General features: G+C 73.0%; 211 protein-coding genes, 7 tRNA genes, 1 pseudogene and 1 riboswitch (2 of these 220 running past the window's edge). Of the genes and pseudogenes, 161 read left to right on the top strand and 58 right to left on the bottom strand.

Annotation, left to right across the window (positions count from 1 at the left end):
* From ACIQVT_RS17595 to ACIQVT_RS17575, 5 genes are all read right to left on the bottom strand, one after another.
* Positions 1 to 358 carry the 5' end (the start) of a PAC2 family protein gene (locus tag ACIQVT_RS17595; RefSeq protein ID WP_403753716.1) on the bottom strand. 635 nt of this gene lie to the left of the window's left edge, so 358 of the gene's 993 nt are visible here — the first part of the coding sequence; the start codon lies at positions 356 to 358; the stop codon falls past the left edge of the window.
* A gap of 182 nt (positions 359 to 540) precedes the next feature.
* A complete protein-coding gene (locus tag ACIQVT_RS17590; protein WP_403753713.1) occupies positions 541 to 2,157 on the bottom strand; it encodes an FAD-dependent oxidoreductase in 1,617 nt (538 codons plus the stop codon).
* A 46-nt stretch (positions 2,158 to 2,203) separates the two neighbouring features.
* On the bottom strand, positions 2,204 to 3,742 hold the full coding sequence (gene glpK, locus ACIQVT_RS17585; RefSeq protein WP_403753710.1) for a glycerol kinase GlpK: 1,539 nt from the start codon (positions 3,740 to 3,742) through the stop codon (positions 2,204 to 2,206).
* A gap of 69 nt (positions 3,743 to 3,811) precedes the next feature.
* Entirely contained in the window at positions 3,812 to 4,606 is a 795-nt protein-coding gene (locus ACIQVT_RS17580) for an MIP/aquaporin family protein (RefSeq protein ID WP_403753707.1), read from the bottom strand.
* 350 nt (positions 4,607 to 4,956) lie between these two features.
* Positions 4,957 to 5,721 carry an IclR family transcriptional regulator gene (locus ACIQVT_RS17575; protein WP_403753705.1) on the bottom strand — a complete coding sequence of 255 codons (765 nt, stop codon included), beginning with the start codon at positions 5,719 to 5,721 and terminating at the stop codon, positions 4,957 to 4,959.
* Positions 5,722 to 5,999: 278 nt separating this feature from the next.
* Between ACIQVT_RS17575 and metH the strand changes: the two genes are divergently transcribed.
* The 4 genes from metH (at position 6,000) to ACIQVT_RS17555 (ending at position 14,128) form a co-directional block, all read left to right on the top strand.
* On the top strand, positions 6,000 to 9,518 hold the full coding sequence (gene metH / locus ACIQVT_RS17570; RefSeq protein ID WP_403753702.1) for a methionine synthase: 3,519 nt from the start codon (positions 6,000 to 6,002) through the stop codon (positions 9,516 to 9,518).
* Positions 9,519 to 9,669: 151 nt separating this feature from the next.
* Positions 9,670 to 10,410: an HAD family hydrolase gene (locus ACIQVT_RS17565; RefSeq protein ID WP_403753699.1), complete on the top strand. Its 741-nt coding sequence runs from the start codon at positions 9,670 to 9,672 to the stop codon at positions 10,408 to 10,410.
* A 435-nt stretch (positions 10,411 to 10,845) separates the two neighbouring features.
* The gene (locus tag ACIQVT_RS17560) at positions 10,846 to 12,450 is read left to right on the top strand and encodes an ABC transporter substrate-binding protein (protein ID WP_403753696.1); all 1,605 of its coding nucleotides are present in this window, start codon (positions 10,846 to 10,848) and stop codon (positions 12,448 to 12,450) included.
* A gap of 97 nt (positions 12,451 to 12,547) precedes the next feature.
* Positions 12,548 to 14,128, top strand: coding sequence for an ABC transporter substrate-binding protein (locus ACIQVT_RS17555; protein WP_403753693.1), 1,581 nt, complete (start codon positions 12,548 to 12,550; stop codon positions 14,126 to 14,128).
* Positions 14,129 to 14,193: 65 nt separating this feature from the next.
* Here the strand turns inward: ACIQVT_RS17555 and ACIQVT_RS17550 are convergent, their stop codons facing one another.
* Together ACIQVT_RS17550 and ACIQVT_RS17545 are read right to left on the bottom strand one after the other, a co-directional pair.
* The gene (locus ACIQVT_RS17550) at positions 14,194 to 14,865 is read right to left on the bottom strand and encodes a response regulator (RefSeq protein WP_403753690.1); all 672 of its coding nucleotides are present in this window, start codon (positions 14,863 to 14,865) and stop codon (positions 14,194 to 14,196) included.
* Positions 14,866 to 14,879: 14 nt separating this feature from the next.
* A complete protein-coding gene (locus ACIQVT_RS17545) occupies positions 14,880 to 15,767 on the bottom strand; it encodes a RecB family exonuclease (protein WP_403753687.1) in 888 nt (295 codons plus the stop codon).
* 507 nt (positions 15,768 to 16,274) lie between these two features.
* Here ACIQVT_RS17545 and ACIQVT_RS17540 point away from each other — a divergent pair.
* The 3 genes from ACIQVT_RS17540 (at position 16,275) to ACIQVT_RS17530 (ending at position 19,589) form a co-directional block, all read left to right on the top strand.
* Positions 16,275 to 17,858, top strand: a complete 1,584-nt coding sequence (locus ACIQVT_RS17540) for a site-2 protease family protein (protein ID WP_403753684.1) — start codon at positions 16,275 to 16,277, stop codon at positions 17,856 to 17,858.
* A gap of 41 nt (positions 17,859 to 17,899) precedes the next feature.
* Entirely contained in the window at positions 17,900 to 18,799 is a 900-nt protein-coding gene (locus tag ACIQVT_RS17535; RefSeq protein WP_403753681.1) for a tRNA (adenine-N1)-methyltransferase, read from the top strand.
* 214 nt (positions 18,800 to 19,013) lie between these two features.
* A complete protein-coding gene (locus ACIQVT_RS17530; protein WP_403753678.1) occupies positions 19,014 to 19,589 on the top strand; it encodes a hypothetical protein in 576 nt (191 codons plus the stop codon).
* 7 nt (positions 19,590 to 19,596) lie between these two features.
* Here the strand turns inward: ACIQVT_RS17530 and ACIQVT_RS17525 are convergent, their stop codons facing one another.
* Positions 19,597 to 19,899, bottom strand: coding sequence for a ferredoxin (locus ACIQVT_RS17525; protein WP_403753676.1), 303 nt, complete (start codon positions 19,897 to 19,899; stop codon positions 19,597 to 19,599).
* Positions 19,900 to 20,429: 530 nt separating this feature from the next.
* Between ACIQVT_RS17525 and arc the strand changes: the two genes are divergently transcribed.
* From arc to prcA, 6 genes are all read left to right on the top strand, one after another.
* Complete coding sequence (arc, locus tag ACIQVT_RS17520; RefSeq protein ID WP_403753673.1) at positions 20,430 to 22,196, top strand: proteasome ATPase; 1,767 nt, start codon at positions 20,430 to 20,432, stop codon at positions 22,194 to 22,196.
* Between the two features lie 234 nt (positions 22,197 to 22,430).
* On the top strand, positions 22,431 to 23,942 hold the full coding sequence (gene dop, locus ACIQVT_RS17515; RefSeq protein ID WP_403753668.1) for a depupylase/deamidase Dop: 1,512 nt from the start codon (positions 22,431 to 22,433) through the stop codon (positions 23,940 to 23,942).
* 174 nt (positions 23,943 to 24,116) lie between these two features.
* Entirely contained in the window at positions 24,117 to 24,335 is a 219-nt protein-coding gene (locus ACIQVT_RS17510) for a ubiquitin-like protein Pup (protein ID WP_217786281.1), read from the top strand.
* A gap of 96 nt (positions 24,336 to 24,431) precedes the next feature.
* A complete protein-coding gene (locus tag ACIQVT_RS17505) occupies positions 24,432 to 24,719 on the top strand; it encodes an endonuclease domain-containing protein (protein ID WP_403753663.1) in 288 nt (95 codons plus the stop codon).
* The gene (gene prcB / locus ACIQVT_RS17500; RefSeq protein WP_403753660.1) at positions 24,671 to 25,516 is read left to right on the top strand and encodes a proteasome subunit beta; all 846 of its coding nucleotides are present in this window, start codon (positions 24,671 to 24,673) and stop codon (positions 25,514 to 25,516) included. The genes ACIQVT_RS17505 and prcB overlap by 49 nt, the downstream gene beginning before the upstream one ends.
* Before the next feature lie 59 nt (positions 25,517 to 25,575).
* Positions 25,576 to 26,313 (top strand): proteasome subunit alpha, encoded by a 738-nt coding sequence (prcA, locus tag ACIQVT_RS17495; protein WP_403753657.1) that lies wholly within the window; start codon positions 25,576 to 25,578, stop codon positions 26,311 to 26,313.
* 100 nt (positions 26,314 to 26,413) lie between these two features.
* Here prcA and ACIQVT_RS17490 read toward each other — a convergent pair whose 3' ends face one another.
* On the bottom strand, positions 26,414 to 27,430 hold the full coding sequence (locus ACIQVT_RS17490) for a LacI family DNA-binding transcriptional regulator (RefSeq protein ID WP_403753654.1): 1,017 nt from the start codon (positions 27,428 to 27,430) through the stop codon (positions 26,414 to 26,416).
* 170 nt (positions 27,431 to 27,600) lie between these two features.
* Between ACIQVT_RS17490 and ACIQVT_RS17485 the strand changes: the two genes are divergently transcribed.
* The 16 genes from ACIQVT_RS17485 to ACIQVT_RS17410 all read left to right on the top strand — a co-directional run bounded on the left by ACIQVT_RS17485 (position 27,601) and on the right by ACIQVT_RS17410 (position 44,090).
* Positions 27,601 to 28,860: an MFS transporter gene (locus ACIQVT_RS17485; protein WP_403753651.1), complete on the top strand. Its 1,260-nt coding sequence runs from the start codon at positions 27,601 to 27,603 to the stop codon at positions 28,858 to 28,860.
* Between the two features lie 9 nt (positions 28,861 to 28,869).
* On the top strand, positions 28,870 to 30,231 hold the full coding sequence (pafA, locus tag ACIQVT_RS17480; RefSeq protein WP_403753648.1) for a Pup--protein ligase: 1,362 nt from the start codon (positions 28,870 to 28,872) through the stop codon (positions 30,229 to 30,231).
* 139 nt (positions 30,232 to 30,370) lie between these two features.
* Positions 30,371 to 31,375 carry an FKBP-type peptidyl-prolyl cis-trans isomerase gene (locus tag ACIQVT_RS17475; RefSeq protein WP_403753645.1) on the top strand — a complete coding sequence of 335 codons (1,005 nt, stop codon included), beginning with the start codon at positions 30,371 to 30,373 and terminating at the stop codon, positions 31,373 to 31,375.
* Between the two features lie 87 nt (positions 31,376 to 31,462).
* Positions 31,463 to 31,834, top strand: coding sequence for an FKBP-type peptidyl-prolyl cis-trans isomerase (locus ACIQVT_RS17470; protein ID WP_403753642.1), 372 nt, complete (start codon positions 31,463 to 31,465; stop codon positions 31,832 to 31,834).
* A 137-nt stretch (positions 31,835 to 31,971) separates the two neighbouring features.
* The gene (locus tag ACIQVT_RS17465) at positions 31,972 to 32,925 is read left to right on the top strand and encodes a helix-turn-helix transcriptional regulator (RefSeq protein ID WP_403753639.1); all 954 of its coding nucleotides are present in this window, start codon (positions 31,972 to 31,974) and stop codon (positions 32,923 to 32,925) included.
* A gap of 14 nt (positions 32,926 to 32,939) precedes the next feature.
* A complete protein-coding gene (locus ACIQVT_RS17460) occupies positions 32,940 to 33,971 on the top strand; it encodes a helix-turn-helix transcriptional regulator (RefSeq protein ID WP_403753637.1) in 1,032 nt (343 codons plus the stop codon).
* A gap of 96 nt (positions 33,972 to 34,067) precedes the next feature.
* Complete coding sequence (locus tag ACIQVT_RS17455; protein ID WP_403754092.1) at positions 34,068 to 34,328, top strand: hypothetical protein; 261 nt, start codon at positions 34,068 to 34,070, stop codon at positions 34,326 to 34,328.
* 68 nt (positions 34,329 to 34,396) lie between these two features.
* Complete coding sequence (locus ACIQVT_RS17450) at positions 34,397 to 34,591, top strand: hypothetical protein (protein ID WP_403753634.1); 195 nt, start codon at positions 34,397 to 34,399, stop codon at positions 34,589 to 34,591.
* Positions 34,592 to 34,847: 256 nt separating this feature from the next.
* Complete coding sequence (gene tatA / locus ACIQVT_RS17445) at positions 34,848 to 35,135, top strand: Sec-independent protein translocase subunit TatA (protein WP_403753631.1); 288 nt, start codon at positions 34,848 to 34,850, stop codon at positions 35,133 to 35,135.
* Between the two features lie 47 nt (positions 35,136 to 35,182).
* On the top strand, positions 35,183 to 36,127 hold the full coding sequence (gene tatC, locus ACIQVT_RS17440; protein WP_403753628.1) for a twin-arginine translocase subunit TatC: 945 nt from the start codon (positions 35,183 to 35,185) through the stop codon (positions 36,125 to 36,127).
* 98 nt (positions 36,128 to 36,225) lie between these two features.
* Positions 36,226 to 39,078, top strand: a complete 2,853-nt coding sequence (locus ACIQVT_RS17435; protein ID WP_403753625.1) for a DEAD/DEAH box helicase — start codon at positions 36,226 to 36,228, stop codon at positions 39,076 to 39,078.
* Positions 39,079 to 39,480: 402 nt separating this feature from the next.
* Positions 39,481 to 41,145, top strand: a complete 1,665-nt coding sequence (locus tag ACIQVT_RS17430; RefSeq protein WP_403753623.1) for a sensor histidine kinase — start codon at positions 39,481 to 39,483, stop codon at positions 41,143 to 41,145.
* Entirely contained in the window at positions 41,142 to 41,546 is a 405-nt protein-coding gene (locus ACIQVT_RS17425; RefSeq protein WP_356821672.1) for a roadblock/LC7 domain-containing protein, read from the top strand. Before ACIQVT_RS17430 ends, ACIQVT_RS17425 begins: the two co-directional genes overlap by 4 nt.
* Positions 41,543 to 41,950, top strand: a complete 408-nt coding sequence (locus ACIQVT_RS17420) for a DUF742 domain-containing protein (protein ID WP_403753620.1) — start codon at positions 41,543 to 41,545, stop codon at positions 41,948 to 41,950. The genes ACIQVT_RS17425 and ACIQVT_RS17420 overlap by 4 nt, the downstream gene beginning before the upstream one ends.
* A complete protein-coding gene (locus ACIQVT_RS17415; RefSeq protein WP_403753617.1) occupies positions 41,931 to 42,551 on the top strand; it encodes a GTP-binding protein in 621 nt (206 codons plus the stop codon). Before ACIQVT_RS17420 ends, ACIQVT_RS17415 begins: the two co-directional genes overlap by 20 nt.
* 48 nt (positions 42,552 to 42,599) lie before the next feature.
* Complete coding sequence (locus tag ACIQVT_RS17410; RefSeq protein ID WP_403753614.1) at positions 42,600 to 44,090, top strand: cytochrome P450; 1,491 nt, start codon at positions 42,600 to 42,602, stop codon at positions 44,088 to 44,090.
* A 16-nt stretch (positions 44,091 to 44,106) separates the two neighbouring features.
* Here ACIQVT_RS17410 and ACIQVT_RS17405 read toward each other — a convergent pair whose 3' ends face one another.
* Positions 44,107 to 45,057 (bottom strand): pseudouridine synthase, encoded by a 951-nt coding sequence (locus ACIQVT_RS17405; protein ID WP_403753611.1) that lies wholly within the window; start codon positions 45,055 to 45,057, stop codon positions 44,107 to 44,109.
* Positions 45,058 to 45,140: 83 nt separating this feature from the next.
* On the opposite strand from ACIQVT_RS17405, the gene ACIQVT_RS17400 reads away from it, so the two are divergent.
* A complete protein-coding gene (locus tag ACIQVT_RS17400) occupies positions 45,141 to 45,725 on the top strand; it encodes a GNAT family N-acetyltransferase (RefSeq protein WP_403753608.1) in 585 nt (194 codons plus the stop codon).
* A 45-nt stretch (positions 45,726 to 45,770) separates the two neighbouring features.
* Here the strand turns inward: ACIQVT_RS17400 and ACIQVT_RS17395 are convergent, their stop codons facing one another.
* On the bottom strand, positions 45,771 to 46,616 hold the full coding sequence (locus tag ACIQVT_RS17395) for a siderophore-interacting protein (RefSeq protein WP_403753605.1): 846 nt from the start codon (positions 46,614 to 46,616) through the stop codon (positions 45,771 to 45,773).
* A gap of 116 nt (positions 46,617 to 46,732) precedes the next feature.
* Positions 46,733 to 47,659, bottom strand: coding sequence for a 5'-3' exonuclease H3TH domain-containing protein (locus ACIQVT_RS17390; protein WP_403753602.1), 927 nt, complete (start codon positions 47,657 to 47,659; stop codon positions 46,733 to 46,735).
* 349 nt (positions 47,660 to 48,008) lie between these two features.
* Between ACIQVT_RS17390 and ACIQVT_RS17385 the strand changes: the two genes are divergently transcribed.
* Complete coding sequence (locus ACIQVT_RS17385) at positions 48,009 to 48,581, top strand: helix-turn-helix domain-containing protein (protein WP_403753599.1); 573 nt, start codon at positions 48,009 to 48,011, stop codon at positions 48,579 to 48,581.
* 1 nt (position 48,582) lies between these two features.
* Positions 48,583 to 49,302 carry a helical backbone metal receptor gene (locus tag ACIQVT_RS17380; RefSeq protein WP_403753596.1) on the top strand — a complete coding sequence of 240 codons (720 nt, stop codon included), beginning with the start codon at positions 48,583 to 48,585 and terminating at the stop codon, positions 49,300 to 49,302.
* On the opposite strand, the gene ACIQVT_RS17375 is transcribed toward ACIQVT_RS17380, so the two are convergent.
* Positions 49,214 to 50,371, bottom strand: a complete 1,158-nt coding sequence (locus ACIQVT_RS17375) for a TDT family transporter (protein ID WP_403753593.1) — start codon at positions 50,369 to 50,371, stop codon at positions 49,214 to 49,216. The two genes, ACIQVT_RS17380 and ACIQVT_RS17375, sit on opposite strands and share 89 nt — an antisense overlap.
* Positions 50,372 to 50,441: 70 nt before the next feature.
* On the opposite strand from ACIQVT_RS17375, the gene ACIQVT_RS17370 reads away from it, so the two are divergent.
* Positions 50,442 to 51,365: a LysR family transcriptional regulator gene (locus ACIQVT_RS17370; protein ID WP_403753590.1), complete on the top strand. Its 924-nt coding sequence runs from the start codon at positions 50,442 to 50,444 to the stop codon at positions 51,363 to 51,365.
* Between the two features lie 113 nt (positions 51,366 to 51,478).
* Here ACIQVT_RS17370 and ACIQVT_RS17365 read toward each other — a convergent pair whose 3' ends face one another.
* The 3 genes from ACIQVT_RS17365 to ACIQVT_RS17355 all read right to left on the bottom strand — a co-directional run bounded on the left by ACIQVT_RS17365 (position 51,479) and on the right by ACIQVT_RS17355 (position 53,883).
* Entirely contained in the window at positions 51,479 to 52,225 is a 747-nt protein-coding gene (locus ACIQVT_RS17365) for an SDR family oxidoreductase (protein WP_403753587.1), read from the bottom strand.
* Positions 52,226 to 52,358: 133 nt separating this feature from the next.
* Entirely contained in the window at positions 52,359 to 53,069 is a 711-nt protein-coding gene (locus ACIQVT_RS17360) for a gamma-glutamyl-gamma-aminobutyrate hydrolase family protein (RefSeq protein WP_403753584.1), read from the bottom strand.
* A 61-nt stretch (positions 53,070 to 53,130) separates the two neighbouring features.
* A complete protein-coding gene (locus tag ACIQVT_RS17355; RefSeq protein ID WP_403753582.1) occupies positions 53,131 to 53,883 on the bottom strand; it encodes a FadR/GntR family transcriptional regulator in 753 nt (250 codons plus the stop codon).
* Between the two features lie 94 nt (positions 53,884 to 53,977).
* Here ACIQVT_RS17355 and ACIQVT_RS17350 point away from each other — a divergent pair, with 94 nt between their 5' ends.
* The 4 genes from ACIQVT_RS17350 to ACIQVT_RS17335 are packed head-to-tail and all read left to right on the top strand — an operon-like array spanning position 53,978 to position 58,811.
* Positions 53,978 to 55,336, top strand: coding sequence for a glutamine synthetase family protein (locus ACIQVT_RS17350; protein WP_403753579.1), 1,359 nt, complete (start codon positions 53,978 to 53,980; stop codon positions 55,334 to 55,336).
* 11 nt (positions 55,337 to 55,347) lie between these two features.
* Positions 55,348 to 56,757 carry an aldehyde dehydrogenase family protein gene (locus ACIQVT_RS17345; protein WP_403753576.1) on the top strand — a complete coding sequence of 470 codons (1,410 nt, stop codon included), beginning with the start codon at positions 55,348 to 55,350 and terminating at the stop codon, positions 56,755 to 56,757.
* A complete protein-coding gene (locus ACIQVT_RS17340) occupies positions 56,754 to 57,545 on the top strand; it encodes a 3-oxoacyl-ACP reductase (RefSeq protein WP_403753573.1) in 792 nt (263 codons plus the stop codon). Before ACIQVT_RS17345 ends, ACIQVT_RS17340 begins: the two co-directional genes overlap by 4 nt.
* Positions 57,546 to 57,569: 24 nt before the next feature.
* Positions 57,570 to 58,811 carry a haloacid dehalogenase-like hydrolase gene (locus ACIQVT_RS17335; protein ID WP_403753570.1) on the top strand — a complete coding sequence of 414 codons (1,242 nt, stop codon included), beginning with the start codon at positions 57,570 to 57,572 and terminating at the stop codon, positions 58,809 to 58,811.
* Between the two features lie 7 nt (positions 58,812 to 58,818).
* Here the strand turns inward: ACIQVT_RS17335 and ACIQVT_RS17330 are convergent, their stop codons facing one another.
* Complete coding sequence (locus ACIQVT_RS17330; RefSeq protein ID WP_403753567.1) at positions 58,819 to 60,021, bottom strand: amino acid deaminase/aldolase; 1,203 nt, start codon at positions 60,019 to 60,021, stop codon at positions 58,819 to 58,821.
* Positions 60,022 to 61,011: 990 nt separating this feature from the next.
* On the opposite strand from ACIQVT_RS17330, the gene ACIQVT_RS17325 reads away from it, so the two are divergent.
* From ACIQVT_RS17325 to ACIQVT_RS17315, 3 genes are all read left to right on the top strand, one after another.
* Positions 61,012 to 61,809, top strand: a complete 798-nt coding sequence (locus ACIQVT_RS17325; RefSeq protein ID WP_403753564.1) for a hypothetical protein — start codon at positions 61,012 to 61,014, stop codon at positions 61,807 to 61,809.
* Entirely contained in the window at positions 61,806 to 62,978 is a 1,173-nt protein-coding gene (gene mycP / locus ACIQVT_RS17320; RefSeq protein WP_403753561.1) for a type VII secretion-associated serine protease mycosin, read from the top strand. Before ACIQVT_RS17325 ends, mycP begins: the two co-directional genes overlap by 4 nt.
* Before the next feature lie 231 nt (positions 62,979 to 63,209).
* Positions 63,210 to 63,941, top strand: a complete 732-nt coding sequence (locus ACIQVT_RS17315; RefSeq protein WP_403753558.1) for an SseB family protein — start codon at positions 63,210 to 63,212, stop codon at positions 63,939 to 63,941.
* A gap of 10 nt (positions 63,942 to 63,951) precedes the next feature.
* Here ACIQVT_RS17315 and ACIQVT_RS17310 read toward each other — a convergent pair whose 3' ends face one another.
* Complete coding sequence (locus ACIQVT_RS17310) at positions 63,952 to 64,308, bottom strand: DUF1844 domain-containing protein (protein ID WP_403753555.1); 357 nt, start codon at positions 64,306 to 64,308, stop codon at positions 63,952 to 63,954.
* Positions 64,309 to 64,672: 364 nt separating this feature from the next.
* On the opposite strand from ACIQVT_RS17310, the gene infC reads away from it, so the two are divergent.
* From infC to ACIQVT_RS17260, 10 genes are all read left to right on the top strand, one after another.
* Positions 64,673 to 65,347 (top strand): translation initiation factor IF-3, encoded by a 675-nt coding sequence (gene infC / locus ACIQVT_RS17305; protein ID WP_403754090.1) that lies wholly within the window; start codon positions 64,673 to 64,675, stop codon positions 65,345 to 65,347.
* A 113-nt stretch (positions 65,348 to 65,460) separates the two neighbouring features.
* Positions 65,461 to 65,655 carry a 50S ribosomal protein L35 gene (rpmI, locus tag ACIQVT_RS17300; RefSeq protein ID WP_003977225.1) on the top strand — a complete coding sequence of 65 codons (195 nt, stop codon included), beginning with the start codon at positions 65,461 to 65,463 and terminating at the stop codon, positions 65,653 to 65,655.
* Positions 65,656 to 65,753: 98 nt separating this feature from the next.
* Positions 65,754 to 66,137 (top strand): 50S ribosomal protein L20, encoded by a 384-nt coding sequence (gene rplT, locus ACIQVT_RS17295; protein ID WP_121789672.1) that lies wholly within the window; start codon positions 65,754 to 65,756, stop codon positions 66,135 to 66,137.
* Positions 66,138 to 66,299: 162 nt separating this feature from the next.
* A complete protein-coding gene (locus ACIQVT_RS17290) occupies positions 66,300 to 67,163 on the top strand; it encodes a TrmH family RNA methyltransferase (RefSeq protein WP_403753552.1) in 864 nt (287 codons plus the stop codon).
* A gap of 46 nt (positions 67,164 to 67,209) precedes the next feature.
* Complete coding sequence (locus ACIQVT_RS17285; protein ID WP_403753549.1) at positions 67,210 to 68,355, top strand: ATP-binding protein; 1,146 nt, start codon at positions 67,210 to 67,212, stop codon at positions 68,353 to 68,355.
* Positions 68,356 to 68,505: 150 nt separating this feature from the next.
* A complete protein-coding gene (gene pheS / locus ACIQVT_RS17280; protein ID WP_403753546.1) occupies positions 68,506 to 69,630 on the top strand; it encodes a phenylalanine--tRNA ligase subunit alpha in 1,125 nt (374 codons plus the stop codon).
* Positions 69,630 to 72,134 (top strand): phenylalanine--tRNA ligase subunit beta, encoded by a 2,505-nt coding sequence (pheT, locus tag ACIQVT_RS17275; RefSeq protein WP_403753543.1) that lies wholly within the window; start codon positions 69,630 to 69,632, stop codon positions 72,132 to 72,134. The genes pheS and pheT overlap by 1 nt, the downstream gene beginning before the upstream one ends.
* Positions 72,135 to 72,348: 214 nt before the next feature.
* A complete protein-coding gene (locus ACIQVT_RS17270) occupies positions 72,349 to 73,419 on the top strand; it encodes a PP2C family protein-serine/threonine phosphatase (RefSeq protein ID WP_403753540.1) in 1,071 nt (356 codons plus the stop codon).
* A 202-nt stretch (positions 73,420 to 73,621) separates the two neighbouring features.
* The gene (locus ACIQVT_RS17265; protein ID WP_403753537.1) at positions 73,622 to 74,962 is read left to right on the top strand and encodes a transcriptional regulator; all 1,341 of its coding nucleotides are present in this window, start codon (positions 73,622 to 73,624) and stop codon (positions 74,960 to 74,962) included.
* Between the two features lie 66 nt (positions 74,963 to 75,028).
* On the top strand, positions 75,029 to 75,565 hold the full coding sequence (locus ACIQVT_RS17260; protein ID WP_403753534.1) for an NUDIX hydrolase: 537 nt from the start codon (positions 75,029 to 75,031) through the stop codon (positions 75,563 to 75,565).
* Here the strand turns inward: ACIQVT_RS17260 and ACIQVT_RS17255 are convergent.
* The gene (locus tag ACIQVT_RS17255) at positions 75,562 to 75,822 is read right to left on the bottom strand and encodes a hypothetical protein (protein ID WP_403753531.1); all 261 of its coding nucleotides are present in this window, start codon (positions 75,820 to 75,822) and stop codon (positions 75,562 to 75,564) included. The genes ACIQVT_RS17260 and ACIQVT_RS17255 overlap by 4 nt on opposite strands.
* 194 nt (positions 75,823 to 76,016) lie before the next feature.
* Positions 76,017 to 76,892, bottom strand: a complete 876-nt coding sequence (locus ACIQVT_RS17250) for a 3-hydroxybutyryl-CoA dehydrogenase (RefSeq protein WP_403753528.1) — start codon at positions 76,890 to 76,892, stop codon at positions 76,017 to 76,019.
* Positions 76,893 to 77,060: 168 nt separating this feature from the next.
* Here ACIQVT_RS17250 and ACIQVT_RS17245 point away from each other — a divergent pair, with 168 nt between their 5' ends.
* A complete protein-coding gene (locus ACIQVT_RS17245) occupies positions 77,061 to 78,353 on the top strand; it encodes a glycoside hydrolase family 10 protein (RefSeq protein WP_403753525.1) in 1,293 nt (430 codons plus the stop codon).
* 1 nt (position 78,354) lies between these two features.
* Here ACIQVT_RS17245 and ACIQVT_RS17240 read toward each other — a convergent pair whose 3' ends face one another.
* Together ACIQVT_RS17240 and ACIQVT_RS17235 are read right to left on the bottom strand one after the other, a co-directional pair.
* Positions 78,355 to 78,555, bottom strand: coding sequence for a DUF1918 domain-containing protein (locus ACIQVT_RS17240; RefSeq protein ID WP_403753522.1), 201 nt, complete (start codon positions 78,553 to 78,555; stop codon positions 78,355 to 78,357).
* A gap of 19 nt (positions 78,556 to 78,574) precedes the next feature.
* The gene (locus ACIQVT_RS17235) at positions 78,575 to 79,495 is read right to left on the bottom strand and encodes a DMT family transporter (protein ID WP_403753519.1); all 921 of its coding nucleotides are present in this window, start codon (positions 79,493 to 79,495) and stop codon (positions 78,575 to 78,577) included.
* Between ACIQVT_RS17235 and ACIQVT_RS17230 the strand changes: the two genes are divergently transcribed.
* Both ACIQVT_RS17230 and ACIQVT_RS17225 read left to right on the top strand, forming a co-directional pair.
* Entirely contained in the window at positions 79,494 to 80,984 is a 1,491-nt protein-coding gene (locus ACIQVT_RS17230) for a PLP-dependent aminotransferase family protein (protein ID WP_403753516.1), read from the top strand. The genes ACIQVT_RS17235 and ACIQVT_RS17230 overlap by 2 nt on opposite strands.
* Positions 80,985 to 81,047: 63 nt before the next feature.
* Positions 81,048 to 81,641: a histidine phosphatase family protein gene (locus ACIQVT_RS17225; RefSeq protein WP_403753513.1), complete on the top strand. Its 594-nt coding sequence runs from the start codon at positions 81,048 to 81,050 to the stop codon at positions 81,639 to 81,641.
* On the opposite strand, the gene ACIQVT_RS17220 is transcribed toward ACIQVT_RS17225, so the two are convergent.
* Together ACIQVT_RS17220 and ACIQVT_RS17215 are read right to left on the bottom strand one after the other, a co-directional pair.
* Positions 81,623 to 82,066: a DUF6314 family protein gene (locus tag ACIQVT_RS17220; protein WP_403753510.1), complete on the bottom strand. Its 444-nt coding sequence runs from the start codon at positions 82,064 to 82,066 to the stop codon at positions 81,623 to 81,625. The genes ACIQVT_RS17225 and ACIQVT_RS17220 overlap by 19 nt on opposite strands.
* A gap of 51 nt (positions 82,067 to 82,117) precedes the next feature.
* Positions 82,118 to 82,561, bottom strand: coding sequence for a carboxymuconolactone decarboxylase family protein (locus tag ACIQVT_RS17215; protein WP_403753507.1), 444 nt, complete (start codon positions 82,559 to 82,561; stop codon positions 82,118 to 82,120).
* A gap of 90 nt (positions 82,562 to 82,651) precedes the next feature.
* On the opposite strand from ACIQVT_RS17215, the gene ACIQVT_RS17210 reads away from it, so the two are divergent.
* From ACIQVT_RS17210 to ACIQVT_RS17185, 6 genes are all read left to right on the top strand, one after another.
* A complete protein-coding gene (locus ACIQVT_RS17210; protein WP_403753504.1) occupies positions 82,652 to 83,095 on the top strand; it encodes a GtrA family protein in 444 nt (147 codons plus the stop codon).
* Positions 83,096 to 83,296: 201 nt separating this feature from the next.
* On the top strand, positions 83,297 to 84,325 hold the full coding sequence (gene argC / locus ACIQVT_RS17205) for an N-acetyl-gamma-glutamyl-phosphate reductase (protein ID WP_403753501.1): 1,029 nt from the start codon (positions 83,297 to 83,299) through the stop codon (positions 84,323 to 84,325).
* Positions 84,322 to 85,473, top strand: coding sequence for a bifunctional glutamate N-acetyltransferase/amino-acid acetyltransferase ArgJ (gene argJ / locus ACIQVT_RS17200; protein ID WP_403753498.1), 1,152 nt, complete (start codon positions 84,322 to 84,324; stop codon positions 85,471 to 85,473). Before argC ends, argJ begins: the two co-directional genes overlap by 4 nt.
* The gene (gene argB, locus ACIQVT_RS17195; protein WP_403753495.1) at positions 85,470 to 86,369 is read left to right on the top strand and encodes an acetylglutamate kinase; all 900 of its coding nucleotides are present in this window, start codon (positions 85,470 to 85,472) and stop codon (positions 86,367 to 86,369) included. Before argJ ends, argB begins: the two co-directional genes overlap by 4 nt.
* Positions 86,366 to 87,562 (top strand): acetylornithine transaminase, encoded by a 1,197-nt coding sequence (locus tag ACIQVT_RS17190; protein WP_403753492.1) that lies wholly within the window; start codon positions 86,366 to 86,368, stop codon positions 87,560 to 87,562. Before argB ends, ACIQVT_RS17190 begins: the two co-directional genes overlap by 4 nt.
* A gap of 7 nt (positions 87,563 to 87,569) precedes the next feature.
* Positions 87,570 to 88,121, top strand: coding sequence for an arginine repressor (locus ACIQVT_RS17185; RefSeq protein ID WP_403753489.1), 552 nt, complete (start codon positions 87,570 to 87,572; stop codon positions 88,119 to 88,121).
* Positions 88,122 to 88,268: 147 nt separating this feature from the next.
* Here the strand turns inward: ACIQVT_RS17185 and ACIQVT_RS17180 are convergent, their stop codons facing one another.
* The 5 genes from ACIQVT_RS17180 to ACIQVT_RS17160 are packed head-to-tail and all read right to left on the bottom strand — an operon-like array spanning position 88,269 to position 93,118.
* Entirely contained in the window at positions 88,269 to 89,072 is an 804-nt protein-coding gene (locus ACIQVT_RS17180) for an FAD:protein FMN transferase (protein WP_403753487.1), read from the bottom strand.
* Complete coding sequence (locus tag ACIQVT_RS17175; protein WP_403753485.1) at positions 89,065 to 89,826, bottom strand: FMN-binding protein; 762 nt, start codon at positions 89,824 to 89,826, stop codon at positions 89,065 to 89,067. Before ACIQVT_RS17175 ends, ACIQVT_RS17180 begins: the two co-directional genes overlap by 8 nt.
* A 16-nt stretch (positions 89,827 to 89,842) precedes the next feature.
* Positions 89,843 to 91,225, bottom strand: a complete 1,383-nt coding sequence (locus ACIQVT_RS17170; RefSeq protein ID WP_403753482.1) for a ferric reductase-like transmembrane domain-containing protein — start codon at positions 91,223 to 91,225, stop codon at positions 89,843 to 89,845.
* 59 nt (positions 91,226 to 91,284) lie between these two features.
* Positions 91,285 to 91,755 (bottom strand): FMN-binding protein, encoded by a 471-nt coding sequence (locus ACIQVT_RS17165; protein WP_403753479.1) that lies wholly within the window; start codon positions 91,753 to 91,755, stop codon positions 91,285 to 91,287.
* A gap of 10 nt (positions 91,756 to 91,765) precedes the next feature.
* A complete protein-coding gene (locus ACIQVT_RS17160) occupies positions 91,766 to 93,118 on the bottom strand; it encodes a ferric reductase-like transmembrane domain-containing protein (protein WP_403753476.1) in 1,353 nt (450 codons plus the stop codon).
* A gap of 155 nt (positions 93,119 to 93,273) precedes the next feature.
* Between ACIQVT_RS17160 and ACIQVT_RS17155 the strand changes: the two genes are divergently transcribed.
* Positions 93,274 to 94,014: a response regulator transcription factor gene (locus ACIQVT_RS17155; protein ID WP_403753474.1), complete on the top strand. Its 741-nt coding sequence runs from the start codon at positions 93,274 to 93,276 to the stop codon at positions 94,012 to 94,014.
* Positions 94,011 to 95,558, top strand: coding sequence for an ATP-binding protein (locus tag ACIQVT_RS17150; protein WP_403753470.1), 1,548 nt, complete (start codon positions 94,011 to 94,013; stop codon positions 95,556 to 95,558). The genes ACIQVT_RS17155 and ACIQVT_RS17150 overlap by 4 nt, the downstream gene beginning before the upstream one ends.
* Before the next feature lie 78 nt (positions 95,559 to 95,636).
* Here the strand turns inward: ACIQVT_RS17150 and ACIQVT_RS17145 are convergent, their stop codons facing one another.
* From ACIQVT_RS17145 to ACIQVT_RS17135, 3 genes are all read right to left on the bottom strand, one after another.
* The gene (locus ACIQVT_RS17145) at positions 95,637 to 96,341 is read right to left on the bottom strand and encodes a L,D-transpeptidase (protein ID WP_403753467.1); all 705 of its coding nucleotides are present in this window, start codon (positions 96,339 to 96,341) and stop codon (positions 95,637 to 95,639) included.
* 3 nt (positions 96,342 to 96,344) lie between these two features.
* Positions 96,345 to 96,932 (bottom strand): pyridoxamine 5'-phosphate oxidase family protein, encoded by a 588-nt coding sequence (locus ACIQVT_RS17140; protein ID WP_403753464.1) that lies wholly within the window; start codon positions 96,930 to 96,932, stop codon positions 96,345 to 96,347.
* A 107-nt stretch (positions 96,933 to 97,039) separates the two neighbouring features.
* Positions 97,040 to 97,903, bottom strand: coding sequence for a hypothetical protein (locus tag ACIQVT_RS17135; protein WP_403753461.1), 864 nt, complete (start codon positions 97,901 to 97,903; stop codon positions 97,040 to 97,042).
* Positions 97,904 to 98,116: 213 nt separating this feature from the next.
* Here ACIQVT_RS17135 and ACIQVT_RS17130 point away from each other — a divergent pair, with 213 nt between their 5' ends.
* The 5 genes from ACIQVT_RS17130 (at position 98,117) to ACIQVT_RS17110 (ending at position 104,061) form a co-directional block, all read left to right on the top strand.
* The gene (locus ACIQVT_RS17130) at positions 98,117 to 99,229 is read left to right on the top strand and encodes an argininosuccinate synthase domain-containing protein (protein WP_403753458.1); all 1,113 of its coding nucleotides are present in this window, start codon (positions 98,117 to 98,119) and stop codon (positions 99,227 to 99,229) included.
* A gap of 108 nt (positions 99,230 to 99,337) precedes the next feature.
* Positions 99,338 to 100,771 carry an argininosuccinate lyase gene (argH, locus tag ACIQVT_RS17125; protein WP_403753455.1) on the top strand — a complete coding sequence of 478 codons (1,434 nt, stop codon included), beginning with the start codon at positions 99,338 to 99,340 and terminating at the stop codon, positions 100,769 to 100,771.
* 153 nt (positions 100,772 to 100,924) lie between these two features.
* The gene (locus ACIQVT_RS17120) at positions 100,925 to 101,896 is read left to right on the top strand and encodes an aldo/keto reductase (protein ID WP_403753452.1); all 972 of its coding nucleotides are present in this window, start codon (positions 100,925 to 100,927) and stop codon (positions 101,894 to 101,896) included.
* 93 nt (positions 101,897 to 101,989) lie between these two features.
* Positions 101,990 to 102,541 (top strand): TetR/AcrR family transcriptional regulator, encoded by a 552-nt coding sequence (locus ACIQVT_RS17115; RefSeq protein WP_403753449.1) that lies wholly within the window; start codon positions 101,990 to 101,992, stop codon positions 102,539 to 102,541.
* Complete coding sequence (locus ACIQVT_RS17110; protein WP_403753446.1) at positions 102,538 to 104,061, top strand: MFS transporter; 1,524 nt, start codon at positions 102,538 to 102,540, stop codon at positions 104,059 to 104,061. Before ACIQVT_RS17115 ends, ACIQVT_RS17110 begins: the two co-directional genes overlap by 4 nt.
* A gap of 28 nt (positions 104,062 to 104,089) precedes the next feature.
* On the opposite strand, the gene ACIQVT_RS17105 is transcribed toward ACIQVT_RS17110, so the two are convergent.
* A complete protein-coding gene (locus ACIQVT_RS17105; protein WP_403753443.1) occupies positions 104,090 to 105,730 on the bottom strand; it encodes a multicopper oxidase family protein in 1,641 nt (546 codons plus the stop codon).
* Positions 105,731 to 105,989: 259 nt separating this feature from the next.
* Entirely contained in the window at positions 105,990 to 106,610 is a 621-nt protein-coding gene (locus ACIQVT_RS17100) for a lysophospholipid acyltransferase family protein (protein ID WP_403753440.1), read from the bottom strand.
* A gap of 434 nt (positions 106,611 to 107,044) precedes the next feature.
* Here ACIQVT_RS17100 and ACIQVT_RS17095 point away from each other — a divergent pair, with 434 nt between their 5' ends.
* The 3 genes from ACIQVT_RS17095 (at position 107,045) to ACIQVT_RS17085 (ending at position 109,362) form a co-directional block, all read left to right on the top strand.
* Positions 107,045 to 108,220, top strand: a complete 1,176-nt coding sequence (locus ACIQVT_RS17095) for a glycerophosphodiester phosphodiesterase (protein ID WP_403753437.1) — start codon at positions 107,045 to 107,047, stop codon at positions 108,218 to 108,220.
* A 92-nt stretch (positions 108,221 to 108,312) separates the two neighbouring features.
* Positions 108,313 to 108,819: a sigma-70 family RNA polymerase sigma factor gene (locus tag ACIQVT_RS17090; protein ID WP_403753434.1), complete on the top strand. Its 507-nt coding sequence runs from the start codon at positions 108,313 to 108,315 to the stop codon at positions 108,817 to 108,819.
* 45 nt (positions 108,820 to 108,864) lie between these two features.
* Positions 108,865 to 109,362 carry a GNAT family N-acetyltransferase gene (locus ACIQVT_RS17085; RefSeq protein ID WP_403754087.1) on the top strand — a complete coding sequence of 166 codons (498 nt, stop codon included), beginning with the start codon at positions 108,865 to 108,867 and terminating at the stop codon, positions 109,360 to 109,362.
* A 38-nt stretch (positions 109,363 to 109,400) separates the two neighbouring features.
* Here the strand turns inward: ACIQVT_RS17085 and ACIQVT_RS17080 are convergent, their stop codons facing one another.
* Both ACIQVT_RS17080 and ACIQVT_RS17075 read right to left on the bottom strand, forming a co-directional pair.
* Positions 109,401 to 109,820, bottom strand: a complete 420-nt coding sequence (locus tag ACIQVT_RS17080) for a hypothetical protein (protein ID WP_403753431.1) — start codon at positions 109,818 to 109,820, stop codon at positions 109,401 to 109,403.
* 1 nt (position 109,821) lies between these two features.
* Complete coding sequence (locus ACIQVT_RS17075; RefSeq protein ID WP_403753429.1) at positions 109,822 to 110,181, bottom strand: hypothetical protein; 360 nt, start codon at positions 110,179 to 110,181, stop codon at positions 109,822 to 109,824.
* 589 nt (positions 110,182 to 110,770) lie between these two features.
* On the opposite strand from ACIQVT_RS17075, the gene ACIQVT_RS17070 reads away from it, so the two are divergent.
* From ACIQVT_RS17070 to ACIQVT_RS17035, 8 genes are all read left to right on the top strand, one after another.
* Positions 110,771 to 111,814 (top strand): methionine ABC transporter ATP-binding protein, encoded by a 1,044-nt coding sequence (locus ACIQVT_RS17070; protein ID WP_403753425.1) that lies wholly within the window; start codon positions 110,771 to 110,773, stop codon positions 111,812 to 111,814.
* Positions 111,811 to 112,548 (top strand): methionine ABC transporter permease, encoded by a 738-nt coding sequence (locus tag ACIQVT_RS17065; protein ID WP_403753422.1) that lies wholly within the window; start codon positions 111,811 to 111,813, stop codon positions 112,546 to 112,548. The genes ACIQVT_RS17070 and ACIQVT_RS17065 overlap by 4 nt, the downstream gene beginning before the upstream one ends.
* Before the next feature lie 69 nt (positions 112,549 to 112,617).
* Positions 112,618 to 113,448, top strand: a complete 831-nt coding sequence (locus ACIQVT_RS17060) for a MetQ/NlpA family ABC transporter substrate-binding protein (RefSeq protein ID WP_403753419.1) — start codon at positions 112,618 to 112,620, stop codon at positions 113,446 to 113,448.
* A 141-nt stretch (positions 113,449 to 113,589) separates the two neighbouring features.
* The gene (locus tag ACIQVT_RS17055; protein ID WP_403753413.1) at positions 113,590 to 114,228 is read left to right on the top strand and encodes a GNAT family N-acetyltransferase; all 639 of its coding nucleotides are present in this window, start codon (positions 113,590 to 113,592) and stop codon (positions 114,226 to 114,228) included.
* A 101-nt stretch (positions 114,229 to 114,329) separates the two neighbouring features.
* Positions 114,330 to 115,541, top strand: coding sequence for a precorrin-6y C5,15-methyltransferase (decarboxylating) subunit CbiE (cbiE, locus tag ACIQVT_RS17050; protein ID WP_403753411.1), 1,212 nt, complete (start codon positions 114,330 to 114,332; stop codon positions 115,539 to 115,541).
* A gap of 342 nt (positions 115,542 to 115,883) precedes the next feature.
* Positions 115,884 to 120,089, top strand: a complete 4,206-nt coding sequence (gene cobT / locus ACIQVT_RS17045) for a nicotinate-nucleotide--dimethylbenzimidazole phosphoribosyltransferase (protein WP_403753409.1) — start codon at positions 115,884 to 115,886, stop codon at positions 120,087 to 120,089.
* 145 nt (positions 120,090 to 120,234) lie between these two features.
* The gene (gene cobA, locus ACIQVT_RS17040) at positions 120,235 to 121,467 is read left to right on the top strand and encodes a uroporphyrinogen-III C-methyltransferase (protein ID WP_403753406.1); all 1,233 of its coding nucleotides are present in this window, start codon (positions 120,235 to 120,237) and stop codon (positions 121,465 to 121,467) included.
* Between the two features lie 84 nt (positions 121,468 to 121,551).
* On the top strand, positions 121,552 to 122,370 hold the full coding sequence (locus ACIQVT_RS17035; protein WP_403753403.1) for a TrmH family RNA methyltransferase: 819 nt from the start codon (positions 121,552 to 121,554) through the stop codon (positions 122,368 to 122,370).
* A 1,187-nt stretch (positions 122,371 to 123,557) separates the two neighbouring features.
* Here ACIQVT_RS17035 and ACIQVT_RS17030 read toward each other — a convergent pair.
* Complete coding sequence (locus ACIQVT_RS17030; RefSeq protein ID WP_403753400.1) at positions 123,558 to 125,015, bottom strand: serine/threonine-protein kinase; 1,458 nt, start codon at positions 125,013 to 125,015, stop codon at positions 123,558 to 123,560.
* 603 nt (positions 125,016 to 125,618) lie between these two features.
* Between ACIQVT_RS17030 and ACIQVT_RS17025 the strand changes: the two genes are divergently transcribed.
* The 3 genes from ACIQVT_RS17025 (at position 125,619) to ACIQVT_RS17015 (ending at position 127,462) form a co-directional block, all read left to right on the top strand.
* Positions 125,619 to 125,795: a hypothetical protein gene (locus tag ACIQVT_RS17025; RefSeq protein ID WP_403753397.1), complete on the top strand. Its 177-nt coding sequence runs from the start codon at positions 125,619 to 125,621 to the stop codon at positions 125,793 to 125,795.
* 336 nt (positions 125,796 to 126,131) lie between these two features.
* A complete protein-coding gene (locus ACIQVT_RS17020) occupies positions 126,132 to 127,082 on the top strand; it encodes a phosphotransferase family protein (protein ID WP_403754084.1) in 951 nt (316 codons plus the stop codon).
* A gap of 80 nt (positions 127,083 to 127,162) precedes the next feature.
* Complete coding sequence (locus ACIQVT_RS17015) at positions 127,163 to 127,462, top strand: zf-TFIIB domain-containing protein (RefSeq protein WP_403753394.1); 300 nt, start codon at positions 127,163 to 127,165, stop codon at positions 127,460 to 127,462.
* A gap of 52 nt (positions 127,463 to 127,514) precedes the next feature.
* Here the strand turns inward: ACIQVT_RS17015 and ACIQVT_RS17010 are convergent.
* The 5 genes from ACIQVT_RS17010 to ACIQVT_RS16990 all read right to left on the bottom strand — a co-directional run bounded on the left by ACIQVT_RS17010 (position 127,515) and on the right by ACIQVT_RS16990 (position 127,980).
* Positions 127,515 to 127,586: transfer RNA gene (locus ACIQVT_RS17010), tRNA-Val, on the bottom strand.
* A 29-nt stretch (positions 127,587 to 127,615) separates the two neighbouring features.
* Positions 127,616 to 127,687, bottom strand: a tRNA-Val gene (locus ACIQVT_RS17005).
* Positions 127,688 to 127,722: 35 nt separating this feature from the next.
* Positions 127,723 to 127,794: transfer RNA gene (locus tag ACIQVT_RS17000), tRNA-Val, on the bottom strand.
* Between the two features lies 1 nt (position 127,795).
* Positions 127,796 to 127,869 (bottom strand) — tRNA-Cys (locus tag ACIQVT_RS16995).
* A 38-nt stretch (positions 127,870 to 127,907) separates the two neighbouring features.
* A tRNA-Gly gene (locus ACIQVT_RS16990) sits at positions 127,908 to 127,980 on the bottom strand.
* Between the two features lie 178 nt (positions 127,981 to 128,158).
* Here ACIQVT_RS16990 and ACIQVT_RS16985 point away from each other — a divergent pair.
* The 3 genes from ACIQVT_RS16985 to ACIQVT_RS16975 are packed head-to-tail and all read left to right on the top strand — an operon-like array spanning position 128,159 to position 130,899.
* The gene (locus ACIQVT_RS16985; RefSeq protein ID WP_403753391.1) at positions 128,159 to 129,205 is read left to right on the top strand and encodes a chorismate-binding protein; all 1,047 of its coding nucleotides are present in this window, start codon (positions 128,159 to 128,161) and stop codon (positions 129,203 to 129,205) included.
* Positions 129,202 to 130,041: an aminotransferase class IV gene (locus ACIQVT_RS16980; RefSeq protein WP_403753388.1), complete on the top strand. Its 840-nt coding sequence runs from the start codon at positions 129,202 to 129,204 to the stop codon at positions 130,039 to 130,041. The genes ACIQVT_RS16985 and ACIQVT_RS16980 overlap by 4 nt, the downstream gene beginning before the upstream one ends.
* Before the next feature lie 33 nt (positions 130,042 to 130,074).
* The gene (locus tag ACIQVT_RS16975; RefSeq protein ID WP_403753385.1) at positions 130,075 to 130,899 is read left to right on the top strand and encodes a GNAT family N-acetyltransferase; all 825 of its coding nucleotides are present in this window, start codon (positions 130,075 to 130,077) and stop codon (positions 130,897 to 130,899) included.
* 153 nt (positions 130,900 to 131,052) lie between these two features.
* On the opposite strand, the gene ACIQVT_RS16970 is transcribed toward ACIQVT_RS16975, so the two are convergent.
* Positions 131,053 to 131,577, bottom strand: coding sequence for a DsbA family protein (locus ACIQVT_RS16970; protein ID WP_403753382.1), 525 nt, complete (start codon positions 131,575 to 131,577; stop codon positions 131,053 to 131,055).
* Between the two features lie 220 nt (positions 131,578 to 131,797).
* On the opposite strand from ACIQVT_RS16970, the gene ACIQVT_RS16965 reads away from it, so the two are divergent.
* Positions 131,798 to 132,247 (top strand): hypothetical protein, encoded by a 450-nt coding sequence (locus tag ACIQVT_RS16965; protein WP_403753379.1) that lies wholly within the window; start codon positions 131,798 to 131,800, stop codon positions 132,245 to 132,247.
* Positions 132,248 to 132,402: 155 nt separating this feature from the next.
* Positions 132,403 to 132,558 (top strand): hypothetical protein, encoded by a 156-nt coding sequence (locus ACIQVT_RS16960; protein ID WP_392200450.1) that lies wholly within the window; start codon positions 132,403 to 132,405, stop codon positions 132,556 to 132,558.
* A 70-nt stretch (positions 132,559 to 132,628) separates the two neighbouring features.
* Here ACIQVT_RS16960 and ACIQVT_RS16955 read toward each other — a convergent pair whose 3' ends face one another.
* Entirely contained in the window at positions 132,629 to 133,186 is a 558-nt protein-coding gene (locus ACIQVT_RS16955) for a CGNR zinc finger domain-containing protein (RefSeq protein WP_403753376.1), read from the bottom strand.
* A 296-nt stretch (positions 133,187 to 133,482) separates the two neighbouring features.
* Entirely contained in the window at positions 133,483 to 133,896 is a 414-nt protein-coding gene (locus tag ACIQVT_RS16950) for an SsgA family sporulation/cell division regulator (protein WP_004002642.1), read from the bottom strand.
* A gap of 189 nt (positions 133,897 to 134,085) precedes the next feature.
* Here ACIQVT_RS16950 and ACIQVT_RS16945 point away from each other — a divergent pair, with 189 nt between their 5' ends.
* The 4 genes from ACIQVT_RS16945 to ACIQVT_RS16930 all read left to right on the top strand — a co-directional run bounded on the left by ACIQVT_RS16945 (position 134,086) and on the right by ACIQVT_RS16930 (position 135,720).
* Positions 134,086 to 134,547, top strand: coding sequence for a TIGR02611 family protein (locus ACIQVT_RS16945; RefSeq protein WP_403753373.1), 462 nt, complete (start codon positions 134,086 to 134,088; stop codon positions 134,545 to 134,547).
* Positions 134,548 to 134,631: 84 nt separating this feature from the next.
* A tRNA-Val gene (locus ACIQVT_RS16940) sits at positions 134,632 to 134,703 on the top strand.
* Positions 134,704 to 135,162: 459 nt separating this feature from the next.
* A complete protein-coding gene (locus ACIQVT_RS16935; protein ID WP_403753370.1) occupies positions 135,163 to 135,609 on the top strand; it encodes an SRPBCC family protein in 447 nt (148 codons plus the stop codon).
* Between the two features lie 39 nt (positions 135,610 to 135,648).
* Positions 135,649 to 135,720: transfer RNA gene (locus tag ACIQVT_RS16930), tRNA-Val, on the top strand.
* Positions 135,721 to 135,792: 72 nt separating this feature from the next.
* Here the strand turns inward: ACIQVT_RS16930 and ACIQVT_RS16925 are convergent.
* Complete coding sequence (locus ACIQVT_RS16925) at positions 135,793 to 136,518, bottom strand: 3'-5' exonuclease (RefSeq protein WP_403753367.1); 726 nt, start codon at positions 136,516 to 136,518, stop codon at positions 135,793 to 135,795.
* A gap of 169 nt (positions 136,519 to 136,687) precedes the next feature.
* Between ACIQVT_RS16925 and ACIQVT_RS16920 the strand changes: the two genes are divergently transcribed.
* From ACIQVT_RS16920 to ACIQVT_RS16905, 4 genes are all read left to right on the top strand, one after another.
* Positions 136,688 to 137,254, top strand: a complete 567-nt coding sequence (locus tag ACIQVT_RS16920; RefSeq protein WP_403753365.1) for a DUF4365 domain-containing protein — start codon at positions 136,688 to 136,690, stop codon at positions 137,252 to 137,254.
* The gene (locus ACIQVT_RS16915) at positions 137,251 to 138,495 is read left to right on the top strand and encodes a hypothetical protein (RefSeq protein ID WP_403753362.1); all 1,245 of its coding nucleotides are present in this window, start codon (positions 137,251 to 137,253) and stop codon (positions 138,493 to 138,495) included. The genes ACIQVT_RS16920 and ACIQVT_RS16915 overlap by 4 nt, the downstream gene beginning before the upstream one ends.
* Positions 138,496 to 138,593: 98 nt before the next feature.
* Complete coding sequence (thrS, locus tag ACIQVT_RS16910) at positions 138,594 to 140,570, top strand: threonine--tRNA ligase (protein WP_403753359.1); 1,977 nt, start codon at positions 138,594 to 138,596, stop codon at positions 140,568 to 140,570.
* Between the two features lie 351 nt (positions 140,571 to 140,921).
* Positions 140,922 to 141,347: a VOC family protein gene (locus ACIQVT_RS16905; protein ID WP_403753356.1), complete on the top strand. Its 426-nt coding sequence runs from the start codon at positions 140,922 to 140,924 to the stop codon at positions 141,345 to 141,347.
* A gap of 24 nt (positions 141,348 to 141,371) precedes the next feature.
* On the opposite strand, the gene ACIQVT_RS16900 is transcribed toward ACIQVT_RS16905, so the two are convergent.
* Positions 141,372 to 142,031, bottom strand: coding sequence for a potassium channel family protein (locus ACIQVT_RS16900; protein WP_403753353.1), 660 nt, complete (start codon positions 142,029 to 142,031; stop codon positions 141,372 to 141,374).
* 67 nt (positions 142,032 to 142,098) lie between these two features.
* Here ACIQVT_RS16900 and ACIQVT_RS16895 point away from each other — a divergent pair, with 67 nt between their 5' ends.
* Positions 142,099 to 142,659: an HIT family protein gene (locus tag ACIQVT_RS16895; protein WP_392200440.1), complete on the top strand. Its 561-nt coding sequence runs from the start codon at positions 142,099 to 142,101 to the stop codon at positions 142,657 to 142,659.
* 30 nt (positions 142,660 to 142,689) lie between these two features.
* Here the strand turns inward: ACIQVT_RS16895 and ACIQVT_RS16890 are convergent, their stop codons facing one another.
* A complete protein-coding gene (locus ACIQVT_RS16890; RefSeq protein WP_403753349.1) occupies positions 142,690 to 144,336 on the bottom strand; it encodes a hypothetical protein in 1,647 nt (548 codons plus the stop codon).
* Positions 144,337 to 144,540: 204 nt separating this feature from the next.
* Positions 144,541 to 146,742: an elongation factor G-like protein EF-G2 gene (locus ACIQVT_RS16885; RefSeq protein WP_403753346.1), complete on the bottom strand. Its 2,202-nt coding sequence runs from the start codon at positions 146,740 to 146,742 to the stop codon at positions 144,541 to 144,543.
* Positions 146,743 to 146,992: 250 nt separating this feature from the next.
* Between ACIQVT_RS16885 and pgsA the strand changes: the two are divergent.
* The 16 genes and pseudogenes from pgsA (at position 146,993) to ACIQVT_RS16805 (ending at position 163,133) form a co-directional block, all read left to right on the top strand.
* Positions 146,993 to 147,716 (top strand): annotated as a pseudogene (gene pgsA, locus ACIQVT_RS16880) (phosphatidylinositol phosphate synthase).
* Entirely contained in the window at positions 147,713 to 148,621 is a 909-nt protein-coding gene (locus tag ACIQVT_RS16875; protein WP_403753344.1) for a phosphatidylinositol mannoside acyltransferase, read from the top strand. The pseudogene pgsA and the gene ACIQVT_RS16875 overlap by 4 nt, the downstream one beginning before the upstream one ends.
* Positions 148,618 to 149,829: a glycosyltransferase family 4 protein gene (locus ACIQVT_RS16870; protein ID WP_403753342.1), complete on the top strand. Its 1,212-nt coding sequence runs from the start codon at positions 148,618 to 148,620 to the stop codon at positions 149,827 to 149,829. The genes ACIQVT_RS16875 and ACIQVT_RS16870 overlap by 4 nt, the downstream gene beginning before the upstream one ends.
* Positions 149,830 to 149,918: 89 nt before the next feature.
* Entirely contained in the window at positions 149,919 to 150,461 is a 543-nt protein-coding gene (locus tag ACIQVT_RS16865; protein ID WP_403753339.1) for a hypothetical protein, read from the top strand.
* A gap of 124 nt (positions 150,462 to 150,585) precedes the next feature.
* Positions 150,586 to 151,491 (top strand): pyridoxal 5'-phosphate synthase lyase subunit PdxS, encoded by a 906-nt coding sequence (pdxS, locus tag ACIQVT_RS16860; RefSeq protein ID WP_403753336.1) that lies wholly within the window; start codon positions 150,586 to 150,588, stop codon positions 151,489 to 151,491.
* A gap of 12 nt (positions 151,492 to 151,503) precedes the next feature.
* Positions 151,504 to 152,109 carry a pyridoxal 5'-phosphate synthase glutaminase subunit PdxT gene (pdxT, locus tag ACIQVT_RS16855; protein WP_403753333.1) on the top strand — a complete coding sequence of 202 codons (606 nt, stop codon included), beginning with the start codon at positions 151,504 to 151,506 and terminating at the stop codon, positions 152,107 to 152,109.
* Between the two features lie 47 nt (positions 152,110 to 152,156).
* Positions 152,157 to 152,909, top strand: a complete 753-nt coding sequence (locus ACIQVT_RS16850) for a YebC/PmpR family DNA-binding transcriptional regulator (protein ID WP_403753330.1) — start codon at positions 152,157 to 152,159, stop codon at positions 152,907 to 152,909.
* 145 nt (positions 152,910 to 153,054) lie between these two features.
* A complete protein-coding gene (gene ruvC, locus ACIQVT_RS16845) occupies positions 153,055 to 153,594 on the top strand; it encodes a crossover junction endodeoxyribonuclease RuvC (protein ID WP_403753327.1) in 540 nt (179 codons plus the stop codon).
* Positions 153,591 to 154,196 carry a Holliday junction branch migration protein RuvA gene (gene ruvA / locus ACIQVT_RS16840; RefSeq protein ID WP_403753323.1) on the top strand — a complete coding sequence of 202 codons (606 nt, stop codon included), beginning with the start codon at positions 153,591 to 153,593 and terminating at the stop codon, positions 154,194 to 154,196. Before ruvC ends, ruvA begins: the two co-directional genes overlap by 4 nt.
* Before the next feature lie 24 nt (positions 154,197 to 154,220).
* The gene (gene ruvB / locus ACIQVT_RS16835; RefSeq protein WP_403753320.1) at positions 154,221 to 155,300 is read left to right on the top strand and encodes a Holliday junction branch migration DNA helicase RuvB; all 1,080 of its coding nucleotides are present in this window, start codon (positions 154,221 to 154,223) and stop codon (positions 155,298 to 155,300) included.
* Positions 155,301 to 155,523: 223 nt separating this feature from the next.
* Positions 155,524 to 156,048, top strand: coding sequence for a preprotein translocase subunit YajC (yajC, locus tag ACIQVT_RS16830; protein WP_403753317.1), 525 nt, complete (start codon positions 155,524 to 155,526; stop codon positions 156,046 to 156,048).
* A gap of 144 nt (positions 156,049 to 156,192) precedes the next feature.
* Complete coding sequence (gene secD / locus ACIQVT_RS16825) at positions 156,193 to 157,986, top strand: protein translocase subunit SecD (protein ID WP_403753314.1); 1,794 nt, start codon at positions 156,193 to 156,195, stop codon at positions 157,984 to 157,986.
* A gap of 3 nt (positions 157,987 to 157,989) precedes the next feature.
* Positions 157,990 to 159,099 carry a protein translocase subunit SecF gene (gene secF, locus ACIQVT_RS16820; RefSeq protein WP_403753311.1) on the top strand — a complete coding sequence of 370 codons (1,110 nt, stop codon included), beginning with the start codon at positions 157,990 to 157,992 and terminating at the stop codon, positions 159,097 to 159,099.
* Entirely contained in the window at positions 159,096 to 159,644 is a 549-nt protein-coding gene (locus ACIQVT_RS16815; protein WP_403753308.1) for an adenine phosphoribosyltransferase, read from the top strand. Before secF ends, ACIQVT_RS16815 begins: the two co-directional genes overlap by 4 nt.
* Before the next feature lie 194 nt (positions 159,645 to 159,838).
* On the top strand, positions 159,839 to 160,246 hold the full coding sequence (locus tag ACIQVT_RS16810; protein WP_403753305.1) for a hypothetical protein: 408 nt from the start codon (positions 159,839 to 159,841) through the stop codon (positions 160,244 to 160,246).
* Positions 160,247 to 160,598: 352 nt separating this feature from the next.
* Entirely contained in the window at positions 160,599 to 163,133 is a 2,535-nt protein-coding gene (locus ACIQVT_RS16805; RefSeq protein WP_403753303.1) for a RelA/SpoT family protein, read from the top strand.
* A gap of 64 nt (positions 163,134 to 163,197) precedes the next feature.
* Here the strand turns inward: ACIQVT_RS16805 and ACIQVT_RS16800 are convergent, their stop codons facing one another.
* Together ACIQVT_RS16800 and ACIQVT_RS16795 are read right to left on the bottom strand one after the other, a co-directional pair.
* On the bottom strand, positions 163,198 to 164,427 hold the full coding sequence (locus ACIQVT_RS16800) for a DUF349 domain-containing protein (RefSeq protein WP_403753300.1): 1,230 nt from the start codon (positions 164,425 to 164,427) through the stop codon (positions 163,198 to 163,200).
* Between the two features lie 154 nt (positions 164,428 to 164,581).
* Positions 164,582 to 165,412: a peptidylprolyl isomerase gene (locus ACIQVT_RS16795; protein ID WP_403753297.1), complete on the bottom strand. Its 831-nt coding sequence runs from the start codon at positions 165,410 to 165,412 to the stop codon at positions 164,582 to 164,584.
* Positions 165,413 to 165,580: 168 nt separating this feature from the next.
* Between ACIQVT_RS16795 and ACIQVT_RS16790 the strand changes: the two genes are divergently transcribed.
* From ACIQVT_RS16790 to rpsD, 5 genes are all read left to right on the top strand, one after another.
* A complete protein-coding gene (locus tag ACIQVT_RS16790) occupies positions 165,581 to 166,288 on the top strand; it encodes an MBL fold metallo-hydrolase (protein WP_403753294.1) in 708 nt (235 codons plus the stop codon).
* 13 nt (positions 166,289 to 166,301) lie between these two features.
* A complete protein-coding gene (hisS, locus tag ACIQVT_RS16785) occupies positions 166,302 to 167,564 on the top strand; it encodes a histidine--tRNA ligase (RefSeq protein ID WP_403753291.1) in 1,263 nt (420 codons plus the stop codon).
* A 163-nt stretch (positions 167,565 to 167,727) separates the two neighbouring features.
* Complete coding sequence (locus ACIQVT_RS16780; RefSeq protein WP_403753288.1) at positions 167,728 to 168,384, top strand: vitamin K epoxide reductase family protein; 657 nt, start codon at positions 167,728 to 167,730, stop codon at positions 168,382 to 168,384.
* A 43-nt stretch (positions 168,385 to 168,427) separates the two neighbouring features.
* On the top strand, positions 168,428 to 169,783 hold the full coding sequence (locus ACIQVT_RS16775; protein WP_403753285.1) for a replication-associated recombination protein A: 1,356 nt from the start codon (positions 168,428 to 168,430) through the stop codon (positions 169,781 to 169,783).
* A gap of 306 nt (positions 169,784 to 170,089) precedes the next feature.
* Complete coding sequence (gene rpsD, locus ACIQVT_RS16770) at positions 170,090 to 170,704, top strand: 30S ribosomal protein S4 (RefSeq protein WP_362164832.1); 615 nt, start codon at positions 170,090 to 170,092, stop codon at positions 170,702 to 170,704.
* 21 nt (positions 170,705 to 170,725) lie between these two features.
* On the opposite strand, the gene ACIQVT_RS16765 is transcribed toward rpsD, so the two are convergent.
* A complete protein-coding gene (locus tag ACIQVT_RS16765) occupies positions 170,726 to 172,921 on the bottom strand; it encodes an ATP-binding protein (protein WP_403753282.1) in 2,196 nt (731 codons plus the stop codon).
* A 136-nt stretch (positions 172,922 to 173,057) separates the two neighbouring features.
* On the opposite strand from ACIQVT_RS16765, the gene ACIQVT_RS16760 reads away from it, so the two are divergent.
* From ACIQVT_RS16760 to nusB, 13 genes are all read left to right on the top strand, one after another.
* A complete protein-coding gene (locus tag ACIQVT_RS16760; protein WP_403753279.1) occupies positions 173,058 to 173,540 on the top strand; it encodes a DUF948 domain-containing protein in 483 nt (160 codons plus the stop codon).
* A gap of 12 nt (positions 173,541 to 173,552) precedes the next feature.
* Positions 173,553 to 173,900: a hypothetical protein gene (locus ACIQVT_RS16755; protein ID WP_403753277.1), complete on the top strand. Its 348-nt coding sequence runs from the start codon at positions 173,553 to 173,555 to the stop codon at positions 173,898 to 173,900.
* Positions 173,900 to 176,572: an alanine--tRNA ligase gene (gene alaS / locus ACIQVT_RS16750; protein WP_403753274.1), complete on the top strand. Its 2,673-nt coding sequence runs from the start codon at positions 173,900 to 173,902 to the stop codon at positions 176,570 to 176,572. Before ACIQVT_RS16755 ends, alaS begins: the two co-directional genes overlap by 1 nt.
* Positions 176,573 to 176,587: 15 nt before the next feature.
* Positions 176,588 to 177,052 (top strand): Holliday junction resolvase RuvX, encoded by a 465-nt coding sequence (gene ruvX / locus ACIQVT_RS16745; RefSeq protein WP_403753271.1) that lies wholly within the window; start codon positions 176,588 to 176,590, stop codon positions 177,050 to 177,052.
* 122 nt (positions 177,053 to 177,174) lie between these two features.
* Complete coding sequence (mltG, locus tag ACIQVT_RS16740) at positions 177,175 to 178,833, top strand: endolytic transglycosylase MltG (protein WP_403753268.1); 1,659 nt, start codon at positions 177,175 to 177,177, stop codon at positions 178,831 to 178,833.
* Positions 178,834 to 178,924: 91 nt separating this feature from the next.
* Positions 178,925 to 179,764, top strand: coding sequence for a shikimate dehydrogenase (locus ACIQVT_RS16735; RefSeq protein ID WP_403753265.1), 840 nt, complete (start codon positions 178,925 to 178,927; stop codon positions 179,762 to 179,764).
* 163 nt (positions 179,765 to 179,927) lie between these two features.
* Positions 179,928 to 181,112 (top strand): chorismate synthase, encoded by a 1,185-nt coding sequence (gene aroC / locus ACIQVT_RS16730; protein ID WP_403753262.1) that lies wholly within the window; start codon positions 179,928 to 179,930, stop codon positions 181,110 to 181,112.
* A gap of 32 nt (positions 181,113 to 181,144) precedes the next feature.
* Complete coding sequence (locus ACIQVT_RS16725) at positions 181,145 to 181,627, top strand: shikimate kinase (protein WP_403754081.1); 483 nt, start codon at positions 181,145 to 181,147, stop codon at positions 181,625 to 181,627.
* Entirely contained in the window at positions 181,624 to 182,715 is a 1,092-nt protein-coding gene (gene aroB, locus ACIQVT_RS16720) for a 3-dehydroquinate synthase (protein ID WP_403753259.1), read from the top strand. The genes ACIQVT_RS16725 and aroB overlap by 4 nt, the downstream gene beginning before the upstream one ends.
* Positions 182,716 to 182,945: 230 nt before the next feature.
* Complete coding sequence (locus ACIQVT_RS16715) at positions 182,946 to 183,848, top strand: Pro-rich N-terminal domain-containing protein (protein WP_403753256.1); 903 nt, start codon at positions 182,946 to 182,948, stop codon at positions 183,846 to 183,848.
* Positions 183,849 to 183,952: 104 nt separating this feature from the next.
* Complete coding sequence (locus ACIQVT_RS16710) at positions 183,953 to 185,059, top strand: aminopeptidase P family protein (protein ID WP_403753253.1); 1,107 nt, start codon at positions 183,953 to 183,955, stop codon at positions 185,057 to 185,059.
* Positions 185,060 to 185,103: 44 nt separating this feature from the next.
* Positions 185,104 to 185,670, top strand: coding sequence for an elongation factor P (gene efp, locus ACIQVT_RS16705; protein WP_392200408.1), 567 nt, complete (start codon positions 185,104 to 185,106; stop codon positions 185,668 to 185,670).
* 2 nt (positions 185,671 to 185,672) lie between these two features.
* Entirely contained in the window at positions 185,673 to 186,101 is a 429-nt protein-coding gene (nusB, locus tag ACIQVT_RS16700) for a transcription antitermination factor NusB (RefSeq protein WP_403753249.1), read from the top strand.
* A 212-nt stretch (positions 186,102 to 186,313) separates the two neighbouring features.
* On the opposite strand, the gene bldD is transcribed toward nusB, so the two are convergent.
* Positions 186,314 to 186,817: a transcriptional regulator BldD gene (gene bldD, locus ACIQVT_RS16695; protein ID WP_121789767.1), complete on the bottom strand. Its 504-nt coding sequence runs from the start codon at positions 186,815 to 186,817 to the stop codon at positions 186,314 to 186,316.
* A gap of 254 nt (positions 186,818 to 187,071) precedes the next feature.
* On the opposite strand from bldD, the gene pyrR reads away from it, so the two are divergent.
* The 14 genes from pyrR to ACIQVT_RS16625 all read left to right on the top strand — a co-directional run bounded on the left by pyrR (position 187,072) and on the right by ACIQVT_RS16625 (position 203,718).
* Entirely contained in the window at positions 187,072 to 187,644 is a 573-nt protein-coding gene (pyrR, locus tag ACIQVT_RS16690; protein ID WP_403753244.1) for a bifunctional pyr operon transcriptional regulator/uracil phosphoribosyltransferase PyrR, read from the top strand.
* A gap of 91 nt (positions 187,645 to 187,735) precedes the next feature.
* Positions 187,736 to 188,740 carry an aspartate carbamoyltransferase catalytic subunit gene (locus ACIQVT_RS16685; protein WP_403753241.1) on the top strand — a complete coding sequence of 335 codons (1,005 nt, stop codon included), beginning with the start codon at positions 187,736 to 187,738 and terminating at the stop codon, positions 188,738 to 188,740.
* A gap of 4 nt (positions 188,741 to 188,744) precedes the next feature.
* Positions 188,745 to 190,031 carry a dihydroorotase gene (locus ACIQVT_RS16680; protein ID WP_403753238.1) on the top strand — a complete coding sequence of 429 codons (1,287 nt, stop codon included), beginning with the start codon at positions 188,745 to 188,747 and terminating at the stop codon, positions 190,029 to 190,031.
* Positions 190,028 to 190,588, top strand: a complete 561-nt coding sequence (locus ACIQVT_RS16675; protein WP_403753235.1) for a hypothetical protein — start codon at positions 190,028 to 190,030, stop codon at positions 190,586 to 190,588. Before ACIQVT_RS16680 ends, ACIQVT_RS16675 begins: the two co-directional genes overlap by 4 nt.
* Positions 190,585 to 191,742: a glutamine-hydrolyzing carbamoyl-phosphate synthase small subunit gene (carA, locus tag ACIQVT_RS16670; protein ID WP_403753232.1), complete on the top strand. Its 1,158-nt coding sequence runs from the start codon at positions 190,585 to 190,587 to the stop codon at positions 191,740 to 191,742. The genes ACIQVT_RS16675 and carA overlap by 4 nt, the downstream gene beginning before the upstream one ends.
* A complete protein-coding gene (gene carB / locus ACIQVT_RS16665; RefSeq protein WP_403753228.1) occupies positions 191,735 to 195,043 on the top strand; it encodes a carbamoyl-phosphate synthase large subunit in 3,309 nt (1,102 codons plus the stop codon). Before carA ends, carB begins: the two co-directional genes overlap by 8 nt.
* Positions 195,044 to 195,100: 57 nt before the next feature.
* Positions 195,101 to 196,207 carry a quinone-dependent dihydroorotate dehydrogenase gene (locus tag ACIQVT_RS16660; protein WP_403753225.1) on the top strand — a complete coding sequence of 369 codons (1,107 nt, stop codon included), beginning with the start codon at positions 195,101 to 195,103 and terminating at the stop codon, positions 196,205 to 196,207.
* On the top strand, positions 196,204 to 197,049 hold the full coding sequence (gene pyrF / locus ACIQVT_RS16655) for an orotidine-5'-phosphate decarboxylase (RefSeq protein ID WP_403753222.1): 846 nt from the start codon (positions 196,204 to 196,206) through the stop codon (positions 197,047 to 197,049). The genes ACIQVT_RS16660 and pyrF overlap by 4 nt, the downstream gene beginning before the upstream one ends.
* 268 nt (positions 197,050 to 197,317) lie before the next feature.
* The gene (locus ACIQVT_RS16650) at positions 197,318 to 197,641 is read left to right on the top strand and encodes an integration host factor (protein WP_003977346.1); all 324 of its coding nucleotides are present in this window, start codon (positions 197,318 to 197,320) and stop codon (positions 197,639 to 197,641) included.
* A 59-nt stretch (positions 197,642 to 197,700) separates the two neighbouring features.
* Complete coding sequence (gene gmk, locus ACIQVT_RS16645) at positions 197,701 to 198,294, top strand: guanylate kinase (RefSeq protein WP_403753219.1); 594 nt, start codon at positions 197,701 to 197,703, stop codon at positions 198,292 to 198,294.
* Between the two features lie 53 nt (positions 198,295 to 198,347).
* Positions 198,348 to 198,620 (top strand): DNA-directed RNA polymerase subunit omega, encoded by a 273-nt coding sequence (rpoZ, locus tag ACIQVT_RS16640; RefSeq protein WP_005319902.1) that lies wholly within the window; start codon positions 198,348 to 198,350, stop codon positions 198,618 to 198,620.
* 104 nt (positions 198,621 to 198,724) lie between these two features.
* On the top strand, positions 198,725 to 199,927 hold the full coding sequence (gene coaBC / locus ACIQVT_RS16635) for a bifunctional phosphopantothenoylcysteine decarboxylase/phosphopantothenate--cysteine ligase CoaBC (protein WP_403753215.1): 1,203 nt from the start codon (positions 198,725 to 198,727) through the stop codon (positions 199,925 to 199,927).
* 257 nt (positions 199,928 to 200,184) lie between these two features.
* Entirely contained in the window at positions 200,185 to 201,408 is a 1,224-nt protein-coding gene (gene metK / locus ACIQVT_RS16630; RefSeq protein WP_403753212.1) for a methionine adenosyltransferase, read from the top strand.
* A 162-nt stretch (positions 201,409 to 201,570) separates the two neighbouring features.
* On the top strand, positions 201,571 to 203,718 hold the full coding sequence (locus ACIQVT_RS16625) for a primosomal protein N' (RefSeq protein ID WP_403753208.1): 2,148 nt from the start codon (positions 201,571 to 201,573) through the stop codon (positions 203,716 to 203,718).
* A 63-nt stretch (positions 203,719 to 203,781) separates the two neighbouring features.
* Here ACIQVT_RS16625 and ACIQVT_RS16620 read toward each other — a convergent pair whose 3' ends face one another.
* Positions 203,782 to 204,324, bottom strand: coding sequence for a hypothetical protein (locus tag ACIQVT_RS16620; RefSeq protein WP_403753205.1), 543 nt, complete (start codon positions 204,322 to 204,324; stop codon positions 203,782 to 203,784).
* Positions 204,325 to 204,537: 213 nt separating this feature from the next.
* On the opposite strand from ACIQVT_RS16620, the gene fmt reads away from it, so the two are divergent.
* From fmt to ACIQVT_RS16565, 11 genes are all read left to right on the top strand, one after another.
* Complete coding sequence (gene fmt, locus ACIQVT_RS16615; protein ID WP_403753202.1) at positions 204,538 to 205,470, top strand: methionyl-tRNA formyltransferase; 933 nt, start codon at positions 204,538 to 204,540, stop codon at positions 205,468 to 205,470.
* Between the two features lie 81 nt (positions 205,471 to 205,551).
* A complete protein-coding gene (locus tag ACIQVT_RS16610; RefSeq protein WP_403753199.1) occupies positions 205,552 to 206,970 on the top strand; it encodes an RsmB/NOP family class I SAM-dependent RNA methyltransferase in 1,419 nt (472 codons plus the stop codon).
* A 167-nt stretch (positions 206,971 to 207,137) separates the two neighbouring features.
* Positions 207,138 to 207,824 carry a ribulose-phosphate 3-epimerase gene (rpe, locus tag ACIQVT_RS16605; RefSeq protein ID WP_403753196.1) on the top strand — a complete coding sequence of 229 codons (687 nt, stop codon included), beginning with the start codon at positions 207,138 to 207,140 and terminating at the stop codon, positions 207,822 to 207,824.
* Between the two features lie 90 nt (positions 207,825 to 207,914).
* Entirely contained in the window at positions 207,915 to 208,958 is a 1,044-nt protein-coding gene (locus tag ACIQVT_RS16600) for a sugar-binding transcriptional regulator (protein ID WP_403753192.1), read from the top strand.
* Positions 208,959 to 209,016: 58 nt separating this feature from the next.
* Entirely contained in the window at positions 209,017 to 209,424 is a 408-nt protein-coding gene (locus tag ACIQVT_RS16595) for a ribonuclease domain-containing protein (RefSeq protein WP_403754079.1), read from the top strand.
* Entirely contained in the window at positions 209,421 to 209,780 is a 360-nt protein-coding gene (locus tag ACIQVT_RS16590) for a barstar family protein (RefSeq protein ID WP_403753189.1), read from the top strand. Before ACIQVT_RS16595 ends, ACIQVT_RS16590 begins: the two co-directional genes overlap by 4 nt.
* Before the next feature lie 101 nt (positions 209,781 to 209,881).
* Complete coding sequence (locus tag ACIQVT_RS16585) at positions 209,882 to 211,324, top strand: GuaB1 family IMP dehydrogenase-related protein (protein WP_403753186.1); 1,443 nt, start codon at positions 209,882 to 209,884, stop codon at positions 211,322 to 211,324.
* Between the two features lie 394 nt (positions 211,325 to 211,718).
* A complete protein-coding gene (locus tag ACIQVT_RS16580) occupies positions 211,719 to 213,209 on the top strand; it encodes an amino acid permease (RefSeq protein WP_403753183.1) in 1,491 nt (496 codons plus the stop codon).
* 27 nt (positions 213,210 to 213,236) lie between these two features.
* Entirely contained in the window at positions 213,237 to 213,689 is a 453-nt protein-coding gene (locus ACIQVT_RS16575) for an Lrp/AsnC family transcriptional regulator (RefSeq protein WP_121789788.1), read from the top strand.
* Positions 213,690 to 214,098: 409 nt separating this feature from the next.
* Entirely contained in the window at positions 214,099 to 214,887 is a 789-nt protein-coding gene (locus ACIQVT_RS16570; protein WP_403753180.1) for a carbon-nitrogen hydrolase family protein, read from the top strand.
* Between the two features lie 65 nt (positions 214,888 to 214,952).
* Positions 214,953 to 216,650: a flavin monoamine oxidase family protein gene (locus tag ACIQVT_RS16565; RefSeq protein WP_403753178.1), complete on the top strand. Its 1,698-nt coding sequence runs from the start codon at positions 214,953 to 214,955 to the stop codon at positions 216,648 to 216,650.
* 258 nt (positions 216,651 to 216,908) lie between these two features.
* On the opposite strand, the gene ACIQVT_RS16560 is transcribed toward ACIQVT_RS16565, so the two are convergent.
* A complete protein-coding gene (locus ACIQVT_RS16560) occupies positions 216,909 to 217,595 on the bottom strand; it encodes a DUF5995 family protein (protein ID WP_403753175.1) in 687 nt (228 codons plus the stop codon).
* 113 nt (positions 217,596 to 217,708) lie between these two features.
* Positions 217,709 to 219,100 (bottom strand): uracil-xanthine permease family protein, encoded by a 1,392-nt coding sequence (locus ACIQVT_RS16555; protein ID WP_403753172.1) that lies wholly within the window; start codon positions 219,098 to 219,100, stop codon positions 217,709 to 217,711.
* Positions 219,101 to 219,333: 233 nt separating this feature from the next.
* Between ACIQVT_RS16555 and ACIQVT_RS16550 the strand changes: the two genes are divergently transcribed.
* Positions 219,334 to 219,792, top strand: a complete 459-nt coding sequence (locus ACIQVT_RS16550) for an acyl-CoA thioesterase (RefSeq protein ID WP_403753169.1) — start codon at positions 219,334 to 219,336, stop codon at positions 219,790 to 219,792.
* Here the strand turns inward: ACIQVT_RS16550 and ACIQVT_RS16545 are convergent.
* Entirely contained in the window at positions 219,752 to 220,966 is a 1,215-nt protein-coding gene (locus ACIQVT_RS16545) for an MFS transporter (protein ID WP_403753166.1), read from the bottom strand. The two genes, ACIQVT_RS16550 and ACIQVT_RS16545, sit on opposite strands and share 41 nt — an antisense overlap.
* A 142-nt stretch (positions 220,967 to 221,108) precedes the next feature.
* On the opposite strand from ACIQVT_RS16545, the gene ACIQVT_RS16540 reads away from it, so the two are divergent.
* Positions 221,109 to 222,344 (top strand): ROK family transcriptional regulator, encoded by a 1,236-nt coding sequence (locus ACIQVT_RS16540; protein WP_403753162.1) that lies wholly within the window; start codon positions 221,109 to 221,111, stop codon positions 222,342 to 222,344.
* Positions 222,345 to 222,869: 525 nt separating this feature from the next.
* Here the strand turns inward: ACIQVT_RS16540 and ACIQVT_RS16535 are convergent.
* Positions 222,870 to 223,622, bottom strand: coding sequence for an SDR family oxidoreductase (locus ACIQVT_RS16535; RefSeq protein ID WP_403753160.1), 753 nt, complete (start codon positions 223,620 to 223,622; stop codon positions 222,870 to 222,872).
* A gap of 329 nt (positions 223,623 to 223,951) precedes the next feature.
* Positions 223,952 to 224,082, top strand: a riboswitch (FMN riboswitch).
* Between the two features lie 155 nt (positions 224,083 to 224,237).
* On the opposite strand from ACIQVT_RS16535, the gene ACIQVT_RS16530 reads away from it, so the two are divergent.
* The 6 genes in view from ACIQVT_RS16530 to hisG are tightly spaced (at most 49 nt apart) and all read left to right on the top strand, a layout consistent with a single transcriptional unit that may run on beyond the window.
* Positions 224,238 to 224,843, top strand: coding sequence for a riboflavin synthase (locus ACIQVT_RS16530; RefSeq protein ID WP_403753157.1), 606 nt, complete (start codon positions 224,238 to 224,240; stop codon positions 224,841 to 224,843).
* Positions 224,840 to 225,481, top strand: a complete 642-nt coding sequence (pnuC, locus tag ACIQVT_RS16525; protein WP_403753154.1) for a nicotinamide riboside transporter PnuC — start codon at positions 224,840 to 224,842, stop codon at positions 225,479 to 225,481. Before ACIQVT_RS16530 ends, pnuC begins: the two co-directional genes overlap by 4 nt.
* Complete coding sequence (locus ACIQVT_RS16520) at positions 225,478 to 226,779, top strand: bifunctional 3,4-dihydroxy-2-butanone-4-phosphate synthase/GTP cyclohydrolase II (RefSeq protein WP_403753151.1); 1,302 nt, start codon at positions 225,478 to 225,480, stop codon at positions 226,777 to 226,779. Before pnuC ends, ACIQVT_RS16520 begins: the two co-directional genes overlap by 4 nt.
* A gap of 24 nt (positions 226,780 to 226,803) precedes the next feature.
* Positions 226,804 to 227,289, top strand: coding sequence for a 6,7-dimethyl-8-ribityllumazine synthase (gene ribH / locus ACIQVT_RS16515; RefSeq protein WP_403753148.1), 486 nt, complete (start codon positions 226,804 to 226,806; stop codon positions 227,287 to 227,289).
* A 33-nt stretch (positions 227,290 to 227,322) separates the two neighbouring features.
* Complete coding sequence (locus ACIQVT_RS16510) at positions 227,323 to 227,595, top strand: phosphoribosyl-ATP diphosphatase (RefSeq protein WP_403753145.1); 273 nt, start codon at positions 227,323 to 227,325, stop codon at positions 227,593 to 227,595.
* Between the two features lie 49 nt (positions 227,596 to 227,644).
* On the top strand, positions 227,645 to 228,165 hold the 5' portion of the coding sequence (hisG, locus tag ACIQVT_RS16505) for an ATP phosphoribosyltransferase (RefSeq protein WP_403753142.1). Its footprint extends 328 nt past the window's final position; 521 of the gene's 849 nt are visible here — the first part of the coding sequence; the start codon lies at positions 227,645 to 227,647; its stop codon lies beyond the right edge, outside the window.

Here is a 228,165-nt window from a genome sequence, read left to right as displayed (position 1 = left end):
CGCCCAGCTCGTGCGCGAAACCGAGCAGCTCGTTGCAGAACGAACGCCAGCGCATGGACGGTTCGATGCCGCGCACCAGCACCAGGTCGCGCGGCTTGTCGCCGCCGACGCGGACCACCGACAGCCTGGTCGTCGGCCAGGTGATCTTCCGCACACCGCCGTCCATGAACACCGTGGGACGGTTCACCTGGAAGTCGTAGTAGTCCTCGGCGTCCAGCGCCGCGAACACCTCGCCCTTCCACTCGCGTTCCAGGTGCTCGACCGCCGTGGAGGCGGCGTCGCCGGCATCGTTCCAGCCCTCGAACGCGGCCACCATGACTGGGTCGATCAGCTCGGGAACCCCCTCCAGCTCGATCACCCAGTGCCTCCTTCCGACGTGCCTCGCTTGACTCACCAACCTTACGGCGTCCGGCGGCAACGCCGGCCCCCTCGCACGGGGCAGTGAACGGATCACTGCCCCGATGTCGGGTGCGGAACACCCCCGGTCAGCACGCGAAAAGGGCGGCCCCACCGGTGTGGGGCCGCCCTCGCGCACACGGACTACTTCCGGTCGAGCAGGTCCTGCACCTTCCCGCGGACCTCGTCCGTGGCCAGGCCGCGGATGGTCAGCGTGGTCCGGCGGCGCAGCACGTCGTCCGGCGTCTCGGCCCACTCGTGGTCGCGGGCCCAGACGACCTGCGCCCAGATCTCCGGGGCGTCGGGGTGGACGCGCTCGGCCAGCTCCGGGCTCTCGTTGGCCAGGCGGGCGATGTCGAAGGCCAGGGAGCCGTAGTGGGTGGCCAGGTGCCGGGCGGTGTCGGCGGCCATGCGCGGGCCGGGCGCCGGGTTGTCCACCAGCAGGCGGTGGGCGACCGCCCGCGGGTTGGCGACACCGGGCAGCGGCAGCTTCTTCGGCAGCGAGGAGATCGGCTCGAAGTCGTCACCGAGCGGATGACCCGGCAGCGCCTCCAGCTTCTTCATGATCGTGCGGCCGATGTGGCGGAACGTCGTCCACTTGCCGCCCGCGACGGACAGCATGCCGCCCCGGCCCTCGGTGACCACGGTCTCGCGCTTGGCCTTGGCGGTGTCACCGGGGCCGCCCGGCAGCACCCGCAGACCGGCGAACGAGTAGGTGATCAGGTCGCGCTGGAGCTGCTGGTCCCGGACGGAGAACGCGGCCTCGTCCAGGATCTGGGCTATGTCCTTCTCGGTGACGGACACGTCCGCCGGGTCGCCCTCGTACTCCTCGTCGGTGGTACCGAGCAGCAGCATGTCCTCCCAGGGGAGGGCGAAGGTGATGCGGTACTTGTCGATCGGGGTGGCGAGCGCGGCCTTCCACGGCGAGGTGCGCTTCAGCACCAGGTGCGCGCCCTTCGACAGGCGGATGGAGGGGGCCGCGGCCGGGTCCTCCAGCTTGCGCAGGTGGTCGACCCAGGGGCCGGTCGCGTTCAGCACCAGGCGGGCGTTGACCCCGAACTCGTCACCGGAGGTCCGGTCCTTGAGCTCGGCGCCGGTGACCCGGCCCTGGGTGAAGCGCAGCCCGGTGACCTCGGCGTGGTTCAGGACGACCGCGCCGGCCTCGACGGCCGCCCGGACCGTCATCAGCGCCATGCGGGCGTCGTTCATCTGGTCGTCGCCGTACACGGCCACGGCCTTGAGGTTCTCGGTGCGCAGCTCGGGCACGTCCTGCGCCGCCCGGGCGGGCGAGAGGAGGTGGCCGACGCCGTCACCGAACGCGGAGAGCGCGGAGTAGGCGAAGACGCCCGCGCCCAGCTTCGCCGCGCCGTGCGGCCCGCCCTTGTACACGGGGAGGTAGAAGGTGAGCGGGTTCGCCAGGTGGGGGGCCACCTGGCGGGAGACCGCACGGCGCTCGAAGTGGTTCTCCGCCACCAGCTTCACCGCGCCGGTCTGGAGGTAGCGCAGACCGCCGTGGAGCAGCTTGGAGGAGGCGGAGGAGGTGGCGCCGGCGAAGTCGCCGGCGTCGACCAGCGCCACCCTGAGACCGGATTGCGCGGCGTGCCAGGCGGTGGAGATGCCCAGGATGCCGCCGCCGATCACAAGAAGGTCGTACGACGCCTTGGCGAGCTGCTCCCTGGTCTCGGCGCGGCTCGGGTTGGAGCCGGAGGCCGGGTGCGTCCCCAGGGCAGGCACGGACTTCAGGGTGGACTGACTGGTCATGTCGGGTACTTACTCCTCGTCAGAGCTGACTGGGCGGGGGGACCGCTCAGTCCTCGTCCTCGAGCCAGCCCATGGACCGCTCTACGGCCTTGAGCCAGTTCTTGTACTCACGGTCGCGGATCTCCGCGTCCATGCGGGGGGTCCATTCGGCGGCCCGGCGCCAGTTGGCGCGCAGCTCGTCGGTGCTGGACCAGAAGCCGACGGCGAGGCCGGCGGCGTACGCGGCGCCGAGGCAGGTGGTCTCGGCGACCATCGGACGCACCACGGGGGCGTCCAGCACGTCGGCGAGGTTCTGCATCAGCAGGTTGTTGGCGGTCATGCCGCCGTCGACCTTCAGGGCGACCAGCTCGTCGCCGGAGTCCTTGACCATGGCGTCGGCGATCTCCCGCGTCTGCCAGGCGGTCGCCTCCAGGACGGCGCGCGCGAGGTGCGCCTTGGTCACGTACCGGGTCAGGCCGGCGATCACACCGCGGGCGTCGGAGCGCCAGTGCGGGGCGAACAGGCCCGAGAAGGCCGGCACGAAGTAGGCGCCGCCGTTGTCCTCGACCGAGAGCGCGAGCGTCTCGATCTCGGCCGCGGTGGAGATCAGGCCCATCTGGTCGCGCATCCACTGCACCAGCGAACCGGTGACGGCGATGGAACCCTCCAGCGCGTACACCGTCGGCTGGTCGCCGATCTTGTAGCCGACGGTGGTCAGCAGGCCGGCGTAGGAGTTGATGATCTTCGAGCCGGTGTTCATCACCATGAAGGTGCCGGTGCCGTAGGTCGACTTCGTCTCGCCCTCGGAGAAACAGGTCTGGCCGAACAGGGCCGCCTGCTGGTCACCGAGCGCGGAGGCGACCGGGATGCCGCCGAGCAGATCGCCGAGCCGGCCGCCGGTGACCTCGCCGTAGACCTCGGCGGAGGAGCGGATCTCGGGCAGGATCTGGAGCGGCACACCGATGGACTCGGCGATTCTCTCGTCCCACTCCATCGTGTGCAGGTTCATCAGCATGGTGCGCGAGGCGTTGGTGACGTCGGTGACGTGCCGGCCGCCGTCGACACCGCCGGTCAGGTTCCAGATGACCCAGCTGTCCATGGTGCCGAAGAGGATGTCGCCCGCCTCGGCGCGCTCCTTCAGGCCGTCGACGTTGTCGAGCAGCCAGCGGGCCTTGGGGCCGGCGAAGTAGGACGCCAGCGGCAGGCCGGTCTCGCGGCGGAAGCGGTCCTGGCCGACGTTGCGGCCCAGTTCGCGGCAGAGCGCGTCGGTGCGGGTGTCCTGCCAGACGATGGCGTTGTAGACGGGCTCACCGGTGTTCTTGTCCCACAGCACGGTGGTCTCGCGCTGGTTGGTGATGCCGATGGCCTTGATGTCGTCGCGGGTGATGCCGGCCTTCTCGACGGCTCCGGCGACGACCTCCTGGACGTTGGTCCAGATCTCGTTGGCGTTGTGCTCGACCCAGCCCGGCTTGGGGAAGATCTGCTCGTGCTCCTTCTGGTCGACGGAGACGATGCGGCCGTCCCGGTCGAAGACGATGCAGCGCGAGGAGGTCGTGCCCTGGTCGATGGCGGCGATGAAGGGGCCTGCGGTGTGGGCGTCGGTCACTGTGTGCTCCTGAGGGTCCGTGGTGGTGGGGCTGTACGTACGGCGCGTGGGCGGCGTCCCGGGGGATTCCTAGGCGAACGCGACGTTGTAGAGGCCTGCGGCGATCGCGGCGCCGACCAGCGGGCCGACGACCGGGATCCAGGCGTAGCTCCAGTCGGAACCGCCCTTGTTGGGCAGCGGCAGGAGGGCGTGCACGATGCGCGGGCCCAGGTCACGGGCCGGGTTGATGGCGTAGCCCGTCGGGCCGCCCAGGGAGAGACCGATCGACACGACCACGAGCGCGGTGATCAGTCCGCCGAGCACACCGAGGCCGTTGCCCTTGTCGTTCAGGCCCTGGGTGAGGACCGCCAGGATCAGCACGAAGGTGCCGATGATCTCCGTGGCCAGGTTCTGCACCACGTTGCGGATCTCCGGACCGGTGGAGAAGACGCCGAGGACCGGGCCGGCGCCCTTCTCCTGGGCCTCCACGGCCTTGGTGGACGTGGCCTGCGCGCCCGGACCGCCGACGATCTCCTTGTCGGTCAGGTGCGCGTGGAACTGTCCGTAGTAGGCGACCCACACCAGGGCCGCGCCGATCACGGCGCCGAGCAGCTGGCCGGCGAAGTAGGTCGGGACGTTGCTCCAGTCGCTGTCCTTGATGGCCAGGGCGACGGTGACGGCCGGGTTGAGGTGGGCGCCGGACAGGGGCCCGGAGATGTATACGGCCGTCATGACGGCGAAGCCCCACCCGAAGGCGATGGCGAGCCAACCGGCGTTACGGGCCTTGGAGGCCTTGAGCGTGACAGCGGCGCAGACGCCGCCGCCGAGCAGGATGAGTATGGCGGTACCGATGGTCTCGCCGATGAAGATGTCGGAGCTGGACACCCGCGACTCCTTTGTCCTTCGTCCAGGGGTAGCCGGACCCCGGTTCCCGCCGGGGGTCTGGCGCCCTCAGGGGGGTGAGAGCTGGCCGGCCTCTGGCGTTGTCACACTCTAGCGCGTATTGCCGGTAGGTGTTCGACAATGCCGACCGATGGACGGGAGTCTTGTTCGGCGTTACGCGTGCGTCAAGAGTTCTGTTATCGAAAACAGGATCGTTATTGATCGCTACGGCTTATCGACCCAGGGGCGACGGACATGCGTTTGATCCCGTATGTCTATTTCAGGGTAGATCGGCAGCCGGGACGTCGCCCGGCGTCCCGGTCATCACGCGCTTCCAGCCCAGGTCGGAGCGGTCAGAACCGTCCGGCGCCCAGATCGCGGGAGACCGCGCGGGCGCAGTCCCGCACCGCCGCGATCAGGTCGGGGCGCAGCTCGCCCTCCCGGCACAGCCGTTCCACGGCCCCGGTGATGCCGACCGCGCCCACCGGCATGCGGCGGCGGTCGTGGATCGGGGCGGCGAGCGAGGCCACCCCCTCCCAGGTCTCCTCCACGTCGGCCGCGTACCCCCGCGCGCGCGTCACGTCCAGGAGGTGCTCGAAGTCGCCCGGGTCGCACACCGTGCGGTCCGTGAACGGCTTCCGGTCCGCCTCCAGCGCCTCGCTGTGCGCCACCGGGTCGTACGCCGACAGCACCTTGCCCAGCGCCGTGGAGTGCAGCGGCTGCATGGCGCCGATCTCCAGCACCTGCCGGCTGTCGTCGGGCCGGAAGACGTGGTGCACGATCAGGACGCCCTGCTGGTGCAGGACGCCCAGGTACACGCTCTCGCCGCTGGAGCGGGCCAGGTCGTCAGCCCACACCAGGGCCCGGGCCCGCAGTTCGTGCACGTCCAGGTAGGTGGTGCCCAGCCGCAGCAGCTCCGCGCCCAGCTGGTAGCGCCCGGAGGCGTCGTCCTGCTCGACGAACCCCTCCTGCTGGAGGGTGCGCAGGATGCCGTGGGCGGTGCCCTTGGCGAGGCCCAGCGACGAGGCGATGTCCGACAGGCCGAGCCGCCGCTCGCCGCCCGCGAGGAGCCGCAGCATCGCGGCCGCCCGTTCGAGCGACTGGATGTTCCGTGCCATCGCCGTCCTGCCTCCGTCCCTCTCGACTGCCGTAGGCGCCATGCGAAATCCACCGTTCGGCAATGCCGAACACTACCGGTCCTCGGCGATCAACCGCCAATGGTCGGACGACACCTGTTACAGACCGGCCGGCCCACCCGCGGCCGCCCCGACACGTCCGCCCCGTGGACGCGGGTGCCCATCCGAGCCCACTCCCGGCTACTCTGACGCCGTGCGGCAACCCTGCCTGCCGGGGAAACCGCATAGCCGACAGCCGTCGCAGCCCAGGGAGCCCCTTCATGGCCTCGTTGCCCACGTCCCCTTCCGCCGACAGCCGGACCCGGGTGTCCGCGCTCCGCGAGGCACTCGCCACCCGTGTGGTGGTCGCCGACGGAGCGATGGGCACGATGCTCCAGGCCCAGGACCCCACCCTCGAGGACTTCGAGAACCTCGAGGGCTGCAACGAGATCCTCAACCTCACCCGCCCCGACATCGTGCGCTCCGTCCACGAGGCGTACTTCTCCGTGGGCGTCGACTGCGTCGAGACCAACACCTTCGGCGCCAACCACGCGGCCATGGCCGAGTACGACATCCCCGACCGGGTGTACGAGCTGTCGGAGGCCGGCGCCCGCATCGCCCGCGAGGTCGCGGACGCCCACGCCGCGGACGACGGCCGCCCGCGCTGGGTCCTCGGCTCCATCGGCCCCGGCACCAAGCTGCCCACCCTCGGCCACGTCGCCTTCACCACCATCCGGGACGGCTTCCAGGCCAACGCCGAGGGCCTGCTCGCCGGCGGCGCCGACGCCCTGATCGTCGAGACCACCCAGGACCTGCTCCAGACCAAGGCGTCCGTCCTCGGCGCCCGCAACGCCATGGAGCGGCTCGGCGTCGAGGTCCCGCTGCTCGTCTCGATGGCCTTCGAGACCACCGGCACCATGCTGCTGGGCTCCGAGATCGGCGCCGCGCTCACCGCGCTGGAGCCGCTCGGCATCGACATGATCGGCCTGAACTGCTCCACCGGCCCCGCCGAGATGAGCGAGCACCTGCGCTACCTCACCCGGCACTCGCGCATCCCGCTGCTGTGCATGCCCAACGCCGGACTGCCCATCCTGACCAAGGACGGCGCCCACTTCCCGCTCGACCCCGAGGGACTGGCGGACGCCCAGGAGAACTTCGTACAGGACTACGGCCTGTCCCTGATCGGCGGCTGCTGCGGCACCACCCCCGAGCACCTGCGCCAGGTCGTGGAGCGCGTCCGCGGCCTCGCCCCGGCCGAGCGCGACCCGCGCCCCGAGCCCGGCGCCGCCTCCCTCTACCAGACGGTGCCCTTCCGCCAGGACACCGCCTACCTGGCCATCGGCGAGCGCACCAACGCCAACGGCTCCAAGAAGTTCCGCGAGGCCATGCTGGAGGCCCGCTGGGACGACTGCGTGGAGATCGCCCGCGAGCAGATCCGCGAGGGCGCGCACATGCTCGACCTCTGCGTCGACTACGTCGGCCGTGACGGCGTCGCCGACATGGCGGAACTGGCCGGCCGCTTCGCCACCGCCTCCACCCTGCCGATCGTCCTGGACTCCACCGAGGTGGAGGTCATCAGGGCGGGCCTGGAGAAGCTCGGCGGGCGCGCGGTGATCAACTCCGTGAACTACGAGGACGGCGACGGCCCCGACTCCCGGTTCGCGAAGGTCACGCGGCTCGCGCGGGAGCACGGCGCCGCCCTGATCGCGCTCACGATCGACGAGGAGGGGCAGGCCCGCACCCCCGAGAAGAAGGTCGAGATCGCCGAACGGCTGATCGCGGACCTCACCGGGAACTGGGGCGTCCACGAGGAGGACATCCTCATCGACACCCTGACCTTCACCATCTGCACCGGTCAGGAGGAGTCCCGCAAGGACGGCGTCGCCACCATCGAGGCGATCCGCGAGCTGAAGCGGCGCCACCCGGCCGTGCAGACCACGCTGGGCCTGTCGAACATCTCCTTCGGTCTCAACCCGGCCGCCCGCATCCTGCTGAACTCCGTCTTCCTGGACGAGTGCGTCAAGGCCGGCCTGGACTCGGCGATCGTGCACGCGAGCAAGATCCTGCCGATCGCCCGCTTCACCGAGGAGGAGGTCCGCACGGCCCTCGACCTCATCCACGACCGCCGCTCCGAGGGCTACGACCCCCTCCAGAAGCTCATGCAGCTCTTCGAGGGCGCCACCGCGAAGTCCCTGAAGGCCGGCCGGGCCGAGGAGCTGGCCGCGCTGCCGCTGGAGGAGCGTCTCCAGCGCCGCATCATCGACGGCGAGCGCAACGGGCTGGAGGCGGACCTCGACGAGGCCCTGCGGGACCGGCCCGCGCTCGACATCGTCAACGACACCCTGCTGGAGGGCATGAAGGTCGTCGGCGAGCTGTTCGGTTCCGGCCAGATGCAGCTGCCGTTCGTCCTCCAGTCCGCCGAGGTCATGAAGGCCGCGGTCGCCCACCTCGAGCCGCACATGGAGAAGTCGGACGCGGAGGGCAAGGGGACCATCGTCCTCGCGACCGTGCGCGGCGACGTGCACGACATCGGCAAGAACCTCGTCGACATCATCCTCTCCAACAACGGCTACAACGTCGTCAACCTGGGCATCAAGCAGCCCGTCTCCGCGATCCTGGAGGCGGCCGAGGAGCACCGCGCGGACGTCATCGGCATGTCCGGCCTGCTGGTCAAGTCCACGGTGATCATGAAGGAGAACCTGGAGGAGCTGAACCAGCGCGGTCTCGCCGCCAACTTCCCGGTCATCCTCGGCGGCGCCGCCCTGACCCGCGCCTACGTCGAACAGGACCTGCACGAGATCTACGAGGGCGAGGTCCGCTACGCCCGGGACGCCTTCGAGGGCCTGCGCCTGATGGACGCCCTGATCGGCGTCAAGCGCGGCGTGCCCGGCGCGAAGCTGCCCGAGTTGAAGCAGCGCCGAGTGCGGGCCGCGGCCGTCGTGGAGGAGGCCGACGAGCGCCCGGAGGAGGGGCACGTCCGCTCCGACGTCGCCACCGACAACCCCGTGCCGGTCCCGCCGTTCTGGGACAGCCGGGTCGTCAAGGGCATCCAGCTCAAGGAGTACGCGAGCTGGCTCGACGAGGGCGCCCTGTTCAAGGGGCAGTGGGGGCTGAAGCAGGCCCGCACCGGCGAGGGGCCGTCGTACGAGGAGCTGGTGGAGACCGAGGGCCGCCCGCGCCTGCGCGGCCTGCTCGACCGGCTCCAGACGGAGAACCTGCTGGAGGCCGCCGTGGTCTACGGCTACTTCCCGTGCGTCTCCAAGGACGACGACCTGATCATCCTGGACGAGCAGGGCAACGAACGTACCCGGTTCACCTTCCCCCGCCAGCGCCGCGGCCGGCGCCTGTGCCTCGCCGACTTCTTCCGCCCGGAGGAGTCGGGGGAGACGGACGTGGTCGGCCTCCAGGTCGTCACCGTCGGCTCGCGCATCGGTGAGGAGACCGCCAAGCTCTTCGCCGCCAACGCCTACCGCGACTACCTCGAACTGCACGGCCTGTCCGTGCAGCTCGCCGAGGCCCTCGCCGAGTACTGGCACGCCCGGGTCCGCTCCGAACTCGGCTTCGCCGGCGAGGACCCCGCCGCCGTCGAGGACATGTTCGCCCTGCGCTACCGCGGCGCGCGCTTCTCCCTCGGCTACGGCGCCTGCCCCGACCTGGAGGACCGCGCCAAGATCGCCACCCTCCTCCAGCCGGAGCGGATCGGTGTGCACCTCTCGGAGGAGTTCCAGCTCCACCCCGAGCAGTCCACCGACGCCATCGTGATCCACCACCCGGAGGCGAAGTACTTCAACGCCAGGTGACCCCCGCCGCGCGGAGGGTCCCCCCGGACGGCCCACGCGCCGCGAGCGACGGACGAGGCGTTCCGCGCCGCGGCGTCGTACACTGGTCGGTCCACCGCAGGCCGGTTCCCGTACGGGAGCCGGCCTGACCGTCCCTCCAGGAGGTGCGCCCTTGACCAGCACGGTCCCCGCGCCCGGAACCTTTCCCCCCGCTCCCGCCGGCACCGGAGCGGACGGGACCGCACCGTCCGGTGGCTCCGGCCTCCAGGCGGTGCTGCTCGACATGGACGGCACCCTGGTGGACACCGAGGGCTTCTGGTGGGACGTCGAGGTGGAGGTCTTCGCCCGCCTCGGCCACACCCTGGACGACTCCTGGCGGCACGTCGTCGTCGGCGGCCCCATGACCCGCAGCGCCGGCTTCCTCATCGAGGCCACCGGCGCCGACATCACCCTCGCCGAACTCTCCGTGCTGCTCAACGACGGGTTCGAGGACCGCATCGACCGCGCCCTGCCGCTGATGCCCGGCGCCGCCCGGCTGCTCGGCGAACTGCACCGGCACGGCGTGCCCACGGCCCTGGTCTCCGCCTCCCACCGGCGCATCATCGACCGGGTGCTGTCCGTGCTGGGCGCGCACCACTTCGCCCTCTCCGTCGCGGGTGACGAGGTCTCCCGCACCAAGCCCTTCCCGGACCCCTACCTGCTCGCCGCCGCGGGACTCGGCGCGCACCCGGCCGGCTGCGCCGTGGTGGAGGACACCGCCACCGGGGTCGCCGCCGCGGAGGCCGCGGGCTGCCGGGTCATCGCCGTACCCTCCGTGGCGCCCATCGGCCAGGCCGCCGGACGGACCGTCGTCTCCTCCCTGGAAGAGGTCGACCTGGCATTTCTCCGGGGCCTGATGACGGAAATGCGCTAGGCGTTCACCCAGCGTGCGACGCCCTTTGACGCCGCGCCGGACCTATTCCGCGACAAGCGCGCCGCGACGGAATTGGCGGTGGGCCGACCGGCCGAATTGTGCTGACCCGTCACACAGTTGTAGGTGTGACGTTTCCCACGCCGACCGGACTCGACAGCCCCGTGCGGTTGTGCTGAGTGTCCCGGATCGGCCGGTCCGGGCGGGTCTTTGTGTCCCGATTGGTGGGAAGCTGCACTAATCCTGCCGCTGTCGGGTTTTCGGTGCGTCCGCGACCGGTTCCACTGCGTGATGGGGGATCAACTCACGCGGCCGTGAGGCGCCCTGCGGGCGCGGACTAATCTCGTCGCGAGAACATCACCGCGAACCCCCGTGATCCGTCGCACCACCCATGCATGCCGGATACACGGACCCGAACAGCTCTGGAGAAACTCCCGCATGAACCGCAAGACTTTGGTGCTGCCGGCGGTGGCCGGCCTGCTCACCCCGGTTCTCGCCGCGTGCGGCGGAACCGACAGCGGGAGCAAGAGCGGTGACGCCATCGTCGTCGGTACCACGGACCAGTTCACGGCCACCAAGGCCGCTCCGGCGCCGCTCGACCCCGCCTACGCCTACGACGTGGGCACCTGGAACATCCTGCGCCAGACCGTGCAGACCCTGATGGCCCAGCCCAAGGGCGAGGGCGACCCCGCGCCCGAGGCCGCCGAGAGCTGCTCCTTCACCGACAGCGGCAGCGAGCGCTACGTCTGCAAGCTGCGCAAGAACCTCACGTTCGCCAACGGCGACCCGGTGACCGCCGCCGACGTCAAGTTCTCCATCGAGCGCGCGCTGCGCATCAAGGCCGACAGTGGTGTCTCCGCCCTGCTGAACACCATCGACACCATCGAGACGCAGGGCGACCGCGAGGTCGTCTTCCACCTCAAGACGGCCGACGCCACCTTCCCGTACAAGCTGTCCACCCCCGTCGCGGGCATCGTCAACCCGAAGGACTACGACAAGGACAAGCTGCGCGACGGCTTCGACGTCGACGGCTCCGGCCCGTACACCCTCCAGGCCGACGTCAAGAACAACGCGATCACCAGCATCACCTTCACGAAGAACCCGTCCTACAAGGGCAACGTGACGGTGAAGAACGACGCCGTCGAGCTGCGCTCCTTCAAGGACGCCGACGCGATGGGCACCGCGCTGAACAAGGGCGACATCGACGTCATGACGCGCACCATGTCGCCCGCGCAGATCCAGAAGCTGGACGCCGGCAGCGACGACAACGCCGACCTCGTCGACATGCCCGGCCTGGAGATCCGCTACCTGGCCTTCAACACCGACGCGCCCAGCGTGAAGTCCAAGGCCGTACGCCAGGCGATGGCCCAGATCATCAACCGCGGCGAACTGGTCTCCAAGGTCTACGGTACCCAGGCCGAGCCGCTGTACTCGCTGGTCCCCGCCACCGTCACCGGCCACTCCAACTCGTTCTTCAACAAGTACGGCAACCCCAGCGTCGACAAGGCCAAGAACTCGCTCGCCAAGGCCGGGATCACCACGCCGGTGAAGCTCACCCTGCACTACACGACCGACCACTACGGCTCGGCCACCAAGCAGGAGTTCGAGATCCTCCAGCAGCAGCTGAACGACAGCGGCCTGTTCGACGTCTCCATCCAGGGCCACCCCTGGACGAAGTTCCGGCCCGCCGAGCAGAAGGGCGCGTACGACGTCTACGGCATGGGCTGGTTCCCCGACTTCCCCGACGCCGACAACTTCCTCGCGCCCTTCCTCGACAAGGACAACTTCCTCGGCTCGCCGTACGCCAACAGCACCATCCAGCGCTCGCTGATCCCGCAGTCGCGCCGTGAGGCCGACCGGCTCGGCGCCGCCAAGAGCCTGACCGAGATCCAGGACATGGTCGCCGACGACGTGCCGGTGCTGCCGCTGTGGCAGGGCAAGCAGTACGTCGCCGCGCGGGACAACATCACGGGCGTCTCCTACGCCCTCAACTCGTCCTCGACGCTCCAGCTGTGGGAGCTCGGCCGTGGTGTGAGCGGCTGACGGCTCTCCTCACCCGGGGGCCAGGGACGGCTGCCCCGGGACCCGGGGCCAGGACGGTGGCCCCGGGGTGACGAACCGACGACAAGGCACAGTAAAAGTGAACAAGCGCAACCCGTGGCCAGTCCTGCCCCTCGTGGCGGGGCTGGCCTCCGGCCTGTTGACCGGCTGCGGCTCGGGAACCGGCGATTCGGGGGGAACCGGTCCGGCCGTGGTGATGGGGATGTCCGACGACGTCCTCGCCACGGACCCGGCGTCCGGCTACGACCCCGGCTCCTGGCTGTTGTTCGACAACGTCTTCCAGTCGCTGCTCAGTTTCCCCAAGGGCGCGACCGAACCCGAACCCGAACTGGCGAAGTCGTGCGGCTTCACCGACACCCGGGCCACGGTCTACCGGTGCGAACTGAAGGACGGTCTGAGGTTCAGCAACGGCGACCCCCTCACCTCCGCCGATGTGAAGTTCTCCTTCGAGCGGATGCTGAGGATCGACGACCCCGCCGGTCCCGCCATCATGTTCCCGATGCTCGGCACCATCGCGACACCGGACGCCAGGACCGTCGTCTTCCATCTGAAGGTGCCCGACGCCACCTTCCCCAGCAAGATCGCCTCCGGCGCCGGTTCCGTCGTGGACCACCGCCAGTACGACGCGAACGGCCTGCGCACCGACCACAAGGCCGTCGGCTCCGGCCCCTACCAGCTGGACTCCTTCGACAAGGAGCAGGCGGTCTTCTCGGTCAACACCCACTACAAGGGCACCGCCGAGGTCAAGAACTCCGGCGTCACCCTGAAGTTCTTCCACGGGGACCGCACCGCTCTGAAGCGGGCCCTCCTCGACGGCGCCGTCGACATCGCCTACCGCGGTCTGGCCGCCTCCGACATCGCCGGCCTCGACCGGCAGAAGGACGACAAGGGCGTCGAGGTCATCGAGGGCACCAGCGCCGAGGTGCAGCACCTCGTCTTCGACATGAAGGACCCGGTGGCCGGCAAGCTCGGCGTGCGCAGGGCCATGGCCTACCTCATCGACCGCGACGCCCTCATCGAGAACGTCTACCAGGGCACCGCCACCCCGCTGTACTCGATCATCCCGGCGGGCATCGCGGGCCACAACACCGCCTTCTTCGACACGTACGGTGCCCGCCCCTCCCGCGCCAGGGCCGCCGCCGCCCTGCGCGCCGACGGCATCACCGGCAAGGTGAAGCTGACCCTGTGGTCCACGCCGTCCCGTTACGGCCCCGCCACCGACGAGGAACTCAAGGCCGTCGCCGGCCAGCTGAACGCCAGTGGCCTGTTCGACGCCGACGTGCGGTCCGCCCCCTTCGGCCGGTACGAGAAGGAGATCGCCCGCGGCAGGTACGGCGTGTACGTGAAGGGCTGGGTGCCGGACTACCCGGACGCCGACAACTTCACCGCGCCCTTCTTCGGCAAGGGCAACGTGCTGGAGAACCACTACGGCAACCGCACCATCACCGGTTCGCTCCTCCCCGCCACCGCCGCGCAGAGCGACCGGGCGGCGACCGACAAGGAGTTCGGCCGGCTCCAGGACATCGTCGCCGACGAACTGCCCGTCCTGCCGGTCTGGCAGGCCAAGCAGTACGCGGTCGTCCGCGACGGCGTCTACGGCCTGGAGTACTGCCTGGACGCCTCGACGGTGTTCCGGTTCTGGGAACTCAGCAAGAGCTGACGACCGCCGTGGCAGGGGCGCCCCGCACCACCGCGAGGGGCGCCCCCGCACCACGCCACCGGCGGCTACTGCGCGCCGGGGCGCACCAGTCCGCTCTCGTACGCGTACACCGCCGCCTGCACCCGGTCACGCAGGCCCAGCTTGGTCAGCACGTGTCCGACATGGGTCTTCACCGTCGTCTCGCTGACGAACAGGTCGGCCGCGATCTCCGCGTTGGACAGCCCGCGCGCCACCAGCTTCAGCACTTCCCGCTCACGGTCGGTCAGGGTGTGCAGGACGTCCGGCACCGGTTCCTCGCCGGAGGGCAGGTGCGTGGCGTACTTGTCCAGCAGCCGCCGGGTGATGCTCGGCGCGAGCATGGCCTCGCCGGCCGCCACGACCCGGATGGCCTGCACCAGTTCGTTGGCGGGCGCGTCCTTGAGCAGGAAGCCGCTCGCCCCGGCGCGCAGCGCCTCCACCACGTACTCGTCGAGGTCGAACGTGGTCAGCACCAGCACCTTCGCCGGACCGTCCCGCCCCGGGCCGGTGATCTGCCGGGTGGCCTCCACACCGTCCATCCGCGGCATCCGGATGTCCATGAGCACGACATCCGGCTGGAGCGCTCGCACCTGGTCGAGGGCCTGGAGACCGTCACCGGCCTCGCCGACGACGGCGAGATCCTGCTCGGCCTCCAGGATCATCCGGAAGCCGGTCCGCAACAGCGGCTGGTCGTCGACGAGTAGGACGCGGATGGCCACGTGACACTCCTTCGCTAGTCCGCGCCCATTCTGCCCTGCGCCACCGCCCCCGCCCCGACCGCCCTCACCGGCAGCGGGTAGGGCGGGGGAGTGCCGCCGAACTCCGGGCAGTGCGCCTGGTGGTCGCACCAGCCGCACAACCGGGTCGGCCGGGGCCGCCAGTTCCCCGTCTCGGTGGCCAGGCTGATGGCCTCCCACAGCGCGTGCAGCTTGCGCTCGACCCGCTCCAGGTCGGCGAGGACGGGGTCGTACGTCAGCACGTCACCGCTGCCGAGGTAGACCAGCTGGAGCCGGCGCGGGACCACCCGCTTCAGCCGCCACACCACCAGGGCGTAGAACTTCATCTGGAACAGGGCGCCCTCCGCGTACTCGGGGCGGGGCGCCTTGCCCGTCTTGTAGTCGACGATCCGCACCTCACCGGTCGGCGCCACGTCCACCCGGTCGATGATCCCGCGCAGCCGCAGCCCCGAGTCCAGCTCGGTCTCCACGAACAGCTCCCGCTCGGCCGGCTCCAGCCGCGTCGGGTCCTCCAGCGTGAACCAGCGCTCCACCAGCCGCTCCGCCTCGGCGAGCCACCGGGCCAGCCGCTCGCCCTCCGGATCGTCGGCGAACAGCTCGGTCACCTCCGGTCGGCTCTCCCGCAGCCGGTCCCACTGCCCGGGGATCAGCGCCTTGGCCCGCGGCGCGGTCCGCTCACCGGCGGGCGCGTCGAACAGGCGCTCCAGCACGGCGTGGACCAGCGTGCCCCGGGTCGCCGCCTCGCTCGGCTTCTCCGGCAGCCGGTCGATCACCCGGAACCGGTACAGCAGCGGGCACTGCATGAAGTCGCTCGCCCGGGACGGCGACAGCGAGGCCGGCGCCACGGCCGGCCGCTCCCCACCGTCCCCCGGGGACGCCGGCACCGGGGAACCCTCCGCCGGCACGGGTGAACCGTCAGCCGGCACCGGGGAAGCCTCCGGCACCGGGGAACCTTCCGCCTGCACCGGGGAACCCTCCGCCGGCACGGGTGAACCGTCAGCCGGCACCGGGGAAGCCTCCGGCACCGGGGAACCCTCCGCCTGCACCGGGGAAGCCTCCGGCACCGGGGAACCCTCCGCCGGCGCCCGGGAACCCTCCACCGGCACCGCCGACGGGGTCCCGGCCGGGGCCGCCGGCTGCTCCTGCGGTGGGGCGTCCGGTGGCGTGTGCCCGGCGCCGGCGGGTGGAGCCGCCGCCTCCTCGATGCTGCTGTCCATGTCCACAGACCTTACGGCCCGGCACCGACAGCGACCCCGTCGCCGGCCCGGCCGGACGCGCGGGCACGAGCGGACACAAGGGGTGCCGGAGCGGAAGGCACCGCCACAGCCGCATACCATCGAGCTGAGACCCTTCCGCCGGCAGGCGGGAGACGCTTCGAACGAGGGGACACCGTGGACGTGAGCGGCGGGAGCGGGCAGCCGCGGTCCGGCAACGACGGGCCGGCCGACAACTCCGCCGACCCCACGGCCGGACCCGGCGACCGCCCCGCGGACCAGGACCACGGCGCCCCCGGGCCCACGCCACCGCGACCGGACACCCCGCGCCGGACCCCGTCCGGCGACCCCGCCGGACCCCGCCCGGCCGACGAGGACGACACGGCCGCCGGACGCGACGGCGCCTCCACCGCGGACGGCACGACCGGCGCCCCCCGCCCCGAGGACCCGGACGGCCCACCGCGCCCGGCACCCGACGATGGCGCCCGCCCGGCCGGGCAGGAGGGCCCGCACGGGCCCGACCCGCACGCCGATCACTCCGCCGAGCACCGCTCCCTCGCGCACTCCGGCATCGCCAAGGGGGAGCCGCCGCGGCAGCGGCCCAAGGAGCCCGGCGGCGGCATCCTCATGGGACGGCCCTTCGGCGTCCCCGTGTACGTCGCACCGAGCTGGTTCCTCGTCGCCGCGCTGATCACCTGGGTCTTCGGCGGCCAGCTCGACCGGGTGCTGCCCGAGCTGGGCGCCGCCCGCTACCTGGTCTCCCTCTTCTTCGCGGTCGCCTTCTACGCCTCCGTCCTCGTCCACGAACTGGCCCACACGGTCGCCGCGATCCGCTTCCGGCTGCCGGTCCGCCGCATCCAGCTCCAGTTCTTCGGCGGCGTCTCGGAGATCGAGAAGGAGGCCGAGACCCCCGGCCGGGAATTCGTCCTGGCCTTCGTCGGCCCGCTGCTCTCCCTCGTCCTGGCCGGCCTGTTCTATCTCGCCATGCAGCCCGTCCAACCCGGCACCGTCCCCGGCGTGCTGCTGGCCGGGCTCATGGTCTCCAACCTCATCGTCGCGATCTTCAACCTCCTGCCCGGCCTGCCCCTCGACGGCGGCCGCATGCTCCGCGCCGTCGTCTGGAAGCTCACCGGCAGGCCGATGAGCGGCACCGTCGCCGCGGCCTGGGTCGGCCGCGCCCTCGCCGTCTCCGTCCTGATCGGCCTGCCGCTGGTCAACCACTCCGGCACCTTCGGCGGGAACGACACGCAGACCAGCGGCATGGACACGGTCACCGACGCCCTGCTCGCCGCGATCCTCGCCGCGATCATCTGGACCGGCGCCGGCAACAGCCTGCGCATGGCCCGGCTCCGGGAGCACCTCCCCGAGCTGCGCGCCCGCACCCTCACCCGGCGGGCCGTACCGGTCGAGACCGACACCCCGCTCTCCGAGGCGCTGCGCCGGGCCAACGCCGCCGGCGCCCGCGCCCTGGTCGTCGTCGACGCCGACGGCACCCCCCTCGCGCTGGTCCGCGAGGCCGCCATCGTCGGCGTACCCGAGCACCGCCGCCCCTGGGTGGCCGTGAGCGGCCTGGCCCAGGAGCTCACCGACGGCATGCGGGTCTCCGCGGAGCTGGCCGGGGAGGAACTGCTGGACACCCTCCGCGCCGCCCCGGCCACCGAGTACCTCGTGGTCGAGCGGACCGGCGAGATCTACGGCGTCCTGTCCGCCGCCGACGTCGAACGCGCCTTCGTGAAGGCGATGGCCCGGCCCACCCCGTGACCGTGGTCGGCGACCCCCCGAAACGCCGGTAGGCTGGTCACATGTCCGAACCGACCGGTGCCGCCCGCAGGCGCGGGCCCTTCAAGGTCGGGGACCAGGTACAGCTGACCGACCCCAAGGGCCGCCACTACACGTTCACGCTCGAAGCCGGGAAGAACTTCCACACCCACAAGGGCTCCTTCCCGCACGACGAACTGATCGGCGCTCCCGAGGGCAGCGTTGTCCGGACCACCGGCAACGTGGCCTACCTCGCGCTGCGCCCCCTGCTCCCCGACTACGTCCTGTCCATGCCCCGCGGGGCAGCCGTGGTCTACCCCAAGGACGCGGGGCAGATCCTCTCCTTCGCCGACATCTTCCCGGGCGCGCGCGTCGTGGAGGCGGGCGTCGGCTCCGGCTCGCTCAGCAGCTTCCTGCTGCGGGCCATCGGCGACCAGGGCATGCTGCACTCCTACGAGCGCCGCGAGGACTTCGCCGAGATCGCGAAGCAGAACGTGGAGCGCTACTTCGGCGGCCCGCACCCCGCCTGGCAGCTCACCGTCGGCGACCTCCAGGACAACCTGTCCGACACCGACGTCGACCGCGTCATCCTGGACATGCTCGCCCCCTGGGAGTGCCTGGAGGCCGTCTCCAAGGCGCTCGTCCCGGGCGGCATCCTGTGCTGCTACGTGGCCACCACCACCCAGCTCGCCCGCACGGTGGAGTCCATCCGGGAGATCGGCTGCTTCAACGAGCCGACCGCCTGGGAGACGATGATCCGCAACTGGCACATCGAAGGCCTGGCCGTCCGCCCCGACCACCGGATGATCGGCCACACCGGCTTCCTGCTCACCGCCCGCCGCCTCGCGGACGGCGTCGAGCCGCCCATGCGCCGCCGCCGCCCCGCCAAGGGCGCGTACGGCGAGGACTACGCCGGCCCCAACGCCGACGGTGGCGGCCGCTGACCGGCCCCGCACACCCGCAACACCAGGGCGCCGTGCCCCACTTCCCGGTCGACTCCGGGAAGTGGGGCACGGCGCCATCGCGTTGACACGGCGGCTCCCGCGAGCACGGGCTGCCGCCCAGGGGGAATCACCGGCCCCGCCGTTCCCCCGCGCCGTGCCGTGTGGCAGCATGCAGGCCATCCCACCAGCACAGCCCTCACAGGAGACACTCCTCGTGCAGCAATCCGCCGTACCGGAGCTCGCCCACACCCGGACCCGGCCGATCCACTGGGTCCTGACCGCCACCGCGGTCGCCGGCGTGGTGGCCCTCTCCACCGTCGCGCAGCCCGGTTCGGCCACGGCCGCCCAGCCCGCCGCCGCTCCCCGGACGACGACCGCGCCCGCCGCCGCGCCGGGCACGACCGGTGTGACGTTCCCGCTGGACTGCGGACCGGTGAAGGCCCTGGTCGTCAAGGAGGCCGACACCGACCTGGACGGCGACGGCAGGCCGGAGACCGTCGCGGTGGTCCACTGCGACGCCCCCATGGGCACCCCGCCGGACGGCGTCTACGTCCTCACCCGCGCCGCGGACGGCGGGAAGCCCCGCGTGGTGGCCACCCTGGTCCGCCCCGAGGACCGGCTCACCGTCACCGACTTCGCCGTACGCGCGCGCACCGTCTCCGCCACGCTGCTCGGCTACTCCTCGGACTCCGTGCCCAGTTGCTGCCCCGACCTGCGGACCCCCGCCGGCTGGCGGTGGGACGGCAGTGCCTTCATCCGCTCCACGGGCGCCTCGGCCCACAGCGTCTGAACCGGGCTCAGTCCGCCTCCGGCCCGTACACCTCGACCCTGTCCTGGACGCGCCGCACGTGGATGCACTCGCCGGGACACTCCTTGGCCGAGTCCACGACGTCCGCGAGCAGCGGCAGCGGCACCGGCACGGTGGCGCCCGGCGCCTGGAGCAGTTCCTCGTCCGCGCCCTTCACGTAGGCCAGTCCGTCGATGTCCAGCTCGAACACCTCCGGGGCGTACTGGGCGCAGATGCCGTCGCCGGTACACAGGTCCTGGTCGATCCAGACCTCCAGCGCCTTGCCGCCCGGGGCCTCCTGCTGCACGGTCATCTCTCCTGCCGTCGGTTCGCCGGGCGGTCCGGGCGCCGCGGGGGCCGGCCGGGTCCGCTCCAGCGGCTGTGGGACACCCCCGACCCTACCTCCGCCCGCGCCGGCACCCCGGCCCGGCCGGACCGGACCGCTCCGGGGTTTCCGGGGCGGCCCGCTCGGGTACCAGCGCCGGACCGGGACAGGGTGCCCCTGCGGCCGGACCGATCACTTCCAGCCGTCCCGGCGGTGACGTCCCCCGCGGGTTCCGTCGCTCTGCGTGATGATCGCGGGAGCGGCCCCCGGGCTGCCCGCGTACCGGCCGAGCGGCCCGGAACGGGCAACTCCGGCCCGTCACGGAGGGTTTCGACCACGCCATGCGCGGAACCGGCTGCTTTCCCCTCACGTCGAGTGGGTATCCACTCCGTGCGAGGCAGTGCGCGCCGGGTGACCGACGACACACCTTGACAGTCTTTGTGATCTAGGGGTTTCAATCGACACCCACCCAGGTAGGGTCTGGAAGCGTCCAGCTCCCCTTGGAGGAGGTGAGGACCGTGGCAGCCCACGACGACGACATGAACCGCGGCATCCGCCCGGGACGCGGGTCCGACGACCCGGCCGGGCAGATCGCCTACCTTGAGCAGGAGATCGCCGTCCTGCGACGCAAGCTCGCCGACTCTCCGCGGCACACGAGGATTCTCGAAGAGCGGATCGTCGAGCTTCAGACGAACCTGGCCGGCGTGTCCGCCCAGAACGAACGACTGGCCAACACCCTCCGCGAGGCCCGCGACCAGATCGTGGCCCTCAAGGAGGAGGTCGACCGGCTCGCCCAGCCGCCGGCCGGCTTCGGTGTCTTCCTCCAGGCGAACGAGGACGGCACCGCGGACATCTTCACCGGCGGCCGCAAGCTGCGGGTGAACGTCAGCCCCGGTGTCGAGCTCGACGACCTGCGGCGCGGCCAGGAGGTCATGCTCAACGAGGCCCTCAACGTGGTCGACGCCATGGAGTACGAGCGCGTCGGCGACATCGTCACCCTCAAGGAGATCCTGGAGGACGGCGAACGCGCCCTCGTCCTCGGGCACACCGACGAGGAGCGGGTGGTACGGCTCGCCGAGCCGCTGCTGGACGTCACCATCCGCCCCGGCGACGCCCTCCTCCTCGAACCCCGCTCCGGCTACGTCTACGAGGTCGTGCCCAAGAGCGAGGTCGAGGAACTGGTCCTCGAAGAGGTCCCCGACATCGGCTACGAGCAGATCGGCGGCCTCGGCAACCAGATCGAGGCCATCCGCGACGCGGTCGAGCTGCCCTACCTCTACCCGGACCTGTTCAAGGAGCACGAGCTGCGGCCGCCCAAGGGCGTCCTGCTCTACGGGCCGCCCGGCTGCGGCAAGACGCTCATCGCCAAGGCCGTCGCGAACTCGCTGGCCAAGAAGGTCGCCGAGGTCACCGGCCAGGCGGCGGGCAAGAGCTTCTTCCTGAACATCAAGGGTCCCGAGCTGCTCAACAAGTACGTCGGCGAGACCGAGCGGCAGATCCGCCTCGTCTTCCAGCGTGCGCGTGAGAAGGCCAGCGAGGGCACCCCCGTCATCGTCTTCTTCGACGAGATGGAGTCCCTCTTCCGCACTCGCGGCTCCGGTGTCAGCTCGGACGTGGAGAACACCATCGTCCCGCAGCTGCTCGCCGAGATCGACGGCGTGGAAGGCCTCCAGAACGTGGTCGTGATCGGCGCCTCGAACCGCGAGGACATGATCGACCCCGCCATCCTGCGCCCCGGCCGGCTCGACGTGAAGATCAAGATCGAGCGTCCGGACGCCGAGGCGGCGAAGGACATCTTCGGCAAGTACCTCACCGAGCGTCTGCCGCTCCACGCGGACGACCTCGACGAGCACGGCGGCGACCGGACCGTCACCGTCCAGAGCATGATCCAGACGGCCGTCGAGCACATGTACGCCGAGTCCGAGGAGAACCGCTTCCTGGAGGTCACCTACGCCAACGGTGACAAGGAGGTCCTCTACTTCAAGGACTTCAACTCCGGCGCCATGATCGAGAACATCGTGGGCCGGGCCAAGAAGATGGCGATCAAGGACTTCCTGGAGAAGACCCAGAAGGGCCTCCGCGTCTCCCACCTGCTCCAGGCCTGCGTGGACGAGTTCAAGGAGAACGAGGACCTGCCCAACACCACCAACCCGGACGACTGGGCCCGCATCTCCGGAAAGAAGGGCGAACGGATCGTCTACATCCGTACGCTCATCACCGGCAAACAGGGCGCGGACACCGGACGCTCGATCGACACGGTGGCGAACACCGGTCAGTACCTGTAACGGCGGGGCGGCTGCGGGTGCCCAGGACGGGTACCCGCAGCCGACTGCGTTTCCAGGGCCACGACCGGAGCAGTCAATGACGCGAATGATCTCCCCACCAGCGCAAAGGCGTTCTAGGCTCGTTCCTGCCGCCGAGTCGCGCCGTGCGGGAACGGGCACCGCACACGCACCGGAGCGCCAGCGGTACATGAGCGGCGCCCACGACCGAGGGCGCCGCCGGGCAAGGAGGGCCGCATGACCGTACGGCGAGTAATGGGAATCGAGACGGAGTACGGGATCTCCGTCCCCGGCCACCCGAACGCCAATGCCATGCTCACCTCGTCCCAGATCGTCAACGCCTACGCGGCCGCGATGCACCGGGCCCGCCGGGCCCGCTGGGACTTCGAGGAGGAGAACCCGCTGCGGGACGCGCGAGGCTTCGACCTCGCCCGGGAGACCGCCGACTCCAGCCAGCTCACCGACGAGGACATCGGCCTCGCCAACGTGATCCTCACCAACGGCGCGCGCCTCTACGTCGACCACGCCCACCCCGAGTACAGCGCCCCCGAGGTCACCAACCCCCGCGACGCCGTCCTCTGGGACAAGGCGGGCGAGCGGATCATGGCCGAGGCCGCCGAGCGGGCCGCGCAGCTGCCGGGCGCCCAGCAGATCCACCTCTACAAGAACAACACCGACAACAAGGGCGCCTCCTACGGCACGCACGAGAACTACCTGATGAAGCGGGAGACCGCCTTCTCGGACATCGTGCGCCACCTCACGCCCTTCTTCGTCTCCCGCCAGGTCTTCGCCGGCGCCGGCCGCGTCGGCATCGGCCAGGACGGGCACGAGCACGGCTTCCAGCTCAGCCAGCGCGCGGACTACTTCGAGGTCGAGGTCGGCCTGGAGACCACGCTCAAGCGCCCGATCATCAACACCCGCGACGAGCCGCACTCGGACGCGGAGAAGTACCGCCGGCTGCACGTGATCATCGGCGACGCCAACCTCTCGGAGATCTCCACCTACCTCAAGCTGGGCACGACCGCCCTGGTCCTGTCCATGATCGAGGACGGTTTCATCGCCGTGGACCTGGCCGTCGACCAGCCCGTGCGCACCCTGCACCAGGTCTCGCACGACCCGTCCCTCAAGCGGCTGGTCACCCTGCGCAGCGGGCGCACCCTCACCGCGGTCCAGCTTCAGATGGAGTACTTCGAGCTGGCCCGCAAGTACGTCGAGGAGCGCTTCGGCGCCGACGCCGACGACCAGACCAAGGACGTCCTCGGCCGCTGGGAGGACACCCTGACCCGGCTGGAGCGCGACCCGATGAGCCTGGCCGGCGAGCTGGACTGGGTGGCCAAGCGCGAGGTCATGGAGGGCTACCGCCGTCGGGACGACCTGGACTGGGACGCCGCGCGGCTGCACCTGGTCGACCTCCAGTACGCCGACGTCCGCGCCGACAAGGGCATCTACAACCGTCTCGTGGCCCGTGGGCGCATGAAACGGCTGCTGGACGAGGACGAGGTCGAGCGGGCCCGTACGAAGCCGCCGGAGGACACGCGAGCCTACTTCCGGGGCCGGTGCCTGGAGCAGTACGCGGACGACGTGGCCGCGGCGAGCTGGGACTCGGTCATCTTCGACCTCCCCGGCCGCGACTCGCTCCAGCGCGTCCCAACCCTGGAACCGCTACGCGGAACGCGAAATCACGTCAAGGAGCTGCTGGACCGCTGCCGCACCGCGGAAGACCTGGTCAGGGTGCTGTCCGGCGGGTGAGCGGGGTCAGGGGGGTACTCGATGCGACCTGGGCGGACGGGGTGGAAAGCCCGCCGCCCGGGAATCATCGGGATGGCCCCCCGTTCATTGGTGAAACTGCGGGGCCGATGTCGGACCCGGCTTGTAGGGTCTGATCATCACCGATCGGCAGGCGAACTGAGCGGGGTGAGGGTTATGGCGACCAAGGACACGGGCGGCGGCCAGCAGAAGGCCACGCGCTCCACCGAGGAGGTCGAGGAGCAGGCGCAGGACGCGCAGGCTCAGGACGACCTGAAGGAACGGCAGGAGAAGCTCTCCGACGACGTCGACTCCGTCCTGGACGAGATCGACGACGTCCTCGAGGAGAACGCCGAGGATTTCGTGCGGTCCTTCGTGCAGAAGGGCGGAGAGTAGGGCCGAGGAGGTCGCCGCACCTGCGCGGTGAGGGTCGCGCGGGGACGGGTGGCGAGCCGGGAACCGGCGTGACGGCGTCCAGGTGCACGGCCGGGAGTGCGTGGCGGAGTACGGCGCCGCGCACTCCCGGCGCACCCGGCGGGCGTGCCGGGCCGTGCCCTGCCGGGAGCTCCGGCCGAGGCGTCTTCGTCGGCTCCGCCGGCACATGTGGATCATTGCCATGGGACGGGTAGGGTCCGTGGCGTACCGTGCCCCAGCTGCAACGCCGCACCGGGGCAGTTCAAGGATCAGCCCGAGGCCATCAGGCGGGCTGCTGCTTACGTGGAAGGAATCGCGTGGAAGCCAACACTCGTAGCACCGGGCGTCTACCAGCTGCCTTCCTGACGCCAGGATCCTCCTCCTTCATGGACTTCCTCTCCGAGCACCAGCCCGCCCTGCTGCCCGGCAACCGGCAGCTGCCGCCCGTCCAGGGTGTGGTCGAGGCGCCGCACGGCACGACGATCGTCGCCGTCACCTTCCCCGGGGGCGTCGTGCTCGCCGGTGACCGCCGGGCGACCATGGGCAACGTCATCGCGCAGCGGGACATCGAGAAGGTGTTCCCGGCCGACGAGTACTCGGCCGTCGGCATCGCCGGCACCGCCGGTCTGGCCGTCGAGATGGTCAAGCTCTTCCAGCTGGAGCTGGAGCACTTCGAGAAGGTCGAGGGCGCCCAGCTGTCCCTGGAGGGCAAGGCCAACCGACTGTCGACCATGATCCGTTCCAACCTCGGCATGGCCATGCAGGGCTTGGCCGTGGTGCCCCTCTTCGCCGGGTACGACCTGGACCGCGAGCGAGGACGGATCTTCTCCTACGACGTCACGGGCGGCCGTTCCGAGGAGCACAACTTCGCGGCGACGGGCTCGGGGTCGGTCTTCGCGCGCGGTGCGATGAAGAAGCTGTTCCGCAACGACCTGACCGAGGAGCAGGCCACCACGCTCGTGGTCCAGGCCCTCTACGACGCGGCTGACGACGACTCGGCGACCGGTGGTCCCGATGTCGCCCGCCGGATCTATCCGATCATCACCGTGATCACCGAGGACGGCTTCCGCCGGCTCACCGAGGAGGAGTCGTCCGGACTGGCCCGCGCGGTGCTCCAGAAGCGCCTGGAGGAGCCCGACGGCCCCAAGGCCGCCCTGCTCTGACGCGGCCCCGTTCTCATCGAGGTGATCCAGTGACCATGACAGAAAGGGACGGATAACCGGTGTCGACGCCGTTCTATGTCTCACCCCAGCAGGCCATGGCCGACCGGGCCGAGTACGCCCGCAAGGGCATCGCCCGCGGCCGCAGCCTGGTCGTGCTCCAGTACGCCGACGGCATCGTGTTCGTCGGCGAGAACCCGTCCCGCGCGCTGCACAAGTTCAGCGAGATCTACGACCGCATCGGCTTCGCGGCGGCCGGCAAGTACAACGAGTACGAGAACCTGCGCATCGGCGGTGTGCGCTACGCCGACCTGCGCGGCTACACCTACGACCGGGCCGACGTCACGGCCCGCGGCCTGGCCAACGTCTACGCGCAGACGCTCGGCACGATCTTCTCCTCGGCGGCGGAGAAGCCGTACGAGGTGGAGCTGGTGGTGGCCGAGGTGGGGGAGACCCCCGAGGGCGACCAGATCTACCGGCTGCCGCACGACGGTTCCATCGTGGACGAACACGGCTCGGTCGCGGTGGGCGGCAACGCCGAGCAGATCAGCACCTTCCTGGACCAGCGCCACCGCGACGGCATGAGCCTCGCGGAGGCCCTGAAGCTGGCTGTGCAGGCCCTGTCCCGGGACACCAACGGCAGCGAGCGGGAGATCCCCGCCGAGCGGCTGGAGGTCGCCGTGCTGGACCGTACGCGTCCGCAGAAGCGCAAGTTCAAGCGCATCGTCGGCCGTCAGCTGGGGCGTCTGCTGGAGGCGGGCGGCGCGGCCACGGAGGCGGAGAGCGCCGACGAGGAGTGATCCTCCCCGCTCCAGGTGTGCCCCGGTCGCTCCCCGGCCGGGGCACCTGTCGTCCGTGGCGCCGGTGAGCGACGGCCCGCCGGCGGCGGGCCGTCGCGGCCTACGGCCGGCGGGGCGGTGCCGTGGAGCCCCGGACGACCAGGTCGACGGGGATGTCCCCGCTCTGCGGCGCGCGGCCCTCCAACACCGCCAGCAGGGCCCGCATCCCGTGCTCGCCGAACAGCTCGGCGTCCAGCCGCACGGTCGTCAGCTCGGGGTCGAGGGCGGTGGCCAGCGCCAGGTCGTCCAGGCCGGTGACCGAGACGTCGTCCGGTACCCGCAGGCCCAGGCGGCGCAGGGCCTTGTAGGCGCCCGCGGCGAGCTTGTCGTCGTCGCAGACCACGGCCGTGGGCCGGGGCCCGGGGGCGGTGAGCGCGGCCTCGGTGGCGGCCAGCGCGCCCTCGATGGAGATCGGGGCCCGCGCCGTACGCACGTGGGTGCCCGGGACGCCGGCCAGGCGCGCCGCCAGCTCGCGGGCGCGGATCTCGAACGTCCAGGACGGCACGTCCGCGGCCAGGTGCAGCACCCGGCGGTGGCCGAGGCCCAGCAGGTGCTCGGCGACCTGGCGGACGCCGTCGGTGATGTCCAGGTTCACGGTCGCGGCGCCCAGGCTGCCCGCGGGGTCGCTGTCCAGCATGACCAGGGGCAGCCGGTCGCCGCGGATCGCGCTGAGGGCGTCGGCGGCCATCGAGGAGGCGATGACGCCGTCCAGGGCGGCCTGCGCGGAGGCGAACGGGTCGCGGGCCGGGCCGATGCCCTCGGGGGAGGGGTAGAGGACGACGCCGAAGCCGTGCTCGGCGGCCACGCGCGCGGCGCCGGTGTAGACCCCGGCGAAGAACTCCGTCGTCAGGGCCGGCACGACGAGCAGGACGGTGCGGGTGTGGCCGAGGCGGAGGTTGCGGGCGGCCAGGTTGGGCCGGTAGTCGAGCTCGCGCGCGGCCTCCCGGACGCGTTCGGCGGTGGCCTCGGACACCCGGCCGCGCCACTTGTCGCCGAGGACGAGGGAGACGGCCGCCTGGGAGACCCCGGCCGCCCGGGCGACGTCACGGCTGGTCGGGCGGGTGCTGCTGGGTGCCACCGCGGGCCTGCTCCTCTGCTCCGGCCGTCCGCCCGGGGCGCTCGGCGCGCCCTCGCGTCACGGTCGGCCGTCTGGACGTGTGAACAGCGCTCATGGTACGTATGAACGGGGACGTTATACGTAACACTTCGGGCCGTCGAGGCGTCCCGCGAGCCACGGAAGGGCAAGAGATGGCCACGGGATACCTGGAGATCCTCAGAACGCGGCACGCCTGCCGGCTGCTCACCGGCACCCTGGTGGGCCGGCTGCCCAACGCCACCGCCGCCATCGCGCTGGTGCTCTTCGTCCGGGCCGAGGGCGGCTCGTACAGCCTCGCCGGCGCCCTCGCCGCGGTCTACGGGGTCGCCAACGCCGCCGGCCAGCCGGTCCTCGGCCGGCTCGTGGACCTGTACGGCCAGCCGCGCGTGCAGCTGCCCGCCGCGGTCCTCGCGGCCCTGTCGATGAGCGCCTTCGCCTTCCTGGGCACCGGCTCGCTCGCGCTCGCCCACGCGAGCGTGGCGGCGGCCGGCCTGTTCGCCCCTCCGCTGGAGGGCGGCCTGCGCGCCCTGTGGCCGTCCGTGCTGCGCCGCGAGGAGCAGGTGCACACCGCGTACGCCATGGACGCGGTCGCCCAAGAGATCATGTTCACCGTCGGCCCGCTGCTGGTGACCCTGTGCGTGTTCCTGTGGGACGCGCGCGCCGCGCTGCTCGTGCTGAACCTCCTCGGCGTGCTGGGCGCGCTGTCCGTGGTGGCCTCGCCGCCCTCGCGTGCCTGGCGCTCCGCCCCGCGCGAGGCGCACTGGCTGGGCGCACTGCGCTCGCCCGGCCTGGTCGCGCTGCTCGCCGCCTTCCTGTTCGTCGGCATCGCGCTGGGCTCCATCACGGTCGCCTCGGTGTCGTACGCCGACGGGCACGGCGGCGACGCGGTGTACGGCTGGCTGATGGCCGGGCTCGGCCTGGGCGCCCTCGCCGGGGGCAGCGTCTACGGCGCCCGCCGGTGGGCCGGCGCGCCCGAACGGCGGCTGACGGTGCTGGTGGCCCTGCTGGCGGTCTGCTACCTGCCGCTGACGCTGACCCCCGGCACGGTCGCCATGGTGCTGCTCAGCGTGGTCTCCGGCGTCTTCCTGGCGCCCTGCATCGCCTGCGCCTTCATCATCGTCGACCGGCACGCGCCGGCCGGCACCGTCACCGAGGCGTTCTCCTGGCTGGTGACCACGTTCACCGTGGGCGCCTCGGTCGGGACGGGCCTTGCCGGGCCGGTCGTCCAGGCCGGCGGCACCCTGTGGGGCTTCGCCCTGCCGGGCGCGGCCGGGGCCGTGTCCCTGCTGGTCCTGCTCGCCACCGGACGGGTGCTGGCGGCTCCCGCGCGGGGCGGGATCGTTGCGGCTTCATCGGAAAATGATCCAAATCGTGCTGTCGAACCTCGTTTCAGCTCGGGGGATCGGGCGTAATGTTCCCTCATGGACCGCCGCATTTTCGGGCTGGAGAACGAGTACGGCGTCACGTGCACGTTCAGGGGACAGCGCCGCCTGTCTCCTGACGAGGTGGCGCGGTACCTCTTCCGCCGTGTCGTGTCATGGGGCCGCAGCAGCAATGTCTTTCTGCGCAACGGCGCCCGGCTCTATCTCGACGTGGGCTCACATCCGGAATACGCGACCCCCGAATGTGACAACGTGACCGAACTGGTCACCCACGACAAAGCCGGCGAGCGCATTCTCGAAGGACTCCTGGTGGACGCGGAACGACGCCTGCACGAGGAGGGCATCGCAGGCGACGTCTACCTCTTCAAGAACAACACCGACTCGGCGGGCAACTCCTACGGCTGCCACGAGAACTACCTGGTGGCCCGGCATGGAGAGTTCTCCCGGCTCGCGGACATCCTCATCCCCTTCCTCGTCACCCGGCAGCTGCTGTGCGGCGCCGGCAAGGTGCTCCAGACCCCGCGCGGCGCGGTGTACTGCGTCAGCCAGCGCGCGGAGCACATCTGGGAGGGCGTCTCCTCGGCGACGACCCGCTCCCGGCCCATCATCAACACCCGCGACGAGCCGCACGCGGACGCCGAGCGCTACCGGCGGCTGCACGTGATCGTCGGCGACTCGAACATGTCCGAGACGACCATGCTGCTCAAGGTCGGCGCCACCGACCTCGTGCTCCGCATGATCGAGGCGGGCACCGTGATGCGCGACCTCACGCTGGAGAACCCGATCCGGGCGATCCGCGAGGTCAGCCACGACATCACCGGTCGGCGCAAGGTGCGTCTGGCCAGCGGCCGGGAGGCCTCCGCGCTGGAGGTGCAGCGCGAGTACTTCGACAAGGCCGTGGACTTCTGCGAGCGCCGCGGTATCCGCACCGGCACGGTCGCCGAGGTCCTGGACCTGTGGGGCCGCACGCTCGACGCGATCGAGGCCGAGGACCTCGACCGGATCGCCACCGAGATCGACTGGGTCATGAAGTACCAGCTCATCGAGCGCTACCGGGCCAAGCACAACATGACCATGTCGCACCCGAGGGTCGCGCAGATAGACCTCGCCTACCACGACATCCACCGCCGTCGTGGCCTGTACTACCTGCTGGAGAAGAAGGGCCAGGCGGCCCGGATCTGCAACGACCTGAAAATCTTCGAGGGGAAGTCGGTTCCCCCGCAGACCACTCGGGCCCGTCTGCGCGGCGACTTCATCCGGCGGGCGCAGGAACAGCGCAGGGACTTCACGGTCGACTGGGTCCACCTGAAGCTCAACGACCAGGCGCAGCGCACCGTGTTGTGCAAGGACCCGTTCCGTTCGGTGGACGACCGGGTGGAGAAACTGATCGCCGGAATGTAGCGGAGGGCGGAGTCAAGCGTCTCGGCTCCGAAATGCCGGAACGCCACACGGGCGCCGTACGTTTCCCGTACGGCGCCCTTCGCACGCCGTAGAGTTGCGCGCACGCCATCCGCAAGATCGACCGATTACGAGGCTCTCCGTGCGCCGACGCTCACTCCTCCTCGCCGCTGTCCCCGCAGGACTGGTCACGCTCGCCGCCTGCGGTGACGACTCCTCCGGCTCCGGCAAGACCAGTGCCTCGCCGTCGCCGTCGGCGTCCGCCCCGCCCCCGCCCAAGATCGTGGACGGACCGCTGCCGGCCGTCACGTCGGGCACGAAGTTCGGCGAGAAGCCGGTCATCGCCAAGGGACCGGGCGAACCGTCGAAGAACCTCGCGGTCAAGACGCTGATCCCGGGCACCGGCCGCACGGTCGCGGAGAACGACTTCATCCGGGCGAACTACCTCGGCCAGATCTGGAACACGGCCAAGGTGTTCGACAACTCCTACGACCGCAAGAGCCCGTTGGTCATGCAGCTCGCCCAGGGCAGCATCATCGACGGCTGGCGGTACGCCCTGGCGGGCAAGAAGACCGGCAGCCGGGTGGAGATCGCCGTCCCGCCCGCCCTCGGGTACGGCAAGTCGGGCCAGCCGGACGCCGGCATCAAGGGCACCGACACCCTGGTCTTCGTCATCGACCTCATCGACTCCTTCAACTCCAAGAGCTCGGCCGAGGGCAAGCCGGTCGCGCAGGACGACGCGGCCCTGCCGAAGGTGGGCACCAACACCGACGGCCAGGTGCCCAAGGTGACCATCCCCAAGTCGGACCCGCCGAAGAAGCTCGTCTCGACGTACGTGCTGGAGGGTGACGGTCCCGAATTGAAGTCGGGGCAGACGGTGCTGTGCCAGTTCCAGGGGCTCGTCTGGGACAGCGGCAAGACCTTCCAGCGGACCTACGGCTCCGGCCGGCTCAGCCAGTTCTCGCTGGAGCAGATGGCGCAGGCGGTCAAGGGCCTGGCGCAGGGACTGACCGGCAAGAAGGTGGGCAGCCGGGTCCTGATCGTCGTGCCGCCGCAGCTGGGCTACGGCGACAACCCTCCGAGCGGCGGGGTCGTCAAGAAGGGCGCCACCCTGGTCTTCACGGTGGACATCCTCGCGGCGATGTAGCGCCGGGGGCGCCCGGGGCGGGCGAGGGGCCCGTGATGATGAAAGACTGTCCGCGTTTCGTGTCGTACACAAGCAGGAGCTTCTGACGTGAGCATCGACAAGCCCGAGATCGACTTCCCGGGCGGCGAGCCCCCGGCCGGCCTCGAGATCAAGGACATCTGGGAGGGTGACGGGCCGGTCGCCGAGGCCGGCCAGAACGTCACCGTCCACTACGTGGGCGTGGCCTTCAGCACCGGCGAGGAGTTCGACGCCAGCTGGAACCGCGGTACCCCGTTCCGCTTCCCGCTGGGCCAGGGCCGGGTCATCAAGGGCTGGGACCAGGGCGTGCAGGGCATGAAGGTCGGCGGCCGCCGCCAGCTGACCATCCCCGCCCACCTCGCCTACGGCAACCAGAGCCCGACCCCGGCGATCAAGCCCGGCGAGACGCTCATCTTCGTGGTCGACCTGCTCGGCGTCTGATCCACGGCCCGGATCCGACCGGATCCGATCACCTGGGGCCCATGCCTGTTCGGGCATGGGCCCTCGGCTTTTGTCACCGCCCCGCGGAGCGGTACGGTCATCGGTCAGAAGCACCATAGGGAAGGCGAAGGGCGTCGATGGCCATTGCCAAGGCCGAGCGGTTGATGAACCTCGCGCTGTGTCTGCTCGGGACACGGCGGCCGCTCAGCAAGCGCGAGCTGCGCGCGTCCATCGAGGCCTACCTCGAGGCGGGGAGCGACGACTCCTTCAACCGCATGTTCGAGCGGGACAAGGACGACCTGCGCGAGCTGGGACTCGTCATCGAGACGGTCGAGAACCTCGACGGCGAGGTCGGCTACCTCGCCCGCCGCGACAGCAACCGGCTGCCCCCCATCACCCTGGACGCCGAGGAGGCCGCCGCCCTCGGCCTCGCCGCCAAGGTCTGGCAGCAGGCCCGGCTGGCCGGCGCGGCCAGCGGAGCCCTCCAGAAACTGCGTGCCGCGGGCCTGCCCGAGGACGTCGACCCGTACGAGGCGCACAGCGCCCTGGAACCGCGCATCCCGGTGCACGAGGCCGCCTTCGAGCCGCTGATGCTGGCCCTGCGCGACCGCCGCCCCGTCCTCTTCGAGTACCGCAAGGCCTCCGCCGCCCACCCCGAGCCCCGGCACGTGGAGCCGTGGGCGCTGGAGTGCTGGCGCGGCCACTGGTACCTGGCCGGCTGGGACCGCGACCGGGGCGCCGAGCGCGTCTTCCGCCTCTCCCGGATCACCGGCCGGGTCCGCTCACGGGGTACGGGCTTCACCGTGCCCGTACCGGACGTCGTCACCGTGCGCGAGACCGTCGCGGGTTGGGCCGGCGAGATCGCCGACCGCTCGGCGCTGATCCGGCTGCGCTCGGGCGCCGGTTACCCCCTTCGGGCGAAGGCCACCGCGGTCCGGGAACTCGGCGACGGATGGGACGAGTTGGAGATTCCGTACGGGCACGGCCTGGACGCCTGGCTGGTGGAGTTCGGACCGGACGTGGTGGTGCTGGAGCCGACCGAGCTGCGCGCGGACGTGGTCGACCGCCTGCGCGCGGTCGCCAAGGGCTGAGGGGGAGCAGGACTGTGGCAGGCAAACCGGTCAGGCCCGTGAACGCCATCGACCAGACCCGGCGGATGCTCTCGCTGGTGACCTATCTCCGGGAGCGCCCGGGCGCCCGGATCGCCGACGTGGCGCGTGCCTTCGGCATCACCGAGGACGAGCTGGTCGCCGACCTCGACCTGCTGCCCATGTGCGGCACCAGCTTCCGCGGCGGCGACCTGCTGGACATCGACACCGACGGCGAGCGCATCTGGTGGCACAACCCGGCCGCGCTCGGCGAGGAGGCGGCCGAACCGCTGCGGCTCGCCGCCGACGAGGCCACGGCCCTGCTGGTCGCCGCCCGCGCGGTGTCGACGCTGCCCGGCCTCAGGGAGGGGGACCGCCAGGCCCTGCTGCGGGCCACGGCCAAGGTGGAGACCGCGGCCGGCGAGGCCGCCGGGGCCAGCTCCCGCCTGTCGGTGACCTTCGAGTCCGAGGGCGGTGTCTTCGCCGACGTCGACCGGGCGATCTCCGAGCGCCGCCGGCTCTGGATCCGCTACTACTCCCCGGCGCGCGACGAGATCACCGAGCGCGAGATCGACCCCATCCGCCTGGTCAGCGTCGGCCACACCTATGTGGAGGCCTGGTGCCGCCGCTCCGAGGCCCGGCGCACCTTCCGGCTCGACCGGGTCGCCGAGATCAGGATCCTCGACGAGCCGTCCGCCCCGCCCGAGGTGGAGCTGCGCGACCTCTCCGAGGCCCTGGTGCAGCCGGCCGCCGAGGACCCGGAGGTCGTGGTCGAGGTCGGCCCCGGCGGCCGCTGGGTCGCCGAGTACTACCCGCACGACAGCGCCGATGAGCTGCCCGACGGCGGGCTGCGTATCACTCTGCGCACCCCCGACCCGGCCTCCCTGCGCCGGCTGGCGCTGCGGCTCGGTCGCGACGGCCGGATCGTCTCCCCGCCCGAGCTGGCCGAGAGCGCGCGCCGCGCGGCCCGCGCGGCGCTGGGGGCGTACGACGCTCGAGCGGGTGCGGATCGGGGCGCGGGTGACGGTCGGGACCTGAGGCCCGCGTGAGCCGCGGACGTGTGCCCCGGAGGCGGACGACGTGGAGCGACCAGAGGGAGAGGAGCGAGGGCTGTGGGGGAGTCCGCGGTGACCGGTGCGGCTGAGATGACGGCGGCGGTGGCCTTCGCCGGGATGCGCGGAGCGGTCCCGGTGGTCTTCCGGGCCGGCTGCCCCGACTGCCGGGGCCGTTTCGAACTCGCCGCGAGCGCCCTGCGCCTCGCCATCGGCGCCACCAGCCGGACGACGTTCTACTCCTTCACCTGCCCCGACTGCGGCACCCCGGTGCGCAAGCCCGCGGGGGAGCGGATAGTCGAGCTGCTCACCGGCGGCGGCGTGCGGACCCTGCGGCTGCACCCCACGGTCTAGGTGTGTTTGCCGGACGGGTTGGTGACGCGGCTGGGACCCGCCCCGGCGGACCGTCTAGTCTCGACGTCATGTTCTGGCCGATGTTCGCGGTAGCCATGGGGTTCCTGGGTCTCGCCGTCCTGGGAGTGTTCGCCGTGCGGGTGTTCCTGGAGGCGCGGCGCCTCGGGCAGCAGGTCGCCGATTCCGGGCGCCGCATCACCAGCGCCGCGGAGGACCTGGAGCGGGCTGCCGTGAGCGCCGCCCGTGCCGTCGACACCCTCTGAGCCGCGTCGCGCGGTGCCGTCGGGTCCCGGCCCGCGGATGCGGTGTCGGTCACTCGGCTCTGTCACCGCCCCCACCCGGCCAGGTACGCTGCTGGTGCTGGTAGCGGCCCGGTGACGAGGCGCGGTCCGCGGAGCAGGAGTACGTCGGGGGATTGCCCCGCGTTCATTCCCAGGCGTTACGATCGCAGCCAGCATGTCGTCCGGACAAGTGTCCGACCTGTCGGACGTTCCCGCCTCGGTGAGAAGGTGAAGATTTATGTTCCGCAACGGACTTGAGCCGTGGCACCTGCTGCTCCTCGTGCTGGTGATCGTGCTGGTGTTCGGCTCCAAGAAGCTTCCGGACATGGCGCGCTCGCTCGGCAAGTCCGCGCGCATCCTCAAGAGCGAGGCCAAGGCGATGAAGGACGACGGCAAGCAGCCCGAGGGCACCGCCCAGTCCACCGCCGACGAGCCCGCTGCGCCTCAGCGCACGATCCAGGCCGCCCCCGGTGACGTGACCAGCTCCCGCCCGGTCACCGAGCCGACGGACACGACCCAGCGCTGACGCGCGGACCGGGAGCCCGGTCCGCTGTACGAGATGAGGATGTGGGGTTGCTCAAGCCTGCCCGCAAAAAGGAGAGGGATCCCGAGGGGCGGATGCCGCTCGCGGATCACCTGCGCGAGCTGCGCAACCGGCTCGCGAAGGGTGTCCTGGCGATCCTCGCCGTCACGATCGTCTCGGCCTTCTTCTACCGCGACATCATCGAGGTCATCACCCGGCCGATGCTGGACGAGATCGGCTGCCACCAGTCCTTCGGGGAACTGGCCGACGCCAAGAACGTCCGCTGCGCGCACATCACCGTCAGCGGCCTGCTGGGCGCGTTCAACCTGGCCCTGAAGGTCTCCCTCATGTCCGGCGTCGTCCTCGCGTCGCCGGTCTGGCTCTACCAGCTGTGGGCGTTCGTCGCCCCGGGCCTGCACCGCGGTGAGAAGAAGTACGCCTACGCCTTCGTCGGCTTCGGTGCCCCGCTCTTCCTCGGCGGCGGCTACCTCGCGTTCCACGTGCTGCCCACCACGGCGAAGTTCATGATCGAGCTCACGCCCGCGGGTGCCGAGAACCTGTTGCCGCTGGACGACCTGCTGGACCTCATCACCCGCATGATCGTCGTCTTCGGCCTCGCCTTCGAGATGCCGCTGCTGCTGGTCATGCTGAACCTCACCCGCGTCCTGTCCGGCCGGCGCATGCTGGGCTGGTGGCGCGCCATGGTCGTCGGCATCACCGCCTTCGCGGCCGTGGCCACGCCCAGCCCCGACCCGATGACGATGCTGGCGCTGGCGGCGCCGATCTGGGCGCTCTACTTCATCGCCGTGGCCGTCGCGCTCCTCAACGACCGGCGCAGGGCCCGCCGCGAGGCCGCCGGCCCCAGCGACGACGAGGCCTCCGAGCTGGACCTCACCCCGGAGGACATCGGCGAGGTCGAGCCCGTCCCGGCCGCCCGGGCGCTGCCCGAGCAGGTGAGCGCCGACCGGGTCAACGGCTACGACGACGTGACCTGAGCCCGCACACCACGTGACGCCCCCGCTCCCGGAGCCCGCCGGGAGCGGGGGCGTCCGTCGTCGGCGGCGTCCTCGGGGGCCGGCCCGCGCTCCGGATAATGATCGTCCTGTTGTCGGTGGGGCCCGGTACGCTCGAAAGCACGATGACAGAGGACCTCTCACCGGCCGAGCGGTACGCGGCAGCCCGCAGGCGGGCTGCCGAGCAGGCCACCGCGCTCGCCTCCTTCCGCGAGATGTACGACTTCGGCCTCGACCCCTTCCAGATCGAGGCCTGTCAGGCCCTCGAAGCGGGGAAGGGTGTGCTGGTCGCCGCCCCCACGGGCTCGGGCAAGACGATCGTGGGCGAGTTCGCCGTCCACCTCGCCCTCCGGCAGGGCAAGAAGTGCTTCTACACGACCCCCATCAAGGCCCTGTCGAACCAGAAGTACGCGGACCTGTCCCGGCGCTACGGCGCCGACAAGGTCGGCCTGCTCACCGGCGACAACAGCGTGAACTCCGACGCCCCCGTGGTCGTGATGACCACCGAGGTGCTGCGCAACATGCTGTACGCCGGCTCGCGGACCCTCCTCGGTCTCGGCCACGTGGTCATGGACGAGGTGCACTACCTCTCCGACCGCTTCCGCGGCGCAGTCTGGGAGGAAGTGATCATCCACCTCCCCGAGTCGGTCACCCTGGTCTCGCTCTCCGCGACCGTGTCCAACGCCGAGGAGTTCGGTGACTGGCTGGACACCGTCCGCGGGGACACCGAGGTGATCGTCTCCGAGCACCGGCCCGTGCCGCTGTTCCAGCACGTGCTCGCCGGCCGCCGGATGTACGACCTGTTCGAGGAGGGCGAGGGCCACAAGAAGGCCGTCAACCCCGACCTCGTCCGCCTGGCCCGGATGGAGGCGACGCGGCCGTCCTTCCAGGACCGCAGGCGCGGCCGGTCGATGCGCGAGGCGGACCGCGAGCGGGAGCGCCGGCAGCGCTCGCGGGTGTGGACGCCGAGCCGTCCCGAGGTCATCGAGCGCCTGGACTCCGAGGGCCTGCTCCCGGCCATCACCTTCATCTTCAGCCGTGCCGCCTGCGAGGCCGCCGTCCAGCAGTGCCTGCACGCCGGCCTCCGGCTCAACGACGAGGACGCGCGGGAGCGGGTGCGCGCCCTGGTCGCGGAGCGCACCGCCTCGATCCCGCCGGAGGACCTGCACGTCCTCGGCTACTACGAGTGGCTGGAGGGGCTGGAGCGGGGCATCGCCGCCCATCACGCGGGCATGCTGCCGACCTTCAAGGAGGTGGTGGAGGAGCTGTTCGTGCGCGGCCTGGTCAAGGCCGTCTTCGCCACCGAGACCCTCGCGCTGGGCATCAACATGCCGGCCCGCTCGGTGGTGCTGGAGAAGCTCGTCAAGTGGAACGGCGAGCAGCACGCCGACATCACGCCCGGTGAGTTCACCCAGCTGACCGGCCGGGCCGGCCGCCGCGGCATCGACGTGGAGGGCCACGCGGTCGTCCTGTGGCAGCGCGGCATGAGCCCCGAGCACCTCGCCGGTCTCGCGGGCACCCGCACCTATCCGCTGCGCTCCAGCTTCAAGCCGTCGTACAACATGGCGGTCAACCTGGTCGAGCAGTTCGGCCGGCACCGCTCGCGCGAACTGCTGGAGACCTCCTTCGCGCAGTTCCAGGCGGACAAGTCGGTCGTCGGCATCTCGCGGCAGGTGCAGCGCAACGAGGAGGGCCTGGAGGGCTACAAGGCCTCCATGACCTGCCACCTGGGCGACTTCGAGGAGTACGCGCGACTGCGCCGCGAACTGAAGGACCGGGAGACGGAGCTGGCCCGGCAGGGCGCCAGCCAGCGGCGCGCCGAGGCCGCCGTCGCCCTGGAGAAGCTCAAGGCCGGTGACGTCATCCACGTGCCGACGGGCAAGTACGCGGGTCTGGCCCTGGTACTGGATCCCGGTCTGCCCGCCGGCCGCGTCGGCGGCCACCGCGGTTTCGAGCACCAGGACGGCCCGCGTCCGCTCGTGCTGACGGCCGAGCGGCAGGTCAAGCGACTGGCCTCGATGGACTTCCCGGTGCCGGTGGAGCCGCTGGACCGGATGCGCATCCCCAAGTCCTTCAACCCCCGTTCGCCGCAGTCCCGTCGGGACCTGGCCTCCGCGCTGCGCACCAAGGCGGGGCACATCCCGCCGGAGCGGGCGCGCAAGCAGCGGTCGCAGGCCGCCGACGACCGCGAGATCGCGCGGCTGCGCACGGCGATCCGCGCGCATCCCTGCCACGGCTGCAACGACCGTGAGGACCACGCCCGCTGGGCCGAGCGCTACCACCGACTGCTGCGCGACACCTCGCAGCTGGAGCGGCGCATCGAGGGCCGCACGAACACGATTGCGCGCACCTTCGACCGGATCGTGGCGCTGCTGACCGAGCTGGACTACCTGCGCGGTGACGAGGTCACCGAGCACGGCAAGCGGCTGGCCCGGCTCTACGGCGAACTCGACCTGCTGGCCAGCGAGTGCCTGCGCGAGCGCGTCTGGGAGGGGCTCAGCCCCGCCGAACTGGCCGCGTGCGTCTCGGCGTTGGTCTACGAGGCGCGAGTGGGAGACGACGCGCTGGCGCCGAGGCTGCCGTCGGGCGGGGCGAAGGCCGCGCTCGGTGACATGGTCCGGATCTGGGGGCGGCTCGACGCCCTGGAGGAGGAGTTCCGGATCAGCCAGACCGAGGGGGTCGGCCAGCGGGAGCCGGACCTCGGGTTCGCCTGGGCGGCGTACATGTGGGCGACGGGCAACGGGCTCGACGAGGTGCTGCGCGAGGCGGACATGCCCGCCGGTGACTTCGTGCGGTGGTGCAAGCAGGTCATCGACGTCCTGGGGCAGATCTCGGCGGCGGCGCCCGCGGAGGGGTCGACGGTGGCGAAGAACGCGCGCAAGGCCGTGGACCTGCTGCTGCGCGGCGTGGTGGCCTACTCGTCCGTGGGCTGATCCGTACGCCCGTCGGGTGTGGGCGCCTCCTGGCCGGGCGCCGGGGCTCCCACACCCGCCGGGTCCGCCGGGTCCATCGGGCCGTCGGTCGGGGGCGACTCACAGGGCGGTTCACTCCTCAGGGTGACTGACATTCGCATGCCTGTTCGTCGATACGTAGAGTGTTCGAACAACTGCACAGTGTGTAAATGGCTCTGAGCGTACTCCTGTCACAGCGGCGATTTCAGATGCTTGCCGAAGGGGACGCGGCGATGATCCGGTCGGACTAAGCTCGCCCGAGGCGCACCGGGTTGAGGTGATTCGTGCGCCTGTTCCCTTTATGCGAATCAGATTCCGATCGTCCGTGTACCTTCCCCCCGCAAGTCCACCCGACACCCAGCCGACTCATCTCGGAAGGCATCCATGGTGAGTGTTCAGAAGCCTCCCGGCGGCCGTGAACGTCCCTGTGCCCGCGTGCTGCTGGCGCCGGCCATAGCGATGGCCGCCGCGGCCGGGGCCGCCGTCGCCCTGGTACCGCCCACGGCCCGGCTCGCCGTCGGCGTGTGCGGAACGCTGGCCGTGCTGCTGGTCCTCGGCGCGGCCGGGGAGGCGGTCCGCCGCGGCCGCCGCCTGCGCCGAGCGCAGGCCGAACACGCCCGTCACGCCGCGTACCTGGAGCAGCGGATCGCCGCCCACGACGCGGTCGTGGACCGCCTCATCACCGACATCCTGCCCACCGGTTTCTACCGGTTGCGCCGCGGCGAGGCGCTCCGCGACACCCTGACCAACATCTACGACGCGGACCCCGGGCTGCGCGGCCTGCCCGAGAGCTACCGCGAACTGGCGCGCGTCGCCTGGCGCGGCGCCGACCACGAGATCTCGATGCGCGACGCCACGGAACGCTCCTTCGTGAGCATCGCCCGCCGCGTCCAGGCCATCGTCCATCAGCAGGCCAAGGAACTGAGGGAGATGGAGGAGGACCACGGCCGCAATCCCGAGGTCTTCGACGACCTGCTGCGCATCGACCACGGCACCTCGCTGATCGGCCGGCTCGCCGACACCATCTCGGTCCTCGGCGGCGGCCGGCCGGGCCGTCAGTGGCCCCTGCCGGTCTCCCTCTACAGCGTGCTGCGCGGCGCCATGTCCCGCATCCTGGAGTACCGCCGGATCGAACTCAGCTCCATCGTCACCATCAACATCAAGGGCACCGCGGTGGAGCCGGTCCTGCACGCCGCCGCCGAACTCCTCGACAACGCCACCCGTTACTCGCCGCCCTCGACCAAGGTGCACGTCACCGCCACCGAGGTGCAGTCCGGTGTCGTCATCGAGATCGAGGACGCGGGCGTCAGCCTCAGCGAGGAGTCCCGCGCCCGGATCGAGCAGGCGATCGAGGACGCGAAGAACAACGACGACGCGGACAACCTCGGCGAGAACCCGCGCCTCGGCCTCGCAGTCGTGGGCCGCCTGTGCAAGCAGTTCGACATGGACGTCTCGCTGCGCTCCTCCGCCTACGGCGGTGTCCGCGCGATCCTCATCGTGCCGCGGGTGATGACGACCACCGAGCCCGGCGTCGGCGCCGCGCACGGCATCGGCGCGACCGGCATCCCCAAGCCCGAACTCGGCGCGGTCGAGGGCCCCAAGCGGCCGCCCAAGAAGCGCCGCCCGACCAGCCCCAAGATCCCCGCGGGCATCTCCATGGAGGACGACGTCCCCGAGGTCACCGAGTGGACCGCGGGCGGTCTGCCGCAGCGCCGCAGCCGGATGAAGACCCCGATCGGCCAGCGGTTCGCGGAGCAGGCCGCCGCCGACCGCGCCGAGCGCGAGGGCAGGCCGACCATCTGGTCCCAGAGCAGGCCGGAACCCGAGCCGGAGATCGACCCCGAGCGCAAGAAGCTCATGGACCGGCCGCCGGGCATGTGGATGGAGGCGTTCTGGGACGGTCTGCGCAAGGGCATGCCGGCGGACGCCACCGCCTCGGAACTGACCGACTTCACGCTCCACCCGACCAAGTACCTGCATCTGCTCAACGATCCGGCCGATCCCGCCGAGGGCGCCACCGAGGCCGACGACGAGGGGACCCTCAAGTGATCCAGCAGCGAGCGAACCTGGACTGGATGCTCAAGCAGCTGAACGACGGTGTGCCGGGCATCGAGATGATCGTGGTCCTCTCCGCCGACGGGCTGCGCATCGCCCGCTACGGCGGCGACCCCGACGCCGCCGACCGGGTGGCCGCCGCCTGCGCGGGCGTCCAGAGCCTGGCCGGTGCCATCATCCAGGAGATCCCGGGCGCCGGTGACATGAAGGTCGTCGTCTTCGAGATCGACGGCGGCTATTTCTACCTGATGAACGCGGGCGCCAACGCCTACCTCGCCGTGCTCGCCGACGTGACCTGCGAACCGGGGCGGATGAGCGGCATGATGCGCGACCTCGTCGTCCGGATCGGGGCGCACCTGACCAGTCCACCCCGGCGCAACGGACAGGCCGTATGACCCCTCCACGACGCAAACGGCGCCGGCCGCAGCCGGAGGCGCCCCCACCGGCTCCGCCGGCCGGCGGTAAGGAGACGCGCCGGAACCCCGAGCGGCTGTACACCGTCGCGGGGTCCGCCGACGGCGCCCGCGCCGAACTCGACCTGGTGACGCTGATCGTGGCGCGCTCCTCGCCGCAGCCGTCCGCCTCGCCGGAGCAGGCGGCCGTGCTCCGGCTGTGCGCCGCACCGCTGTCGGTGGCCGAACTCTCCGCCTATCTCCAGCTGCCGTTCAGCGCGATGACCGTGCTGATCACGGAGCTGATCGGGGCGGAGCTGGTGCAGGCGCGCGCCCCCCTCGTCCGCCGGTCGGTACCCGACCGTTCACTCCTCGAAGCGGTGATGCATGGACTCCAACGGCTCTGACACGATCCCCGGCCCGCGCACCGAGGACCAGCTGCCGCTCACGGCCCAGGCCGCGGTGAAGATCGTGATCGTGGGCGGCTTCGGTGTCGGCAAGACCACCATGGTCGGCTCGGTCAGCGAGATCAGGCCGCTGACCACCGAGGAGACCATGACCCAGGCCGGTATCGGCGTGGACGACGACTACGGCTCCGACTCCAAGACGGCCACCACCGTCGCCATGGACTTCGGCCGGATCAGCATCACCGAGCAACTGGTGCTCTACCTGTTCGGCACCCCCGGCCAGGAGCGTTTCTGGTTCCTGTGGAACGGCCTGTTCGAAGGCGCCCTCGGCGCGGTCGTCCTGGTCGACACCCGGCGCCTGGAGGTCAGTTTCGACGTGATGGGCCGGCTGGAGGAGCGCGGCGTGCCCTTCGTCGTCGCCGTCAACTCCTTCCCGGACGCCCCCCGTCACCCGGTCGAGGACCTGCGCGCCGCGCTGGACCTGCCGCCGGCGGTCCCGATCGTCGACTGCGACGTGCGCCGCCGGGCCTCCAGCCGGGACGTGCTGATGACCCTCATGCGTTTCCTGCACTCCCTCGCCCTCTCCGGCGCCCGCACCTGACCCGCCACCGACCGATCCCCCCGCCACCATCCGTTCCGGAGCGACACCGTGACGTCTGAAACCCCATCACCGACCGGCACAGACCCCGCGTCCGGCCCACCGCCGGGCTGCCCGGCGCACGGCCTCGGCCCCGGGGGGCTGCACCGGCTGTACGGCCCCGACGCCGAGGACCTGGACGGCCTCTACGAGCGCCTGCGCGAGCAGCACGGCGCCGTGGCCCCCGTGCTGCTGCCCGACGACGTACCCATGTGGGTGGTGCTGGGGCACGCCGAGAACCTCCAGCTGGTGCGCAGCCCCTCGCAGTTCACCCGGGACAGCCGCATCTGGACCCCGCTGCTGGACGGCACGGTCAAGCCCGACCACCCCCTCATGCCGCACATCGCCTGGCAGCCCATCTGCTCGCACGCCGAGGGGGACGAGCACCAGCGGCTGCGCGCGGCGGTCACCGCGGCCATGGCCACCATCGACCACCGCAGCGTCCGCCGCCACATCGGGCGCCACACCCAGGCCCTGGTCAACGGCTTCTGCGAGCGGGGCCGGGCCGATCTGGTCACCCAGTTCGCCGAGCACCTGCCGATGGCCGTGATGTGCGAGGTCCTCGGCATGCCCGAGGAGTACGACGACCGGATGGTGCACGCCGCGCGGGACGCCCTCAAGGGCACCGAGACCGCCATCCGGAGCCACCGGTACGTGATGGACGCCCTCGGCCGGCTCACCGCCCGGCGCCGCGCCCGGCCCGAGGACGACTTCACCACCCACCTCATCGGCCACCCGGCCGGGCTCACCGACGACGAGGTCCGCGAACACCTGCGGCTCGTCCTCTTCGCGGCCTACGAGGCCACCGCCAACCTCCTCGCCAACGCGCTGCGCATGGTCCTGACCGAGCCGGGCTTCCGCGCCCAGCTCAACGGCGGCCAGATGACCGTGCCGGAGGCGATCGAGCAGTCGCTGTGGGACGAACCGCCGTTCAGCACCGTCTTCGGTTACTACGCCAAGCAGGACACCGAGCTGGGCGGCCGGCGCATCCGCAGGGGCGACGGGCTGCTGTTCGCGCCCGCGCCGGGCAACCTCGACCCGCGGATCCGTCCCGACCTGTCCGCCGGCATGCAGGGCAACCGGTCCCACCTGGCGTTCGGCGGCGGACCGCACGAGTGCCCGGGCCAGGACATCGGCCGCGCCATCGCCGACGTCGGCGTCGACGCGCTGCTGACGCGGCTCTCCGACATCCAGCTGGACTGCGCGGAGGAGGAGCTGCGCTGGCGGTCGTCCATCGCGTCGCGGCACCTGGTGGCCCTGCCGGTGCGGTTCGAGCCGAAGCCGCAGCAGGACGTGGAGATGCCGCCCCGGCCGGTGGCGGTACCCGCGCAGCGCTCCGCGTGGCGGATCGGCGCCCTGGGCGGCGACCCGGCCCCGGCCGCCGCGCCCCGGCCGGTGGCCCCTCGTCCGCCCCAGGTCCCGGTTCCGCCGCCGGTGCCCGCCGAGCCGTCCCGCCCGCCGGGTGCCTGGCGCCGGCTGCTGGCCTGGTGGCGGGGCGAGTGACGGCCGCCGTCCCCGGTCAGCGGCCGGCGGCCCACGCCTCGTACGACGTCCAGGCGGCCAGTGCGCGTCCGGTGACGAACCTGTGTTCGGTGCCGGTGACCGGGTCGGTGAACTCCAGCCGGGCGGCGAGCAGCTGGAGCGGCCGGCGGAAGTCGCCGGCCGGCACCGGGGCGGTCACCTCGGGGTAGAGCGGGTCGCCGAGGACGGGCACGCCCAGGGCGCTCAGGTGGACCCGCAGCTGGTGGGTCTGCCCGGTCGCCGGGAAGAGCCGGTACCGGGCCAGTCCGTCCCGGTGCCCGGCGAGCTCCACCCGCGTCTCGGCGTTCGGGTCGCCCGGCACCTCCCGGGCGGCCGGTACCCCGCGCTCCTTGACGATCCTGCTGCGTACGGTGCGGGGCAGGGCCAGCGCGGGGTCGTACGGCGCGACCGCCTCGTACTCCTTGCGCACCCGCCGGTCGCGGAACAGCGTCTGGTAGGCGCCCCGTTCCCCGGGCCGCACGGTGAACAGCACCAGGCCCGCGGTGAGCCGGTCCAGGCGGTGCGCCGCCGTCAGCGTCGGGATGTCCAGCTCGCGCCGGAGCCGGGCCAGCGCGGTCTCGGCGACGTGCGAGCCGCGGGGGGTGGTGGCCAGGAAGTGCGGCTTGTCGGCCACCACGATGTGCTCGTCCCGGTGGACCACCTTCACCGGGAACGGCACGGGCACCTCGGCGGGCAGCTCGCGGTGGAACCACACGAACGCCCCGGGCCGGTACGGCGCCCCCGGGGGGACGGGCCGTCCGTCGGCGCCGACCACCAGCCCCGCGTCGAACATCGACGCGACGACCCCGGGCCCGGCGCCGGTGAGCCGCTCCACCAGGTGTTCCCGTACGGTCGCCCAGGTGCCGTCCACGGGCAGCCTCACCCGTACGGGGTCCACTCCGTGGCGCTGGGGGAGCGGTGCGGGCGGGGGCGGCGTACGGCGTCTCACCGGGCCAAGGGTACGGGGGCGGTCACCGGGGGGTCGCGGTAATCGGCTGGGCCACCGGCCGCGGGATCGGCAGGATGGGGATCATGCCTTTCCTCAGCGAACCCGTCCTGTTCCCCGGGGCTCTCGCCCGCATCCCCCAGCCCGCCCTCACCACCGGTGACGGCCTGGTCCTGCGCCCGTGGCGGGACGAGGACGCGCCCGCCGTGCACGAGGCCTTCCAGGACCCGGCGATGCACCAGTGGCACATCAGGTCCTGCGCCTCGGTGGAGGAGGCCGCGGACTGGATCACACGGTGGCGCAAGGGGTGGGAGGCCGAGCGGGACGCCCAGTGGGCCGTGGCGGACGGGACCACGGACGAGCTGCTGGGCCGGGTCGGACTGCGCCAGATCCTGCTCGGGGACGGCGCCGCCGAGGTCGCGTACTGGACGGTGGCGCGGGCGCGCGGCCGGGGGATCGCCGCGCGTGCCACGTCCGCGCTGGCCCACTGGGCCTTCGAGGAGATCGGCTTCCACCGGCTGGAGCTGACCCACGCCCTCGCCAACGAGGCGTCCTGCCGCGTGGCCGTCAAGGCCGGTTTCGCCCCGGAGGGCGTCAAGCGCAGTGCCCTCCTGCACCCGGACGGCTGGCACGACATGCACCTGCACGCGCGGGTGCGGGGCGACGGCTGACGGGACCGGCGGCTCGGCGGCCCGGCCCGTGTCCGCCGGCTCCGCTCAGGCCGCCGTGGCCGTGCCCTCCTGCTCGGCCTCGATGCGGGCGTTCCAATCCCGCTTGGAGGCCTGCCAGCCGTCCTCGTTGTGGCCGAGGCGCCAGTAGCCGGAGATCGACAGGTCCTCGCGCGGGAGCTGGCGTTCGACGCGCAGCAGCCGGCGCAGCTCCTTGACGAACCCCGCCTCGCCGTGGACGAACGCCTGCGGCCGGCCCTCCGGGAAGCCGAGTCCGCGGACGGCCTCCAGCAGGGCCTCGCCGACGGGCCGGTCCCCGCGGTGCAGCCAGACGACCGGCACCTCGGTGTCGATCTTCTGTTCCTCCTCGGGGCCGGACACCTCGACGAAGGCGTGCGCACGGGCGCCGGCGGGCAGTGACTCCAGGGCGCGGGCGATCGCGGGCAGGGCGCTCTCGTCACCGGCGAACAGGTGCCAGCCGGCCTCCGGGTCGGGCGCGTAGGCGCCGCCGGGACCCATGAAGCGGACGCTCTCGCCGGGCCGCACGCGGGCGGCCCATGGGCCGGCCAGGCCCTCGTCGCCGTGGATCACGAAGTCGAGGGTCAGCTCCCGCTGTTCGGGGTCCCAGGCGCGCACGGTGTACGTCCGGGTCACCGGCCACTGCTCGCGCGGGAACTCGGCGCGGATCCGTTCCAGGTCGAAGGGCTCGGGGTAGGTGACGCCGGGGGCGCCGAACAGCAGCTTCACGTAGTGGTCGGTGCAGGTGTCCGCGGGGAAACCGGCGAGGCCCTCGCCGCCGAGCACCACACGCTGCATGTGCGGGGTCAGTCGTTCGGTCCGTACCACCTGGGCGGTATGGGGCTTGCGCGGCTTTCGTCCGGGACGTTCTGCCATCACGGCCTCCTGCATATTGGTTAGGTATGCCTAAGTTAACACTCGCCTTCCGTGAACACCCCGTCCCCGGGGGCGCGATGGGAGCCCTTTGCCGAGATATTCCGGTCAGGTCCCCGTCAAGGACGCTCCGCCAGGGTGGTCAGCAGCCGCTGGAGGGAGCCGCCCAGACCCCAGCGCCGCGCCAGCTCCTCCAGTGCCGCCGGGTCGCGCGGGGAGCGCGGCAGGGCGGTGTCGACGTCCGGCAGCGGCACGTCGGCGGCCACCCGCACCACCTTCGGCGCGACCGCGAGGTACGGCCGGGCCTCGGTGAGCCGCCTGCGCTGCGACGGCGTGAGCCGCGTCCGGGGATCGTCGACCGCCGCGACGATCCCGGCCAGGTCGCCGAACTCGGCGAGCAGCTTGGCGGCCGTCTTCTCGCCGATGCCGGCCACGCCCGGCAGGCCGTCGCTCGGGTCGCCGCGCAGCAGCGCCAGGTCCGCGTACCCCCGGCCGTCGACGCCATACTTCTCCCGCAGCACCGCCTCGTCGGTCAGCTGGAGCGTGCCGACGCCCTTCAGCGGGTACAGCACCCGGATCCCGCGTCCGTCGTCCACCAGCTGGTACAGATCGCGGTCGCCCGTGACGATGTCCACCGGTTCCCCGGCGCGCGCGGTGAACGTGCCGATCACGTCGTCGGCCTCGTACCCGGCGACGCCGACGCGCGCGATCCCGACCGCGTCCAGCACCTCCTCGATGACCGGCACCTGCGGGGCGAGCGTGTCCGGCACCTCCTCCTCGTCCGGCGCGTCCGCGCGCTCCCCGGCGACCCGGTGCGCTTTGTAGGAGGGGATCAGCTCGACCCGCCAGCGCGGCCGCCAGTCGGCGTCCATGCAGGCCACCAACTGCTCCGGCCGGTGGTCGCGGACCAGCCGGTCGATGAAGTCCAGCAGTCCGCGCACCGCGTTGACGGGTGTGCCGTCCGGCGCCCGCACGGAGTCGGGGACGCCGAAGTAGGCGCGGAAGTACAGCGAGGCGGTGTCGAGGAGCATGAGTCGTCCGGTCACGCTCGCATCATGCCGTACGGCACCGACAGCGACCCGGCTCCGACGGCGCCACCGGCCACGGCAAGGATCAGGCCGATCGTCCGCCGGGACGGACGACGGCCCGCGCGGTGCGCCCGACCGGGCCGGTCGGCGTTCTCGGCACCACCGGGGCCGGGTCCCGGGCCGGTCGCGGCACGCGCGATACTGGCGCGAAAGGTGAGGGTGCGGGGTCACTGGCATGTCAGGGATGTGACAGCACGTGAAACGGTTTGCCGAACATGCGTAGGGTGCAGACAAGTCATCGGGAGAGGTGTGCCCCGCGGCGGGCACCCGGACAGCGGCACGACGAGTGAGGGAGGGAGCCGGAGCGATGGGCGACCACAAGGAGCAGCAGCCCGTGCGGGTGGGCGCGGCCGTCCGGCGGCGCCGCCGCGTGCTGGAGCTGACCCTCGCCGTCGTGGCCGAGCGCAGCGGTCTGTCGGTGCCCTTCCTCAGCCAGGTCGAGAACGACCGGGCCCGTCCGAGCCGCACCTCCCTGGAGAAGCTGGCCGACGCCCTGCGCACCACGGCCGTCGAACTCCTCGCCGCCGCCGATCCGGCGGCCAGCGTGGACGTGGTCCGCGCCGAGCAGGTCGCCGAGGGCGACTTCGACCCGAGGACCCGCTCCCTGGTGCGCGGCCACCACCAGCTGCACGCCTCCGAGTACACCGGCGATCACGACGCCGGCCGCGAGTTCCAGCACCGCAACGACGAGCTGATGTACGTCGCCGACGGCGCGGTGGAGATCGAGGCCGAGGGCCGGGCCTACCGGCTGGGCCGCGGCGACACCCTCTACCTGACCGGCGGGGTGCGGCACCGCTGGCGGGCCACCGTCCCGGACACCCGGGTCGTCGTGGTGGCGGTCGCCGAGCACATCGAGGCCGTCCAGGACCGGTCCCGCTAGGGTGCGGGCCGTCTCCCTCGTCCCGTCGCTGACGGAGGCGGTCGCCGTCACGCTCCCCGGGGTGCTGGCCGGCGCCACGGACTGGTGCGACCACCCGGCGGACCTGGACGTCGTCCGGATCGGCGGCACCAAGAACCCGGACGTGGACCGGATCGTCTCCCTGGCCCCCGACCTGGTGATCGCCAACGAGGAGGAGAACCGCGCCCCCGACCTGGCCGCCCTGCGCGCGGCGGGCCTGGAGGTGCTGGTCACCGAGGTGCGCACCGTGCCGCAGGCCCTCACCGAGCTGGACCGGGTGCTCACCGCGTGCGGCGCGCCCGCCCGGCCGGCCTGGCTGGCCGAGGCGGAGGCCGCGTGGGCGGCACCGCCGCGGCCGACGGAGCGCGTGACGGCGGTCGTACCCGTCTGGCGGCGCCCCTGGATGGTCCTCGGCCGGGACACCTTCGCCGGCGACGTCCTCGCCCGTCTGGGCGTGGACCACGTGTACACCGCGCACCCCGAGCGGTATCCCCGCCTCCCGCTGGACGAACTGCGCGCGGCCGGCCCGGACCTCGTCGTCCTGCCCGACGAGCCCTACCGCTTCACCCCCGACGACGGCCCCGAGGCCTTCCCCGGCCTGCCCTGCGCCCTGGTCAGCGGACGGCACCTGACCTGGTACGGCCCGTCACTGGCGCGGGCGCCGCGGGTGCTGGCCGCGGCCCTGCGAGCAGCTCGCCGCTGAGCAGGCCGCGCACGGTGCCGCGGGCCGCCGCGGCCCAGGCCGCCACCAGGACGGCGTACAGACCGGCGGCCGCGACGGCGTACCCGGCCAGACCGGTGTGCCGGGCCAGCGCCGCGGCGCCGGTGACGCAGGTGCCCACCGGGAAGGTGAACGCCCACCACGTCAGCGTGAACCGCATGCCGTGACGCCGGGCCCGCACCACGAGCGCGGTGGACAGCGCCAGCCACAGCAGCGCGAACCCCATGACCGGCACCCCGTACAGCACGGCGAAGACGGCGAGGCCACGGGCGTACGGGGCCGGCAGGACCCCCGGGGCGGCGTCCGCGACCAGCGCGACGGCGGTGGTGGACTGCCCGAGCGGGCCGAGGACGAGGAACAGGGCCGGGGTGAGCGCGGTCGGCGGCGGCCCGGCGGTGACCAGCCGCGCGAAGACCAGGGGGAGCATCAGCAGGACGGCCAGCAGGCTCATGCCGAACAGGGCGAAGCAGCCCAGCAGCAGGGTCGCGCGGGGCCCGCCGGGCGGCAGGTGCGGCACGAGCAGCGGACCGGCCGCCGCCGACACCATGGGCGCGACCAGCGGCAGCAACCACACCGGGGTGGCTTCGGCGGCCGTGGCACGGTGCCGTACGGCCATCAGGTACGGGACGGCCACGGCGGCCCCGAGCGCGGTCGCCGTACCGGCGGTGAACAGCACGGTGTCCAGGGCGACCGCGGCGCGCGTGCCGATCAGGCCCCGTCCGGCCGTCAGGGCACCGGCGCCGACCGCCAGCAGGGCCATCGCCAGGCAGCCGTAGAAGGGGGCCGTCGCGGGGTCGAGGAGGTGGGCGCGGGCCTGGTCCCGGTGGTGGGTCCAGTGCAGGGCCCGGGCGGCCAGCAGGGTCACCAGCAGGAGCAGGGAGAGCGCCCAGAAGGCCGCGAGGACGCCGTTCGGGACGTGCGCGGGGCCGGGCAGCGCGACACCGGCCGAGCCGACGACGGCGGTGCCCATGACACAGGCGTACCAGTTCGGGCCGAGGTGCCGGACCCCGGCGGCTCGGGGCAGGGGGAGGGGCTGGGCTGCGGTGACCATGCGTCCACGGTGCCGTCGCCGGCCGGCGCCGACCAGAGAGTCCCGCCCTATGAGGGCATAAGCTGCTCTTATGAGTGAGGTGGAGGGGCGGCAGGCGCGCACCGCGTCGCTGGCGCACCGGGTACCGGACCTGGCCGGGCTGGAGCTGCTGCTCGCCGTGGCGCGGCTGGGGAGCCTGGGGGCGGCGGCGCGCGAGGTGGGCATCACGCAGCCCGCCGCCAGCAGCCGGATCCGCTCCATGGAACGGCAGCTCGGGGTGGCCCTGGTCGACCGCTCGCCGCGCGGTTCGCGGCTCACCGACGCGGGCGCCCTGGTGACGGACTGGGCCCGCCGGGTGGTGGAGGCCGCGGCGGCCTTCGACGCGGGCGCGCGGGCGCTGCGGGACCGCCGGGACTCCCGGCTCAGGGTCGCGGCGAGCATGACCATCGCCGAGTACCTGCTGCCGGGCTGGCTCCTCGCGCTGCACGCCCAGCGGCCCGACACGGCCGTCTCCCTGCTCGCCGGGAACTCGGCCAGGGTCGCGGAACTGCTGCTGGCGGGCGAGGCCGACCTGGGCTTCGTGGAGGGCCTGACGACACCGGCGGGCCTGGACTCGACGGTGATCGCCCACGACCGGCTGATCGTCGTGACCGCTCCCGGCCATCCGTGGGCCCGTCGCAGGCGGCCGCTGACCGGGGAGGAACTGGCCGCCACCCCGCTCATCCTGCGCGAGCGCGGTTCGGGCACCCGTCAGGTCCTGGACACGGCCCTGGGCGGTCTGGCACGTCCGCTGATGGAGCTGTCGTCGACCACGGCGGTGAAGGCGTCCGCGGTCAGCGGGGCGGGCCCCTCGGTGCTCAGCGAACTGGCGGTGGGGGAGGAGCTGGCGACACGGCGGCTGGTGGGCATCCCGGTCCGGGACATCTCCCTGCGCCGGGACCTGCGGGCGGTCTGGCCCAAGGGACACCGACCGGCGGGCCCGGCCCGCGACCTCCTCACCCTGACCCGGACCTGACCCGGATCTGACGGGAAGACGCGGGAAGAGGCCGTGCGGATCGAGGACGTCACCCCCCGCCCGTCGCCGGGAGTGACCCTCGTCCCGGCCTCCGCGGTGCCTCCCGGGGCTCCTCACAACTGGGTGACGCCTCCGTCCACCACGAGTTCGGTGCCCGTGCTGAAGGTGGCGTCGAAGGCCAGGAACGCCACCGCCCGGGCGACTTCCTCCGGGGTTCCCATACGCCGCATGGGATTCTCCGCGACCTGTACCTCCTTGAACCGGTCGGCGGCCTCCTTGCCCAGGGCGCTCTCCAGGATTCCCGTGTCGACGGGACCGGGACTGATCGCGTTGACGCGGATGCCGCGCGGAAGGAGTTCACGGGAGAAGCTGCGGGCCATCGAGCGCAATGCCGCCTTGCCCGCCGCGTAGACGCTGATGTCCCGCATCCCGATGACGTTCGCCACCGAGGTGGTGAGGACCACGCCGGCGCCCGTGCTCAGCAGGGGGGCGAGTTTCTGCACGGTGAAGAAGGCGCCCTTGACGTTGATGTCGAACGACTTGTCGTACATCTCCTCGGTCGTCGACGCGAGCGGCGTGGTCCCGGTGATCCCGGCGTTGACGAACAGGGCGTCCACCGTGCCCAGTTCGTCCCGTACGTCGGCCGCCAGAGCGTCCAGGTCCGGCAGCGAGGCGACATCCCCGCGGACGGCCCGCGCCCGCTCGCCGAGCTGTTCCCTCGCGGCGTCGAGCGTGGCCTGGGAACGGCCGGTGATCACGACGCGTGCCCCGGCGTCGGCCAGCAGTTTCGCCGTGGCGAGACCGATGCCGCTGCTGCCGCCCGTGATCACCACGTTCTTGCCGCTGTACCTGTCGTCCATTTCCGGGCTCCCCATTTCCTCGTCCTCCTCGTTCCCGCGCCGGGAATTCGGCAGAGTTCTCGGCGATGCGTTCGTGCATCCCGGGAAACGAGGAGAGGCAAAGAAGAAATGTGGGCGGACGTCATAGGGGTTCCTATGGCGTGCGGCTCTCTCGGCGGGACGCCGCGCCCACCAGTCCCCGCATCACGCGCAGGTCCTCACCCATCTCCGGATGCCACTGCACCCCCAGCATCCAGCACCCCCGCTCCGCCGGCAGCTCGACGGCCTCGACCGTGCCGTCCGCCGCGTAGGCCGACGGCACGAGCCCGGTGCCCAGCCGCTCCACCGCCTGGTGGTGGTACGTCGGCACGGTCAGCTCCTCCGGGACGAGTCCGGCGTACAGCGTCCCCGGCACGGGCTTCACCGGGTGCCCGCCGAACACGCCGACCCGCTCCGTGTGACCGTCGAGATGCTGGACCAGCGTGCCGCCGAGGGCGACGTTCAGCAGCTGCATGCCCCGGCAGATGCCGAGCACCGGCACGCCGGCCGTCAGCGCCGCGTCGATCAGGGCCAGCTCCCAGGCGTCCCGTTCCGGTGCGGGCGGTCCGGTACGCGCCGAGCGCTCCGCGCCGTACCGCGCCGGGTCGACGTCGGGGCCGCCCGCGATCACCAGCCCGTCGAGCCGGGCGAGGGCGGCGGGCGCCCGCCCGGGGGTGTCCGGCGGCAGCAGCACCGCCAGCCCCCCGGCCCGCTGCACCAGCCGGGGGTAGGCGGCGGGCAGCAGGGCCGCCTCCAGCTCCCAGACGCCCCAGCGGGCCCCGGCCTCCAGGTACGTGCTCACACCGATCAGCGGTCGTACGGTCATGCCCGTCCTTCCCCAACGTCCGGAAGTCAAAGGTCGTCCATCACACCATTGCGTGTCCGGCTCACGCCAGGAATCCCCGCAGCAGCGCCGCCGTCCCCGCGCAGTGCTCCCGCATCATCTCCCGCGCCCCGTCGGCGTCCCCGTCCAGGACCGCCTCCACCAGCGCGGTGTGCTGGCGCTGGGAGTGCTCCAGGTTGCGCACCAGCAGCGGGATGCAGTCCAGCAGGTCGTTGACCGTGGCCCGGACCGCCGCGTACCGCGCGGCCAGCGACGGCGAGCCGGACAGCTCGGCCAGCGTCAGGTGCAGGAGCGTGTCCGCCCGGCGGTAGTCGGCCAGCGGCGCGTCGCGGGTGCGGTCCAGCGCCGCCCGCAGCCGGGCCGCCCGCCCGCCGGCCGGCCCGTGCGCCGCGCACAGTCCGGCGGCCCCCACCTCCAGCACCTCGCGGAACCGCAGCACGTCCTCCAGGTCGGTGCCGGCGACGCGCCGCCGCAGTTCGTCCTCGCCGCCCGCGTCCGGGCGGGGCAGCACGAACGTCCCGCCGTACCGCCCGCGCCGCGCCTCCACCAGCCCCTGGTCCTGGAGCACCTTCAGCACGTCCCGCAGCGTCACCCGGCTGATGCCGAGCCGGCCGGCCAGCTCCCGCTCGGCCGGCAGCCGCCCGCCGTCCGGCACCAGGCCGAGCCGGACGACCTGGAGGATCTGCTCCAGCGCCTCCTCGAAGCCGTTGCCCGCCCGCACCGGCCGCAGCACCGCGGCGAACCGGTCGCCCGCGCCGGGCGCGCGCGCCCCCTGCTCCTCCGCGTCCCGCGACACCCGCCGCACCCCCTTCCCAAGCAATGGTTCTCCGCAATACCTTATGGCTCCCGGCCCGCCCGCAAGGCGCGATGGCGCCGAAGGAGGCTCTCCCGTGGCGAAGCGCACACCCCCGCTCGGCGTCGAGGAACTGCACGCCCTCGTCGCGGGCGGTGAGATCGACACCGTCGTCCTGGCCTTCCCCGACATGCAAGGGCGCCTCCAGGGCAAGCGGTTCGCCGCGCGCTTCTTCCTCGACGAGGTCCTCCACCACGGCACCGAGGGCTGCGCCTACCTGCTCGCCGTCGACACCGAGATGAACACCGTCGACGGGTATGCCATGTCCTCCTGGGACCGGGGCTACGGCGACTTCGCCCTGCGCCCCGACCCGGCCACCCTGCGCCGCGTCCCCTGGCACCCGGGCACCGCCCTGCTCCTCGCCGACCTCGCCTGGGCGGACGGCTCACCGGTCGCCGTCGCCCCGCGGCAGATCCTGCGCCGCCAGCTGGAGCGGCTCGCGGAGCTGGGGTACACCGCCCAGGCCGGCATGGAACTCGAGTTCATCGTCTTCCGGGACAGCTACGAGCAGGCGTGGGACGCCGGGTACCGCGGCCTGACCCCGGCCAACCAGTACAACGTCGACTACTCGATCCTCGGCACCGGCCGCGTCGAACCCCTGCTGCGCCGCCTGCGCAACGACATGGCCGGCGCCGGCCTCAGCGTCGAGTCGGCCAAGGGCGAGTGCAACCCCGGCCAGCACGAGATCGTCTTTCGCTACGACGAGGCCCTCGTCACCTGCGACCAGCACGCCCTGTACAAGACGGGCGCCAAGGAGATCGCCGCCCAGGAGGGCGTGTCGCTCACCTTCATGGCGAAGTACAACGAGCGCGAGGGCAACTCCTGCCACATCCACCTCTCGCTCGCGGACGCCGACGGCGACAGCGTCATGGCCGGGCCCGACGGGATGTCCGAGGTGATGCGCCACTTCCTCGCCGGACAGCTGGCCGCCCTGCGCGACTTCTCGCTGCTCTACGCCCCCAACATCAACTCCTACAAGCGGTTCCAGCCGGGCTCCTTCGCCCCGACCGCCGTCGCCTGGGGGCACGACAACCGCACCTGCGCCCTGCGCGTGGTCGGCCACGGCCGCTCCCTGCGCTTCGAGAACCGCCTGCCCGGCGGTGACGTCAACCCCCACCTCGCCGTCGCCGGGCTGGTCGCGGCGGGCCTGTACGGCATCGAGCACGAGCTGGAACTCCCCGAACCCTGCGCCGGCAACGCCTACGACGCCGGCTTCGCGCACGTCCCCGCCACCCTGCGCGAGGCCGCCGAACTCTGGGAGAACAGTCCGATCGCCCGGGCGGCCTTCGGGGACGAGGTCGTCGCCCACTACCGCAACATGGCCCGCGTGGAGCTGGCCGCCTTCGACACCGCGGTCACCGACTGGGAGCTGCGCCGCTCCTTCGAACGCCTGTGAAAGGTCCTCACGTGTCCGACCCGCACGAGTCGTCCGGCCCGCACGGGCCGTCGGGACCCCACGAGCTGGAGATCGTCAACCCCGCCACCGAGGAGGTCGTCGCCACCGTCCCCGCAGCCTCGGCCGAGGACGTGGACGCCGCCGTCGCCCGGGCCGTCCGCACCCAGGCCGGGTGGGCCGCGCTCGCCCCCGCCGACCGGGCCCGGCTGCTGCGCCGGTTCGCCGACGTCGTCGACACCCACGCCGAGGAACTCGCCCTGCTGGAGGTCCGGGAGGCCGGCCACACCCTAGGCAACGCCCGCTGGGAGGCCGGCAACGCCCGCGACGTGCTCCTCTACGCGGCCGGCGGCGCCGAACGCCTGCTCGGTGCGCAGATCCCGGTCCCCGGCGGCTGGAACGTCACCTTCCAGGAGCCCCTGGGCGTGATCGGTGTGATCGCCCCCTGGAACTTCCCCATGCCGGTCGCCGCCTGGGGCGCCTTCCCCGCCCTGGCGGCCGGCAATGCGGTCGTCCTCAAACCCGCCGAGACCACCCCGCTCACCGCGCTCCGGCTCGCCGCCCTCGCCCTGGAGGCGGGCCTGCCCGAACACGTCCTCCAGGTGCTCCCCGGCCACGGCCGCACCGCCGGCCGTGCTCTGGTGGACCACCCGGACGTCGCCAAGATCGTGTTCACCGGATCCACCCGCACCGGCCGCGAGGTCATGGAGCGCTGCGCCCGCCTGGTCAAACCGGTCACCCTGGAACTCGGCGGCAAGAACCCCAACGTCGTCTTCGCCGACGCCGATCTCGAAGCCGCCCTCGACCCGTTCTCCTTCCTGGACAACTCCGGCCAGGACTGCTGCGCCCGCACCCGCATCCTGGTGCAGGAGACGGTGTACGAGGAGGCCCGCGACCTGCTCGCCGCCGCGCTGGCCGCCGTCGTCGTGGGCGACCCCGCCGACGAGGGCACCGGGATGGGCCCGCTGATCTCCCGGCGGCAACTGGACCGCGTACGCTCCTACGTCCCCGACGACGCCCCCGCCCTGCGAGGCACCGCCCCCGACGGCCCCGGCTTCTGGTTCCCGCCGACCGTCCTCACCGGTGAACGGCCCGACGGCCGGGCCGCCCGCGAGGAGATCTTCGGGCCCGTCGCCGTACTGCTGCCCTTCACCGACGAGGAGGACGCCGTCCGCCTCGCCAACGACACCGCCTACGGGCTCTCCGGGTCGCTGTGGACCCGGGACCTCGGCCGCGCCCTGCGCCTGTCCCGCGCCGTCCGCGCCGGCAACCTGTCCGTCAACTCCCACTCCAGCGTCCGCTACTGGACCCCGTTCGGCGGCTTCAAGCAGTCCGGCCTCGGCCGCGAGCTCGGCCCCGACGCCCTGACCGCCTTCACCGAGACCAAGAACGTCTTCATCAGCACGGAGGGCCCCGCACAGTGACCGCTCAGCACGCCGAACCCGTCTGCCGTCGCCTGGTCGGCCGTACCGCCGTCGTCACCGGAGCCGGCAGCGGCATCGGACTCGCCGCCGCCCGCCGCCTCGCCGCCGAGGGCGCCCACGTCGTCTGCGCCGACGTGGACGAGGCCGGCGGCCGGACCGCCGCCGAAGCGACCGGCGGGCTCTTCGTGCGGACCGACGTCACCGACCCCGAGCAGGTCGAGACGCTGTTCCGGACGGCCCACGACACGTACGGCAGCGTCGACGTCGCCTTCAACAACGCCGGCATCTCCCCGCCCGACGACGACTCCATCCTGGAGACCGGACTGGAGGCCTGGAAGCGCGTCCAGGAGGTCAACCTCACCTCCGTCTACCTGTGCTGCAAGGCCGCCCTGCCCTACATGCGCCGCCAGGGCAGGGGCTCCATCATCAACACGGCGTCCTTCGTGGCGCGGATGGGAGCGGCCACCTCCCAGATCTCCTACACGGCCTCCAAGGGCGGCGTCCTCGCCATGTCCCGGGAACTGGGCGTGCAGTTCGCCCGCGAGGGGATCCGGGTGAACGCCCTGTGCCCGGGCCCGGTGAACACCCCGCTGCTGCGGGAGCTGTTCGCCAAGGACCCCGAGCGGGCCGCGCGCCGCCTGGTGCACATCCCGGTCGGCCGGTTCGCCGAGGCCGAGGAGATCGCCGCCGCCGTCGCCTTCCTGGCCAGCGACGACTCCTCCTTCGTCAACGCCACCGACTTCCTGGTGGACGGCGGCATCTCCGGCGCGTACGTCACCCCCCTCTAGGACCGCGGTGTACGGTCCGCGCCCATGCGACAGCATCTCGCGTGGCTCCTGACGGCGGCCGCCGTCCTGACGGCCGCGCCCACCGCACCCACCGCGCCCACGGCCCGCCCCGCCCACTGCCCCCGCCTGACGGGGAACTGGTACGGCGACAACCGGGCCCGCCTCCAGCGGGTCGTCGACGCCTACGGCACCTGCTCCGGACACACCGGGGCGGTCGCCGCCTTCGACTGGGACGACACGGTCACCCGGAACGACACCACCGACGCCACCCTCTCCTGGGTCCTGCGCCACGACCGCCTCCCGCGCCCGGCCCGCTGGAAGGACACCAGCCCCTGGCTGACGGGCGCCGCCGACCGCGCCCTGACCTCCGCCTGCGGCACCGGCGCCGGCGCCCTACTTGCGACGTCGTCCCGGCCCCGCTGCACGGACGAGATCGTGGAGATCCGCGAGCACGGCACCACCATGAGCGGCGCCCCCGCCTTCGCGGGCCGCTGGAACCACCGACGCACCGTCCCGCGGTACGCCTGGGTCTCCCCGCTCTTCGCCGGCCGCACCCCCGCCGACCTCGCCTCCTACGCCCGCGCGGCCCGCCGCGAGGCGCTGGCCGCCCCCGTCGGCGCGACCCGCACCCTCGGCACGCACACGGTCCCCGCCTACGTCCGCTACTACGACCGGCAGCGCGACCTGATCGCCACCCTGCACCGCGCCGGGTTCCGGGTGTACGTCGTCTCGGCCGGCGTCGAGCCCGTCACCGAGGCCTGGTCCCGCGCGGCCGGCGTCGACGCCGCGCACACCCTCGCCATCCGCCCGGTCCTGGACCGCCGGGGCCGGATCACCGTACGCACCGAGGGCTGCGGCGGCGTCCCGGACGGCCGGGGCACGGTCATCCCCTACATCGACGGCAAACGCTGCCTACTCGACGAGGAGGTGTACGGCGTCCGGGGCGCCGCGGCGTGGCACCGGCAGCCCCGCGAGCGGCGGCCCGCCCTCGCCGCCGGGGACGCCGACACCGACGTCACCTTCGTCGGCGACGCCACCGGCGCCCACCTGGTGATCAATCGCAACAAGCCGGAGCTGATGTGCCGGGCGTACGACGACGCGGACGGCCGCTGGCTGGTCAACCCGATGTTCCTCGCCCCGCTGCCGCCCCGGTCCACGCCCTACCCGTGCTCCACCACCGCGTACACCGCGCCCGACGGCACGCCGGGACCGGTCCGCCGCGCGGACGGCTCGGTGCTCCCGGACCAGCCGGACGCGGTGTACTGACGGGCCCTCACAGGAACGTGCGTCCCTCGCCCCGGTAGGTCGGCACGGTCGCCGTCACCACGTCACCCTCGACGAGGTGCAGCGCGTCGAACCGCTCGCACAGCTCACCGGCCTTGGCGTGCCGGAACCACACCCGGTCGCCCAGGAGCAGGTCGTCGGCGGGCGAGCCGAGCAGCGGGGTCTGCACCTCGCCGGCGCCCTCCTGCGGGTCGTAGGCCAGCCCCCGCGGCAGGTACGGCACCGGCAGCCGGTCGCGGCCGGCGGCGCCGGACGCCGGATAGCCGCCGCCCAGCACGGTCACGACACCCACACCGGGGCGCCGCACGACCGGCTGGGCGAAGAGCGCGGCCGGACGGCCCGTGAACGAGGTGTAGTTGTCGAACAGGCGCGGCACGTACAGCCCCGAGCCGGCCGCGATCTCCGTCACCGCGTCCTCGGCCGCGGTGTGCTGCACACTCCCGGTGCCGCCACCGTTGACGAACTCCAGATCCGGGACGACGGCCCGCACCGCCCGCACGACCGCGGCCCGCCGCCCGGCCAGTTCCCGCCGGGCGGTGGCCTGCATCAGCCGGATCGCCCGCGAACGCAGCGGCCGTCCCGCCACCGCGTCCCCGACCCCGGCGACATGCCCCTCGTACGCCATGACCCCCACCAGCCGGAAACCCGGCCGCCGGGCCACCGAGCGGGCCAGCTCGGCCAGTTCGGCGGGGGAGCGCAGCGGCGAGCGCCGGGCGCCCACCCGCACCCGGCCGCCGAGCAGCTCCAGCGAGGTGTCCAGCTCCAGGCAGACGCGCACCACCTCACGCCCGCCGTCACGGGCGGCGTCGATCAGGTCCAGCTGCGCCGGGTCGTCGACCATCACGGTGACGCGGCCGGCGAGTTTCGGATCGGCGGCCAGCTCCGCGTAGGCGGCACGGTCGGCCGACGGATAGGCCAGCAGGACGTCCTCGAACCCCGACCGCGCCAGCCACAGCGACTCCGCCAGGGTGAACGACATGACGCCCCGGAAGCCGTCCCGGGCCAGCACCCGTTCCAGCAGGGCCCGGCAGCGTACCGACTTGCTGGCGACCCGGACGGGCTTGCCCCCGGCGCGTCGGACCAGGTCGGCGGCGTTGGCGTCGAACGCGTCCAGGTCCACGATCGCGAGGGGGGCGTCGAGATGGGCGGTGGCCCGGTCGTAACGGGCCCGGTCGGCGGCGCGCGCAGTCATGGCGGAAGCCTGCCAGACAGGATTACCGCAGGGTAGGGGGACGTTCCGGGCAGATGCCGCGGGCCCGCGCACCGGTTCCGTCCCGGCCCCCGGCAACCCGTAGAGTGACGCGCGGGTACGGCGCGAGGCGCCCGGCGGACGATCTGAACCGGGACGCGGATCCGGCCGTACGGGTAGGCGTGCCCGACGGGAGCCCCGCACCGGGCGCGGCCGGGCGGCACGACGGCCCGCGTACGACAGACGGCCCGGGCACGAGGAAACGGGGGGTGCATGAGCACGGAAGCGCGGCACGCTCCCGTCCCCCGACGTCCCCCCGCCCCGCCCGGACAGCCCGCCGGCACCGGGCCGCTCCCGCCCCCGCACCCACCGGCCCGCGCCACCGCCGCGCGCCCGCCCGCCGCCGAGCCCCCCGACCCCGACGACGAACCGTCGGTCTTCACCCCCCGCGCCCCCCGCCGGCGCACCGGTCCGGCCGTGCCCGGGGGAGCCGACCCCGTGAACCCGCCGCCGCCCCCCGCCTCGGCCCGCTTCCCCGACGCCCCGCCGACCGATCCCGGACCCGGCCGCGCGGGCGCCACCCCGCCCCGCCCGGCGGCCCCGGCGAGCCGATCCGGTGCCCGGACCATGGCGGACCGGCAGGCCCCGGAGGGGACGGCCCCGGCGGACGGGGAGCGCCGCCCGGTGCGGACCCCGGGCACCGCGGGGGAGACCCCGGCGAGGACCACGGCCCCCTCGGAGACGACCGCCCGGCTCCGCCCGGCCGCCCCCCCTTCCCTGCCCCCGGAGCCCCGCCGGCCCGCCACCGCGCCCCCGGCACCCCCGAGGCCCTCCGCCACCCCCGCTCCGGGCCACCCGGAGACCGGGCGGGAGCGTCCTGCCGGGCGCGCGCCCGGTGCCGGCGCCTGGAGTCCGACGGCACCCGCCCGCCCCGCGGGCCCCCCGCCGGACCCCGCCCACTCCTGGAGCGCCGCCGCTGCCGCCCGTCCCGTCGTGACGTTCGCGGAGCCCGAGACGTTCGGCGAGCGGACGCCCGGCCGCCGCGGGCCGCGCACCGCCGCTGCCGCCGCCTGCCTCGTGCTCGGCCTCGGTCTCGTCGGCGGCGCCGTCACCGGGAGCTGGCTCACCGGGGACGGCGGGGACCACGCCGCCGCCGGCGCGTACACGACCGCCGGGACCCTGTGGCACAGCGTGCCCGTTGACGACCTGTTCCCGCCCACCGTCCGGGGCACCGGCGCCGGCCCCGGCGGAGCCGACCGCACCTGGACCCGGATCGCCGTCGCCCCCGACAGCGGCTGCGCCCACGCCTTCGACCCGCTGTTGCGCCGGGTCCTCGCACCCGTCGGCTGCCGTCGGCTGCTCCGCGCCACCTACACCGACGCCACCCAGAGCCATGTCACCACCGTCGGCCTGCTGTTCACCGAGGCCGACCCCGCCGCGATGTCCGCGCTCGCCGCCCGCTTCCGCACCGAGCACCTCGACCGGCGCACCGACCTGATGCCCCGGCCCTACGCCGCTCCCGGCACGGCCGCCGCCTCGTTCGGCGACGCCCAGCGCGCCTCCTGGACCGTCTCGGTGCTCACCGACGCACCCGTCGTCGCCTACGCCGTCTCCGGCTGGGCCGACGGCCGTACCGTCGACGCCCCCCAGCCCGCCGCCGACGCCGTCCGCGCCGGCGCGGGCACGGCTCCTGCCCAGGCCGGCCTCGGCAACGAGGCCCAGGGCCTGGCCGACCGCATCGAACGGCGGCTGCGCGAGACCGTCCGCCCGGCCTCGGAGAAGCCCGCATGACGCACATCCGCGCGGCGGCGTCGAGCCTGCTGCTCGCCGGCGCCCTCGCCCTCGCCCCGGCCGGCGCCGCCCACGCCGACGGCATCCGCGACCGGCAGTGGGCGCTGTCCGCGCTCCACCTGGACCGGGCCTGGCAGACCACCCGGGGCCGGGGTGTCACGGTCGCCGTCCTGGACACCGGCGTCGAGGCCGACCACCCGGACCTCGACGGCAACGTCCTGCCCGCCAAGGACATGATCGGGTTCGGTGCCGGACCCGGGGACCGCACCTGGGCCCGGCACGGCACCGCCATGGCCGGCATCATCGCCGGGCACGGCCACGGTCCCGGCGACGGCGACGGCGTCATCGGGGTCGCCCCGGAGGCGAGGATCCTGCCCGTGCGGGTCATCCTGGAGGACGGCGACCCCGCCCGCGCCAAGGCCCGCACCGAGCGGGGCGGCGCCCTCGCCGACGGCATCCGCTGGGCCGCCGACCACGGCGCCGACGTCATCAACCTCTCCCTCGGCGACGACTCGAACTCCGCGCACCCCGAGCCCGGCGAGGACGAGGCCGTGCAGTACGCCCTGAAGAAGAACGTGGTCGTCGTGGCGTCCGCGGGCAACGGCGGTGACAAGGGCGACCACGTCTCCTACCCGGCCGCCTACCCGGGCGTCATCGCGGCCACCGCGGTCGACCGCTACGGCACCCGCGCCTCGTTCTCCACCCGCCGCTGGTACGCGGCGGTCAGCGCGCCCGGGGTCGGCGTCATCATCGCCGACCCCGACCACAAGTACTACGAGGGCTGGGGGACGAGCGCCGCGTCCGCGTTCGTCTCCGGGGTGGCGGCGCTGATCCGGTCCGCCCATCCCGCCCTGTCCCCGGCCCAGGTGAAGAAGGTCCTGGAGGACACCGCGCGGGACGCCCCGGTGGGCGGCCGGGACGACTCCCGAGGTTTCGGCATGGTCGACCCGGTGGCGGCCCTGGAGTCGGCGGCCCGTCTGAGACCGGCGGAGCTGCGCCCGGCGTCGTACGGCGAGCGGTACTTCGGTCCGGGGCCCGAGTCGCCCGGCGACGCCTCCCCGGCCTCCGGCTGGGCGGGCCCGCTGGCCGGCGGGGCCGGCGGGGTCCTGCTGGTCGCGGGGGTCGTCCTGTGGCGGGGCCGCGCAAGGGTACGTCCCGGCCGCCGCTGAACCCCGACACCGCCGCCTCCTCCGGGGCGATGTCCTGCGTCCGGAACCAGCGCCACCAGGCAGCCGGCGCCGTCGACGCGTGGCAGCCGGCCGTTCCTCGGCGCCGCGGAACCGCCCCACGCGTACGCGGGCCCTGCCGTCGGACCGGGTCCCGACCGCCGCGGACACGTGCGCGAGGTGTCACCGGCCCCCCGGCCGCCCGGCACGCCTTCCCCGATAGGGTCGGTGACCGTGGCGAACAAGAACATCCCCGACCCCGGCTTCTCCGACGACGACGGCTCCGCCGACCCCCGGCTGAGCGCCGCCCTCGCCGCCTGGGCCGAGGACCGCAGTGCCCTCGGGCCCGTCCTCCAGGCGCTCCGGGGCGCCCGCCTGCTCGTCCCCGTCGTCGCCGTGCTCGGCGAGGTGGAGGAGGACGAGAACGGGCTGCGCCGCGAGAAGACCAGCGACATGGCCGTACCCACCCTGAAGGCCGGCGGCCGCACCGCGCTGCCCGCCTTCACCTCCACCGCGTCCCTGGCCCGCTGGGACTCCGCGGCCCGCCCGGTCGCCGTACCCCTGCGCCAGGCACTGGAGGCCGCCGCGCACGAGAAGGCCGACACGGTCGTGCTGGACCTCGCCGGTCCGGTGCCGTTCGAGCTGACCGGCCCGGCGCTGCTCGCCCTCGCCGAGGGCCGCACCAGCATCGACCCGCTCGCCGACCCGGCGGTCGTCGAGGCCGTCCGCGCGGCGGTCGCGGCGGAACCCGCCGTGCTCAGCGCCCACCTCGGGCCCGGGCCGGCCGACGGCACCCTCGCGCTCGTCCTCGACCCGGCCGCGCCGACCGCCGAGGCCGCCCGGGCGGTCGCCGAGCGCCTGGCGGCCGACGAGACACTGCGGGCCCGCCTGGTGCGCGGCCTCGACCTGGCACTGCTGCCGGTCGGGACCACGCCTCCGGGCGAGCCCCTGTACGTACGCGGATGAGCGGGACGAACTAGCCGTAGACGGGACCGGTGTACTTCTCGCCCGGTCCCTGGCCCGGCTCGTCCGGCACGATCGATGCCTCGCGGAACGCCAGCTGGAGCGACTTCAGGCCGTCGCGCAGCGGGGCCGCGTGGAAGGAGCTGATCTCGGTCGTGCTCGCGTCCAGCAGGCCGGCGAGCGCGCCGATCAGCTTGCGGGCCTCGTCCAGGTCCTTGTAGGACTCGCCCTCCTCGCTCAGCCCGAGCTTCACGGCGGCGGCGCTCATCAGGTTGACGGCGACCGTCACGATCACCTCGACGGCGGGGACCTCGGCGATGTCGCGGGTCATGGCGTCGAAGTCGGGGGAGTCAGGAGGGGTGTCACTCATGCCCCACACGATAGGCGGTCGCGGCGGACCTCCCTCAATTAGCCCTCGTCAGGCCGGGCTGGTAGTCTGGTGAACGACCGGCCGGACATGTGATGTCCGGCCCACAAGTGGAGGCTCCGATCTCCCACCCGACCATCCTCCGGGACGGCGGGTCTCCGGTCAGGCGGCCACCATCGTTCCGTACGGACGATGGAGTCGCCCGAAAGTGCGCCCCGCGACTTCGCGACGGTGCTCCGGTGTTGTTCGGAGTCCCGCCTGTGATCGTCCGGGGCATTTTTCATGCTTCGGCGCGGTTAGGTGTTACGAACACAGACGTTACGCGGCTGTCCGCCAGACCGCCGCGTGGTGCTACCGAGGAGGATCCATCAGCGCCGAGCCCCGCATCAACGACCGGATTCGCGTTCCCGAGGTGCGACTTGTCGGTCCCAGTGGCGAGCAAGTCGGCATCGTGCCGCTCGCGAAGGCACTGGAGCTTGCACAGGAGTACGACCTCGACCTGGTCGAGGTCGCGGCGACAGCCCGTCCGCCCGTGTGCAAGCTCATGGACTACGGCAAGTTCAAGTACGAGTCGGCCATGAAGGCCCGTGAGGCGCGCAAGAACCAGGCGCACACGGTCATCAAGGAGATGAAGCTCCGGCCGAAGATCGACCCGCACGACTATGACACCAAGAAGGGTCACGTCGTCCGGTTCCTCAAGCAGGGCGACAAGGTCAAGATCACGATCATGTTCCGTGGCCGTGAGCAGTCCCGCCCCGAGCTGGGCTACCGGCTGCTCCAGCGTCTCGCGGAGGACGTCCAAGACCTCGGGTTCATCGAGTCGAACCCGAAGCAGGACGGCCGAAACATGATCATGGTTCTCGGTCCGCACAAGAAGAAGACCGAGGCGATGGCCGAGGCCCGTCAGGCGCAGGAGGCCCGCAAGGCCGACGCGAAGGCGAACCCCGGCAAGTCGCAGAACGCCGCCGAGGCCGAGGAGTCCGACGAGGCCGCGGAGTCCGACGAGGCCGCGGTGCCCGCCGAGGAACCCGCCGAGGCGTGATCCCTGGGGACGTGCGTCCCCGCGGATGTAACCGACAGAACTGAGCGACGCTCCGTCGTGCCCGGTTTCACGACCGGGCACCGGAGCGCCACCGACGAGGAGATAACGGCGCTATGCCGAAGAACAAGTCGCACAGCGGTGCCAGCAAGCGCTTCAAGATCACCGGCTCCGGCAAGGTGCTCCGCGAGCGCGCCGGCAAGCGCCACCTGCTCGAGCACAAGTCGTCCCGTGTCACGCGTCGCCTCACCGGCAACGCCGAGATGGCCCCGGGCGACGCCGCGAAGATCAAGAAGCTTCTCGGCAAGTGACGCCGCGGCGCCGCCTGGGCGCCGTACGTCTGGACCGGGACCGAATCGTTTCCGGGTCGTGTGAGCACCACCACGACCCCGCTACAAGGAGTTAACAAGTGGCACGCGTCAAGCGGGCAGTCAACGCCCACAAGAAGCGCCGGGCGATCCTCGAGCAGGCCTCCGGCTACCGCGGTCAGCGTTCGCGCCTGTACCGCAAGGCCAAGGAGCAGGTCACCCACTCGCTGGTCTACAACTACAACGACCGCAAGAAGCGCAAGGGCGACTTCCGGCAGCTGTGGATCCAGCGCATCAACGCCGCTGCCCGCGCCAACGGCATGACGTACAACCGCTTCATCCAGGGTCTGAAGGCGGCCAACGTCGAGGTCGACCGCAAGATCCTGGCCGAGCTGGCCGTGCACGACGCGGGCGCCTTCGCCGCCCTCGTAGAGGTCGCGCAGAAGGCGCTGCCGTCGGACGTCAACGCCCCCAAGGCGGCCTGACGCCCCGGCCACGAGCCGACGTGACCCCAGGACCCGCAGGCTGCATGGCTTGCGGGTCCTGCTGTTGCCGATGACGCCGCGCGGCCAGGTGCCCCCGCGCCGTCCCACGGGCGGGGACCGCCGCGGCGCGGGACACCCCGACGAGCTTTCGAAGGTAAGAGGATGCCCCCCGTCTCCCCCGAACTCATCTCCCCCCGCTCCACCCGGGTGAGCGCCGCACGGCGGCTCGCCAGGCGGAACTTCCGGGGGAAGGACCGGCTGTTCCTCGCGGAGGGCCCGCAGGCCGTACGGGAGGCCGCCGGGCACCGGTCCGGCGGGCAGGCCACCCTCGTCGAGCTGTTCGCCACCGTCGAGGCCGCGGAGCGGTACGCCGACATCGTCGGGGAGGCGCGGGACGCCGGCGCCCGGGTGCACCTGGCCTCCGAGGAGGTCATCGCCGAGATCTCCACCACCGTCACCCCGCAGGGGCTGGTCGGTGTCTGCCGGTTCCTGGACACCCCCTTCGAGGACATCCTCGCCGCCCGCCCCCGGCTCGTCGCCGTCCTCGCCCACGTACGGGACCCCGGGAACGCCGGCACGGTGCTGCGCTGCGCCGACGCCGCCGGCGCCGAGGCGGTCGTCCTCACCGACGCCTCCGTCGACCTGTACAACCCCAAGGCCGTCCGCGCCTCCGTCGGCTCCCACTTCCACCTGCCCGTCGCCGTGGGCGTCCCCGTCGAGCGGGCCGTGGCCGGGCTGCGCGAGGCCGGGGTGCGGGTCCTGGCCGCCGACGGCGCCGGGGACCGCGACCTCGACGAGGAGCTGGACCGGGGCACCATGGGCGGGCCCACCGCCTGGGTGTTCGGCAACGAGGCCTGGGGACTGCCGGAGGAGACCCGCGCCCTCACCGACGCCGTCGTACGCGTCCCCCTCCACGGACGCGCCGAGAGCCTGAACCTCGCCACGGCCGCCGCCGTATGTCTCTACGCGTCGGCCCGCGCACAGCGTGCCTCCGGAGGGTGCCGAACCGTCACCCAGAGCCAGTAGGGTGACCAACTCGGGGCCGGCGCGGTCTGAGAGGTGGGGTACGGGGATGACTGTGGCCGGCACGAGCACCGCGCCGGAGGGACGGGACGCGCGACAGGCCTCCGCGCCCCGGCACCGCGACGCGGACCTCGGTTTCGATCCCGACCAACTGCCCGACGGCCTCGTCGTCGCCGACGCCGACGGCCGCGTGGTCCGCTTCAACGCCGCCGCCGCCCGCATCACCGCCGTACCGGCCGCCGAGGCCCTCGGCCGGCCGCTGGAGCGGGCGCTGCCGCTGGAGGACCTGGAGGGCCGCCGCTGGTGGCAGCTGACCGACCCCTACGGCGGGCTCGCCATCCGGGTCCGCCAGCCGGAGCGCAACCTGCTGCTGCCGGGCGGCCGGGAGGTGCTGGTCTCCGCGCGGTACGTACGGGACGCACCGCTGGGGCCCGTGCGCAGCGTCGTCGTCTCGCTGCGGGACACCGAGGCCCGGCGCCGCACCGAGCGCAGCCACGCGGAGCTGATCGCCACCGTCGCGCACGAGCTGCGCTCCCCGCTGACGTCCGTGAAGGGGTTCACCGCCACCCTGCTGGCCAAGTGGGAACGGTTCACCGACGACCAGAAGCGGCTCATGCTGGAGACCGTCGACGCCGACGCCGACCGCGTCACCCGGCTCATCGCCGAGCTGCTCGACATCTCCCGCATCGACTCCGGGCGCCTGGAGGTGCGCCGGCAGCCCGTCGACATCGGCGCCGCCGTCTCCCGGCACATCCAGGCCTACGTGGCCGCCGGCCAGCCCGCCGACCGCTTCCTGCTCCGCGTCGAACAGCCGCTGCCCGCCCTGTGGGCCGATCCCGACAAGATCGACCAGGTCCTGAGCAACCTCATCGAAAACGCGGTGCGGCACGGCGCGGGAACTGTCACCATCGACGTCACGCGCTCGGTCTCCCCGCGCGAAGGGGAGGACGGCGACAACACAGCCACGTCGGTCACCGTGAGCGACGAGGGGCCCGGCATCCCGGAGGAGTCCATGAACCGCGTCTTCACCCGCTTCTGGCGGGGCAGCAAGCGCGGCGGCACCGGCCTCGGGCTGTACATCGTCAAGGGCATCGTCGAGGTCCACGGCGGCACCATCACCGTCGGCCGCGCCCCCGGCGGCGGAGCCGAGTTCCGATTTACCCTGCCCGTGGCAGCCCCGGCGTATCTCGCCTAGTGGCCCACGGGCGCATTCGCACACGTCCGCCCCGTTAGACTCGGCCTTTGGCACCTTTGTGTCCTGCACACGGCCCATCGGTCACGGGGACCATCCGCCTGGGGGCACCTCTCAGCGTCAGCTGGGGGACAATCGGAAGCACGGGAAGAGATGTCGGCACCCAATAAGTCGTACGACCCTGTCGAGGTCGAGGCGTTGAAACCGGAAGAGATCGAGCGCATGCGGGACGAGGCGCTCGCCGCCTTCGCCGCCGCGGGCTCCCTCGACGCGCTCCACGAGGCGAAGGTCGCGCACACCGGCCCGGCCTCCCCGCTGGCCCTCGCCAACCGCGAGATCGGCGCCCTGCCCCCGCACGCCAAGGCCGAGGCCGGCAAGCGCGTCGGCACGGCCCGCGGCGCCGTGAACAAGGCCCTCGCCGCCCGTCAGGCGGAGCTGGAGGCCGAGCGGGACGCCCGCGTGCTGGTCGAGGAGGCGGTGGACGTCACACTTCCCTACGACCGCGTCCCGGCCGGCGCCCGGCACCCGCTGACCACCATGATGGAGCGCGTCGCGGACGTCTTCGTCTCCATGGGGTACGAGGTCGCCGAGGGCCCCGAGGTCGAGGCGGAGTGGTTCAACTTCGACGCCCTCAACTTCACCCCGGACCACCCGGCCCGGCAGATGCAGGACACCTTCTTCGTCGACGGCCCCGAGGGCGAGAACGGCGACTCGGGTGTCATCCTGCGCACCCACACCTCGCCCGTGCAGGCCCGCGCCCTGCTGGAGCGCGAGCTGCCGGTCTACATCGTCTGCCCCGGCCGGGTGTACCGCACCGACGAGCTGGACGCGACCCACACCCCGGTCTTCCACCAGATCGAGCTGCTGGCCGTGGACGAGGGCCTGACCATGGCCGACCTCAAGGGCACCCTGGACCACATGGTCCGGTCGCTCTTCGGCGCGGACATGAAGACCCGGCTGCGCCCGAACTACTTCCCCTTCACCGAGCCGAGCGCCGAGATGGACATGCTCTGCTACGTGTGCAAGGGCGAGTCCGTCGGCAACCCCGACCGGCCCTGCCGCACCTGCTCCAGCGAGGGCTGGATCGAGCTGGGCGGCTGCGGCATGGTCAACCCGCGGGTCCTCACCGCCTGCGGCGTCGACCCCGAGAGGTACAGCGGCTTCGCCTTCGGGTTCGGCATCGAGCGGATGCTGATGTTCCGCCACAACGTCGAAGACATGCGAGACATGGTCGAGGGTGACGTCCGGTTCACCCGGCCGTTCGGGATGGAGATCTGATGCGGGTCCCGCTTTCTTGGCTGCGGGAGTACGTCGACCTGCCGGCGACGGAGACCGGGCGCGACGTCCAGGAGAAGCTGATCTCGGTCGGCCTCGAGGTCGAGACCGTCGAACAGCTCGGCACCGACCTCAAGGGGCCGCTCGTCGTCGGCCAGGTGCTCACCATCGAGGAGCTGGAGGGCTTCAAGAAGCCGATCCGCTTCTGCACCGTCGACGTCGGGGCGGCCAACGGCACCGGTGAGCCCCAGGAGATCGTCTGCGGCGCCCGCAACTTCGCCGTCGGCGACAAGGTCGTCGTGGTCCTCCCGGGCGCCGTGCTGCCCGGCGGCTTCGCGATCTCCGCGCGCAAGACCTACGGCAAGACCTCCCACGGCATGATCTGCTCCGCGGACGAGCTGGGCATGGGCGACGACGGCACCCACGGCATCATCGTGCTCCCGCCGGAGTACGAGGTGGGCACCGACGCCATCGAGCTGCTCGAACTGGTCGACGAGGTCCTGGACATCGCCGTCACGCCCGACCGCGGCTACTGCCTGTCGCTGCGCGGCGTGGCCCGGGAGACCGCCATCGCCTACGGCCTGCCGCTGCGCGACCCGGCCCTGCTGGACGTGCCCGCGCCGAACGCCTACGGCTACCCGGTGCAGGTCTCCGACCCCTTCGGCTGCGACCGGTTCAACGCCCGCACCGTCTCCGGTCTCGACCCCGAGGCGCGCTCCCCGATCTGGCTCCAGCGCCGGCTCCAGAAGGCCGGCATGCGCCCGATCTCCCTGGCGGTCGACGTCACCAACTACGTGATGCTGGAGCTGGGCCAGCCGCTGCACGCGTACGACCGGGCCCGCGTCCAGGGCCCCGTCGGCGTGCGCCGCGCCGAGGCCGGCGAGCGGCTCACCACGCTCGACGGTGTCACCCGCACCCTCGACGCCCAGGACCTCGTCATCACCGACGAGCGGGGCCCCATCGGCCTCGCCGGTGTCATGGGCGGCGCCCACAGCGAGATCGACGACACCGAGGGCACCACCACCGAGGTCGTCATCGAGGCCGCGCACTTCGACCCGATCTCCGTCGCGCGCACCGCCCGCCGCCACAAGCTGTCCTCCGAGGCCTCCCGCCGCTTCGAGCGCGGCGTCGACCCGCAGGCCGCGGCCGCGGCCGCCCAGCGGACCGTCGACCTGCTGGTGCTCCTCGCGGGCGGCACGGCCGACGCGGGCGTCACCGAGATCGTCGCGCCGTCCGCGCCGCGCACCATCACCATCCCGGCCGACCACCCCGACCGGGTCGCGGGCGTGGAGTACGGCCGCGAGACCGTGGTGCGCCGCCTCCAGGAGATCGGCTGCGACGTCTACGGGCAGGACGAGCTGATCGTCACCGTGCCGTCCTGGCGCGGCGACCTCACCGACCCCAACGACCTGGCCGAAGAGGTCATCCGGCTGGAGGGCTACGAGAACCTGCCCTCCACGCTGCCCAAGCCCCCCGCGGGCCGCGGCCTGACCGAGCGGCAGCGGCTGCACCGCCGGGTCGGCCGCGCGCTGGCCGGCGCCGGTTACGTCGAGGCGCCGAACTACCCCTTCCTCGGCGAGCAGGTCCTCGACCGGCTGGGCCTGGAGCCGGACGACTCCCGGCGCCGGCTCGTCACGCTGGTCAACCCGCTCTCCGACGAGGAGCCGGCGCTCCGTACGACGCTGCTGCCGGGCCTGCTGGCCACGCTGCGGCGCAACGACGGCCGCGGCTCGCACGACCTGGCGCTGTTCGAGACGGGCCTGGTGTTCCAGCCGCGCGCGGAGGCGAAGGCCGCGGTCCGGCTGCCCGTGGACCGGCGTCCCACGGCCGAGGAGATCGCCTCGCTGGCCGAGGCGCTGCCCGTCCAGCCCCGGCACGCCGCCGTCGTCCTCGCCGGCGCCCGCGAGCAGGCCGGCTGGTGGGGCGGGGGACGCCCGGCCGACTGGGCCGACGCCGTCGAGGCCGCGCGGACCGTCGCCCGGGAGACCGGCACCGAGTTGATCGTCCGCAAGGGCCGGCACGAGCCGTGGCACCCCGGCCGCTGCGCCGAGCTGGCGGTCACCACGGACGGCGCCGAGCGGGTCGTCGGGTACGCCGGCGAGCTGCACCCGCGGGTCGTGCAGGCCCTCGGCCTGCCGGCGCGCACCTGCGCCATGGAGCTGGACCTGGACGCGCTGGAGGAGGCGAGCGCGGGCCTGGTGACGGGACCGCGGATCTCCGCCTTCCCGGTGGCCACGCAGGACGTCGCCCTGGTGGTCGACCAGGTCGTGCCGGCCGCCGACGTCGAGGCCGCGCTGCGCGAGGGCGCGGGCGAACTCCTCGAGTCGATCCGCCTGTTCGACGTGTACGAGAACGCCGAGCAGCTGGGTGACGGGCGGAAGTCGCTGGCGTACGCGCTGCGGTTCCGGGCGGCCGACCGCACGCTGACCGTGGACGAGGCGTCCGCGGCGCGGGACGCGGCGGTGGCCGTCGCGGGCGAGCGGACCGGGGCGGCGCTGCGCAGCTGAGCGCGGCCGGGCGGCCGGCCGCGGTTCCTCCGTGACCGGCCGCCCGGCACTCCCTGCCCGCCGCATAAATGCAGGACGGCCCGGCTGACCTCACTCGTTCGGGTGGGAATCGGAGATGATCGGGTCTGCGCGGGTCATGCCGTCGACAGAATCGGACCGGCCTTTCGGGGTCGGTCCGTCCGCTCTGTCCGGGCCCACATGGGGGACCACAGGCATGATCCGCATCAAGGCACGGGCGCCCACCGCCCGAGGAACCGTACTGCCCACGCTCTGCGGAGCCGTGGCCGTCGGCTACCGGTACGGCTGCCCGCTCGCCCGGCAGGACGGGCTCGGCGCGCGCCTGGTCACCGGCGCCGTGTTCCTCGCCGTCGGCACCGCCCTCGTCCTCCACGTCCGGCGCACCCTGCTGCGGGAGCTGCGGCTCGCCCGGCGGGTGGCGTGCGCCGCGCAGAGCGTGGTCCTGCGTCCGCTGCCGCCCCGGCTGGACGGGCTCAACGTCGGTGCCGCCCAGCTCTCCGCCGACCGGGGCGCGAGCGTCGGCGGCGACCTGTACGAGGCCATCGCCACCGAGCACGGGGTGCGGGTGGTGATGGGGGACGTACGGGGACACGGGCTGGCCGCCCTCGGTACGGTCGCCGCCCTGCTCGGCAGCTTCCGCGAGGCCGCCCACGACGAGTCCGACCTCGGCCGGGTGCTGCACCGGCTGGACCGCACCCTCGGCCGCCACCTGCGCGAACGCGGCGCCCGGACCGGACACCCCGCGTGCGGCGCCCCCGGCGCGGACAGCCCGGTCGCCGAGGAGTTCGTCACCGTCCTGCTCCTGGAGATCGACCGGGACGGCACGTTCCGCGCCCTCAACTGCGGCCATCCCTGGCCGTACGTGCTGCGGGGCACGGCGGTCCAGCCGCTCACCCGCGCGGACCCGCTGCCGCCGCTCGGCCCGTTCCCGCCGCCGGCGCGGCCGGTGCCCCGGCCCTGCGGGCGGCTGCTGCCGGGCGAGTCCCTGGTGCTGTTCACGGACGGCGCGGAGGACGCCCGGGACGGACGGGGACGGTTCTTCCCCCTGCCGGACGTGCTGCGCGAGATCGTGCGCGAGCGTCCGGCCTCCCCGCAGACGGTCCTGCGCACGGTCTTCGGCGCGCTGCTGCACCACACCGGCGGACGGCCCACGGACGACGTCGCGGTCCTGGTCCTGCGCAACGACCGTACGGACCGGCGGCCACCGGAAGCGCGGGCGGCCACGTGCCCGGCGACGACCCGCCCGCGGCCGTCGACGCGCCGCTGACGTCCCGCGCCGCCCGGCCGGGCCACCGCTGTCTGAGGGGGAGCCGGCGGCCCGGCCGGTCTCTCGCGAGGCGACCCAGTGAACCGGCGCGGCCCGCCCGGCGACAGCGCGCGCGCCGTGCGGACGCGGGCACTGCGTTCACACCCCGTGTGAAGCCGGACGCACTACGCTGTCGGCACCAGGCCACTCGGGGGGCATACCCATGCAGCCCAACACTCTGCTCGACGCCATCCTGGACGAGGCGGGGATCTCGCACGCCGGTCTCGCCGCCCACGTCAACCAGGCGGGCCGCGCCCGCGGTCTCGCGCTGCGCTACGAACACACCGCCGTGGCCCGGTGGCTGAAGGGTCAGCGGCCCCGCGGCCAGGTGCCCGACCTGATCTGCGAGGTGCTCGCGGCACGGCTGCACCGGACCGTCGGGCTCGACGACATCGGCCTCGGGGTGCCCGGCGGCCCGAGCGCCCCGCACACCGGTTCGCTGAACGGGTTCGTGGAACGGGCCACCGCGCTGTGGCGGTCCGACGAACAGCAGCGGTCGCACGTGCTCGGGGCGCCCGCCGTCACCGGTACCCCGGCGGTGATGCCGGTGTGGGAGTGGGAGAACCCGCCGGAGGACGTGGACGTCTCCCGGGGCGGCCGGCACGCGGTCACCGCGTCCGACATCGAGATGCTCCGGGCCGCCCGCGCCCACTACGAGCAGCTGTACCGCAAGGCCGGGGGCATCGCGACCCGGTCCCGGGTCGTCGGTTTCCTGAACGCCGAGGCCGCGCCGCTGCTGCGCGGCGGTTACCCCGACGCCACCGGGCGCCAGCTGCACCGGGCGACCGGCGGGCTGGTGGCGATCGCGGGCATCTGCGCGTACGACTCCGACGCGCACGGTCTCGCCCAGCGCTACTTCCACCAGGCGCTGCGCCTGGCCAAGGCGAGCGGCGACCGGGGACTGGGGGCGTACGTCATAGCGCTGCTGGTCAACCAGTCGCTGTTCATGCGGGAGTACCGGCAGGCCGTGGCCTTCGCCGAGGCCGCGCTGCGCACCGCCGGCCGGCACATCACCCCGGCGCTCGCCTCCGACCTGTACGCGATGCAGGCCAAGGCGTACGCGCACCTCGGTGACAGCGGCAGCGCGCTGTCCTGCATCCGGCGGGCGGAGACGGCGGCCGGACGGATCCGGCGGGGGCACGAGCCGGCCGAGACGGGGTACGTCCAGCCCGGCCTGGTCAACGTGCAGGTGGCCGAGGCGCTGCTGAGCCTCGGGGACCTCGGCGCCGCCCGGGAACACGCGGCGGCGGCGGTCGGCAATCCCGCGCACGACCGGGGGCGGGTGCACCGGCTGGCCATGCTGAGCACCGTCGAGCTGCGCCGGGGCGACGCCGACCGGGCGGCGGCGACCGCCGTGCAGATGGCCGAGCAGGCCGGCGGGATGGAGTCGCAGCGGCTGCGGGACAGACTCCGCGCGGTGCGTGACCGGCTGCTGCGCTGCGGCTCGGCCGGCACCGCCGAAGCCGCCGAACGCGTGGACGCGGCCCTGCGCGTACCGCTGTAGGCCCACTGTGGGCACACCGTCCCTGCTGCGATATTGCCACTTACCCCAGCGGAAGGTGGCAGAACCGTGCAGTGGACGAAACAGAACGAACAAACTGTGTACGAGAATCGCTGGTTCAGCGTCAATCTCGCCGATGTCGCGTTGCCGGACGGCCGGCACCTCGACCACTTCGTGATCCGCCTGCGCCCCGTGGCGGTGGCGACGGTGGTCAACGAGGCGAACGAGGTGCTGCTGCTGTGGCGGCACCGGTTCATCACCGACAGCTGGGGGTGGGAACTGGCCGCGGGCGTCGTCGAGGACGGCGAGGACATCGCCGGCGCGGCGGCCAGGGAACTGGAGGAGGAGACCGGCTGGCGGCCGGGGCCCCTGCACCACCTCATGAGCGTGGAGCCGTCCAACGGCCTCACCGACGCCCGGCACCACGTCTACTGGTCGGAGCGGGGCGAGTACGTCGGACACCCCGTGGACGACTTCGAGTCCGACCGGCGGGAATGGGTTCCCCTCAAACTCGTCCCCGACATGATCGCCCGCGGGGAGGTCCCGGCCGCCAACATGGCGGCCGCGTTACTCCTGCTGCACCACCTCAGGCTCGCCGCGGACTAACGGGCCGTCATCGCCTGCCAGATCGTCACCGCGAGGGCGCCGAGCGCGGTCAGCGCGGCGAGCGAGGGCAGCGGCCAGCGCGCGTGTTCCAGCGAGGTGAGCCGGGAGTTCAGCTCGTCCAGTTCCTTGGCGGTCTCCTCGGTACGGTGGCGCAGCAGCGCCAGTCCGCCCTCGACGCGGGCATAGGCCACGTCGAGGCGGCGCCGTAACTCGGCGACTTCTCCATGGATCACGGGATGCTCCGGATCGACGGTCACGGGTCCGTTCCTCTCGGTAGTCGAAATGGATGATTCCGCTTCCCTTGCATGCGCATGGAGAGTCAACTCGCCTGGTGGGCGCGTGGGGAGCGTGTGCGACGGGCATATGCGTGCCCGGCGCGCACACGGTGTGTGAAACGAACGGGCCCGGCACCGCATCCGGTGCCGGGCCCGCGGGGCGTCGCTCCGGGTGATCAGCCGTAGGTGTAGAAGCCGGAACCGGCCTTCCGGCCCAGCCGGCCCGCCTCCACCATGCGCTGGAGCAGCGGGGGAGCGGCGTACAGCGGCTCCTTGTACTCGGCGTACATGGAGTTGGCGATGGAGACGATGGTGTCCAGACCGATCAGGTCGGACAGCTTCAGCGGGCCCATCGGGTGGGCGCAGCCCATCTCCATGCCGTTGTCGATGTCCTCACGGCTGGCGATGCCCGACTCGAACATCCGGATCGCCGACAGCAGGTAGGGCACGAGCAGCGCGTTCACCACGAACCCGGAGCGGTCCTGGGCGCGGATGGCGTGCTTGCCCAGCACCTTCTCGGCGAAGAGCTGGGCGCGGCTGAGGGTGCCCTCGGAGGTGGTCAGCGCCGGGATCAGCTCGACCAGCTGCTGCACGGGGGCCGGGTTGAAGAAGTGGATGCCGACGACGTGGTCCGGCCGGGAGGTGGTGACCGCCAGCTTCACCAGCGGGATGGAGGAGGTGTTGGAGGCCAGGATCGCGTCGGGCCGGGTCACCACCTGGTCGAGCACCTGGAAGATCTCGGTCTTGACCTGCTCGTTCTCGACGACGGCCTCGATGACCAGGTCCCGGTCGGCGAACTCGCCGAGGTCGGTGGTGAAGCTCAGGCGGGCCTGGGTGGAGTCCCGGTCCTCCTCGGTGATCTTGCCGCGTTCGGCCGCCTTGCCCAGGGAGTTGAACAGCCGGGTGCGGCCGATCTCCAGGGCCTCGCCGGTGGTCTCGGCGACCTTCACGTCCAGTCCCGCACGGGCGCACACCTCGGCGATGCCCGCGCCCATCTGGCCGCAGCCCACGACTCCGACGCGCGCAATGTCTCCCCCTGGGATGCCCGTCACATCGTCCCCTTCGCTTCTCCGGCTCGCTCGGCAGGCCTCCGGGTTCGGAGCCTGCTCCGATCGTGCACGTTACCGCCAAGTATCGATGATCGATCGTCCGGGTGGGGCCATTCTGGAGCACGAGACGATCCGTGACGAGGCGGATCCGAAGCGTACGGGGGTGTGCGCATGGGACGCATGTCACGGCGGTCCTTCACGCTGGCCGCGCTGTCCACCCTGGCCACGGAACCGGCCTGGGCCGGGAGCGCCGCCGGACCCGCGCCCGGCGACGCGGTGGGAGCCGACGGTCCGGTGCCGGGCGCGCACCCGGTCCCGGGCCACCCGGCGCGCGGGGCCGCCGAGATGCGCGGCGTGTGGCTCGCGACGGTCGCCAACCGGGACTGGCCCTCGCGGCCCGGCCTGCCGGCGGCCACCCAGCGCAAGGAGCTGATCGCCCACCTCGACCACGCGGTCCGCCGCCGGCTCAACACGGTCGTCCTCCAGGTACGGCCCACCGCCGACGCCCTGTGGCCGTCGCCCTACGAGCCCTGGTCCGAGTACCTGACCGGCGCCCAGGGCCGTCACCCCGGCTGGGACCCCCTGGGCACCGCCGTGCGCGAGGCGCACGCCCGGGGCCTGCGGCTGCACGCCTGGTTCAACCCGTACCGGATCGCCGAGCACACCGATCCCGGCCGGCTGGTCCCCTCCCACCCGGCCCGCAGGCACCCGGACTGGGTGGTGCCCTACGGCGGCCGGATGTACTACAACCCGGGCCTGCCCGAGGTGCGGGCCTTCGTGCGGCGGGCCGTGCTCGACGCGGTCGCCCGCTACCCCGTCGACGCCGTCCACTTCGACGACTACTTCTACCCCTATCCGGTCGCCGGCCAGACCTTCGACGACGACGACGCCTACGACCGCCACGGCGGTGCCTTCCCCGGCCGGGCCGCCTGGCGGCGGGACAACATCGACCGGCTGGTGCGCGGTACGGCGGCGGACATCCGGCGCGTGCGGCCCGGCACCCGGTTCGGCATCAGCCCCTTCGGGGTGTGGCGCAACGCCGCCACCGACGCGCGCGGCTCCGAGACGCGGGCGGGGGTGCAGACGTACGACGACCTGTACGCGGACACCCGCAAGTGGGTCCGCGGCAACTGGATCGACTACGTGGTGCCGCAGCTCTACTGGCACATCGGGTACGCCGCCGCCGATTACGCGGAGCTGATCGCCTGGTGGGCGGAGGTCGCCCGGGGCAGCCGGACGCGGCTGTACGCCGGCGAGGCCCTGTACAAGGCGGGCGCCGCCGGAGAGCCCTCCGAGTGGCAGGACCCGGTCGAGCTGTCGCGGCACCTCACCCTCGCCGCGCGCCACCCGCAGGTGCGCGGGCACGTCTTCTTCGCCGCCAAGGAGGTCGCGCAGGACCCGGTTGGGGCGATGGCACGGGTGGTCGCCGACCACTACCGGTGGCCGGCGGCCCCACCGGGCTGACCTACTGCTGCGTCCGGTCCTGCGGATGACGGACCTCGCAGTCGGGGCCGGGGGACATCACGGCCTCCCGCCCGTCCGCGAAACGGACCCGGTAGGGCGGATCGCCCCCCTGGCCCAGCACCTCGACGACTTCCGTGACCTGGTCGTGCTGGCCCACCACCCTGCCGTGCTGGACCAGGTGGTCGCCCTTGGCTGCGTGCATGGACGGGCCCTCCTCACGATCACGACCGCTGGGTGACGGCGATGCACACGAGCACCGCGACGGCGGTGAGCGGAGCGGCCGCCGTGAAGCGCTCGCCCAGCAGCAGCGCCGACCACACCAGTGTGAGCAGGGGCTGTGCCAACTGCAACTGGCTGGCCCGGGGGATGCCGATGGCGGCCATGCCCCGGTACCAGACGACGAGACCGAGGAACTGCGAACCCAGCGCCACCCACAGCAGCCCGGCGACGCCGTGCCCGGTGAGGTGTGCGGGCTCGTACGCCAGCGCTAGCGCGGCGGCCGGCAGGCTGAGCGGCAGGCACAGCACGAGCGCCCAGCCGATGACCTGCCAGCCCGGCATGACCCGGGCCAGCCGGCCGCCCTCGGTGTAGCCGGCCGCGCACACCAGCAGGGCCGCGAAGAGGTAACCGTCGGCCACGGTGAGCGTGCCGCCGCTCTGGGCGAGGGTGAAGGCGATCACGGCCACCGCGCCGGCGACGGCCGCCAGCCAGAACCGCCGGGAGGGGCGGGTGCCGGTACGCAGGGCCGAGAACACGGCGGTGGTCAGCGGCAGCAGCCCGACCACCACGGCCGCGTGCGCGGTGGTGGAGGTCTCCAGGGCGAGCGTGGTCAGCATCGGGAAGCCCAGCACCACACCGGCGGCCACGACGGCCAGTCCCGCGAGGTGACGGCGGTCCGGGAGCCGTACCCGCAAGGCCAGCAGGCAACCGCCGGCGACGACCGCGGCCAGGACCCCGCGCACCGCCACCAGGGACCAGGGGCCGAAGCTCTCCAGGCCCCAGGCCGTCGCGGGGAACGTCAGGGAGAAGGCGACCACCCCGAGGGCGGCCTGGAGGGTGCCGAGCCCCCCGGACTCCCGGGGAGCGGCGGGAGCGGTGACCGCTATCGGGCTCGTCGCAGTAGCGCTACTCTGGGTTCTCATGCATCAGCGTAGCAGTGAGGCAGAGCTGGCCGAAGAGTTGCGGCGGGAGCTCGACCGCTATCCCGTCGGTGGAAAGCTGCCGTCGAGCCGGGCGCTCGTCGAACGGTTCCGGGTGAGCCCGGTGACCGTCTCCCGGGCCCTCGCCCGGCTCGCGGCAGAGGGCCTCGTGGTCACCCGGCCCGGCGCCGGCGCCTTCCGGGCCCGGCCGACGGCCGGGCAGGCGGCCACCGGGGACACCTCCTGGCAGGAGGTCGCGCTGAGCGCCGACGCCGCCGCCGACCTCGTGCCGCGCACGGTGGACGCCGCCGGGGTCACCGTCTCGCTGGCCGCCCCGCCGCCCGGGGTACTGGAGTTCAACGGCGGCTACCTCCACCCCTCCCTCCAGCCGGAGCGGGCCATGGCGGCGGCCCTGGCCCGGGCCGGGCGGCGCCCCGGCGCCTGGGGGAGACCGCCGCTGGAGGGGCTGCCGGAACTGCGCGAGTGGTTCGCGCGGGGGATCGGCGGCGCCGTCACCGCCGCCGAGGTGCTGATCGCGGCGGGCGGCCAGGCCGCGCTGGCCACCGCCCTGCGCGCGCTCGCCCCGCCGGGCGCCCCGGTCCTCGTGGAGTCGCCGACCTACCCGGGCATGCTCGCACTGGCCCGCGCCGCCGGCCTGCGCCCCGTCCCGGTGCCCGTCGACCCCGACGGGGTGCGCCCCGCCCTGCTCGCCGACGCCTTCCGGGCCACCGGCGCCCGGGTCTTCGTCTGCCAGCCGCTGTTCCAGAACCCGACCGGCGCCGTGCTGGCGCCCGACCGGCGCGGCGAGGTGCTGCGCATCGCCCGCGAGGCCGGCGCGTTCGTCGTCGAGGACGACTTCGTCCGCCGGCTGGTGCACGCCGACGCCGGACCGCTGCCCCGCCCGCTGGCCGCCGACGACCCGGACGGCGTGGTCGTGCACGTCGGCTCGCTCACCAAGGCCACCTCACCCAGCTTCCGGGTCAGCGCCCTGGCCGCGCACGGCCCGGTGCTGGAGCGGCTGCGGGCCATCCAGGTCGTGGACAGCTTCTTCGTGCCCCGGCCGCTCCAGGAGGCCGCCCTGGAACTGGTCGGCTCCCCGGCCTGGCCGCGCCATCTGCGGGCGCTCTCGGCCGAGCTGCGCACCCGCCGGGACGCCATGACCGGCGCGCTCGCCCGGCACCTGCCCGAGCTCGCCCTGCCGCACGTCCCGTCCGGCGGCTACCACCTGTGGGTGCGGCTGCCCGACGGCGGCGGGGGCAACGCTCCGGCGCTCGGCTCCGGGACGGAGGCGGCGCTGGCCGCCGCGGCCCTCCGCGCGGGCGTGGCCCTGACCCCCGGCCGCCCCTACTTCAGCGCCGAGCCCCCCGCCGCGCACCTCCGCCTGAGCTTCGCCGCGGTCGCCGGCACCGGCGAGATCGCGGAGGGGGTGCGGCGGCTCCGGGCGGCCTGCGACGAGGTGCTGGGCGGCCCGCCCGGACCGGGTCCGTCGTGATCCTCCGACAACTCCCGGGTAACCCCTCTTGACCTGCTCCGCCGAGCGGCCCACCATCACCGCATGCCACTGAGGGTCACGTTCGTCGCCGCCGCGCGCAGTGCCACCCCGCCCGCGGAGCGTTTCGAGGACGACCGGCCGCTGGACGGGGCCGGCTGGGACGAGGTGCGGCGCGTCGCCGGGGACCTGCTGCCGCTGGCGGCGGCCGAGCTGCGCTACTGCTCGCCGACCCCGCGCAGCCGGGCCACCGGCGACGCCCTGGGGTACGCCCCGCTGGTCCAGCCGGCGCTGCGCGACTGTGCCATGGGCCGCTGGCGCGGACTGACGCTGGGCGAGGCGATGGCCCGGGAACCGGCGGCCGTGGACGCCTGGCTGGCCGATCCGTGGTCCACCCCGCACGGCGGCGAGTCCCTGCTGGTGTTCATCTCCCGGGTGGGCGGCTGGCTGGACACCCGGCCGGCGGACGACGGTGGCCGGATCGTCGCGGTGGCCGAACCGTCGGTCATCCGCGCGGCCCTCGTCTATGCCCTGAAGGCGCCCCCGTCGAGCTACTGGAACATCGACGTCCGCCCGCTGTCCACGACCACGGTCACCGGCCGCGCGGGCCGCTGGAACCTCCGCCTGGACGGGGGCGGCCCTCAGGCCTCACGCGCGTAGTCGGTGACGAGGACCAGGTCCTTCGCCGGTCCGCCGACCCGCCAGACCGTGCGCCAGTGGCCGGCGTCCCGGACGGTGAACTCGCCCCGGTAGAGGTCGGCCGCGCAGGGATGGTCGGCGACGTACCGCCCGGAGGTCAGGTCCAGCGCGTGGAAGGGCCGCCCGTCCGCGAACCGCACGTCCACCCGGCCCGGCGTGGGCCCCGGCAGGAACCGCAGGGTGCGGGTGGCCGGCCGGGCCACGCCCCGCCAGGTGAAGGTGCCGGACTCGGTGTGCAGCAGCCCCCCGCCGTCCAGCGGGCCGAAGACGGTCTCCCCGGTGAAGCGTCCCGTGTCCCCGCTCGCCAGGTCCCGCACGCTCCGCTCGGTCCGCCAGCGTCCGGCGAGGTGGGCCAGCAGGTCGGCCACGGGCCAGAACTCGTCCATCGTCTCCCTCTCCGCCCGCGCCTCCGGCGCATTCCATCACCCCGTCCGGGGTCAGGGGGAGGCGGGGGCGCCGTCCGCGGGCCGTTCTCCGGCCGGCAGCAGCCCGCGCTCGGCGAACACCTTCTTCGCGACGAAGGTGGCGTTCAGCGCCCGGGGGAAACCGCAGTATCCGGCCGAGTGCAGCAGCGCCTCCACGATCTGCTCCGGGGTGAGACCCACGTTGAGCGCCGCGTTGACGTGCACCTCCAGCTGGGGCTCGCAGCCGCCGAGCGCGGTCAGCATGCCCAGGGTGACCAACTGGCGGTCCCGGGGCGCGAGCTGGGGGCGGGCGTAGATCTCGCCGAACCCCCAGGCGACGATCTGGTGCCCCAGCTCGGGGCTGATGTCCGCGAGGGAGTCGACGACCCGCCGCCCGGCCTCGCCGTCGACGGAGTCCAGTACTTCGAGGCCGTGGGCGAAACGCTCGTCACGGGTGGTGCCGCGCTGGTTGCTCATGACCGGAACCGTAGGAGTTGGAGCACACTCCAGGTCAAGTGCGGCGCCCGCCGACGGCACCCGGGCGCCCGGATGTGCCACCATCGTCCGGTGCCGAGTCGCCCGCTGCCCCGCCAGATCACGGTGTTCGCCCTGGTCGGTGTGGTCAACACGGCCACCTACTACGGGCTCTATCTGCTGTTCCTCACCCGGCTGCCGTATCTCGCCGCGCACACGCTGGCGTTCGCGCTCAGCATGACCGGCTCCTTCTTCCTGAACGCCCGCTTCACCTACCGGACCCGGCCGACCTGGCGGAAGTTCCTGCTGTTCCCGCTGACGAACGCCACCAACTTCGTGATCACGACGGCCGGGGTCTACGTGATCGCCGACGTCCTGCGCGCCGGGCACCGCTTCGCCCCGCTCCTGGCCTCGGCGGCGGCGATCCCGGTGACGTTCGTCGTCTCCCGCCGCGTGATGCTGCCGGCCACGCGCCCCGCCGTGACCGGCGACCCGGGCGGGACGCGCGACACCGCCGACGCCACCGACGCCGCCTGAGCGGGCCCGGTTCCCCGGGTCCGACCGCACCGGCCCCCTGGGCCGGCCTCCCTCGGCCGGCCCCCGGCGGTCGTGCCTCCCCGGGCACCGCGCCCGCCGGACCCTCACCCTGCCCCCCGCTGGCCGCGGCCGGTTTCCCGGGAGTGCGTTGCATAGTCCTGCATAGCTGCGTATAGTCATGCCATCCTGAGGAGGGTGGACATGGCGGTACGTGTGGCGGTGGCCGGAGCGAGCGGATACGCGGGCGGAGAGGTCCTGCGCCTGCTCCTCGCACACCCGGAGGCGGAGATCGGCGCGCTGACCGGCAACTCCAACGCAGGACAGCGGCTCGGCGCGCTCCAGCCGCACCTGCTGCCGCTGGCCGACCGCGTCCTGACCGAGACCACCCCCGAGGCGCTCGCCGGGCACGACGTGGTCTTCCTGGCCCTGCCGCACGGACAGTCCGCGGCCGTCGCCGAACAGCTCGGCCCGGACGTCCTCGTCATCGACATGGGCGCCGACTTCCGGCTGCGCGACCCGGCCGACTGGGAGGCCTTCTACGGCTCCCCGCACGCCGGCACCTGGCCCTACGGCCTCCCCGAACTGCCGGGCGCCCGCACCGCGCTGGAGGGGTCCCGGCGCATCGCGGTGCCCGGCTGCTACCCCACCGCCGTCACCCTCGCCCTGTTCCCGGCCTACGCGGCCCAACTCGCCCGGCCGCAAGCGGTGATCGTCGCCGCGTCCGGCACATCCGGCGCGGGCAAGGCGCCCAAACCGCACCTGCTCGGCAGCGAGGTCATGGGCTCCATGTCGCCGTACGGCGTCGGCGGCGGCCACCGGCACACCCCCGAGATGATCCAGAACCTCAGCGGTGCCGCGGGGGAGCGGGTCGCGGTGTCCTTCACACCGACCCTCGCCCCGATGTCCCGCGGCATCCTCGCCACGTGCAGCGCCGCCGCGCGCGAGGGGGTGACCGCCGAGTCGCTGCGGGCCGCCTACGAGAAGGCCTACGCCGACGAGCCCTTCGTCCACCTGCTGCCCGAGGGCCAGTGGCCCGCCACGGCCTCCGTCTACGGATCCAACACGGTGTCGGTGCAGGTCGCCTACGACGCGGCCGTCGACCGCGTCATCGCGATCAGCGCCATCGACAACCTGACCAAGGGCACCGCGGGCGGCGCCGTCCAGAGCATGAACATCGCCCTCGGTCTTCCCGAGACCACCGGACTTTCCACGATCGGAGTCGCACCGTGAGCGTCACGGCAGCCAAGGGATTCACGGCGGCGGGCATCGCCGCCGGGATCAAGGAGAACGGCAACCCGGACCTGGCCCTCGTGGTCAACGACGGGCCCCGCCGTGCCGCCGCCGGCGTCTTCACCTCCAACCGTGTGAAGGCCGCGCCGGTCCTCTGGTCCGAGCAGGTCCTCAGGAGCGGCCAGGTATCCGCCGTCGTCCTCAACTCCGGCGGTGCCAACGCCTGTACGGGGCCGAAGGGGTTCCAGGACACCCACGCCACCGCGGAGAAGGCCGCCGAGCTGCTCGGCCGCGGCGCCATCGAGGTCGCCGTCTGCTCCACCGGGCTGATCGGCGTGCCGCTCCCCATGGACAAGCTGCTCACCGGCCTGGACACGGCCGCCGCCCAGCTCTCCGAGCACGGCGGCGAGAAGGCGGCCATCGCCATCAAGACCACCGACACCGTCCACAAGACCGCCGTGGTCAGCGGGGACGGCTGGACCGTGGGCGGCATGGCCAAGGGCGCCGGCATGCTCGCGCCGGGCCTCGCCACCATGCTCGTCGTCCTCACCACCGACGCCGACCTCGACAGCGCCACCCTGGACAGGGCGCTGCGGGCCGCCACCCGGGTCACCTTCGACCGCGTCGACTCCGACGGCTGCATGTCCACCAACGACACCGTCCTGCTGCTCGCCTCCGGCTCGGCCGGCGTCACCCCCGGGTACGACGCGTTCGCCGAGGCCGTACGGCAGGTCTGCGACGACCTCGGCCGGCAGCTGATCGGGGACGCCGAGGGCGCCAGCAAGGACATCCGGGTCGAGGTGGTCAACGCCGCGACCGAGGCGGACGCCGTCGAGGTGGGCCGCTCCATCGCCCGCAACAACCTCCTCAAGTGCGCGCTGCACGGCGAGGACCCCAACTGGGGCCGCGTGCTCTCCGCCATCGGCACCACCCGTGCCGCCTTCGAACCCGACCGGCTGAACGTCGCCATCAACGGCGTCTGGGTGTGCAAGAACGGCTCCGTCGGCGAGGACCGCGACCGGGTCGACATGCGCTACCGCGAGGTCCACATCGTCGCCGACCTCGCCGCGGGCGACGAGACCGCGACCATCTGGACCAACGACCTGACCGCCGACTACGTCCACGAGAACAGCGCCTACTCCTCATGAGCACCCGCAAGCACACCGCCCTGCCGAAAGCCCAGATCCTCATCGAGGCGCTGCCCTGGCTGACCCGGCACCACGGCAAGACCGTCGTCATCAAGTTCGGCGGCAACGCCATGGTGGACGAGGAGCTGAAGGCCGCGTTCGCCCAGGACGTCGTCTTCCTGCGGCACGCCGGCCTCAAGCCGGTCGTCGTGCACGGCGGCGGCCCCCAGATCAGCGCCGCCCTCGACCGGCACGGCATCGTCAGCGAGTTCAAGGCCGGCCTGCGCGTCACCACCGAGGACGCCATGGACGTCGTACGGATGGTCCTCGCCGGGCAGGTGCAGCGCGAACTGGTCGGCCTGCTCAACCGGCACGGCCCGCTCGCCGTCGGCATCACCGGCGAGGACGCCCACACCATCACCGCGACCCGGCACACCCCCGAGATCGACGGCGAACTCGTCGACATCGGACGGGTCGGCGAGATCACCGCCATCGACACCGGCGCGATCGAGGCGCTGCTGGCCGACGGCCGCGTCCCGGTCGTGTCCTCCGTCGCCCGCTCCCAGGACGACGGACACGTCTACAACGTCAACGCCGACACGGCCGCCGCGGCGCTCGCCGCGGCACTGGGCGCCGAGACCCTGATGGTCCTCACCGACGTCGAGGGCCTCTACGAGGACTGGCCGCGCTCCGACGAGGTGATCAGCCGCCTCACCGCCTCCCAGCTGGAGAAGCTGCTGCCCGACCTGAGCGCCGGCATGGTGCCGAAGATGGAGGGCTGCCTGCACGCCGTGCGCAACGGCGTGACGACCGCCCGCGTCATCGACGGCCGGGTCCAGCACTCGATCCTGCTGGAGATCTTCACCGACGAGGGCATCGGCACCATGGTCGTGCCGGACGAACAGGGGGAGTCATGAGCAACCAGGAGCTGACCGCGCGCTGGCAGGGCGCGCTCATGAACAACTACGGCACCCCGCGCCTGCCCCTCGTCCGCGGCGCGGGCCTGAAGGTGTGGGACACCGACGGCCGGGAGTACCTCGACTTCGTCGGCGGCATCGCCACCAACGCCCTCGGCCACGCCCACCCCGCGATCGTCGAGGCCGTCAGCGGCCAGATCGCCTCCCTCGGCCACATCTCCAACTTCTTCATGGCCGAGCCCACCGTCGCCCTCGCCGAACGGCTCCTGACGCTCTTCGGCCGGGAAGGGCGCGTCTTCTTCTGCAACTCCGGCGCCGAGGCCAACGAGGCCGCCTTCAAGATCGGCCGGCTCACCGGGCGCACCCACATGGTCGCCACCGGCGGCGGCTTCCACGGCCGTACGATGGGCGCCCTCGCGCTCACCGGGCAGCCCGCCAAGCAGGACCCGTTCCTGCCGCTGCCCGGCGACGTCACCCACGTGCCCTACGGCGACGCCCAGGCGCTGGCCGCCGCGGTCACCGAGGACACCGCCCTGGTCATCCTCGAACCCGTCCAGGGTGAGAACGGTGTGGTCGTGCCCCCGGCCGGCTACCTGAAGGCCGCGCGCGCCATCACCGCCGCCACCGGCGCCCTGCTCGTCCTGGACGAGGTGCAGACCGGCGTCGGCCGCTCCGGCAACTGGTTCGCCTACCAGGCCCACGAGGGCGTCCTCCCCGACGTCGTCACCCTCGCCAAGCAGCTCGGCGGCGGACTCCCGCTCGGCGCCACCGTCGCCTTCGGCCGGGCCGCCGAACTGCTCCGGCCCGGCCACCACGGCACGACGTTCGGCGGCAACCCCGTCGCCTGCGCCGCCGGGCTCGCCGTCCTCGACACCATCGCCGACGAGGGCCTGCTCGACAACGTCAAACGGCAGGGCGAGCGGCTGCGCGACGGCATCGAGTCCCTCGACCACCCGCTGATCGCCCACGTCCGGGGCACGGGCCTGCTCCTGGGTATCGTGCTCACCGGGCCGCGCGCACCCCAGGTGCAGCAGGCGGCCCAGGAGGCCGGGTTCCTGGTGAACGCGCCCGTCCCCGACGTCGTACGGCTCATGCCGCCGCTGAACCTCCGCGACGACGAGGCGGGTGCCCTGCTCCAGGCACTGCCCGGCATCCTCGAGCACGCGAACGGGGACGGACGATCCGGGGAATGAGACGACGATGAGCCACGGCCACGCGCAGGACCACGACCAGGCGGCGGGAGCCGGACCGGGCGTGCCGCAGACCCGCACCGCACGGCACGGCCGGATCGTGGACATCCTCAACCGGCAGCCCGTGCGGTCGCAGAGCCAGCTGGCGAAGCTGCTCGCCGACGACGGGCTCAGCGTCACGCAGGCGACCCTCTCCCGGGACCTCGACGAACTGAACGCGGTCAAGATCCGCAACGCCGACGGTGACCTGATCTACGCGGTGCCCAGCGAGGGCGGCTTCCGTACGCCGCGGGCGCCGCTGGGCGGATCGGCGAAGGAGGAGCGGATGCGGCGCCTGTCGCAGGAGCTGCTGATCTCCGCGGAGGCCTCGGCGAACCTGGTCGTCCTGCGTACGCCGCCCGGCGCGGCCCAGTTCCTCGCCTCGGCGATCGACCAGGCCGAACTGCACGACATCCTCGGCACCATCGCCGGGGACGACACGTTGCTGCTGATCAGCCGGGACCCGAGCGGGGGGCAGGCGCTGGCGGACCACCTGCTGCGGCTGGCCCAGAACAGCCACTGAACGCTCCGCGGGGGGCGGGGGCAGGAGGGCGGGGGGGCTTGGGGTGGCGGTTCGTTGCCGGGTGGCGGGTCCGTGGGGGCCGGTCGCGCAGTTCCTCGCGCCCCTGGGGAGGCGGGCGTGCGTTGGTCTCTCGCGCCCCCGAGGGAGTCAGCCGAGTTTTGTGGGGAGGCCGGCTGTGCAGCGGACCTCGTCGCCCGCCGTGATCAGCAGGGCCTCCACGTCCGGGAGGGACTCCAACCAGGTCAGGGCCGCCCGTGAGCCCATGGCGAAGGCAGCCGTGGCCCAGCAGTCGGTCCAGGTCAGCCGGGGCCCGACCACGGTCACGGCGACCAGGTCGGTCACAGCTGGCCGGCCCGTGCGCGGGTCGATGATGTGCGCGCCCCGCTCCGCCGTACCGGACGTCGCCACCGACAGCTCCGCCGCCCCGGCCGCGGAGATCACCGCCGCCAGCCCGCCGGGCCGCAGCGGATCGGCCACCCCGGCCCGCCAGGGCCGCCGGGGTCCCGGCGCGCCGAGCATCTGCACGTCGCCGCCCCCGTTGACGCTGACCCCGCACACCCCCTCGACGGCGCCGATCAGCCGGGCCGCGCGTTCGGCGGCCCAGCCCTTGACGATCCCGGTGGGGTCCAGGGAACCCTGGTACAGCGTGCTGAACCAGCCCTCGCTCACCCGTTCCGCCTCGGCGGCCAGCTCCAGCACCTCGGCCACCTCGGGAGCGCACCGGGCGATCTCCAGCTCACCCCGGGCCAGCCGGGACAGCTCGCTGTCCTCCCGGTAGGTGCTGAACAGCGTGTCCGCCCGGTGCAGTCCGGCGACGGCCTCGGCGAGCGCCGCCCGGACCGCGGCCGGTTCCCCGCCGCGGACGTCGAAGGAGAAGACGGTTCCCATGACCTCCTCCGCGTGCCGCACCGCGGCGGGGGTCTGCGCCGGCCCGGTCACCGTGTCAGTCACCGGCCTGGTCCAGGGCGGACTGGAGTGAGGTGCGGTAGCCCTGGCTGGTGTAGGTGGCGCCGGAGACGGTGTCGATGTGGGCGGTGCCGGTGGTGACGGCTTCCTGGTTGAGGCGGGGGACGGCGAGCTGGGTCTTCTGGTCGCTGAGTCCGCCCTTGGGTGCCTGGACGGCCTCGGCTTTGGTGATCTTGCCGTCGGTGACGGTGATGCGTACCTGTACGGCCCCGTACTGGGTCTGCGCGGCCTTCCCGGTGACCGTCCGGGCCTGTGCCCGGCCGGTCGCGCCGGAGGACGACGCCGGTTTCACCTGGTCCAGGGCGGACTGGAGTGAGGTGCGGTAGCCCTGGCTGGTGTAGGTGGCGCCGGAGACGGTGTCGATGTGGGCGGTGCCGGTGGTGACGGCTTCCTGGTTGAGGCGGGGGACGGCGAGCTGGGTCTTCTGGTCGCTGAGTCCGCCCTTGGGTGCCTGGATCGCCTCGGCCTTGGTGATCTTGCCGTCGGCGACGGTGATGCGTACCTGCACGGCCCCGTACTGGGTCTGCGCGGCCTTCCCGGTGATCGTGCCGGAGCCCGCCCGGGCCTGCCCGCCGCCCTGCGGCGCCTCCTGCCCCGCCACCGGCTGCCGCGGCGCCGCGCCCGCCGCCGACGCGGTGGCCGGGTCCGACGCGGGTTTCAGCGCCAACAGCAGCACGACACCGGACACGGTCGCCGCCGTCGCCAGCACGACCCGCCGCACGGGATGGCTCTTCCTCATCGCTTCGCTGCTCCGCTCACATCTCGAACGACTCGTGGTGGATGCGGCGGGCGGGTACCCCGGCGCCGCGCAGTGCTTCGTACACCGACTGCGCGAACCCGGGCGGGCCGCACATGAACACGTCGTGCCGGTCGATGTCCGGGATCTTCCGCCGCAGGTTCTCCGCGGAGATGTCCGGCCGCTCGCCCTCCGGGCTGTTCACCGCGTACATCAGCCGGGCGTCCCGCTCGGTGGCGATCGCCGCCAGCTCGTCCCACAGGGCCAGGTCCTGGGTGGTGTTGGCCCGGTAGAGCAGGGTGATGTCGCCGGCGGCGCCGGGCAGCGTCTCGAACAGCGCCCGCATCGGCGTGATGCCCACCCCGCCCGCGACCAGCAGCACCTTGCCCCGGCTGCGGCGCTGGGCGGTGAGCGCGCCGTACGGCCCCTCCGCCCACACCTTCGTCCCGGGCGTCAACTCGCGCAGCCGGGCGCTGTGGTCGCCGATCGCCTTCACGGTGATCCGCAGCATGCCGGGCCGGGGCGCGGCCGACAGGGAGTACGGGTGGGAGCTGAACCGCATGCCGGGGGCCAGGAACCGCCAGCGGAAGAACTGGCCCGCCTCCGCGCCCATCCGGTGCAGCCGCCGGCCGCCGATCAGCACCGACACGATGCCGGGTGTCTCCTCGATGACGGCCTCCACCCGCATGCGGTGCCGCAGGTTGAGGCGGATCGGGGTGAGGACGCGGTACCAGAGGACGAGCGCGGTGACCGCGCCGTACAGCCCGTACCAGAACGTCCTGGCGGCGGGCTGGACCGCGAAGTCGTTGCCCGTGGTGATCTGGTGCCAGAACGTCAGGAACACCGCCGCGTACGTCAGCAGGTGGACGTGGTACCAGGCGTCGTACGGCAGCCGGCGGCGGACCGGGCCCACGGACGACAGGCCGATGACGACGAACAGGCCCGTGCCGATGGCCGCCTTGCTCATGTCCGGCAGGTGTTCGACGGAGTCGACGGTCTGCCGCACGATGTCGCCGAGCGACCTGCCGGCCTGGAGCGCGTACCCCCACATGGTGAGGAAGACGTGCGCGACGATCAGACTGAGCGTGTACCGGCCGCTCATCGCGTGCCAGCGGGCCACCCGGTCGGAGCCGACCCGTCGTTCCAGCGCCGGCACCCGCGCCATCTGGAGCACGACCAGCGCCATCAGGTAGCCGGCCAACAGACCGGTGATCCGGCCCGCGTTGAGGATGCGGCCGGTGTCGTCGCCGATGGCCGGCGTGTCGTGCCACCAGAGCCACAGCACGGCCGCCGCGCCCGCCCAGACGGCGAGCAGCAGCGGGACGGCCGGGGAGCGGCGCGGACGGATGCGGCGCATCGTCTGTCGGCGGGCGGCGCGTCCGCCTGCGAGCGTGGTGGTCACGGTTCCTCCGTGGGGACTTGACCCTTGGCCCACGAATACGTGCCGGGCGCGCCGGGTGTTCAGAGGCCCGCCGAGTCGAGGGCGGACTGGAGGGACCGGCGGTAGCCGTCACTGGTGTACGTGGCCCCCGAGACCGTGTCGATCCGCGCGCTCTGCGCGGTCAGCGCCTCGCGGCGCAGCTGGGGCAGGGCGTAGGCGTTGATCTCCTGGTCGCGCGGGTTGTCCTGCGGGTAGCTGACGGCGGTGACGTCGGTGAGCTCGCCGCCGCCCAGCGTCACCCGCACCCGGACCGGCCCCCAGCGGGTCTCGACGGTGTCCCCGGTGACGGTCCTGGTGCCGGTGGCGGGAGCCCGCGTGGTCCCGGGGGCGGCGCCGGCGGCGCTGCTCGCCGGTGCCGGCGAGGACGTGCCGGCGGCGAGCGCCGGACTGGTGTGCGGCTTCAGCGACAGCAGCAGCACCATCCCGGAGACGGTCGCGGCACTGGCCAGCAGGACGCGGCGGAACGGACGGTTCTTCCTCAGCGGATGCACGGTGTCTGCCTCACAGTTCGAACGACTCGTGGTGGATGCGGCGGTCCGGCACCCCGGCCGCCCGCAGTGCCCCGTACAGATCCCGGGCGAAGCCGTGCGGGCCGCACAGGTACACGTCGTGGCCGGCGAGCCCGGGGAAGGCCGCGCGCAGCGACTCGGCGGACAGGTCCGGGCGCTCGCCGTGCGGGCCGTTCAGCGCGTACCGCACCCGCGCCCCGCGGTGGCGGGCGATCGCCTCCAGTTCGCCGCCCAGCGCCAGGTCCTCGACCGAACGCGCCCGGTACAGCAGGGTGACCTCGCCCGGCAGCGTCTCGAACAGCGCCCGCAGCGGGGTGACGCCGACGCCGGCCGCGATCAACAGGGTGGGCCGCCCGCCGGCCCGGTCGGCGGTCAGCGAGCCGTACGGGCCCTCGGCCCACACCCGGGTGCCGGGACGCAGCAGGGAGACGGCGGCGCTGTGGTCGCCGAGCGCCTTGACGGTGATGCGCAGCAGGTCCGGGCGGGGCGGCGCCGACAGGGAGTACGGCGTCGACGTCCGGGCCAGGCCCTCGGCCAGGAACCGCCAGCGGAAGAACTGCCCCGGCCGCGCCCCCAGGCGCTCCAGGTGCCGGCCCCGTACGACGACCGAGTACACCCCCGGCGCCTCCTGGTGCACCGAGTCCACCCGCAGCCGGTGGCGCAGGTTGAGCCGGACGGGGGTGAGGACGCGGAACCACAGCACCAGGGCGGCGACGCCCAGGTACAACGCGTACCAGGCGGCGGTCGCGGCCGGCCGGCCGGTGAACTGCTCGCCCAGCGCGACCTGGTGGCCGAAGACCAGGAAGACGGCCGCGTAGGTGAGCAGGTGGACGTAGTACCAGAACTCGTAGCCGGTGCGGCGGCGCACCGCGCGGGCCGAGGTGACACCGACCGCGAGCAGTACGACGGTCCCGGCGGTCGCCTTGAGCATCTCCGGGTAGTCCAGGACGACGGTCACCGTCTCGTGCCACAGCGAGGCCCGGTCCTGGGCGGCGTACCCGGCGAGGACCAGCACGACGTGCGCGACGAGCAGGCACACCGTGTACCGGCCGGCCATCGCGTGCCAGCGGGCCACCCGGTCCGAACCTATCCGGTTCTCCAGCAGCGGCACCCGGGCCATCAGGCCGACCAGCACCGCGCAGGCGTACCCGCACAGCAGCCCGGCGATCCGCCCGGCCCCGGTCAGCCAGCCGGCCGTGCCGACCACCGACCCGGTGTCCGTCCACCACAGCGCGATCACCGCTGCCGCCCCCGCCCACAGCAGCGCCAGCAGGGCCGCCGCGGGGGAGCGCCGGGCCGTCACCGGCAGGGGCACAGCCGCCCGCCGCGTCTCCACCGTCGTCATCGGTCCTCGTCGTCCCTTCGTCCGTCCTGTCGGCCACTGTGCGGGCCGAACCTCTCAGGGAGCTTTGAGCGGGCCCGTCCTGAGCGGACTCAGAGGAAACTCAGAGGGGGGCGCCCCACCCGGCCCGGCTCCGGCGCGCGATGCTTGGGGACGAGATGAACACCACCCGCTCCGGCCGACCGGCCCTCACCCGCCCCGACGGCACCCCGCTGCGCGTCCTCGTCGTCGACGACGACCCCGACCTCGCCGAGGTCCTCACCGGCGCCCTGCGCTACGAGGGCTGGCAGGTGCGCGCCGCCGGTGACGGCGCCGCCGCCGTCGCCGCCGCCCGCGAGCTGCTGCCCGACGCCGTCGTGCTGGACGTGATGCTCCCGGACACCGACGGCTTCGCGGTGCTGCGCCGCCTCCACGAGGTCAAGCCCGACGTGTGCGTGCTCTTCCTGACCGCCCGGGACGCGGTGGAGGACCGCATCGCCGGGATCACGGCGGGCGGCGACGACTACGTCACCAAGCCGTTCAGCCTGGAGGAGGTGGTGGCCCGGCTGCGGGGTCTGCTGCGCCGCGCCGGGATGGCCCGCCGCCCGGACGAGGGGCCGCGGCTGACCGTCGGCGACCTCGTGATGGACGAGGACGCCCGCGAGGTGACCCGGGCCGGGGACCTGGTCGAGCTGTCGCCCACCGAGTTCGAACTGCTCCGCTTCCTGATGCGCAACCCGCGCCGTGTGCTCAGCAAGGCGCAGATCCTCGACCGGGTCTGGTCCTACGACTTCGGCGGCCGGGCACATGTGGTCGAGCTGTACATCTCCTACCTGCGCAAGAAGGTCGACGCGGGCCGTGAGCCCATGATCCACACGGTGCGCGGCGCCGGTTACGTCCTGAAGCCGGTGACCGGGTGAGGGGCGCGGGCCGGCTGTCCCGGGCGGTGCGCCGGCTGCCGTGGCCCCGGTCGCTGCGGGCCCGGCTCACCGCCGGCCTCGTGGTCCTGCTGGCGGTGAGCTGCGCGGCGGTCGGACTGGCCGCCGTGGTCGAACTCGACGGCTTCCTCACCCAGCGGCTGGACGAGCAGCTCAGCCAGACCGGCACCCGGTTCCCCGCCAGCCTGGAGCACCCCGGCGGGCCGTCCGACGACCACGACGACCACGACGGCGACGAGCACGCCGACACCCGCCGGACGGCGACCGGCACCTTCGGCGCCCGTCTGGTGCACGGCAAGGTCACCCACCAGGGGCTGATCCGTTCCGGCGACCCCTCCGCCGACCTGCGGGTCGACCTGACCGCCGGGGACGCCGGGCGGCTGGCCCGGGTACCGGCCGACGGCAGGCCCCGCACCGTCCACCTCTCCGGCCTGGAGGACTACCGGGTCGTCGCCTCCGCCGGCCGGGACGGCGACGTGCTGGTCGTCGGACTGCCGCTGGAGCCGGTGGAGGCCACGGTCCACCGCCTGGAACTGGTCGCCGGGATCGTCTTCGGCCTGGCCCTGGTGGTGACCGGGGTCGCCGGAGCCTGCTGGGTGCGCTGGTCGCTGCGGCCGCTGAGCCGGGTCGCGGCCACCGCCACCCGGGTCAGCGAGCTGCCGCTGGCCAGCGGGGAGGTCGCGCTGCCGCCGCGGGCGCCGGACGCCGATCCGCGCAGCGAGATCGGCCGGGTGGCCGCGGCCTTCAACCGCATGCTCGGTCACGTGGAGGACGCGCTGACCAAGCGGCACGCGGTCGAGGAGCGGCTGCGCCGCTTCGCCGCCGACGCCAGCCACGAGCTGCGCACCCCGGTCGCCTCGGTCCGCGGCCATGCCGATCTGGCGCTGCTGCACCCCGGTCCGGTCCCGCCCGGGGTGACGCGGGCCCTGGAACGGATCGCGGCCGAGTCGGCCCGCATGGGCGCGATGGTCGACGACCTCCTGCTGCTGGCCCGCCTGGACGCGGGCCGGCCGCTGGAGCGGGAGCCGGTGGACGTGACGCGTCTGGTGCTGGACGCGGTCACGGACGCCCGGGCCGCGGGACCCGGTCACCACTGGGTCCTGGACCTGCCCGAGGAGCCGGTGACGGTGCCGGGCGACGCGCACCGCCTCCACCAGGTGCTGGCCAACCTGCTGGCCAACGCGCGTGGGCACACACCCGTGGGCACGACGGTGACGGTCACCCTGGCGAGCGAGGGCGAGGGCGAGGGCGAGGGCGACGGCGAGGGCGACGGCGAGGGCGAGGCCGGCGCCGGCACGGTCCGGATCGGTGTCCACGACGACGGCCCCGGCGTCCCGGACGACATCCGGTCCGGTGTCTTCGAGCGCTTCACCCGCGCGGAGCACCGCCGTCACCCGGACGCCCCCGGCGGCGGGGCGGGGCTGGGCCTCTCGATCGTGGCGGCGGTGGTGGAGGCGCACGGCGGCGACGTGGACCTCGACAGCGCGCCGGGTGCCACGACGTTCACGGTGCGCCTGCCGGCCTGAGGACCGACGCCGGGCGGTACCGCGCCGGGCCGGGCCGTCCCGTTCCGTGTGGTGCCACGCGGGACGGCGCCGCCAGCATCAGTACCGGGTGACCGCCGTCGCGCCGCTCGCCGTGCCGATGGCGATGTGCGGCCGCTCGTCGGGCCGGGCCCACGTCAGGATCCGCCGCATGGCGTCCTCGGGGACGGACACGCACCCGGCCGTCGCCCCCGCCCCGTCGACGTGCAGGAAGATGCCGGCGCCGCGTCCGCGCACCGGCCGGTCGTAGTTGAAGCCGACGACGAGGGCGTACGCGTACTGCGTCCGGTAGTCGACGAGGTGCTCGGAGCGGGCGGCCCGGCAGTCGTCCGGCAGCGGGTCCGTCCACCGGTTGTACGCCGCCGAGTCGTTGTCCTGGCACCACCAGGAACTCTCCCGGACGGGACGGTAGGTCACGCCGGCCCCGGCCGGCGCCGGCTCGGTCCCGAAGGCGAAGGGGAGGTCGTACAGCCCGGTAGGCGTGGTGTTCGTGCCCTGGCTGCGGGTGGCGCCCTCCACCAGCCCGTTCGCCCCGAACCGCGCCGGCGCCGTCCCGGCCCGGACCCACTGCCCGTCCCGCAGGTCCCACCAGCTGACCGTGCCCGCCGTGGCGGCGGTGTCCGGGGCCTCGGCGGTGATCAGCTGGCCGCCGCCGCCCGTGTCGGCCATCCGCGCCGGCAGCGGCACGGGATCGGGCACGGGCGCGACGCCGAGCAGGGCGAGGCAGCAGGCGGGTGCGAGGGCGAGGACCACTGCGGGGCGCATGGCTCAGACGGTAGCCGGAGGCAGTGGCAACGGCAGCCCGGGTAGTCCGTCCAGGCTTGTGGCGATGTGTTCCTTCTTCGCGAAGTAGGCGCTCAGGGAGGTGTCGTCCTCACGTGCGAACCGCTTTCCGTGCAGTTCGCGGTCCTCCTCGTACGCCATGTGGGGAACGGCGTAGCCGCAGCTGTCGCGGATCCGTTCGGCGTGGACGACGATGACCGCGCGCAGGCCGTGCGCGCTCGGGTCGATGCCGGGGAAGCGGGCGAGCAGTTCCGGAAAGCGCGGGTCGTCGCGGAAGACCGGCTCGCCGCGGCCGTGCACGCGCACGATGTTCGGCGGCCCCTGGAAGGCGCACCACATCAGCGTGATGCGTCCGTTCTCCCGCAGGTGCGCGATCGTCTCGGCGGTGGATCCGGCGAAGTCGAGGTAAGCCACGGTGAGTTCGTCCAGCACGACGAAGGAGCCCCGCAGGCCCTTGGGGGAGAGGTTGACCGTGCCGTCGCCGGAGAGGGGGGCGGACGCGGTGAAGAAGAGGGGCTGTTGCTCGATGAACGTGCGCAGTCTGCCGTCTATACGTTCATAAGTTTTTCCCATGGCAGCCGAGTATCACCGTCAGGCGCCTGCCTGTCAGAGGAATTTCCCGGCCGGAGCGAGGGTTCCGCCCCGGCCGGCGCGTCGGGGCGGCCGCGTTGTCCGCTACCTCACTTGGTGAGGGTGCAGGCGGCGAGGGAGTCCAGGCCGGTGGGCTTGGTGCTCTTGCGGCCGATGCTGATGGCGATGCGGTCGATGGTGGAGGCGCGTTTGTCCTTGAGGGGGCCGAGGATGGCGTTGTCGACGAAGTTGGGTCCGCCTTGGCCGACGGTGTCGCGCAGGCGGGTGTCGGCTTCCTGGATCTGGGTCTGGAGGAGGGTCAGGTTGCGGTCGACCTCGGCCTTGGCGGTGGCGGGTACGGCGGGGAGCTTGGAGGCGACGTCCGGGCACGTGATCGTCCCGGCTCCGGTGTCGCCGCCGGAGCCGGCCGTCGCCCCGGTGTCCGTGCCGCTGCCCGGCTGCCGGGTCGCGCCGGTGCCGGGCGTGGCGGCGCCGGCCCCCGCGCCGCCGGCCGTGCCGGTGCTGCCCGCGTTCAGCGTGCAGGCGGCGAGGGAGTCCAGGCCGGTGGGCTTGGTGCTCTTGCGGCCGATGCTGATGGCGATGCGGTCGATGGTGGAGGCGCGTTTGTCCTTGAGGGGGCCGAGGATGGCGTTGTCGACGAAGTTGGCTCCGCCTTGGCCGACGGTGTCGCGCAGGCGGGTGTCGGCTTCCTGGATCTGGGTCTGGAGGAGGGTCAGGTTGCGGTCGACCTCGGCCTTGGCGGTGGCGGGCACGGCGGGGAGCTTGGAGGCGACGTCCGGGCACATGATCGTGCCGGGGCTCGCGAGGGTGCGCGCGCCCGTGGCGCCGTCGCTCTTGGCGGGGGTGCCGGCGAGGGCCGAACCGGCGATCACCGCGCCGGACAGCACCACGGCGGCAGCGCCGCCGATGACCGCCACGCGACGCTGGTTGTACTTCGGGAGAGCCCTGGACATGCGATGCCTCACTCGGGTCGGAGGTGGGTCGGGTCGGCCCCCGGTGACGGGGTCCTGGCGACGCGGCGCCTGCGTGCGCAGAGGAGTACGGGAAAGCGGTTTCGGTCGTTCAGCTTCGGCGGCGGTCCTTCTCACCTGTCGCTGATTGACGAATCATGCAGGAGACTGCATACTCATGCAGGTAGTCGGTGACAACAGTCTGAGGAGAAACCCGTGGCCGAGCGTGTCGTACTCGCCTACTCGGGCGGTCCGGACACCTCCGTCGCCATCGGCCGGATCGCCGGGGAGACGGGCGCCGAGGTCGTCGCCGTCACGGTGGACCACGGGCAGGGCGGCGCGGACCTGGAGGCCGTCCGCGAGCGGGCCCTCGCCCAAGGGGCCGTCGAGGCCGAGATCGCCGACGCCCGTGACGCGTTCGCCGAGGAGTACTGCCTCCCCGCGATCAAGGCCAACGCCGTCTGCGGTGACCGCCACCGGCTGGTCACCGCCCTCTCCCGGCCGCTGATCGCCCAGCACCTCGTCGCCGCCGCCGAGAAGCACGGCGCCACCACCGTCGCGCACGGCTGCACCGGCGAGGGCGACGACCGGGTCCGGTTCGAGGCCTGCGTCGCCGCCCTCGACCCCGGCCTGACCTGCGTTCCGGTCCGTGACCACGCGAAGGCCCCGCACCCCCTCGACCGGGACGCCTTCGGGTGCGCCGACGGGACGAGCCTCCCCGAGGACGCCCGCGCGTACCCCGCCGACCCGGCCCCGCCGCGTGAGCCCGACGAGGTGGTCGTCACCTTCGTGGCGGGTGTCCCGGTCGCCCTCGACGGCCGGCCCGTCACCGTCGCCCGGGCCGTACGGGAGCTCGACGAGCGCGCCGGCGCCCAGGGCGTCGGCCGGATCGACAGGGGCGGGGACCGCCTCGCCGGCACCGGGTCGCGCGAGGTGTACCAGGCGCCCGGGCTGATCGCCCTGATCACCGCCCACCGGGAGCTGGACGACGTCACCGTCGAGCGCCCACTCGCCCGCCACAAGCGCCGGATCGAGCGGCGCTGGGGTGAACTCCTGCACGGCGGCCAGTGGTTCTCCCCGCTCAGGCGCGCCCTGGACGGCTTCCTGGACGAGGCCGGCCGGCACGTCGTCGGCGACGTCCGGATGACCCTGCGCGACGGCCGCGCGGTCGTCACCGGCCGCCGCGCCGCATCCTCGCCGCACTCGCCGTACGACTTCCGCCGCGCCGCCCACGACACCGGCGTCACCTCCGGCCGGTCCGCCGCCGGGGGCTCCGTCGACCTCCACGCCCGGTCGCCGAAGACCGTCGCCCGGCGCGACGTCGCCTGACCGCCGTACGGCCTTCGGGTCGTTCCGCACCCGTCGGCCTGACAGCCGCACCACCGCCTGCGAGAGTCGGGAGGCGGTGGCCCACCGAGACTCCGAGGAGCAACGCAAGTGAGCAGCAACAGCGGTGACGTACGGCTCTGGGGCGGCCGTTTCGCCGACGGCCCCGCCGAGGCCCTGGCCAAGTTGTCCGCGTCCGTCCACTTCGACTGGCGGCTCGCCCCCTACGACATCGCCGGTTCCCGTGCCCACGCGCGCGTGCTGCACACCGCGGGGCTCCTCACCGGGGACGAGCTGGAGCGCATGATCGCCGGGCTCGACGGGCTGGAGGCGGACGTGGCCTCCGGCGCCTTCACGGGCACCGTCGCCGACGAGGACGTCCACACCGCCCTGGAGCGCGGCCTGCTGGAGCGCCTCGGCCCCGACCTCGGTGGCAAGCTGCGGGCGGGCCGGTCGCGCAACGACCAGGTCGCCACTCTCTTCCGGATGTACCTGCGCGACCACGCCCGGATCATCGGCGGCCTGATCGCCGACCTCCAGGACGCGCTAGTCGGTCTCGCCGAGGCGCACCCGGACGTGGCGATGCCCGGCCGCACCCATCTCCAGCACGCCCAGCCGGTGCTCTTCGCCCACCACGTCCTCGCCCATGTGCAGTCCCTGTCCCGGGACGCCGAGCGGCTGCGCCAGTGGGACGAGCGGACGGCCGTGTCGCCGTACGGCTCCGGTGCCCTCGCGGGATCCTCCCTCGGCCTGGACCCGGAGGCGGTCGCGCGCGACCTCGGCTTCGAGCACGGCAGCGTGGCGAACTCCATCGACGGCACGGCCTCGCGTGACTTCGCCGCCGAGTTCGCGTTCATCACCGCGATGATCGGGGTGAACCTCTCCCGGATGGCCGAGGAGATCATCATCTGGAACACGAAGGAGTTCTCCTTCGTCACCCTGCACGACGCGTTCTCCACCGGCTCGTCGATCATGCCGCAGAAGAAGAACCCCGACATCGCCGAGCTGGCCCGCGGCAAGTCCGGCCGCCTGATCGGCAACCTGACCGGTCTGCTCGCCACGCTGAAGGCCCTGCCCCTCGCCTACAACCGCGACCTCCAGGAGGACAAGGAGCCGGTCTTCGACTCCTGCGACCAGCTGGAGGTGCTGCTCCCCGCCCTCACCGGCATGATGGCGACCCTCACGGTGCACCGCGAGCGCATGGCCGAGCTGGCCCCGGCCGGCTTCTCCCTCGCCACCGACATCGCCGAATGGCTGGTCCGGCAGGGGGTGCCGTTCCGGGTGGCGCACGAGGTGGCCGGCGAGTGCGTGAAGGTCGCCGAGGCCGAGGGCAAGGAGCTGGGCGACCTCACGGACGAGCAGTTCGCCAAGATCTCCGCGCACCTCACCCCGGAGGTCCGCACGGTCCTCAGCGTCCCCGGCTCCCTGGCCTCCCGCGACGGCCGCGGCGGTACGGCGCCCGGCGCGGTCGCCGTGCAGCTGGCGGAGGTCAAGGCGGACCTCGCCCGCCAGCACGCCTGGGCGGCCGCCGGGAAGCGGGCCTGAGACCGGCGCCGCCACCGGTGCCCGCCGGGCCGCACACCTTCCGTCCGGGGCGACCCACCGGGCGCCCCGGACGGCACGGCGAGCCGGTCCAAGGTCATCGCGGGTTACGTTGGTCGAAAGCCCTCCGCACGGAGCCGACCCACGGAGCCCGCGATGCCCTTCGCCCGTCTCGCGACCGCCACCACGCCCACCTGCCACCTGGGCCTCGGCCTCGCCGCCGTCGGCCGCCCCGGATACATCAACCTCGGCCGCGACGAGGACCTCGGGGCGGACCGCGGCGTCGAGGCGATGCGCGCCCGCACCCACGAACTCCTCGACGCCGCCTACGCGCAGGGCGTCCGCTACATCGACGCGGCCCGCTCCTACGGCCGCAGCGAGGAGTTCCTCGCCGACTGGTTGAACGCCCGCCCCGGCACCGACGACGTGGTCGTCGGCAGCAAGTGGGGTTACACCTACACCGCCGGCTGGTCCACCGACGCCGACCGGCACGAGGTCAAGGACCACGGCCTCGCCACCTACGAACGCCAGCGCGCCGAGACCGACGCCCTGCTCGGCGGCCGGCTCGACCTCTACCAGATCCACTCGGTGACCCCGGACAGCCCGGCCCTCACCGACAAGGAACTCCACGCCCGGCTGGCCGACGCCGCCGCCGGCGGTCTCACCATCGGCTTCTCCACCAGCGGTCCCGCCCAGGCCGACGCGATCCGCGCCGCGCTCGCCGTGACGACCGGCGGCGAGCCCCTCTTCCGTACCGTGCAGTCGACGTACAACGTGCTGGAGACCTCGGCCGGTCCGGCGCTCGCCGAGGCGCACGACGCCGGGCTCACCGTGATCGTCAAGGAGGGCATGGCCAACGGCCGGCTGGCCGGGCCGCACGCCCCGCGGGCGCTGGAGGAGGTGGCCGCCGCGTCCGGACTGGGCTGCGACGCCGTGGCCCTCGCCGCGGTCCTGCGGCAGCCGTGGGCCGGCGTGGTCCTCTCCGGCGCCGCGACCGTCGCCCAGCTCACGTCCAACCTGCACGCCGCCGTGGTCGACCTCGACGAGGACCGGTTCGCCCGCCTCGCCACGCTGGCGGAGGAGCCGCACGTCTACTGGGAGCGGCGCGCACAGCTGCCCTGGCACTGAGCCGGGCCTCCACCACGACCCCGGCGCCCGACGGAATGAGCCAAGCATGCCCGCAGTGAGACATGAATGTCTCAGATGGGTTACCCTTGTCTCATGGCCATCGATCGCGACCACGTGCTGCGCAGCGCAGCCGCCCTGCTGACCCGCAGATCCACCGCGACCATGGACGAGGTCGCCCGCGCCGCCGGCATCAGCCGGGCCACGCTGCACCGCCACTTCGCCGGCCGCGACGCGCTCGTCCGGGCGCTGGAGGCGCTGGGCATCGCGGAGTGCGAGGCCGCGCTGGAGCGCGCCCGCCCCGAGGAGGGCCCCGCGCCCGACGCCGTACGCCGGCTGCTGCGCGAGATCCAGCCGGCCGCCGGGCTGCTCGCCTTCCTCTACGGCGAGAACCAGCTGTGGGAGGGCGACCGGCAGCACGAGGGCTGGCAGCGCCTGGACACCCGCATCGGCGCCCTGTTCCAGCGCGGACAGCGCGACGGCGCCTTCCGCATCGACCTCACCCCGGCCTGGCTCACCGAGGCGCTGTACGGCCTCATCGCCTCCTGCGCCTGGGCCACCCTGGACGGCCGCGTGGCCGCCCGCGACTTCCCGACCATGATCGCCGAGCTGCTGCTCGGCGGCGCCCTGCGGAGAGAGGAACCATGACCAGCACCCTGCGGCCGGCCGAAGCGACCGAGGCGGTGCGACGCCCGGGCCGCTGGCTGGCGCTCTCCGTCCTCGTCCTGGCCGTGCTGCTGGTGGCCGTCGACGCCACCGTGCTCGGCCTGGCGACCCCCTACATCAGCGAGGACCTGCGCCCCTCCGGCACCCAGCTGCTGTGGATCGGCGACGTCTACTCCTTCGTCATCGCCGGCCTGCTCGTCTCCATGGGCAGCCTCGGCGACCGCATCGGCCGCAAGCGGATCCTGCTGTGCGGCGCCACGGCGTTCGGCGCCCTGTCCGTCCTCAACGCCTACGCGTCCACACCCGAACTGCTGATCGTCGCCCGAGCCCTGCTCGGCGTGGCCGGCGCCACCCTGATGCCCGCCACCCTGGCCCTGATCCGCAACATCTTCCACGACCCGCGCGAGCGCAGCCTCGCCGTCGGCGTCTGGGGCGCCACCGCCTCGGCCGGTACGGCGATCGGCCCGATCACCGGCGGTTTCCTCCTGGAGCACTTCTGGTGGGGCTCGGTCTTCCTGATCAACCTGCCGGTGATGGCGGTCCTGGTCCTGGTCGGCATCCGCACCCTGCCCGAGTCGCGCAACCCGCGCCCGGGTCCCTGGGACCTGGCCAGCGTGCTGCTGTCGCTGACCGGCATGATCGCCCTGGTCTACGCGGTCAAGGAGGCCGCCACCCACGGCCCCACCCCGACGGGCGCGGCCGCCGGCCTGCTGGGCGCGGCCGCCCTGTACGGCTTCGTCCGCCGCCAGCTCACCATGCCGGTCCCGCTGCTCGACATGCGCCTGTTCCGGAGCCGGGGCTTCAGCGGCGCGGTCCTCGCCGACCTGCTGACCGTCCTCGGCATGTCCGGCCTGGTGTTCTTCCTCTCCCAGTACCTCCAGCTCGTCCAGGGCCGCCGTCCGCTGGAGGCGGGCCTGGCCGAACTGCCCGCCGCCGTGGGCGCGGTGGCGGCCGGTCTGGTCGCGGGCCGCGCCGCCCGGCGCCTCACCGTCCGCACGGTGGTCTCGGGCGGCCTGGCCGCCGTCGGCGTCGCCCTGGCCGCCCTGACCATGCTCGGCCGCTCCACCGGATACCCGGTCCTCGGCGCCGCCCTGCTGGTCGTCGGGATCGGCGCGGGCTTCTCGTTCACGGTGACGGCCGACGTCATCCTCTCCAGCGTCCCCCGGGACCAGGCGGGCGCCGCCTCGGCGGTCTCCGAGACGGCGTACGAACTGGGCGCGGCCCTGGGCATCGCCCTGCTGGGCTCCATCGTGACCGGCGTCTACCGCGGCTTCCAGGGCCCCGCCGGCACCCCGACCGAGGCGCACGAGTCACTCGGCGCCGCCACCGAGGCGGCGGCGCACCTGGCCCCGCACCGGGCCGAGGCCCTGCTCGACGCGGCCCGGACGTCCTTCGTCCACGGCCTGCACCTGGCCTCGGCGGCGGGAGCGGCGGTCCTGCTGGCGGCCTCGGCGGTCTCCTGGTTCCTGCTGCGGCACCAGGAGCTGGAGAGCTCCGGGTGAGGCCGGCGCGCCCGGCTCCCGCGCCCGGTCAGCGCCGGTACCCCAGCAACGTCATCATCCCGGTCTCCGAGTGGTACTGGTTGTGGCAGTGCAGCATCCACAGCCCGGGGTTGTCGGCGTCGAACTCGACGACCAGCTTGCGGTGCGGCAGCACCACCGCGGTGTCCTTCAGCGCCCCGGCGGCGTCCAGCCCGGTCATCGAGAAGGTGTGCCCGTGCAGATGCAGCGGGTGCCACATGTCGGTGGCGTTGATGAGGGTCAGCCGCACCCGCTCGCCGGCCTTGACCGGGTGGCGCCGGCGCACGTCGAAGGGCTGGTGGTCGAAGCCCCAGTCGTACTTCTCCATCGTGCCGGTGACCCGGATCCGCAGCTCCCGGTCGGGTTTCCGGGCGGACAGCGCCACGGACTCGGCCGGCAGCAGGCGCCGGGCCGGGACGACCTTGCCGTCCAGCTCGTCCGGCCGCACGTCCGGCTTCGGCACGTCCCTGCCCTTGCCGGTGCGCAGGACGGCGAGCGCCTGGCCCTTCTTGCCCTCGGCGAGCGCGACGAGCGGGAAGGTGCCGTCCTTCGCGGTGACGAGGACGTCGTAGCGCTCGGCCATGCCGACGAGCAGGGCGTCGGTCTCCTTGTGCCGCACGGGGTAGCCGTCGGTGTGCGTGACGGTCATCGTGTGGCCGCCGAGCGCCACCCGGAAGGCGGTCTCGGAGCCGGCGTTGACGATGCGCAGCCGGATCCGGTCGCCGGGGCGGCAGCGGAACACCGAGGGGCTGGTGTTGACCCGCCCGTTGACCAGGTAGTGGGGGTAGTCGACGCTGCCGCCGTCGCCGTGCAGGATCCGGCTGTGGGACTCGCGCAGCACCCGGGAGGGACCCACCTGCTTCCTGGACGGGGACGCGTGCGGGCTCGCGGTCCCGTGCGGGTGCGGGCTGCCGTGGCCGGGGCCCGCCATGCCGGACATGGACATGGACATCCCGCCGCCCGCGTCGGGCTTGAGCTGGCGCAGCACCTCGTCCGGGGTGGAGCCCTGCACCCCGTCGACCCAGTCGTCCAGCACGACGAGCCACTCCTTGTCGTAGGAGAGGGGCTCCCGGGGGTCGTCGACGACGAGCGGCGCGTACAGCGCGCGGTCGGGCTGCATGCCGACGTGGGAGTGGAGCAGGTAGGTGCCCGGGTGCGGCACGGTGAAGCGGTAGCGGAAGTCCGCCCCGGGCTTGATGGCCGCCTGCGTCACATCCGGGGTGCCGTCCATGTCGCAGCGCAGCCGCACCCCGTGGGAGTGCAGCGTGGTGGAGGCGGACAGCCGGTTGGCGAGCGTCAGGTCGAGCACGTCACCGGCGGTGACCCGGACCAGCGGGCCGGGCAGGGACTCGTTGTACGCCCAGCTGCGCACGGTCCGCCCGCCCAGGTCCAGCGTGCTCTCGGCCGCGGTGAACCGGTGCGTGCGTACGGGCCCGGCGCCGCGTCTGCGCTCGGCGGCGCGCACCTCGGGGTCCGAGGGGTTCACGTACCCCCGGGGACCCGCCGGTACGAAGTCACCCTGGGCGCCGCTGTCTTCGGGGCCCGACCGGGGCCGCGAGCCGGAGCCGGAGCTGGTGCAGGCTGCCAGGAGTCCCGCGCCCGCACCGGCGACGGGGGCACGGAGCAGGGTACGCCGAGAAGGTGTGAACATGCCTAAATGAGACATGTCATGCGGTCAGATGGCCCGGAGAAGCGGCCGAATGCCCCATGTGTCGGGGTCAGATTCCTCCGGCAGGCGGACGGACGCGTGTCGTTACGCCCGCCGGACGGGGAGCCGGTCCTCAGGTCCTGTCCGACGATTCGCGTCTGCCGCGCGACGCCATGGACGCACTCTCACCGGCGTGCCGAGAGCACGCGGCCGGCACCGCGCGGCCGCCCTCCGGGCGCCGACGGCAATCGTCGAACAGGCCCTACGCCGCCTTGGCCTTCGTGGCGTACATGTCCACGTACTCCTGCCCGGACAGCCGCATCACCTCGGTCATCACGGAGTCCGTCACCGCCCGCAGCACGTACCGGTCCCGGTCCATGCCCTCGTAGCGGGAGAACTCCATGGGCTCGCCGAACCGCACGGTGACCCGCCCGGGCCGCGGGAAGCCCCGGCCGCCCGGCTGGAGCTTGTCCGTGCCGATCATGGCGAACGGCACCACCGGCGCGCCCGTCATCAGCGTCAGCCGCGCGATGCCGGTGCGCCCCCGGTACAGCCGGCCGTCGGGCGACCGGGTGCCCTCCGGGTAGATGCCGAAGACCCGGCCCTCCTCCAGGACCCGGCGCCCCGTCATGAGCGCGGCCACGCCGCCGTTCGCGCCGTCCCGGTCGACCGGGATCATGCCGACGCCGGTGAAGAACCACGCCATCAGCCGGCCCTTGAAGCCCTTGCCGGTGACGTACTCGTCCTTGCCGATGAAGCACACCTGCCGCTTGGTGACCACCGGCAGCACGATCGAGTCGATGAAGGTGAGGTGGTTGCCGGCCAGGATCACCGGGCCGTCCCCGGGGATGTGCTCCGCGCCCTCCACCTGTGGGCGGAACATCAGACGCATGATCGGTCCGAGCACTGCCTTGATGAGCGCGAAGCGGGACAACGGGTCCTCCGACGGCGAGGGAAACGATATGTGTCTGTGCAGGTGAGGACATTACTCGCGGGTCCGGCCGGTGCGCACATCGGGAACGCCCGGTTCGCCGAGGCCTTACGAAGAGTTGACGCGGGTTTACCTGCGGTTGCGCATGTCCGCCGGCCGTTCGGGCGCGGGTGCCGGTGTGACGCACATCGCGCGGCCGGGCCCCCGCCCGCACCGACGGGCCGTCACCTCCCGCCGCCCCCGGTGGACGTACGACCGCATCCCGGCGTTCGCGCCGGGGTCTCCCTCCCGTCACCCGCCCACCCCTACGATCGGCCCGCACCCAGACGCGGCCCGGGCACGGGGCGCCGGACACGACACAGGGCGAAGGCGGCAGGAGAGCGCGCATGGACAGCGACCAGGCGGACGGGCGGACACAGGGAACGGGACGGCGGGCGCTGCTGGGCGCCGCGGTGCTCGGCGCGGGCGGAGCGGCCCTCGGGCTGCCCGGCACGGCCCGGGCCGCCGGGGCCCCCGCGGCGGGCCGCGCGGGCCGCGGGCTGAAGAGCCTGCCGGTGCCGACGATCATCGGCCACCGGGGGGCCAGCGGCTACCGCCCCGAGCACACCTTCGGCTCCTACGAGCTGGCCCTGGACCTGGGCGCCGACGTCGTCGAGGCGGGTGACCTGGTGCCCACCCGCGACGGCCACCTCGTCTGCCGGCACGAACCGGAGATCGGCGGCACCACGGACGTCGCCTCCCACCCCGAGTTCGCCGACCGCAGGACCACCAAGGTGCTCGACGGCGTGCCCACCACCGGCTGGTTCACCGAGGACTTCACCCTCGCCGAACTGAAGACGCTGCGGGCCGTCGAACGCATCCCGGCCAACCGGCCGCACAACACCCTGTACAACGGCCGCTGGGAGATCCCCACCTTCGAGGAAGTCCTGGCGTGGCAGGACGAGCAGACCCGCAGGCGCGGCCGGCAGGTCTGGATCTACCCCGAGACCAAGCACCCCACCTACTTCCGCGCGCTGGGCCTCCCGCTGGAGGAGCGGGTGGCGAAGCTGCTGCGCAGGCACGGCAAGGACGGCAGGAACGCGCCGGTCATCCTCCAGTCGTTCGAACCGACCAGCATCCAGCGGCTCAACCGGCTGGTCGACAACCCGCTGGTCGTGCTGCTCTCCTCGGCGGACAGCCGGCCCTACGACTTCGTCGCGACCGGCGACCCCCGCACGGTCGCCGACCTCATCACCCCGAAGGGGCTGCGGGAGATCGCCGGCTACGCGCAGGGCATCGGCCCGACCCTGGACCTGGTCATCCCCAAGAACGCCGACGGCACCCTGGGCCGGCCCGGCACGCTCGTCCGCGACGCCCACAAGGTGGGCCTGGTCCTGCACCCCTACACCATGCGCAACGAGAACCCCTTCCTGCCGGCCGAGTACCGCAAGGGCGGCGCGGCCGACGGGTACGGCGACGCCTTCGGCGCGTTCCGGACGTACTTCGCGACCGGTATCGACGGTGTCTTCACCGACAACGCCGACACCGGGGTCGCGGCCCGCGAGGACTTCCTGCGCGGCTGACGGCGTCAACCCCCCGGTCCGTCAAACCCCCGTTCGGGGTGACTGTGCGCCGCCCCGGCAACCCGCGGCCGGGGCGGCTCGTCGTTCCGCACATGACGCCCGACCTGGTGACCGCCCTGCACCCCCTGCTGACCGCCGAGGCCTCCGCCGAGGCATATGCCACCGGGAGCGAGCCGGGTGATCTGGAACAGGCCGTGTGGCTGCGCCTGCTGGAGCGGCTGGAGACCGACGGCCCGCCGACGGACCCGCACGGCTGGCTGCGCAGGGCCGTGCGCGCCGAGGCCCGCCGTACCCGGCGCACCAACCGCCGCGAGCGGCCGTACGGCGTCGAACCCGCCGACGACGCCCGGCCCGGCCCCGAGCAGGACGCGCTCACTGCCGCCCGGTACCGCGCGCTGCGGGACGCCGTGCGCCGCCTGCCCGGCCGCTGCCCCCGCCTCCTGGAGGCGCTGCTCTCCCCGAAGGACCCGACCTACCGCGAGATCGCGGGGGAGTTGGGTATCTCACAGGGCAGTCTCGGGCCGGAACGCTCCAGATGTCTGGGATGTCTCAGGCGTCTGCTCACCCCGGAGGTTGCTTCCCGCGGAGGGCGGGGATAGGAGTGAGGGACGACAGGTGATCAGGTGAGCGGGAGGCGTGCGCACATGGGCATGAGCGTGACCATCTCGGTGGCGACCGGGCAGGACGCGGAGCAGATCTTCAGACTCCAGTACCTGTGCTTCCAGAGCGAGGCGGCGCTGTACGGCAACTACCGCATCGACCCGCTCGTCCAGAGCCTGGAGTCCGTCCGCCGGGAGGTCGAGGGCGACTGCGTCTTCGTCGCACGGCTCGGCGAGGAGGTCGTCGGTTCCGTGCGCGGCCGGGTCACCGACGACGGCGCCGCGGCCATCGGCAAGCTCTGCGTCCACCCGCGCCTCCAGGGGCACGGCATCGGCGCCCGGCTGCTCCGCGCGGCCGAGGCGGCACTGGCCGGGGAGCGCGGCGCCACCCGGTTCCGCCTCTTCACCGGTCACCGCAGTGAGGGCAACCTGCGGCTGTACCGCCGGGTGGGGTACGAGACGGTCGGCCGGGCCAAGGGCGCCGACGGCGTCGAGATGATCATCCTGGAGAAGCCGGCCGGGGAGTACGCGCAGACGGCCTGACGTGCGGCGCCCCGAGCGGGGCGCCCCGTCCGTCGCTCTCAGCCGCCCTGGCGGTTGCGCGCCCTGCGCAGCCAGTACAGGGCGGACAGCGGCAGCAGCACGGGGATGAAGACGTAACCCATGCCGTAGTCGGACCACACGGTGGCGTCCGGGAACGCCGAGCGGTCGACCAGCGTCCAGGTGCCGACGAGCAGCACCCCCGCCAGTTCGGCGGCGCAGCACACCGTCGCCGCCCGCCGGGCCGTCTCCCCGCCCCGCACCAGCGTGTACGTGATGAACGCGTAGACCACGCCGGCCACGGCCGACAGGGAGTACGCCAGCGGCGCCCGGTCGAACCCGGTGGCGATCTGGTACGCCGACCGCGACAGCGCGCCGACCACCATCACGCCGTAGAACCAGACGAGCAGCAGGCCCGGCCCGCCGATCAGCCGGACCGGCTTCTCCTCCACCGCGGTCACCTCAGCCTCCCCAGATGTCGTAGAGCCGCACTTCCAGCACGGCCAGCACCACAGCGCCCGCCGCGACCGTCACCGAACCCCAGCGCGTGCGCTCGGCCAGGGACATCAGACCCGCCGCCGGCACGCACGCGAACGCGCCCAGCAGATACGACACGAAGATCGTCGTGCCCTGCTCCGGCTTCTCGCCCCGCGCCAGCAGCACGATGCCGGTCACCAACTGGACCACGGCCAGCAGCGACACCACCGCCATGCCGATGAAGTGCCAGTCCTTGGTCGGCTGGTCACGGTACGCGGCCCAGCCGCACCAGGCGGCGAGCGACAGCGCGGCGACCCCGGTCACCAGCATCAGGACGTTGAGCATGCCGTGACCCTATTACGGCCGAAAAGGCCCACCGTCGCCGACCCCGCCGCACGGCCACCGGCCCCCGCGCGCGGCCGGCGGAACCGCCGTGGCGTTGGCCACAACCCGCCGGTGCCCGAGTCGGACGCCCGCCCGGCGTCCCGGTCTCGCCGGCCCCGTCGGCCCTGGTCACGGGCGCGCCCGCGGTGACCGCCGTCCCCGGCCGGACCGTGTCCGCGGCTGTCCACCATCCGGACAGCGGCGGCCGGTCAGGACCGTACGTCTGCTTTACTGATCGCATGACCACGACGAGCAGCCGCACCCTTGCGACCGAGGCGACCAGCACGCCCGGTGCTCGTTGTATGTGTCCGTGTCGAATGTGCGCCTTCTAGAGGGCCCCCGCACCAGCCGAGCCTCGCGCCCCGAAGCGAGAGCCGTGGCCCGCCCCGCGCCGGCACCCCGGCGCCGGTGACCGAGGCCGCCGCGCACACGCCGTTCTCCCGGTATCCCCGCCACCCGAGAACCGTGCCGCGTCCCTGACCGAACGCACACCACGCATTCGTGCCCGGGCACACCCGCGCCCGCGCACTCGACAGTGACGGAAACCCACGTGATCACCACCTCGGGCCTGACCAAGGTCTACCGCTCCCGCGGCCGTGAGGTCACCGCCCTCGACGGCGTCGACCTGCACGTCCGCGAAGGCGAGGTCTACGGCGTCATCGGCCAGTCCGGCGCCGGCAAGTCCTCCCTCATCCGCTGCGTCAACCTGCTGGAGCGCCCCACCTCCGGCACCGTGACCGTCGCCGGGCAGGACCTCACCGCCCTGGCCGGCCGCGGCCCGCGCGCCGGCCGGGAGCTGCGCCGCGCCCGCAGCCGCATCGGCATGGTCTTCCAGCACTTCAACCTGCTCTCCTCGCGGACCGTCCAGGACAACGTCGAACTGCCGCTGGAGATCCTCGGCAGGTCCGGCGGGGAACGCTCCCGCAAGGCCCTGGAACTGCTGGACCTGGTCGGCCTCGGCGACAAGGCGAAGGCCTACCCCGCGCAGCTCTCCGGCGGACAGAAGCAGCGCGTCGGCATCGCCCGCGCCCTCGCCGGCGACCCCAAGGTGCTCCTCTCCGACGAGGCCACCAGCGCCCTCGACCCCGAGACCACGCGCTCCATCCTCCAGCTGCTGCGCGACCTGAACCGGCAGCTCGGCCTCACCGTCCTGCTCATCACCCACGAGATGGACGTCGTGAAGTCGGTCTGCGACTCCGCCGCCCTGATGGAGCGGGGCCGCATCGTGGAGTCCGGCACGGTCGGCGAGCTGCTGGCCACCCCCGGCTCCACGCTCGCCGCCGCGCTGTTCCCGGTGGGCGGCGAGGCGACCGGCACCGACCGGACCGTCCTCGACGTCACGTTCCACGGCGAGGCCGCCACCCAGCCGGTCATCTCCCAGCTCGCGCGCACCTACAACATCGACATCTCCATCCTCGGCGCCGCCATCGACACCGTCGGCGGCCTCCAGATCGGCCGGATGCGCATCGAGCTGCCCGGCCGCTACGAGGACAACGTGGTGCCCGTCGGCTTCCTGCGCGAACAGGGCCTTCAGATCGATGTCGTCGGCCACGAGGGCGACGAGCCCCTGCTGGTCAAGGAGGGTGCGAAGTGACCTGGTCCGAGATGTGGGAGCTGCTGGAGCCCGAGTGTTGGAACACCCTCTACATGGTCGGGTGGTCCACGGTCATCGCCGTCGTCGGCGGTCTGCCGCTGGGCATCCTGCTCGTCCTCACCGAACGCGGCGGCCTGCTCCAGAACGTCGTGGTGAACAAGGTCATCGGGCAGGTCGTGAACATCACCCGCTCGATGCCGTTCATCATCCTCATGGTCGCCCTGACCGACCTCACCCGCTTCGTCACCGGCACCAGCATCGGCCGTGACGCGGCCATCGTGCCGCTGGCCATCGGCGCCATCCCCTTCTTCGCCCGGCTCGTCGAGACCGCCGTGCGCGAGGTGGACGGCGGACTCGTCGAGGCCGTGCAGTCGATGGGCGGCAGCACCTTCACCATCGTCCGCAAGGTCCTGGTGCCCGAGGCCCTGCCCTCCCTGATCGCCTCCGCGACCACCACCCTCGTCGCCCTCATCGGCTACTCCGCGATGGCCGGCACCGTCGGCGCCGGCGGCCTCGGCGACCTGGCCGTCCGCTACGGCTACCAGCGCTTCGAGACCGGACTCATGTGGGTGATCGTGGCGATCCTCGCCGTGGTCATCACCGTCATCCAGTTCGCCGGCGACCTCGTGGCCCGCTCGCTGCACAGCCGCGGCGCCCACTCCGGCCCCGCGCCCAGGCTCCGCCTGCTCAAGGCCAAGGAGCCGGCGGCCGCCGACATCGGCAAGGTCGCCTGACCACCTCCTCCCGCAGACCCCCCGTAACCCGACACGGGGCCGCACCACCCATAAGGAAAGGCACTTTTCGTGCGTAACACCGCCAAGATCACCACCGCCGTCCTCGCCGCCGGAGCCCTCACCTTCGGGCTCACCGCCTGCGGCTCGGACAAGGACTCCGGCTCCTCCGACCACACCGGCCCGCTGGTCGTCGCCGCGAGCCCGACCCCGCACGCCGAGATCCTCAACTTCGTCAAGAAGAACCTGGCGAAGAAGGCGGGCCTCGACCTGGACGTCCGGGAGTTCACCGACTACATCACGCCGAACACGGCCACCGAGGACGGTGACGTGGACGCCAACTACTTCCAGAACCAGCCGTACCTGGACGACTTCAACAAGAAGCGCGGCACGCACATCGTCCCCGTCGTCACCGTGCACCTCGAGCCGCTCGGCCTCTACTCCCACAAGGTCAAGAAGGCCGACGCCCTCAAGAGCGGCGCGACCGTCGCCGTCCCGAACGACGCCGTCAACGAGGCCCGCGCCCTGAAGCTGCTCGCCTCCCACGGGCTGATCACCCTCAAGGACGGCGTCGGCAACGAGGCCACCCCGCAGGACATCACCAAGAACCCGAAGAACCTCAAGTTCAAGGAGGTCGAGGCGGCCCAGACCGCGCGCTCCCTGGACGACGTCGACGCGGCCGTGATCAACGGCAACTACGCCATCTCCGCCGGCATCAAGCCCGCGAAGGAGGCCCTGGTCCTGGAGTCCCCGAAGAACAGCCCGTACGGCAACTTCCTCGCGGTGAAGAAGGGCAACGAGACGGACCCGCGGGTCAAGAAGCTCGCCAAGCTCCTCACCTCCCCCGAGGTGAAGAAGTTCATCGAGGACAAGTACCAGGGTTCGGTCATCCCCTCCTTCTGATCCACCGCTCCCGATCCGTTCCCGCGGACCGCGCGGCGGGGCAACCCCCCGTCGTGCGGTCCGGTGGTTTCATGCTGCATGCTGGGCAGTTCAGCAGGCCTGACGGTCATTCGAGAACTACCGAAGGTTACGGAGCGGCGCATGACGAGCACCTTCCCCAACATCTCCATCAGCACGGAGCGGTTGGTGCTGCGCCCCCTCGACGAGGACGACGTCCCGGCCCTGGCCGAGATGATGAACGACGAGCAGGTCGTCGCCTGGACCAGCGTCCCGCACCCCTACACCGAGGCCCACGCCCACCAGTGGATCACCCGTACGGCCCCCGGGGAGCGCACCGGGGGCCGGGGCATCGTCCTCGCCGTCACCGAGTTCCTCACCCAGCGGCTCGTCGGCATCGTGCACCTCCAGAACACCGACCGGCGCCTGCGCTCCAGTGAACTCGCCTACGTCATCGCCCCCTGGGCCCGCGGCGAGGGGTACGCCTCCGAGGCCGCCCTCGCGATCGCCGAGTGGTTCTTCCACGACCAGAAGTTCGAGCGGCTCGAACTACGCACCGCCGCCGGCAACACCGCCTCCCAGCAGGTGGCCCAGAAGATCGGCTGCATCAGCGAGGGCGTCCTGCGCAACGCCTGGATAGCGCGCGCCAGGACCGGGCACGGCGCGTGGTCCGAGGTCCGCACGGACGTCATCGTCTGGAGCCTGCTGCCGGAGGACCTCGCCGGGGTCGGCGACCAGCGCACCGGCGCCGACGGGTTCACCTCGTACCCCGACTGGAACTGAGCCGCCCGCCACCCGGCCCCCGCACCGCACCGGGTACCCTCACGGAGCCCGCCCCGGGCCCCCTCGAAAAGAGCCGCACGACCCACGGGAGACTGACGACGATGGCCGACCGGGTCACGGTGATCGGCTGGGACGGCTCGCCGCTGACCGCCGCGGCACGCGCCGCCCTCGGCGCCGCCACCCTGGTGGCCGGCGCCGCCCACCACCTCGAACTCCCCGAACTGCCCGCCCACGCCGAACGCGTCCGCCTCGGCAGCCTCGCCCTGGCCGCCCGCCGCATCGCGGACCACCGCGGCACCGCCGTCGTGCTCGCCGACGGGGACCCCGGCTTCTTCGGTGTCGTACGCAGCCTGCGCGCACCCGAGTTCGGCCTGGAGGTCGAGGTCGTCCCCGCGGTCTCCGCCGTCGCCGCCGCCTTCGCCCGCGCCGGCATGCCCTGGGACGACGCCCAGGTCGTCGTCGCCCACCCGCGCACCCTGCGCCGCGCCGTGAACGTCTGCCGCGCCCACGCCAAGGTCGCCGTCCTCACCGCGCCGGGCGCCGGCCCCGCCGAACTCGGGCTCCTGCTGGACGGCGTGCACCGCACCTTCGTCATCTGCGAGGAACTGGGCACCGCGCGCGAACAGGTCAGCGTCGTCACCTCCGACAAGGCCGCCGACCACATCTGGCGCGACCCCAACGTCGTCATCGTCATCGGCGGGCCGGCCGGCGCGGGGGAGGGCGGCGGCTGGATCGCCGGACGCGACCCGGGCGCCGGCCCGCGCGGCTGGGTCCAGCCCGACGAGACCTACGGCGGCGGACTCGGTGAGGGCGAGACGGAACTGCTGCGCGCCGCCCAGCTCGCCCGGCTCGGCCCCCGGACCGGCGACCTGGTCTGGGACATCGGCTGCGGCAGCGGCGCCTTCGCCGCCGAGGCCGCGCTCGCCGGAGCGGCCGTCATCGCCGTCGACCGGGACCCGGAGGCCTGCGCCCGCGCCGAGGCCGCCGCCCGGCGCGGCGGCGTCCAGCTCCAGGTCGTCCGCGGCGACGCCCCGCACGTCCTCGAGGACCTGCCCGAACCGGACGTCGTGCGGATCGGCGGCGGAGGACCGGCCGTCGTCTCCGCGGTCGCCGACCGGCGCCCGCAGCGCATCGTCACGCACGCCGCGACCCGCGACGCCGCCGAACGCGTCGGCCGCGACCTCACCGAGCACGGGTACCGGGTGCAGTGCGCCCTGCTCCAGTCCGTCGAACTCGACACCCGGGCCTGGACGGAGACCGAGCGGAGTGTCGCGTTCCTGCTCAGCGGGGTACTGCCGGATCGCGCCCCGTGATCGGGTTGTCGTACCGCGCGCGGTAGGCTGGCCGATCGTTGTACCGCACCGGCGGCCCGAACTTCGTTCGCCAATGTCCGGAAAGCGCGCCCGTTTTGGGGTGGGTGTGGTATGGCGGACCGGACGGACGCGCAACGTGGCGCAGTCCACAGCGCGCTGTCGCGGATCATGCTGTCGCGACGGCGCGACGGCCGGGACAATGCCACTGAATGGCTTTGTCGCCTTTTCCGGCGGGTCGTTCGTGCCGCTCGGCGCGGACGCTCGTTCTTCACCAGGGGCGGGCGGTGCGCCGTTCCGGGTGAGCGGGTCGTAGGAGCATCAACCGATGGGCGAGGGGTACGCATGACGGACACCGGCCAGGTCCCGGGCGAGGGGCAGCCGGAGGGCGCAGGCATGGTGGAGCAGCCGGGCGTTCCCCCGCACGGTGCGTACACCTACCTCGCCGAGGCTCCCGCCGAGGACGAAGACCTGCTGCTGCCGGGTGCCCAGGGCGCCTGGGGCAACGAGGTGCCGCCCCCCGCCCCGGAACCGGTGGTGGAGGCCGTCCACGAGCCGGGCCCGCACGAGACGGCCGGCCGGGACACCGGCTCGGTCGACCTCAACGGGGTCCGCCTGCCGCACTCGGGCCCGGCGTCGGTGCCGCCGTCGCCCATCCTGTCCGCGCCGCACGACCCCGCGTCCGCGGCCCAGCAGGCACGCCGCCCGCTGCACCTCGGCCCGCCGATCCCGAACACCTCCGCGAGCCCGGTCCGCTCCCTCGCCGACCGCGGACCCGCGGGCGCGCCGGTGCGGCAGCCCGGACCGGCCGCCGCCGGCCCGGAGTACCTCGACGCCCAGCCGCTGCGGGACATGGTCCCGCAGACCGCGACCCCCTGGGGCGCGGCACCCCCGGCCCAGGCACCCGCTGCCGAAACGGTTGACCCGGGCGACGCCGCCCAGGCCGCGATGGCCCGCCTCGCCGCCCAGGCGCAGCCGGCCGACGCCCACGGCATCCCGGTGACGGAACCCGTCGCCCATGCCCAGGACGCCGGGTACGCCCCGCCGGCCGGACCGGACGCCGGGGAGGCGACCGCGCCGGTGGTGCCCGTTGCCGGGGACGCGCCGGCGCCCCCGGCCGAGACCGCCGACGCCGACCCGGCGCCGGTGGTGCCCGGCGCCGAGCACCTCACCGAGGAGACGCGGGCCCCGGTGGCCGCCGAGGTCCCGGCCGACGGCACCCTGCCGGCCGAGGTGCCCCCGCCGGCACAGGCCGCGCCGGCCGCCGACGCCGCCGTGACCGAGGACCCGGAGGCCGTGCCCGCCGGGATCGCCGAGGTCCCGGCCGGCGCGCCCGACCCGGCCGCCGGACAGGAGTCCGCCGACCTGGTGCCCGCGCCGGCCCAGGCCGCCGTGGCGGACCCGACCGCGCAGGACGCACCCGCGGCGGAGCCGCCGGTGCACCCGGTACCGGCCGGTGTGGAGTTCTCGGAGCCCGCTCCGGTCGTCGAGGCCGTGGAGGAGGCCTCGGAGGCGGTACCGGTGGTGACCGAGTCGGCCCAGCCCCTCGCACCGGCCGAGTCGCACGCGGCCGTCCTGCCGGACGCCGGTACGGAGTACGCCCACGCCGCGCCGACCGGGGCCACCGCACAGCCCGCCGACGCCGAGCCGGTGGCCGACGGCACGCCGTCCCCGGCCGCCCAGGCGCTCGCCGTCACCGTCGAGGACGCGGCCGAGCCCGCCGACGCGGTGGCGGTCCCGGACGTTCCGCAGGCTGCGGCCGCGGTCCCTGCCCCGGACTTTCCGCAGGTTGCGGACGCGGTCCCCGCCCCGGAAGGCGCCGGCGTCGCCGTCGCGACGGCCGCCGGGACCGTCGCCCCGCACGACGCGGCCGGCGACCCCGGGACGCCCGCTCCGGCCCAGCCGTTCCCGGACGCCCCCGGCGTCGCGGTGACCGCCGAGCCCGCCGAGTCCGCCGCGGACCAGGCACCGGAGGCCGCGGCGCCCGTCGCCCCCGAGCCCGTCGCCCCGGCCCCCCTCGCCCTCGCGGCGCAGCCCGTCGTACCCGGCGCCGTTCCCGTCCAGGACGCCGTTCCCGCCCAGGCGGCGGGGGACAGCGACCCCGTTCCCGAGGCCCCCGCCGAGCCGGTGGCTCCGGCGCCGGTGGAGACCGCCGTGCCCCAGGCGCAGGGCCCGCAGCTCGTCGAGTACGCCCCACAGGGCACCGACGCCCCGGCCGCCCCGGCCCCCGCCGTCGACCGCCCCGCCGGTCCGCAGCCTCTCCCGCAGGCACCGGACGCCGCCGCACCGGACGCCGCGGTCCCCGGTGTGCCGGACCCGGCGACCGATCCCGCGCCGGCCGTCGCGCCCACGCACCATCCCGAGCAGCCGCCCTCCGTCACCATCCCGGAGCAGGCGTTGCCCGCCGTCCTCCCGGAGGACCCGCACCCGGAGCAGACGTTCGGGCAGTTCGTGCCGGTGCAGGGGCAGGTGCCCACCACCCCGCACCTGGCACCCACTCCGCCCCATCCGCTCGTCCTCCCCAGGGACGAACAGAACCCGCAGACGCCCCAGGACCCGCAGGCGCCTCAGAACCCGCAGGTGCCCCAGGACCCGCAGATCCCCCAGGGCCCCCAGGCCCAGGTGCCGCATGAGCAGCCGGAGCCGGAGCCGCAGCCGGAGGCCGTGGCCACCGTGCCCGCGCCCCGCGAGGCGGAGCCGGCCGCACCGGAGGCGGAGCCCGCCCCCGACCTCGTACAGCACGCGGAGGACCTGCCGACCAGGGCCGCCGACCAGGAGGACGGCACGCCCCCGGCGGCGGAACCACGCCGGTCCACCGGCCCCGCCGCGCCCGGCTATGCCGACGCCGAGCGCGAGGCCGTCCTGAAGGTGATGCGCGAGCGCCGCGACATCCGCAACGGCTTCCGCGGCGACCCCATCCCGCACGAGGTGCTGCTGCGCGTCCTGGAGGCCGCGCACACCGCGCCCTCCGTCGGGCACTCCCAGCCCTGGGACTTCGTCGTCATCCGGTCCGCCGAGACCCGGCGGACCATGCACGAACTGGCGATGCGCCAGCGCGAGGCGTACGCCAAGTCGCTGCCGAAGGGCCGGGCGAAGCAGTTCAAGGAACTGAAGATCGAGGCCATCCTCGACACCCCGGTCAACATCGTCGTCACCGCCGACCCCACCCGCGGCGGCCGGCACACCCTCGGCCGACACACCCAGCCGCAGATGGCGCCCTACTCCTCGGCGCTCGCGGTGGAGAACCTCTGGCTCGCCGCCCGCGCCGAAGGCCTCGGCGTCGGCTGGGTCAGCTTCTTCGACGAGCGGGAGATGGTCCGCGCGCTCGGCCTGCCCGAGCACCTGGAGGTCGTCGCCTACCTGTGCGTCGGGTACGTCGACGAGTTCCCGGACGAGCCCGAGCTGATGCAGGCCGGCTGGTCCAGGAGACGCCCCCTGTCCTGGGTGGTGCACGAGGAGACGTACGGCCGCCGCGCCCTGCCCGGAGAGGACCCCCACGACCTGCTTGCCGAGACCGTCGCACAGATCCGCCCGCTCGACGCCAAGGCGCTCGGCGAGGCGTGGGAGCGTCAGAAGCGCATGACCAAGCCGGCCGGCGCCCTCGGCATGCTGGAGATCATCTCCGCGCAGCTGTCCGGGCTGTCCCGCCAGTGCCCGCCGCCGATCCCGGAGCCCGCCGCCGTGGCGATCTTCGCCGGCGACCACGGCGTGCACGCCCAGGGCGTGACCCCCTGGCCGCAGGAGGTCACCGCCCAGATGGTGGCCAACTTCCTGGGCGGAGGAGCCGTCTGCAACGCCTTCGCCGCCCAGGTGGGTGCCGAGGTGTGTGTCGTGGACGTGGGTGTCGTGGCCGACCTGCCCGCCACCCCCGGCCTGCTGCCGCGCAAGATCCGCGGCGGCACATCCGACATGACCACCGGCCCCGCGATGACCCGCGAGGAGGCCAGGGCGGCCATCGAGGTGGGCATCGAGACCGCCCGCGACCTGGTGGCGGCCGGCAACAAGGCGCTGCTCACCGGTGAGATGGGCATCGCCAACACCACCGCGTCCGCCGCGCTGATCTCCGTCTTCACCGGCGCCGACCCGGCGGAGGTGACCGGCCGCGGCACGGGCATCAACGACGAGACCCTGGCCCGCAAGACCGAGGTGGTGCGGCGCGCGCTGGAACTCCACCAGCCCGACCCGGCCGACCCGATCGGCGTCCTGGCCGCCATCGGCGGTTTCGAGCACGCGGCCATGGTCGGCCTGCTCCTCGGCGGCGCGTCCCTGCGCACGCCGGTGATCCTGGACGGCGTCAGCGCCGGTGCCGCCGCCCTGGTGGCCCGCGCCATCGCCCCCGAGGTGCTGGCCGCCTGCATCGCCGGCCACCGCAGCGCCGAGCCCGGTCACGTCGCCGCGCTGAACAAGCTGGGCCTGCGCCCCCTGGTCGACCTGGACCTCCGCCTCGGCGAGGGCACGGGCGCGCTGCTGGCCCTGCCGCTGGTGCAGAGCACGGCCCGGGCGATGCACGAGGTGGCCACCTTCGACTCGGCGGGAGTCACCGAGAAGTAGGCGTCACGGACATCACGGGTGGCCCGGTGTTCAACTGCCGGACCACCCGTGTCGCCTGCCCTGTCCACACCGTAAAATCCGCACGTCAGGGCCGCTCCGCAGTCGCAGCGGGCCCACCGCACCGCCGCAGGAGGAGCCGCCCCTCATGGCTGAACACCCCGCCTACCCCGTAGGCCTCCGCCTCTCCGGCCGCCGCGTGGTCGTCCTCGGCGGCGGCCAGGTCGCCCAGCGCCGGCTGCCCGCCCTGATCGCGGCCGGCGCGGACGTCGTCCTCGTCTCCCCCGAGGCCACCCCTTCGGTGGAGGCGATGGCCGACGCGGGCGAGATCACCTGGCTGCGCCGCCCCTACGCGGACGGTGACCTCGCCGAGGCCTGGTACGCCCTCATCGCCACCAGCGACGCCGAGGCCAACACCCGGGCCTCCGCCGAGGGCGAGCGGCACCGCGTCTGGTGCGTGCGCTCCGACGACGCCGACCGGGCGACGGCGTGGACCCCGGCGACCGGCCACAGCGAGGGCGTCACCGTCGCCGTGCTCACCACCCACGCGCGCGGCCGCGACCCCCGGCACACCGCCGCCATCCGGGACGCGGTCGTCGAGGGCCTGCGCGACGGCACCCTGGTCGCCCCGCACCACCGCTCCCGCACCGCCGGGGTGGCGCTGGTCGGCGGCGGCCCCGGCGACCCCGACCTGATCACGGTCCGCGGCCGCCGGCTGCTGGCCGAGGCGGACGTCGTCATCGCCGACCGGCTGGGCCCGCGCGACCTACTGGCCGAACTCCCGCCGCACGTCGAGGTGATCGACGCGGCGAAGATCCCGTACGGCCGGTACATGGCCCAGGAGGCCATCAACGACGCGCTCATCGAGCACGCCAGGCAGGGCAAGGCCGTCGTCCGGCTCAAGGGCGGCGACCCGTACGTCTTCGGCCGCGGCATGGAGGAGGTGCAGGCGCTCGCCGAGGCCGGCATCCCGTGCACGGTGGTCCCCGGCATCTCCAGCTCGATCTCGGTGCCCGGCGCCGCCGGCATCCCGGTCACCCACCGGGGCGTCGCCCACGAGTTCACCGTGGTCAGCGGCCACGTCGCCCCGGACGACGCGCGCTCCCTGGTCGACTGGCCCTCGCTCGCCAAACTCACCGGCACCCTGGTGGTCCTGATGGGCGTCGACAAGATAGGCAAGATCGCCGACACGCTCGTCGCGCACGGCAGGTCCCCCGAGACGCCGGTCGCCCTGGTCCAGGAGGGGACGACGGCCGCGCAGCGGCGCGTGGACGCCACCCTAGCCACGGTCGCGGAGACGGTCCGCGCCGAGGACGTCAGGCCCCCGGCGGTCATCGTCATCGGCGAGGTCGTACACGCCGGTTCCGGGACCGGGGTGTGACGCCGTCCTGACCTCCCGTCCCGGCGGTGCCACCCCCGCACCCCGGTCTCTCCCACCCCACCCAGGACAAGGCAGTATCACGCTGTGGCCGAGCTCATCACCCTCGACGATCCCGACGACCCGCGGCTGGCCGACTACACGGACCTGACCGACGTCGAGCTGCGCCGCAGGCGCGAACCCGCCGAGGGCCTGTTCATCGCCGAGGGCGAGAAGGTCATCCGCCGGGCCCTGGAAGCCGGCTACGAGACGCGCTCGATGCTGCTCTCGGCCAAGTGGGTCGACGTCATGCGTGACGTCATCGAGGAACTCCCGGCCCCGGTGTACGTCGTCAGCCCCGCACTCGCCGAGCGGGTCACCGGCTACCACGTGCACCGCGGCGCCCTCGCCTCCATGCGGCGCAAGCCCCTGCCCACGGCCGGCGAACTGCTCGGCACCGCCCGCCGGGTCGTGATCATGGAGGCGGTCAACGACCACACCAACATCGGTGCCATCTTCCGCTCGGCGGCGGCCCTCGGCATGGACGCGGTGCTGCTGTCACCCGACTGCGCCGACCCGCTGTACCGGCGCAGCGTCAAGGTCTCCATGGGCGCCGTGTTCTCGGTGCCGTACGCCCGGCTGGAGACCTGGCCGAAGGGGCTCGACGCGGTCCGCGAGGCCGGCTTCGACCTCCTCGCCCTCACCCCGGACGCCAGGGCCCACACCCTCGACGAGGCCGCCCCGCACACCAGGGACCGGGTCGCGCTGATGCTGGGCGCCGAGGGCGACGGGCTGTCCCGGCGGGCGCTGGACGCCGCCGACACCTGGGTACGCATCCCGATGGCGCACGGCGTCGACTCGCTCAACGTGGGAGCGGCCGCCGCGGTGGCCTTCTACGCGGTCGCAACGGGCCGCCCCCATCGCTGACCGACACCCACCCCGGCCCGCCGGAGCGAGCCGCCGAAGCCACCGCCCCCGTACGACGGGCCGCCCGGACACCGGGTCACCGGCCTGGCGGACGGGCACGGCGAACCGCCGGGGCGAGCCGTTGAGGTGACCGCTCCCGTACGACGGGCCGCGCGAACAGCGGGTTTCCGGCCTGGCGTGCGGACAGCCCGGTCCGCCGGGGGAAGCCTTCGTCGCCACCGCCCCGTCAAGGAACCAGCCGGGTACGCATGGCCGGGCATCTGGGCGGGTCTGTTGGCCCGCCGGCCCGGTAACGCGTCTCCGAGGGGCCGGTCATGATGGCTGGTCAACCCGGAGGCTCGCCCCCCGGCGGCCGGGCGTGGCGCCTGCCGGCTTGAGCAAGCGTGTCCGGCCGGTTCGACGCGCGGGCTGGGTCACCTGGAAGTCTCACCCCGGCACCCCGGCACCCCGGCACCCCGGCACCCCGGCACCCCGGCACCCCGGCGGCCCGGCACCCCGGCACCCCGGCGGCCCGGCGGCCCGGCGGCCCGGCGGCCCGGCGGCCCGGCACCCCGGCACCCCGGCACCCCGGCACCCCGGCACCCCGGCGGCCCGGTGGCCCGGCGCCCCGGCGCTCCGGTGGCCCGGCGCCCCGGCGCTCCGGTGGCCCGGCGTCCCGGCGCTCCGGTGGCCCGGCGCCCCGGCGCTCCGGTGGCCCGGCGCCCCGGCGGCCCGGCACCCCGGCACCCCGGCGGCCCGGCGGCCCGGCGGCCCGGCGCCCCGGCGCCCCGGCGCCCCGGCGCCCCGGCGCCCCGGCGTGCCCGTCTGCCGCGTCAAGCATCTGTTCGGGCGGGGTTGGTCGTGCCTGGCAGGTCGCCCAGCGCTCTTGCCCCGGCACCCGGCACCCGGGCGGCCCGTCTGTCGCCTTGAGGGCACGTGCTCAGGCGGTTCGTCGGGTGGGGCCGGTCGCTCAGAAGTTTCCCCCGGCGACCGGGCATGCCCATCCGCCGACCTGGACGCGTGCTCGCCCCGGTCGGCGTGTGAGGCCGGTGCCCTGAGGTCTCACCCCGGTGGCCCGGCATGCCACGCGTCGGCCTGGTAAGACCTGCGTGGCCGGGGTCACCCAGGAGTCGCGCCCCGGCGGCCCGGCACGCCCCGGGCCGGCCCGAGAAGGCACCCCCGGCCGGGCCGGGGGCCCTGCGCGGCGCTCACCTGCCGGCGTCGCGGCTCAGCGTCGACGCGTACCGGTCGGACACGAGCGTGCCGTTCTGCGGCGGAGGGTAGCTCGGCTGCGCGGACTCCTGCCGCTGCACCCCGCCGTCACGACCGTCGCCGCCCAGCCCGCGCGCCGGCCCCTGGCAGCCCTGGGCCACCGCGATCCCGAGCGCCACCAGCAGCGTCACCACCACGAACACGAACAGCCGCTGCCGCAGCAGCCGCGGATTGGCGGGCCGCCGCCCGGTCCCGGACGGACGCTGTCCCGGCCGCCGCGGACCGCCGCGCGGAGCGGGCCGGCCAGCGCCGCCGGAGCGCGGGGCGCCACCGCGCGGCGCCGGCGTGGGACGCGCCGTGCCCGGCCGGGCCGCCGCACCCGCGCGTGCGCCGCCGCCCCCGCGCGAGGCGACCCCGCCACGGGGCGGTACGTCGCCGCGCGAGGACATCCCGCCGCGCGACGACGGCACACCACCCCGAGGGGCGCCGCCCCCACGCGGCAGCGGCGTACCGGAAGAGGTACGCCGCTGGACGCGCTGCTGTTCCGGATAGGTGTCGGCGAGCCGCCCGGTGGGCCGGTCCGCCTCGGCGGCGCGCGGCGCGGGCGGCCGTACGCCGTCCAGGCCCTGCGCCTCCCGCGCGGCGATCTCCTTGAGCCGCAGCGACAACTGGAGGGTGCTGGGCCGGTCCTCGGGGTCCTTGGCCAGACAGGCCCGGATCAGTGGGGCGAGCGCGTCCGGCACGCCGTGCAGCTGCGCCTCCTCGTGCACCACCCGGTACAGCATCACCTCGGAACTGCCGTGCCCGAAGGGCGAGTCGCCGGTCGAGGCGTACGCCAGGGTCGCGCCGAGGGAGAACACGTCCGTCGCCGGGGTGACCGCCGCTCCGCGCACCTGCTCGGGTGCGAGGAAGCCGGGGGAGCCGACCGCGGTGCCCACGTGGGTGAGGGTGGAGGCGCCGGTGGCCCAGGCGATACCGAAGTCGATGATCCGCGGCCCCTTGGGGGACAGCAGGATGTTGGACGGCTTCAGGTCACGGTGGACGACGCCGGCCTCGTGCACGGCGACCAGGCCCTCGGAGAGGGCCGCGCCGACCGCCGCGGTGTCCGCCGCGCTGAGCGGACCCTCGTCGGCGACCTTGTCGTGCAGCGACGGCCCGGGCACGTACTGCGTGGCGAACCAGGGCCGCTCGGCCTCCAGGTCCGCGGCGACCAGCCGGGCCGTGCAGCCACCGCGGATACGCCGGGCCGCCGACACCTCGCGCGCGAACCGCGAACGGAACTCCTGGTCCTCCGCGAGGTCCGGCCGGATCACCTTCAGGGCGACGCGCTGCCCCTTCTTGTCGGAGCCGAGATAGACCACGCCCATCCCGCCCGCGCCGAGCCGTCGGTGAAGCCTGAACGAGCCGACGACGCGCGGGTCCTCGCGCCTCAGGCGCATCATCGCCATGTTCATCCCCGCTGCCCGGTCCCTGTGACGTGGCACAGCTTACGTTTCCACGGCCGCCCGCGCGCAGAGGCCGCGCCCTCTCGGCCCGGCGGATTGTGTACGCCGTCCGGGGGAGGTGAAAACCGGTCACCATCTCCCGCACCACGGCATCTTGACGGGGCATATGACAGCAACCCGCGCGCGGGGAAGGGACGTTGGACTGGCCCGAAACCGCCGGGCGCCGCCCGCCACGGACACCGGTGGGCCGCCCCGAGTGACCCGGAGGCCTCGTCCCGCCCCCTGCCACACGCCCTCTCCGACCCCTCTCCCGACCCCGCCACGGGTGATCGAAGTCACTCCGCCGGGCGTGCCGGACGCGTCGGACATGCCCGGACACAAGGGGCGCCCCCTCCGGGAAGACCCCGAGACCCGGACCGGCGCCTCCACCCAGGGGAGTACTCCGCAGGTGGCGGCTCATCCTCCGGGAGGCCCGGCAATCGGTACGAGGGCATGACGCCCGATGTCCGGCGCCCGCCTAGATTTGTGGTTCAGCGGCGGGTGCAGCACTCGTCCCCCGAGGCCGGACGCCCGCCGCTACCGATGACAACCGAGACGGTCAGGAGAGGGACCATGGCCCGGACGGCACCGCGGCGCACCGCGTTCGCACCCCGCCGGACGGGCCGTCGCCACCCACTGGTGGCGACGCTCATGGCCCTTCCCCTGGCGGCCCTGCTCCTGCTCGTCTTCGACGGCTGGGAGACGGTGGCCACACAGGCGTCGTCCGTGGGTGTGATGCTGGGGCGCTGAGCGGCGCCCCCAGGCCCGGAAGAGCGGTCCGGGCAGGGACATCTATCCATGAAACCCCGTGGGGACGGGGGTGCGGCGGACGGCACAGATGCCGGCGCAGCTGGGGAGCTGCGCCGGCATTAGCCGTTTCCGGACACCCGCGCGAGTCCCGCCTCCGGCGTCCCGCGCCGACCATCGCCCCGCGCCCGGTCGGCCGCTGCGCGAGTGAGCCGTGACCGAGGGTGGCCCCGCACGGCACCACCCCGTGCCCCCTGCTGCCCCCGCGCGAGTACTGTCGGCCGAGCACCCCCCCCTCCCGAGGCAGCCTTGAGCGCAGACGTGTCCGTCCCGCCCCTGATGACCGCGCTGACCGCCGAAGCGGAGGCCGCGGCGCATCCCCGTGCCCGTGTCCCCGGCCCCCGCACCCCGTGCGCCTGTGTCCGCACGCCCCTCGCCGACCGGGAGGACGCCACGGTGGTGCGGCACGCCGGTGCCGTCGCCAAGGCCCACGCGCCGGACACCGGGCGCACCGCGCTGGTCCGGCGTCTGGCCGTGGCCGCCGGCCGCCCGGACGTGCTGCTCGCGCCGCTCGCCCCCGCCCCCGTCGCGCTGCGGGACCGCCTCGTCACCTTCTGGCCGTACGGGGTGCCGGTCGACCCGGACGATCCGGACGCGGCCCCCTGGGAGGCCGCCGCCACCCTCCTGGCGAAGCTGCACCGCGTCCCGGTCCCCGCCGGCCTCCCCCCGATGCGCGGCCCGGTGAAGGCGGCCCGCGCCCTCGACCGCCTCCGCGCGGCCCTCGCCACCGCCGCCACCCCTGACCCGGCCGCCCGTCCCGTCCTGGACGCCTGGGCGTCCCTGCCGGCCTGGGCCCGCGCCGAGGCGCCGATGCCCGGTCCGCCGGCCCTCTGCCACGGTGATCTCCACCTCGGCCAGCTGGTCCGCCACCCGGAGCCGGACGGTCCCTGGCGGCTGATCGACATCGACGACCTGGGGGCGGGCGTCCCGGCCTGGGACCTCGCCCGCCCCGCCGCCTGGTACGCCTGCGGGCTCCTGCCGCCCGACGAGTGGACCCGCTTCCTGACCGCCTACCGGCGCGCCGGCGGCCCGGCCGTACCCGCCGACGGCGACCCCTGGGCAGCCCTGGACGTACCGGCCCGCGCCCTCACCGTGCAGACGGCCGCGCTGGCGCTGACGAAGGCGCTCACGGCGGGCCGCCCGCTGGACGAGGTGGAGCGGGCCCTGGTCGACGCGTGCGCCCGGATGCCCTCCGTACCCCCTGGTCCGGCGCCCGGCCCGCCGCACTAGGCTGCAACCGCCCGGGCCCGGACGGAGTCTGTCCTGGGGACGAACGAAGCAGGACCGACCGGCGAGGAGTTGAGCCGACCATGCAGTGTCCGAAGTGCCATGCGCCGATGCACACCTACAACCGCAACGGCGTTCAGATCGAGCAGTGCAGCGGCTGCCGCGGCATCTTCCTCGACTACGGCGAGCTGGAGGCGCTGACCCGGCTGGAGGGCCAGTGGTCCCAGCCCGCTCCGCCGCCCCCGCCGGCACCGCAGCCGTACCCGGCCCCGCCCGCCCCCGCCTGGGGCGCGCCGCACGGTGGCCACCACGGCGGTCATCACGGTGGTGGCCACGGGCACCACCGTCACAAGAGCTTCGGTCACATGCTCTTCTCCAGCTGAGCGCACGAAGAAGCCCCCGGCCGTACGAGACGGCTGGGGGCTTCCTGCGGTGTGGACGATACTGGGATTGAACCAGTGACCTCTTCCGTGTCAGGGAAGCGCTCTCCCGCTGAGCTAATCGTCCGGGAACCGTGACCCGCGGGTCACAGACAGTGCGCGATACTGGGATTGAACCAGTGACCTCTTCCGTGTCAGGGAAGCGCTCTCCCGCTGAGCTAATCGCGCGGGACGGATCATGCCGTGCGTACCGGCGGATCCAGTGGACGATACTGGGATTGAACCAGTGACCTCTTCCGTGTCAGGGAAGCGCTCTCCCGCTGAGCTAATCGTCCTTGGAGGTGGAGACGGGATTTGAACCCGTGTAGACGGCTTTGCAGGCCGTTGCCTCGCCTCTCGGCCACTCCACCAGGAGTGTAGGGGATCGGGACGACCCCTTCTTCCTTCGAGCGGACGACGAGGCTCGAACTCGCGACCTCAACCTTGGCAAGGTTGCGCTCTACCAACTGAGCTACGTCCGCCTGTCGTTTCGGTGCGCTTGCGCGTCCCGGCGACGTGTTGAACTCTAGCGGATTCCCGGGCCAGCACAAAAACGCGTTTGCGCAGCGTGCTGCGGTGCGCTCCCCGGAGCCGCCGGTCGTGGCCCCCTCCGGGACATCCCCGGGCCGCCTTCCGGACACCCGTCCTAGACTCGACCACGTGCCTCACCACCCTCCGCTCGCCCGCTTCGGCGACCGCGTCGCCACCGGCCTCCTCGACGTCACCAGCGATCCGGCCGCCCTGGACTCCGCCGGCTTCTGGGCCGTGTGCGCCGACTTCGAGGGCCGGCTGACCTGCGCCCGCTTCGCGGACGTGCGCGAGGAACCGGTGCCCGCGCCGGTGCCGGGCGCCTGGCGGGGGCCGGCGCCGGACCACTGGACGTCCTCCCTGGACCGGGCCGCGTACACGACGGCCGTCCGCGCCATCCGCGAGCACATCGCGGCCGGCGACGTCTACCAGGTCAACCTCTGCCGGGTGCTCGGCGCACCCGTCGCCCCGGACACCGACGTCGACGCCCTGACGGCCCTGCTGGCCCGCGGCAACCCGGCCCCGTACGCGGGCACGATCCGGCTGCCGGAGCACGGTGTGGAGATCGCCACCGCCTCGCCGGAGCTGTTCCTGCGCCGCGCCGGCCGCATCGTCGAGTCGGGCCCGATCAAGGGCACCGGGCGCACCGAGGCGGACCTCACGGAGAAGGACCGGGCGGAGAACGTGATGATCGTGGACCTGGTCCGCAACGACATCGGGCGGATCTGCGAGCCCGGCAGCGTGACCGTCCCCGACCTCTGCGCCGTGGAGAAGCACCCGGGCCTCGTCCACCTCGTCTCCACCGTGCGCGGCGAGCTGCGCGAGGACGCCGGCTGGCCGGAACTGCTCGCCGCCGCCTTCCCGCCCGGCTCGGTCACCGGCGCGCCGAAACCGAGCGCCCTGGGGATCATCGCCGCGCTGGAGACGGCACCGCGCGGCCCGTACTGCGGCGGGATCGGCTGGGTCGACGCCGACCGGGGCACGGGCGAGCTGGCCGTGGGCATCCGCAGCTTCTGGATCGACCGGGCCGGGGCCACCACCCTGCGCTTCGGCACCGGCGCCGGCATCACCTGGGGCTCCGACCCCGACAGGGAGTGGCAGGAGACCGAACTGAAGGCGTCCCGGCTGCTGGCGGTGGCGTCGGGATCGTACGAGGACACGGAAAGGGCGTTCGCATGAGGATCTGGCTGGACGGCGGGCTGCGGGACGCGGACACCGCCCGGGTCTCCGTCTTCGACCACGGGCTGACCGTCGGCGACGGCGTCTTCGAGACCGTGAAGGCGGTCGACGGCAGGCCGTTCGCGCTCACCCGGCACCTCGACCGGCTCACCCGCTCCGCCCGCGGCCTCGGCCTGCCCGACCCGGCCCACGACGAGGTCCGCGAGGCGTGCGCGGCGGTGCTCGCGGCCAACCCGATGCCGCTCGGCCGGCTGCGGATCACCTACACCGGCGGCCACGGCCCGCTCGGCTCCGACCGCGGCGCGCACGGGCCGACCCTCGTCGTCGCCCTCGGCGAGGTCACCCGCCGGCCGGACACCACCGCGGTGATCACCGTCCCGTGGACCCGTAACGAGCGCGGCGCCCTCACCGGCCTGAAGACCACCTCGTACGCCGAGAACGTCGTCGCCCTGGCCCGTGCCCACCGGCACGGCGCCTCCGAGGCGCTCTTCGCCAACACGGTCGGGCAGCTCTGCGAGGGCACCGGGTCCAACGTCTTCGTCGTCCTCGACGGCGAGATCCACACCCCGCCGGTCGCCTCCGGCTGCCTGCCCGGCATCACCCGCGCCCTGACCGTCGAGTGGACGGGCGCCAGGGAGACGGACCTGCCGCTGGACGTCGTACGGCGTGCGGACGAGGTCTTCCTGACCTCCACCCTGCGGGACGTGCAGGCCGTGCACCGGATCGACGACCGCGAACTGCCCGGCACCCCGGGCCCGGTGACCGCCAAGGCCATGCGGATCTTCGAGGAGCGGTCCGGACACGACCTCGACCCCCAGGTCCTGCCGACGGGCTGACCAGGCGGGGCCGTCGCGGGTAGAACAGCTGTGATGACCACGACCCTGCGGCCGGTCGAGCCGCTCCAGGAGCACGCCGACGGCACCCGTTCACGCCGCTACCAGGTGTGCGTCAACAGCCGTCCCGTCGGCGACGTCCGTCTCGGCACCTCACCGGACCTCGGCGACTCGGTGGCCCGCGTCGTCGAGCTGCGGATCGACGAGCCCGACCGGCGGCGCGGCCGGGGCACGGTGGCAGCCCTCGCCGCGGAGGAGGTGGCGCGCGGCTGGGGCTGTACCCAGATCGAGACCACCGTGCCGGCCACGGCGGACGCCGGGCTGCGCCTGTTCCGGGCCCTCGGGTACACCCCGCGCAACCGCCGCATGGAGAAGCGCCTCGGCACCGTCCCGCCCGTACTGCCGGCGGGCGACCGGGCGCGGCCCATGACCGAGGCCGAGTTCGACGCCTGGCGGGAGACGGAGAGCGAGCGGTACGCGCGCACGTGGAGCGAGCGCGGCGTCCCCGAGGCCGCGGCCCGTGCCAAGGCCCGCGACGACCACAGGCGGCTGCTGCCGCACGGCCTCGCGACCGACGGCGTGCTCTTCAGCGTGCTGGAGCACGAGGGCGGCCGGGTGGGCATCCTGTGGCTGGCCCTCAGGGAGGACGGGGCGTTCGTCTTCGACGTCGAGACGGACCCGTCCCACCGCGGCCGGGGGCACGGCCGGACGCTCATGCTGCTCGCGGAACGCCAGGCGATCGAGGCCGGGCTGCCGGTCCTCGGCCTCAACGTGTTCGCGGGCAACACCCCGGCCGAGCGCCTGTACGCGTCACTGGGCTACCGGCCGGTGACCCACTCCCTGGCCAAGCCCCTGCTGTAGCCGAGCCGGGCGCCGGAGCCGGACCGGGACCGTCCTGCGGAGCGCCCCGGAGGACGGCTGCGGCACGGCGGGGACGGCCGGAGCGCCCCGGACGACGGCCGGGCACGGCGGAGGATCGCCGGGCACGGCGGAGGGCGGCCCGGGGCCCGGTCCTCAGGCCGTTCCGCCGGCCAGCAGCCGGTCCGCGATGTCCGCCACCCGCTCGCGCAGCCCCTCCTGGCTCTTGCCGCCGTCGAGGCGTTCGCCGCCGATCACGTACGTGGGGGTGCCGGTCACGCCGATGGCCTTGCCCTCGGCCTGATCGGCGTCGACGGCCAGGATGTGCCGGCCGTCGATCAGCGCGGTGTCGAACTCCTCGGCGTCCAGCCCCAGTTCCCGGGCCACCTCGACGAGGAAGGACTCGCCCCCGCGGTCCAGCTCCTCCACCCGCTCCAGCACGGCCTCCACGTACGGCCAGCCCTTGCCCTGCTCCAGCGCCTCCTCGGCGGCCTGGGCGGCGGCGAAGGCGTGCCGGTGCTTCTCCAGGGGGAAGTGCCGCAGACGCAGCTCCAGCCGGTCGCCGTAGCGGGCGCGCAGGGCGCGGACGTCGTCGAGGGCGCCGCGGCAGTCGGGGCACTGGAGTTCGCACCAGACGTCGAGGACGACGGTGTCGGTGCGTACGGGTGAGGAGTCGCTCATGCGCCCCAGTCTCCCAGGCGGGACCGGGGCGACCCAACCGGGACATCGGGGCACCGAGGCACCGGCCGGGGCGGGCCGGGCGGTGGCCGCGGGGACCGGGGACCGGCACCCCGGGAGGAGCCGACCCGGAGATGTCCCTGATGTGTGCCCCGGGCATGGCACCGCGGGGTCGCGGCGGTGCAGGATGGAGGGGACGAACCAGCCCTGCCAGGAGGACCGGATGATTGCCGAGACCGTCTGCTCCGCCGCGTCCGCGGCGGGCCTGGGCATCGCGGTGGTCACGGCCTACCGCAAGCGCTATCTCGCCGCGGCCCGCCTCGCGGCCTACTCCCTCGTGCCGGTCGGCCTCGTGCTGACCGGGGTCGTCGGCTGGCTCGCCGGCACCGCGCTGAGCCCCACCGCGTGGGCGGGCTTCGGCCTGCTGGGCGCGGCCTGGCTGCTGTTCGCCGCCACCCGTGCCGTGGAGCGCCGGCGTGCGGGCGCCGGTGCCGGGCGCGGAGCGGCGCGGCAGGCCGGAGCGGACGCGGTGGCCCCGGAGGCCTCGGCGCCCTCCCTCGCCCGGGGCCGGGCCGACCGCCCCGAGTCCCGGCCGGCCGCGGCACCGCGGAAGACCGGTCAGGGGGACGACTTCAGCGACATCGAGGCCATCCTCAAGAAGCACGGCATATGACAGTCACATGACTCGCTGAAACGACACAGTGGGTCCGGGGGCGTCCGGAAACGATCACGAGCCGAACGAGACCTCGCGGCATTCGGTGAACTCCCGCAAGATCCCTGGCCGGTGATCGCCTACCGGGTCCCGCGTGCGCCATGATCTGCCGCGAGATGCTGGACACACCCCCACAGAGCGAGGCCGCGCCGCCGAAGGACGAGCCGCGCGGATGCCTCTTCGCCCTTTCCCAGCCACCGCTGATGATCTTCCTTGCGGTGATCGGGTGTCTGCTCCTCATGGCTGCGCTGCACGACCTGCTGTTGCTGTGAGCCGTACACGTCCGTCCCGGCGCCACCCGCCGGGACCGACGTCGCACCGGTCGCCGTCCGTCCCCTCCGGTCAGCCGGTCGCCTCCTTGCGCCTGGCCCGGTAGGCGGCGACATGCAGCCGGTTCCCGCAGGTCCGGCTGTCGCAGTAGCGGCGCGAGCGGTTGCGGGAGAGGTCGACGAAGGCCCGCCGGCAGTCCGGTGCCTCACAGCGCCGCAGGCGTTCCTGCTCACCGGCGACCACGAAGAAGGCGAGCGCCATCCCGCAGTCGGCGGCGAGATGGTCGGCGACCGAGGCGCCCGGCGCGAAGTAGTGCACGTGCCAGTCGTAGCCGTCGTGGTCCGTCAGGCGGGGGGTGGTGCCCGCCGCGGCGACCAGTTCGTTGATCAGCGTGGCCGCGGAGCGGGCATCGGGGGCCGCGAAGACCGACGCGAACCGCCCCCGGATCCGGCGCACCGCGGAGAGGTCGAACTCCGACAGCACGCCGACATCGCTGATCTGGTGGTTCCGTACGAACTCCTCGAGAGCCCGCAGGTCGGGCAGCCCGTCCGCCGCGTCCTCCTCCGGCGCGGAGTTCACCAGATCCACCACGGTGTCGAGCGCGCACCGGGTGTCGTGGGTGATCAGCACGTTTCGCTCCCTGGCCTGGGGGTCGGGCGGAGACGCCCGCCGATGCTGGCCGATGGTAGCGACAACCGCGCCCGGCGCACCCCCGGCCGCTCCTGTCGGCCGCGGAAGGCCGGGCTCCGCGCCCTCCGAGGTGCCGGGCCGCCCGTGGCGGGGACGACCGGCGGGCACAGGCCGGCGCCGTCCCCGCGATCGCTCGCGGTGACGGCGCCGGCCTGTGCCGTATGCGGTTGTCTTGGCCCGAGCCGTCTCCCCGAGTGGACGGCACCGGGCTGCTTCGAGGGGCCGCGACCTAGGACCTAGCTCTCCGCCAGGATGTGCGACAGCTCCTGGTCAAGATCGAAGTGCCGGTGCTCCGTGCCGGGCGGCACGGCGGCGTCGGTTCGCTTCAGGAAGGACTCGAGGGCCCGCGCCGGGGCCTCGAGCAGGGCCTCCCCCTCGGGGGAGCTGAGGGCGATGCACACGACGCCCTGACCATGACTGCGCGATGGCCAGACGCGGACGTCTCCGGTGCCGGTGGGCCGGTGCAGCCCCTCGGCGAGGAGGTCGCGGGCGAACACCCACTCGACGGTCTCCTCGGCTCCGGTGTGGAAGGTGGCGTGCACGGCGTAGGGGTCGGCCGTGTCGTACCGCAGGCCTGCGGGGACAGGCAGGGAGGACTCGCTCGACACAACGAGGCGCAGGTGCAGCTCGCAGCTGACCGTGGTGTTCATAAGCGCCAGGGCCTTTCGCTCAGTGTGCGCTCGGGGATTCGCACGTCGGCGAAATCGACATGCCACCTACGGTGCCGTTGTAAACCCCTCTGAGGGTTTTGCATGGGTTTACGTAACTCGTCCGGCGGAGAACTCGTACCGGATGCGGACCATTCCGGTGATCGATTCCCTACGGTAGGGTTTGTCTGTATGAATACGGGGAGTGACGACCTGGGCGAGGTCGCGGTGGTGGACGAGGCGAAGGCGGACGGGCACGTGGGCGAGGAAGGGGCCGACCGGGGGCTCGGCTCCCGGGCGCCCGAATACGTCCGGGAGCGCCGGCTCCTGCACCTGAGCTGGCAGGTCGGCGTCTTCGTGATCGGGCTGGCGGTCGTCGCCGCCGGCATCGTCATGCTGCCCCTGCCGGGTCCCGGCTGGGTGGTGATCTTCGGCGGCATGGCGATCTGGGCGACCGAGTTCGTCTGGGCCCAGCTCGTGCTCCGCTGGACCAAGCGCAAGGTCACCGAGGCCGCCCAGCGGGCCCTGGACCCGAAGGTCCGGCGCCGCAACATCGCCCTCACGGTCGTCGGCCTGGTGATCATCGGAGTGCTCGCCGGGTTCTACCTGTGGAAGTTCGGCGCCGTCATGCCGTGGAAGATCAAGGACCAGTGACGCGGTGGCGGGGCCGACCGCCCCGCCGCCCCGTGCCGAGGTCGGAAGCACCCCCTGACTTGGGGTAATGTTCTTCCTGCGCCCGGGCGATTAGCTCAGTGGGAGAGCGCTTCGTTCACACCGAAGAGGTCACTGGTTCGAACCCAGTATCGCCCACCCGGACCGACGGCCCATCTGCGACGAGCAGGTGGGCCGTCGACGTGTACCCCCTCGCGGCGGCCCGCCGGTCACGGTGACGCCGGACGGCCCACCCTTCCGGACGGAAACAGGACGGTCACCATCCGTTACTCCTCTTGGCCGTCGAGGGGTGGATCGGAAGATCGTCCGGGACTCCGCCCCGCTCGGGAAGGGCGCCCCGGAGGCCGGGGTCAAGACCGTTTTTCGGACGTACGAGTCCATTGGGTCGGCCCCGGGACGCGGGCCGTCGACGGGATTACCACGCCTATTCTCTAAAAGCCCGTCACTTTCTCTCGCAAGTACGACAAACGCGGAATTCCCCTCGATAGGCGATCGCGGCGAACAAAACCGGTGATCTGACTTTCTGTCAGTCCGCCGCGCCGACAGGGGAAGTGTGCGGCCCCCGGTGCGCGCAGCCGCCGCGGGCACACTCACCGCATGGACTGGAACCACTACCGCTTCCGCAGCCTGTGGCCCCTGCCCGCCCCGCCGGCCGCGGTGTACGCGGCGCTGGAGCGCCCCGAGGACTACCCCCGCTGGTGGCCGCAGGTGCGGGCCGTGACCCGGCGGGACGGCCGCACCGGCGAGATCACCGTCCGGTCCGTGCTGCCGTACGGCATCACCCTCACCGTCCGGGAGACCCGCCGTGACCCCTCGGCCGGCGTCCTGGAGGTCGCCCTCTCCGGCGACATGGACGGCTGGGCGCGCTGGACGGTCACCGCCCATGGCTCCGGCACGCTCGCCCGCTACGACCAGGAGGTCGACGTCCGCAAACCCCTGCTCAGGCTGCTCGCCGTGCCCGGGCGGCCCGTCTTCCGCGCCAACCACCGGCTGATGTTGCGCGCCGGACGCCGGGGACTGCGGCGGTACCTGGGGGCGGTTTGAACGAAGGGCGCCCGGGCCTGTATTGTTCAGTGCGTTCCCGGGCGATTAGCTCAGTGGGAGAGCGCTTCGTTCACACCGAAGAGGTCACTGGTTCGAACCCAGTATCGCCCACCGGGAGAGAGCCGGTCCGCAGCAGCGGACCGGCTCTTCGCGTACCCCGGCCCCTCCCGCCGCACCCCGTGACTACGCCGCCGCGGGCAGTTCCGGCCGCAGCGGCCAGTCCGTGCAGACCGTCTCCTCGGAGCCGCTGCGCGCGAACCACGCCTGCAACCCCCGAGCCTGGGCCGCGTGCCAGTTGGTCTGGAGCGCGTGCAGCTCGGTCGGGGACAGCCGGTCCAGCCGGGCCGCGAAACGCCGGCCCACCGCCCGGACCACGTCCAGCGCGGCCAGGGCGTCGGCCGCCGCGTCGTGCGCGTCCTGGAGCGGCACGTCGTAGTGCGCGCACAGGTCGGTCAGCGTCCGGCGGCCCTTGCGGTACCGGTCCAGGTGCTTGTCCAGCACCCGCGGGTCCAGCACCCGCAGCGGCACCGACTCGAACCAGCGGTCCAGCGACGACGCCCGGTGCCGGCGCAGCTCCCGGTCCAGCAGCGTCAGGTCGAACGGCGCGTTCATCACCACCAGCGGCCGGCCCAGCGCCGCGTGCTCGGCCAGCTGCTCGGCTATCTCGTACATCACCGGCGCCGGCCACCGCCCGTTGCGGTGCAGGTGGTCCTCCGTCAGGCCGTGCACCGCCGTCGCCGCCTCCGGCACCGGCACCCCCGGGTTCACCAGCCAACGGGACACCCGGGGCCGGGTCCCCGGCGCGTCCTGGACGACGACGGCGGCCGACACGATCCGGTCGGTCTCGACGTCCACGCCCGTCGTCTCCGTGTCGAAGGCGGCCAGCGCCCCCTCGTACCAGGTCGTCATACCCACCCAACTCCTCGTTCTCCCGCGACAGATGACGCACCGTCCCCTGTCCGGTTCGGTGATACCCGGGCTGTTTGCGCCGTACGCCGGAAGGAGACAACAGGAGTACGGGTCTTTGCAGTTCAGCGGCCCGCCGCAGGAGAACACCGGGCTGGGAGGGCTGTTGGTCATGGCCGTAGCACAGCCCGAGCGGGGCGGGTTGCTGCCCGACCGCCCGGGCACCCTCCGCGGCACGCTCGCCACCACCGCCTGCATGGAGACGTTGCAGGTCGGCTATCTGCACGCGGTCGCCGCCGCGGCCGGTTGCTCGCTGTCCCAGCCCTTCCCCGACAACGGCATCGACTGGCACGTCAGCCACAGCGCGCCGGGCCACACGGTCGACGACGAGGTCACCGTCAAGGTGCAGCTGAAAGCCACCTACCAGGTCGCACCCGACCCCCCGGGCCCGTCCTTCTCCTTCACCCTCGACAACGCCCACCTGCGCAAACTGGCCCGCACACCCGTGACGGTCCACAAGATCCTGGTCGTCATGCTCGTCCCGCGCTCCCCGGACGACTGGCTGCGCGCCGGCCACGAACGGCTCGAACTACGGCACTGCTGCTACTGGGTCAACCTCGCCGGCCACCCCGTCACCGGCCGGCACCGGACCACCGTGCGGATACCGACCTCGCGCATCTTCGACGACCGGGCGCTCTGCGCGATCATGGCGCGGATCGGGACGGGAGGCAGACCATGAGGAACCGTCCCCCCGAGGAGCCGGTACGGCGGATCCGGCCGGAATTCCGGGAGGTCCCGGGGCCGCCCGCGCCGCCGCCCGCCGACGTCGACCCCGCCGTGCTCGGCGCCCTGCTGCACCGGCACGGCTGGACGCGGCGCGGGGGAGCGGTCGGACGCTACGGCCGCTGGACCCCGCCCGGGCCGGGCGCCGCCGCGACCAGCCTGCTCGTGCCGGAGAGCCGCGCCTTCCCCGACAGCGACGACCTGCTCGGCGAGGCCCTCGAAGCCCTCGCCCGCAGCGGCACCCCCTCCGCCCGCGAGGTGCTGCTCTGCCTCGCCGTGCCCAGCGACGAGGTCCGCTGGTGGCGCGACACCCCGGCCGGACCCGCCGGGGCCGCGCCCTGGACCGCCGACGCGCATCTGCGCGGCGCCGCCCGCCGGATGCTGCTCGCCGCGGCGCTCGCCACCCGCGCGCCCGCCGGCTACCACGGCGCCCGCCACCGCGGGTCCGCCGCCGCCCTCGTGCGCCCCGTGCTCGTCGGCGACGTCACCGAGGGCCGCGCCCTCACCGCCTTCGTGCCCGTCCCCGCCGGACGCGCCCTGTCAGTCCGCCTCCACCAGGCCCTGCACGCCGCCCGCGAGGCCATCGACTACCAGCGGGCCACCGGCGGCACGGACGCCTTCGACGGCGCCGTCGCGGCCGGCGTCAGCCACGAGCTGGCCGAGGCGCTGTCCACCTTCGTGACCGGCACCGAGGGCGCCCGCGTCGCCGTCGCCTGGGCACCCGGCGCCGGCGTCCCGGACGGCTGCGCCGCCTCCGGCGAACCCGTGGAGTTCTCGCCCGGTGACCTGCCCGTGCTGCGCGAGGCCGCCGCCCGCTACCTCCGCGCGGAACCGTCCGTCCCGGTCAGCGTCACCGGCGCCGTCGTCCGCATGGGCCGCTCCGGGCCCGGCGGCCGGGGCACCGTGCGGCTGCGCGTCCTCGCCGGCGCGGAGGTCCCGCACCTGCGCGTCGCCCTGGAGGAGGAGGACTACCGCGTCGCCGGCCACGCCCACCTCGCCGGGCTCCCCGTGCGCGTGCACGGCCGGCTGGAGCGGCGCGGCGGCTTCCGCCGGCTCACCGGCGCCCGCGGGGTCGTCCCGGTGCAGGTCGACGACGCCGAACGCGACCGGCTGCTGAAGTCCCTCCACGAGAACCTCGGCTGCTTCGACGGGACGTGCGACGAGCCGGACGAGGAGGCGTACGGGGCACAGGGGTGACGGTAACCGTTTCGCGACCGGTGGCCTCGGGTCGGTACGATTCGCTGAGCGCGCGCTCCTCGTACGGCGCCGCATCACCCTTCAGTCAGGAGAGACCGGTGTCAGACGTCCGTGTGATCATCCAACGCGATTCCGAGCGGGAAGAACGCGTGGTGACGACGGGCACTACGGCCGCCGACCTCTTCGCGGGCGAGCGCTCCGTGATCGCCGCGCGCGTCGGCGGCGAGCTGCGGGACCTCGCGTGGGAGCTGTCCGACGGCGACGAGGTCGAAGGCGTCGAGATCTCCTCCGAGGACGGCCTGAACATCCTGCGCCACTCCACCGCGCACGTCATGGCGCAGGCGGTGCAGGAACTGTTCCCCGAGGCCAAGCTGGGCATCGGCCCGCCCGTGAAGGACGGCTTCTACTACGACTTCGACGTCGAGAAGCCGTTCACGCCCGAGGACCTCAAGGCCGTCGAGAAGAAGATGCAGGAGATCCAGAAGCGCGGGCAGAAGTTCGCCCGCCGTGTCGTCACCGACGAGGCGGCCCGCGCGGAGCTGGCCTCCGAGCCGTACAAGCTGGAGCTGATCGGCCTCAAGGGCTCGGCGTCGCACGACGACGGCGCGGACGTCGAGGTCGGCGCCGGCGAGCTGACGATCTACGACAACCTGGACCCCAAGACCGGCGAGCTGTGCTGGAAGGACCTCTGCCGCGGCCCGCACCTGCCCTCGACCCGGCTGATCCCGGCGTTCAAGCTGATGCGCAACGCCGCCGCCTACTGGCGCGGCAGCGAGAAGAACCCGATGCTCCAGCGCATCTACGGCACCGCCTGGCCGTCCAAGGACGAGCTGAAGGCGCACCTGGAGTTCCTCGCCGAGGCCGAGAAGCGCGACCACCGCAAGCTCGGCAGCGAGCTGGACCTCTTCTCCATCCCCGAGCAGATCGGCTCCGGCCTCGCCGTCTTCCACCCCCGGGGCGGCATCATCCGCCGGGTCATGGAGGACTACTCGCGGCGCCGCCACGAGGAGGAGGGCTACGAGTTCGTCTACACCCCGCACGCGACGAAGGGGAAGCTCTTCGAGACCTCGGGCCACCTGGACTGGTACGCCGACGGCATGTACCCGCCCATGCAGCTCGACGAGGGCGTGGACTACTACCTCAAGCCCATGAACTGCCCGATGCACAACCTGATCTTCGACGCGCGCGGCCGTTCGTACCGTGAACTGCCCCTGCGTCTCTTCGAGTTCGGGACCGTGTACCGGTACGAGAAGTCCGGTGTCGTGCACGGCCTCACCCGGGCCCGCGGCTTCACCCAGGACGACGCGCACATCTACTGCACCCGTGAGCAGATGTCCGACGAGCTGGACAGCACGCTCACCTTCGTGCTGAACCTGCTGCGCGACTACGGCCTGACCGACTTCTACCTGGAGCTGTCCACCAAGGACCCGGAGAAGTTCGTCGGCTCCGACGAGGCCTGGGCGGAGGCGACCGAGACCCTGCGCCAGGTCGCCGAGAAGCAGGGCCTGCCCCTGGTACCCGACCCGGGCGGCGCCGCCTTCTACGGCCCGAAGATCTCCGTCCAGGCCAAGGACGCGATCGGCCGCACCTGGCAGATGTCGACCATCCAGCTCGACTTCAACCTGCCCGAGCGCTTCAACCTGGAGTACACCGGCCCGGACGGCTCCAAGCAGCGTCCGGTGATGATCCACCGGGCCCTGTTCGGCAGCATCGAGCGGTTCTTCGCGGTGCTCCTCGAGCACTACGCGGGCGCCTTCCCGGCCTGGCTGGCCCCCGTCCAGGCGATCGGCATCCCGGTCGGCGACGCGCACGTCGGGTACCTGGCCGACTTCGCCGCCGCGGCCAGGAAGAAGGGGCTGCGCGTCGAGGTGGACTCCTCCTCGGACCGCATGCAGAAGAAGATCAGGACGGCCCAGAAGCAGAAGGTCCCGTTCATGGTCATCGTCGGTGACGAGGACATGAACGCCGGGACCGTCTCCTTCCGCTACCGGGACGGATCGCAGGAGAACGGCATCCCGTTCGACGAGGCCATCGCCAAGATCGTGAAGGTCGTGGAGGAGCGGACCCAGGTCTGATCCCCCCCCGGGGCCCGGGAGATCCCGGGAGCGAGCGTGACGCCGGCCGTCACGACCCGTCGTGGGTCGTGGCGGCCGGCGCCGTGTCCGGGTTGCGCTTGGCGCGCGCTCCGGTGTCGCCGCAGGCCGGCGGCCTCCCGGCCGACGGACCGCCGGCGTTGCCGTGACGCACGGAGCGGCGCTAGGGTCGCTCGGGTGACTGCCGGGTCGGCCATGGGCCATGCACGAGTGGGGCACCCGGCCTCGGCGTGAGCACGAGGCGGGCGAGAGCTCCGCCGTTCCTCCGCGTCCTCCCTTCCCAGCGCCGTACGCGGCGCGCCACAGCGGATACGAGACCCGGAGCCATCCCGTATGACACCTGAGCAGCCGAGCCGTCCCCACGCCGGATCACCGGCCACCGTCCAGCTGAACCACACCGCCGTCTACGCCACGGACCGACAACTGTCGGCCGGTTTCCTCGCGGCGGTCCTGGGGCTGGAGGTGGGCGCGCCCTTCGGGCCGTTCCTGCCCGTCGACCTGGGCAACGGCGTGACACTCGACTACTACGAGAAGCGCGACGAACCGATCCAGCCGCAGCACTACGCGTTCCTCGTGCCCGACGACCGGTTCGACACCATGATCGCCCGCCTGGAGACGGTGGGGGTCACCTACTACGCCGACCCCCACCACACCGAACCCGGCCGGATCAACCGGCTGTTCGGCGGACGTGGCGCCTACTTCGACGACCCGGACGGCCACAACATGGAGATCATGACCCGCCCCTACATACGGCCGTAGGAACCGGCCCGGCCCCCGGGGAGATCACCTCCCCGGGGGCCGGTCGTCGCCCTCCCGGGTGAAGGTCTGCATCAGCCAGGACGAGAACGAACCCGTCACCGCGCCGAGCAGCCCCAGCCCGCAGGCCATCATCCCGGTCGCGATCACCCGGCCGAGCGGGGTCACCGGTGTGATGTCGCCGTAGCCGACCGTGCTGAGGGTCGAGGCGGCCCACCACACGGCGTCCCCGAAGGTGCGCATGGTGCTGCCGGGCGCACCGCGTTCCTGCTGATAGACCGCGAGGGCGCCGGCGAGACCGAGCAGCAGCGTGGACAGGCTGGCGTACGCGATGACACGCGCGTACAGGGACAGCCGGGGCTCCCCCTGCCGGCGCTGGATGACGTCGTACAGCGGGACGATCCGCAGCGGGCGCAGCAACGGCAGCACCACCACCGCCGTGTGCAGGACGTGCGTGCTGGCGAAGCGCAGGAAGCGCTGCCCGCCGAGCCGCCAGCGCACCGCGTAGTCGACGGCGAACAGCACCCAGAGCACGAGCATCGCGACCCCGCACAGGTTCCGCCACCCCCACGGCAGGCTCACGGCCAGGACCCGGGTGGCATAGGCGGCCATGAAGACCAGCGACGCCACGAACAAGGGGATCTCGGAGCGCTGCTCCCAGCGGGCCAGGGGGGTGTCGTCGTCCACCGGGCAAGCTTGGCCGGAGACGGCGGCCGGGGTCCCCCGGCGACACGCCGGTATCGGGCGAAGCCATATGCTGCCTAGCATGACGAGTGAGCCGGAGCAGCAGATCGGAGTGGGGACGCAGGACGCGTTCCAGCGCCTGTGGACGCCCCACCGGATGGCCTACATCCAGGGCGAGAACAAGCCGAGCGGTCCAGGGGCCGACGACGGCTGTCCCTTCTGCTCGATCCCGGCGAAGTCGGACGAGGACGGGCTCGTCGTCCGGCGCGGAGAGCACGTGTACGCCGTCCTCAACCTGTACCCGTACACCGGCGGTCACCTCATGACCGTGCCGTACCGGCACGTCGCCGACTACACCGACCTGACCCCGGCGGAGACCGTCGAGCTGGCGGAGCTGACCAAGCAGGCGATGACGGCTCTGCGCACGGCGTCCGGCGCGCACGGGTTCAACATCGGCATGAACCAGGGCGCGGTGGCGGGCGCCGGCATCGCCGCCCACCTGCACCAGCACATCGTGCCGCGCTGGGGCGGCGACACCAACTTCATGCCGGTCGTGGGCCACACGAGGGTGCTGCCGCAGCTGCTCGCCGACACCCGCGGGATGCTGGCGGAGGCCTGGCCGGCCGGCTGACCCGCCGGCCCCGGCCGGGTCGCCGCCCGGCTACGCGTCGTACAGGTCGGCCTTGCGGGGCGCCGGGTCCTGGACGTTGCCGCTGAGGAACGCCGAACGGGCACCGAACTTCTCGGTGTCCACGCCGTTCTCCCGCAGCACCCTGAGCGCGGCCGAGTGCACGACCCGCAGCACCGGGGTCGCCGCGCGCAGGGCGTCGTCGGCCATGAAGCGGTGCCGCCAGGGCTGGTCGGCCCAGGCGTGCCGCAGGCCGAACGGCTCGGGCAGGCCGAGGGAACCGCCGAGCCACTTCAGCAGCGGCGGATACCACGTCAGGGGCGCGCGCACGGCGAGCCGCACGACCTCGTCGGTGCCGACCAGGGGCAGCTTGACCGTGCGGGTCTCCCAGGGCTTGAAGGACTTCGTGACCTCCTTGGCCGGCGCCTCCGGCTTGGCCGTGAACAGGGAGTTCACCGGACCCAGCGCATGCCCCGTCACCTCGATGCGCAGGGTCTCGTGCAGCACCGTGACGGTGATCAGCATCGTGATGACGAGCTGCCCGTCCCACAGCGTCCACTGCACGCCCAGATAGTGCCGGTCACCGCTGCCGAACTGCTGCTTGTTGCAGATGTCCTGTATGGCGTGCGGTTTGATCTGGAAGGCCTCGACGTCGGTGCCCTCGGGGCGGGAGACGGCCGTGGCCTTCTCGCCGATCGGCGTGACGATCCAGTGCCGTACCGACGGCTTCGGGAAGCCGCCGGTGTTCAGCGGGCCGCGCTCCAGCATGGCCAGCTGGTCGTGGATCGCGCGTATCACGTCCCAGCTGCGGAAGGGGTGGATCTCCCGGGTGGGGTCGGCGGGCACCAGTTCCTCGGCGAGCTGCCAGGCGCCCCACCGGGTGCCCATGCCGAGTATGCCCTTGGGGCCGGCGTAGAAGACGGAGTTGGACCGCTGCTCCGCCCGGAGCCTGGCCAGGGACTGCCGCAGGTCCTCGGCGGCGGTCTGGCCGGGGGCGCGGGGCACGGCCTCGGGGACCTTGGCGCCGACACTGCTGCCGGACAGCAGCCCCGCCCAGCGGCCCCGCAGGTCCTGGGCGGTCTGCTCGCAGATCCGCTTGGCCCAGAACCAGCCGAGGACGGGGGCGACGACGGACGCGCGGGCGTACCACGCCCAGAAGCCGGAGAACGGCATCTTGACCAGGAACAGCGCGGCGAGTATGCCGACGCCCAGCAGCAGCACGGTGGCCAGCGTCCCGGCCCGCCGGTCGTCCCGCCGGACGACGAGCCCGCGCAGCTGGAAGACGAGCAGCCAGCAGAGCATCCCGGGCAGGAAGAGCAGGCCGCTCACGACGGTGACGACCGTGAGGCGGTTGTCGCGCTCCCGGCGGATGTTGTTGGCCGCCAGCGCGTGCTCCACGACGAACTGGGGCTCGGAGCCGAAGGACTGGATGAGCGGCGCGCGGCCGGGGGCGAGCATCCGGTCCACCAGGGCCCGGGAGAAGGCCTCACCGAGATTCGGCCGGAACATCCTCATCCTGCCGGCCTTCACGGTCGACTGGTGCCACTCGTTGTCAGCCTTCTTGATCTCCTCGACCGGACTGTCCCGGTACACCGCGGACGCCAGCGCGGAGGTCGCCGCCTGCCCCTCGTCGCCCGAGACGGGCACCTGGGGCCCGTCCCACTCCGTTCCAAACGACATTCCCGCCCCCATCGCCGCCGGTGTCGCTCCTGCGGCCTTCCCGACTTCCCTGCCCCGCACACCTGTTGGACCGATCGTCGTGCCGCCGCCCGGCGATTGCCGGACGGCCGCGGCCCGAAGCGCTCCGGTGATCAGCGTATCCGCCGCCACCGACAGCCCGCGGGCGGACGGCCGAAGCCGCCCGCCCGCGCCACCGGGGTCCGACTACCCGTCGTCCCCGGCCTGTTCGCGGATGCGCTCGGCGATCTGCGGCGGCATCGGCTCGTGCCGGGCGTAGCTCCGGTCGAAGCGGGCCGTGCCGTGGGAGAGGGACCGCAGGTCGACCGCGTACCGGCCGATCTCGAACTCCGGTACCTCGGCGCGGATCAACGTCCGTCCCGAACCGACCTGTTCGGTGCCCAGCAGCCGCCCCCGCCGGCCGGACAGGTCGCTCATCACCGCGCCCACGTAGTCGTCGCCGACCAGCACGGTGACCTCGGCGACCGGTTCCAGCAGGTGGATCCGCGCCTCGGCCGCGGCCGCCCGCAGCGCGAGCGCGCCCGCCGTCTGGAAGGCGGCGTCGGAGGAGTCCACCGAGTGGGCCTTGCCGTCCACCAGCGTGATCCGCACGTCGACCAGCGGGTACCCGGCCGCGACGCCCTTGGCGGCCTGCGCCCGCACCCCCTTCTCGACGGACGGGACGAACTGCCGGGGCACCGCGCCGCCGACGACCTTGTCCACGAACTCGATGCCCGAGCCGCCCGGCAGCGGCTCCACCTCGATCTCGCAGATCGCGTACTGCCCGTGTCCGCCGGACTGCTTGACGTGCCGGCCGCGCGCGCCGGCCCGGTCCGCGAAGGTCTCGCGCAGCGACACCCGGTGCGGTACGACATCGACCTGGACGCCGTAGCGGCTGCGTAGCCGCTCCAGGGCGACGTCGGCGTGGGCCTCGCCCAGGCACCACAGGACGACCTGGTGGGTGTCCTGGTTGTGCTCCAGGCGCATGGTCGGGTCCTCGGCGACCAGTCGGGCCAGCCCCTGCGACAGCTTGTCCTCGTCGGCCTTGCTGTGCGCCCGGATGGCCAGCGGCAGCAGCGGGTCCGGCATCCGCCAGGGCTCCACCAGCAGCGGGTCGTCCTTGCCGGAGAGCGTGTCGCCGGTCTCGGCGCGGCCGAGCCTGGCCACGCACACCAGGTCGCCGGCGACGGCGTGGGTCACCGGGCGCTGCTGGCGGCCGAAGGGCATGGACAGGGCGCCGGCCTTCTCCTCGACGTCGTGGTCCTCGTGGCCGCGGTCGGCGAGTCCGTGCCCGGAGACGTGCACGGGCTGGTCGGGACGCAGGGTGCCGGAGAAGACGCGGACCAGTGAGACACGGCCCACGTAGGGGTCGGAGGAGGTCTTGACGACCTCGGCGACCAGCGGGCCGTCCGTGTCGCAGGGCTTCAGCTCGCGCGGCCGGCCGTCGACGGTGGTCACGACGGGCAGCGGGTGTTCGAACGGGGTGGGGAAGCCGCCGGTGACCAGTTGGAGCAGCTCCACCGTGCCGAGCCCCTGGCGGGCGCCCTCGGCGGCGGGGGCGGCGGCCAGGACCGGAAAGAAGCTGCCGCGGGCGACGGCCCGCTCCAGGTCCTCGATCAGTGTCTTGGTGTCGACCCGCTCGCCGGCCAGATAGCGGTCCATGAGGGTCTCGTCCTCGCTCTCCGAGATGATCCCCTCGATGAGCCGGTTGCGGGCCTCCTCGATGTCCGGCAGCTGGTCCGCGCCGGGCTCGGACTCCTTGCGTTCCCCGGACGCGTAGTCGAAGAGCTTCCGGGACAGCAGCCCGACCAGCCCGGTCACGGACGCGTGCCCCTCTGGGCTCTCCGGGCCGCGCAGCGGCAGGTACAGGGGCAGGACGGCGTCGGGGTCGTCGCCGCCGAAGGCCTCCGCGCAGATCCGGGTCATCTCCTCGAAGTCCGCGCGCGCGGCCTCCAGGTGCGTGACGACGATCGCCCGGGGCATGCCGACGGCCGCGCACTCCTCCCACACCACGCGGGTCGTGCCGTCCACGCCGTCGGAGGCGGAGACGACGAAGAGGGCCGCGTCCGCGGCGCGCAGGCCGGCCCGCAGCTCACCGACGAAGTCGGCGTACCCGGGGGTGTCCAGGAGGTTGATCTTGATGCCGTCCCAGGCGACCGGCACCAGGGAGAGCTGGACCGAGCGCTGCCGGCGGTGCTCGATGTCGTCGTAGTCGGAGACGGTGCCGCCGTCCTCCACGCGGCCCGCCCGGTTCACCGCCCCCGCGGTCAGCGCGAGGGCCTCCACCAGGGTGGTCTTGCCGGAGCCCGAGGGGCCGACCAGCACCACGTTGCGTATCGACGCGGGCCGGTCGGCCGCAAGAGCCCTGCCGGCGGCCCCGGGGTGGTGTGTCTGTGCCTTGTCGCCCATGATCCTGCCTCCCGTGCACGGTGAGGTCCTGTGGGCGCGGACGTGCCGCTTCCGCGTGCCGTGGCGGTTCCGGCGGCGCCCGCGGTCTTTCGAGCTTTCCACTGACGTCACGCCGCGTCCATACGAAGGACCACGAACGGTGCGTACGGGACATCGAACGCGTCACGAACACCCCCCGCGCGGCGGCGCGCGCCGCTTCCCGGCGCGGCTGCGGGTGCCCGCCCGCCACGCACGCGCGTGCGTGGCTACGATGGGCCAGCCGGCGGCCACCACGGGCCGCGGCGACACCGACCGTCGGGAAGGCCATGCTGAACAAGTACGCGCGTGCATTTTTCACGCGTGTCCTCACACCGTTCGCCGCGTTTCTCATCCGCCGGGGCGTGAGCCCCGACACGGTCACCCTCCTCGGCACGGCCGGAGTGGTCGCGGGCGCGCTGGTCTTCTACCCCCGGGGCGAGTTCTTCTGGGGCACGGTCGTGATCACCCTCTTCGTCTTCTCCGACCTCGTCGACGGCAACATGGCCCGCCAGCTGGGCCGTTCCAGCCGCTGGGGCGCCTTCCTCGACTCCACCCTCGACCGGGTCGCCGACAGCGCGATCTTCGGCGGGTTCGCGCTCTGGTACGCCGGCCACGGCAACGACGACGTGCTGTGCGCCGTGTCGATCTTCTGCCTGGCCAGCGGGCAGGTGGTGTCCTACACCAAGGCGCGCGGCGAGTCCATCGGGCTGCCGGTCGCCGTGAACGGGCTCGTCGAGCGCGCCGAACGCCTGGTCATCTCCCTGGTCGCCGCGGGCTTCGCCGGCCTGCACAAGTTCGGCGTGCCGGGCATCCAGTGGCTGCTGCCCGTCGCCCTGTGGATCGTCGCCGTGGGCAGCCTCGTCACGCTGGTCCAGCGGGTCGTCACCGTGCGCCGCGAGTCCGCTGAGGCGGACGCGGCGGCCGGCCGGCCGACCGCCGGGGAGGCGGCGCAGTGAGCGGCGCCGACCGGCTCACCGACGCGCTGTACGGAGCCGGCTGGAGCACAGTCAAGAAGCTCCCCGAGCCCGTCGCGGCGCGCCTGGGCCGGAGCATCGCCGACCTGGCCTGGAAACGGCGCGGCAAGGGCGTGCGGCGCCTGGAGTCCAACTACGCGCGCGTGGTGCCCGACGCGGGTCCCGAGCGGCTGGCCGAACTGTCCCGCGCCGGCATGCGGTCCTACCTGCGCTACTGGATGGAGTCCTTCCGGCTGCCGGCCTGGAGCGCCGAGCGGATCAGGTCCGGCTTCGACCCCAAGGACCTGCACCACCTGACCGACGGTCTCGCCGCCGGCCGGGGCGTGGTCCTCGCGCTGCCGCACCTGGCCAACTGGGACCTGGCCGGCGCCTGGGTCACCACCGCGCTGGGGACGCCGTTCACCACGGTCGCCGAACGCCTCAAGCCGGAGACGCTCTACGACCGCTTCGTCGCCTACCGCGAGGGCCTCGGCATGGAGGTCCTGCCGCACAGCGGCGGCTCCGCCTTCGGCACCCTGGCCCGCCGACTGCGCGACGGCGGCCTGGTCTGCCTGGTCGCCGACCGCGACCTGTCCGCCTCCGGCGTCGAGGTCGACTTCTTCGGCGAGCGGGCCCGGATGCCCGCCGGCCCGGCCCTGCTCGCCCAGCAGACCGGCGCGCTGCTGCTGCCCGTCACCCTCTGGTACGACGACTCGCCCGTCATGCGGGGCCGGGTGCACCCGCCCGTCGAGGTCCCCGGATCGGGTACGCGGACCGAGCGGACGGCCGTCATGACCCAGGCACTGGCCGACGCCTTCGCCGGCGGGATCGCCGACCACCCCCAGGACTGGCACATGCTCCAGCGCCTGTGGCTCGCCGACCTCGACCCGACGAAGGGACCCGCGTGAGAATCGGGATCGTCTGCCCGTACTCCTGGGACGTGCCCGGAGGCGTCCAGTTCCACGTCCGCGACCTCGCCGAGTACTTCATCCGCCTCGGCCACGAGGTGTCCGTCCTCGCCCCGGCCGACGACGACACCCCGCTGCCGCCCTACGTCGTCTCCGCCGGCCGCGCCGTCCCGGTCCCGTACAACGGCTCGGTGGCCCGGCTGAACTTCGGGTTCCTGTCGGCCGCGCGGGTCCGGCGCTGGCTGCACGACGGCGCCTTCGACGTGGTCCACATCCACGAGCCGACCTCGCCCTCCCTCGGCCTGCTGACCTGCTGGGCGGCGTCCGGCCCGATCGTGGCCACCTTCCACACCTCCAACCCGCGCTCCCGCGCCATGATCGCCGCCTACGCGATCCTCCAGGCCGCCCTGGAGAAGATCAGCGCGCGGATCGCGGTCAGCGAGTACGCCCGCCGCACCCTGGTCGAGCACCTGGGCGGGGACGCGGTGGTCATCCCCAACGGCGTGGACGTGGACTTCTTCGCCCGCGCCGAGCCCGACCCGCGCTGGCAGGGCGACACCATCGGCTTCATCGGCCGGATCGACGAGCCCCGCAAGGGCCTGCCCGTGCTGATGAAGGCCCTGCCTGACATCGTGGCCGCCCGCCCGGCGACCCGGCTGCTGGTGGCGGGCCGCGGCGACGAGGAGGCGGCCGTCGCGGACCTGCCGAGACAACTGCGCCCGCACGTGGAATTCCTCGGCATGATCAGCGACGAGGAGAAGGCACGCCTGCTGCGCAGCGTCGACCTGTACGTGGCGCCCAACACCGGCGGCGAGAGCTTCGGCATCATCCTTGTCGAGGCGCTGTCCGCGGGCGCCCCCGTCCTCGCCTCCGACCTGGACGCCTTCGTGCAGGTCCTCGACCAGGGCGAGGCCGGCGAGATCTTCGCCAACGAGGACGCGGCCGCGCTGGCGGAGGCGGCCGTCCGGCTGCTCGGGGACCCGGCGCGCCGGGAGCTGCTGCGGGAGCGCGGCAGCGCCCACGTGCGGCGGTTCGACTGGTCCACGGTCGGCGCGGACATCCTGTCGGTGTACGAGACGGTGACGGCCGGTGCCGCGGCGGTCGCCGCGGACGAACGGACGACGGGCCTGCGGGCCCGCTTCGGCCTGACCCGCGACTCGAGCGGCGGCACCCGGGAACAGCCGGCGGCCCCCGGCCTGCGGGACTGACACGGCCCCCCGCGCCGCGCAAGGGCGTCCGGGTGGGGCCCCCGTGAGCGGGGCTCGGGCGTCCGCGGGCCAGCCGATAGCCTTCCGCCGTGACCGTAACCCTCATCTGGATCCTCCTGGCGCTCGTCGCCGTCGGCGTGTACCTCAGCTGGACGGCCGGCCGGCTCGACCGGCTGCACGTGCGGATGGACGCCGCCCGGGCCGCCCTCGACGCGCAGCTGCTGCGGCGGGCCTCGGTGGCGCAGGAACTGGCCACCTCGGGCGTCCTGGACCCGGCGGCCTCGATCGTGCTGTACGAGGCCGCGCACGCCGCCCGGCAGGCCGAGGAGGAGCAGCGGGAGGTCGCCGAGAGCGAGTTGAGCCAGGCGCTGCGCGCGGTCCTCGCGGAGCCGGCGCAGGTGGAGGCCGTACGGGAGGCGCCGGGCGGCGAGGAGGCGGCCCGGGAGCTGGCCGAGGCCGTCCGCCGGGTGCCGATGGCCCGCCGCTTCCACAACGACGCGGTCGGGGCGGCGCGCAGGCTGCGCGAGCACCGCAAGGTCCGCTGGTTCCGACTGGCCGGACACGCCGCGTTCCCGCTCGCCGTCGAGCTGGACGACGAGCCGCCCGCGGCCCTGGTGGAACGGGTCTCCTGACCCGGGCGAGCCCCTGGCCGAGCGAAAACGAGCCACCGGCTTGTCATTGGCCCTTGCTGTGGACTGGTCCGTTCGCGTTTCCTCGGCGGTGCAGAAGCCTTCTTTCCCATCAGTGAGGTCACCCGTGTCCAGCATCGACAACCAGGCTCCCGAGACCGGCACCGCCCGCGTGAAGCGCGGCATGGCCGAGCAGCTCAAGGGCGGCGTGATCATGGACGTCGTCACACCGGAGCAGGCGAAGATCGCCGAGGACGCGGGCGCCGTCGCCGTCATGGCCCTGGAGCGGGTCCCGGCCGACATCCGCAAGGACGGCGGCGTGGCCCGCATGTCCGACCCGGACATGATCGAGGGCATCATCGAGGCCGTCTCGATCCCGGTCATGGCCAAGTCCCGCATCGGTCACTTCGTCGAGGCCCAGGTCCTCCAGTCCCTCGGCGTCGACTACATCGACGAGTCCGAGGTGCTGACCCCGGCCGACGAGGTCAACCACTCCGACAAGTGGTCCTTCACCACCCCCTTCGTGTGCGGTGCGACCAACCTGGGCGAGGCCCTGCGCCGCATCGCCGAGGGCGCCGCGATGATCCGCTCCAAGGGCGAGGCCGGCACCGGCAACGTCGTGGAGGCCGTCCGCCACCTGCGCCAGATCAAGAACGAGATCGCCCGGCTGCGCGGCTACGACAACCACGAGCTGTACGCGGCGGCCAAGGAGCTGCGCGCCCCGTACGAGCTGGTCAAGGAGGTCGCCGAGCTGGGCAAGCTCCCGGTGGTCCTCTTCTCCGCCGGCGGTGTCGCCACCCCGGCCGACGCGGCCCTGATGCGCCAGCTCGGCGCCGAGGGCGTGTTCGTCGGCTCCGGCATCTTCAAGTCGGGCGACCCGGCCAAGCGCGCCGCCGCCATCGTGAAGGCCACCACCTTCTACGACGACCCGAAGATCATCGCGGACGCGTCCCGCAACCTCGGCGAGGCCATGGTCGGCATCAACTGCGACACCCTCCCCGAGACCGAGCGCTACGCCAACCGCGGCTGGTAAGGCACCGGACACATGAACACCCCCGTCATAGGCGTCCTGGCCCTCCAGGGCGACGTACGGGAGCACCTCATCGCCCTGGCCGCGGCGGACGCCGTGGCCAGGCCGGTGCGGCGCCCCGAGGAACTCGCCGAGGTGGACGGCCTCGTCCTGCCCGGCGGCGAGTCCACCACCATCTCCAAGCTGGCCGTCCTCTTCGGAGTGATGGAGCCGCTCCGCGCGCGCGTGCGCGCCGGCCTGCCCGTCTACGGCACCTGCGCCGGCATGATCCTGCTCGCCGACAAGATCCTCGACCCGCGCTCCGGCCAGGAGACCGTCGGCGGCATCGACATGATCGTGCGCCGCAACGCCTTCGGCCGGCAGAACGAGTCGTTCGAGGCAGCGGTCGACGTGCGGGGCGTCCCGGGCGATCCTGTGGAGGGTGTCTTCATCCGCGCCCCGTGGGTCGAGTCGGTGGGCGCCGCCGCCGAGGTGCTGGCCGAGCACGAGGGCCACATCGTGGCCGTGCGCCAGGGCAACGCGCTCGCCACCTCCTTCCACCCGGAGCTGACCGGCGACCACCGTGTGCACGCGCTCTTCGTCGACATGGTGCGCGCCAACCGGACACCGGGATCCTTGTAGGATCTCTGCGTTCGTACAGAGATGGGTTACGCGAAGGAGACAGGCAGATGTCCGGCCACTCTAAATGGGCCACGACGAAGCACAAGAAGGCCGTGATCGACGCCAAGCGCGGCAAGCTCTTCGCGAAGCTGATCAAGAACATCGAGGTCGCCTCGCGGACCGGCGGCGCCGACCCCGACGGCAACCCGACGCTGTACGACGCCATCCAGAAGGCGAAGAAGTCGTCGGTCCCGAACAAGAACATCGACTCCGCGGTCAAGCGCGGCGCCGGTCTCGAGGCCGGTGGCGCCGACTACGAGACGATCATGTACGAGGGCTACGGCCCCAACGGTGTCGCGGTGCTCATCGAGTGCCTCACCGACAACCGCAACCGCGCCGCCTCCGAGGTCCGCGTCGCCATGACCCGCAACGGCGGCTCCATGGCCGACCCGGGTTCGGTGTCGTACCTGTTCAACCGCAAGGGCGTCGTGATCGTCCCCAAGGGTGAGCTGAACGAGGACGACGTGCTCGCCGCCGTGCTCGACGCCGGCGCCGAGGAGGTCAACGACCTCGGCGAGACCTTCGAGGTCATCAGCGAGGCCACCGACATGGTCGCGGTCCGCACCGCCCTCCAGGACGCCGGCATCGACTACGACTCCGCCGAGGCCAACTTCGTCCCCACCATGCAGGTCGAGCTGGACGAGGACGGCGCACGGAAGATCTTCAAGCTCATCGACGCCCTCGAGGACAGCGACGACGTGCAGAACGTCTTCGCCAACTTCGACGTGAGCGACGAGGTCATGGAGAAGGTCGACGCGTAACGCGCACGGCAGCCCACGGGCCGACGGGACACCCCCCGTCGGCCCGTCGCGTTGCCGGGCGCCGGCCGCCCGGGCGGTGGGCGCGGGGCGTTGTCGGTGGCACCCGATAGCCTGCACGAACAAGCCGTCGACGGGAGGGGGCGCGGTGCGCGTACTGGGGGTGGACCCCGGGCTGACCCGGTGCGGGATCGGCGTCGTGGAGGGGGTCGCGGGCCGCCCGCTCACCATGCTCGGCGTCGGCGTCGTACGGACGGCCGCGGACGCCGACCTCAGCCATCGGCTGCTCGGCGTCGAACAGGGCATCGAGCAGTGGCTGGACGAGCACCGGCCCGAGTTCGTCGCCGTGGAGCGCGTCTTCAGCCAGCACAACGTGCGCACGGTCATGGGCACCGCCCAGGCCAGCGCCGTCGCCATGCTGTGCGCCGCCCGGCGCGGCATCCCCGTCGCCCTGCACACCCCCAGCGAGGTCAAGGCCGCCGTCACCGGCAGCGGACGCGCCGACAAGGCGCAGGTGGGCGCCATGGTCACCCGGCTGCTCCGGCTGTCGGCGCCACCCCGCCCCGCCGACGCCGCCGACGCCCTGGCGCTCGCCATCTGCCACATCTGGCGCGCCCCCGCGCAGAACCGGCTCCAGCAGGCCGTCGCCCTGCACACCGCCCACGCAACGAAAGGCCGTACGGCATGATCGCCTTCGTCAGCGGTACCGTCGCCGCACTCGCCCCCGACGCCGCGGTCGTCGAGGTCGGGGGCGTCGGCATGGCCGTCCAGTGCACGCCGAACACCCTCTCGGCGCTCCGCGTCGGGCAGCCGGCCCGCCTGCACACCTCCCTGGTCGTCCGCGAGGACTCCCTCACCCTGTACGGCTTCGCCGACGACGACGAGCGCCAGACCTTCGTGCTGCTCCAGACCGCGAGCGGGGTCGGCCCCCGCCTCGCCCAGGCGATGCTCGCGGTGCACGGCCCGGACGCGCTGCGCCGCGCGGTCGCCACCGGCGACGAGAAGGCCCTCACCGCCGTCCCCGGCATCGGCCGGAAGGGCGCCCAGAAGCTGCTGCTGGAGCTGAAGGACCGCCTCGGCGAGCCGGTCGGCGCCCCCGCCGTCGGCGCGCCCGCCGGCCAGGGCTGGCGCGACCAGTTGCACGCCGCGCTGCTCGGCCTCGGCTACGCCACGCGGGAGGCCGACGAGGCGGTCGCCGCCGTCACCCCGCAGGCCGAGGCCGCCGAGGGCACCCCCGAGGTGGGCCGGCTGCTCAAGGCCGCCCTCCAGACGCTGAACCGAGCCCGCTGACCGAGACCGTCGTAAGGCACACACATGAACTGGGACGACCCGACCGGCACCCCCGCCCCCGACCGGCTGGTGGGCCCGGTCGCCGACCGGGAGGACCAGGCCGTCGAGGCCGCCCTGCGCCCCAAGGACCTCGATGAGTTCATCGGCCAGGAGAAGGTCCGCGAACAGCTCGACCTGGTACTGCGCGCCGCCCGCGCCCGCGGCGCCACCGCCGACCACGTCCTGCTGTCCGGCGCGCCCGGACTCGGCAAGACCACCCTGTCGATGATCATCGCGGCCGAGATGGGCGCCCCCATCCGCATCACCTCCGGCCCCGCCATCCAGCACGCCGGCGACCTCGCCGCGATCCTGTCCTCGCTCCAGGAGGGCGAGGTGCTCTTCCTCGACGAGATCCACCGCATGTCCCGGCCCGCCGAGGAGATGCTGTACATGGCCATGGAGGACTTCCGCGTCGACGTGATCGTCGGCAAGGGCCCCGGCGCCACCGCGATCCCGCTGGAGCTGCCGCCCTTCACCCTGGTCGGCGCCACCACGCGCGCGGGCCTGCTGCCGCCCCCGCTGCGCGACCGCTTCGGCTTCACCGGGCACATGGAGTTCTACGAGCCCCGCGAACTGGAACGCGTCGTGCACCGCTCGGCCGGCCTGCTGGACGTCGACATCGACCCGGCCGGCGCCGCCGAGATCGCCGGCCGCTCCCGCGGCACGCCCCGCATCGCCAACCGCCTGCTGCGCCGCGTCCGCGACTACGCGCAGGTGAAGGCCGACGGCGCCGTCACCCGTGACATCGCGGCCGCCGCCCTCGCGGTGTACGAGGTCGACGCGCGCGGCCTGGACCGGCTCGACCGCGCCGTCCTGACCGCCCTGCTGAAGCTGTTCGGCGGCGGCCCGGTCGGCCTGTCGACCCTCGCGGTCGCGGTGGGGGAGGAGCGGGAGACGGTCGAGGAGGTCGCCGAACCGTTCCTGGTCCGGGAGGGTCTGCTCGCCCGGACCCCGCGCGGCCGGGTCGCCACTCCCGCCGCCTGGGCGCACCTCGGTCTCACCCCGCCCCGCTCGGCCGCCGGCGGTGCCGGGGGAAGCGCCCAGCCGGACCTGTTCGGCGCGTGACGGGGCCCTGACACCCGCCCGGGCGGGTGTCCTGCGACCGCGTGATGCCTTCGTGACGGCAGGGACATTGGCCGCGGCAGGAACCCAGGTGCCATGCTGAGCGTTGTTCCATGCGCGCGGACTCGCTTAGACTCCGCCGATGCCGCCCTAGCGGGTGGCGCCGACCACACCCCCGTCCCCATGGCCGCTCTCCGTCGCGGTCGCGCGAAGGAAATCCCGTCCCGTGAATACCTTGACCCTCCTCCCCTTCATCGTGCTCATCGCGGCCATGTTCCTCATGACGCGCTCGGCCAAGAAGAAGCAGCAGCAGGCCGCCCAGATGCGGAACGAGATGCAGCCCGGCTCCGGTGTCCGCACGATCGGGGGGATCTACGCGACGGTCAAGGAGGTCAACGAGGAGACGGTCCTCCTCGACGCCGGTCCCGGCGTCGACCTGCTGTTCGCGAAGAACGCCATCGGCGCCGTCCTCTCCGACGACGAGTACAACCGCATCGTCCACGGCGTCGAGCACGACCTGAAGTCCGACGCCGCCGTCGTCCCGGACGACGCGTCCTCCCTCACCGAGACCGACGAGACCGACGGGCCCGCCGCTGCCGCCGCCTCCGACGACAAGATCGACCTCGGTAAGAAGGACGCCGCCGAGCGCGGCGACGACGCGGTCCGCGCCGCGGAGGACGCGGCCCGTGCCGCCGAGGCCAGGGCGGACGACGAGCCGAAGAAGACCGACGGCGACTCCGGCACGAAGTAGTCGACGCCCCGGGACGCGCGGCGGGGGCACCACCAGCCCCGCCCGCGCGACCCGGGCACGGCTGTCTCGCACGGGAGCCCGACACCATGTCATGGCCGACCGCGCCGACCGGGCGCGGGGCGGCCCGAGAGGGAGTACGAGAAGGTGGCAGCACCTAAGAGGGGCCGGAGCGCGAGCGCCCAGAGCAAGCCGGGGCGCTCGCTGGCCCTCATCCTGATCGCCATCGTGGCGCTCACCGGAGGGATGTTCGCCTCCGGGCACACCACTCCGCGTCTGGGCATCGACCTCGCCGGTGGTACGAGCATCACGCTCAAGGCCAAGGCCGACCAGGGGTCCGCGATCAACAAGGCCAACATGGACACCGCGGTCGACATCATGAACCGCCGTGTCAACGGTCTGGGCGTCTCCGAGGCGGAGGTGCAGACCCAGGGATCCGACAACATCATCGTCAACATCCCCAAGGGCACCAACTCCGCGGAGGCCCAGAAGCAGGTCGGCACCACCGCCAAGCTGTACTTCCGCCCGGTCCTGGCCAGCGAGCCCAGCGGCGCCGCCGCGAAGACCCCCTCGCCGAGCGCCTCCCCCTCCGGTGGCAGCTCCTCGCCGAAGCCGGGGGCGAGCCCCTCGGGCAGCGCCTCCGCGCCGCAGGCGTCGTCGGGTTCCGCGTCCGCGTCCCCCACGGGCACGGCGACCTCGCAGGGCCGCGCCGTCACCGACGCGCTCAAGGCCGGCTCCACCCCCTCGCCGAGCGGCTCCGCCTCCGGCGGCGCCAAGGCGTCGCCCACCCCGTCGGCCCCGGCGAGCGGCAAGCCCTCCGGCGACGCCGCGCTCCAGGCCCGCTACGCGGCCCTGAACTGCGCCAAGCCCGCCGAGCGCGCCAACGCCGGCAAGAACGCCAAGCCCGGTGAGACCACCGTGGCCTGCGGCGAGAACGACGGCAACTGGTTCAAGTACCTGCTCGGCCCGGCCGCCGTGGACGGCACCGAGGTCAAGAACGCCCAGGCCGTCTTCGACACCCAGGGTGCCTCGGGCTGGCAGGTCCAGATGAACTTCACCTCCGGCGGAGGCAAGAAGTTCGCGGACGTCACCGACCGGCTGGCCAAGAACCAGTCCCCGCAGAACGAGTTCGGCATCGTCCTGGACGGCCAGGTCGTCTCGAGCCCCTTCGTGCAGCGGGCCATCACCGGCGGTAGCGCGTACATCTCCGGCAGCTTCAAGCAGGAGGAGGCCCAGAACCTCGCCAACATGCTGTCGTACGGCGCGCTCCCGCTGTCCTTCCGCGAGGAGTCCGTCACCACCGTCACCGCCGCGCTCGGCGGTGAGCAGCTGCGCGCCGGCCTGCTCGCCGGCGCCATCGGCCTCGCGCTGGTCGTGATCTACCTGGTGGTGTACTACCGCGGGCTCTCCCTCGTTGCCATGGCCTCCCTGGTGGTCTCCGCGATCCTCACCTACCTGATCATGACGCTGCTCGGCCCGGCCATCGGCTTCGCGCTGAACCTGCCCGCGGTCTGCGGTGCCATCGTCGCGATCGGTATCACCGCGGACTCCTTCATCGTGTACTTCGAACGCATCCGGGACGAGATCCGCGAGGGCCGCTCCCTGCGCCCCGCCGTGGAGCGGGCCTGGCCGCGCGCCCGGCGCACCATCCTGGTCTCCGACTTCGTGTCGTTCCTCGCCGCCGCGGTGCTGTTCATCGTCACCGTCGGCAAGGTGCAGGGCTTCGCCTTCACCCTCGGCCTGACCACCCTGCTCGACGTGGTGGTCGTCTTCCTCTTCACCAAGCCGCTCATGACGCTCCTCGCCCGCCGCCGGTTCTTCGCCGACGGCCACAAGTGGTCCGGACTCGACCCGAAGGGCCTGGGCGCCAAGCCGCCGCTGCGCCGCACCCGCCGTTCCGCCGGCCCCGCCGCCGGCCCTGTCGACCCGAAGGAGGCATGAGCGATGTCGAAACTCGGCAACCTCGGCGCTCGACTGCACCGCGGCGAGATCAGCTACGACTTCGTCGGCAAGCGCAAGATCTGGTACGGCGTCTCCATCCTGATCACCATCACGGCCATCCTCGGCCTGGCGGTGCGCGGCCTGAACATGGGCATCGAGTTCCAGGGCGGCGCGGTCTTCACCACGCCGACCAAGATGAGCACCTCGGTGGCCCAGGCCGAGGGGTACGCCAAGGACGCCTCCGGTCACGAGGCGATCGTGCAGAAGCTCGGCAACGGCAGCCTGCGCATCCAGATCGCGGGCATCGAGACCGACCAGTCCGACAGGATCAAGAAGGACCTGGCGAAGGACCTGAACCTCGACCCGGAGAAGCTCGCCGCCGACCTGGTCGGCCCGAGCTGGGGCGAGCAGATCGCCAACAAGGCCTGGGAGGGCCTGGCGATCTTCATGGTCCTCGTGGTGATCTACCTGGCGATCGCCTTCGAGTGGCGGATGGCCATCGCGGCGCTGGTCGCGCTGATCCACGACATCACCATCACGACCGGTATCTACGCCCTGGTCGGCTTCGAGGTCACGCCCGGCACCGTCATCGGCCTGCTGACCATCCTCGGTTACTCGCTCTACGACACGGTCGTCGTCTTCGACAGCCTCAAGGAGCAGACCAGGGACATCACCAAGCAGACCCGCTGGACCTACAGCGACATCGCCAACCGGTCGATCAACGGCACCCTGGTCCGCTCCATCAACACCACGGTCGTCGCCCTGCTGCCGGTCGCCGGTCTGCTCTTCATCGGCGGTGGCTTCCTCGGCGCGGGCACGCTCAACGACATCTCGCTGTCGCTGTTCGTCGGCCTCGCGGCCGGTGCCTACTCCTCGATCTTCATCGCCACCCCGCTCGTCGCCGACCTCAAGGAGCGCGAGCCGGCGATGAAGGCCCTCACCAAGCGGGTGCTGGCCAAGCGCGCCCAGGCCGCGGCCGGCGGGGAGTCCGCGGAGACGCCCGCCACCGCGGACGACACCGACGATCACACCCCGGCCGTGGTCGGACCGCGCAACCAGACCCCCGCCGCCCGCGGCCGTGGCCGTGGGAAGACCCCGGGGAAGCGCCGATGACCGAGCTGACGGACGTCGCGACGCTGCTGCTCAGCCGCATCCGTGACGTGGCCGACTACCCGGAGCCGGGCGTGATGTTCAAGGACATCACCCCGCTCCTGGCCGACCCGCAGGCGTTCGCGGCGCTCACCGACGCCCTCGCCGGGATCGCCGAGGCCACCGGAGCCACCAAGGTCATCGGCCTGGAGGCCCGTGGCTTCATCCTCGGCGCCCCGGTCGCCGTCCGCGCGGGTCTGGGCTTCATCCCGGTCCGCAAGGCCGGCAAGCTGCCCGGAGCCACGCTGCGCCAGGCCTACGACCTGGAGTACGGCTCGGCCGAGATCGAGGTGCACGCCGAGGACCTGGCCTCCGGCGACCGCGTCCTGATCGTGGACGACGTCCTGGCCACCGGCGGCACCTCCGAGGCCGCGATGCGGCTCGTGCGACGCGCCGGCGCGGACGTGGCAGGTCTCGCGGTCCTGATGGAACTGGGCTTCCTCGCGGGCCGCGCCCGGCTGGAAGAGGTGCTCGCCGGGGCGCCTCTGGAGGCACTCCTCACCGTCTGAGACAGACGGCGAGCGACATGACGCGAGAGCGCCCCGGGACATCCCGGGGCGCTCTCGCGTTCCGGTGCGCCGGTGATGTCGGTGACACGTGGCAGCTCTGGTGTTGCTCAAATGTGTGTCGATACCGCTCGCCTGCTGGTTGGATCTCCCTGTGCCCACTGACCCGGGCATGACACGGGAGGAAACAGATGAACATGTCACGCAAGGTGACGACGGGGGTCGTCTCGCTCGTCTCCGTCGCCGCGCTCACCGCCGGCGCGACGACCGCCAGCGCGAGCCCGGCGCACGCGCCGGCCAAGACGTCCGGCGTCACCGCGGCCGGCTGCGGCGAGTGGATGCGGGCGGGCAGCCTGCCCGGCAGGTGGAGCGAGGTCAAGGACGGCTGTGGTCACTTCGGACGCCCCGGCCTGAAAATGGGCTACCAGTGGGCCGTCTTCCGGGGCGGATCGATCTGCGTCAAGGTGCAGGGGTTCGTGGGCGGCCGGGCCAAGTGGTACAACGCGGGCTGCGGCAAGACCGGCAGTGTCAAGGTGCCGTGGGGGAATGTCCTCGCCGAGAAGCACATGAAGGTGAAGGGCGCGGCGCTCTTCAACTGGAGGTGACGTCACCGCCCCGCACCGCTGGAAGCGGAATGCCGGGCGGGTAGGTCGGCGGAGGGGCCCGAGCCTGTCTCGGGCCCCTCGGTCATGGCCGGCCCGGTCGGCGCCCCGGTCGATGCGCCGCCGCGCGGCTGACCGGCCCGTACGCCGAACGGCCGCCCCGGGTGCCACCGGGGCGGCCGTTCGGCATGTCCGGGACCGGTGCGACGGCCGCGCCGAGCCCCTCGGCGGGTCCGTCCGTAGTGCCGGCGGACGGCCCGCACAGTGGCCTGGAGGCGATGACCGGGCGCGGGATGGCTACCATGGGATGTCCGGAGCCTGATCGGGGGACCCGGATCGCGCACGAGGAGTCCTCTTGCCAGACGAGGCCCAGCCACTGACCGCCGCCAAGCCCGAGCCCGCCTCGGCGCCCGCGGCGAAGCCCGCGCCGGACGCTCCCCAGGTGCGCAACGACAGCCGCGGGCCGGTCGAGCACGCCCAGTCCGCGCCCGTCGAGAAGAGCGCCGAGGCCTCGCGTCCCAAACCCGCCCCGGCGGAGCGCCCGGCGCAGCCCCCGGTGGTGCGACAGCCCCCCACCCCCTCGGCCCGCACCGGCTCCTCCAACCGTGTCCGGGCCCGCCTCGCCCGTCTCGGTGTGCAGCGCGCGAACCCGTACAACCCGGTGCTGGAGCCGCTGCTGCGGATAGTGCGCAGCAACGACCCCAAGACCGAGAACTCCACGCTGCGCCAGATCGAGCGCGCCTACCAGGTCGCCGAGCGCTGGCACCGCGGCCAGAAGCGCAAGAGCGGCGACCCGTACATCACGCACCCGCTCGCCGTCACCACCATCCTCGCCGAGCTGGGCATGGACCCGGCCACGCTGATGGCCGGCCTGCTGCACGACACCGTCGAGGACACCGAGTACGGCCTCGACCAGCTGCGCCGCGACTTCGGCGACACCGTCGCCCTGCTCGTGGACGGCGTCACCAAGCTCGACAAGGTCAAGTTCGGCGAGGCCGCGCAGGCGGAGACCGTGCGCAAGATGGTCGTCGCCATGGCCAAGGACCCCCGCGTCCTGGTCATCAAGCTCGCCGACCGCCTGCACAACATGCGCACCATGCGGTACCTCAAGCGCGAGAAGCAGGAGAAGAAGGCGCGCGAGACGCTGGAGATCTACGCGCCGCTCGCCCACCGCCTGGGCATGAACACCATCAAGTGGGAGCTGGAGGACCTCGCGTTCGCGATCCTCTACCCCAAGATGTACGACGAGATCGTACGGCTGGTGGCCGAGCGGGCGCCCAAGCGCGACGAGTACCTGGCCATAGTGACCGACGAGGTCCAGGCCGACCTGCGGTCCGCCCGCATCAAGGCGACCGTCACCGGCCGCCCCAAGCACTACTACAGCGTCTACCAGAAGATGATCGTGCGGGGCCGCGACTTCGCCGAGATCTACGACCTGGTGGGCATCCGCGTCCTCGTCGACACGGTCCGCGACTGCTACGCCGCCCTCGGCACCGTCCACGCGCGATGGAACCCGGTCCCCGGCCGGTTCAAGGACTACATCGCGATGCCCAAGTTCAACATGTACCAGTCGCTGCACACGACGGTCATCGGGCCCAACGGCAAGCCGGTCGAACTCCAGATCCGCACGTTCGACATGCACCGCCGCGCCGAGTACGGCATCGCCGCGCACTGGAAGTACAAGCAGGAGGCCGTCGCCGGCGCCTCCAAGGTCCGCTCCGACGCGCCCCGCAGCACCGGCAAGGACGACCACCTCAACGACATGGCGTGGCTGCGCCAGCTGCTGGACTGGCAGAAGGAGACCGAGGACCCGGGCGAGTTCCTGGAGTCCCTGCGCTTCGACCTGTCGCGCAACGAGGTCTTCGTCTTCACCCCGAAGGGTGACGTCATCGCCCTCCCGGCGGGTGCCACACCGGTGGACTTCTCCTACGCCGTCCACACCGAGGTCGGCCACCGCACCATAGGGGCCCGGGTCAACGGCCGCCTCGTGCCGCTGGAGTCCACCCTGGACAACGGCGACCTGGTGGAGGTCTTCACCTCCAAGGCGGCGGGCGCCGGCCCGTCCCGTGACTGGCTCGGCTTCGTGAAGTCGCCGCGGGCGCGCAACAAGATCCGCGCCTGGTTCTCCAAGGAGCGCCGCGACGAGGCGATCGAACACGGCAAGGACGCCATCGTGCGGGCCATGCGCAAGCAGAACCTGCCGATCCAGCGCATCCTGACCGGCGACTCCCTCGTCACGCTCGCCCACGAGATGCGCTACTCGGACATCTCCGCGCTGTACGCGGCGATCGGCGAGGGCCACGTCTCCGCCCAGAACATCGTCCAGAAACTGGTGCAGGCCCTGGGCGGCGAGGAGGCCGCCACCGAGGAGATCGACGAGTCGGTCCCGCCGGCGCGTGGACGCGGTCGCAAGCGCCGCTCCAGCGCCGACCCGGGCGTCGTCGTCAAGGGCGTGGACGACGTGTGGGTCAAGCTGGCCCGCTGCTGCACCCCGGTCCCCGGCGACCCGATCATCGGCTTCGTCACCCGCGGCAGCGGCGTCTCGGTGCACCGCAGCGACTGCGTCAACGTCGACTCGCTCTCCCGCGAGCCGGAGCGCATCCTCGACGTCGAGTGGGCCCCCACCCAGTCGTCGGTCTTCCTGGTCGCCATCCAGGTCGAGGCGCTGGACCGCTCCCGCCTGCTGTCGGACGTCACCCGCGTCCTCTCCGACCAGCACGTCAACATCCTGTCCGCAGCCGTCCAGACCTCCCGCGACCGGGTCGCCACCTCCCGCTTCACCTTCGAGATGGGCGACCCCAAGCACCTCGGGCACGTCCTGAAGGCGGTGCGCGGCGTGGAGGGCGTGTACGACGTGTACCGCGTGACCTCGGGACGCAGCCGGTCGTAGCCTCGCGCACGCGAAAGGGCCCCGGACGCGCGTCCGGGGCCCTTTCGCGTACGCGACGGGGGGATCAGCCGCCGAACTCGTGCAGCCCCTTCAGGGCCTGCTCCAGGAGCGCCTGACGGCCCTCCAGCTCACGCTGGAGCTTGTCGGCCCGGGCGTTGTTGCCCTGGGCGCGCGCCTGCTCGATCTGCGCGACCAGCTTGTCCACGGCCGCCTGGAGCTGGCCGGTCAGCCCCTCGGCACGCGCGCGCGCCTCCGGGTTGGTCCGGCGCCACTCGGCCTCCTCGGCCTCCTGGATCGCCCGCTCGACGGCGTGCATCCGGCCCTCGACCTTGGGACGGGCGTCCCGCGGGACGTGGCCGATGGCCTCCCAACGCTCGTTGATCGAGCGGAACGCGGCCCGGGTCGCCTTCAGGTCCTTGACCGGCAGGAGCTTCTCGGCCTCCTCGGCCAGCTCCTCCTTCAGCTTCAGGTTCTCCGACTGCTCGGCGTCCCGCTCGGCGAAGACCGAGCTGCGGGCGGCGAAGAAGACGTCCTGGGCGCCGCGGAAGCGGTTCCACAGGTCGTCCTCGTGCTCGCGCTGGGCGCGGCCCGCCGCCTTCCACTCCGCCATCAGCTCGCGGTAACGGGCCGCCGTCGGACCCCAGTCCGCCGAACCCGACAGCGCCTCCGCCTCGGCGACCAGCCGCTCCTTGACCCGGCGGGCCTCCTCGCGCTGCGCGTCCAGCTGCGCGAAGTGCGCCTTGCGGCGCTTGGAGAACGCCGACCGGGCGTGCGAGAAGCGGTGCCACAGCTCGTCGTCGGACTTGCGGTCCAGGCGCGGCAGGCCCTTCCAGGTGTCCACCAGCGCCCGCAGCCGCTCCCCGGCGGCCCGCCACTGGTCGGAGCGCGCCAGCTCCTCCGCCTCGGTGACCAGCGCCTCCTTGGCGTGGCGGGCCTCGTCGGACTGCTTGGCGCGCTGCGCCTTGCGCTCCTCACGGCGCGCCTCGACGGTCTCCACCAGCTTGTCCAGCCGCGTGCGCAGGGCGTCCAGGTCGCCGACCGCGTGGTGCGCGTCCACCTGCTCGCGCAGGTGGCCGATGGCGGTCTGGGCGTCCTTCGCCGACAGGTCGGTGGTCCGCACCCGCTTCTCGAGGAGGCCGATCTCGACCACCAGGCCCTCGTACTTGCGCTCGAAGTAGGCAAGCGCCTCCTCGGGGGAGCCGGCCGCCCAGGAGCCGACGACCTGCTCGCCGTCGGCCGTACGCACGTACACGGTCCCCGTCTCGTCGACGCGTCCCCACGGGTCGCTGCTCACAGCGCCTCCTCCACATGATGCCTGCGGGGGGCCTCAGCACCCCCGGGCATCGTCCACAGTTTCGTCACGGCCAACATAGGCGACCGGCGGGCGGCCTGTCCGCATCCAGCGCGACCGAAATCGCGCAGCCCGCCGCCGCGCGCGGCGCCGGCCGTCAGGACTTCGCCACCGTCGCCCTGTCGATCACCACGGTGGCGTTCGGGGCGGTGTTCTGGGTGCTCGGGTCGGCCGGCTGGGCGCCCGCCGCGGCGATCTTGTGCAGCACCTTCATGCCCGACGCGGTGATCGTGCCGAACGGCGTGTAGCTGGGCGGCAGGGGGCTGTCCTTGTAGACGAGGAAGAACTGGCTGCCGCCGGTGTGCGGCTTCCCGGTGTTGGCCATGGCCACCGTGCCCGCCGGGTAGGTGTTGCCCTTGAGGACCTTGTCCTTCAGGTTCTCGTCCGGGACGGTGTAGCCCGGCCCGCCCATGCCCGTGCCCTGCGGGTCGCCGCACTGGAGGACGTAGATCTGGTTGGCGGTGAGCCGGTGGCACCTGGTGTGGTCGAAGTAGCCCTTGCCGGCCAGGAAGGCGAACGAGTTCACCGTGTGCGGGGCCGCCGCCGTCTTCAGCGCGATGTCGATGTCCCCGCACGTCGTGGCGAGCTTCATCGAGTACTTCGCCGACGTGTCGATCGTCATCGCCGGCTCCTTCTTCCAGCTGAGCTTCTTCACCGAGCCGGCCGCCGGCTTCGCGCACGGGTCGGGCGCCTTGCTGGTGGGCGGCGCGCTCGGCGTGGTGGCCGCGCTCGCGTTCGTCTTCTTGCCGTCGTCCTTCAGGACCCCGGTCGTGTACAGCGCGACACTGCCGATCACGACCACGCCCAGGACCGACGCGATCACGGAGTTGCGCAGCCGGGCCTTGCGCCGCGCCTGGGTGCGCCGCTGCTGCTGCCGCAAGAACTTCTCCCGGGCGAGCTGACGCCGCCGCTGCTCCTGGCTGACCACCGGGTTATCTCCTCATGCGTGTCGTGGCGGGCGGTACGCGTGCGTCCTCGTGAGCCGACCGCGGTGTGTAGCCCCGTACCGTATATGGGTTCGCTGAGGAAACGGCAGCGCCGGTAGGCTTCCGACCGCAGCTGAAGCAGTCCGTGACCGACACAACGAAGGACGACCGTGCTCATTGCCGGGTTCCCCGCCGGGGCCTGGGGGACGAACTGTTATCTCGTCGCCCCCGCCGCCGGTGCGGAGTGCGTGATCATCGACCCCGGCCACCAGGCCGCCGACGGCGTGGCCCAGACGCTGCGCAAGCATCGGCTCAAGCCCGTCGCCGTCGTCCTCACCCACGGCCACATCGACCACGTGGCCTCGGTGGTCCCCGTCTGCGGGGCGCACGACGTACCGGCCTGGATCCACCCCGAGGACCGCTACATGCTGAGCGACCCCGAGAAGGCGCTCGGCCGCTCCATCGGCATGCCGCTGATGGGCGAGCTGACCGTGGGGGAGCCGGACGACCTCAAGGAGCTGACCGACGGCGCCACCCTCGAACTGGCGGGCCTGGAGTTCTCCGTCGCGCACGCCCCCGGCCATACCAGGGGGTCGGTGACCTTCCGGATGCCCGAGAGCGCCGATGTCCCGTCGGTCTTCTTCTCCGGGGATCTGCTGTTCGCCGGCTCCGTCGGACGCACCGACCTGCCGGGCGGATCCATGACGGACATGCTCGAGTCGCTGGCCCGCGTGTGCCTGCCGCTCGACGACTCCACCGTGGTGCTGTCCGGACACGGCCCCCAGACGACCATCGGCCAGGAGCGCGCCACCAACCCCCACCTGCGGCAGGTGGCGGCCGGCCAGGGAGCCTCCCCGGCTCCCCGACGAGGAATGTGACGAGAGACCTTCAGTGAGCACCTTCAAGGCCCCCAGGGGCACCTATGACCTGATCCCGCCGGACTCGGCCCGGTACCTGGCGGTCCGTGAGGCGATCGCCGCCCCGCTGCGCACCGCCGGTTACGGCTACATCGAGACGCCCGGCTTCGAGAACGTCGAACTGTTCGCCCGCGGCGTCGGCGAGTCCACGGACATCGTGACCAAGGAGATGTACGCCTTCGAGACCAAGGGCGGCGACCGGCTCGCGCTGCGCCCCGAGGGCACCGCCTCGGTGCTGCGCGCGGCCCTGGAGGCCGGGCTGCACAAGGCGGGCAACCTCCCGGTCAAGCTCTGGTACTCCGGTTCGTACTACCGCTACGAGCGCCCCCAGAAGGGCCGCTACCGGCACTTCTCCCAGGTCGGCGCGGAGGCGCTCGGAGCGGAGGACCCGGCCGTCGACGCCGAGCTGATCATCCTCGCGGACCAGGCGTACCGCTCGCTGGGCCTGCGCGACTTCCGGATCCTGCTGAACAGCCTGGGCGACAAGGAGTGCCGGCCGGTCTACCGGGCCGCGCTCCAGGAGTTCCTGTACGGCCTCGACCTGGACGAGGAGACGCGCCGCCGCGTCGAGATCAACCCCCTGCGGGTCCTCGACGACAAGCGCGAGTCGGTGCAGAAGCAGCTGACGGGCGCCCCCCTGCTGCGCGACTTCCTGTGCGACGCGTGCAAGGCGTACCACGAGGAGGTCCGCGAGCTGATCACCGCTGCGGGCGTCTCCTTCGAGGACGACCCGCGGCTGGTGCGCGGCCTGGACTACTACACGCGCACCACCTTCGAGTTCGTGCACGACGGGCTCGGCTCGCAGTCCGCGGTCGGCGGCGGCGGCCGGTACGACGGCCTCTCGGAGATGATCGGCGGCCCCGCGCTGCCGTCCGTCGGCTGGGCCCTGGGCGTCGACCGCACGGTCCTCGCGCTGGAGGCCGAGGGAGTGCGGCTGGACCTGCCGCCCTCGACGAGCGTCTTCGCCGTCCCCCTCGGCGAGGAGGCCCGCCGGATGCTGTTCGCGAAGGTCACCGAGTTGCGCAAGGTCGGCATCGCGGCGGACTTCGCGTACGGCGGCAAGGGCCTGAAGGGCGCCATGAAGAACGCCAACCGCTCCGGCGCCCGCTACACGATCGTCGCCGGTGAGCGCGACCTCGCCGAGGGCGTCGTCCAGCTCAAGGACATGGAGTCCGGTGAGCAGACGGCGATCGGCGTGAACGAGATCGTGGCCGAGCTGGAGTCCCGGCTCGGCTAGCCGCACCCGCGCGCGCACGGGCGCCGGACGCTCCCGGGAGGAGCGTCCGGCGCCTTTGTCGTACCAACATCCTTATCCGGAGCGAACGGTGCGCACCCTGCGCGTGCGGCACAATGGCCCTGCCCGAAGCAGGTCCCGACTCTCAAGTGACGGAATCGGCGTGATGAGCAAGACGACAGTCCACGACGTCTCCACGGCTCCCGGCCCCGAGCACGCCGCCGACGCCCCCCGCGGCGCGGGTGCCGGCCGCGCCCTCGCCCTGCTGCTGGTGATCACCGGCGCGGCCGGACTGCTGGCCGCCTGGGTCATCACGATCGACAAGTTCAAGCTCCTGGAGGCCAAGGTCGCCGGGAAGACCTTCACTCCCGGGTGCAGTCTGAACCCGGTCGTCTCCTGCGGCAGCGTGATGGAGAGCAAGCAGGCCGCCGTGTTCGGCTTCCCCAACCCGATGCTCGGCCTGGTCTGCTACGGCATCGTCGTCTGCGTCGGCGTGAGCCTGCTGGCCCGCGCCCGCTTCCCGCGCTGGTACTGGCTGACCTTCAACGCCGGCACCCTCTTCGGCGTCGCCTTCTGCACCTGGCTCCAGTTCCAGTCGCTGTACCGGATCAACGCCCTGTGCCTGTGGTGCTCGCTGGCCTGGGTCGCCACGATCGTCATGTTCTGGTATGTGACCTCCTTCAACGTCCGCAACGGCTTCCTGCCGGCCCCGCGCCCGCTGAGGTCCTTCTTCGGCGAGTTCACCTGGGTGCTGCCGGTCCTGCACGTCGGCGTCATCGGCATGCTGGTGCTCACCCGCTGGTGGGACTTCTGGACCGGCTGACGGCGGTTCCCGCGTTGTCGGTGCCGTGTTCTAGGGTTTTGACGTGGAACCCGACCTATTCACCGCCGCGGCGGAAGAACGCCAGGAGAAGGACCCGGCAGGCAGCCCCCTGGCCGTGCGCATGCGCCCGCGCACGCTGGACGAGGTCGTGGGCCAGCAGCACCTGCTGAAACCCGGCTCGCCGCTGCGCCGGCTGGTCGGCGAGGGTGCCGGCGGCCCCGCCGGGCCCTCCTCGGTGGTCCTGTGGGGCCCGCCCGGCACCGGCAAGACGACCCTCGCCTACGTCGTGTCGAAGGCGACCGACAAACGGTTCGTGGAGCTGTCCGCGATCACCGCGGGCGTCAAGGAGGTCCGCGCGGTCATCGACGGCGCTCGCCGCGCCGTCGGCGGCTACGGCAAGGAGACCGTCCTCTTCCTGGACGAGATCCACCGCTTCTCCAAGGCCCAGCAGGACTCCCTGCTGCCGGCCGTGGAGAACCGCTGGGTCACCCTGATCGCGGCCACGACGGAGAACCCGTACTTCTCGGTGATCTCCCCGCTCCTGTCGCGTTCCCTGCTCCTCACCCTGGAGCCCCTCACCGACGACGACGTCCGCGGGCTGCTGCGGCGGGCCCTCGCCGACGAGCGCGGCCTGAAGGACGCCGTGGCCCTGCCCGGGGACACCGAGGAGCACCTGCTGCGCATCGCCGGTGGTGACGCCCGCCGCGCCCTGACCGCACTGGAGGCCGCCGCCGGGGCCGCCCTGGCCCAGGGCGAGAGCGAGATCACCCTGCGGACGCTGGAGCAGACCGTCGACCGCGCCGCGGTGAAGTACGACCGCGACGGCGACCAGCACTACGACGTCGCCAGCGCCCTCATCAAGTCCATCCGCGGCTCCGACGTCGACGCGGCCCTGCACTACCTCGCCCGGATGATCGAGGCCGGCGAGGACCCGAGGTTCATCGCCCGCCGGTTGATGATCTCCGCCAGCGAGGACATCGGCCTCGCCGACCCCCAGGCGCTGCCCATCGCCGTCGCCGCCGCCCAGGCCGTCGCCATGATCGGCTTCCCCGAGGCGGCGCTCACCCTCAGCCACGCCACCATCGCCCTGGCCCTCGCCCCCAAGTCCAACAGCGCGACCACCGCGATCGGCGCCGCGCGGGAGGACGTGCGCAAGGGGCTGGCCGGACCGGTCCCGCCCCACCTGCGCGACGGGCACTACAAGGGCGCCGCCGACCTCGGCCACGCGCAGGGCTACGTGTACCCGCACGACCTGCCCGAGGGCATCGCCCGGCAGCAGTACGCCCCGGACGCCCTCCGGGACCGCGCGTACTACACGCCGACCCGGCACGGCGCCGAGGCGCGGTACGCGGACGCGGTCGAGTGGACCCGCGAACACCTCGGTCGCAAGCGGACCTGACCACCCTGTAGACTGCTCCGAAGTGCTGACTCCCGTGCCGTCAGAGCGGGAGAGCCAGCCGGAGACCCGGTCCTGCGCGGACCGGCTCCAGGAGCGTCGCGCACCGTCGAACGGTGTCGCGGGCAGCCCACCACCACCCGGAGTTCCGGAAACGGTCGGTGGGCCACTCGCGTGCTGCACGTATGTGCCCAGACCAGGGAAGCGGCTGCCCGGCAGGTCCCTCGTGGACCCGGCGGGTTCTCCCGGCTGCGGATGCGACCTCCCTAAACGCTGACAAGCCGGATTTCACGAAAAGAGACACAGACAGTGGCGAACCAGTCCCGCCCCAAGGTCAAGAAGTCGCGTGCCCTCGGCATCGCGCTGACCCCGAAGGCCGTCAAGTACTTCGAGGCCCGCCCCTACCCGCCGGGTGAGCACGGCCGCGGCCGCAAGCAGAACTCGGACTACAAGGTCCGTCTGCTGGAGAAGCAGCGTCTGCGCGCGCAGTACGACGTGTCCGAGCGTCAGCTCGTCCGCGCCTACGAGCGTGCCTCCAAGGTCCAGGGCAAGACCGGTGAGGCCCTGATCATCGAGCTCGAGCGCCGTCTCGACGCGCTGGTCCTGCGTTCGGGCATCGCCCGCACGATCTACCAGGCCCGCCAGATGGTCGTCCACGGCCACATCCAGGTCAACGGCCAGAAGGTCGACAAGCCGTCCTTCCGTGTCCGTCCGGACGACGTCGTGCAGGTCCGCGACCGCTCCAAGGACAAGACGCTCTTCCAGGTCTCCCGCGAGGGTGGCTTCGCCCCCGACGGCGAGACCCCGCGCTACCTCCAGGTGAACCTCCGCGCCCTGGCCTTCCGCCTGGACCGCGAGCCGAACCGCAAGGAGATCCCGGTGATCTGCGACGAGCAGCTCGTCGTCGAGTACTACGCCCGCTGATCCCAGCCGCGGCAGCAGTCCTCAGCCCGCCGTCTCCCCGCCCTTCCGGGTGGGCGAGGCGGCGGGTTCGCGTTTCCCGGCCCTCCCGCGCCCGTCGTCCCCGCCGTCGTCCCCGGGCACCGGCCCGCGCGGCCCCGGCAGGCCGCCCGGCGGCCGTGCGCCGTGTCCCAGCGCCCGGGCGACCACCGCCTCCCGGTCCAGTCCGGCGCCCTGCCGCACGCACGCCTCGTACCGCTCGTCGCCGAGCGCCCGCCGCGCGGACGCCTCGCACCGCTCGTGCGGCGCGTTGTAGTGCGCCGAGCCGAACAGCGGCAGCCCCACCGAGGGCCACAGCCGGCCCGCCGCGCCCTGGAGCACGGCCGCCTCGGCCGCGTCGCCCTCGGTCACCGTCACGAGGGCCAGCAGCTCGATCACCAGGACGCAGGCCAGCACGTCGCGGAAGGCGTGCGCGTGGCCCAGGCTGTCCGTCAGCAGCGCCCGCGCCCCGGCGGTGTCCCCGTCCCGCCAGGCCGCGTACGCGAGCACGTACAGGGCGTACGACCGCGTCCACCGCTCCCCGTGGTCCTCGCACACCTGGCGCACGTCCTCGCACAGGCGCACCGCGTCCGGCAGGTCCCCCTGGAACGCGCGGGTCATCGCCAGCTCCACCTGGCCCATCAGCACGTTGCTGTTCAGCTCGCCGATCTCCCGGTAGCGGGCCAGCGCCGACCGCAGCAGCGTCTCCGCGCCGGCCATGTCGTCCGTGACCAGGGCCAGACAGCCGGTGCGGTGCTCGGCGTACGCCAGCGCCGTGGGATCGGCCGCCCGCTCCGCCCGGTCGCGGCAGGCTCCGAGGGCCCTGAGCGCGCCCACGGCGTCGCCCTGGAGGACCGCCACGTAGCCGAGCACCCACAGCGCCTTCAGCCGGGACCGCTCGTACCCCGACTCCAGCTCCACGCTGCGCTCCAGCCACCGCCGCCCCTCCGCGAGCCGCCCGCAGCCCACCCAGCAGAACCACAGCGAGCCCGCCAGGTACTGGCCGAGGTGCGCGTCCTCGGGATCGGTCAGCGAGACGTCCAGCGCGGCCCGCAGATTGGGCAGTTCGGCGTCGACCCGCGCGGCCACCTCCCGCTGCCGGGGCGAGAACCAGTCCAGCTCGCACATGGTGGCGAGACCGAGGTACCAGTCGCGGTGCCGCCGCCGCAGCCGCTCGGCGTCCCCGGTCGCCTCCAGCCACTCGGCGCCGTAGGCCCGGACGGTGTCCAGCATGGCGTAGCGGGGGCCCGCCGCCGACTCCTCGCGGGAGACGACCGACTGGGCCAGCAGCTCCGACAGCACGTCCAGGACGTCCTCGGCGGCCAGCCCGTCCCCGCTGCACACGTACTCGGCCGCCTCCAGGTCGAAGGTCCGGGCGAACACCGACAGCCGGGCCCACAGCAGCCGTTCGGCGGGCGTGCACAGCTCGTGGCTCCAGCCGATCGCCGTGCGCAGCGTCTGGTGCCGGGGCAGCGCGTCCCGGCCGCCGCCGGTCAGCAGCCGGAACCGGTCGTCCAGGCGCTGGAGCAGCTGGGCGGGCGACAGCGCCCGCAGCCGTCCCGCCGCCAGCTCCAGTGCCAGCGGGATGCCGTCCAGCCGGCGGCACAGCTCCCGTACCTCGGAGTCGTCGGCCACCGTGACGCCCTGCTCGCGCGCCCGGTCCGTGAACAGCTCCACCGCCTCGTCCGCGGTCAGCGGGGCCAGCGGGAACAGCCGCTCGCCCGCGAGGCCCAGCGGTCGCCGGCCCACGGCCAGCACCCCGAGCCGCGGCAGCTTCCGCAGCAGCTCCGCCACCAGCTCGGCACAGGCCGGCGCCAGGTGCTCGACCCCGTCCAGCACCAGGAGCGCCCGCCGGCCGGCCAGGTGCTCCAGCAGCGTCTCGCGGGGCGGGCGGCCGGTCCGGTCGACCGGACCGAGTGCCTCCACGACCGCGTACTCGACGAACTGCGGATCGCGGACGGCCGCCAGGTCCACCCGCCCCCAGCCCGCGCCGTCCGGGGCGGCACCGGCCGCCCAGCGCGCCGCCGCGCGCACGGCCAGCCGGGACTTGCCGACCCCGCCCGTGCCGGTCACCGTCACCAGCCGGGTCCGGCCGAGCGCCGCAGCCAGCGCGGCCAGCTCGGCCGTACGCCCGACGAAGGCGGTGAGTTCGAGGGGCGGATCGGCGTCCGCCCAGGGGCCGGTGGCCTGAGGACCTCGCATGGGACACGGAGCGTACTGAACTGTGTTCACTCCGTACAATCGCTTCCCGCGACCGAGCCGGGGACGGGTCCTGACACGGTGCGGAGCCCCGGCCCCGGCGCGATAGGCTCGGGGCACTGCTTTTTTCATGGTTCCGATGTTCAGAGCACGTATCAGGGAGCGGGTGCGCACAGTGTCCGGTGGAGAGGTGGCCGGGATCCTGGTGGCCGTCTTCTGGGCGATCCTGGTCTCCTTCCTCGCCGTGGCACTGGCGAGGCTGGCCCAGACGCTCAGGGCGACCACCAAGCTCGTCGCGGACGTGACCGACCAGGCGGTCCCGCTGCTGGCCGACGCCTCCCAGGCGGTGCGCTCCGCGCAGACGCAGATCGACCGGGTCGACGCGATCGCCTCGGACGTCCAGGAAGTCACGTCCAACGCCTCCGCGCTGTCCACCACCGTCGCCTCCACCTTCGGTGGGCCGCTGGTCAAGGTCGCGGCCTTCGGCTACGGCGTCCGCCGTGCGCTGGGCGGCCGCGGGCAGGACGCGCCCGCCGGGCCGACCCGGCGCACCGTCATCGTGGGCCGGACGGTGCCGGCCGCGCGACGGGGCAGGCGGAACCGCGGAAACACCGAAAAGTAGGAGACCGGTCGAATGTTCCGCCGTACGTTCTGGTTCACCACGGGTGCCGCCGCCGGTGTGTGGGCCACCACCAAGGTCAACCGCAAGCTCAGGCAGCTGACCCCGGACAGCCTGGCCGCCTCCGCGGCGAACAAGGCGCTGGAGACCGGTCAGCGGCTCAAGGACCGCGCGGTCGGTTTCGCGCTCGACGTCCGCGACAACATGGCGCGGCGCGAGGCCGAACTGGGGGAGGCGCTGGGCATCGACGCGCCCCCCGGCCCGGCCGCCCTCCGGCGGTACGCCGCCATCGAGAACGACCGCAGCAACCCGAAGTACATCGAGAATCCGACGTACACGCACAACCGGAATGAGGACTACTGATGGAGTCGGCCGAGATTCGCCGCCGCTGGCTGAGCTTCTTCGAGGAGCGCGGGCACACCGTCGTCCCTTCGGCGTCGCTCATCGCGGACGACCCGACTCTGCTCCTGGTCCCCGCCGGCATGGTGCCCTTCAAGCCCTACTTCCTGGGTGAGGTCAAGCCCCCCTTCAGCCGCGCCACCAGCGTGCAGAAGTGCGTGCGCACGCCGGACATCGAAGAGGTCGGCAAGACCACGCGTCACGGCACGTTCTTCCAGATGTGCGGCAACTTCTCCTTCGGCGACTACTTCAAGGAAGGCGCCGTCAAGTTCGCCTGGGAGCTGCTCACCAGCTCCCAGGACCAGGGCGGTTACGGCCTCGACCCCGAGCGCCTGTGGATCACGGTCTACCAGGAGGACGACGAGGCCGAGCGCATCTGGCACGAGGTCGTCGGCGTGCCCAAGGAGCGCATCCAGCGCCTGGGCATGAAGGACAACTACTGGTCCATGGGCGTCCCCGGCCCCTGCGGCCCCTGCTCCGAGATCAACTACGACCGCGGCCCCGAGTTCGGCGCCGAGGGCGGCCCCGCCGTCAACGACGAGCGGTACGTGGAGATCTGGAACCTCGTCTTCATGCAGTACGAGCGGGGCGAGGGCATCGGCAAGGACAACTTCGAGATCCTCGGGGACCTGCCGAGCAAGAACATCGACACGGGCCTCGGCCTGGAGCGGCTCGCCATGATCCTCCAGGGCGTGCGCAACATGTACGAGATCGACACGTCGATGGCCGTCATCGAGAAGGCCACCGAGCTGACCGGGGTCCGCTACGGCGAGGCCCAGGCCTCGGACGTCTCCCTGCGCGTCGTCACCGACCACATGCGCACCGCCACCATGCTCATCGGCGACGGCGTCACGCCGGGCAACGAGGGCCGCGGCTACGTGCTGCGCCGCATCATGCGCCGCGCCATCCGCAACATGCGCCTGCTCGGCGCCACCGGCCCGGTCGTCCACGACCTGATCGACGTCGTGATCGGCATGATGGGCCAGCAGTACCCCGAGCTGGTCACCGACCGCGAGCGCATCGAGAAGGTCGCCGTCGCCGAGGAGAACGCCTTCCTCAAGACGCTGAAGGCCGGCACCAACATCCTCGACACCGCCGTCACCGAGACCCGGCGGTCCGGTGGCACGGTCCTCTCCGGCGACAAGGCGTTCCTGCTCCACGACACCTGGGGCTTCCCCATCGACCTCACCCTGGAGATGGCCGCCGAACAGGGCCTCTCCGTGGACGAGGACGGCTTCCGCCGCCTGATGAAGGAGCAGCGGGAGCGCGCCAAGGCCGACGCCCAGGCCAAGAAGACCGGCCACGCCGACCTGGGCGCCTACCGGGAGATCGCCGACGCCGCCGGCGCCACCGACTTCACCGGCTACACCGACACCGAGAGCGAGACCACGATCGTGGGCCTCCTCGTCGACGGCGTCTCCTCGCCGGCCGCCACCGAGGGCGACGAGGTCGAGGTCGTCCTGGACCGCACCCCGTTCTACGCCGAGGGCGGCGGCCAGATCGGTGACACCGGCCGCATCCGGGTCGACTCCGGTGCCGTGATCGAGGTCCGCGACTGCCAGAAGCCGGTCCCGGGCGTCTACGTCCACAAGGGCGTCGTCCAGGTCGGTGAGGTCACCGTCGGCGCCCGGGCCCACGCCTCGATCGACTCGCGCCGCCGCAAGGCCATCGCCCGCGCCCACTCGGCGACCCACCTGACCCACCAGGCGCTGCGCGACGCCCTCGGCCCGACGGCCGCCCAGGCCGGTTCCGAGAACCAGCCCGGCCGCTTCCGCTTCGACTTCGGCTCCCCGTCCGCCGTCCCGACGGCCGTCATGACCGACGTCGAGCAGAAGATCAACGAGGTCCTCGCCCGCGACCTCGACGTGCACGCCGAGGTCATGGGCATCGACGAGGCCAAGAAGCAGGGCGCCATCGCCGAGTTCGGCGAGAAGTACGGCGAGCGGGTCCGCGTGGTGACCATCGGCGACTTCTCCAAGGAGCTGTGCGGCGGCACCCACGTGCACAACACCGCCCAGCTCGGCCTGGTGAAGCTGCTCGGCGAGTCCTCCATCGGTTCCGGGGTCCGCCGCATCGAGGCCCTCGTCGGTGTGGACGCCTACCACTTCCTCGCCCGTGAGCACACGGTCGTCGCCCAGCTCCAGGAGCTGGTCAAGGGCCGCCCGGAGGAGCTGCCGGAGAAGGTCTCCGCCATGCTCGGCAAGTTGAAGGACGCCGAGAAGGAGATCGAGCGGTTCCGCGCCGAGAAGGTGCTCCAGGCCGCCGCCGGACTCGCCGAGTCCGCCACGGACGTGCGCGGTGTCGCCGTCGTCACGGGACAGGTCCCCGACGGCACCACCCCGGACGACCTGCGCAGGCTGGTCCTGGACGTGCGCGGCCGGATCCAGGGCGGCCGGGCCGCCGTCGTCGCCCTGTTCGCGGTCAACAACGGCAAGCCGCTGACCGTGATCGCCACCAACGAGGCCGCGCGCGAGCGTGGCCTGAAGGCCGGCGACCTGGTCCGGACCGCCGCCAAGACCCTCGGTGGCGGCGGTGGCGGCAAGCCGGACGTCGCCCAGGGCGGCGGCCAGAACCCGGCCGCCGTCGGCGAGGCCGTCGAGGCCGTCGAGCGGCTCGTCGCCGAGACCGCCAAGTAGGGGACGGCCATCACCATGCGCAGAGGACGCCGGCTCGCGATCGACGTCGGGGACGCCCGGATCGGGGTCGCCTCGTGCGACCCCGACGGGATCCTCGCCACCCCGGTGGAGACCGTCCCCGGCCGGGACGTCCCCGCCGCCCACCGCCGGTTGCGTCAACTGGTGGAGGAGTACGAACCGATCGAGGTCGTCGTCGGTCTCCCTCGCTCCCTCAAGGGGGGCGAGGGCCCGGCCGCGGTCAAGGTGCGCGCCTTCGCCCAGGAGCTGGCCGGCGGCATCAGGCCGGTGCCGGTGCGCCTGATGGACGAGCGGATGACGACCGTGACGGCCAGTCAGGGGCTGCGTGCCTCGGGCGTGAAGTCGAAGAAGGGCCGCGCGGTCATCGACCAGGCGGCCGCGGTCATCATTTTGCAGCAGGCCCTGGAATCCGAACGGGTGTCAGGCAGTGCACCCGGCGAAGGCGTCGAAGTGGTCATCTGATCGCGATACGGTAACGTTCCGCGCGATGCGCCGGTGTTCGAACAGCCTGCGCACAGCAAGAGGCGGAGCGGAAACCGGCCCACCGGCCGCGTGACCGCCGGCCTCGCGGCTCTAGGGGATCGATGACTGAGTATGGCCGGGGCCCCGGCTCCGAACCGTGGCATCCGCAGGACCCGTTGTACGGGGACGGCGGATGGGAGGGACAGCACGCCCAGCAGGGTCAGCGGTCCCCCTACGGCGGCCTGCCCCAGCACCATCCGCAGGAGCCGCAGTACGGCGACTGGAACGGGCAGCACCAGCCCGGTCACGACGCGCAGCACCACCCGTACGACCAGGAACCCGGCGCTCCCCGCTACGACGAGGAGTACGCCGGGCACGCCCCCCAGCAGTTCCCGCAGGGCGGATGGGACGCCACCGGCACCCACGGCCAGGTGCCGTACGCCGCCGACCCGGGTGACCCGTACGGCCAGCGGCCCGTGGCCTACGGCGGGGAGCAGCCCGACCTGTACGGCACGGAGGAGGCCTATCCGCCGCCCGTGCCGCCCGGCCGCAGACGGCCCGGCCCCGGCCCGGAGGCCGCGGAACCGGCCGAGGAGGAGCCCGACGTCCTCGGGGGCGACGGCGTCGACACGGACGACGCCGAGGAAGCCGAGCCGCCGACCCGGCGCGAGCGGCGCGGCAAGAAACCCGTCAAGAGCAAGAAGGGGCGCACCGGCTGCGCCTGCATGGTGGTCGTCCTGGTCTTCGGCGGCGGCCTCGGCGGCCTCGGCTACTTCGGCTGGAAGTTCTACCAGAACCGTTTCGGCGCGGCCCCCGACTACGCGGGCAGCGGGAACGGCCACCAGGTCACGGTGGAGATCCCCAAGGACGCCGGCGGCTGGGAGATCGGCGGGAAGCTGAAGCAGGCGGGCGTCGTCGAGAGCTCCGCCGCGTTCGTCTCCGCGCTCCAGGCCAACCCCCGGGGCAAGTCGATCCAGGACGGCGTCTACACCCTGGAGAAACAGATGTCCGCCGCGAGCGCGGTGGAACTCATGCTCAGCCCGAAGAGCCGCAGCAACCTGATCATCGCCGAGGGGCTGCGCAACACGGCCGTCTACACCCTGGTCGACAAGCGCCTCGGGGTGCCGGCCGGCACCACGGCACGGGTCGCGCGCAAGGACTACAAGCACCTCGGGCTGCCCGCCTGGGCGCTGAACCACGCCCAGCTGAAGGACCCGCTGGAAGGCTTCCTCTACCCCTCCAGCTACGCCGTCACCAAGGGCCAGAAACCCGAGGCCGTGCTGAAGAAGATGGTGTCCCAGGCCACCGCCAAGTTCCAGGAACTGGGCGTGGAGAGCCGGGCCCGGTCGCTGGGCCTCGACAACCCGTGGCAGCTGCTCACGGTGGCGAGCCTGGCGCAGGCCGAGGGCACGAGCCACGACGACTTCCGCAAGATGGCCGAGGTCGTCTACAACCGCCTCGAGCCCGACAACCCGCAGACGTACGGGCGGCTGGAGTTCGACTCCACCTACAACTACGTGAAGAACCAGTCGAAGATCGACCTCAGCATCGCCGAGCTGCGGAAGTACGACAACCCCTACAACACGTACTTCTCCAAGGGCCTGCCGCCGGGACCCATCGACAACCCCGGCGAGGAAGCCCTCAGGGGAGCGCTCGATCCGACGCACGACGGCTGGTACTACTTCATCTCGATGGACGGCAAGACCAGCAAGTTCACCAAGACGCTCGAGGACCACGAGAAGCTCGTCAACGAGTGGAACGCGTCTCGGAAGAAGAACTGACGGCGGGACGGACACCCCGGCGCACGCGGCGACGGACGCGGCCCGGGCGCGGCGACACACCCGGACCCGCGTGGCACAAGGACAGGTTTCCATGACATCAAGGGCAGTCGACGGCCGCCGTGCGGCCGTGCTCGGCTCACCCATCGCCCACTCCCTCTCCCCGGTGCTGCACCGGGCCGCCTACGAGGCCCTCGGGCTCACCGGCTGGTCCTACGACAGCTTCGAGGTCGACGAGGCCGCCCTGCCCGGCTTCCTGGACCGGCTCGGGCCGGAGTGGGCGGGGCTGTCGCTGACCATGCCGCTGAAACGGGCGGTCATCGCCCTGGCCGACGAGGTCAGCGAGACCGCCGCCGCCGTCGGCGCGGTCAACACGCTCGTCCTCACCGAGGACGGCCGCCGGATCGGCGACAACACCGACATCCCCGGCATGGTGGCCGCGCTGCGCGAGCACGGCATCGAGCAGGTCGACTCCGCCGCGGTCCTCGGCGCCGGCGCCACCGCCTCCTCCGCGCTCGCCGCCCTCGCCCGGGTCTGCACCGGCGAGGTCGTCGCCTACGTCCGCAGCGCCGCCCGCGCCGCCGAGATGCGGCAGTGGGGCGAGCGGCTCGACGTGGAGGTCCGTACGGCGGACTGGGCCGACGCCGCCGAGGCACTGCGCGCACCCCTGGTGATCGCCACCACGCCCGCCGACACCACCGACGCCCTCGCCGCCGCGGTACCGGAACGTCCCGCGACCCTCTTCGACGTGCTGTACGACCCCTGGCCCACCGAACTGGCGGCCCGCTGGTCGATGTTCGGCGGCGCCGTGGTCAGCGGACTGGACCTGCTGGTGCACCAGGCCGTCCTCCAGGTCGAGCGGATGACCGGGCGCGCCCCGGCCCCGGTGGAGGCCATGCGCCGCGCCGGCGAGCACGCGCTCGCCGCCCGCTGACACCCGCGCGGGCGTCCGTCCTGTGGACCGGAGGCCGCCGGCCCCCTCGGACGTGGGAGGATCGGGGGTGGCGTACCGGGATCGCGCACCCGGTCGCGCCGTCGCCGTACGCGCACACCCGCGTACGCCGGGCAGTACCGGGCGCGAACACTGAGGAGCATCGTTGAGCAGGCTGCGTTGGCTGACCGCGGGCGAGTCGCACGGTCCCGCACTTGTCGCGACGCTGGAGGGCCTTCCCGCCGGCGTGCCGATCACCACGGAGATGGTGGCGGACCACCTCGCGCGGCGGCGGCTCGGCTACGGCCGCGGTGCGCGGATGAAGTTCGAGCGGGACGAGGTCACCTTCCTCGGCGGGGTCCGGCACGGCCTGACCCTCGGCTCCCCGGTCGCGGTCATGGTGGGCAACACCGAGTGGCCCAAGTGGGACCAGGTCATGGCGGCCGACCCGGTCGACCCCGAGGTGCTGGACGGACTGGCCCGCAACGCGCCGCTGACCCGCCCGCGCCCGGGCCACGCCGACCTCGCCGGCATGCAGAAGTACGGCTTCGACGAGGCCCGCCCGATCCTGGAGCGCGCCTCCGCCCGTGAGACCGCCGCCCGGGTGGCCCTCGGCGCGGTCGCCCGGTCGTACCTGAAGGAGACGGCCGGCATCGAGATCGTCTCCCACGTCGTGGAGCTGGCCGCCGCCAAGGCCCCCTACGGCGTCCACCCCACCCCGGCCGACGTCGAGAAGCTCGACGCCGACCCGGTGCGCTGCCTGGACGCCGACGCGTCGAAGGCGATGGTCGCGGAGATCGACCAGGCCCACAAGGACGGCGACACGCTCGGCGGCGTCGTGGAGGTGCTGGCCTACGGCGTGCCGGTCGGCCTCGGCTCGCACGTGCACTGGGACCGCCGTCTGGACGCCCGCCTGGCCGCCGCCCTCATGGGCATCCAGGCGATCAAGGGCGTCGAGGTCGGCGACGGCTTCGGACTGGCCCGGGTGCCCGGCTCCCAGGCGCACGACGAGATCGTCACCACCCCCGAGGGCATCCGCCGCTCCACCGGCCGCTCCGGCGGTACCGAGGGCGGTCTCACCACCGGTGAGCTGCTGCGCGTCCGCGCGGCCATGAAGCCGATCGCCACCGTGCCCCGGGCGCTGCGGACCGTCGACGTCGTCACCGGCGAGGCCGCCCAGGCCCACCACCAGCGCTCCGACGTCTGCGCGGTCCCGGCCGCCGGCATCGTCGCCGAGGCCATGGTGGCGCTCGTCCTCGCCGACGCGGTCGCCGAGAAGTTCGGCGGCGACTCCGTCCCCGAGACCCGCCGCAACGTGCGGTCCTACCTCGAGAACCTCGCGATCCGGTGAACGCCGTGCCAGCGGTCGTCCTGATCGGGCCCATGGGCGTCGGTAAGTCCACCGTCGGCCGGCTCCTCGCCGAGCGCCTGGGCGTGGGCTACCGGGACACCGACGACGACATCGTCGCCGCCGAGGGCCGCGCCATCTCCGAGATCTTCGTGGACGAGGGCGAGGACGCCTTCCGGGCGATCGAGAAACAGGCGGTGCGGACCGCGCTCACCGAGCACGAGGGTGTCGTCGCCCTCGGCGGCGGCGCCGTCCTCGACCCGGACACGCGTGCCGCGCTCGCCGGGCACCGGGTGCTCTACCTCTCGATGGAGGTCGAGGAGGCCGTCCGGCGCACCGGGCTCAACGTGGCCCGCCCGCTGCTCGCGGTCAACCCGCGCAAGCAGTGGCGCGAGCTGATGGAGGCGCGGCGGCACCTCTACGAGGAGGTCGCCACCGCCGTGGTACCGACGGACGGCCGGACCCCCGAAGAGGTCACGCAAGAAGCGCTGGACGCACTGGAGTTGAAACAAGCATGAGCGAGGCAGTCACCCGGGTCCAGGTCGCCGGCACCGCGGGCACCGACCCGTACGAGGTGCTGGTCGGCCGGCAACTGCTGGGCGAGCTGCCCGGACTGATCGGCGATCGGGCCAAGCGGGTCGCGGTGATCCACCCGGAGTCGCTGGCCGAGACCGGTGACGCGCTCCGCGCCGACCTGGCCGGCCAGGGCTACGAGGCCGTCGCCATCCAGGTGCCCAACGCGGAGGAGGCCAAGACCGCCGAGGTCGCCGCCTACTGCTGGAAGGCGCTGGGCCAGTCCGGCTTCACCCGCACCGACGCCATCGTCGGCGTCGGCGGCGGCTCGACCACGGACCTGGCCGGCTTCGTCGCCGCGACCTGGCTGCGCGGGGTGCGCTGGATCGCCGTCCCGACCACCGTGCTCGCCATGGTGGACGCGGCGGTCGGCGGCAAGACCGGGATCAACACCGCCGAGGGCAAGAACCTGGTCGGTGCCTTCCACCCGCCGGCCGGCGTGCTGTGCGACCTGGCCGCGCTGGACTCCCTCCCGGTCCACGACTACGTCTCCGGCCTCGCCGAGGTCATCAAGGCCGGATTCATCGCCGACCCGGTGATCCTCGACCTGATCGAGGCCGACCCCCAGGCCGCCCGGACCCCGGCGGGCCCGCACACGGCCGAGCTGATCGAGCGGTCGATCCGGGTCAAGGCGCAGGTCGTCTCCGCGGACCTGAAGGAGTCCGGTCCGCGGGAGATCCTCAACTACGGTCACACGCTGGGCCACGCCATCGAGAAGAACGAGCGCTACAAGTGGCGGCACGGCGCCGCGGTCGCGGTCGGCATGCACTTCGCCGCCGAACTCGGCCGGCTGGCGGGCCGCCTCGACGACGCGACGGCCGACCGCCACCGCACCGTCCTGGAGTCCGTCGGCCTGCCGCTGCACTACCGCTACGACCAGTGGCCCAAGCTGCTGGAGACGATGAAGGTGGACAAGAAGTCCCGCGGCGACCTGCTGCGCTTCGTCGTCCTGGACGGTCTGGCCCGGCCGACGCTGCTGGAGGGCCCGGACCCGGCCGTGCTCCTCGCCGCCTACGGCGAGGTCGGCCAGTAGCCCCCTCCCGGCGACGGGTCGTCCTTCCCCGCCGGACCGGGCACTTCGGGCCGCCCCCGGTCGTTCCACCCAACGACGGCCGGGGACGGTACCGTTCGGTGGCGAGCGGGGACGTACCCCGCCGCCGGCGCCGACTGCCTCCGGCGGGAGAGCCGGAGGGGCGTGTCGACACCGACTCGGACGCCCCGGCGGCGGAACGGGCCAAGACGACGAGACGGAAGTGGCAACGGATGCAGCACGCAGTCGGGTCTCCGCTGCCGCCGCCCCACCAGCCGGGGCGGGGACCGCACGCCGGCTGGGCGCCGGCCGCACACCACCCGGGGCCGCCCCCGGGCGCCTCCCAGGGGCCCGCCCCCGTCCCCCCGCAGGGTTTCCCGGCGCCGCCGGGCCCTTCGCCGCAGGCCCCGGCCGGCCCGGGCCCCGTGCCGCCGGCGCCCCCGCGGCACGCGCCGCCGCAGCCCGTTCCCGGCCCGCCGCCGGTCCCCGATACCACCGGTCACGTGCCGCTGCCACCCGGCGGCCCGGTCGGCGTGCCCCCGGCGCCGCCCGCCACGGCCCCGGCCGCGGACCCCGCGTCCACCACCCTCGCCGTCCTGCTCATCGGACCGGCGGGCGCGGGCAAGACCAGCGTCGCCAGGTACTGGGCGGAGCACCGCCGCGTCCCCACGGCCCACATCAGCCTGGACGACGTCCGCGAATGGGTGCGCTCCGGGTTCGCCGACCCCCAGTCCGGCTGGAACGACAACTCCGAGGCCCAGTACCGCCTGGCCCGCCGCACCTGCGGTTTCGCCGCCCGGAACTTCCTCGCCAACGGCATCTCCTGCGTCCTGGACGACGCCGTCTTCCCGGACCGCCCGGTCGTGGGCCTCGGCGGCTGGAAGCGGCACGTGGGCCCCGGCCTGCTCCCGGTCGTCCTCCTGCCGGGCCTGGACATCGTCCTGGAGCGCAACGCCGAACGCAGTGGCAACCGGCGCCTCACGGATGAGGAGGTGGCCCGCATCCACGGCCGCATGGCCGGCTGGTACGGCTCGGGCCTGCCGATCATCGACAACTCCCAGCTCGACGTGGCCGCGACGGCCCGCGTCCTGGACGAGGTGCTCACGAGGGCGATGGCGAGCCCCCCGAGCTGGTGAGCGCCGGACCGGCAGGGCGCCCGCGAGTCGTGCCCCAGCGGTCCCCGTCCCCACTCGGCCCCCGCCAACCGGCACGATCCGGACATAACTCCTACGCTCGTCTCATGTCAGAGGTGTACGCGAACCGCCGATCCCGGCTGAGGGACCGCTGCAACGCGGCCGGCGCCCCCGCCGCCCTGGTCAGCCGCCCCGCGAACGTGCGGTACCTGGCGGGGGCCGCCCCCCGGGGCGCCGTCCTCCTGCTCGGCAGGCGCGAGGACCTCCTGGTGTGCGCGGGCCCGCCCGGGGACCGCCCCACCGAGGGCCGGCCGGACGACGGCCTGCGCCTGCACGTCCTCGCCTCACCCGGCGGCGACGCGGCGGTCGCCGCGGCCGACCTCGCCGTGGGCCAGGACGCCGACGGCCTCGCCGTGGAGGAGCACCACCTCACCGTCACCCGGCACCGGGCCATCGCCTCGGTCGCCCCGGGGCTCCGCCTCGTGGACCTCGGCGGCGCCGTGGAACAGCTGCGGGTGGTCAAGGACGAGGAGGAGATCTCCTGCCTGCGCATCGGCGCGGAGATCGCCGACCAGGCCCTCGGCGAGCTGCTGGAGTCCATCCTGGTCGGCCGCACCGAGCGGCACCTCGCGCTGGAGCTGGAGCGGCGCCTGGTGGACCACGGCGCCGACGGCCCGGCCTTCCCCACCTCCGTGGCGACCGGACCGCACGCCGGCCGCCGCGGCCACCGCCCCACCGACCGGCGCGTGGAGGAGGGCGACTTCCTCTCCGTGTGCCTCGGCGCCACCTACCGCGGCTACCGCTGCGAGATCGGCCGCACCTTCGTCATCGGCACCTCTCCCGCCGACTGGCAGATCGAGCTGTACGACCTCGTCTTCGGCGCCCAGCGGGCCGGCCGCGAGGCCCTGGTGCCGGGGACCGCCTACCGTGACGTGGACCGCGCGGCACGGCAGGTGCTGGACTCCGCGGGCTATGCGGAGTCTTTGCCACCGCTGACCGGACACGGGGTCGGACTCGAAATCGACGAGGACCCGCAGCTGGCCCCCGCGGCCATGGGTAAACTGGACGCTTGCGTGCCGGTCACCGTCGAACCGGGGGTCCACCTCCCGGGCCGGGGCGGCGTCCGGATCGATGACACGCTCGTCGTGCGCCCCGAGGCGGACGGCGGACCCGAGCTACTCACCATCACGACCAAGGAGCTGCTCGCGCTGTAGCGCGTGTACCGGGGTCGTACGTCAGTCCAGGAGATTCCGCAACCGTGGCTTCCACGAACGACCTCAAGAACGGCCTGGTGCTCAAGCTCGAAGGCGGCCAGCTCTGGTCCGTCGTCGAGTTCCAGCACGTCAAGCCCGGCAAGGGCCCGGCCTTCGTGCGCACCAAGCTCAAGAACGTGCTCTCCGGCAAGGTCGTCGACAAGACCTTCAACGCCGGTGTCAAGGTCGAGACGGCCACTGTCGACAAGCGCGACATGCAGTTCTCGTACATGGACGGCGAGTACTTCGTCTTCATGGACATGCAGACCTATGACCAGCTCATGGTCGACCGCAAGGCCGTCGGCGACGCCGCCAACTTCCTGATCGAGGGCTTCACCGCCACCGTCGCGCAGCACGAGGGCGAGGTGCTCTTCGTCGAGCTGCCGGCCGCCGTCGAGCTGACCGTCCAGGAGACCGAGCCCGGCGTCCAGGGCGACCGTTCCACCGGCGGCACCAAGCCCGCCGTCCTGGAGACCGGTCACCAGATCCAGGTCCCGCTCTTCATCACCACCGGTGAGAAGATCAAGGTCGACACCCGCACGAGCGACTACCTCGGCCGGGTGAACAGCTAACCGTGGCTGCCCGCAACACGGCCCGCAAGCGCGCCTTCCAGATCCTCTTCGAGGGCGACCAGCGCGACGCCGACGTCCTGACGGTGCTCGCGGACTGGATCCGGCTCTCCCGGTCGGACACCCGGCAGCCCCCGGTGAGCGAGTACACGATGCAGCTGGTCGAGGGCTACGCGGAGCACGCGGCCCGGATCGACGAGCTGCTCTCCCAGTACGCGGTGGGCTGGACGCTCGACCGCATGCCGGTCGTCGACCGCAACATCCTGCGGCTGGGCGCGTACGAGCTGATCTGGGTCGACGAGACCCCGGACGCCGTCGTCCTGGACGAGATGGTGCAGCTGGCGAAGGAGTTCTCCACCGACGAGTCGCCCTCGTTCGTCAACGGTCTGCTCGGCAGGCTGAAGGAGCTGAAGCCGACGCTGCGCCGCGCCTAGCGCGTCCGGCGGCGGCTGCGGGCCGGCCGTGGTCGCCCATGCCCACGTCGCGGGGCCGCATCGACGATGCGGCCCCGCGCCCTTTCGGTACCTCCGCGCGGCGCCCACGGCGCCCCAGGGGCCGTAACGGACGTGAAAACCGCCGGGGCGGCCGGAACCATGAGGTTCCGGCCGCCCCGGCGGCACGTTTCTGCTCCGGTGGGAGCGGAGGCTCAGGCCTCGTCGTGGGCGGCCACCGCGCGGCGCGCGTCCGCGTCCAGGACGCCCCAGCTGATCAGCTGCTCGGTGAGGACCGAGGGGGACTGGTCGTAGATGACGGCGAGTGTGCGCAGGTCGTCCTGGCGGATCGAGAGCACCTTGCCGTTGTAGTCGCCGCGCTGGGACTGGATGGTCGCCGCGTAGCGCTGGAGGGGCCCCGCCTTCTCGGCCGGCACGGTGGCCAGCCGCTCCAGGTCGAGGACCAGCTTCGGCGGCGGCTCGGCGGCCCCGCCCGGCGTGGTGCCCGGCAGCAGCTCCTGCACGGGGACGCCATAGAAATCGGCCAGCTCGGCAAGGCGCTGCACGGTCACGGCGCGGTCACCGCGCTCGTAGGAACCGACCACCACGGCCTTCCAGCGCCCCTGGGACTTCTCCTCGACACCGTGGAGGGAAAGGCCCTGCTGGGTGCGGATCGCCCGGAGCTTGGCCCCGAGCTGTTTGGCGTATTCGCTGGACATATAGCTCCCCGGACACTGTGTCGACGCGGCCGGCTGTCTTCCCGCCGCGCCGCTGGTAACTCACTGTGAGGTTACGCAGCGTGACTCTGGTGCGTCAAGCCGAATGGTCCACACCGACGCTTCCGTGCTCACGGCACCCCGCTGGGCCGAGGGGGTGACGACCGGGCCGCTCCGGGCACCTGCTACCGTGGATGGCGCAAATCCGACGTCCTTTAAGGTCCGTCCCGTGAGGCGGAGAAGGAGGTCCGTTTCTTATGGACACGCACGCGAATCACCCCGCCGCCGACGCGCGGCCAGTCCTCGAGGGCCCCGACATCGCGCGGGTGCTGACCCGCATCGCCCACGAGATCGTCGAACGCGCCAAGGGCGCCGACGACGTGGTGCTCCTCGGCATCCCGACCCGGGGCGTCTTCCTCGCCCAGCGGCTCGCCGCCAAGCTGGAGCAGATCACCGACCGGACGGTCCCGGTCGGCTCCCTCGACATCACGATGTACCGCGACGACCTGCGCCTGCATCCGCCGCGCGCGCTGGCCCGCACCGAGATCCCGGGTGACGGCATCGACGGCCGCCTGGTCGTCCTCGTCGACGACGTACTGTTCTCCGGCCGCACCATCCGCGCCGCCCTGGACGCCCTGAACGACATCGGGCGCCCGCGCGCGGTCCAGCTCGCGGTCCTGGTCGACCGCGGCCACCGCGAACTGCCCATCCGTGCCGACTACGTCGGCAAGAACCTCCCCACGTCGCTGCGGGAGACGGTCAAGGTCCAGCTCACCGAGGAGGACGGTCGCGACACCGTGCTGCTCGGTGCCAAGCCGGCCGGCCAGTAGCGGACCTGGCGCCCGGCCGCTCCGGCATGCCGGTACGCGCCCCGCTCCGCCCTGCTTCTCCCCATTTGAACTGCCTTACGGAGCCTGACAGATGCAGCGTCATCTCATCTCGGCCGCCGACCTCACCCGCGACGACGCCGTCCTGATCCTCGACACCGCCGAGGAGATGGCCCGGGTGGCCGACCGGCCGATCAAGAAGCTGCCGACCCTGCGCGGCCGGACGATCGTCAACCTCTTCTTCGAGGACTCCACGCGCACGCGCATCTCCTTCGAAGCGGCCGAGAAGCGCCTCTCCGCCGACGTCATCAACTTCACCGCCAAGGGCTCCTCGGTGTCCAAGGGCGAGTCCCTGAAGGACACCGCCCAGACCCTGGAGGCCATGGGCGTCGACGCCGTGGTCATCCGGCACGGCGCCTCGGGGGCCCCGTACCGCCTGGCCAACTCGGGCTGGATCGACGCGGCCGTCATCAACGCCGGCGACGGCACCCACCAGCACCCCACCCAGGCCCTGCTGGACGCGTTCACCCTGCGCCGCCGGCTGACCGGCCGGGACACCGGGCTCGGCCAGGACCTGTCCGGCAAGCGCGTCACCGTCGTCGGGGACGTCCTGCACAGCCGGGTCGCCCGCTCCAACGTGGACCTGCTGCACACCCTCGGCGCCGAGGTCACCCTCGTCGCCCCGCCCACCCTGCTGCCGATCGGCGTGGAGACCTGGCCGTGCGCCGTCTCCTACGACCTCGACAGCACGCTGCCCAAGTGCGACGCGGTCATGATGCTCCGCGTCCAGCGCGAGCGGATGAACGCGGCCTTCTTCCCCACCGAGCGCGAGTACGCGCGCCGCTACGGCCTCGACGGCGACCGCATGGCCAGGCTGCCCGGGCACGCCATCGTGATGCACCCCGGCCCGATGGTCCGCGGCATGGAGATCACCGCCGAGGTCGCCGACTCCGACCGCTGCACGGCCGTCGAGCAGGTCGCCAACGGCGTCTCCATCCGGATGGCCGTGCTCTACCTGCTGCTCGGCGGCAACGAACCCGCGGTCACCCACGCCCGCCCGTCCGTCTCCCCCCACCAGCCCGCCGACGAGGAGAAGTAAGACCATGAGCAAGATCCTGATCCGTGGCGCCAGGGTGCTCGGCGGTGAGCCGCAGGACGTGCTCATCGACGGCGAGACCGTCGCCGAGGTCGGCACCGCGCTGTCCGCCGAGGGCGCCGAGGTGGTCGAGGCCGGCGGCAAGGTGCTGCTGCCGGGCCTGGTCGACCTGCACACCCACCTGCGCGAGCCGGGCCGCGAGGACTCCGAGACGGTGCTCACCGGCACCCGCGCCGCGGCGAGCGGCGGCTACACGGCCGTGTTCGCCATGGCCAACACCTTCCCGGTCGCCGACACCGCCGGTGTCGTCGAGCAGGTCTGGCGCCTGGGCAAGGAGCACGGCTACTGCGACGTGCGGCCCGTCGGCGCCGTCACCGTCGGCCTGGAGGGCAGGAAACTCGCCGAGCTGGGCGCCATGCACGAGTCCGCCGCCGGCGTCACCGTCTTCTCCGACGACGGCAAGTGCGTCGACGACGCCGTGATCATGCGCCGCGCGCTGGAGTACGTGAAGGCCTTCGACGGAGTCGTCGCCCAGCACGCGCAGGAGCCCCGGCTCACCGAGGGCGCGCAGATGAACGAGGGCGTCGTCTCCGCCGAGCTCGGCCTGGGCGGCTGGCCGGCCGTCGCCGAGGAGTCGGTCATCGCGCGGGACGTGCTCCTCGCCGAGCACGTCGGCTCCCGCGTCCACATCTGCCACCTGTCGACCGCCGGCTCGGTCGAGATCGTCCGCTGGGCCAAGTCCCGGGGCATCCAGGTCACCGCCGAGGTCACCCCGCACCACCTGCTCCTCACCGACGAGCTGGTGCGGACGTACGACCCCGTCTACAAGGTCAACCCGCCGCTGCGCACCGAGCGGGACGTCATGGCCCTGCGCGAGGCGCTCGCCGACGGCACGATCGACATCGTGGCCACCGACCACGCCCCGCACCCGCACGAGGACAAGGACTGCGAGTGGGCCGCCGCCGCCATGGGCATGGTCGGCCTGGAGACCGCCCTGTCGGTGGTCCAGGAGACGATGGTGGAGACGGGCCTGCTGGACTGGGCCGGCGTCGCCGACCGCATGTCCTTCCGGCCGGCGCGGATCGGACGGGCCACCGGGCACGGCCGTCCCGTCTCGGCTGGTGAGCCCGCCAACCTCACCCTCCTCGACACGGCATACCGTGGCCGGGTGGACCCCGCGGGCTTCGCCTCGCGCAGCCGCAACACCCCCTACCAGGGGCGCGAGCTGCCGGGCCGGGTCACCCACACGTGGCTGCGGGGCAAGGGCACGCTCGTCGACGGGAAGCTGACGTGACACCTGTGATCCTGCTGGCCGAGGCCAGGAAGTCGGCCGACGTCACCGACTGGCCGGCCCGCATCGGCTGGCTCGTCGGACTCGTCCTGTTCATCGCGCTCGTCTACTGGCTGATGCGCGAGGGCTGGAAGTGGCGCGGCACCCTCCAGGGCGACATCCCGGAGCTGCCCACCGCGCCGGACGAGCCCGGCGAGACGAGACTGACGATGAGCGGCCGCTACCACGGCTCCACCACCGCCGGGCAGTGGCTGGACCGCATCGTGGCCCACGGTCTCGGCACCCGCAGCCGGGTCCGGCTCACCCTGACCGACGCGGGCCTGGAGGTCGAACGCCCCGGGGCGGCCGACTTCTTCGTCCCCACCGCCGCACTGCGGGAGGCGCGCCTGGACAAGGGCATCGCCGGCAAGGTCCTCACCGAGGGCGGACTGCTGGTCGTGACCTGGGCGCACGGCGACAGGCTGATCGACTCGGGCTTCCGCTCCGACCGCGCGGCCGAGCACACCGAATGGGTCCACACCCTGAACCAGATGACCGACAAGACGGAAGGCGCACGATGACGACCTCCACCAGGGGAAGCTCCGCCCAGAGGAACAGGGCGCTTCCCGCCGTACTCGTCCTGGAGGACGGCCGCGTCTTCCGCGGCCGTGCCTACGGGGCCGTGGGGGAGACCTTCGGCGAGGCCGTGTTCTCCACCGGCATGACCGGCTACCAGGAGACCCTGACCGACCCGTCGTACGACCGCCAGATCGTCGTCGCGACCGCCCCGCAGATCGGCAACACCGGCTGGAACGACGAGGACGACGAGTCGGGCCGCATCTGGGTCTCCGGCTACGTCGTGCGCGATCCCGCGCGCGTGCCGTCCAACTGGCGGTCCCGGCGCTCCCTGGACGACGAACTGGAGCGCCAGGGCGTCGTCGGCATCTCCGGCATCGACACCCGGGCCCTCACCCGCCACCTGCGCGAGCGCGGCTCGATGCGGGCCGGGGTCTTCTCGGGCGAGGCGCTCGCCCCCGACGCCGAACTGCTGGAGCGCGTGCTGGCCCAGCCGCACATGAAGGGCGCGAGCCTGTACGAGGAGGTCGCGACGAAGGAGGCGTACGTCGTCCCCGCCGTCGGCGAGAAGCGCTTCACCGTCGCCGCCATCGACCTCGGCATCAAGGGCATGACCCCGCACCGCATGGCCGAGCGCGGCATCGAGGTGCACGTCCTGCCCGCCACCGCCACGGCGGACGACGTCTACGCCGTCGGCCCCGACGGTGTCTTCTTCTCCAACGGCCCCGGCGACCCCGCCACGGCCGACGGCCCCGTCGCGCTGATGTCGGCCGTCCTGGAGCGCCGGACCCCGCTGTTCGGCATCTGCTTCGGCAACCAGATCCTCGGCCGCGCGCTCGGCTTCGGCACCTACAAGCTGAAGTACGGCCACCGGGGCATCAACCAGCCGGTCCAGGACCGTACGACCGGCAAGGTGGAGGTCACCGCGCACAACCACGGCTTCGCCGTGGACGCGCCGCTCGACAAGGTCAGCGAGACGAAGTTCGGCCGCGCCGAGGTCTCGCACGTCTGCCTCAACGACAACGTCGTGGAGGGGCTCCAACTGCTCGACCGACCCGCCTTCTCCGTCCAGTACCACCCGGAGGCGGCGGCCGGTCCGCACGACGCCGCCTACCTGTTCGACCGCTTCGTTTCCCTGATGGAGGGCCAGCGTGCCTAAGCGCACCGATATCCAGTCCGTCCTGGTCATCGGCTCCGGCCCGATCGTCATCGGTCAGGCCGCCGAGTTCGACTACTCCGGCACCCAGGCGTGCCGGGTCCTCAAGGCCGAGGGACTACGCGTCGTCCTCGTCAACTCCAACCCGGCGACGATCATGACCGACCCGGAGATCGCCGATGCCACGTACGTCGAGCCGATCACCCCGGAGTTCGTCGAGAAGATCATCGCCAAGGAGCGCCCCGACGCGCTGCTGCCCACCCTGGGCGGCCAGACGGCCCTGAACACCGCCATCTCGCTGCACGAGAACGGCGCGCTGGAGAAGTACGGCGTCGAGCTGATCGGCGCCAAGCCCGAGGCCATCCACAAGGGCGAGGACCGCGACCTCTTCAAGGGCGTCGTCGAGGAGGTCCGCCGCAAGACCGGGCACGGCGAGTCCGCCCGCTCGGTCATCTGCCACTCCATGGACGACGTCCTGCGGGGCGTCGAGACGCTCGGCGGCTACCCGGTCGTCGTCCGCCCGTCCTTCACCATGGGCGGCGCCGGCTCCGGCTTCGCGCACGACGAGGACGAGCTGCGCCGCATCGCCGGCCAGGGCCTCACCCTCTCCCCGACCACCGAGGTCCTCCTGGAGGAGTCCATCCTCGGCTGGAAGGAGTACGAGCTGGAGCTGATGCGCGACAAGCACGACAACGTCGTGGTCGTCTGCTCCATCGAGAACTTCGACCCGATGGGCGTGCACACCGGCGACTCCATCACCGTCGCGCCCGCGATGACGCTGACCGACCGCGAGTACCAGGTGCTGCGCGACGTCGGCATCGCGATCATCCGCGAGGTCGGCGTCGACACCGGCGGCTGCAACATCCAGTTCGCGGTGAACCCCGAGGACGGCCGGGTCATCGTCATCGAGATGAACCCGCGCGTGTCGCGGTCCTCGGCGCTCGCCTCGAAGGCGACCGGCTTCCCGATCGCCAAGATCGCCGCCAAGCTGGCCGTCGGCTACACGCTGGACGAGATCCCCAACGACATCACCCGCGAGACCCCGGCCTCCTTCGAGCCCACGCTCGACTACGTGGTCGTCAAGGCCCCGCGGTTCGCCTTCGAGAAGTTCCCGCAGGCCGACTCCACGCTGACCACCACCATGAAGTCGGTCGGCGAGGCCATGGCCATCGGCCGCAACTTCCCCGAGGCCTTCCAGAAGGCGCTGCGCTCGCTGGAGAAGAAGGGCAGCCAGTTCGCCTTCACCGGCGAGCCCGGCGACAAGGAGACCCTGCTCCGCGAGGCCGTGCGGCCCACCGACGGCCGGATCAACACGGTCATGCAGGCCATCCGCGCCGGCGCCACCCCCGAGGAGGTCTTCGACCACACGAAGATCGACCCGTGGTTCGTGGACCAGCTCTTCCTGATCAAGGAGATCGCGGACGAGCTGGCCGGCGCGCCCGAGCTGACCGCCGACCTGCTGGCCGAGGCCAAGCGGCACGGCTTCTCCGACCAGCAGATCGGCGAGATCCGCGGCCTGCGCGAGGACGTCGTCCGCGAGGTCCGGCACGCCCTCGGCATCCGCCCGGTCTACAAGACGGTCGACACCTGCGCCGCCGAGTTCGCCGCGCGCACGCCGTACTTCTACTCCTCCTACGACGAGGAGACCGAGGTCGCGCCGCGCGAGAAGCCCGCCGTGATCATCCTCGGCTCGGGCCCCAACCGCATCGGCCAGGGCATCGAGTTCGACTACTCCTGCGTGCACGCCTCCTTCGCGCTGTCCGACGCCGGGTACGAGACCGTGATGGTCAACTGCAACCCGGAGACCGTCTCCACGGACTATGACACCTCCGACCGCCTGTACTTCGAGCCGCTGACGCTCGAGGACGTGCTGGAGATCGTCCACGCCGAGCGGCAGGCCGGTCCGATCGCGGGCGTCATCGTCCAGCTGGGCGGCCAGACCCCGCTGGGCCTGTCCCAGGCGCTCAAGGACAACGGCGTGCCGATCGTCGGCACGTCCCCCGAGGCCATCCACGCCGCCGAGGACCGCGGCGCCTTCGGCCGCGTCCTGGCGGAGGCGGGCCTGCCGGCGCCCAAGCACGGCACGGCCACCACCTTCGACGAGGCCAAGGCCATCGCCGACGAGATCGGCTACCCGGTCCTGGTGCGGCCCTCCTACGTCCTCGGCGGACGCGGCATGGAGATCGTCTACGACGAGACCCGCCTCGCCTCCTACATCGCCGAGTCGACCGAGATCAGCCCGTCCCGGCCGGTCCTCGTCGACCGTTTCCTCGACGACGCGATCGAGATCGACGTCGACGCCCTCTACGACGGCGAGGAGCTCTACCTCGGCGGCGTCATGGAGCACATCGAGGAGGCCGGCATCCACTCCGGCGACTCGGCGTGCGCCCTGCCCCCGATCACCCTCGGCGGCTTCGACATCAAGCGCCTGCGCGCCTCCACCGAGGCCATCGCCAAGGGCGTCGGCGTGCGCGGTCTGATCAACATCCAGTTCGCGATGGCCGGCGACATCCTCTACGTCCTGGAGGCCAACCCGCGCGCCTCCCGCACCGTCCCCTTCACCTCGAAGGCGACCGCGGTGCCGCTGGCCAAGGCCGCCGCCCGCATCTCCCTGGGCGCGACCGTCGCCGAGCTGCGCGCCGAGGGCCTGCTGCCGAGGACCGGCGACGGCGGCGAGCTGCCCCTGGACGCGCCGATCTCCGTCAAGGAGGCCGTCCTGCCCTGGTCCCGCTTCCGGGACTTCCAGGGCCGCGGTGTCGACACCATCCTCGGCCCGGAGATGCGCTCCACCGGCGAGGTCATGGGCATCGACTCCGTCTTCGGCACGGCGTACGCCAAGTCGCAGGCCGGCGCCTACGGCCCGCTGCCCACCAAGGGCCGCGCGTTCATCTCGGTCGCCAACCGGGACAAGCGCTCGATGATCTTCCCGGCGCGCGAGCTGGTCGCCCACGGCTTCGAGCTGCTCGCCACCTCCGGCACCGCCGAGGTCCTCCGGCGCAACGGCATCAACGCCACGGTGGTCCGCAAGCAGTCCGAGGGCACCGGCCCGAACGGCGAGAAGACCATCGTCCAGCTGATCCACGACGGCGAGGTCGACCTCATCGTCAACACCCCGTACGGCACCGGCGGCCGCCTCGACGGCTACGACATCCGTACGGCCGCGGTGGCCCGCTCCGTGCCCTGCCTGACGACCGTCCAGGCGCTCGCGGCGGCCGTCCAGGGCATCGACGCCCTCAACCACGGCGACGTGGGCGTCCGCTCGCTCCAGGAACACGCCGAACACCTGACCGCGGCCCGCGACTAGCAGCAGCCCCGAGGGGGACACCGGAAACGGTGTCCCCCTCTTCATGAGGACACCCACATGTACAAGATCTTCTTCCGCCTGGTCTTCCGGCGGATGGACCCCGAGCACGCCCACCACCTGGCGTTCCGCTGGATCCGGCTGGCCGCCCGCGTCCCCGTGCTGCGCACCTTCGTCGCCGCCGCCCTCGCGCCCCTCCACAAGGAACTGCGCACCGAGGCCTTCGGGCTGCGCATGCACGGCCCCTTCGGGCTCGCCGCCGGCTTCGACAAGAACGCCGTCGCCGTCGACGGCATGTCGATGCTGGGCTTCGACCACGTCGAGATCGGCACGGTCACCGGCGAGCCGCAGCCCGGCAACCCCAGGAAGCGGCTCTTCCGGCTGGTCGAGGACCGCGCGCTGATCAATCGCATGGGCTTCAACAACGACGGCTCGCTCGCCGTCGCGGCCCGCCTGGCCACCCGCGAGCCGGTCTTCCGGACCGTCGTCGGCGTCAACATCGGCAAGACCAAGGTCGTCCCGGAGGCGGAGGCCGTCGCCGACTACGTGAAGTCCGCCGAGCGCCTCGCGCCCTACGCCGACTACCTCGTCGTCAACGTCTCCTCGCCCAACACGCCCGGCCTGCGCAATCTCCAGGCGGTGGACCACCTGCGCCCGCTGCTGACCGCCGTGCGCGAGGCCGCCGACCGCACGGTCGCCCACCGGCGCGTCCCGCTGCTGGTGAAGATCGCGCCGGACCTCGCCGACGAGGACGTCGACGCCGTCGCCGACCTGGCCGTCGAACTCGGCCTGGACGGCATCATCGCGACCAACACCACCATCGCGCGCGAGGGCCTCGGCCTGCGCTCCGGTCCCGCCCTCACCGGGGAGACCGGCGGCCTGTCCGGCGCCCCGCTCAAGGCACGCTCCCTGGAGGTCCTGCGCCGCCTGTACGCCCGCGTGGGCGACCGGATCACCCTGGTGGGCGTCGGGGGCGTGGAGACCGCCGAGGACGCCTGGCAGCGCATCCTGGCCGGTGCCACGCTGGTCCAGGGCTACAGCGCCTTCGTCTACGAGGGCCCGTTCTGGTGCCGCGCCGTCCACAAGGGCCTCGCCGCCCGCCTGCGCTCCAGCCCGTACGCCACCCTCGCCGACGCGGTCGGCGCCGACGTGAGGAAGTCCGCATGAGCCCCTCGGAGCCCTTCGGCGCCCGGCTGCGCCGCGCCATGGACGAGCGCGGCCCGCTCTGCGTCGGTATCGACCCGCACGCCTCCCTGCTGGCCGAGTGGGGCCTGTCGGACGACGTCGCCGGCCTGGAGCGGTTCAGCCGTACGGTCGTCGAGGCCCTGGCCGGCCGGGTGGCCGTCCTGAAGCCGCAGAGCGCCTTCTTCGAACGGTTCGGCTCGCGCGGCCTCGCCGTCCTGGAGAGGTCGGTGCGGGAGGCGCGCGCGGCCGGCGCCCTGGTCGTGATGGACGCCAAGCGCGGCGACATCGGCTCGACCATGGCCGCCTACGCCGAGGCGTTCCTGCGCGAGGGCGCCCCGCTGTTCTCCGACGCCCTGACCGTCTCGCCGTACCTCGGCTACGGCTCGCTCGGCCCGGCGGTCGCGCTGGCCCGGGAGAGCGGCACCGGCCTGTTCGTGCTGGCGCTGACCTCGAACCCGGAGGGCGGCGAGGTGCAGCACGCGGTGCGCGCCGACGGCCGGACCGTCGGGGCGACCGTGCTGGCCCACCTGGCGGCCGAGAACGCGGGGGAGGAGCCGCTGGGCTCCTTCGGCGCGGTCGTCGGCGCCACCCTCGGCGACCTGTCCTCCTACGCGCTCGACATCGGCGGCCCGCTCCTCGCGCCCGGCATCGGCGCCCAGGGCGCGACCCCGGCCGACCTCCCCCGCGTCTTCGGGGCGGCCGTGCGCAACGTGGTGCCGAACGTCAGCCGGGGTGTTCTGCGTCACGGTCCCGACGTCAGCGCGCTGCGCGGGGCCGCCGAGCGGGTCGCGGAGGAGATCCGGGCGGCCGTCGGCGGCGCCTGAACCCCCGGTCGCGTGCTCGGCTGAGCGCGGTCGCGTCGACATGAGTGTGAATACATCGGCAAATCCAGGGCAATATGTCGGAAATGTCCGACCTGACGGAGGCTGACCAGGACTTTTCCGCTGTTCTCGCTGACTCTGGGGGAGTAGCCCGCTAGTCTCCGAGCAGAGTGAACGGGCGAAGCGTGTTGCTCGTAGCTCGTCAGGTGTGGGGCGACTAGGTTCCTCACCGGTCCGTATCCGACAGTTCGACATCCGAGGTGACGTAGGCGTGGCTCTTCCGCCCCTTACCCCTGAACAGCGCGCAGCCGCGCTCGAAAAGGCCGCCGCGGCTCGCCGGGAGCGGGCCGAGGTCAAGAATCGACTCAAGCACTCCGGTGCCTCGCTGCACGAGGTCATCAAGCAGGGCCAGGAGAACGACGTCATCGGCAAGATGAAGGTCTCCGCGCTGCTGGAGTCCCTGCCCGGCGTGGGCAAGGTCCGCGCCAAGCAGATCATGGAGCGTCTGGGCATCTCCGAGAGCCGCCGCGTGCGGGGTCTCGGTTCCAACCAGATCGCCTCCCTGGAGCGTGAGTTCGGCAGCACCGGCTCCTGAGTCCGCCTCCCGACGGACAGGGAGTCCCGGGCACTCCGGGATTGCTGGATAATCGCTGCATGGCAGTAACACTCCGGGGGACGTCCCCCGAACCCCCGGACGCACGTCCGCGGCTGACCGTGCTCTCCGGCCCCTCGGGGGTCGGCAAGAGCACGGTCGTCGCCCATATGCGCAAGGAACACCCCGACGTCTGGCTCTCGGTGTCGGCGACCACCCGCAAGCCGCGCCCCGGCGAGCAGCACGGTGTCCACTACTTCTTCGTCACGGACGACGAGATGGACAAGCTGATCGCCAACGGTGAGCTGCTGGAGTGGGCGGAGTTCGCGGGCAACCGCTACGGCACGCCCCGCGCGGCCGTGCAGGAGCGGCTGGAGAACGGCGAGCCCGTCCTGCTGGAGATCGACCTCCAGGGCGCCCGCCAGGTCCGCGAGTCGCTGGCCGACTCCCAGCTGGTGTTCCTGGCACCGCCCTCCTGGGAGGAACTGGTGCGCAGGCTCACCGGCCGGGGCACCGAGCCGCCCGAGGTCATCGAGCGCCGCCTGGCCGCGGCCAGGACCGAGCTGGCGGCCGAGCCGGAGTTCGACGTCACCCTGGTCAACACCTCCGTCGAGGACGTGGCGCGCGAGCTGCTAGCCTTGATGGACATTGTGTGATCGTGACTGTGATCACGATGACTGATTCTTTCCCATCCATCGGAAGGTAGAGCGTGTCCTCTTCCATCACCGCGCCCGAGGGCATCATCAACCCGCCGATCGACGAGCTCCTCGAGGCCACCGACTCGAAGTACAGCCTCGTGATCTACGCGGCGAAGCGTGCGCGCCAGATCAACGCTTACTACTCGCAGCTCGGCGAGGGCCTCCTCGAGTACGTCGGTCCGCTCGTCGACACCCACGTGCACGAGAAGCCGCTCTCGATCGCCCTGCGCGAGATCAACGCGGGTCTGCTGACCTCCGAGGCCATCGAGGGCCCGGCGCAGTAATCTCGTCACACCGCGACCGACTTGTCCACAGGCCCGGCAGTCACGCTGCCGGGCCTGTGGTGTGTCATGGAGTCGGTCGTACGTTTTCGAGTCCGGGAGACACGGTGGACAAGCCGAGGGTCGTGCTGGGAGTCAGCGGTGGCATCGCCGCCTACAAGGCCTGTGAGCTGCTGAGGAGGTTCACGGAGTCGGGCCACGACGTCCGCGTGGTGCCCACGGCCTCCGCGCTGCACTTCGTCGGCGCCGCCACCTGGTCGGCCCTGTCCGGCAAGCCCGTCTCGCCCGAGGTCTGGGACGACGTGCACGAGGTCCCGCACGTCCGCATCGGCCAGCACGCCGACCTGGTGGTCGTCGCGCCGGCCACCGCCGACATGCTCGCCAAGGCGGCCCACGGCCTCGCCGACGACCTGCTGACCAATACGCTGCTCACCGCCCGCTGTCCGGTCGTGTTCGCCCCGGCCATGCACACCGAGATGTGGGAGCACCCGGCCACCCGGGAGAACGTGGCCACGCTGCGCCGCCGCGGCGCCGTGGTCGTCGAGCCCGCCGTCGGCCGTCTCACCGGCGTCGACACCGGCAAGGGCCGGCTGCCCGACCCGGCGGAGATCTTCGAGGTCTGCCGGCGGGTGCTGGCCCGCGGTGTCACCGGGACCGACCTGCGGGGGCGGCACGTCGTCGTCTCCGCGGGCGGCACCCGTGAGCCCCTCGACCCGGTCCGCTTCCTCGGCAACCGCTCCTCCGGCAAGCAGGGCTACGCCCTCGCCCGCACGGCCGCGGCGCGCGGCGCCCGAGTGACCCTGGTCGCGGCCGAGACCGGCCTGCCCGACCCGGCGGGCGTGGACGTCGTCCCGGTGGGCACGGCCGTCCAGCTGCGCGAGGCCGTCCTGAAGGCCGCGGCGGACGCCGACGCGGTGGTCATGGCCGCCGCCGTCGCGGACTTCCGGCCGGCCGTCTACGCCACCGGCAAGATCAAGAAGAAGGACGGCCAGGAGCCCGATCCGGTCGTGCTGGTGCGTAATCCGGACATTCTCGCGGAGATCTCCGCCGACCGCGCCCGGCCCGGACAGGTGGTCGTCGGTTTCGCCGCCGAGACCGACGACGTCCTCGCCAACGGCCGCACGAAGCTCGCCCGCAAGGGGTGCGACCTGCTCGTGGTAAACGAGGTGGGGGAACGCAAGACCTTCGGTTCCGAGGAGAACGAGGCCGTCGTACTGGGCGCGGACGGCAGTGAGACGCCGGTGCCGCACGGACCCAAGGAGGCCCTGGCCGACGTGGTCTGGGACCTGGTCGCCCAGCGGCTGGGCTGACCCGCCGGGCGGCCCCCGGCCGGGCCTCCGCCCGGGTGAACGGCGCGTCCCGCGGCGGTCCGGCCGGGTGTGGCGGCTCTGGTCACACCGGCCGTGATTGTGCAGAATGCCTGTGCCGCAGGTCACAACGGCTCCGAGTAGCGAGACGGTGGCCCGTCGGACGAGTGCGACCGATAAACTGTTCACGGTCGACCGGGCGCAGCCCTGTGTCGACCGCAAATGATCAGCCAGCAGCCGCTGCAACCACAGGGAGCGTTGTGTCCCGTCGCCTGTTCACCTCGGAGTCCGTGACCGAGGGTCACCCCGACAAGATCGCTGACCAGATCAGCGACACCATTCTCGACGCGCTCCTGCGTGAGGACCCGACCTCCCGGGTCGCCGTCGAGACCCTGATCACCACCGGCCTGGTCCACGTGGCCGGCGAGGTGACGACCAAGGCCTACGCGGACATCGCGACCCTCGTCCGCGGCAAGATCCTGGACATCGGCTACGACTCCTCCAAGAAGGGCTTCGACGGCGCCTCCTGCGGAGTCTCCGTGTCCATCGGCGCGCAGTCCCCGGACATCGCGCAGGGTGTCGACGCGGCTTACGAGGCCCGGGTCGAGGGTGCCGCCGCGGGCCGGGAGACGGACGAGCTGGACCGGCAGGGCGCCGGCGACCAGGGCCTGATGTTCGGCTACGCCTCCGACGAGACGCCGACCCTGATGCCCCTCCCGATCTTCCTGGCGCACCGCCTGTCCAAGCGGCTCTCGGACGTCCGCAAGAACGGCACCATCCCCTACCTGCGCCCCGACGGCAAGACGCAGGTCACCATCGAGTACGACGGCGACAAGGCCGTCCGCCTCGACACGGTCGTCGTCTCCTCCCAGCACGCCTCCGACATCGACCTGGAGTCGCTGCTCACCCCCGACATCCGCGAGTTCGTCGTGGAGCCGGAGCTGAAGGCGCTCCTGGACGAGGGCATCAAGCTGGACACCGAGGGCTACCGCCTGCTGGTCAACCCGACCGGCCGCTTCGAGATCGGCGGCCCGATGGGCGACGCCGGCCTCACCGGCCGCAAGATCATCATCGACACCTATGGCGGCATGGCCCGGCACGGCGGCGGTGCCTTCTCCGGCAAGGACCCGTCCAAGGTGGACCGCTCGGCCGCCTACGCCATGCGCTGGGTCGCCAAGAACGTCGTGGCGGCCGGCCTGGCCTCCCGCTGCGAGGTCCAGGTCGCCTACGCGATCGGCAAGGCCGAGCCCGTCGGTCTCTTCGTGGAGACCTTCGGCACCCACACGGTCGACACGGAGAAGATCGAGAAGGCCATCGACGAGGTCTTCGACCTCCGCCCGGCCGCGATCATCCGTGACCTCGACCTGCTGCGCCCGATCTACTCCCAGACGGCCGCCTACGGTCACTTCGGCCGTGAGCTGCCCGACTTCACCTGGGAGCGCACGGACCGCGTGGACGCCCTGCGCGCCGCCGCGGGCCTGTAACCACCGCCCGCACCGCTCTCACCGAGGCCCGGCACCCCGCACGGGGGGCCGGGCCCCGGCGTCTGCCGGGACGCCCGGCGGGGGCCTTCGGGACGCGCGCGTACCGGGCGCGGTGGCCGGGGCCGGGCGGCGTTGTCAGTGGCGTTTGGTAAGAATGCAAGCGTGAGCAGCGAGAACGGGCCGGGGGACGGCGGGGCCGAGGGGCCGCCGCCGGAACAGCTCGCGCTCATCCGGGAGAGCGTACGCCGGGCGAAGGTACCGCGGGCCAAGCCCCGGACCTGGCGGGGAGCCGCGCTCGCCGAGCACCTGCCCGTGGCCCGGGTGCTGGTCGACAAGGGCGTGCTCCACCTCGACCGGTACTTCGACTACGCCGTCCCCGCCGACCTGGACGCGCAGGCGCAGCCCGGAGTGCGGGTGCGGGTGCGGTTCGGGGCCGGCCGCCACCGGGTGCGCGAGGGACGCCGGGAGGGCGGCGGGCTCGTCGACGGCTTCCTCGTCGAGCGGCGGGCCGAGTCCGACTACTCCGGCCCCCTGGCAGCCCTCGCCCAGGTCGTGTCACCGGAGCCGGTGCTCGGCGAGGAGCTGCTCGGCCTGGCGCGGGCCGTCGCCGACCGCTACGCGGGCAGCCTCGCCGACGTGCTCCAGCTCGCCGTGCCACCGCGCAACGCCCGTGCCGAACAGCGTTCCTCCCCGCCCCCGCTGGCGCCGCCCCCGCCCCCGGACGCCGGCCCCTGGGAGAGGTACGAGCACGGCGCCGCCTTCCTCGGCGCCCTGGCCTCGGGCGGAGCACCCCGGGCCGTGTGGAACGCGCTGCCGGGACCGCTGTGGAGCGAGGAACTGGCCCGGGCCGTCGCCGCCACGCTGGCCTCGGGACGCGGCGCCCTGGTCGTCGTACCCGACGGACGGGCCGCCGCCCGGGTGGACGCCGCGCTGACCGCACTGCTCGGCCCCGGCCGGCACGCGCTGCTCACCGCCGACGCCGGACCGGAGAAGCGGTACGCGCAGTGGCTGGCGGTGCGGCGGGGATCGGTGCGCGCGGTCGTCGGCACCCGGGCCGCGATGTTCGCGCCGGTCACGGACCTGGGGCTGGTCGCCGTCTGGGACGACGGGGACGACAGCCACAGCGAGCAGCACGCCCCGCAGCCGCACACCCGGGACGTGCTGCTGCTGCGCGCCGCGCTCGACCGCTGCGCCTTCCTGCTGGGGAGCTGGAGCTGCACCGTGGAGGCCGCCCAGCTCGTCGAGACCGGCTGGGCCCGGCCGCTGGCCGCCGGCCGGGAGCAGGTGCGGCGCGCCGCCCCGCTGGTCCGCACGGTCGGTGACGGCGACCTCGCCCGCGACGGGGCGGCCCGCGCCGCCCGGCTGCCGAGCCTCGCCTGGCAGGCGGCCCGCGAGGGGCTGCGGCACGGTCCGGTCCTCGTGCAGGTGCCCCGGCGGGGATACGCGCCCCGCATGGCCTGCGACCGGTGCCGCGAGCCGGCCCGGTGCCGGCACTGCTCGGGACCGCTGGAGGGGCAGGACGGCGGTGTCCTGCGCTGCGGCTGGTGCGGGCGCGAGGAGAGCGCCTGGCACTGCCCGGAGTGCGGCGGCTTCCGGCTCCGCGCCCAGGTGGTGGGCGCCCGGCGCACCGCCGAGGAGCTGGGGCGGGCCTTCCCCGCCGTACCGGTGCGCACCTCGGGGCGCGAGCACGTGCTGGACACCGTGCCCGGCACCCCCGCGCTGGTCGTCAGCACGCCCGGCGCCGAACCGGTCGCCGAGGGCGGTTACGCGGCGGCCCTGCTGCTGGACGGCTGGGCCATGCTCGGACGGCCCGACCTGCGCGCCGGTGAGGACGGGCTGCGCCGCTGGATCGCGGCCGCCGCCCTGGTGCGGCCCCAGCCGGAGGGGGGCACGGTGGTCGTGGTGGCCGAGCCGACCCTGCGCCCGGTGCAGGCCCTGGTGCGCTGGGACCCCGTCGGACACGCCGTGCGGGAGCTGGCCGAGCGGGCCGAGCTGGGGTTCCCGCCGGTGTCCCGGATGGCGGCCGTGTCCGGGACGCCCGCGGCCGTCGCCGACTTCCTGGGGGCGGTCGCGCTGCCGGCCGACGCCGAGGTGCTGGGACCGGTTCCGCTGCCGCCCGTGCCGCCGGGCCGTCCCCGCAGACCCGGTGCTCCGCCGCCCGGTGAGCACTGGGAGCGGGCGCTGGTCCGGGTGCCGCCGGGCAGCGGCGCCGCGCTGGCCACCGCCCTGAAGACCGCCCAGGCCGCCCGCACGGCCCGGGGGAGCGAGGAGCCGGTGCGGGTGCGGATCGATCCGCCGGACATCGGCTGACGGGGTCCGGCAGCGGGCCGCCCTCCCGGGCGAGCCCGGGAGGGCGGGGCGGGGCGTGGGCCGTCAGCCGTTGCGCGGGCCGGGGAAGGCCGTCGGACGGGCGTCCTCGCGCAGCGCCGGGCTGCCCGCGGTCGGCTGGGTGGGCATGGAGCGGGCCGCCGGCACCGTGGGCACCGGGGGCAGCCCCGGGGTGACGTCCAGCGCCCGGGCGCCGGCCGGTTCCGTCGCCCGCTCCGTCTCGGCGGCGGCCTGCGCGGCGGCGCGCCGGGCGCCGTAGCGCCGGTGCACCGCCTGCTTGGTGACCCCGAGCGCGGAACCCACCGCGTCCCACGAGAAGCCGAGCGAGCGGTCGAAGTCCACGGCGGCCGTGACCAGGGTTTCCACACTGTCCCGGAGCTCCTGGGCGAGGCGCACCGTCGGGGCGGGGGCCCGGCCGTAGACGACGAAGCCCGTGGAGGGGCCGGAGCGGCGCGGGCGGTAGACGTTGCCCAGCTGGGCGGTGAGCGTGCGCAGCGCGTCCACCTGCCGGCGGACCCGCTCGATGTCCCGCACCAGCAGGTGCAGGCTGGCCCGGGCCTGGGCGTCGTGGGTTGCATGGTCGGCCATGAACAAGCCTCTCGAACCGGCGTTGAAAGGGACCGGGCCGCGGAAAGGCCCGATGTGGTCAACTCTGTCTTGACCAACGCGCCGACGCTCCGCTGGTCACGGGCTGGGGGCGCGCGGAAATGCGCGTACGCCGCCCACCCGCCGCGCGCCGCCCGTGGTCATAGACTGGTGCGCCGCCCGCCCGACCCCCGCCCGAGAGGCCCGATCCCGCCCATGAAGCTCGTCTTCGCCGGTACCCCCGAGGTCGCCGTTCCCGCCCTGGACGCCCTGCTCGCCTCCGGGCGGCACGAGGTGGCCGCCGTCGTCACGCGGCCGGACGCGCCGGCCGGACGCGGACGCAGGCTGGTCGCGTCGCCCGTGGCCGAGCGGGCGGAGGAGGCCGGGATCGAGGTGCTCAAGCCGCTCAAGCCCCGGGACCCGGAGTTCCTGGCGCGGCTCGCGCAGATCGCGCCGGACTGCTGCCCGGTCGTCGCCTACGGCGCCCTGCTGCCCAGGGTCGCCCTGGACGTCCCGGCCCACGGCTGGGTCAACCTGCACTTCTCTCTGCTGCCCGCCTGGCGCGGGGCGGCGCCGGTGCAGCACGCCGTCATGGCGGGCGACGAGATCACCGGGGCGTCCACCTTCCTCATCGAGGAGGGACTCGACTCCGGGCCCGTCTACGGCACCGTGACCGAGGAGATCCGCCCCACCGACACCAGCGGCGACCTGCTCACCCGGCTCGCCTTCGCGGGCGCCGGGCTGCTGGCCGCGACCATGGACGGCATCGAGGACGGCACCCTGAAGGCCGTGCCGCAGCCCGCCGAGGGCATCACCGTCGCGCCGAAGATCACCGTCGAGGACGCCCGGGTGGACTGGGCGGCGCCGGCGCTGCGCGTCGACCGGGTCGTGCGCGGCTGCACCCCGGCGCCCGGCGCCTGGACCACCTTCCGCGGCGAGCGGCTCAAGCTCGTCCAGGTCGCGCCCGTGCCCGAGCGGACCGACCTCGCGCCGGGCGCGCTCGCCGCCGGCAAGAACAGCGTGCACGTGGGCACCGGTTCGTACGCCGTGGAGCTGCTGTGGGTGCAGGCCCAGGGCAAGAAGCCCATGCGGGCGGCCGACTGGGCGCGCGGGACGCGCATCGCGGAGGGCGAGGTGCTCGGCGGCTGACGCCCCGGACGGCGGCGGCGGGGCCCCGCCGACGTAGGCTGGGACCCGCATCCCCTTCATCACATCCGGAGCACCTTTTTCGTGAGCGAGCAGTCCCGGCGGCCCCGCGGGCCCGCCAAGCCCTACCGCCGTCCCCAGAAGGACCCCGTCCGCATCCTGGCCTTCGAGGCGTTGCGCGCGGTGGACGAGCGGGACGCGTACGCCAACCTCGTGCTGCCGCCGCTGCTGAGGAAGGCGCGCGACAAGGGCGACTTCGACGCCCGCGACGCCGCCCTCGCCACCGAGCTGGTGTACGGCACACTGCGCCGGCAGGGCACGTACGACGCGGTGATCGCCGCCTGCGTCGACCGGCCGCTGCGCGAGGTCGACCCGCCGGTGCTGGACGTCCTCAGCCTGGGCGCGCACCAACTGCTCGGCACCCGCATCCCGACGCACGCCGCGGTCTCCGCCTCCGTGGAGCTGGCCCGGGTGGTGCTCGGCGACGGGCGCGCCAAGTTCGTCAACGCCGTGCTCCGCAAGGTCGCGCAGGACGACCTCCAGGGGTGGACCGAGAAGGTGGCGCCGCCCTACGACGAGGACCCGGAGGACCACCTCGCCGTCGTGCACTCGCACCCGCGCTGGGTCGTGTCCGCGCTGTGGGACTCCCTCGGCGGCGGCCGGGCCGGCATCGAGGAGCTGCTCGCGGCGGACAACGAACGGCCCGAGGTGACGCTCGTCGCGCGGCCGGGGCGGTCGACGACCGAGGAACTGCTGCGGGAGGGCGCCGCCGAGCCCGGGCGCTGGTCGCCCTACGCCGTGCGGCTCGCCGAGGGCGGCGAGCCGGGCGCGGTCGAGGCCGTGCGCGAGGGGCGGGCCGGCGTGCAGGACGAGGGCAGCCAGCTGGTGGCCCTCGCGCTGGCGAACGCCCCGCTCGACGGGCCCGACGCGCGGTGGCTCGACGGCTGCGCCGGACCGGGCGGCAAGGCGGCACTGCTGGCCGCGCTCGCCGCCGAACGCGGGGCCACGCTGCTCGCCTCCGAGAAGCAGCCGCACCGGGCCGGGCTGGTGGCCCGGGCCCTGCACGGCAACCCCGGGCCGTACCAGGTCGTCACCGCCGACGGGACCCGGCCGCCGTGGCGGCCGGGCGTCTTCGACCGGGTGCTCGTGGACGTGCCGTGCACCGGGCTGGGCGCGCTGCGCCGGCGCCCGGAGGCCCGCTGGCGCCGGCGCCCCGAGGACCTGGACAGCTTCGGGCCGCTCCAGCGCGGACTGCTGCGGACGGCACTCGACTCGGTCCGCGTCGGCGGGATCGTCGGCTACGCCACCTGCTCCCCGCACCTGGCGGAGACCCGGGCGGTCGTCGCCGACGTGCTCAAGCAGCGGCCCGACACCGAGCTGGTCGACGCCCGGCCGCTGCTGCCCGGGCTCCCCGCGCTCGGCGACGGACCGGACGTACAGCTGTGGCCGCACCTGCACGGCACCGACGCGATGTACCTGGCGCTGATCCGCCGCACCGGCTGAGCCCGGCCGTAGCGGCGCCGTACCGGGCCCGGTGCGCCCCCGGACCGGCCCGGACCGGGGGCGCGGCCCGTCCCCGGGCGGCGGCGCGCCGTCGTACCGGTGCGATGAACGAACCAGCCTGTGGACGGTGGGGAACATCAGTGCCCCGGGCATGGCAGGCTTGGGGCATGGCCGCGCAGATCAATCCCAGCATCCTTTCCGCCGACTTCGCCCGCCTCGCGGAGGAGGCCGAGGCGGTGCGAGGCGCCGACTGGCTCCACGTCGACGTCATGGACAACCACTTCGTCCCGAACCTGACGCTCGGGGTGCCGGTGGTGGAGTCCCTGGCCCGTGCGACGGACACCCCGCTGGACTGCCACCTGATGATCGAGGACCCCGACCGCTGGGCGCCTCGGTACGTCGAGGCGGGGGCCTCCTCGGTCACCTTCCACGTCGAGGCCGCCGCCGCTCCCGTGCGGCTCGCCCGGGAGATCCGGGCCAAGGGCGCCCGCGCCTCCATGGCGCTCAAGCCGGCCACGCCGATCGAGCCCTACGAGGACCTGCTGCCGGAACTCGACATGCTCCTGATCATGACGGTCGAACCCGGCTTCGGCGGCCAGGCGTTCCTGGACATCATGCTGCCCAAGATCCGTCGCACCCGGGAGCTGATCGGCAAGCACGGCCTGGAGCTGTGGCTCCAGGTCGACGGCGGTGTCTCGGCCTCCACCATCGAGCGGTGCGCGGAGGCGGGAGCGGACGTGTTCGTCGCCGGCTCCGCCGTCTACGGTGCCGAGGACCCGGCAGCGGCCGTACACGCCCTGCGCACGCAGGCGGAGACGGCCACCGCCCAGGCGTCCTGGGCGTGCGACCACTGAGCCACAGCCAAGTGAACGCTTGAATGAACGCCGTCCATCAGGGCGGATCAGCAGCGCCGGATCTGCAAGGATGAACGGCGAATCCAGAGTGTGAACAGCAGTGAGGAGATCGCCGTGTCGGGTATGTCGGCGGGCCGGTCAGCCATGCGGATGGGACCCGCTGAGCTGGTGCAGGCGGCGGCCATGGCCCGCCGCTTCTACCTCGAGGGCAAGTCCAAGATCCAGATCGCGGAGGAGTTCGGCGTCAGCCGCTTCAAGGTGGCCCGGGTCCTGGAGACGGCCCTCGAACGGGATCTCGTGCGCATCGAGATCCGGGTGCCGGCCGAACTGGACGCCGAGCGCTCCGACGCGCTCCGCGCCCGCTACGGCCTCAGACACGCCGTGGTGGTGGAGTCCCCGGCCGACGCCGAGGAGACCCCCGACCCCGAGAACCTCGGGGAGGTCGCCGCAGACCTGCTCGGCGAACTCGTCGACGAGGGGGACGTGCTCGGGCTGGCGTGGGGCCGATCCACCATCAACATGGCCGCGGCCCTGGACCGGCTGCCGCCGTGCACGGTGGTGCAGCTGACCGGCGTGTACGACGCCGGGACCGCCGAGCGCGGCTCGGTCGAGGCCGTCCGCCGGGCCGCCCAGGTGTCGGGCGGCGACGCGCACCCCATCTACGCGCCCATGTTGCTGCCCGACGCGGCGACCGCGGTGGCGCTGCGCCACCAGACGGGGATCGCCCGGGCCTTCGAGTACTTCGACAAGGTCACGGTCGCCTGCGTCTCCATCGGCTCCTGGGAGCCGGGCATCTCGACCGTGCACGACATGCTCAGCGACGAGGAGCGCGCGCACTACGCCTCGCTCGGCGTCGCCGCCGAGATGTCCGCGCACCTCTTCGACGCCGAGGGGCGCCGGATCGGGCGCGACCTGGGGGAGCGGTGCATCACGGTCAAGGCCGACCAGCTCCGCCGCGTCCCCGAGGTCGTGGCTATCGCGGGCGGCCAGCGCAAGGCGGCGGCGATCGACGCGGTGCTCCGCTCCGGTCTGGTCACCAGCCTGGTGACCGACACGTCGGCCGCCGACTACCTGATGACCGCGGGACCCACGCCGAAGTCCGCGCTGAACCGTGCCGACCCCGACGGGCACTGACGGCACCGCCGGCGTCCGCGTCGGCGCCCCGCCGCCGGGCGTCCGGCGCGCGCCGGCGGTGCTGCTCGCCGCCCTGACGGGGCTGCTCCTCTGCCTCTCCGTCCTGCTGACGGGCTGCGCGTCCCCTGACGCGGCCCCGACGGACCCGGGCGCCTCCACCCGGCCCTCCACCCCGTCGTGGGCCGCGGGCATGGCCACCGTCCGTGCGTCCCGGCTCCCCGCCGAGGCCCGCCGGACGCTCGCCCTGATCGACCGGGGAGGCCCCTTCCCGTACGCCAGGGACGGAGCCGTCTTCGGCAACTTCGAGGGCCGCCTGCCGCGGCAGCGGCGCGGTCACTACCACGAGTACACCGTGCCCACGCCCGGCTCCCGCGACCGTGGCGCCCGGCGCATCGTCACCGGGCAGGACCGGGAGACGTACTACACCGATGACCACTACGAGTCGTTCCGGGCGGTGCTGAGATGACGGAAGACCTGGCCGGGCGGTACGCGGTCACCCTCGACCTGGACGGCGTCACGGACAAGGCGGCCCTCATGGACCGCGTCGCCCGGGCCCTGGACCTGCCCGACTGGTTCGGCCGGAACTGGGACGCGCTGGCCGACTCCCTCGCCGACCACGGCGTGTGGCCCGCGGGAGCCGTCGCCCGGGGGCTGCTGGTCGTGGTGCGGAACTGGCGGCCGTACGCCGAGACGGACCCCGGCGGGTGGCGGACCGCGCTGGACGTGTTCGCCGAGGCCGCCGACCGGACGCCGCGGCTCACCGTCGTCCTCGCCCTTGGAGGATCCTCCCAGGAGACCGCGCCCGGCCTGGACGTTCTGTGAGGGCGGCGCAGCGCTGACGTCGTGGGAGAATGAAGTACGTGCTCTTTCCCCCTGGCACACCTGTCCGGGGGCCACCTCTGATCGACTGGGATGTGCAGCACGTGCGTTTCCTCAATGACATCCAGCCCGCGTACGACCTGACGTACGACGACGTGTTCATGGTGCCGAGCCGCTCCGCGGTGGGCTCGCGTCAGGGCGTGGACCTCGCTTCGCCGGACGGCACGGGCACCACCATCCCGCTCGTCGTCGCCAACATGACCGCGATAGCCGGCCGCCGCATGGCCGAGACGATCGCCCGCCGGGGCGGCCTGGTGGTCATCCCGCAGGACATCCCCATCGACGTCGTCGCCGATGTCGTCTCCTGGGTGAAGAGCCGCCACCTGGTCCTCGACACCCCGATCGTGCTGGCCCCGCACCAGACCGTCGCCGATGCCCTGGCCCTGCTCCCCAAGCGCGCGCACAACGCCGGTGTCGTCGTGGACGAGAACCTGCGGCCCGTCGGTGTCGTCACCGACACGGACCTGTCCGGCGTGGACCGCTTCACGCAGCTCGAAGTGGTCATGTCCAAGGACCTGCTGCTGCTCGACGCGGACATCGACCCGCGCGAGGCCTTCAACCGGCTGGACGCGGCCAACCGCCGCTACGCCCCGGCCGTCGACACCGACGGCAGGCTCGCCGGCATCCTCACCCGCAAGGGCGCCCTGCGCGCCACCCTGTACACCCCCGCCGTGGACGCGAACGGCAGGCTGCGGATCGCCGCCGCCGTCGGCATCAACGGCGACGTGGCGGGCAAGGCCAAGCAGCTGCTCGACGCCGGCGTGGACACGCTCGTCATCGACACCGCGCACGGCCACCAGGAGTCGATGATCAGCGCCGTCCAGGTGGTGCGCGCACTCGACCCGCAGGTGCCGATCGTCGCCGGCAACATCGTCTCCGCCGAGGGCGTCAAGGACCTGATCGACGCGGGCGCGGACATCATCAAGGTCGGCGTCGGTCCCGGCGCCATGTGCACCACGCGGATGATGACCGGCGTGGGCCGGCCGCAGTTCTCCGCGGTCCTGGAGTGTGCCGCCGAGGCGAAGAAGTACGGCAAGCACGTGTGGGCCGACGGCGGGATCCGCCACCCGCGCGACGTCGCGATGGCACTCGCGGCCGGCGCGTCCAACGTGATGGTCGGCTCCTGGTTCGCCGGGACCTACGAGTCCCCCGGCGACCTCCAGCAGGACGCCGACGGCCGTCTGTACAAGGAGTCGTTCGGCATGGCCTCCGCACGCGCGGTGCGCAACCGCACGTCCGAGGAGTCCGCGTACGACCGCGCCCGCAAGGCGCTGTTCGAGGAGGGCATCTCCACCTCCCGCATGTACCTCGACCGGACCCGCCCGGGCGTCGAGGACCTGGTCGACTCGATCATCGCGGGTGTCCGCTCCTCCTGCACCTACGCCGGCGCCGCCTCCCTGGAGGAGTTCGCCGAGAAGGCCATCGTCGGCATCCAGAGCGCGGCCGGCTACGCCGAGGGCAAGCCGCTGCACGCCAGCTGGAGCTGACCTCCGCCGCCGATCCGACGGCCCCCGTTGTTCCCGCGCCCCGGGAGGAACGGGGGCCGTCGGCGTTCCCGGCCACCGGCCGCCGGGCCGCGCGGGTAGCCGCCCGCGGGACGGGGAAGTCGGTCATCCAGGGCGTCGTGCAACGCTCGGCAACGTGTGCGCAACGAATGGGCACTCCCAGCCGATAGACGCAATGATCGTCCGGGGATGCGCAAGGTTGCTGCATTACGCCCGTGAAGGCCTGCCTCGTAAGGTGCTGCGCTAGACGTGGTGTGGCGGGGACCCCGCTCGGTCGGTTCCTGCCCGCGCAGGTTCCCGCCGGTCCCCTCCCACGAGGGCCGGCGGTCATGCCGGCCCGCCTCGCAACCCCCGGCAGCGATAAGGAGCCAACCGCGTGCTCGATCAAGGCGCACCCCCGCAGAACCAGAAACCGGCCGCCCCCGCGTCCCCGGGCGTCGCCGCGCGCCTGATGCGTCGCAAGCCCGTGGAACGCCTGGTCGCGGAGGGCGGCCAGGGCGAGGGGGGCCAGCTCAGGCGCTCCCTCGGCCTATGGCAGCTGACCATGATCAGCATCGGCGCCACCCTCGGCACCGGCATCTTCGTCGTCCTCGGCCAGGCCGTCCCCAAGGCGGGCCCGGCCGTCACCGTCTCCTTCGTGATCGCCGGCGTCACCGCGCTGTTCTCGGCCCTGTCCTACGCCGAGCTGGCCGGCACCATCCCGGTCTCCGGCTCCTCGTACTCGTACGCATACGCAACGATGGGCGAGCTGATCGCCTGGGTGTGCGGCTGGTGTCTGCTCCTGGAGTACGGCGTCTCGGTCGCCGCCGTGGCCGTTGGCTGGGGCGAGTACCTCAACGAACTGCTCGACGGCGCCTTCGGTGTCACCATCCCGGACGCCCTGGCCAACCCGCCCGGTGTCCACGGCGGCGTGTTCAACCTGCCCGCCCTGATCGTGGTGCTCCTGGCGATGACGTTCCTGCTCGGCGGCGCCAAGGAGTCCGCGCGCGCCAACACCGTCATGGTGTGCGTGAAGATCGCCGCGCTCGTGATGTTCTGCGCGATCGGCTTCATGGGCTTCAAGTCCGGCAACTACTCCCACTTCATGCCGCTCGGCATGGGCGGCGTCAGCGCCGCCGGTGCCACGCTGTTCTTCTCCTACATCGGCTTCGACGCCGCCTCCACCGCCGGCGAGGAGGCCAAGGACGCCCAGCGCGACCTGCCCCGCGCCATCATGCTCTCGCTGGTCATCGTCACCGCCCTGTACGTGCTGGTCGCCGCCGTCGCGGTCGGCGCGAAGCCCTGGCGGACGTTCCAGGACTCCGAGGCCGCGCTCGCCCAGATCATGACGGACGTCACCGGCCAGAGCTTCTGGGGCACCCTGCTGGCCTTCTGCGCGGTCATCGCCATCGCCAGCGTCGTCCTGACCGTGCTGTACGGCCAGACCCGCATCCTCTTCGCGATGTCCCGTGACGGCCTGGTGCCCAAGGTGTTCGCCCGCGTCCACCGCGAGAGCGGCGTGCCGCGCGCCAACACGGTCATCGTGGCCCTGTTCTGCGGCGTCCTGGCCGCCGCCATCCCGCTGGGGCAGCTCGCGGACGCCACCAGCATCGGCACCCTGTTCGCCTTCGCCCTGGTGAACATCGCGGTCGTGGTGCTGCGCCGGACCCGGCCGAACATGAAGCGCACGTTCCGCGTCCCGCTGTCGTGGCTGCTGCCCGCGCTGGGCTTCCTCTGCTGCGTGTGGATGATGGGCAGCCTGTCCGCCGTCACGTGGGCCGTGTTCGGTGTCTGGATGGCTGTCGGGCTCGTGTTCTACTTCCTGTACGGCTACCGCCGTTCCCGTCTCGCGACCGACGAGGACCTCGCGGTGACGGCAGGAAAGTGACCGAACCGAAGAAGTGAACCACCCCCTGTGCTGAACGATCTCGACGAACGCATCGTGCACGCCCTCGCCGAGGACGCCCGCCGCTCCTACGCGGACATCGGGCAGATGGTCGGACTGTCGGCCCCCGCCGTGAAACGACGCGTGGACCGGCTGCGCGCCACCGGAGCCATCACCGGATTCACCGTCCGGGTGGATCCGGCGGCGCTCGGCTGGGAGACCGAGGGGTACATCGAGATCTACTGCCGCAGCAACACCTCCCCGGAGACCATCCAGCGGGGTCTGGAGCGCTACCAGGAGGTCGTGGCCGCGTCGACCGTGACCGGTGACGCGGACGCGATCGCCCAGGTCTTCGCCTCCGACATGCGCCACTTCGAACGCGTGCTGGAGCGGATCGCCGGCGAGCCCTTCGTGGAACGCACCAAGTCGGTGCTGGTGCTGTCGCCCCTGTTGCGGCGGTTCTCCTCGGGCGCGCCGGGATGATCCCGCGCGTGTCCCGTCCGGACGCCGGACGGGACACGCGGTTCGCGACGGCCGACGGGCGGTGCCCGTGCCCCGCACCACCGACCGGCAGCAACCGGCCCGGGCCCGTGCTCCCACGCAGGGGACCCGGGCCGTCGGCATCCGCGGCCGGCCGGATGCGCCACGGCCTTCCCCCCCCGGCGCGCCGCCCCGTGCCTTCGCGCAGGTCACCGTAGAGGTGCCCGCCAGGCGGAGCGCCCCGGGGACGGCACGGGTTCCGCGCCGGGCCACGCAACGAATCGCCGCGCCGACGGCACCGGACGCAACGAACCGCGCACCGGCGCGCAACGGCTCCTGCTTGTCCGGCCGAGTCCGCCGACCGTACCGTCTAATCGGCCCCCCAAACCCCCCGTAACGGTGAGGATCCCGCATGCGCACCGCCCTGCTCCAAGGCTCCGGCCGGCCCGGCTCGATCGCCGAGAACCTGAAGGTCCTCGACGAGGCCGCGGGCCGGGCCGCCGCCGCGGGCGCGGGGCTGCTGGCGGCGCCGGAGATGTTCCTCACCGGCTACGCGATCGGCGACGACATCGCCGGCCTCGCCGAGCCCGCCGACGGCGACTCCGCCGACGCGGTCGCCGAGATCGCGACCCGGCACGGCCTGGCCCTCGCCTACGGCTACCCGGAGCGCGACGGCGACACCGTGTACAACTCGGCGCAGCTGATCTCGGCCGACGGCACCCGGCTCGCGAACTACCGCAAGACCCACCTGTTCGGCTGCTTCGAGCGCGACCACTTCACACCGGGGGAGGGGCACGTCGTCCAGGCCGAGCTCAACGGCCTGACCGTCGGCCTGCTGATCTGCTACGACGTGGAGTTCCCGGAGAACGTCCGCGCCCACGCCCTGGCCGGCACCGACCTCCTCCTCGTCCCGACCGCGCAGATGCACCCGTACCAGTTCGTCGCCGAGTCGATGATCCCGGTGCGCGCCTTCGAGAACCAGATGTACGTCGCCTACGTCAACCGGGTCGGCCAGGAAGGGGAGTTCGAGTTCGTCGGGCTGTCCGTCCTCGCCGGACCCGACGGAGTGGCCCGCACCCGCGCCGGCCGTGGCGAGCAACTGGTGATCGCCGACGCCGACCCCGCCTTCCTGGCCGCCTCCCGCGAGACCAACCCGTACCTGCGCGACCGCCGCCCCGGTCTGTACGGGTCCCTGGTCTGAGCCGGGTCCGAGCCGCCGCACCAGCCTCCCCCCTGTTTCACCTCGCCCAAGGAGTCCGTACCCCCATGACGTCCACGGTGCCCAACGCCGTCGAGCACACCGACGAGCAGCAGCCGCCGATCACCATGTTCGGCCCGGACTTCCCCTACGCCTACGACGACTTCCTGGCCCACCCGGCGGGCCTCGGCCAGATCCCGGCCACCGAGCACGGTACCGAGGTCGCCGTCATCGGCGGCGGCCTGTCCGGCGTCATCGCCGCCTACGAGCTGATGAAGATGGGCCTCAAGCCCGTCGTCTACGAGGCCGACCAGATCGGCGGCCGGCTCCGCACGGTCGGTTTCGAGGGCTGCGACGACTCGCTGACCGCGGAGATGGGCGCCATGCGCTTCCCGCCGTCCTCCACCGCGCTCCAGCACTACATCGACCTGGTCGGTCTGGAGACCCGCCCCTTCCCCAACCCGCTGGCCGAGGCCACCCCCTCGACCGTGGTCGACCTCAAGGGCGAGTCGCACTACGCCGAGACGATCGACGACCTGCCGCAGGTGTACCGGGACGTCGCCGCCGCCTGGGGCAGGTGCCTGGAGGAGGGCGCCGACTTCTCCGACATGAACCGCGCCATGCGCGAGCGGGACGTGCCGCGCATCCGCGAGATCTGGGCCAAGCTGGTCGAGAAGCTCGACAACCAGACCTTCTACGGCTTCCTCTGCGACTCCGACGCCTTCAAGTCGTTCCGGCACCGGGAGATCTTCGGCCAGGTCGGCTTCGGCACCGGCGGCTGGGACACCGACTTCCCGAACTCCATCCTGGAGATCCTGCGCGTCGTCTACACCGAGGCCGACGACCACCACCGCGGCATCGTCGGCGGCTCCCAGCAGCTGCCGGTGCGCCTGTGGGAGCGCCAGCCGGAGAAGATCGTCCACTGGCCGTACGGCACCTCGCTGAAGTCCCTGCACGTGGACGGCGAGCCGCGCCCCGCCGTGACCCGGCTGCACCGCACCGCGGGCAACCAGATCACCGTGACGGACGCGAACGGCGACATCCGCACCTACCAGGCGGCCGTCTTCACCGCCCAGTCCTGGATGCTGCTGTCCAAGATCGCCTGCGACGACTCGCTCTTCCCGATCGACCACTGGACCGCCATCGAGCGCACCCACTACATGGAGTCCTCCAAGCTCTTCGTCCCGGTGGACCGGCCGTTCTGGCTGGACAAGGACGAGGTGACCGGGCGGGACGTCATGTCGATGACGCTCACCGACCGCATGACCCGCGGCACCTACCTGCTGGACGACGGGCCGGACAAGCCCGCCGTGATCTGCCTGTCGTACACCTGGTGCGACGACAGCCTGAAGTGGCTGCCGCTGTCCGCGAACGAGCGGATGGAGGTCATGCTGAAGTCGCTCGGCGAGATCTACCCCAAGGTCGACATCAGGAAGCACATCATCGGCAACCCGGTGACCGTCTCCTGGGAGAACGAGCCCTACTTCATGGGCGCGTTCAAGGCCAACCTGCCCGGACACTACCGCTACCAGCGGCGCCTGTTCACCCACTTCATGCAGGACCGGCTGCCCGAGGACAAGCGGGGCATCTTCCTCGCCGGCGACGACATCTCCTGGACCGCCGGCTGGGCCGAGGGCGCGGTGCAGACCGCGCTGAACGCGGTCTGGGGCGTCATGCGCCACTTCGGCGGCACCACCGACGCCACCAACCCGGGCCCGGGCGACGTCTACGACGAGATCGCCCCCGTGGAGCTGCCCGAGGACTGACCGGCAACGACGACCACGCCGCGGACGGCCGCCGGCGGACTCCGGTCGGCCTTGCCGGCGTGTGCGGGTGGTGCGTCGCGTCCGGTGGGGTCGGTCCGCCGGCGGAGCGGGGCGCGGACGGTCGGCGGCAGACTTCGGTGCGCCTGTGTCGACCTGTGCGGTCCGTCCTGCCCGGCGGACAGTCTGCCGGCGGGGTCCCGGCGCTCGGCGGATCCGGGGCCCCCGCGGCGGTGCGGGCGGTGCGCCCGGCCGGTGGGGTCAGTCCGCCAGTGGGGTCAGCAGCATGCGTCCCGCGAATCCGACCGCCGCGTCCAGGCGGTCGGCGAACTCCTCGGCGACCTCGCCGCAGTCCCGCAGTGCCCACAGTGCCCGGGCCGCCGTCCACGTGGCGTCCCGGGCCCGCTCCAGGCTCCAGGAGCCCAGCAGGTGGGTGAGCGGGTCGGCGATCTGGAGCAGGTCGGGACCCGGCATCAGCTCCTCGCGGACGCGCTCCTCCAGCGACGCCAGGAGATCGCCCACGCGGTCGAAGTCGTCCTCCAGGTCCACGGGACGGCAGTCGAGCGCGCGGCACGTGTCCACCACCGCCAGTGCCAGGTCGTGCCCGATGTGCGCGTTGATGCCCGCCAGGGCGAACTGGAGGGGCCGCACCCCCGGATGGTGGCGGAGCTGGAACAGCGGGCGCCAGCAGGCGGGCGGACGGTGGCCCGCGGCGGCCGCATCCACCGCCGCGAGATAGCGCTCGGCGAACCGCACGTCCAGCGTGGCCGCCGCGCGCGGGTCCGTGAACTCCCCGGTACGCAGGTGCCGGCCGACCTCCTCGGTGACCGCGAGGTAGACCCGGTTGAACACGCCGACGCCGTCCCGCTCGGGCAGGACCGCGCCGAGCGCACGCATCCGGCGGGCGACGGTGTCGACAGGGGTGGTGAGGTGCTCCAGCTGGGCCATGGGGGAAGCGTCCCAGTCCCGGGCCGGCCGCGGCGCCGACCGGCCCGGTGCTTCCCCGGAACGGGCGAACCCCGGCGGGGAAGCGGGCGGGGCGGCCCCGCTCCGGCACGGGCCTACGGCTCGGCGTGCCCGGGCTCGGCGTCGTAGGAGGACGTGCCCTCGTCCAGCAGCGGCTCCTGCTTCTTCAGGTGGGCCGGGGCGAAGGCGCGCAGGGCGTGGTAGCCGGTGATGACGACCAGGGTGCCGAGCGCGATGCCGCTGAGACTGAAGGTGTCGCTGAACTTCATGGTGACGTTGCCGACGCCGATGATGATGCCCGCGGCGGCCGGCACCAGGTTCAGCGGGTTGCGCAGGTCCACCCGGGCGTTGCTCCAGATCTGGGCGCCGAGCAGGCCGATCATGCCGTACAGGATGACGGTGATGCCGCCGAGGACGCCGCCCGGGACGGCGGCGACGACCGCGCCGAACTTCGGGCAGACACCGAAGAGCAGTGCGAAACCGGCGGCGGCCCAGTAGGCGGCGGTGGAGTAGACGCGGGTCGCGGCCATCACGCCGATGTTCTCCGAGTAGGTGGTGTTGGGCGGGCCGCCGACCGCCGTCGACAGCACGGAGGCGACGCCGTCCGCCGAGATCGCCGTGCCGAGCTGGTCGTCCAGCGGGTCGCCGGTCATCTCGCCGACCGCCTTGACGTGCCCCGCGTTCTCCGCGACCAGGGCGATGACGACGGGCAGCGCCACCAGGATCGCCGACCACTGGAACGACGGCCCGTGGAAGGAGGGCAGGCCGATCCAGTCGGCCCGGGAGACGCCGGAGAGGTCGAGCCGCCAGTGGTCGGTGAGCTTGCCGCCCGCGTCCACCGAGTGGATCCGCCCGAAGATCCGGTCGGACGCCCAGGACAGGACGTAACCGAAGACCAGGCCCAGGAAGATCGCGATCCGGGACCAGAAGCCGCGCAGGCAGACCACCGCGAGGCCGGTGAACAGCATCACCAGCAGGGCCGTCCACTGGTCCTGCGGCCAGTAGGTGGAGGCGGTCACCGGGGCGAGGTTGAAGCCGATCAGCATCACGACCGCGCCGGTCACGATGGGCGGCATGGCCGCGTGGATGATCCGCGCGCCGAAGTGCCGCACGGCGAGTCCCACCAGGAACAGGACGACACCGACGACGAGGACGGCACCGGTCACGGTCGCGCTCGTCCCGCCCTGGGCCCGGATGACCGCGGCCACGCCCACGAACGACAGGGAGCAGCCCAGGTAGCTCGGCACCCGGCCGCGCGTGGCGAGCAGGAAGATCACGGTGGCGACGCCCGACATCATGATCGCGAGGTTCGGGTCCAGCCCCATGAGCACGGGCGCCACGAAGGAGGCGCCGAACATCGCGACCACGTGCTGGGCGCCCAGGCCCACGGTGCGGGGCCAGGACAGCCGTTCGTCGGGGCGTACCACCGCTCCGGGCGCGGGCGTGCGCCCGTCACCGTGCAGTTTCCAGCGCACGCCGAGATCCATGGTGGGGTTTCGCTTTCTCCAGTACGTGAAGAGGTTCCGCTCCATTGTCGGGGGACCGGGCGGCGGTCCGCGCGCACGGGCGGGTCCGGGGAGCGGCGGGGGATGAACCGCATCCTCGCCGTTGACCAGGGGGTTCCCGGCCGGAGGTGCTGAGCGGTCGCTTAGTATGGGAGGAGGCCCGGCGAGCCCGGGACCCGCACCGTCCCCGTCAGCGACGCTCAGGAGCCCCACCCGTGACCGCACCGGCCCCGACCGCCCCCGCCGTCTCCCACGGCCGGCTGATACCCGTCACCGTCCACTTCGACGACCTCGACGCGCTCGGGCTGCTGCACAACGCCCGCTACCCCCTGATGGTGGAGCGCGCCTGGACCGAGCTGTGGAACGAGCACGGCATCCGCTTCGACGGCGACTGGGCGGCGGCCGGGGACGCCTGCAACGCGGTCAAGGAACTGCGCATCACCTACGAGGCCCCGGTCACCCGCCCCGGCGCGTACGCCGTCCACCTGTGGCTGGAACGGCTGGGCAACACCGGCCTCACCTACGGCTTCCGGTTCTGCTCCGCGGACGGCGCCGAGACCTACGCCCACGGCACCCGGGTACTGGTCCGGCTGGACGCCGCGACGATGCGCCCCGCCCCGTGGAGCGAGGCCTTCAGGGCCGCGGGTCGGGCACTGCTGCGGCCTGCGGACTGACCTCCGTACGGCCCCCGCGCTCGGCGGTGCGCAGCACGCCCGCGAACACCGCGAGCCCGGACGCCAGCACCGTCACCACGCAGAACGACACCACCAGGCTGGTCGCCTGGGCCACGCCGCCGATCAGGCCCGGCGCGATCAGCCCCGAGGTGTAGGTGATGGTCGCCACGCCCGCGATGGCCTGACTGGGGTTGGGCCCGGAGTGCCCGGCCGCCGCGAAACACAGCGGTACGACGACGGCGATGCCGAGACCCATCAGCGCGAACCCGCCCATCGCCACCGCGGGATACCCGGCCAGGACCACCAGCAGGCCGCCCAGCACGGCCAGCGCCCCGCCGGCACGCACCGTGCGCACCGCCCCGAACCGGTTCACCACCGCGTCCCCCGCCACCCGGGCGACGGCCATGGTCAGCATGAAGCCGGTCGTCGAGGCGGCCGCCAGACCGGCCGAACTGCCCAGCCGGTCCCGCAGGAACACCGCCGACCAGTCCAGGTTCGCGCCCTCCGCGAAGACCGCGCAGAAGCCGACCGCGCCGATCAGCAGCGCCGAGCGGGGCGGCAGCGCGAACCGCGGCGGCGGCTCCTCGTCCGCCCCGGGTCGCAGGTCCAGCACCCAGGAGCAGGCCGCCAGGCCGAGCGTGGTGAGGACGGCCGACGTCAGGACGAAGTGCGTGCGCGCGTCCGAGCCGAGGTGCGCGGCGAGGGTGCCGGCCGCCGAACCGACCAGGGCGCCGGCGCTCCACATGCCGTGCAGCCCCGACATGATCGACTTGCCGAGCAGCCGCTCGACCTCCACCCCGAGCGCGTTCATGGCGACGTCCGCCATGCCGGCGGTCGCGCCGTAGGTGAACATCGCCAGGCACAGGGCGACCAGGTTCGGGGCCAACGACGGGAGCACCAGGGACAGCGTCCACAGTGCCAGCAGCGCGCGCAGGGCCGTACGGCTGCCGAAGCGGTGGCTGATCCGGCCCGCCAGCGGCATCGCGCAGGAGGCGCCGAACGCGGTGAAGGCCAGCGCGAAGCCCAGCCGGCCGGCGCCGAGGGAGGTGTGGTCCTGGACCCACGGCACGCGTGTCGCGAACGTACCGGTCACGGCGCCGTGCACGGCGAAGACGGCCGCCACGGCGTACCGGGCGCGCCTGACCTCGTCGCGCCCTCGGGCCACGTCCCTCATCTCTCCACCCCTCCCCGGGAGTCTCCCCCCTCACTCGACTGCACGCGGCGTAAACTATCAGGGACCCTTCCTGATAGATAGTGGGGCCCCGGTGTCCTCGGCATCGGGGGCCGGTCCCCGCCGATCTGGGAGGATTCCCGTCATGCCCGCCACCCCCAGTACCGCCCGGGCCATCAACGACCGGTTGGCCCTGCGGCTGTTGCAGCAGGAAGGCCCGCTCACCGCGGGCCGGCTGAAGCAGCTCACCGGCCTGTCCCGGCCGACGGTCGCCGACCTCGTCGACCGGCTCACCGCCGCCGGACTGATCACGGTGGTCGGCGAGTCCGGGGAGCAGCGCCGGGGCCCCAACGCCCGGCTCTACGGCATCGTCGCCGACCGCGCCCACCTCGCCGCCCTCGACGTCCGCACCGCGGGCGTCGTCGTCCTGGTCTCCGACCTCCTCGGGCGGGTGCTCGCCGAGGGAGCCGTGCCGATCGGCGGGGACGCCGGCACCGGGGGCGCGGTGGAGCAGGCCGTGGCCGCCGTCGAGCGGACCGCCGAGGAGGCGGGGGCGCACCGTCTGCACACCGTCGGCATCGGCGCCCCCGGCCTCATCGACCCGGTCACCGGCGACCTCCGCGACTCCGCCGGCCTCCCCGCCTGGCACCGCAGCCTCGCCACCGCACTCCAGGAACGCCTGCCCGGCGCCCGCGTCACCGTGGAGAACGAGACCAACCTGGCCGCCCTCGCCGAACAGCGCGAGGGCGCCGCCCGCGACCGGGAGACCTTCGTCCTGCTCTGGCTCGGGCACGGCGTCGGCGCCGCGGTCGTCCTGGACGGCACCCTGCGCCGCGGTGCCTCCGGCGGCACCGGCGAGATCGGCTTCCTGCCCGTCCCGGGCACCGGCTCGCTCCCCTCGGCCCGGGACTGCGGTGGCGGCTTCCACGACCTCGCGGGGGCGGCGGCCCTGATCTCCCTCGCCACCCGGTACGGGCTGCCGGCGCCCCCCACACCGGACGGCGCGGGGGCGGCCGCGCTCGTCGGCAAGGCGGTGGCCGACATGACACCGGGGGAGGCGGTACCCACCGCGGGCCCGGGCGCCGGGGCCGCTTCGCACCGCTTCCTCGGCGTCCTCGCCGACCGGATCGCCGTCGGCGTCGCCTCCGTCGTGGCCGTGCTGGACCCCGGGTGCGTGGTTCTCGGCGGTGAGGTCGGCCAGGCCGGGGGAGCGGTGCTCGCCGGACTGGTGGAGGAGAGGCTGCGGGCCATGTCCCCCCTGCGCACCGAGGTACGGGCGAGCGGCCTGGGCGGCGCCGCCGTGCTGCGCGGCGCGCTGCTCACCGCCCGGGACCGGGCACAGGACGACCTCTTCGCACCCCCCGACCACCCGACCCCATGACCGCCGCCCCAGCCGCCCGATGGGTGGCCCACCGACACTCCTCGGCGGCTGCCCCGACGCCCGATGGGTGGCCCACTGACACTCCTCGGCGGCTGCCCCGACGCCCGACCCACCCCCGGACCGCCCGCCGACTGCGCCGCCCCTGGAGCGGCCGCCCGGGGCCGAGGGTCACGCGGGCGCGTCCTCGCACGGACCACCGCCCGACCCCGCCCCCGGGCGGCCTCCGGAGGTGCCGGCCTGATCGGCCGGTGACTGTCCGCGAGGCATCCGCCCGTCGAGTGCGGGGTGTCCAGGCAATCCCCGCACTCGCACCCGGGAAGGCGCCGGAGGCTCGGCCTGGCCGGCGGGTGATTGTGCCGCCCTTGGGGCAGCCGCCCGAGGCGCCTGCTCACTGTCGCCACCAAGCCACCGGTCCCTGACCCGACCACGCCTGCACGGGCCTCCCCGCCCCCGGCAAGGCCCCGCCCCACCCCGCCCCCCGACAAGGTGGCCCCGCGCACCCGCCCCCGCCACGGCCGGGCGGCTTCAGGCCGCGTCGCGCGCCGAGCGGTGGGTCAGGTGGTTCTCGAAGGTGACCTTGCCGTCCGTCCGGTCGGGGGCCAGGTGGCCGCCCGCGCGGAAGGCGCCGTACGCCTTGCCGAACAGCGGTACCCGGGCCACGGCGCGGCGCCGGCCGGTGGCGCGCAGGTAGGCGCGGGCCAGGGAGTCGAGCGTGCGGACCTCGGGGCCGCCCAGGTCCGGGACCCGCCCGGCCGGCGCGCCGAGCGCCAACGCGGCCAGCCGGTCGGCCACCTCGGCGACCTCGACCGGCTGGTCCGACAGGCCCGCGGGCAGGACCAGCACCGGCGCCTTCGCGAGAGACTGGAAGAGGGTGACGAGCAGGTCGTGGAACTGCGTCGCGCGCAGCACGGTCCAGCCCAGTCCCGACTCCTCGATCTGCCGCTCCACGGCGAGCTTGCTCCGGTAGTAGCCGAACGGCACCCGATCGACGCCGACGATGGAGATGTACACGAGATGCTCCACCCCGGCCCGCCGGGCCGCCGCGATCAGGTTCCGGGCGGCCTGCTCGTCGCCGCCCCGCGGGGAACTGGCGCAGTGCACGACCGTCCGCACGTCGTCCAGGGCCGCGTCCAGCCCGGCACCGCCCGCGCGCAGGTCGACGGCGTACGGCGGGGTGCGCCGGCTGAGCACCCGCACCTCGTGGCCGTCCGCGCGCAGTCGTTCCGTGACCGGCCGGCCGAGTGTTCCCGTCCCACCGGTGACCAAAATCGTGGTCATGCTGTCTCCGTCCCTCCGGACAACGGGGCGCTCCGGGTCGGGGCGCCCTTCGTCAGGTGGACGGATCGGCCCCCCGGAAACGTGACACGGCTCCTGGGCGGCCCGGCGGCGGGCAAGGGCCGTCGTCACCGCCGCCGGGCCCGCCCGCACCCTAAGAGGACTAGACCAGCGCGGTCAATGGTCCGGACCAGCCTCAACCTAGCGGCAGCCGCCGCGTCGACCGGCGCGCACACGTGGCGCGAAATGTGCTGTACACACTGTGAGCGAGCCCACACCGTGCACCTGTCAGGCCGGTCGTCGGGCGTGGCACACTGGCCCTGTACCAGAAGCAGCGCACTCCGGGGTCGGTGAAAGTCCGAACCGGCGGTTACAGTCCGCGACCCGGTCGCTTCCAGCGGCCGGTTGACCAGGTGAAATTCCTGGACCGACGGTTAAAGTCCGGATGGGAGGCAGTGCGCGGCGGGCGGGCACGCTTTCCGTGCGCGCCGCCGAACCTGGCACGTCCGTCCGCGGACGCGTCTCGTCGGCGACGCCCCCGGTGTGCTCACCCGTAGATTCTGTCGCTCATCGACAGGCCCCGGAGTCCGTGCCCGAAGAGGCAGGAGGACCCGGGAAGTGTTCACCGGAATCGTCGAAGAGCTGGGTGAGGTCACCGCCGTCGAGAACCTCGGCGACGCCTCCCGCTTCCGGCTGCGCGGCCCCGCAGTGACCGAGGGCGCGCGGCACGGCGACTCCATCGCCGTGAACGGGGTCTGTCTCACGGTCGTCGAGCACGAGGGCGACGAGTTCACCGCCGACGTCATGGCCGAGACCCTGAACCGCTCCAGCCTGGGCGCGCTCACCACCGGCTCCCGCGTCAACCTCGAACGCCCCACCGCCGTCGGCGCGCGCCTGGGCGGGCACATCGTGCAGGGTCACGTGGACGGCACCGGCGAGATCCTGGAGCGCAGGCCCTCCGAGAACTGGGAGATCGTGAAGATCTCCCTCCCCGCGGACCTCTCCCGGTACGTCGTGGAGAAGGGCTCCATCACCGTCGACGGCATCAGCCTCACGGTCGTGGACGCCGGCGACGACCACTTCACCGTCAGCCTCATCCCGACCACCCTCGCCCTGACCACGCTCGGCGTGAAGCAGCCGGGCGACCCGGTCAACCTCGAGGTCGACGTCATCGCCAAGTACGTGGAGCGGTTGCTCGCGGCCGGACAGGGGGCAGGCAAGTGACCTGGATGAACTCCGAGGCGTTCACCCTCTTCGGCCAGCACATCATCTGGTCGGACATGGTCGGCAACATCCTCGGCCTGATCACCCTCGCCCTGGGCTGGCGCCGCTCCCTGTGGACCTGGCCCGTGCAGTTCCTCTCCGGGCTCGTCCTCTTCGCCGCCTTCTACGGCCACCTGACCGGCAGCGCCGGCAAGCAGGCCGTCGTCATGGCCGTCGCGCTGTACGGCTGGTGGCAGTGGCAGCGCAGCAAGGACCCCTCCGGGGACGGGCACATCACCCCCCGCTTCGCCACCTGGCGCGAGCGCGCGGTGATGCTCGCCTCCGCCGCCGTCGGCACCGTCGCCGTCGCCCTGCTCTTCAAGGCCCACCCCGACCTCTCCTGGGACCCCTGGCCCGACGCGTACATCTTCGTCGGCACCATCGTCGCGATGTACGCCCAGGCCAAGGGCATGGTCGAGTTCTGGTTCGCCTGGCTGCTCGTCGACCTCGTCGGCGTGCCCCTCAACTTCACCAACGGCTACGCCTTCTCCGGCTTCGTCTACGTCATCTACGGCGCGCTCGTCCTGTGGGGCATGCGCGACTGGTGGCTGCGCTCCCGCAGGGGCCCGCAGCCCGTCCTGGAAGGAGCGCCGGCATGACCGCGGTACCACCGCTGTACGGCACCGATCCCGTCGAGGAGTACACGCTCGACCCCGTCGAACAGGCCATCGCCGACATCGCCGCGGGCCGCCCGGTCGTCGTCGTGGACGACGAGGACCGGGAGAACGAGGGCGACCTCGTCATCGCCGCCGAGAAGGCCACCCCCGAGATCGTCGCGTTCATGATGAGCGAGTGCCGGGGCCTGATCTGCGCGCCCATGGAGGGCGAGGAACTGGACCGGCTGCGGCTGCCGCAGATGGTCGAGGACAACACCGAGTCGATGAAGACCGCGTTCACGGTCTCCGTGGACGCCTCCGCCGCCCACGGCGTGACCACCGGCATCTCCGCCGCCGACCGGGCCACCACGCTCCGGCTCCTCGCCGGCGGGACCGCGCGCCCCACCGACCTCGTCCGCCCCGGTCACGTCTTCCCGCTGCGCGCCCGGCCCGGCGGCGTCCTCGTCCGCGACGGCCACACCGAGGCCGCCGTCGACCTCGCCCGGCTCGCCGGACTCCGCCCGGCCGGCGCCATCGTCGAGATCGCCGGGGAGGACGGCCGCATGCTCCGGCTGCCCGAGCTGATCCCCTTCGCCCGCAAGCACGGCCTGACGATCGTCTCCATCGCGGACCTGATCGCCTACCGGCGCGGCAGCGAGCCCACCGTCCGCCGGGAGGCCGAGACCGTCCTGCCCACCCGGCACGGCACCTTCACCGCCTACGGCTACCGGTCCACCGTCGACGGCGTCGAGCACGTCGCCCTCGTCCACGGCGAACTGGGCGACGGCCGGGACGTCCTGGTCCGCGTCCACTCCGAATGCCTCACCGGCGACGTCTTCGGCTCCCTGCGCTGCGACTGCGGCCCCCAGCTGGACACCGCTCTGGAACGCATCCAGGCGGAGGGCCGCGGCATCGTCGTCTACCTGCGCGGACACGAGGGACGCGGCATCGGCCTGCTGTCCAAGCTGCGCGCCTACGCGCTCCAGGAACAGGGCCACGACACCCTCGACGCCAACCTCGAACTCGGCCTGCCCGCCGACGCCCGCGACTACGGCGCCGGCGCGCAGATCCTCGCCGACCTCGGCGTGCGCGGCGTGCGGCTGATGACCAACAACCCCGACAAGACCGAGGCGCTCCAGCGCCACGGCCTGGAGGTCACCGGCCGCGAGCCGATGCCCGTCCAGGCCGGTGAGCACAACCTGAGCTACCTGCGCACCAAGCGGGACCGCATGGGGCACGACCTGCCCTGGCTCGACACGCCCGCCGTGGCCGCCTCCGCGGCCACCTGCGGCAACCAGTAGGCAAGAAAAGCACCGAGGAGAGACGTGAGCGGCAAGGGCGCACCGGAACTGTCCGTACGCAACGTGAGCGACCTGCGGGTCGCCGTGATCGCGGCGCAGTGGCACGAGAAGGTGATGGACGGTCTGGTGAACGGCGCCCTGCGCGCCCTGCACGACCTGGGCATCGACGAGCCGACCCTGATCCGGGTCCCCGGCAGCTTCGAACTGCCGGTGGCCGCCAAGGCCCTCGCGGGCCGCGGCTACGACGCCGTGGTCGCCCTCGGCGTCGTCATCCGGGGCGGCACCCCCCACTTCGACTACGTGTGCCAGGGCGTCGCCCAGGGCCTCACCCAGGTCTCCGTCGAGACCGGCGTCCCCGTCGGTTTCGGCGTGCTGACCTGCGACACCGAGGAGCAGGCCCTGGACCGCGCCGGCCTGGAGGGCTCGAACGAGGACAAGGGGCACGAGGCGGTGACGGCAGCGGTGGCGACGGCGGCCACACTCCGCTCGGTATCCGAACCCTGGCACTGAGGCACCGCACGCACCGCGTAGGGTGGGACCACCATGTCCAATAAGACGTTCGAGCAGCTCTTCACCGAGCTGCTGCACAAGGCCGCCCACGGCGATCCCGCCACCTCCCGCACCGCCGAGCTGGTCGGCAAGGGCGTCCATGCCATCGGCAAGAAGGTCGTCGAGGAGGCCGCCGAGGTCTGGATGGCCGCCGAGTACGAGGGCAAGGAGGCGGCCGCCGAGGAGATCTCGCAGCTGCTGTACCACGTCCAGGTGATGATGGTCGCCCGGGGGATCTCCCTGGACGACGTCTACGCCCACCTCTGAGCCGTACCGCACCGCACCCCGAAGAGAACGAGCAAAGGAAGCCGACCTCATGCTGCGCATCGCCGTCCCCAACAAGGGTTCCCTGTCCGGCCCTGCGGCGGAGATGCTGCATGAGGCCGGCTACCAGCAGCGCCGCGAGTCCAAGGAACTGCGCATCGTCGACCCGGTGAACGAGGTCGAGTTCTTCTACCTCCGCCCCCGCGACATCGCGATCTACGTCTCCTCCGGCCGTCTCGACATCGGCATCACCGGCCGCGACCTGCTGGTCGACTCCGGCGCCGACGCCGAGGAGATCCTCCCGCTGGGCTTCGCCCGCTCCACCTTCCGCTTCGCCGCGCGGCCCGGCACCGCGACCGGCATCGAGGACCTCAAGGGCCGCACGGTGGCCACCTCCTACGAGGGCATCGTGGCCCGGCACCTGGAGGACAGCGGCATCGACGCCTCCGTCGTCCACCTGGACGGCGCCGTCGAGACCGCCGTCGAGCTGGGCGTCGCCGAGGTCATCGCCGACGTCGTCGAGACCGGCACCAGCCTGCGCAACGCGGGCCTGGAGGTCTTCGGCGAGCCGAT

It is taken from the genome of Streptomyces sp. NPDC100445, from assembly GCF_044759735.1.
Lineage (GTDB): Bacteria > Actinomycetota > Actinomycetes > Streptomycetales > Streptomycetaceae > Streptomyces.
Note: the sequence above shows the minus strand (reverse complement) of the source record. Positions and strands in the feature narration are given on the sequence as shown.

Excerpts from the sequence above, each read along its gene's own strand:
- ACIQVT_RS16735 (WP_403753265.1), top strand. The coding sequence starts at position 178,925 with ATGACATCAAGGGCAGTCGACGGCCGCCGTGCGGCCGTGCTCGGCTCA.
- ACIQVT_RS17020 (WP_403754084.1), top strand. The coding sequence starts at position 126,132 with ATGACCGCGCTGACCGCCGAAGCGGAGGCCGCGGCGCATCCCCGTGCC.
- cbiE (WP_403753411.1), top strand. The coding sequence starts at position 114,330 with ATGGCCGACCGGGTCACGGTGATCGGCTGGGACGGCTCGCCGCTGACC.
- pyrF (WP_403753222.1), top strand. The coding sequence starts at position 196,204 with ATGAGCCCCTCGGAGCCCTTCGGCGCCCGGCTGCGCCGCGCCATGGAC.
- ACIQVT_RS16510 (WP_403753145.1), top strand. The coding sequence starts at position 227,323 with ATGTCCAATAAGACGTTCGAGCAGCTCTTCACCGAGCTGCTGCACAAG.
- ACIQVT_RS17175 (WP_403753485.1), bottom strand. The coding sequence starts at position 89,826 with ATGAGGAAGAGCCATCCCGTGCGGCGGGTCGTGCTGGCGACGGCGGCG.
- ACIQVT_RS17190 (WP_403753492.1), top strand. The coding sequence starts at position 86,366 with ATGAGCAACCAGGAGCTGACCGCGCGCTGGCAGGGCGCGCTCATGAAC.
- ACIQVT_RS17335 (WP_403753570.1), top strand. The coding sequence starts at position 57,570 with ATGCGACAGCATCTCGCGTGGCTCCTGACGGCGGCCGCCGTCCTGACG.
- ACIQVT_RS16725 (WP_403754081.1), top strand. The coding sequence starts at position 181,145 with ATGGGCGTCGGTAAGTCCACCGTCGGCCGGCTCCTCGCCGAGCGCCTG.
- ACIQVT_RS16780 (WP_403753288.1), top strand. The coding sequence starts at position 167,728 with ATGAGCAAGACGACAGTCCACGACGTCTCCACGGCTCCCGGCCCCGAG.
- ACIQVT_RS16620 (WP_403753205.1), bottom strand. The coding sequence starts at position 204,324 with ATGGCCGACCATGCAACCCACGACGCCCAGGCCCGGGCCAGCCTGCAC.
- ACIQVT_RS17095 (WP_403753437.1), top strand. The coding sequence starts at position 107,045 with ATGGACAGCGACCAGGCGGACGGGCGGACACAGGGAACGGGACGGCGG.
- ACIQVT_RS17310 (WP_403753555.1), bottom strand. The coding sequence starts at position 64,308 with ATGAGTGACACCCCTCCTGACTCCCCCGACTTCGACGCCATGACCCGC.
- rpmI (WP_003977225.1), top strand. The coding sequence starts at position 65,461 with ATGCCGAAGAACAAGTCGCACAGCGGTGCCAGCAAGCGCTTCAAGATC.
- cobT (WP_403753409.1), top strand. The coding sequence starts at position 115,884 with ATGACGGACACCGGCCAGGTCCCGGGCGAGGGGCAGCCGGAGGGCGCA.
- ACIQVT_RS17240 (WP_403753522.1), bottom strand. The coding sequence starts at position 78,555 with ATGCACGCAGCCAAGGGCGACCACCTGGTCCAGCACGGCAGGGTGGTG.
- ACIQVT_RS16755 (WP_403753277.1), top strand. The coding sequence starts at position 173,553 with ATGTTCCGCCGTACGTTCTGGTTCACCACGGGTGCCGCCGCCGGTGTG.
- alaS (WP_403753274.1), top strand. The coding sequence starts at position 173,900 with ATGGAGTCGGCCGAGATTCGCCGCCGCTGGCTGAGCTTCTTCGAGGAG.
- ACIQVT_RS17590 (WP_403753713.1), bottom strand. The coding sequence starts at position 2,157 with ATGACCAGTCAGTCCACCCTGAAGTCCGTGCCTGCCCTGGGGACGCAC.
- pheS (WP_403753546.1), top strand. The coding sequence starts at position 68,506 with ATGTCGGCACCCAATAAGTCGTACGACCCTGTCGAGGTCGAGGCGTTG.
- ACIQVT_RS16715 (WP_403753256.1), top strand. The coding sequence starts at position 182,946 with ATGCAGCACGCAGTCGGGTCTCCGCTGCCGCCGCCCCACCAGCCGGGG.
- ACIQVT_RS17485 (WP_403753651.1), top strand. The coding sequence starts at position 27,601 with ATGGCCACGGGATACCTGGAGATCCTCAGAACGCGGCACGCCTGCCGG.
- ACIQVT_RS17015 (WP_403753394.1), top strand. The coding sequence starts at position 127,163 with ATGCAGTGTCCGAAGTGCCATGCGCCGATGCACACCTACAACCGCAAC.
- ACIQVT_RS16890 (WP_403753349.1), bottom strand. The coding sequence starts at position 144,336 with ATGTCGTTTGGAACGGAGTGGGACGGGCCCCAGGTGCCCGTCTCGGGC.
- aroB (WP_403753259.1), top strand. The coding sequence starts at position 181,624 with ATGAGCGAGGCAGTCACCCGGGTCCAGGTCGCCGGCACCGCGGGCACC.
- ACIQVT_RS17365 (WP_403753587.1), bottom strand. The coding sequence starts at position 52,225 with ATGGACGACAGGTACAGCGGCAAGAACGTGGTGATCACGGGCGGCAGC.
- ACIQVT_RS17075 (WP_403753429.1), bottom strand. The coding sequence starts at position 110,181 with ATGCTCAACGTCCTGATGCTGGTGACCGGGGTCGCCGCGCTGTCGCTC.
- bldD (WP_121789767.1), bottom strand. The coding sequence starts at position 186,817 with ATGTCCAGCGAATACGCCAAACAGCTCGGGGCCAAGCTCCGGGCGATC.
- ACIQVT_RS17160 (WP_403753476.1), bottom strand. The coding sequence starts at position 93,118 with ATGACGACGGTGGAGACGCGGCGGGCGGCTGTGCCCCTGCCGGTGACG.
- ACIQVT_RS16850 (WP_403753330.1), top strand. The coding sequence starts at position 152,157 with ATGTCCGGCCACTCTAAATGGGCCACGACGAAGCACAAGAAGGCCGTG.
- fmt (WP_403753202.1), top strand. The coding sequence starts at position 204,538 with ATGAAGCTCGTCTTCGCCGGTACCCCCGAGGTCGCCGTTCCCGCCCTG.
- ACIQVT_RS17110 (WP_403753446.1), top strand. The coding sequence starts at position 102,538 with ATGACCAGCACCCTGCGGCCGGCCGAAGCGACCGAGGCGGTGCGACGC.
- ACIQVT_RS16560 (WP_403753175.1), bottom strand. The coding sequence starts at position 217,595 with ATGGCCCAGCTGGAGCACCTCACCACCCCTGTCGACACCGTCGCCCGC.
- ACIQVT_RS16535 (WP_403753160.1), bottom strand. The coding sequence starts at position 223,622 with ATGACCACGATTTTGGTCACCGGTGGGACGGGAACACTCGGCCGGCCG.
- ACIQVT_RS16960 (WP_392200450.1), top strand. The coding sequence starts at position 132,403 with ATGCTGGACACACCCCCACAGAGCGAGGCCGCGCCGCCGAAGGACGAG.
- metH (WP_403753702.1), top strand. The coding sequence starts at position 6,000 with ATGGCCTCGTTGCCCACGTCCCCTTCCGCCGACAGCCGGACCCGGGTG.
- ACIQVT_RS17245 (WP_403753525.1), top strand. The coding sequence starts at position 77,061 with ATGGGACGCATGTCACGGCGGTCCTTCACGCTGGCCGCGCTGTCCACC.
- mltG (WP_403753268.1), top strand. The coding sequence starts at position 177,175 with ATGACTGAGTATGGCCGGGGCCCCGGCTCCGAACCGTGGCATCCGCAG.
- rpe (WP_403753196.1), top strand. The coding sequence starts at position 207,138 with ATGGCCGCGCAGATCAATCCCAGCATCCTTTCCGCCGACTTCGCCCGC.
- ACIQVT_RS16885 (WP_403753346.1), bottom strand. The coding sequence starts at position 146,742 with ATGGGCGACAAGGCACAGACACACCACCCCGGGGCCGCCGGCAGGGCT.
- ACIQVT_RS16660 (WP_403753225.1), top strand. The coding sequence starts at position 195,101 with ATGTACAAGATCTTCTTCCGCCTGGTCTTCCGGCGGATGGACCCCGAG.
- ACIQVT_RS16945 (WP_403753373.1), top strand. The coding sequence starts at position 134,086 with ATGAATACGGGGAGTGACGACCTGGGCGAGGTCGCGGTGGTGGACGAG.
- ACIQVT_RS17265 (WP_403753537.1), top strand. The coding sequence starts at position 73,622 with ATGCAGCCCAACACTCTGCTCGACGCCATCCTGGACGAGGCGGGGATC.
- ACIQVT_RS17360 (WP_403753584.1), bottom strand. The coding sequence starts at position 53,069 with ATGACCGTACGACCGCTGATCGGTGTGAGCACGTACCTGGAGGCCGGG.
- ACIQVT_RS16915 (WP_403753362.1), top strand. The coding sequence starts at position 137,251 with ATGAGGAACCGTCCCCCCGAGGAGCCGGTACGGCGGATCCGGCCGGAA.
- ACIQVT_RS16965 (WP_403753379.1), top strand. The coding sequence starts at position 131,798 with ATGATTGCCGAGACCGTCTGCTCCGCCGCGTCCGCGGCGGGCCTGGGC.
- ACIQVT_RS16935 (WP_403753370.1), top strand. The coding sequence starts at position 135,163 with ATGGACTGGAACCACTACCGCTTCCGCAGCCTGTGGCCCCTGCCCGCC.
- ACIQVT_RS16565 (WP_403753178.1), top strand. The coding sequence starts at position 214,953 with ATGACGTCCACGGTGCCCAACGCCGTCGAGCACACCGACGAGCAGCAG.
- argB (WP_403753495.1), top strand. The coding sequence starts at position 85,470 with ATGAGCACCCGCAAGCACACCGCCCTGCCGAAAGCCCAGATCCTCATC.
- carA (WP_403753232.1), top strand. The coding sequence starts at position 190,585 with ATGACGACCTCCACCAGGGGAAGCTCCGCCCAGAGGAACAGGGCGCTT.
- ACIQVT_RS17270 (WP_403753540.1), top strand. The coding sequence starts at position 72,349 with ATGATCCGCATCAAGGCACGGGCGCCCACCGCCCGAGGAACCGTACTG.
- ACIQVT_RS16905 (WP_403753356.1), top strand. The coding sequence starts at position 140,922 with ATGACACCTGAGCAGCCGAGCCGTCCCCACGCCGGATCACCGGCCACC.
- tatA (WP_403753631.1), top strand. The coding sequence starts at position 34,848 with ATGTTCCGCAACGGACTTGAGCCGTGGCACCTGCTGCTCCTCGTGCTG.
- ruvA (WP_403753323.1), top strand. The coding sequence starts at position 153,591 with ATGATCGCCTTCGTCAGCGGTACCGTCGCCGCACTCGCCCCCGACGCC.
- ACIQVT_RS16555 (WP_403753172.1), bottom strand. The coding sequence starts at position 219,100 with ATGGATCTCGGCGTGCGCTGGAAACTGCACGGTGACGGGCGCACGCCC.
- ACIQVT_RS16925 (WP_403753367.1), bottom strand. The coding sequence starts at position 136,518 with ATGACGACCTGGTACGAGGGGGCGCTGGCCGCCTTCGACACGGAGACG.
- ACIQVT_RS17455 (WP_403754092.1), top strand. The coding sequence starts at position 34,068 with ATGACGGCGGCGGTGGCCTTCGCCGGGATGCGCGGAGCGGTCCCGGTG.
- ACIQVT_RS17450 (WP_403753634.1), top strand. The coding sequence starts at position 34,397 with ATGTTCTGGCCGATGTTCGCGGTAGCCATGGGGTTCCTGGGTCTCGCC.
- ACIQVT_RS17230 (WP_403753516.1), top strand. The coding sequence starts at position 79,494 with ATGCATCAGCGTAGCAGTGAGGCAGAGCTGGCCGAAGAGTTGCGGCGG.
- ACIQVT_RS17140 (WP_403753464.1), bottom strand. The coding sequence starts at position 96,932 with ATGGGAAAAACTTATGAACGTATAGACGGCAGACTGCGCACGTTCATC.
- pafA (WP_403753648.1), top strand. The coding sequence starts at position 28,870 with ATGGACCGCCGCATTTTCGGGCTGGAGAACGAGTACGGCGTCACGTGC.
- pyrR (WP_403753244.1), top strand. The coding sequence starts at position 187,072 with ATGGACACGCACGCGAATCACCCCGCCGCCGACGCGCGGCCAGTCCTC.
- ACIQVT_RS17525 (WP_403753676.1), bottom strand. The coding sequence starts at position 19,899 with ATGACCGTGCAGCAGGAGGCCCCGGGCGGCAAGGCGCTGGAGGTCTGG.
- ACIQVT_RS17375 (WP_403753593.1), bottom strand. The coding sequence starts at position 50,371 with ATGGTCACCGCAGCCCAGCCCCTCCCCCTGCCCCGAGCCGCCGGGGTC.
- ACIQVT_RS17030 (WP_403753400.1), bottom strand. The coding sequence starts at position 125,015 with ATGAACATGGCGATGATGCGCCTGAGGCGCGAGGACCCGCGCGTCGTC.
- ACIQVT_RS17395 (WP_403753605.1), bottom strand. The coding sequence starts at position 46,616 with ATGGCAGAACGTCCCGGACGAAAGCCGCGCAAGCCCCATACCGCCCAG.
- ACIQVT_RS17235 (WP_403753519.1), bottom strand. The coding sequence starts at position 79,495 with ATGAGAACCCAGAGTAGCGCTACTGCGACGAGCCCGATAGCGGTCACC.
- ACIQVT_RS16520 (WP_403753151.1), top strand. The coding sequence starts at position 225,478 with ATGACCGCGGTACCACCGCTGTACGGCACCGATCCCGTCGAGGAGTAC.
- ACIQVT_RS17385 (WP_403753599.1), top strand. The coding sequence starts at position 48,009 with ATGGGCGACCACAAGGAGCAGCAGCCCGTGCGGGTGGGCGCGGCCGTC.
- ACIQVT_RS17400 (WP_403753608.1), top strand. The coding sequence starts at position 45,141 with ATGCCTTTCCTCAGCGAACCCGTCCTGTTCCCCGGGGCTCTCGCCCGC.
- ACIQVT_RS17090 (WP_403753434.1), top strand. The coding sequence starts at position 108,313 with ATGACGCCCGACCTGGTGACCGCCCTGCACCCCCTGCTGACCGCCGAG.
- ACIQVT_RS16540 (WP_403753162.1), top strand. The coding sequence starts at position 221,109 with ATGCCCGCCACCCCCAGTACCGCCCGGGCCATCAACGACCGGTTGGCC.
- ACIQVT_RS16810 (WP_403753305.1), top strand. The coding sequence starts at position 159,839 with ATGTCACGCAAGGTGACGACGGGGGTCGTCTCGCTCGTCTCCGTCGCC.
- ACIQVT_RS16590 (WP_403753189.1), top strand. The coding sequence starts at position 209,421 with ATGACGGAAGACCTGGCCGGGCGGTACGCGGTCACCCTCGACCTGGAC.
- ACIQVT_RS16685 (WP_403753241.1), top strand. The coding sequence starts at position 187,736 with ATGCAGCGTCATCTCATCTCGGCCGCCGACCTCACCCGCGACGACGCC.
- ACIQVT_RS17120 (WP_403753452.1), top strand. The coding sequence starts at position 100,925 with ATGCCCTTCGCCCGTCTCGCGACCGCCACCACGCCCACCTGCCACCTG.
- ACIQVT_RS17215 (WP_403753507.1), bottom strand. The coding sequence starts at position 82,561 with ATGAGCAACCAGCGCGGCACCACCCGTGACGAGCGTTTCGCCCACGGC.
- ACIQVT_RS17105 (WP_403753443.1), bottom strand. The coding sequence starts at position 105,730 with ATGTTCACACCTTCTCGGCGTACCCTGCTCCGTGCCCCCGTCGCCGGT.
- ACIQVT_RS17220 (WP_403753510.1), bottom strand. The coding sequence starts at position 82,066 with ATGGACGAGTTCTGGCCCGTGGCCGACCTGCTGGCCCACCTCGCCGGA.
- ACIQVT_RS17290 (WP_403753552.1), top strand. The coding sequence starts at position 66,300 with ATGCCCCCCGTCTCCCCCGAACTCATCTCCCCCCGCTCCACCCGGGTG.
- ACIQVT_RS17055 (WP_403753413.1), top strand. The coding sequence starts at position 113,590 with ATGACGAGCACCTTCCCCAACATCTCCATCAGCACGGAGCGGTTGGTG.
- ACIQVT_RS17510 (WP_217786281.1), top strand. The coding sequence starts at position 24,117 with ATGGCGACCAAGGACACGGGCGGCGGCCAGCAGAAGGCCACGCGCTCC.
- pdxT (WP_403753333.1), top strand. The coding sequence starts at position 151,504 with ATGAACACCCCCGTCATAGGCGTCCTGGCCCTCCAGGGCGACGTACGG.
- ACIQVT_RS16570 (WP_403753180.1), top strand. The coding sequence starts at position 214,099 with ATGCGCACCGCCCTGCTCCAAGGCTCCGGCCGGCCCGGCTCGATCGCC.
- ACIQVT_RS17100 (WP_403753440.1), bottom strand. The coding sequence starts at position 106,610 with ATGTTCCGCCCACAGGTGGAGGGCGCGGAGCACATCCCCGGGGACGGC.
- ACIQVT_RS16710 (WP_403753253.1), top strand. The coding sequence starts at position 183,953 with ATGTCAGAGGTGTACGCGAACCGCCGATCCCGGCTGAGGGACCGCTGC.
- ACIQVT_RS17415 (WP_403753617.1), top strand. The coding sequence starts at position 41,931 with ATGGACTCCAACGGCTCTGACACGATCCCCGGCCCGCGCACCGAGGAC.
- dop (WP_403753668.1), top strand. The coding sequence starts at position 22,431 with ATGACCGTACGGCGAGTAATGGGAATCGAGACGGAGTACGGGATCTCC.
- ACIQVT_RS16975 (WP_403753385.1), top strand. The coding sequence starts at position 130,075 with ATGACCACGACCCTGCGGCCGGTCGAGCCGCTCCAGGAGCACGCCGAC.
- pheT (WP_403753543.1), top strand. The coding sequence starts at position 69,630 with ATGCGGGTCCCGCTTTCTTGGCTGCGGGAGTACGTCGACCTGCCGGCG.
- ACIQVT_RS16970 (WP_403753382.1), bottom strand. The coding sequence starts at position 131,577 with ATGAGCGACTCCTCACCCGTACGCACCGACACCGTCGTCCTCGACGTC.
- gmk (WP_403753219.1), top strand. The coding sequence starts at position 197,701 with ATGGCAGTAACACTCCGGGGGACGTCCCCCGAACCCCCGGACGCACGT.
- mycP (WP_403753561.1), top strand. The coding sequence starts at position 61,806 with ATGACGCACATCCGCGCGGCGGCGTCGAGCCTGCTGCTCGCCGGCGCC.
- cobA (WP_403753406.1), top strand. The coding sequence starts at position 120,235 with ATGGCTGAACACCCCGCCTACCCCGTAGGCCTCCGCCTCTCCGGCCGC.
- ACIQVT_RS17370 (WP_403753590.1), top strand. The coding sequence starts at position 50,442 with ATGAGTGAGGTGGAGGGGCGGCAGGCGCGCACCGCGTCGCTGGCGCAC.
- ACIQVT_RS17155 (WP_403753474.1), top strand. The coding sequence starts at position 93,274 with ATGAACACCACCCGCTCCGGCCGACCGGCCCTCACCCGCCCCGACGGC.
- ACIQVT_RS16920 (WP_403753365.1), top strand. The coding sequence starts at position 136,688 with ATGGCCGTAGCACAGCCCGAGCGGGGCGGGTTGCTGCCCGACCGCCCG.
- ACIQVT_RS16680 (WP_403753238.1), top strand. The coding sequence starts at position 188,745 with ATGAGCAAGATCCTGATCCGTGGCGCCAGGGTGCTCGGCGGTGAGCCG.
- ACIQVT_RS17025 (WP_403753397.1), top strand. The coding sequence starts at position 125,619 with ATGGCCCGGACGGCACCGCGGCGCACCGCGTTCGCACCCCGCCGGACG.
- ACIQVT_RS17330 (WP_403753567.1), bottom strand. The coding sequence starts at position 60,021 with ATGACTGCGCGCGCCGCCGACCGGGCCCGTTACGACCGGGCCACCGCC.
- ACIQVT_RS16545 (WP_403753166.1), bottom strand. The coding sequence starts at position 220,966 with ATGAGGGACGTGGCCCGAGGGCGCGACGAGGTCAGGCGCGCCCGGTAC.
- ACIQVT_RS17420 (WP_403753620.1), top strand. The coding sequence starts at position 41,543 with ATGACCCCTCCACGACGCAAACGGCGCCGGCCGCAGCCGGAGGCGCCC.
- ACIQVT_RS17535 (WP_403753681.1), top strand. The coding sequence starts at position 17,900 with ATGTCCGAACCGACCGGTGCCGCCCGCAGGCGCGGGCCCTTCAAGGTC.
- ACIQVT_RS17085 (WP_403754087.1), top strand. The coding sequence starts at position 108,865 with ATGGGCATGAGCGTGACCATCTCGGTGGCGACCGGGCAGGACGCGGAG.
- ACIQVT_RS17145 (WP_403753467.1), bottom strand. The coding sequence starts at position 96,341 with ATGCGCCCCGCAGTGGTCCTCGCCCTCGCACCCGCCTGCTGCCTCGCC.
- ruvX (WP_403753271.1), top strand. The coding sequence starts at position 176,588 with ATGCGCAGAGGACGCCGGCTCGCGATCGACGTCGGGGACGCCCGGATC.
- ACIQVT_RS17115 (WP_403753449.1), top strand. The coding sequence starts at position 101,990 with ATGGCCATCGATCGCGACCACGTGCTGCGCAGCGCAGCCGCCCTGCTG.
- ACIQVT_RS17575 (WP_403753705.1), bottom strand. The coding sequence starts at position 5,721 with ATGGCACGGAACATCCAGTCGCTCGAACGGGCGGCCGCGATGCTGCGG.
- ruvB (WP_403753320.1), top strand. The coding sequence starts at position 154,221 with ATGAACTGGGACGACCCGACCGGCACCCCCGCCCCCGACCGGCTGGTG.
- secF (WP_403753311.1), top strand. The coding sequence starts at position 157,990 with ATGTCGAAACTCGGCAACCTCGGCGCTCGACTGCACCGCGGCGAGATC.
- ACIQVT_RS17185 (WP_403753489.1), top strand. The coding sequence starts at position 87,570 with ATGAGCCACGGCCACGCGCAGGACCACGACCAGGCGGCGGGAGCCGGA.
- ACIQVT_RS16895 (WP_392200440.1), top strand. The coding sequence starts at position 142,099 with ATGCTGCCTAGCATGACGAGTGAGCCGGAGCAGCAGATCGGAGTGGGG.
- ACIQVT_RS16815 (WP_403753308.1), top strand. The coding sequence starts at position 159,096 with ATGACCGAGCTGACGGACGTCGCGACGCTGCTGCTCAGCCGCATCCGT.
- ACIQVT_RS17560 (WP_403753696.1), top strand. The coding sequence starts at position 10,846 with ATGAACCGCAAGACTTTGGTGCTGCCGGCGGTGGCCGGCCTGCTCACC.
- ACIQVT_RS17435 (WP_403753625.1), top strand. The coding sequence starts at position 36,226 with ATGATCGTCCTGTTGTCGGTGGGGCCCGGTACGCTCGAAAGCACGATG.
- ACIQVT_RS17465 (WP_403753639.1), top strand. The coding sequence starts at position 31,972 with ATGGCCATTGCCAAGGCCGAGCGGTTGATGAACCTCGCGCTGTGTCTG.
- argC (WP_403753501.1), top strand. The coding sequence starts at position 83,297 with ATGGCGGTACGTGTGGCGGTGGCCGGAGCGAGCGGATACGCGGGCGGA.
- ACIQVT_RS17225 (WP_403753513.1), top strand. The coding sequence starts at position 81,048 with ATGCCACTGAGGGTCACGTTCGTCGCCGCCGCGCGCAGTGCCACCCCG.
- ACIQVT_RS16765 (WP_403753282.1), bottom strand. The coding sequence starts at position 172,921 with ATGCGAGGTCCTCAGGCCACCGGCCCCTGGGCGGACGCCGATCCGCCC.
- ACIQVT_RS16980 (WP_403753388.1), top strand. The coding sequence starts at position 129,202 with ATGAGGATCTGGCTGGACGGCGGGCTGCGGGACGCGGACACCGCCCGG.
- ACIQVT_RS17285 (WP_403753549.1), top strand. The coding sequence starts at position 67,210 with ATGACTGTGGCCGGCACGAGCACCGCGCCGGAGGGACGGGACGCGCGA.
- ACIQVT_RS17430 (WP_403753623.1), top strand. The coding sequence starts at position 39,481 with ATGGTGAGTGTTCAGAAGCCTCCCGGCGGCCGTGAACGTCCCTGTGCC.
- ACIQVT_RS17135 (WP_403753461.1), bottom strand. The coding sequence starts at position 97,903 with ATGTCCAGGGCTCTCCCGAAGTACAACCAGCGTCGCGTGGCGGTCATC.
- ACIQVT_RS16950 (WP_004002642.1), bottom strand. The coding sequence starts at position 133,896 with ATGAACACCACGGTCAGCTGCGAGCTGCACCTGCGCCTCGTTGTGTCG.
- ACIQVT_RS16760 (WP_403753279.1), top strand. The coding sequence starts at position 173,058 with ATGTTCAGAGCACGTATCAGGGAGCGGGTGCGCACAGTGTCCGGTGGA.